General features: G+C 71.7%; 157 protein-coding genes and 4 pseudogenes (2 of these 161 only partly in view). 83 read left to right on the top strand and 78 right to left on the bottom strand.

Annotated elements, in window-relative coordinates; translation table 11 throughout:
• Both ACQPWW_RS21240 and ACQPWW_RS21235 read right to left on the bottom strand, forming a co-directional pair.
• Positions 1-338, bottom strand: partial view of an MFS transporter gene (locus ACQPWW_RS21240; protein WP_433124964.1) — the 5' end (the start) only. Its footprint begins 901 nt before the window's first position; the window shows 338 of its 1239 coding nt (coding positions 1-338); its start codon is at positions 336-338; the stop codon falls past the left edge of the window.
• Between the two features lie 129 nt (positions 339-467).
• Positions 468-2783, bottom strand: a complete 2316-nt coding sequence (locus ACQPWW_RS21235; RefSeq protein WP_433134470.1) for an ATP-binding protein — start codon at positions 2781-2783, stop codon at positions 468-470.
• A 117-nt stretch (positions 2784-2900) separates the two neighbouring features.
• On the opposite strand from ACQPWW_RS21235, the gene ACQPWW_RS21230 reads away from it, so the two are divergent.
• Both ACQPWW_RS21230 and ACQPWW_RS21225 read left to right on the top strand, forming a co-directional pair.
• Positions 2901-3500, top strand: a complete 600-nt coding sequence (locus tag ACQPWW_RS21230) for a hypothetical protein (RefSeq protein ID WP_433124962.1) — start codon at positions 2901-2903, stop codon at positions 3498-3500.
• 162 nt (positions 3501-3662) lie between these two features.
• A complete protein-coding gene (locus tag ACQPWW_RS21225) occupies positions 3663-4928 on the top strand; it encodes a prolyl oligopeptidase family serine peptidase (protein ID WP_433124961.1) in 1266 nt (421 codons plus the stop codon).
• 67 nt (positions 4929-4995) lie between these two features.
• On the opposite strand, the gene ACQPWW_RS21220 is transcribed toward ACQPWW_RS21225, so the two are convergent.
• The 4 genes from ACQPWW_RS21220 to ACQPWW_RS21205 all read right to left on the bottom strand — a co-directional run bounded on the left by ACQPWW_RS21220 (position 4996) and on the right by ACQPWW_RS21205 (position 10595).
• Positions 4996-6642 (bottom strand): RICIN domain-containing protein, encoded by a 1647-nt coding sequence (locus tag ACQPWW_RS21220; RefSeq protein ID WP_433124960.1) that lies wholly within the window; start codon positions 6640-6642, stop codon positions 4996-4998.
• Positions 6643-6720: 78 nt separating this feature from the next.
• Positions 6721-8235: a family 43 glycosylhydrolase gene (locus tag ACQPWW_RS21215; protein ID WP_433124958.1), complete on the bottom strand. Its 1515-nt coding sequence runs from the start codon at positions 8233-8235 to the stop codon at positions 6721-6723.
• Between the two features lie 330 nt (positions 8236-8565).
• On the bottom strand, positions 8566-9225 hold the full coding sequence (locus ACQPWW_RS21210) for a response regulator (RefSeq protein ID WP_433124957.1): 660 nt from the start codon (positions 9223-9225) through the stop codon (positions 8566-8568).
• Entirely contained in the window at positions 9222-10595 is a 1374-nt protein-coding gene (locus tag ACQPWW_RS21205; protein WP_433124956.1) for a sensor histidine kinase, read from the bottom strand. The genes ACQPWW_RS21210 and ACQPWW_RS21205 overlap by 4 nt, the downstream gene beginning before the upstream one ends.
• Positions 10596-10800: 205 nt before the next feature.
• Between ACQPWW_RS21205 and ACQPWW_RS21200 the strand changes: the two genes are divergently transcribed.
• The 3 genes from ACQPWW_RS21200 (at position 10801) to ACQPWW_RS21190 (ending at position 14591) form a co-directional block, all read left to right on the top strand.
• Positions 10801-11493 (top strand): ABC transporter ATP-binding protein, encoded by a 693-nt coding sequence (locus ACQPWW_RS21200; protein WP_433124954.1) that lies wholly within the window; start codon positions 10801-10803, stop codon positions 11491-11493.
• The gene (locus tag ACQPWW_RS21195; protein ID WP_433124953.1) at positions 11490-13883 is read left to right on the top strand and encodes an FtsX-like permease family protein; all 2394 of its coding nucleotides are present in this window, start codon (positions 11490-11492) and stop codon (positions 13881-13883) included. Before ACQPWW_RS21200 ends, ACQPWW_RS21195 begins: the two co-directional genes overlap by 4 nt.
• 189 nt (positions 13884-14072) lie before the next feature.
• On the top strand, positions 14073-14591 hold the full coding sequence (locus tag ACQPWW_RS21190; protein WP_433124951.1) for an allene oxide cyclase barrel-like domain-containing protein: 519 nt from the start codon (positions 14073-14075) through the stop codon (positions 14589-14591).
• Between the two features lie 79 nt (positions 14592-14670).
• Here the strand turns inward: ACQPWW_RS21190 and ACQPWW_RS21185 are convergent, their stop codons facing one another.
• From ACQPWW_RS21185 to ACQPWW_RS21145, 9 genes and pseudogenes are all read right to left on the bottom strand, one after another.
• Positions 14671-16128 carry an FAD-dependent monooxygenase gene (locus tag ACQPWW_RS21185; RefSeq protein WP_433124950.1) on the bottom strand — a complete coding sequence of 486 codons (1458 nt, stop codon included), beginning with the start codon at positions 16126-16128 and terminating at the stop codon, positions 14671-14673.
• Between the two features lie 103 nt (positions 16129-16231).
• A pseudogene (locus ACQPWW_RS21180) lies at positions 16232-19318 on the bottom strand (type I polyketide synthase); the annotation flags it as partial.
• Between the two features lie 56 nt (positions 19319-19374).
• Positions 19375-30918 (bottom strand): SDR family NAD(P)-dependent oxidoreductase, encoded by an 11544-nt coding sequence (locus ACQPWW_RS21175; protein ID WP_433124949.1) that lies wholly within the window; start codon positions 30916-30918, stop codon positions 19375-19377.
• Positions 30919-30934: 16 nt separating this feature from the next.
• Positions 30935-42403, bottom strand: a complete 11469-nt coding sequence (locus ACQPWW_RS21170) for an SDR family NAD(P)-dependent oxidoreductase (RefSeq protein ID WP_433134468.1) — start codon at positions 42401-42403, stop codon at positions 30935-30937.
• Positions 42400-49296, bottom strand: coding sequence for an SDR family NAD(P)-dependent oxidoreductase (locus tag ACQPWW_RS21165; RefSeq protein ID WP_433124947.1), 6897 nt, complete (start codon positions 49294-49296; stop codon positions 42400-42402). Before ACQPWW_RS21165 ends, ACQPWW_RS21170 begins: the two co-directional genes overlap by 4 nt.
• Before the next feature lie 301 nt (positions 49297-49597).
• Positions 49598-60403, bottom strand: a pseudogene (locus tag ACQPWW_RS21160) (SDR family NAD(P)-dependent oxidoreductase); the annotation flags it as partial.
• A 46-nt stretch (positions 60404-60449) separates the two neighbouring features.
• Complete coding sequence (locus ACQPWW_RS21155; protein WP_433124946.1) at positions 60450-61481, bottom strand: 3-oxoacyl-ACP synthase III family protein; 1032 nt, start codon at positions 61479-61481, stop codon at positions 60450-60452.
• Positions 61482-61657: 176 nt separating this feature from the next.
• Positions 61658-63862, bottom strand: a complete 2205-nt coding sequence (locus ACQPWW_RS21150) for an MMPL family transporter (RefSeq protein ID WP_433124944.1) — start codon at positions 63860-63862, stop codon at positions 61658-61660.
• A 46-nt stretch (positions 63863-63908) separates the two neighbouring features.
• The gene (locus tag ACQPWW_RS21145; protein WP_433124942.1) at positions 63909-65411 is read right to left on the bottom strand and encodes an MFS transporter; all 1503 of its coding nucleotides are present in this window, start codon (positions 65409-65411) and stop codon (positions 63909-63911) included.
• Between the two features lie 174 nt (positions 65412-65585).
• Here ACQPWW_RS21145 and ACQPWW_RS21140 point away from each other — a divergent pair, with 174 nt between their 5' ends.
• Positions 65586-66191: a TetR-like C-terminal domain-containing protein gene (locus ACQPWW_RS21140; RefSeq protein ID WP_433124940.1), complete on the top strand. Its 606-nt coding sequence runs from the start codon at positions 65586-65588 to the stop codon at positions 66189-66191.
• A gap of 26 nt (positions 66192-66217) precedes the next feature.
• Here ACQPWW_RS21140 and ACQPWW_RS21135 read toward each other — a convergent pair whose 3' ends face one another.
• From ACQPWW_RS21135 to ACQPWW_RS21125, 3 genes are read right to left on the bottom strand one after another with little or no spacing between them, the layout of a single operon-like run.
• On the bottom strand, positions 66218-67792 hold the full coding sequence (locus ACQPWW_RS21135) for an FAD-dependent monooxygenase (protein WP_433124939.1): 1575 nt from the start codon (positions 67790-67792) through the stop codon (positions 66218-66220).
• Entirely contained in the window at positions 67789-68550 is a 762-nt protein-coding gene (locus ACQPWW_RS21130) for an SDR family oxidoreductase (protein WP_433124938.1), read from the bottom strand. Before ACQPWW_RS21130 ends, ACQPWW_RS21135 begins: the two co-directional genes overlap by 4 nt.
• An 11-nt stretch (positions 68551-68561) precedes the next feature.
• Complete coding sequence (locus ACQPWW_RS21125; protein ID WP_433124937.1) at positions 68562-69497, bottom strand: aldo/keto reductase; 936 nt, start codon at positions 69495-69497, stop codon at positions 68562-68564.
• Positions 69498-69768: 271 nt separating this feature from the next.
• Here ACQPWW_RS21125 and ACQPWW_RS21120 point away from each other — a divergent pair, with 271 nt between their 5' ends.
• From ACQPWW_RS21120 to ACQPWW_RS21100, 5 genes are read left to right on the top strand one after another with little or no spacing between them, the layout of a single operon-like run.
• Positions 69769-71247, top strand: a complete 1479-nt coding sequence (locus tag ACQPWW_RS21120; protein ID WP_433124935.1) for an FAD-dependent monooxygenase — start codon at positions 69769-69771, stop codon at positions 71245-71247.
• Complete coding sequence (locus ACQPWW_RS21115; RefSeq protein ID WP_433124932.1) at positions 71247-72764, top strand: FAD-dependent monooxygenase; 1518 nt, start codon at positions 71247-71249, stop codon at positions 72762-72764. Before ACQPWW_RS21120 ends, ACQPWW_RS21115 begins: the two co-directional genes overlap by 1 nt.
• Positions 72765-72778: 14 nt before the next feature.
• Entirely contained in the window at positions 72779-74026 is a 1248-nt protein-coding gene (locus tag ACQPWW_RS21110; RefSeq protein WP_433124930.1) for a cytochrome P450, read from the top strand.
• Positions 74023-74235 (top strand): ferredoxin, encoded by a 213-nt coding sequence (locus ACQPWW_RS21105; protein ID WP_433124929.1) that lies wholly within the window; start codon positions 74023-74025, stop codon positions 74233-74235. Before ACQPWW_RS21110 ends, ACQPWW_RS21105 begins: the two co-directional genes overlap by 4 nt.
• Positions 74232-75095 carry an alpha/beta fold hydrolase gene (locus ACQPWW_RS21100; RefSeq protein ID WP_433124928.1) on the top strand — a complete coding sequence of 288 codons (864 nt, stop codon included), beginning with the start codon at positions 74232-74234 and terminating at the stop codon, positions 75093-75095. Before ACQPWW_RS21105 ends, ACQPWW_RS21100 begins: the two co-directional genes overlap by 4 nt.
• A gap of 207 nt (positions 75096-75302) precedes the next feature.
• Here the strand turns inward: ACQPWW_RS21100 and ACQPWW_RS21095 are convergent, their stop codons facing one another.
• Genes ACQPWW_RS21095 through ACQPWW_RS21080 form a run of 4 tightly spaced genes read right to left on the bottom strand, consistent with a single transcriptional unit; the run spans position 75303 to position 79277 of the window.
• Positions 75303-76388 carry an alpha/beta hydrolase gene (locus ACQPWW_RS21095; protein WP_433124926.1) on the bottom strand — a complete coding sequence of 362 codons (1086 nt, stop codon included), beginning with the start codon at positions 76386-76388 and terminating at the stop codon, positions 75303-75305.
• Entirely contained in the window at positions 76385-77176 is a 792-nt protein-coding gene (locus ACQPWW_RS21090) for a 2-oxo acid dehydrogenase subunit E2 (RefSeq protein ID WP_433124924.1), read from the bottom strand. Before ACQPWW_RS21090 ends, ACQPWW_RS21095 begins: the two co-directional genes overlap by 4 nt.
• The gene (locus ACQPWW_RS21085) at positions 77173-77400 is read right to left on the bottom strand and encodes an acyl carrier protein (protein ID WP_355032352.1); all 228 of its coding nucleotides are present in this window, start codon (positions 77398-77400) and stop codon (positions 77173-77175) included. Before ACQPWW_RS21085 ends, ACQPWW_RS21090 begins: the two co-directional genes overlap by 4 nt.
• Positions 77397-79277, bottom strand: coding sequence for an HAD-IIIC family phosphatase (locus tag ACQPWW_RS21080; RefSeq protein WP_433124923.1), 1881 nt, complete (start codon positions 79275-79277; stop codon positions 77397-77399). The genes ACQPWW_RS21085 and ACQPWW_RS21080 overlap by 4 nt, the downstream gene beginning before the upstream one ends.
• Positions 79278-79521: 244 nt before the next feature.
• On the opposite strand from ACQPWW_RS21080, the gene ACQPWW_RS21075 reads away from it, so the two are divergent.
• Complete coding sequence (locus ACQPWW_RS21075) at positions 79522-80319, top strand: AfsR/SARP family transcriptional regulator (RefSeq protein ID WP_433124921.1); 798 nt, start codon at positions 79522-79524, stop codon at positions 80317-80319.
• Here the strand turns inward: ACQPWW_RS21075 and ACQPWW_RS21070 are convergent.
• On the bottom strand, positions 80294-81064 hold the full coding sequence (locus ACQPWW_RS21070) for a thioesterase II family protein (RefSeq protein WP_433124920.1): 771 nt from the start codon (positions 81062-81064) through the stop codon (positions 80294-80296). The genes ACQPWW_RS21075 and ACQPWW_RS21070 overlap by 26 nt on opposite strands.
• Positions 81065-81268: 204 nt before the next feature.
• On the opposite strand from ACQPWW_RS21070, the gene ACQPWW_RS21065 reads away from it, so the two are divergent.
• Complete coding sequence (locus ACQPWW_RS21065; protein ID WP_433124919.1) at positions 81269-82216, top strand: oxidoreductase; 948 nt, start codon at positions 81269-81271, stop codon at positions 82214-82216.
• Between the two features lie 105 nt (positions 82217-82321).
• Here ACQPWW_RS21065 and ACQPWW_RS21060 read toward each other — a convergent pair whose 3' ends face one another.
• Entirely contained in the window at positions 82322-82939 is a 618-nt protein-coding gene (locus tag ACQPWW_RS21060) for a TetR/AcrR family transcriptional regulator (RefSeq protein WP_433124918.1), read from the bottom strand.
• 953 nt (positions 82940-83892) lie between these two features.
• Between ACQPWW_RS21060 and ACQPWW_RS21055 the strand changes: the two genes are divergently transcribed.
• Positions 83893-86694: an ATP-binding protein gene (locus ACQPWW_RS21055; RefSeq protein ID WP_433124916.1), complete on the top strand. Its 2802-nt coding sequence runs from the start codon at positions 83893-83895 to the stop codon at positions 86692-86694.
• A 51-nt stretch (positions 86695-86745) separates the two neighbouring features.
• On the opposite strand, the gene ACQPWW_RS21050 is transcribed toward ACQPWW_RS21055, so the two are convergent.
• Positions 86746-86955, bottom strand: coding sequence for a DUF5988 family protein (locus ACQPWW_RS21050; protein WP_433124914.1), 210 nt, complete (start codon positions 86953-86955; stop codon positions 86746-86748).
• Between the two features lie 304 nt (positions 86956-87259).
• Between ACQPWW_RS21050 and ACQPWW_RS21045 the strand changes: the two genes are divergently transcribed.
• The 7 genes from ACQPWW_RS21045 to ACQPWW_RS21015 are packed head-to-tail and all read left to right on the top strand — an operon-like array spanning position 87260 to position 95797.
• A complete protein-coding gene (locus ACQPWW_RS21045) occupies positions 87260-87448 on the top strand; it encodes a hypothetical protein (protein WP_433124912.1) in 189 nt (62 codons plus the stop codon).
• 25 nt (positions 87449-87473) lie between these two features.
• Complete coding sequence (locus ACQPWW_RS21040; protein WP_433134466.1) at positions 87474-89360, top strand: 2-oxoacid:acceptor oxidoreductase subunit alpha; 1887 nt, start codon at positions 87474-87476, stop codon at positions 89358-89360.
• Positions 89353-90387, top strand: a complete 1035-nt coding sequence (locus tag ACQPWW_RS21035; RefSeq protein WP_433124911.1) for a 2-oxoacid:ferredoxin oxidoreductase subunit beta — start codon at positions 89353-89355, stop codon at positions 90385-90387. Before ACQPWW_RS21040 ends, ACQPWW_RS21035 begins: the two co-directional genes overlap by 8 nt.
• Entirely contained in the window at positions 90387-92000 is a 1614-nt protein-coding gene (locus ACQPWW_RS21030; protein ID WP_433124909.1) for a methylmalonyl-CoA mutase family protein, read from the top strand. The genes ACQPWW_RS21035 and ACQPWW_RS21030 overlap by 1 nt, the downstream gene beginning before the upstream one ends.
• Positions 91997-94135 carry a methylmalonyl-CoA mutase gene (gene scpA / locus ACQPWW_RS21025; protein WP_433124907.1) on the top strand — a complete coding sequence of 713 codons (2139 nt, stop codon included), beginning with the start codon at positions 91997-91999 and terminating at the stop codon, positions 94133-94135. The genes ACQPWW_RS21030 and scpA overlap by 4 nt, the downstream gene beginning before the upstream one ends.
• Positions 94132-95106, top strand: a complete 975-nt coding sequence (meaB, locus tag ACQPWW_RS21020) for a methylmalonyl Co-A mutase-associated GTPase MeaB (RefSeq protein WP_433124905.1) — start codon at positions 94132-94134, stop codon at positions 95104-95106. The genes scpA and meaB overlap by 4 nt, the downstream gene beginning before the upstream one ends.
• A gap of 19 nt (positions 95107-95125) precedes the next feature.
• Positions 95126-95797, top strand: a complete 672-nt coding sequence (locus tag ACQPWW_RS21015) for a 4'-phosphopantetheinyl transferase family protein (protein WP_433124903.1) — start codon at positions 95126-95128, stop codon at positions 95795-95797.
• 45 nt (positions 95798-95842) lie between these two features.
• Here the strand turns inward: ACQPWW_RS21015 and ACQPWW_RS21010 are convergent, their stop codons facing one another.
• Entirely contained in the window at positions 95843-97252 is a 1410-nt protein-coding gene (locus ACQPWW_RS21010; protein ID WP_433134464.1) for an acyl-CoA synthetase, read from the bottom strand.
• A 348-nt stretch (positions 97253-97600) separates the two neighbouring features.
• On the opposite strand from ACQPWW_RS21010, the gene ACQPWW_RS21005 reads away from it, so the two are divergent.
• On the top strand, positions 97601-97900 hold the full coding sequence (locus ACQPWW_RS21005; protein ID WP_433124901.1) for a hypothetical protein: 300 nt from the start codon (positions 97601-97603) through the stop codon (positions 97898-97900).
• 71 nt (positions 97901-97971) lie between these two features.
• Here the strand turns inward: ACQPWW_RS21005 and ACQPWW_RS21000 are convergent, their stop codons facing one another.
• On the bottom strand, positions 97972-98598 hold the full coding sequence (locus tag ACQPWW_RS21000) for a TetR/AcrR family transcriptional regulator (RefSeq protein WP_433124900.1): 627 nt from the start codon (positions 98596-98598) through the stop codon (positions 97972-97974).
• A gap of 69 nt (positions 98599-98667) precedes the next feature.
• Between ACQPWW_RS21000 and ACQPWW_RS20995 the strand changes: the two genes are divergently transcribed.
• The 3 genes from ACQPWW_RS20995 (at position 98668) to ACQPWW_RS20985 (ending at position 104262) form a co-directional block, all read left to right on the top strand.
• Complete coding sequence (locus tag ACQPWW_RS20995; RefSeq protein WP_433124897.1) at positions 98668-100863, top strand: MMPL family transporter; 2196 nt, start codon at positions 98668-98670, stop codon at positions 100861-100863.
• A 293-nt stretch (positions 100864-101156) separates the two neighbouring features.
• Complete coding sequence (gene rph / locus ACQPWW_RS20990) at positions 101157-103754, top strand: rifamycin-inactivating phosphotransferase (protein WP_433124896.1); 2598 nt, start codon at positions 101157-101159, stop codon at positions 103752-103754.
• 73 nt (positions 103755-103827) lie between these two features.
• Positions 103828-104262 carry a VOC family protein gene (locus ACQPWW_RS20985; RefSeq protein ID WP_433124894.1) on the top strand — a complete coding sequence of 145 codons (435 nt, stop codon included), beginning with the start codon at positions 103828-103830 and terminating at the stop codon, positions 104260-104262.
• A gap of 37 nt (positions 104263-104299) precedes the next feature.
• Here the strand turns inward: ACQPWW_RS20985 and ACQPWW_RS20980 are convergent, their stop codons facing one another.
• Positions 104300-105244, bottom strand: coding sequence for an acyltransferase domain-containing protein (locus tag ACQPWW_RS20980; RefSeq protein WP_433124892.1), 945 nt, complete (start codon positions 105242-105244; stop codon positions 104300-104302).
• Positions 105245-105484: 240 nt separating this feature from the next.
• On the opposite strand from ACQPWW_RS20980, the gene wrbA reads away from it, so the two are divergent.
• From wrbA to ACQPWW_RS20965, 3 genes are all read left to right on the top strand, one after another.
• A complete protein-coding gene (gene wrbA, locus ACQPWW_RS20975) occupies positions 105485-106084 on the top strand; it encodes an NAD(P)H:quinone oxidoreductase (protein ID WP_433124890.1) in 600 nt (199 codons plus the stop codon).
• A gap of 87 nt (positions 106085-106171) precedes the next feature.
• Entirely contained in the window at positions 106172-106978 is an 807-nt protein-coding gene (locus tag ACQPWW_RS20970) for a GNAT family N-acetyltransferase (protein WP_433124888.1), read from the top strand.
• 102 nt (positions 106979-107080) lie between these two features.
• The gene (locus tag ACQPWW_RS20965) at positions 107081-107746 is read left to right on the top strand and encodes a tetratricopeptide repeat protein (protein WP_433124885.1); all 666 of its coding nucleotides are present in this window, start codon (positions 107081-107083) and stop codon (positions 107744-107746) included.
• 48 nt (positions 107747-107794) lie between these two features.
• Here the strand turns inward: ACQPWW_RS20965 and ACQPWW_RS20960 are convergent, their stop codons facing one another.
• Complete coding sequence (locus ACQPWW_RS20960; RefSeq protein WP_433124884.1) at positions 107795-108397, bottom strand: class I SAM-dependent methyltransferase; 603 nt, start codon at positions 108395-108397, stop codon at positions 107795-107797.
• Positions 108398-108405: 8 nt separating this feature from the next.
• On the bottom strand, positions 108406-111213 hold the full coding sequence (locus tag ACQPWW_RS20955; protein ID WP_433124883.1) for a BTAD domain-containing putative transcriptional regulator: 2808 nt from the start codon (positions 111211-111213) through the stop codon (positions 108406-108408).
• A 621-nt stretch (positions 111214-111834) separates the two neighbouring features.
• Between ACQPWW_RS20955 and ACQPWW_RS20950 the strand changes: the two genes are divergently transcribed.
• The 3 genes from ACQPWW_RS20950 to ACQPWW_RS20940 all read left to right on the top strand — a co-directional run bounded on the left by ACQPWW_RS20950 (position 111835) and on the right by ACQPWW_RS20940 (position 113580).
• Positions 111835-112131, top strand: a complete 297-nt coding sequence (locus ACQPWW_RS20950; protein ID WP_433124881.1) for a chorismate mutase — start codon at positions 111835-111837, stop codon at positions 112129-112131.
• Positions 112132-112370: 239 nt separating this feature from the next.
• Positions 112371-112802, top strand: coding sequence for a hypothetical protein (locus ACQPWW_RS20945; RefSeq protein ID WP_433124880.1), 432 nt, complete (start codon positions 112371-112373; stop codon positions 112800-112802).
• A 217-nt stretch (positions 112803-113019) separates the two neighbouring features.
• Positions 113020-113580, top strand: coding sequence for a GNAT family N-acetyltransferase (locus ACQPWW_RS20940; RefSeq protein ID WP_433124879.1), 561 nt, complete (start codon positions 113020-113022; stop codon positions 113578-113580).
• 4 nt (positions 113581-113584) lie between these two features.
• Here ACQPWW_RS20940 and ACQPWW_RS20935 read toward each other — a convergent pair whose 3' ends face one another.
• A complete protein-coding gene (locus ACQPWW_RS20935) occupies positions 113585-114385 on the bottom strand; it encodes an IclR family transcriptional regulator (RefSeq protein ID WP_433124878.1) in 801 nt (266 codons plus the stop codon).
• Positions 114386-114549: 164 nt separating this feature from the next.
• Here ACQPWW_RS20935 and ACQPWW_RS20930 point away from each other — a divergent pair, with 164 nt between their 5' ends.
• The 7 genes from ACQPWW_RS20930 to ACQPWW_RS20900 all read left to right on the top strand — a co-directional run bounded on the left by ACQPWW_RS20930 (position 114550) and on the right by ACQPWW_RS20900 (position 123227).
• Positions 114550-115797 (top strand): ABC transporter substrate-binding protein, encoded by a 1248-nt coding sequence (locus ACQPWW_RS20930; RefSeq protein WP_433124877.1) that lies wholly within the window; start codon positions 114550-114552, stop codon positions 115795-115797.
• Positions 115798-115872: 75 nt separating this feature from the next.
• Positions 115873-116820: a carbohydrate ABC transporter permease gene (locus ACQPWW_RS20925; RefSeq protein ID WP_433124876.1), complete on the top strand. Its 948-nt coding sequence runs from the start codon at positions 115873-115875 to the stop codon at positions 116818-116820.
• Entirely contained in the window at positions 116817-117647 is an 831-nt protein-coding gene (locus ACQPWW_RS20920; protein WP_433124875.1) for a carbohydrate ABC transporter permease, read from the top strand. Before ACQPWW_RS20925 ends, ACQPWW_RS20920 begins: the two co-directional genes overlap by 4 nt.
• A gap of 8 nt (positions 117648-117655) precedes the next feature.
• Positions 117656-118837, top strand: a complete 1182-nt coding sequence (locus ACQPWW_RS20915) for a mandelate racemase/muconate lactonizing enzyme family protein (RefSeq protein WP_433124874.1) — start codon at positions 117656-117658, stop codon at positions 118835-118837.
• On the top strand, positions 118834-120045 hold the full coding sequence (locus ACQPWW_RS20910; RefSeq protein WP_433124873.1) for a fumarylacetoacetate hydrolase family protein: 1212 nt from the start codon (positions 118834-118836) through the stop codon (positions 120043-120045). Before ACQPWW_RS20915 ends, ACQPWW_RS20910 begins: the two co-directional genes overlap by 4 nt.
• 2 nt (positions 120046-120047) lie before the next feature.
• Positions 120048-121559, top strand: a complete 1512-nt coding sequence (locus ACQPWW_RS20905) for an aldehyde dehydrogenase family protein (RefSeq protein ID WP_433134463.1) — start codon at positions 120048-120050, stop codon at positions 121557-121559.
• Positions 121560-121646: 87 nt separating this feature from the next.
• Entirely contained in the window at positions 121647-123227 is a 1581-nt protein-coding gene (locus ACQPWW_RS20900) for an alpha/beta hydrolase-fold protein (protein ID WP_433124872.1), read from the top strand.
• Between the two features lie 92 nt (positions 123228-123319).
• Here ACQPWW_RS20900 and ACQPWW_RS20895 read toward each other — a convergent pair whose 3' ends face one another.
• Positions 123320-124843 (bottom strand): alpha-N-arabinofuranosidase, encoded by a 1524-nt coding sequence (locus tag ACQPWW_RS20895; protein ID WP_433124870.1) that lies wholly within the window; start codon positions 124841-124843, stop codon positions 123320-123322.
• Between the two features lie 701 nt (positions 124844-125544).
• On the opposite strand from ACQPWW_RS20895, the gene ACQPWW_RS20890 reads away from it, so the two are divergent.
• The 6 genes from ACQPWW_RS20890 to ACQPWW_RS20865 all read left to right on the top strand — a co-directional run bounded on the left by ACQPWW_RS20890 (position 125545) and on the right by ACQPWW_RS20865 (position 134035).
• Positions 125545-126567 (top strand): LacI family DNA-binding transcriptional regulator, encoded by a 1023-nt coding sequence (locus ACQPWW_RS20890; RefSeq protein ID WP_433124868.1) that lies wholly within the window; start codon positions 125545-125547, stop codon positions 126565-126567.
• Positions 126568-126716: 149 nt separating this feature from the next.
• Entirely contained in the window at positions 126717-128900 is a 2184-nt protein-coding gene (locus ACQPWW_RS20885; RefSeq protein ID WP_433124866.1) for an alpha/beta hydrolase-fold protein, read from the top strand.
• Positions 128901-129002: 102 nt separating this feature from the next.
• Positions 129003-130343 (top strand): ABC transporter substrate-binding protein, encoded by a 1341-nt coding sequence (locus tag ACQPWW_RS20880; protein WP_433124864.1) that lies wholly within the window; start codon positions 129003-129005, stop codon positions 130341-130343.
• A 78-nt stretch (positions 130344-130421) separates the two neighbouring features.
• Positions 130422-131363: a carbohydrate ABC transporter permease gene (locus tag ACQPWW_RS20875; protein WP_433124863.1), complete on the top strand. Its 942-nt coding sequence runs from the start codon at positions 130422-130424 to the stop codon at positions 131361-131363.
• Entirely contained in the window at positions 131363-132247 is an 885-nt protein-coding gene (locus ACQPWW_RS20870) for a carbohydrate ABC transporter permease (RefSeq protein WP_433124861.1), read from the top strand. Before ACQPWW_RS20875 ends, ACQPWW_RS20870 begins: the two co-directional genes overlap by 1 nt.
• Before the next feature lie 60 nt (positions 132248-132307).
• Positions 132308-134035: an IlvD/Edd family dehydratase gene (locus ACQPWW_RS20865; RefSeq protein WP_433124860.1), complete on the top strand. Its 1728-nt coding sequence runs from the start codon at positions 132308-132310 to the stop codon at positions 134033-134035.
• A gap of 71 nt (positions 134036-134106) precedes the next feature.
• Here the strand turns inward: ACQPWW_RS20865 and ACQPWW_RS20860 are convergent, their stop codons facing one another.
• Positions 134107-135036 (bottom strand): hypothetical protein, encoded by a 930-nt coding sequence (locus ACQPWW_RS20860; protein ID WP_433124859.1) that lies wholly within the window; start codon positions 135034-135036, stop codon positions 134107-134109.
• 203 nt (positions 135037-135239) lie between these two features.
• Between ACQPWW_RS20860 and ACQPWW_RS20855 the strand changes: the two genes are divergently transcribed.
• Positions 135240-135752, top strand: a complete 513-nt coding sequence (locus ACQPWW_RS20855) for a SigE family RNA polymerase sigma factor (RefSeq protein WP_433124857.1) — start codon at positions 135240-135242, stop codon at positions 135750-135752.
• Positions 135749-136915 carry a hypothetical protein gene (locus ACQPWW_RS20850; RefSeq protein ID WP_433124856.1) on the top strand — a complete coding sequence of 389 codons (1167 nt, stop codon included), beginning with the start codon at positions 135749-135751 and terminating at the stop codon, positions 136913-136915. Before ACQPWW_RS20855 ends, ACQPWW_RS20850 begins: the two co-directional genes overlap by 4 nt.
• A gap of 113 nt (positions 136916-137028) precedes the next feature.
• On the opposite strand, the gene ACQPWW_RS20845 is transcribed toward ACQPWW_RS20850, so the two are convergent.
• The 3 genes from ACQPWW_RS20845 to ACQPWW_RS20835 form a co-directional block, all read right to left on the bottom strand.
• The gene (locus ACQPWW_RS20845; protein ID WP_433124854.1) at positions 137029-138606 is read right to left on the bottom strand and encodes an alpha/beta hydrolase; all 1578 of its coding nucleotides are present in this window, start codon (positions 138604-138606) and stop codon (positions 137029-137031) included.
• Positions 138607-138670: 64 nt separating this feature from the next.
• Entirely contained in the window at positions 138671-141469 is a 2799-nt protein-coding gene (locus ACQPWW_RS20840; RefSeq protein ID WP_433124852.1) for a BTAD domain-containing putative transcriptional regulator, read from the bottom strand.
• A 150-nt stretch (positions 141470-141619) separates the two neighbouring features.
• Complete coding sequence (locus ACQPWW_RS20835) at positions 141620-142066, bottom strand: hypothetical protein (protein WP_433124851.1); 447 nt, start codon at positions 142064-142066, stop codon at positions 141620-141622.
• A gap of 199 nt (positions 142067-142265) precedes the next feature.
• Here ACQPWW_RS20835 and ACQPWW_RS20830 point away from each other — a divergent pair, with 199 nt between their 5' ends.
• The 4 genes and pseudogenes from ACQPWW_RS20830 to ACQPWW_RS20815 all read left to right on the top strand — a co-directional run bounded on the left by ACQPWW_RS20830 (position 142266) and on the right by ACQPWW_RS20815 (position 144620).
• Positions 142266-143093, top strand: coding sequence for an SAM-dependent methyltransferase (locus tag ACQPWW_RS20830; RefSeq protein WP_433124850.1), 828 nt, complete (start codon positions 142266-142268; stop codon positions 143091-143093).
• A 214-nt stretch (positions 143094-143307) separates the two neighbouring features.
• Entirely contained in the window at positions 143308-143736 is a 429-nt protein-coding gene (locus tag ACQPWW_RS20825; RefSeq protein ID WP_433124849.1) for a hypothetical protein, read from the top strand.
• A 24-nt stretch (positions 143737-143760) separates the two neighbouring features.
• Positions 143761-144099 (top strand): annotated as a pseudogene (locus tag ACQPWW_RS20820) (FAD-binding oxidoreductase); the annotation flags it as partial.
• Complete coding sequence (locus ACQPWW_RS20815) at positions 144075-144620, top strand: BBE domain-containing protein (protein WP_433134461.1); 546 nt, start codon at positions 144075-144077, stop codon at positions 144618-144620. The pseudogene ACQPWW_RS20820 and the gene ACQPWW_RS20815, both read left to right, overlap by 25 nt.
• Positions 144621-144625: 5 nt before the next feature.
• Here ACQPWW_RS20815 and ACQPWW_RS20810 read toward each other — a convergent pair whose 3' ends face one another.
• Entirely contained in the window at positions 144626-149863 is a 5238-nt protein-coding gene (locus tag ACQPWW_RS20810; protein WP_433124847.1) for a tetratricopeptide repeat protein, read from the bottom strand.
• Positions 149864-150021: 158 nt separating this feature from the next.
• On the opposite strand from ACQPWW_RS20810, the gene ACQPWW_RS20805 reads away from it, so the two are divergent.
• Positions 150022-150906 (top strand): pyridoxal-phosphate dependent enzyme, encoded by an 885-nt coding sequence (locus tag ACQPWW_RS20805; RefSeq protein WP_433124846.1) that lies wholly within the window; start codon positions 150022-150024, stop codon positions 150904-150906.
• 66 nt (positions 150907-150972) lie between these two features.
• On the opposite strand, the gene ACQPWW_RS20800 is transcribed toward ACQPWW_RS20805, so the two are convergent.
• The gene (locus ACQPWW_RS20800) at positions 150973-151818 is read right to left on the bottom strand and encodes an NAD(P)H-binding protein (protein WP_433124844.1); all 846 of its coding nucleotides are present in this window, start codon (positions 151816-151818) and stop codon (positions 150973-150975) included.
• Between the two features lie 87 nt (positions 151819-151905).
• Here ACQPWW_RS20800 and ACQPWW_RS20795 point away from each other — a divergent pair, with 87 nt between their 5' ends.
• The 3 genes from ACQPWW_RS20795 (at position 151906) to ACQPWW_RS20785 (ending at position 154320) form a co-directional block, all read left to right on the top strand.
• Entirely contained in the window at positions 151906-152385 is a 480-nt protein-coding gene (locus tag ACQPWW_RS20795; protein ID WP_433124842.1) for a MarR family winged helix-turn-helix transcriptional regulator, read from the top strand.
• Between the two features lie 103 nt (positions 152386-152488).
• The gene (locus ACQPWW_RS20790; protein ID WP_433124840.1) at positions 152489-153706 is read left to right on the top strand and encodes an MFS transporter; all 1218 of its coding nucleotides are present in this window, start codon (positions 152489-152491) and stop codon (positions 153704-153706) included.
• On the top strand, positions 153703-154320 hold the full coding sequence (locus tag ACQPWW_RS20785; protein ID WP_433124839.1) for a VOC family protein: 618 nt from the start codon (positions 153703-153705) through the stop codon (positions 154318-154320). The genes ACQPWW_RS20790 and ACQPWW_RS20785 overlap by 4 nt, the downstream gene beginning before the upstream one ends.
• 52 nt (positions 154321-154372) lie before the next feature.
• Here the strand turns inward: ACQPWW_RS20785 and ACQPWW_RS20780 are convergent, their stop codons facing one another.
• Positions 154373-154981 (bottom strand): TetR/AcrR family transcriptional regulator, encoded by a 609-nt coding sequence (locus ACQPWW_RS20780; RefSeq protein WP_433124837.1) that lies wholly within the window; start codon positions 154979-154981, stop codon positions 154373-154375.
• Positions 154982-155096: 115 nt separating this feature from the next.
• Between ACQPWW_RS20780 and ACQPWW_RS20775 the strand changes: the two genes are divergently transcribed.
• Positions 155097-156107, top strand: coding sequence for an aldo/keto reductase (locus ACQPWW_RS20775; RefSeq protein ID WP_433124836.1), 1011 nt, complete (start codon positions 155097-155099; stop codon positions 156105-156107).
• A gap of 8 nt (positions 156108-156115) precedes the next feature.
• Here ACQPWW_RS20775 and ACQPWW_RS20770 read toward each other — a convergent pair whose 3' ends face one another.
• The gene (locus tag ACQPWW_RS20770) at positions 156116-156943 is read right to left on the bottom strand and encodes a hypothetical protein (protein WP_433124834.1); all 828 of its coding nucleotides are present in this window, start codon (positions 156941-156943) and stop codon (positions 156116-156118) included.
• The gene (locus ACQPWW_RS20765; protein ID WP_433124833.1) at positions 156943-158535 is read right to left on the bottom strand and encodes a LuxR C-terminal-related transcriptional regulator; all 1593 of its coding nucleotides are present in this window, start codon (positions 158533-158535) and stop codon (positions 156943-156945) included. Before ACQPWW_RS20765 ends, ACQPWW_RS20770 begins: the two co-directional genes overlap by 1 nt.
• A 199-nt stretch (positions 158536-158734) precedes the next feature.
• On the opposite strand from ACQPWW_RS20765, the gene ACQPWW_RS20760 reads away from it, so the two are divergent.
• Both ACQPWW_RS20760 and ACQPWW_RS20755 read left to right on the top strand, forming a co-directional pair.
• Complete coding sequence (locus ACQPWW_RS20760; protein WP_433124831.1) at positions 158735-159016, top strand: hypothetical protein; 282 nt, start codon at positions 158735-158737, stop codon at positions 159014-159016.
• Complete coding sequence (locus tag ACQPWW_RS20755) at positions 159010-160143, top strand: cupin domain-containing protein (protein WP_433124830.1); 1134 nt, start codon at positions 159010-159012, stop codon at positions 160141-160143. Before ACQPWW_RS20760 ends, ACQPWW_RS20755 begins: the two co-directional genes overlap by 7 nt.
• A gap of 24 nt (positions 160144-160167) precedes the next feature.
• On the opposite strand, the gene ACQPWW_RS20750 is transcribed toward ACQPWW_RS20755, so the two are convergent.
• From ACQPWW_RS20750 to ACQPWW_RS20730, 5 genes are all read right to left on the bottom strand, one after another.
• The gene (locus ACQPWW_RS20750; RefSeq protein WP_433134459.1) at positions 160168-161631 is read right to left on the bottom strand and encodes a PepSY-associated TM helix domain-containing protein; all 1464 of its coding nucleotides are present in this window, start codon (positions 161629-161631) and stop codon (positions 160168-160170) included.
• A gap of 99 nt (positions 161632-161730) precedes the next feature.
• On the bottom strand, positions 161731-162330 hold the full coding sequence (locus ACQPWW_RS20745) for a copper resistance CopC family protein (RefSeq protein ID WP_433124828.1): 600 nt from the start codon (positions 162328-162330) through the stop codon (positions 161731-161733).
• Complete coding sequence (locus ACQPWW_RS20740) at positions 162327-163541, bottom strand: Dyp-type peroxidase (RefSeq protein WP_433124827.1); 1215 nt, start codon at positions 163539-163541, stop codon at positions 162327-162329. Before ACQPWW_RS20740 ends, ACQPWW_RS20745 begins: the two co-directional genes overlap by 4 nt.
• 23 nt (positions 163542-163564) lie before the next feature.
• Positions 163565-164164: a copper chaperone PCu(A)C gene (locus tag ACQPWW_RS20735; RefSeq protein WP_433124826.1), complete on the bottom strand. Its 600-nt coding sequence runs from the start codon at positions 164162-164164 to the stop codon at positions 163565-163567.
• A gap of 65 nt (positions 164165-164229) precedes the next feature.
• Positions 164230-166266, bottom strand: a complete 2037-nt coding sequence (locus tag ACQPWW_RS20730) for a copper resistance protein CopC (RefSeq protein ID WP_433124825.1) — start codon at positions 166264-166266, stop codon at positions 164230-164232.
• Between the two features lie 280 nt (positions 166267-166546).
• Here ACQPWW_RS20730 and ACQPWW_RS20725 point away from each other — a divergent pair, with 280 nt between their 5' ends.
• The 3 genes from ACQPWW_RS20725 (at position 166547) to ACQPWW_RS20715 (ending at position 168919) form a co-directional block, all read left to right on the top strand.
• A complete protein-coding gene (locus ACQPWW_RS20725) occupies positions 166547-167533 on the top strand; it encodes a zinc-dependent alcohol dehydrogenase family protein (protein WP_433134457.1) in 987 nt (328 codons plus the stop codon).
• A gap of 186 nt (positions 167534-167719) precedes the next feature.
• Complete coding sequence (locus ACQPWW_RS20720) at positions 167720-168331, top strand: SMI1/KNR4 family protein (RefSeq protein WP_433124824.1); 612 nt, start codon at positions 167720-167722, stop codon at positions 168329-168331.
• A gap of 99 nt (positions 168332-168430) precedes the next feature.
• Complete coding sequence (locus ACQPWW_RS20715) at positions 168431-168919, top strand: hypothetical protein (RefSeq protein ID WP_433124823.1); 489 nt, start codon at positions 168431-168433, stop codon at positions 168917-168919.
• Here ACQPWW_RS20715 and ACQPWW_RS20710 read toward each other — a convergent pair.
• The 6 genes and pseudogenes from ACQPWW_RS20710 to ACQPWW_RS20685 all read right to left on the bottom strand — a co-directional run bounded on the left by ACQPWW_RS20710 (position 168916) and on the right by ACQPWW_RS20685 (position 173287).
• On the bottom strand, positions 168916-169359 hold the full coding sequence (locus tag ACQPWW_RS20710; protein ID WP_433124822.1) for an ankyrin repeat domain-containing protein: 444 nt from the start codon (positions 169357-169359) through the stop codon (positions 168916-168918). The genes ACQPWW_RS20715 and ACQPWW_RS20710 overlap by 4 nt on opposite strands.
• Before the next feature lie 135 nt (positions 169360-169494).
• Positions 169495-170514, bottom strand: a complete 1020-nt coding sequence (locus ACQPWW_RS20705; RefSeq protein ID WP_433124821.1) for a hypothetical protein — start codon at positions 170512-170514, stop codon at positions 169495-169497.
• Between the two features lie 85 nt (positions 170515-170599).
• A complete protein-coding gene (locus ACQPWW_RS20700; RefSeq protein WP_433124820.1) occupies positions 170600-171295 on the bottom strand; it encodes a VOC family protein in 696 nt (231 codons plus the stop codon).
• A gap of 160 nt (positions 171296-171455) precedes the next feature.
• A pseudogene (locus ACQPWW_RS20695) lies at positions 171456-171587 on the bottom strand (site-specific integrase); the annotation flags it as partial.
• A gap of 9 nt (positions 171588-171596) precedes the next feature.
• A complete protein-coding gene (locus tag ACQPWW_RS20690; protein ID WP_433124819.1) occupies positions 171597-171995 on the bottom strand; it encodes a VOC family protein in 399 nt (132 codons plus the stop codon).
• A 344-nt stretch (positions 171996-172339) separates the two neighbouring features.
• Positions 172340-173287 carry an NADP-dependent oxidoreductase gene (locus ACQPWW_RS20685; protein WP_433124818.1) on the bottom strand — a complete coding sequence of 316 codons (948 nt, stop codon included), beginning with the start codon at positions 173285-173287 and terminating at the stop codon, positions 172340-172342.
• Between the two features lie 101 nt (positions 173288-173388).
• On the opposite strand from ACQPWW_RS20685, the gene ACQPWW_RS20680 reads away from it, so the two are divergent.
• The gene (locus ACQPWW_RS20680) at positions 173389-173952 is read left to right on the top strand and encodes a TetR/AcrR family transcriptional regulator (protein WP_433124817.1); all 564 of its coding nucleotides are present in this window, start codon (positions 173389-173391) and stop codon (positions 173950-173952) included.
• A gap of 258 nt (positions 173953-174210) precedes the next feature.
• Here ACQPWW_RS20680 and ACQPWW_RS20675 read toward each other — a convergent pair whose 3' ends face one another.
• Entirely contained in the window at positions 174211-174669 is a 459-nt protein-coding gene (locus tag ACQPWW_RS20675; protein ID WP_433124816.1) for a hypothetical protein, read from the bottom strand.
• A gap of 199 nt (positions 174670-174868) precedes the next feature.
• Here ACQPWW_RS20675 and ACQPWW_RS20670 point away from each other — a divergent pair, with 199 nt between their 5' ends.
• From ACQPWW_RS20670 to ACQPWW_RS20650, 5 genes are all read left to right on the top strand, one after another.
• Entirely contained in the window at positions 174869-176080 is a 1212-nt protein-coding gene (locus ACQPWW_RS20670; RefSeq protein WP_433134455.1) for a helix-turn-helix domain-containing protein, read from the top strand.
• 512 nt (positions 176081-176592) lie between these two features.
• Complete coding sequence (locus ACQPWW_RS20665; RefSeq protein ID WP_433124814.1) at positions 176593-176901, top strand: hypothetical protein; 309 nt, start codon at positions 176593-176595, stop codon at positions 176899-176901.
• Positions 176902-176978: 77 nt separating this feature from the next.
• Positions 176979-177473 (top strand): hypothetical protein, encoded by a 495-nt coding sequence (locus ACQPWW_RS20660; protein WP_433124813.1) that lies wholly within the window; start codon positions 176979-176981, stop codon positions 177471-177473.
• Between the two features lie 197 nt (positions 177474-177670).
• A complete protein-coding gene (locus tag ACQPWW_RS20655; protein WP_433124811.1) occupies positions 177671-178363 on the top strand; it encodes a hypothetical protein in 693 nt (230 codons plus the stop codon).
• Positions 178364-178656: 293 nt separating this feature from the next.
• Complete coding sequence (locus ACQPWW_RS20650) at positions 178657-179349, top strand: hypothetical protein (protein WP_433124810.1); 693 nt, start codon at positions 178657-178659, stop codon at positions 179347-179349.
• Here the strand turns inward: ACQPWW_RS20650 and ACQPWW_RS20645 are convergent.
• From ACQPWW_RS20645 to ACQPWW_RS20635, 3 genes are all read right to left on the bottom strand, one after another.
• The gene (locus ACQPWW_RS20645) at positions 179346-179963 is read right to left on the bottom strand and encodes a LutC/YkgG family protein (protein ID WP_433124808.1); all 618 of its coding nucleotides are present in this window, start codon (positions 179961-179963) and stop codon (positions 179346-179348) included. The genes ACQPWW_RS20650 and ACQPWW_RS20645 overlap by 4 nt on opposite strands.
• A complete protein-coding gene (locus tag ACQPWW_RS20640) occupies positions 179960-181339 on the bottom strand; it encodes a LutB/LldF family L-lactate oxidation iron-sulfur protein (protein ID WP_433134453.1) in 1380 nt (459 codons plus the stop codon). Before ACQPWW_RS20640 ends, ACQPWW_RS20645 begins: the two co-directional genes overlap by 4 nt.
• Before the next feature lie 62 nt (positions 181340-181401).
• Positions 181402-182112 (bottom strand): (Fe-S)-binding protein, encoded by a 711-nt coding sequence (locus ACQPWW_RS20635; protein ID WP_433124806.1) that lies wholly within the window; start codon positions 182110-182112, stop codon positions 181402-181404.
• 116 nt (positions 182113-182228) lie between these two features.
• Between ACQPWW_RS20635 and ACQPWW_RS20630 the strand changes: the two genes are divergently transcribed.
• Genes ACQPWW_RS20630 through ACQPWW_RS20620 form a run of 3 tightly spaced genes read left to right on the top strand, consistent with a single transcriptional unit; the run spans position 182229 to position 184855 of the window.
• The gene (locus ACQPWW_RS20630; protein WP_433134451.1) at positions 182229-183059 is read left to right on the top strand and encodes a fumarylacetoacetate hydrolase family protein; all 831 of its coding nucleotides are present in this window, start codon (positions 182229-182231) and stop codon (positions 183057-183059) included.
• A 48-nt stretch (positions 183060-183107) separates the two neighbouring features.
• A complete protein-coding gene (locus tag ACQPWW_RS20625; RefSeq protein ID WP_433124805.1) occupies positions 183108-183905 on the top strand; it encodes an SDR family NAD(P)-dependent oxidoreductase in 798 nt (265 codons plus the stop codon).
• Between the two features lie 32 nt (positions 183906-183937).
• On the top strand, positions 183938-184855 hold the full coding sequence (locus ACQPWW_RS20620; protein WP_433124803.1) for a hypothetical protein: 918 nt from the start codon (positions 183938-183940) through the stop codon (positions 184853-184855).
• Between the two features lie 82 nt (positions 184856-184937).
• On the opposite strand, the gene ACQPWW_RS20615 is transcribed toward ACQPWW_RS20620, so the two are convergent.
• The 6 genes from ACQPWW_RS20615 to ACQPWW_RS20590 form a co-directional block, all read right to left on the bottom strand.
• Positions 184938-186746 carry a HAMP domain-containing sensor histidine kinase gene (locus ACQPWW_RS20615; protein WP_433124802.1) on the bottom strand — a complete coding sequence of 603 codons (1809 nt, stop codon included), beginning with the start codon at positions 186744-186746 and terminating at the stop codon, positions 184938-184940.
• A gap of 11 nt (positions 186747-186757) precedes the next feature.
• Complete coding sequence (locus ACQPWW_RS20610) at positions 186758-187459, bottom strand: response regulator (protein ID WP_433124800.1); 702 nt, start codon at positions 187457-187459, stop codon at positions 186758-186760.
• 73 nt (positions 187460-187532) lie between these two features.
• Entirely contained in the window at positions 187533-188762 is a 1230-nt protein-coding gene (locus tag ACQPWW_RS20605; RefSeq protein WP_433124799.1) for an ABC transporter permease, read from the bottom strand.
• Positions 188759-189448, bottom strand: a complete 690-nt coding sequence (locus ACQPWW_RS20600) for an ABC transporter ATP-binding protein (protein ID WP_433124798.1) — start codon at positions 189446-189448, stop codon at positions 188759-188761. The genes ACQPWW_RS20605 and ACQPWW_RS20600 overlap by 4 nt, the downstream gene beginning before the upstream one ends.
• The gene (locus ACQPWW_RS20595; RefSeq protein ID WP_433124797.1) at positions 189445-190650 is read right to left on the bottom strand and encodes an efflux RND transporter periplasmic adaptor subunit; all 1206 of its coding nucleotides are present in this window, start codon (positions 190648-190650) and stop codon (positions 189445-189447) included. The genes ACQPWW_RS20600 and ACQPWW_RS20595 overlap by 4 nt, the downstream gene beginning before the upstream one ends.
• A gap of 6 nt (positions 190651-190656) precedes the next feature.
• The gene (locus ACQPWW_RS20590; protein ID WP_433124795.1) at positions 190657-191241 is read right to left on the bottom strand and encodes a hypothetical protein; all 585 of its coding nucleotides are present in this window, start codon (positions 191239-191241) and stop codon (positions 190657-190659) included.
• 307 nt (positions 191242-191548) lie between these two features.
• Here ACQPWW_RS20590 and ACQPWW_RS20585 point away from each other — a divergent pair, with 307 nt between their 5' ends.
• Positions 191549-192127, top strand: coding sequence for a sigma-70 family RNA polymerase sigma factor (locus tag ACQPWW_RS20585; protein ID WP_433124794.1), 579 nt, complete (start codon positions 191549-191551; stop codon positions 192125-192127).
• Between the two features lie 81 nt (positions 192128-192208).
• On the opposite strand, the gene ACQPWW_RS20580 is transcribed toward ACQPWW_RS20585, so the two are convergent.
• Both ACQPWW_RS20580 and ACQPWW_RS20575 read right to left on the bottom strand, forming a co-directional pair.
• A complete protein-coding gene (locus ACQPWW_RS20580) occupies positions 192209-195568 on the bottom strand; it encodes a hypothetical protein (protein ID WP_433124792.1) in 3360 nt (1119 codons plus the stop codon).
• A 58-nt stretch (positions 195569-195626) separates the two neighbouring features.
• Positions 195627-201044 (bottom strand): carboxyl transferase domain-containing protein, encoded by a 5418-nt coding sequence (locus tag ACQPWW_RS20575; RefSeq protein WP_433124790.1) that lies wholly within the window; start codon positions 201042-201044, stop codon positions 195627-195629.
• Positions 201045-201415: 371 nt separating this feature from the next.
• Between ACQPWW_RS20575 and ACQPWW_RS20570 the strand changes: the two genes are divergently transcribed.
• Positions 201416-202672, top strand: coding sequence for a phosphodiester glycosidase family protein (locus ACQPWW_RS20570; RefSeq protein ID WP_433124788.1), 1257 nt, complete (start codon positions 201416-201418; stop codon positions 202670-202672).
• A gap of 107 nt (positions 202673-202779) precedes the next feature.
• On the top strand, positions 202780-203880 hold the full coding sequence (locus ACQPWW_RS20565; RefSeq protein WP_433124786.1) for a winged helix DNA-binding domain-containing protein: 1101 nt from the start codon (positions 202780-202782) through the stop codon (positions 203878-203880).
• Between the two features lie 197 nt (positions 203881-204077).
• Here ACQPWW_RS20565 and ACQPWW_RS20560 read toward each other — a convergent pair whose 3' ends face one another.
• Entirely contained in the window at positions 204078-204398 is a 321-nt protein-coding gene (locus ACQPWW_RS20560) for a hypothetical protein (RefSeq protein WP_433124785.1), read from the bottom strand.
• On the opposite strand from ACQPWW_RS20560, the gene ACQPWW_RS20555 reads away from it, so the two are divergent.
• Entirely contained in the window at positions 204391-204945 is a 555-nt protein-coding gene (locus ACQPWW_RS20555; RefSeq protein WP_433124783.1) for a cellulose binding domain-containing protein, read from the top strand. The two genes, ACQPWW_RS20560 and ACQPWW_RS20555, sit on opposite strands and share 8 nt — an antisense overlap.
• Positions 204946-205000: 55 nt before the next feature.
• Here the strand turns inward: ACQPWW_RS20555 and ACQPWW_RS20550 are convergent, their stop codons facing one another.
• The 4 genes from ACQPWW_RS20550 to ACQPWW_RS20535 form a co-directional block, all read right to left on the bottom strand.
• Positions 205001-205798, bottom strand: coding sequence for an SAM-dependent methyltransferase (locus ACQPWW_RS20550; RefSeq protein WP_433124781.1), 798 nt, complete (start codon positions 205796-205798; stop codon positions 205001-205003).
• 161 nt (positions 205799-205959) lie between these two features.
• Complete coding sequence (locus tag ACQPWW_RS20545; RefSeq protein ID WP_433124779.1) at positions 205960-206616, bottom strand: response regulator; 657 nt, start codon at positions 206614-206616, stop codon at positions 205960-205962.
• Complete coding sequence (locus ACQPWW_RS20540) at positions 206613-207908, bottom strand: sensor histidine kinase (RefSeq protein ID WP_433124777.1); 1296 nt, start codon at positions 207906-207908, stop codon at positions 206613-206615. Before ACQPWW_RS20540 ends, ACQPWW_RS20545 begins: the two co-directional genes overlap by 4 nt.
• 42 nt (positions 207909-207950) lie before the next feature.
• The gene (locus tag ACQPWW_RS20535; RefSeq protein WP_433124775.1) at positions 207951-209918 is read right to left on the bottom strand and encodes a serine hydrolase domain-containing protein; all 1968 of its coding nucleotides are present in this window, start codon (positions 209916-209918) and stop codon (positions 207951-207953) included.
• A gap of 318 nt (positions 209919-210236) precedes the next feature.
• Between ACQPWW_RS20535 and ACQPWW_RS20530 the strand changes: the two genes are divergently transcribed.
• A complete protein-coding gene (locus ACQPWW_RS20530) occupies positions 210237-210935 on the top strand; it encodes a hypothetical protein (RefSeq protein ID WP_433124774.1) in 699 nt (232 codons plus the stop codon).
• Here ACQPWW_RS20530 and ACQPWW_RS20525 read toward each other — a convergent pair.
• Entirely contained in the window at positions 210932-212287 is a 1356-nt protein-coding gene (locus ACQPWW_RS20525) for a serine/threonine-protein kinase (protein ID WP_433124772.1), read from the bottom strand. The two genes, ACQPWW_RS20530 and ACQPWW_RS20525, sit on opposite strands and share 4 nt — an antisense overlap.
• Before the next feature lie 58 nt (positions 212288-212345).
• On the opposite strand from ACQPWW_RS20525, the gene ACQPWW_RS20520 reads away from it, so the two are divergent.
• Both ACQPWW_RS20520 and ACQPWW_RS20515 read left to right on the top strand, forming a co-directional pair.
• A complete protein-coding gene (locus ACQPWW_RS20520) occupies positions 212346-212891 on the top strand; it encodes an RNA polymerase sigma factor (protein ID WP_433124770.1) in 546 nt (181 codons plus the stop codon).
• Between the two features lie 188 nt (positions 212892-213079).
• Positions 213080-215164 carry a PQQ-dependent sugar dehydrogenase gene (locus ACQPWW_RS20515; protein WP_433124769.1) on the top strand — a complete coding sequence of 695 codons (2085 nt, stop codon included), beginning with the start codon at positions 213080-213082 and terminating at the stop codon, positions 215162-215164.
• Positions 215165-215194: 30 nt separating this feature from the next.
• Here ACQPWW_RS20515 and helR read toward each other — a convergent pair whose 3' ends face one another.
• Positions 215195-217321, bottom strand: a complete 2127-nt coding sequence (helR, locus tag ACQPWW_RS20510) for an RNA polymerase recycling motor ATPase HelR (protein WP_433124768.1) — start codon at positions 217319-217321, stop codon at positions 215195-215197.
• Positions 217322-217475: 154 nt separating this feature from the next.
• Positions 217476-217856, bottom strand: a complete 381-nt coding sequence (locus ACQPWW_RS20505) for a YccF domain-containing protein (RefSeq protein ID WP_433124767.1) — start codon at positions 217854-217856, stop codon at positions 217476-217478.
• A 183-nt stretch (positions 217857-218039) separates the two neighbouring features.
• Between ACQPWW_RS20505 and ACQPWW_RS20500 the strand changes: the two genes are divergently transcribed.
• The 5 genes from ACQPWW_RS20500 to ACQPWW_RS20480 all read left to right on the top strand — a co-directional run bounded on the left by ACQPWW_RS20500 (position 218040) and on the right by ACQPWW_RS20480 (position 221173).
• Complete coding sequence (locus tag ACQPWW_RS20500) at positions 218040-218360, top strand: type VII secretion target (protein ID WP_433124765.1); 321 nt, start codon at positions 218040-218042, stop codon at positions 218358-218360.
• A 10-nt stretch (positions 218361-218370) separates the two neighbouring features.
• Entirely contained in the window at positions 218371-219072 is a 702-nt protein-coding gene (locus tag ACQPWW_RS20495; protein ID WP_433124763.1) for a WXG100 family type VII secretion target, read from the top strand.
• Positions 219073-219079: 7 nt separating this feature from the next.
• Positions 219080-219844: an EndoU domain-containing protein gene (locus tag ACQPWW_RS20490; protein WP_433124762.1), complete on the top strand. Its 765-nt coding sequence runs from the start codon at positions 219080-219082 to the stop codon at positions 219842-219844.
• Positions 219841-220443 (top strand): hypothetical protein, encoded by a 603-nt coding sequence (locus tag ACQPWW_RS20485; RefSeq protein ID WP_433124761.1) that lies wholly within the window; start codon positions 219841-219843, stop codon positions 220441-220443. Before ACQPWW_RS20490 ends, ACQPWW_RS20485 begins: the two co-directional genes overlap by 4 nt.
• 133 nt (positions 220444-220576) lie before the next feature.
• Positions 220577-221173, top strand: coding sequence for a hypothetical protein (locus ACQPWW_RS20480; RefSeq protein WP_433124760.1), 597 nt, complete (start codon positions 220577-220579; stop codon positions 221171-221173).
• An 8-nt stretch (positions 221174-221181) separates the two neighbouring features.
• On the opposite strand, the gene ACQPWW_RS20475 is transcribed toward ACQPWW_RS20480, so the two are convergent.
• The 6 genes from ACQPWW_RS20475 to ACQPWW_RS20450 form a co-directional block, all read right to left on the bottom strand.
• The gene (locus ACQPWW_RS20475; protein ID WP_433124758.1) at positions 221182-221922 is read right to left on the bottom strand and encodes a cellulose binding domain-containing protein; all 741 of its coding nucleotides are present in this window, start codon (positions 221920-221922) and stop codon (positions 221182-221184) included.
• Between the two features lie 72 nt (positions 221923-221994).
• On the bottom strand, positions 221995-222375 hold the full coding sequence (locus ACQPWW_RS20470) for a DUF742 domain-containing protein (RefSeq protein ID WP_433124757.1): 381 nt from the start codon (positions 222373-222375) through the stop codon (positions 221995-221997).
• Complete coding sequence (locus ACQPWW_RS20465) at positions 222353-222802, bottom strand: roadblock/LC7 domain-containing protein (RefSeq protein ID WP_433124756.1); 450 nt, start codon at positions 222800-222802, stop codon at positions 222353-222355. The genes ACQPWW_RS20470 and ACQPWW_RS20465 overlap by 23 nt, the downstream gene beginning before the upstream one ends.
• Complete coding sequence (locus ACQPWW_RS20460; protein ID WP_433124754.1) at positions 222799-224718, bottom strand: nitrate- and nitrite sensing domain-containing protein; 1920 nt, start codon at positions 224716-224718, stop codon at positions 222799-222801. The genes ACQPWW_RS20465 and ACQPWW_RS20460 overlap by 4 nt, the downstream gene beginning before the upstream one ends.
• A 43-nt stretch (positions 224719-224761) precedes the next feature.
• Positions 224762-227329, bottom strand: a complete 2568-nt coding sequence (locus ACQPWW_RS20455; RefSeq protein ID WP_433124752.1) for a LuxR C-terminal-related transcriptional regulator — start codon at positions 227327-227329, stop codon at positions 224762-224764.
• Between the two features lie 5 nt (positions 227330-227334).
• A complete protein-coding gene (locus ACQPWW_RS20450; RefSeq protein WP_433124750.1) occupies positions 227335-228591 on the bottom strand; it encodes an Hsp70 family protein in 1257 nt (418 codons plus the stop codon).
• Between the two features lie 297 nt (positions 228592-228888).
• On the opposite strand from ACQPWW_RS20450, the gene ACQPWW_RS20445 reads away from it, so the two are divergent.
• The gene (locus ACQPWW_RS20445; protein ID WP_433124748.1) at positions 228889-229776 is read left to right on the top strand and encodes an IniB N-terminal domain-containing protein; all 888 of its coding nucleotides are present in this window, start codon (positions 228889-228891) and stop codon (positions 229774-229776) included.
• Between the two features lie 115 nt (positions 229777-229891).
• Positions 229892-230686, top strand: partial view of a dynamin family protein gene (locus ACQPWW_RS20440; protein ID WP_433134449.1) — the beginning only. 1053 nt of this gene lie beyond the right edge of the window; only the first 795 of its 1848 coding nucleotides appear in the window; its start codon is at positions 229892-229894; the stop codon falls past the right edge of the window.

Below are 230686 nucleotides of genomic sequence, written 5' to 3'. Positions count from 1 at the left end.
ACGTTGGCGAAGCTCACGACCAGGGCGACCGCGACCAATTGGGCCACCGTCAGGGTGTCGTACCACCAGGCGAGGGGGACGGACGCGATGGCGAGGGCCCGGATCAGGTCCAGGGCGACCTGCATGCCGCGCAGCGGCACGCGCTGCACGATCACCCCCGCCGGCAGGCTGATCAGCAGGTACGCGAGATAGCCGGCAGCCGTGATCAGACCCATGTCGAACGCCGACGCGTGCAACACGACAAGCGCGGTCAGCGGCAGGGCCACCCCGCCGACCGCGGAGCCGAGGTGGCTGGTCGTGCTTGCCGTCCACCAGCGCCAGAAAGCAGTCAGTTTCATAACGGAACTCACTATGGCGATGGCGGTGCGGACGGTCGACCCGACAGCAGGGGTCCTGGCGCCGGCGGAGGGTGCGGTCTGCGTGGGCCGCGACGCGCGCCCTGGTGAGGACCCGGCCGAGCCCGGTGTTCACGGAAGCGCGAGTTTGGCCCGGACGCTTGCGGCGTCCGGGTGGTGCAGGGCCGTGAAGATGTCCAGTGCCCGCCGCCAGTCGGCCCGCGCGGCGCCGCTGTCGCCGAGGGCGGCGCGGGTGTCGCCCAGCCGGCTGAGGGTGTCCGCCTCGCCCCAGCGGTCGCCGAGGTCCCGGGTCAGCTCGAGCGTGCGCTCGTAGCACTCCACGGCCTTGTCGTACTGGTCGAGGTGGTGGTGGGCGAAACCGAGGCTGTCCCAGGTGGCGGCCTCGCCCGCGCGGTCGCCGAGCTGCTGGAGGAGGTCGAGCGCCTGCTCGCAGTACGCCAGGGCCGAGCGGTGCTCGCCGAGCTGGGCGTGGCACCACCCGACCGCGTTGAGCGCGTCGGCCTGGGCCCTGCGGTGGCCGGCGGACCGGGCCAGGGCGAGGGTCCGGGCCGAGTGCTCGAGGGCCTTCCGCGGCTCGCCCTGCCGGTCCCACAGCGAGGCGAGGTTCTGGTGCGTACGCGCCTCGCCCTCGGTATCTCCACCGAGGACGTACAGCGCCAGAGCGCGGTCGAGGTGGCGGTGCGCGTCGGCGTAGTGACCGACAACGGTGTGCGCGCCGGCGAGAAATCGGTGGGCCACCGCCTGTGCGACCGGGTCGCCGAGACGCTCGGCGGCGAGCAGGGCGGCCCGACAGGTCTCGATGCGGTCGTGCCAGTGCCCCTGCCGGTCCAGGAAGGTGTCCAGGGCCCTCCCCAGCCGCCACACGTGCGCGTCGAAGCCGGCGTCGGCGGCCCGGCGCAGCGCGGCGAGCAGCACCGGGTGTTCGGCCGTCAGCCAGGCCATCGCCTCCGCGTGGGAGGTGGGCCGGTCGGGGAGCACGCCGGCCACCGGTGCGGTCCGGAGGTGGTCCGCCGGGTCGCTGTGTGGGCGCAGCAACTCGTCGGCGGCGTGGGCGCTGTGGGTGTAGTGGTCGAGCAGTCGGGTCGTGGCGGCCCTGCGGTCCGGCTCGGGATCGGTGTCGTCGCTGAGTTCGGTGGCGTACGCCCGCAACAGGTCGTGCACGGTGAACCGGCCGGGCCGGTACTCGCTGAGCAGGTTGGCGCGGGTCAGTTCGGTCAGCAGCCGGCGGGCCGCATCCGCCGGGAGACCGGCCAGGCTGGCCGCCGCGGGCACCGTGATGTCCGGGCCGGGGTGCAGACCCAGCAGCCGGAACAGCCCGGCCGCTGGCGCGGTGAGCGAGGTGTACGACCAGGAGAACACCGCCCGCACCTCGCCGACCGCGTCACCCGCGTCGAGTGCACCGAAGCGCCGACCGGCGGTCCCCAACTCGCTCGCGAGGGTGGCCAGCGGAAAGCCGGACTGCTGAGCCCGGGCCGCGGCGATGCTCAACGCCAGCGGTAGGCGGGCGCAGGCGCCGATGATCGCCTCGGCGGCCTCCGGTTCGGCGGCCACCCGGTCCACGCCGAGCCGGTTGGTGAGCAGGGCGCTGGCCGCGTCGCGGGTGAGCAGGCCGAGCGGGAACGGGTGCGCGCCGTCGAGGCTGACCAGCGAGGTGAGCTGGTTGCGGCTCGTCACCAGTACCAGCGTGGCGGGTGTGCCGGGCAGCAGCGGACGGACCTGTTCGGCGTCCCGGGCGTTGTCCAGCACGACGAGGATCCGCCTGCCCGCCAGCACGCTGCGGTACAGGGCGGCCTGGGCGTCGAGTTCCGCGGGCACCCGCGCGGCCGGCACGCCCAGCGCGTCGAGGAAGCCGCGCAGCGCCGTCGCCGCGCTCAGCGCCTGCCCGCCCGGGTCGAAGCCGCGCAGGTTGACGTAGAGCTGACCGTCGTCGAACCGTTCGGCGACGCGGTGCGCCCAGTGCACGGCCAGGGCGGTCTTGCCCACCCCGGCGGTACCCGAGATCGCGGCGACCACGACGGCGGTGGGCGCGGCGACGAGCTTGTCGAGCCTGGCCAGTTCGTCGTCGCGACCGGAGAGGCTGGCCACGTCGGCGGGCAACTGCCGGGGCACCGGTTGGTCCGCCGCGTGCGGCACGCGGCGGCGGTTCTCCTCGATCCGGTCGCGGGCGGTGGCCAGCGCGCCCTGCTCGGCCGGCGTGGCGCCGAGCAGCCGCACCAGAGCGTCGAGCCGGTCGGTGGGCGGCAGCGTCTTCGCGGTGAGGTATTCCGCGATGGCCGTGTGTGACCAGCCGGTGCGGGCGGCCAACTCCCGATAGGTCAGCTCACCGCCGCCCAGTTGACGGGCGTGCCTGCGCCGCAACGCCCGCAACAGCCCGGCCAGGTCGTCGAGCGTTCGCGCCCCGGTGACATCCAGCGCCCGGCCCTCCACAGTCGACAACTGACGTACGTCAATGTACGGCGGTGTACGGGATTCGGGCCAGAGGCCCGGTGGATCGGCGATTCTGCTCGCGTGCAGAGCGCACCGATCGCACCTAGTGGAGGTTCCGTGTCCGTACATCTCAAGCCTCTGGTTCTGGCTCTGACCGTGCTCGCGGCAACGCTCACCATCCCGGCGACGGCCGCCTCGGCGGCACCCGACGCGACGATCTGCAGGACGAAGTCGGCCTGTGCCGGCGGCGGCCTCTCCGTGGTGTCGTCGCGGAAGTCGGCCCGTGCCACCGGCGGCGTCGGGACCAACGCGATCCAGGTTCCCCCGCCGGCGGGCTTCCCGCCGGGCACCCCCTGCTATCGCGAGGAGGTCTCCGAGGAGGTCTACGAGACCGCCACCTACACCACCATCTACGAGATGTACTTCCAGGCGAGCGTCTGCCTGTTCGCCAACGAGATCGTGCTGTACGGCCTGGACACCTCCCTCTCCTTTCCCAACGACACGCAGGACCCCCGACTGACGTCGATGCAGTTCGTCGTGCGCGACGCGATCGTCAACTACAGCCCGACCGAGAAGGACGGCTACTCCGAGCTGTGGGCGACGTTCTGCCCCGACCCGGCGCAGCCGAGCACCTGTCAGCGGTACCTGCACCGCCTGGGCCTCATCTTCAACCCCGCCTGGGTCTACCCGTTCTCCGTGTTCGAGCGCCTGAGCTGACAGGGCGCGCGGCCCTTCTCCCGTGACTGGTCGGGGCGTCTTCGGCTGCCACCACGTGGAGCGCCCCGATCACCCGTGTCGGCACCGGTTGCCAGCGGATCACGGCGGCGTTACGTTGGGATCTCATCGACGATCGTCTACGCCGCAAGCTACGGGGGCCGCATGTCCACGTCTGTCACTCGTCGCACCGTTCTGGTCGGTGGGGCCGGTGCCGCCCTCGGCCTGGCCCTGCCCGGTCACGCCGCCCACGCCGGTGACCACCATCCGACAAGCGTGCGCTTCACCCTCGACGCGACAACGCTCGACGGCGGTGAGCAGGTCACCTCGGTCACCCTCGACACCGGCCGGCTCGGGCCGATCGATCCGGCCGGGCTGACCCCCGGCACGTTCAGCGTGCACGCCAAGGCCACCAGCCCGATCCCGATCGCTCCCGGCGACCAGATCTTCAGCGAGTACGACCTGGACCGCACGGTGACCGCGGCCCGCCTCGACCGGCACGGCAACATCGTGCTGGAGCTGAGCCACGCCGAAGGTCAACCCGGCGGTGGCACCCTCGGCTACATCCTGAGCCTGGGCCGCAACGTCCGGTTGGACCTCGTCTACACCATCACGCAGAACACCCCGATCGCGCGACGCCACGGCCCGCCGGTCACCATCACGCGCTTCGTGCAGGGACGGCTGTCGAACCCCGAGGTGGACGCCTTCAGCCACCACGTCTCGGGCTCGGGCCTGAAGTACCGGCTGTATTCCCCCGACCACTCGCCCCGGCACGGTCGGCGACCGCTGATCGTGTGGCTGCACGGCGCCGGCGAGGGCGCCTCGCTGCCCGACGACTACTACGACAACGAGACCACGCTCCGCGCCAACCGGGGGGCGCTCGGCTTCGCCACCCCGCAGGCACAGCGGATCTTCTCCGGCGCGTACGTGGTGGCGCCGCAGAGCACCTCCTACTGGATGGAGGACGGCCCCCGGTTCGCCCCGCTGATCCGCGAGATCGTCCAGGACCTCGTCCGCCGCGAGCGCGTCGACCCCGACCGGATCTACGTGGTCGGGTGCAGCAACGGCGGCTACATGTCCCTGGAGATGACAGTCGCCTATCCCGACCTGTTCGCCGCGTCGGTGCCGATCTGCGGCGTCGTCGAGCCGCTCGACGGCTCCGGCCCGCCGCTGATCACCGACGCGCAGTTGGCGGCGATCCGGACCCCGACCTGGCTGGTCACCTCGCGCGACGACGACACCGTGCCACCCGCGACCAACACGATCCACGCCCACGACCTCATCCCGGGATCGCTGCTCAGCCTGTACGACCACGTCGTCTGGAACGGCTACCAGTTCCCCGGCCACTGGTCCTGGATCTACGTGGCCCGCAACGACCCGAGCCTCAACGGCACCCACATCTGGCAGTGGATGGCGCGCCGTCGTCGATGAGGTGAGCCGTCGTCGATGAGGTGAGCGGGAGCGGCCGCCCGAACCCGGGTGGCCGCTCCTTCTCGGCTCAACACCAGGTCAGCGTCGAGTTGATCCGCGTGACGTTGCTGATCGTGTTGTTCGCTCCGCCGCAGGGGCTCTGGGTGATGTTGGTGCCGCTGACCGTCAGGTTCTGGAACCGGATGCCGGAGGAGATCGGGAACTCGGTCCGCGAGGCGATCCGTACCTCGCCGCCGCCCGTCACCGTCCCGGAGACCCCGGCGATGACGACGTTGTAGCAGTTCTCCACGAGGATCGCGTTGTTCCCGGTGTTCGAGATCGTCACCCGGTCGATGACCGCGCCACCGGACTCGGACACGCAGAAGATCCCCCGGCCACCGCCGGACGCGAGCACGGTGCCGACCCGGATGTTCGTGGGGTACGAGCTGCCCACCCGGCCGTTGCGGTTGGCCATCCGGAACGCCGCGTACCCGGTGCCGGTCCCGGCGCCCTGCGCGTCGACAGTGCCCACCGTGGCGTTGATCGTGTCGTTGAGCAGCAGGCCGGAGTCCCGGGTGTTCCGCGCCGTGACCGTGCCGATCGTCAGACCGTCCACGCCGTACGTCTCCACGCCGTGGGTGCCGCTCCCGGACACGTACACGGTGTCGATGCGGATGTTGCGCACCTTGACCGCGCGGTCTCCGCCGTGGTTGTCGATGCGGACGCCCAGACCGGCCGAGAGTCGCATGTCGATCTGCCCGAGGGTCAGGTTGTTCACGTTGCGCATGAAGATCCCGTACAACGGCGAGCCGGTCAGCGTGAGGTTCTGCACCTCGACGTCGGTGGTCCCTCGCGAGTACACCGGCGCCTGGTCGCCCGAGCCGGACCCGGTCACGTTGATCGTGCCGCACACGGCAAGTGTCGTGTACGACGGCAGGGACAACCGCGAGCCCGCGCTCATCGAGCCGGAGCCGCGCACCACCACGCGCTGCTTCGACGTACGGCCCGCCGAGAGCGAGTTGACCGCCGCCTGCATCGCCGACAGCATGTCCGATCCCGAGTAGACGGTCGACGAGCCGTTACGGGCCGTCCAGGTGCTCCCGCTCAGGACGGCCTCGGCGTTGCTCGACCCGCTGCCGCAGCCGGTGGTGCCACCTCCCACGGCCACCAGCTGCCACTGCTGGTTCGCCCCGTTGAGGTCGGTGTACTGACTGATCCGGCCGCCGTCGGCCGTGGACCGCTCCCACACCTCAAGTGCCTTGGCGGAGTGGCGGTTGATCAGCCGAACGTGGCCGGCGTCGGAGTCGAGGACCTGGAACTGCTGGTTGGTGCCGTTCAGGTCGGACCACTGGCGGTACTCGGCGCCGTCGGCGGTGTTCCACTCGAAGAGGTCGACGACCTTGCCGCTGTGCCGAGCCTTGAGGCGGTAGTAGCCGCCACCGGAGGAGACGAACTGGAACTGTTGGTTGGTGCCGTCGTTGCGGGACCACTGCTGGAGCACGGCGCCGTCCGCCGTCGAGGTGTCCCGGACGTCGAGCGCCTTGCCGCTGTGTCGGTTGACAAGGACGTAGTAGGCGTTGGTGTCGATGCTCGCCGCCGCTGCCGGCGGCACGCCGACCAGAACGGCGCCGGCCGCGGCGACAAGCGTGGTGATCATGGCGAGCGCCAGGCCCGTACGCCGGGCCCGCCGGATCGATCCGCCGCCGGACGGTCTTGTCCTGATGGTGAAGGGCATCGCTCCTCCTGGGCTGGATCGGCTCCGGGCGAGCCGGGACGGGTGACGGCGGCCGCGGGCGTCGCAGCCGGTGGGCGGCTATTCCAGGTGGAAGGTGGCCGAGGCGCGGTCGGCGCTCGAACTGACCGCCTCCACGTAGAGCAGTCCGTCGCGGTGGCGGACGTACCGGCCCGCGTAGTTCTGGGACTCCAGGGAGATCCCGGCGCTGTCGGCGAGGCCGGCCTGGCGACGGAAGCTGGCGTCGTTGCCGAAGAGCGCCGAGCCGTCGTTCTTCTCGACGTACAGGGCGAAGCCCCGGTGGCGCAGGTAGTACCCGGGGAAGTTCGTCGACTCCAACGACACGGATCCGCCGCCGGCGAGGCCGTTGACGATCCGGAACTGCGAGTCGGCTAGGTTCGTCACGTTCGCTTCGATCCGCGCCCGGTAGTCGTAGTGCCGGATGTAGCTGCTGGCCAGATCGTGGGAGCGCAGCCGAACCGGGGTGGCCCCGTCGGGCACCGGGATGCCGAAGTTCGGGGTGCCGTCGGCGTTCCAGTACACCTTCTGCAGCCGGGTGCGCCGGTTCGGGTCGTTGAGCGGGTCGCCGCTGATGTCGCGGTAGTTGCGGTCGTGATAGACCAGGATGTCGCTCTGCCCATCCTCGGAGACGGTGAACGAGTTGTGGCCGGGGCCGTACTGGCCGGTGGCCGCGTTACTGACGAACACCGGGTTGGGGCTCTTGCTCCAGGCGGCGGCGTCGAGCAGGTTCGCGGTGGCGGAGGCGCTCAGCATCCCGAGGCAGTAGTTGGCGTCGGTCGCGCTGGCCGAGTAGGTCAGGAAGATGCGGCCGTTGCGCTGGACCACCGCCGGTCCCTCGGCGACCCGGTAACCGCGGGTCTCCCAGTCGTACGTCGGCACGACGAGCCGGGTCACGGTGCCCGTGATCTGCCACGGGTTGGCGCCCATCCGGGCGAGGTAGACGTTGGAGTTGTTGGAGAGGCCCGGCTCCTGCTGGGCCCAGGTCAGATAGCGCACCCCGTTCGCGACGAACGTGGAGGCGTCCAGGCTGAAGGTGTCCCAGGGGGTCGTGATCCGTCCGCGCTCGGTCCACGAGCCGGTCAGCGGATTCGCGCTGGTGTTCTCCAGCGCGTACATCCGGATTCGCCACACGTCGTCGGTCCGGCCCGCGGCGAAGTAGACGTACCACCTGTTGTTTATGAAGTGGATCTCCGGTGCCCAGATGTGGGCGCCCATCTCCCCGCTGGTGTGGCGGCTCCAGATTGTCGACTCCGTCGCCGTCGCGAGCCCCTGCAGGGTGGTCGCGCGGCGCAGCACGATCCGGTCGTACTGCGGCACCGTGGCGGTCAGGTAGTAGTAGCCGTCGGTGTGCCGGAAGATGTGCGGGTCGGCCCGCTGGTTCACAAGCGGGTTGGTGTAGTTGACGGCCGGTGCGGCCTGCGCCGGCCCCGCCGCCGGCAGCCCGGCGGAGACGGCGAGCACCACCAGCACGGCGGCCGCGACCGACCGTAGGCGTCGGCCGCCGGGGCGGTCGGCGCGCTCCGGACCGATGGCTCGGCGGGTGGCGGGATCGGTGCGGGGGAGTGGCAGCGGCATCTGTCCTCCGTGCGGTTCGTGAGCGACCCGTTGGTGGTGTGGAAGGCCGGCCGACGCGTCGTGGCCGGCCCGGTTGGTCGCCGCGTTGGGACGGCGACCGGTGGGGGGTCGCGCCTGGTGGCGACGCCACCGCGGGCGGTCGACCTGCGGCACACCGCCGGCGAAGGAGCGCGGGCGGGACGGAGACATGTCGAGGGTGTTGCGCCCAGGTAGCGGTCATAATGTTGGCGTTAACATTGATGTGTGTCAAGGAAATCTGGCCGGTGACCTGCTCAGCGTCCGGCCAGGGGTTGGCGTCGTTGTCGCGGCGGTGGAGGCGGGCGGCCAGGGTCAGAGGGCGACCAGGCCGGTCCGGTACGCGACGACGACGGCCTGGACCCGGTCGCGGAGACCCAACTTGGCCAGGATCCGGGCGACATGCGTCTTCACTGTCGCCTCCGACAGGTGCAGGCGGCCGGCGAGTTCGGCGTTGCTCAGGCCGTGGGCCAGCAGGCCCAGCACCTCCAACTCACGCGGGGTCAGAGCGGCCAGGTCCCGATGGATGGCCGGCGGGTCGGAGTCGCGCTGGGCGAACCGCTGCACCAGCCGCCGGGTGATCGCCGGTGCCAGCAGCGCGTCGCCGGAGCGGACCAGCCGGACCGCACCCACCAGATGCTCCGGGGTGACGTCCTTGAGCAGGAAGCCGCTCGCTCCCGCGGTCAGTGCCGCGTAGACGTACTGGTCGAGGTCGAAGGTCGTGAGCATGATGATGCGCGGTGCCTCGCCGGCGCCGGCGAGGATCTGGCGGGCGGCCGCGAGACCGTCCATGTCGGGCATCCGGATGTCCATCAGGACCACGTCGGGCCGGTGCCGGTGGACCGCCTCGACGGCCTCGACCCCGGTCGTCGCCTCGGCGACCACGTCGATCCCGTCGGCGGTCAGGATCATCCGGAACCCGGCCCGGACCAACGCCTGGTCGTCAGCGACCACCACCCGCAGCGCTGCGGTCATGCCGTGCCCCCCAGAGGTGTGCCTGTCCGGTCGTCTCCCGCGACGTCGTCGAGGGCATTCTCCACAGGGATGAGGGCCTGGACCCGGTATCCACCGGTGAGTCGTGGACCCGCCTGCACCGTGCCACCGTAAACCGCCAGTCGCTCGCGCAGACCGATCAGCCCGCGCCCGGTGCCGGTACCGGCGGTCGCGCCGGCTCGGCCGCCGGTGTCGGTCACCTCGACCCGCAGGTGGGTCCCGGCGTCGTCGACGAGCACGCGGACGGATGCGCCGGCAGCGTGTTTGACGGCGTTCGTCAACGCCTCCTGCACCAGCCGGTACACGGTCAGCTCGATGCCGGACGGCAGCGGCCCCCGCTGCCCACGCACGACCAGCTCGACCTCGACCCCCGAGTCGCGCACCCGCTGCACCAGCGCGTCCAGCCCATCGAGGCCGGGCTGTGGGGCCAGCTCGGCCGCGCCCTCCTGCCCCAGCACGTCGCCGTCCATCGTGAGCAGCCCCATCACGTGCCGCAGCTCGGTCATCGCCGCCCGGCCGCCGGCTTCGACCGCGAGCAGCGCCGCCCGGGCGTCCTCGGGCCTGGACTCCATCACCTTGCGCGCCGCGCCCGCCTGAATCACCATCACGCTGACGTTGTGGGTCACCACGTCGTGCAACTCCCGGGCGATCCGGGCCCGTTCGAACTCCGTCGCCCGGCGCAGCGCCTCGACCTGCTCGTGCTCCATGGCCGACATTCGCGCCCGGCCCTCGTCGGCGTGCTGTTTCCACCGGCGTAGCCCCTCGGCCGCCACCGCGATCGGCAGCAGGATCAGGAACGGCACCGCGCTGTCGGACACCGAGCTGGCGTCCGACTGCAACCCGGCGTGCAGAATCGCGGCCGCCGGCAGACTGGCCAACGCCAGAATCTTGTACGGGCTGAAGACAGCGGCGCTGTAGCCCGCCACCACGCACGCGAAGAAGGACAGCCGCAGCGCGGCCGGATTGTCGTCGACCAGCACGGCGCTCGCCAGCACCACCCAGAGCGTCCCCAACGGGTACCGGCGGCGAAACAGCAACGGCAGTACGACGAGCATGAGCAGTACCGCCGTCCAGCCGGTCCCGTCGTCCTCGACCGGCAGGAAGGGCGGCCACACCGGATCGGGTGGCAGTGGCTCACCCGGCCAGAGCTCGCCCCGATCGAACTCGACGTGGTGCGGCGCCGGCCGGTCATCGACATCCCTATCCGCCTGGATCGCGAGAAGACCGAGCCCGAGCGCCAAGAGCGCGTCGAACAGCTGCCCCCGGCGCGACAACGGTGGCAGCTGGCCGACCGGACGAGCCAGGGACCGGAGGTGGGACCACAGCCGGATCACCATCGCACGCCCCGTCATCGGTTCATTCTCGGTGCCGACCGCGCCGGTGCCTATCCATCGGGAGAGCGGTGCTACTACATCGCACGCCTACATCGCAGGGATGACGTCGCCGCCGCTCATCCCGACACGGTACCGAAGATGCCTCTCGCTGCCGATGTGTCCGACTCGTACCCGCCCCTAGCGTCAGCCTCGCCAGCTCACCACCACCTGAGGAGACGGGGACATGACCACACCGCTGATCGAACTGCACGAGGTGACACGCCGGTACGACGAAGGGCCACCGGCGCTGCGTGAGGTGTCGTTGAGCGTCGCGCCCGGCGAGGCGGTGGCGATCCTCGGCCCGTCCGGCAGCGGCAAGTCGACGATGCTGAACCTGGTGGCCGGGCTGGACCGGCCGAGCACCGGCACTGTCACCGTCGACGGCGTGCGGGTCGACCAGCTCGGCGAGGCCGCCTCCGCCCGGTACCGGAGGGCCCGGATCGGTCTGGTGTTCCAGTTCTTCAACCTGCTCGACGACCTGACCGTCGCCGACAACGTCATGCTGCCGGCACAGCTGGCCGGGATGGGCCGTGGCGCCGCCCAGCGCCGGGCGACCGAGCTGCTCGGCCGGCTCGGCGTGCACCGGCACGCCGGCGCGTACCCGGGGAGGCTCTCCGGCGGTGAACGGCAGCGGGTCGCCGTCGCCCGCGCGCTGATGAACCGGCCACCGCTGCTGCTGGCCGACGAGCCGACCGGGGCGCTGGACACCGCCTCCGGCGAGGAGGTCATGCGCCTGCTCACCGAACTGCACGCCGACGGCCAGACCATCGTCGTGGTCACCCACGACCTGGTCCTCGCCGAGAGGTGCGCGACCCGGACCGTCCAGCTCCTCGACGGGCAGGTCGCCGCCGACTCCGCGTTGGAGCGGGCCCGATGAGCGCGCTGGCTCGGGTGGTCCGCGCCGGGGTCGGGCGGCGACGCGTACAGACGATCGTGATCGGTCTGGTCGTGATGATCGCGGTGACGTCGGCCGTCCTCGGCGGTTCGCTGATGGTGGCCTCCCGGGGACCCTTCGACCGGGCCTTCGACCAGCAGCAGGGCGCCCACCTCACCGCCCAGTTCGACGCGGACGCGGTCACCGAGGCACAGGTGGCCGCCTCCGCGAACGCCGCCGGGGTCGCCGGATCGGCGGGCCCGTTCCCGAACGCGGAGCTGAACCTGACCAACCCGATGGGTCGCCCGGTGCCGCCGCTGACCGTCGTCGGGCGTGCCGATCCGGGCGGCGCGGTCGACCGGGTCGACGTCGTCGACGGCCGGTGGGCGACCGGCCCGGGGGAGATCGTGCTGGCCACGGGGGAGCACCTGCGGTTGCCGCCGCAGGTGCTCGGCCAGCGGTGGACGGTGTCCGACGCGCCGGGCAGCCCGTCGGTGACAGTCGTCGGGCTGGCCCGTTCGGCCAGTCAGACCGCCGACGCCTGGGCCACCCCGGCGCAGCTCGCGGCCTGGACCGGCCCTGACGGCCCGCGCGCCTACCAGATGCTCTACCGCTTCACCGAGGCCGGCACTGCCGCACAGGTCCAGGCCGGCCGGACGGCGGTGCAGGCGTCCGTCCCCGCCGCCGCGCTCGACAGCGCCGTGTCGTGGCTCGACGTCCGCCGGGAGGCGACCGGCGAAACCGTCCTGCTGGTGCCGTTCCTGATCGCCTTCGGCATGCTGGGTGTGGTCATGGCGGTGCTGATCATCGGCAACGTCATCGCCGGCGCGGTCTCCACCGCCACCCGCCGGATCGGCATCCTCAAGGCGCTCGGCTTCACGCCAGCCCAGGTGGTCCGGGCGTACGTGGGGCAGGCGCTCATCCCGGCCACGGTCGGTGCGGCGCTCGGTGTGGTCGCCGGCAACCTCCTGACCGTGCCGATCCTCGCCCAGACCGATCGGATCTACGGTACGGACGACAACGGGGTCGCGTTCTGGGTCGACGCGGTCGTGGCCGGCGGCGCGCTCACCCTCGTGGCGGTGACCGCCCTGGCCGCCGCGGCCCGGGCCGGCCGGTTGCGCAGCGTCGACGCGCTCGCCGTCGGGCGTACCCCCCGGCCCGGCCGCGGTCGATGGGCGGCCCGCCTGACCAGCCGGCTGCCGATCTCCCGGCCGGTGACGCTCGGCCTGGCCCACCCCTTCGCCCGACCGGTACGAGCCGTGAGCGTCGTCGCCGCGATCGCGTTCGGCGCGGCCGCGGTCACCTTCGCGGTCGGTCTCGGTACGTCGCTGAACCGGATCCAGGAGGTTGAGGACATCGCCGATGTCCAGATCGGACAGCCGCACCGGGTGCCGCGGGGAGGGCCACCGCCGGGTCCGGGGCAGCCTCCGGGGCCGGGGCAGCCGCGGGGTCCGGTGCAGCCGCAGCCGTTCGGCGACCCGGCAGCGATCGAGCGGGTGATCACCGACCAGGCGGGCACCGACGGGTACCTGGGCATGGCCCGCAGCGAGATCACCGCCGCGGGGATCACCGGTGAGCTGGACGCGGTCGCCGTCACCGGGCCGGACGGGGCGCGCTACTACCGGATGGTGTCGGGGACCTGGCTGACCGGCCCGGCGCAGATCGTCGTCTCGACGCCGTTCCTGACCGCTGCCGGAAAAGAGGTCGGTGACCGCATCGTGCTGACCGACAAGGGCGTCGACCTTCCCGTCACGATCGTCGGTGAGGCGTTCAACATCGACGACGACGGCATGCAGGTCGTCACCGACGTCGCCACCCTCCGGGTGGCCGAGCCGGAGCTGGCACCGTCGATGTACTACGTCACTGTGGAGTCCGGCACCGACGCCAGGGCGTACGCGAAAGCGCTGACGGCGGCTCTGGACCCGCTCGGCGCGGTGGCCGACGGCCTCAGCCACGAGCCCGACGAGATGATCATCATCATCAACGCGCTGACCGGACTGCTCAGCCTCCTGCTGATGGTCGTCGCCGGCCTCGGGGTGCTGAACACGGTCGTCCTGGAGACCCGGGAACGCGTCCACGACCTGGGCGTGCACAAGGCGCTCGGGATGACACCCCGGCAGACCACGGCGATGGTCATCGCCTCGGTCGTGGTCACCGGCCTGGTCGGCGGCGCGGTCGGTGCGGGGGTCGGCGTGCTGCTGCAACGCACTGTCATCACCGAGATGGCGAGCAGCGTGGGCTTCCGCCTGCCCGGCTCGGTCCTCGACGTGTACGGCTCACTCGACCTGCTGCTCTTCGGTCTCGGTGGCCTGATCATCGCGGTGGTCGGTGCCCTGCTGCCGGCCGGCTGGGCGGCGAAGACCCGGGTAGCGGTGGCACTGCGAACCGAGTGACGGCCGGGTGACCCCCGCTCGCGGGAGCTACCCGTGAGCGGGGTTCACCCGCCTGCGCCGGGAACTCGGACACCTCGATCTCGTGGCGGCGGTCCGGATCGTCCGACCGACGAAAGCCTCAGCCAAATCCCGCTTAAGTGCGCCGCAGGACCATCGTCCCGACCCGTTCCTTCCCGGATTGGACAGACGATGAATGTGCTTGATGTGCGACGGATCGCCACGGCGGCCGCCGTGTTGGTCGGCGCTGCCGGTGTCGCGGTGCTCGGCACGACCGGCGCGGCCTCCGCGGAGGCCACCACCCACTCCTGCGTGGTGCGCAACCCGATCTCCGAGACCGCGCACTTCACCTTCTACGACACCGGCACACCGGGTGAGGGCCCGGGCGACCGGGTCACCTTCCACAACGAGATCTTCGACGCGTCCGGTGTGCAGATCGGCACCGCGGACGGCGGCGCGCTGATCTACACCGGCTCGGACGGCGCGCTGTACGAGCGGATCGTCGCTGTCGACACGTACTCCGACGGGCGCGTGTCGTGGACCGCTCAGGTGTTGATCTCCTCGGCCAACAGCGGCGAGGATCAGACGGCGACCGCGGTGGGGCTCACCGGGCGGTACGCCGGCAAGACCGGCGCCCGCCACTTCCAGGTCGTCGGCGCCACCGAGGCGGGCGAGCCCCTCTTCGCCTCAAGCCTCAGCGTCTGCGGCTGACCAACGAACACCGAGATCTCCCGGAGCGGATCCCGCTCCGGGAGATCGTCGCGTGCACACCCCTCCGACAGGCGTCCGGTCAGGCGGGCGAGCCGACCGCCGCGCGGTCCGCCGCGCCGAACCAGCGACTCAGCGCCGCGTCGAGCGCGCCGCCGACCGGCCCGGCGTACGCCACGTACCCGTCCGGGCGCAGCAGGACCGCGTCGGCGTCCAGATCCGGGTGGCGCTCGACCGTCACCACGTTTACCCGGTCGGAACGAGCCGGGGTGTCGCCGGTCACCCCGTCGCTCAGCAGGAGCACCCCGCGCCCGTCGTGGAACAACTCCGCCAACGGTCGGTGGGCCTCCGCGGTGTGGACGTCCACCGGCGGCACCTGCGTACCCATCAGCGGATGGTCGTTGCCGAGCGGGTACCTGACCTCGGTGGGCATGCGGAGCAGCCGTCGGCTCACCTCCGGAATCCCGATGAGATCGCTGAACAGCTCCCGCAGCGCGGTCAGCCGGGTCAGCGGATGCAGCAGCGTCAGGGTGGCCTCGGCGTGCCGGACCATCCGGGCGCCGACCGGGCGGCGCTCGGCCTCGTACGTGTCCAGCAACTCCTCGGACGCCCATCCGTTGACCACCGCGGCGAGCTTCCAACCCAGGTTCATCACGTCCTGGATGGCGGTGTTCAAACCCTGCGTACCGGAGATGAAGAGCTGGTGGGCGGCGTCGCCGGCCACCAGCACCCGGCCGGAGCGGTACCGGTCGGCCAGCCGGGTGGCGTGCCCGAACCGGGAGATGTAGTGCGTCTCGTCGATCTTCGGCACCCGGCCGGTGAGCCGGCCCAGACTCGCGGCCAGCTCGGCCGCCGTCGGTGGCGCGGCGTCCCGCACCGGTTCACGATCGAACTCGATGGACATCAGCCGGATCTTGCCGGGCTCGATGGGCAGCGCACCGAACAGGCCGCCCGGCCGCGGCCCGGCGTCGAACAGCTCGTGCAGGTCGTCGGTGAGCGTGACGTCCCCGAGGATGCCGTAGTACGCCGGCAGGCTCCCGTCCAGTGTGATCCCGGCCAGCGTCCGCACCACGCTGTCCGGCCCGTCGCAGCCGACCAGGTACGAGGCGCGCACCTGCCGCTCGTCCCCGGCGGAGCGCACTGTCACTGTCACCCCGTCCTCGTCCTGCGCGAAGGCGGTCACCTCGGCGCCCCGACTGATCCGGGCGCCGAGTTGCTCGGCCCGTGCCGCGAGCACCGCCTCCAGGCGGACCTGCGGGAAGCCGTACGTCAGGTCCCGCTCGCTGCCGGCGTCCAGATCGAGCCAGAGCAGCGAGAACGGCGTACGCGGCCACGGGAACAGGTGGTCGCGTATCGGCGCGGCCAGCCCGCGCAGGTCGAGCGTCTCCAGGCAGCGGGCGTGGACCGCCATGCCGTCGCAGCGTTCCGGTGGCACGTTCCGGCGTTCGATCACCTCGACGTCCACGCCGGCCAGCGCAAGCTCGCCGGCCAGCAACAGGCCGGCGGGTCCACCACCGGCGATGACGACTGATCTGGTCATGGCACTCCTTCGGTCGAACGGGCTAGAGCGTGGTGTTGCCGGCTCGGTCACGGCGACCCGGGGACGGTTGGCGTGGTCATGCCGCCTCCTGGACGCGGCGTGGTCATGCCGCCTCCTGGACGACCAGCTCGGCCGCGGCGAGCTCCGCGTCGAGATAGCGGACCAGCGAGGCCACTGTGGGGTGCTCGTAGATGGCGACCGGCGGGAGGGCCAGCCCGGTCTCCGCGCAGAGCAGGTTGCGCAACTCCAGCGCGGTGAACGAGGAGAAGCCCAGGGCCATGAACTCGGCGTCGTCGTCGACCTCGTCGGTGGTGGGGTGGCCGAGCACGCCAGCGGCGTGCCGGCGGACCAGGTCGAAGAGGTACGGCTCCCGATCACCGGCCGGCACCGACGTCAGGTGATGCCGAATCGACGCGGTCTCGTCCGGGTCGTCGGGGGCCGCGACCGTCAGCCCGTCGAGCCACCCCGCCGGGGGGACGCCGGGCGCGTCGAGCCAGTAGCGGCGGCGGCGGAAGGCGTACGTCGGCAGCGGTGTCGGCACCTCGCCCGAGCCGGGCAGGAACGCCGCCCAGTCCACCGGGGCGCCGTGCACGTACGCGTGGGCCACCGCGAGGCCGAAGGTGAGCGGCTCGGGCCGCCGGCCGCGCAGGACCGGCGCCAGGACCGGGGTGCTGCCCGGCAGGCACTCGGGCACCAGTTGCGTCAGCGTCGGCTCCGGGCCCAGCTCCAGGTAGATGCTCGCGCCCTGGCCGTGCAGGCAGGTGACGGCGTCGGCGAAGCGTACGGTCTGCCGGACCTGCCGTACCCAGTAGCCTGCGGTCGCCAGCTCCTCGCGGGCCACCTGCCCGGTGACGGTGGACACGACGGTGATCTGCGGCGGCGCGTAGCTCAGCTCGCGGGCCACCGCCTCGAACTCGGCAAGCACGGAATCCATGTGCGGCGAGTGGAAGGCGTGGCTCACCCGCAGCCGGTGGGTCTTGCGGCCGCGGCCACGCCACCCCTCGGCGATCCGCAGCACGTCCGCCTCGTCTCCGGCGAGCACCGCCGAGGCGGGCGAGTTCAGCACGGCCACGGCGACCGTCTCCGGAGTGTCGATCGAGGCGAGCAGCTCCTCCTCGTTGGCCTGCACAGCGACCATGGCGCCGCCCTCGCGGGCGGACTCCATCAGTCGGCCGCGAGCCGCGACGAGCCGGCACGCGTCGGCGAGGGTGAAGACCCCGGCGGCGTGCGCGGCCGCGATTTCGCCGATCGAGTGGCCGGCGACCAGGTCCGGACGCAGACCGAGGTGTTCGAGCAGCCGGAACAGGGCCGTCTCCAGGGCGAAGAGCGCGGCCTGGGTGTACTGGGTACGGTCCAGCAGGGCACTGTCGGAATCGGCGAACATCACCTCGCGCAACGGCCGCGGCAGGTGCGGGTCGAGGTGCGCGCAGACCTCGTCCAGGGCGGCGGCGAACACCGGGAACTCGGCCGCCAGCTGCCGTCCCATGCCGGGACGCTGGCTGCCCTGCCCGGTGAACAGGAAAGCGGTACGTGGTGGGGTGCCGGCGAAGCCGCTCACCACGTTGGTGGCCCGCTCTCCGGCGGCCAGTGCGGCCAGACCGCCCAGCAGGTCGGCGCGGTTGGCGGCGACGACGGCGGCGCGGTGGTCGAACCGGGTGCGGGTGGTCGCCAGTGCCCGCCCGGCGGCGGCGAGGCTGAGTTCCGGCCGCTCGCTGAGGTGTGCGTGCAGCCGAGCGGCCTGGTCCCGCAGCGCCGCCGCGGTCCGGGCCGAGACCGTCCAGGGCACCACTGCCGGAACGGGGGCGTCGACAGCCGGTTGGGCGCTGCCCGCGTCCGGGGCCTGTTCGATGATCAGGTGGGCGTTGGTGCCGCTGATGCCGAACGAGGACACCGCGGCGCGGCGCGGGACGTCGCCGCCCGGCCACGGCGCCGGCTCGTCCAGCAGCGCCACGGTGCCGGCGCTCCAATCCACGTGGGTGCTCGGTACGCCGGCGTGCAGGGTGCGCGGCAGCAGGTCGTGCCGCAGCGCGAGCACCATCTTGATCACGCCGGCCACGCCGGCGGCGGCCTGGGTGTGCCCCAGGTTCGACTTGATCGAGCCGAGCCGCAGTGGCCGCTCCACGGACCGCTCCGCGCCGTAGGTGGCGATCAGCGCCTGCGCCTCGATCGGGTCGCCGAGGGTGGTGCCGGTGCCGTGGGCCTCGACGGCGTCGACGTCGGCGGCGGTCAGCCCGGCGTCGGCCAGGGCCTGGCGGATCACCCGCTGTTGGGACGGTCCGTTCGGCGCGGTCAGCCCGTTGCTGGCGCCGTCCTGGTTCACCGCGCTGCCCCGGATGACAGCGAGCACCGGATGGCCGTTGCGGCGGGCGTCCGACAGCCGTTCGAGCAGGAGCAGGCCGGCCCCCTCACTGAACCCGGCGCCGTCGGCCGCGTCCGAGAAGGACTTGCAGCGGCCGTCCGGCGCCAGGCCCCGCTGCCGGCTGAACTCCACGAACAGACCCGGGGTGGCCATCACGGTGACCCCGCCGGCCAGTGCGAGGGTGCACTCCCCACGGCGGAGCGCCTGCGCCGCCAGGTGGAGCGACACCAGGGACGACGAACACGCCGTGTCGACAGTGACCGCCTGCCCCTCCAGTCCGAGGGTGTACGCCACCCGCCCGGTGGCGACGCTGCCCGCGCTGCCGTTGCGCAGGAACGCCTCGTACTCCTTGGGTGCCTCGGGCAGCCGCGCGCCGTAGTCGCCGTACATCACTCCGGCGAACACGCCGGTGCGGCTACCGCGCACCGACACCGGGTCGATGCCGGCCCGCTCCAGTGCCTCCCAGGCGAGTTCGAGCAGGATCCGCTGCTGCGGGTCGGTGGCCGTCGCCTCCCGTGGGCTCATGCCGAAGAACGCCGGATCGAACTCCGCCGCGTCGTGCAGGAAGCCGCCCCTGCGGGTGTACGAGTGGCCGCTGCGGTCCGGGTCCGGGTCGTAGAGGTCGTCCACCCGCCAGCCGCGGTCGGTCGGGAACTCGCCGGTCGCGTCGCCGCCGGCGACCAGCAGGTCCCACAGCCGCTCCGGGCTGTCCACGCCGCCCGGATAGCGGCAGCTCATCGAAACGATGGCGATCGGCTCCGGCAGCGCCGCCTCGAGCTCCGCCAGGCGCTGGCGCGTCTTGCGTAGCTCGGCGGTGGTCCACCGGAGATATTCCATCGTCTTGTCGTCAGCCGTCATCGGTATCCCTCTCCGTCCGGGTCGCGGGCTCAGCTGAGCGAGCGGCCCAGCTCCTTGTCGATGAAGTCGAAGATCTCGCTGGCGTCGGCCGACCGCAGGTGCTCGTCCACCACGTCCTCGGCGGCGTCCGCGACCGGCGCGCCCGACTCCTGCCAGTCGGCAAGCACCGCCTGCAGTTTCCGGGTGATGACCAGCCGGGTCTCGAGGTCCGCACCCGGCGGAACGGTGCCCAGCGTGGTGCGCAGCCGGTCGAGTTCGGCAAGCACCGGCGAGGACGCGTCGGGTGCGTCCGGCACCAGCGCCTCGCGGACGTGCTCGGCGAGCGCGGCCGGGGTCGGGTAGTCGAAGACCAGGGTCGGCGCCAGTCGCATGCCGGTCGCCGCGGTGAGCCGGTTCCGCAGCTCGACAGCGGTGAGGGAGTCGAACCCCAGATCCTTGAACGCCTGCCCGGGATCGACGCGGTAGTCGGGGCCGTGACCGAGCACTGCCGCGACGGTCGAGGTGATCAGCTGTAGCAGCACCGCCCGCTGCTCCGACTCGGGCCGCCCGGACAGGTCGGCGAGCAGCGAGCCGCCGGCCGGCTCGGCGTCCCGGTGCCGCGGCGTCCGGACCAGCCCGCGCAGCAGCGCCGGCAGCAGCCCGGATTCGGCGTGCCCGCGCAGCGCCACCGCGTCGATCAGAGCGGGCGCCACGACCGGCAGGTCGAGGGCTCGGGCCGCGTCGAACAGCTCCATGCCCTGCTCGGCCGGGATGGCGATCAGGCCGCTGCGGGCCATCCGGGTCACCCGACCGGTGCCCAACTGGGCGGCCATGCCGCTGTCCTGCTCCCACAGGCCCCAGGCCATCGCGGTGGCCGGCAGGCCGTGCAGCCGGCGGTGCTCGGCCAGCGCGTCCAGGAACGCGTTGGCCGCCGCATAGTTGGCCTGGCCGGCGTTACCGAGCGTGCCGGCGAACGAGGAGAACAGCACGAACGCCCGCAGCGGCTGGTCGGCGGTGAGCTGGTGCAGATGCCAGGCCGCGTCCACCTTGGGCCGCAGCACCCCGGCCAACCGCTGCGGGGTGAGGGTGCCGAGGGTGGCGTCGTCGAGCACCCCGGCGGTGTGCAGGACCGCGGTGACCGGGTGCGCCTCGGGCACCGTGGCCAGCGCCGCGGCGAGAGCCTGCCGGTCCGCGGTGTCGCAGGCGACCACGTCGGCCGTCGCGCCGGCGGCCTCGAGTTCGGCCACCAGCTCGGCGGCCCCCGCGGCGTTCGGACCGGACCGGCTCAACAGCAACAGCCGGCGTACGCCCTGCCGGTGCACCAGGTGCCGGGCCAGCAGGCCGCCGATCCACCCGGTGCCACCGGTGATCAGCACCGTGCCGTCCGAACCCAGCTCCGGCGCCGAGCCGGCGGCCGGCGGCAGGGTCGCCAGCCGGGCCGCGTACAGCACCTGGTCGCGGACGGCCAGCTGCGGCTCGTCACCACCGAGAGCGACGGTGAGCGCCCGGCTGAGACCGCCCGGCCCGCTCACGTCGACAAGACCGATCCGGCCCGGGTGCTCGGTCTGAATGGCCCGGACCATGCCCCAGACCGGGGCGTTCAGCAGGTCGGTGACGCCCGAGCCGGCGGGCACGGCGACCGCGCCACTGGTCACCACCAGCACGCGCGCGCCGGCGTACCGGTCGTCGGCGAGCCACTCCTGAAGGACGGCCAGCGTCTCCGCCAACCGGTGGCCGACCTCGGCCGGCAGGTCGGCCGGCCCGGCCGCCGGTGGGCACGGCAGCACCAGCACGTCGGGCGTCGGAGCCCCGGCGGTGACCGCCTCGGCCAGCTCGGCGGGGGAGCCGTGCACAGTGACCGGTCCGTGCCGGCCCAACTCGTCGGCGAGGCCGAGGTCGTCCGGGCCGAGCACCGCGTACCCGGCCATCGGGGCGTCCGGGGCATCGGCGGCGTCGGGATAGACCGGCGCCCACTCCACCGCGTGCAGCGCGCGCCGCAGGTGACCGGCGCGCAGCCCGGCGAGCATCTCCGGCCCGACCGGCCGGACCGCAAGCGCCTCGACCACGGCCACCGGCCGGCCCGCCTCGTCCGCGGCGGTCAGCGTCACAGTGTCCGGACCGGCCGCGGTGAGCCGCACCCGCAGCGTGGTGGCGGCGGTTCTGATCAGTCGTACGCCGCTCCACGCGAACGGCAGCCGCGCGCCGTCCCGCGCCCCGCCGTCGGTGCTGAGATCGCCGGCCGCGTGCAGGGCCGCGTCCAGCAACGCCGGGTGCAGGCCGAAACGGCCAGCGTCCGCGTGTGCCTCCTCCGGCAGCGACACCTCGGCGTAGACCTCGTCGCCGAGGCGCCACACCCCGCGCAGCCCGCGGAACGTCGGCCCGTAGTCCAGGCCCGCCGCCTCGAAGGCGTCGTACCGGCCGGGCACGTCGACCGGCTCGGCGTTCGGCGGCGGCCAACTCCCGGCCGGCGTCGGGACCGACTCGGGCGGCTCGTCGACGAGCACGCCGACGGCGTGCCGCGTCCACTCGCCGTCCGGGTCGGCCTCCGGCCGGGACCAGACCGTCAGCGGAGCCGGACCGCCGGCGGCGGCGTCCACCACCACCTGCACCTGGGCGGCACCGGCATCCGGCAGCACCAGCGGCGCGTGCAGGGTCAGCTCGCTCACCGCCGGGCGGCCGACCCGCGCGCCCACCCACAGCGCCAGGTCGACAAGGGCGGTGCCGGGCAGCACTGTGGTGCCGGCCACCACGTGATCGGCCAGCCAGGGATGGTCGGCCAGGGCGAGCCGTCCGGTGAAGACGCTGCCCCGCTCGCCGGCCAGCCGCACCTCCGCGCCCAGGAACGGGTGCTCGGTCGCGGTGAGCCCGGCCGCCGAGACGTCGCCGACCTCGGCGGCGCCGGTGAGCCAGTAGCGCTGCCGCTGGAACGGGTAGGTGGGCAGGCCGGTCGGGTCCACCGGGCCGGGCAGCGCCGCCGCCCAGTCGATCCGCAACCCCTGCGCGTGCGCGGTGGCAGCGGCGAGCAGCACCTGATCCCAGCCGCCGCGCTCGCGGCGCAGCGTACCCAGCACCGCGCTTGGCGCTCCGCCGGCGTCGAGGGCCTCCACGGTGTCCTGGACAGCCCCGGTGAGCACCGGGTGGGCGCTGCACTCGATGAAGGTGCGGTAGCCGTCGGCGTGCAGCGCGGCCACCGCGTCGGCGAAGCGCACCGGCTGCCGCAGGTTGCGGTACCAGTAGTCGGCGTTCATCTCCGCGGTGTCGAGCGGTCCGCCGGTGACTGTCGAGTAGCAGGGCACCTCGGCGGGGCGCGGGTCCATCCCGTCCAGCGCCGCGAGGATCTCGGCGCGCAGTTCCTCGACGTGCGCCGAGTGTGAGGCGTAGTCCACCTGCACCCGGCGGGCCCGGATGTCCGCCTGCTCACAGGCGGCCATGAGCTCGTCCAGGGCAGCCGGGTCACCCGAGACCACAGTGGCGTTCGGTCCGTTCACCGCCGCCAGCGAGATCCGACCCGACCAGCGGCCCAGCAGCTCGTCGACCTCGGCGGCCGGCCGCGGCACCGAGACCATGCCACCGCGCCCGGCCAGCGCCACGATCGCCCGGCTGCGCAGCGCGACGATCCGGCAGGCCTCGTCGAGGGTCAGCGCGCCAGCCACGTACGCCGCGGCGATCTCACCCTGGGAGTGGCCGACCACCGCGTCCGGACGCACGCCCAGCGCACGCCAGAGCGCGGCGAGCGAGACCATCATCGCGAACAACACCGGCTGGACCACGTCGACCCGGTCCAGGGTGGGCGCGTCGGGCTCGCCGCGCAGTACGTCAAGCAGCGACCAGTCGACGTGCCGGCTGAGCGCGGCGTCGCAGTCGGCGATCGCCGCCGCGAACACCGGGGCGGTGTCCAGCAGGCCCGCGGCCATGGCGGCCCACTGGCTGCCCTGGCCGGGGAAGACCAGCACGACCTTGCCGCGTTCGGTGGCGGTGCCCTGCACCGTCGTGGCGGCCGGCTCACCGCGGGCCACCGCGGCCAGCCCGGCGAGCAGGTCGGTCCGGTCGGTGCCGACCACTGCGGCGCGCAGCGGCAGGGCGGCCCGGCCCCGGGCGAGGACTGTGGCGATGGCGGCGACCGGAAGGTCAGGCCGGCCCTCCGCGTACGCCCGGATGAGGCCGGCCTGCGTACGGAGGCCGCCCTCGGTGCGCCCGGAGAGCAGCCAGGCGGTCGCCGGCGCGGGGTCCGGGTCCGGCGTCTCGCTGGGTGCGGGTGCCTCCTCGAGGACGAGGTGGGCATTGGTGCCGCTGATGCCGAACGAGGACACCGCGGCCCGGCGCGGATGCTCACCGGGCGCCCAGGGCTGCGCCTGCGTGAGCAGCCGCACGGTGCCGTCGGACCAGTCCACGTGGGGCGACGGCTCGGCGGCGTGCAGGGTCGGCGGCAGTTGCCCGTGCCGCATCGCCATGGCCAGCTTGATCACGCCGGCCACGCCGGCGGCGGCGAGAGTGTGCCCGATGTTCGACTTGATCGAGCCGAGCCACAGCGGCCGCTCCGCGGACCTCTCGGCGCCGTACGTGGCAAGCAGCGCCTGCGCCTCGATCGGGTCGCCGAGCGCGGTGCCGGTGCCGTGCGCCTCGACGGCGTCGACGTCGGCGGCACTCAGCCCGGCGTCGGCCAGGGCCTGCCGGATCACCCGCTGTTGCGAGGGGCCGTTCGGCGCGGTCAGACCGTTGCTGGCGCCGTCCGAGTTGATCGCCGAGCCGCGCAGCACGGCGAGCACCGGGTGGCCGTTGCGGCGGGCGTCGGACAACCGCTCCAACAGGATCAGCCCGGCGCCCTCGCCCCAGCCGGTGCCGTCCGCGCCGGCCGCGAACGCCTTGCACCGGCCGTCCGGGGACAACGCCCGTTGGCGGCTGAACTCCACGAAGGACCGGGGCGAGGCGAGCACCGTGGCTCCGCCGGCCAGCGCCAGGTCACACTCGCCGCGGCGCAGCGCCGTGCCGGCCAGGTGGATCGCGACAAGCGACGACGAACACGCCGTGTCGACGGTCATGGCCGGCCCCTCGAAGCCGAACTGGTAGGCGACCCGACCGGACGCCACGCTCGTGGTGGTGCCCGTGGAGAGGTAGCCCTCCAGGTCCTCCGGAACACGGCCGAGGTGACTGCCGTAGTCCGAGGCGATCACGCCCGTGTAGACGCCGGTGGCGCTGCCGCGCAGTTCGCCCGGGTCGATGCCGGCCCGTTCGAGGACCTCCCAGGCCAGTTCGAGCAGAAGCCGCTGCTGCGGGTCGGTGGCCAGCGCCTCGCGAGGGTTGATGCCGAAGAACCCGGCGTCGAACGCGTCCGCGTCATCGATGAACCCGCCGGCCCGGGTGTAGCTGGTCCCGGCGTGCTCCGGGTCCGGGTCGTAGAGCCGCTCGGTGTCCCAGCCGCGATTGTCCGGGAACGGGCCGATGGCGTCGGTGCCGGTGGACACCAGTCGCCACAGATCCTCGGGTGAGCGAACACCACCCGGGTAACGGCAGCCGGCCGCCACGATGGCGATCGGCTCGTCGGCGACCGCGGACCCGCGTACCCGCCCGCCGGACGCGGCGGCCCGCACGGCCGCCGGTTCGAGGGCGGTCGCCAGATAACCAGCCAACGCCGCAGCGGTCGGGTAGTCGAAGACGAGCGTGGCGGGCAGCCTGAGCCCCGTCGCGGCGTCGAGCCGGTTGCGCAGCTCGACGCCGGTGAGCGAGTCGAAGCCGAGGTCGGTGAACGCCGCCGCCGGGTCGATCCGGTCGCCACCGGCGTGGCCGAGGACCGCGGCGACCTGCTCGCGGACCACAGTGATCAGCAGCTCGGTTCGTTCCGCCGAGGTCCGCCCGGCGAGCCGGGCGGCCAACGCCGAGCCTCCCGCCACGGCGGCCCCGGACCGGGCGCGACGGGTCGACGGCCGGACCAGGCCGCGCAGGATCGCCGGCACCTCGCCGGCCGCGGCCCGTTCGCGGAGGGCCGCCGTGTCGAGCCGGGCCAGCACGGGCGCGGCCCGGCCGCCGGCCAGGGCCCGGTCGAACAGGGCGAGCCCCTGCGCGGCGGTCAACGGCCGGAGCCCGCTGCGGGCGATCCGAGCGCGGTCGGCCTCGCCGAGCCGGTCGGTCAGCCCGCTCGGGTCCTCCCACAACCCCCACACCATGGCCACCGCCGGCAGCCCGAGCCGCCGCCGCCGACCGGCCAACCCTTCGAGGTACGCGTTGGCGGCCGCGTAGCCGGCCTGCCCCGGGTTGCCGAGCGTGCCGGCCACCGAGGAGAAGAGCACGAACGCCGCGAGGTCCGTTCCGGCGGTGAGTTCGTGCAGGTGCCGTGCACCGTCCGCCTTGGGTGCCAGCACTGTGGCCAGCCGGTCCGGTGTGAGCGCGTCCACCAGGCCGTCGTCGGTGCGGCCGGCGGCGTGGACGACAGCGGTCAGCGGCCGGTCGGCCGGCACCGAGGCGAGCAGCCGCGCGACAGCGTCCCGGTCGGACACGTCGCACGCGGCCACCAGCGCCTCGGCGCCGGCCGCGGCCAGTTCGTCGACCAGTTCGACGGCGCCCGGTGTCTGCTCACCGCGCCGGCCGACAAGCAGCAGGTGACGTACCCCGTGTCGCGCGACCAGGTGCCGGGCGAGCAGCGCGCCGAGGCCACCGGTCCCGCCGGTGACCAGGACGGTCCCGGCCGGGTCCAACGGTCGGGGCACTGTCACCACGACCTTGCCGATCTGCCGGGCCTGGCTCAGGTACCGCAGCGCCTCGGCGGCCTGCCGGATGTCCCACACCGTGGTCGGCAGCGGTCGGAGCACGCCCCGCGTGAACAGCGCCATCAGCTCACCGAGCATCTCGCGGATCCGGTCCGGGCCGGCCTCCATGAGGTCGAACGCGCGGTACGCGACGCCCGGGTGGTCAGCGGCCACCCGTTGCGGATCGCGGATGTCGGTCTTACCCATCTCCAGGAAGCGGCCGCCGCGAGGCAGCAGGGCCAGCGACGCGTCGACGAACTCCTGGGCCAGCGAGTCGAGCACCACGTCGACGCCGTCGCCGTCGGTGGCGGCCAGGAAGGCGGTGGCGAAGTCCAGGGTCCGGGACGAGGCCACGTGTTCGTCGTCGAGGCCGACCGCCGTCCACTTGGCCGGGCTCGCGGTGCCGAACACCTCGGCGCCCAGGTGTCGGGCGAGCTGCACGGCGGCCATGCCGACGCCACCGGCCGCCGAGTGCACGAGCAGCCGTTCCCCGGCCCGCAGCTGGCCGAGGTCGGTGAGCGCGTAGTAGGCGGTGAGGAACACGATCGGCACTCCCGCGGCGGTGGCGTACGACCACTCGTCCGGGATGCGGGTGACCAGGCGGGCGTCGGTGACCGCGACCTCGGCGAGCGCGCCCGCGAACAGGCCGGCGACCCGGTCACCGGGGGCCAGCGTCGACACGCCCGGGCCGACCGCCTCGACGACGCCGCTGGCCTCGCTGCCCAGGTCGGCGTCGCCCGGATACATGCCGAGGCCGATCAGCACGTCGCGGAAGTTCAGGCCGGCGGCGCGCACCCGGATGCTCACCTCGCCCGGCCCGGGCGGGCCGGCGACCCGGTCGACCACCATCAGCTCGTCGAGGCTGCCCCGCCCGGACACGTCCAGGCGCCACGGGCGGTCGGTGGTGGGCAGCTCGGGCGCGGCGCCGGCCCGTTCGAGCCGGGGCGCCAGCACCCGGCCGTCGCGTACCGCCAGCTGCGGTTCGCCGGTGGCGAGCGCGGCCGGGACGGCGGCCTCCGAGGCGGGCGAGCGGTCCACGTCGATGAGCACCACCCGGCCCGGGTACTCACTCTGGACGGTCCGGACGAGACCCCAGACGGCAGCCCCGTTCGGGTCGTCGCCGCCCCCTGCGGGCGCGGCGGGCACGGCCAGCTCGGTCCGCACGACGAGCCGTCCGTCGCCGGCCAGTCCGGCGCGGACCGCGGCCAGCACGGTGCGCAGCGCGTCGGTGTCGCCGTACGGCACGGTGATCGTCGTGTCGTCCGGCGTCGCCTCCGCCTCCGGTGCGGGCACGGCGGTCCAGGCCACCGTGTACTCCTCGTCGGCGGCCCGCAGTTGGTCGGCGGAGACGGCGCGGAGTTCCAGGCGGTCCACGCCGACCACCGGCGCGCCGTCCTCGTCGACAGCGATCAGCCCGACCGTGTCGCCGTCGCGGCGTAGCCGGACCCGCAGGTCGGTGGCGGCCGAGGCGTGCAGCGTCACCCCGGACCAGGCGAACGGCAGCCGGGCGGGCTCGTCCTCGCCGGCTGCGGCGATCAGCGCGTGCAGGGCGGCGTCGAGCAGCGCCGGGTGGATGCCGAACCGTCCGGCGTCGGCGTGCTCGCCCTCCGGCAGGCGCACCTCGGCGAGCAGGTCCGGGCCGTCGCGCCAGGCGGCGCGCAGCCCCCGGAAGGCCGGACCGTACCGGTAGCCGAGCCGGTCCAGCCGGTCGTAGGCGTCGTCGACGGCCAGCGGCTCGGCGTCCTCGGTCGTCCACGGGGGAGCCTCGACCGGGTCCCCGGCCCGGGACAACCGGCCGGTGGCGTGGCAGGTCCAGGCGCCGTCCTCGGCGGCGGGCCGGGAGTGCACCGACACGACGCCGTGGCCGTCGTCGTCCGGTGCGCCGACGGCGACCTGCACGGCGACGGCGTCGCGTTCGGGCAGCACCAGCGGCGCGTGCAGCGTGAGGTCGTCGACCCGGCCGTAGCCGGCCTGCCGGGCGGCCAGCAGCGCCAGCTCGACGAACGCGGTGCCGGGCAGCAGCACGGCGTCCAGCACGACGTGGTCCGCCAGCCACGGGTGGGTACGCCGGGACAACGATCCGCTGAGCAGGTGGCCGCCCGCGTCGGCGAGCTGGACCATGGCGCCGAGGATCGGGTGACCGGCCGACCGCAGCCCCGCCGCGGCCATGTCGCCCGCCCGCTCGGGTCGCAGCCAGTACGACCCGTGCTGGAACGGGTAGGTGGGCAGGCCGACCCGGCGCCCGCCGCACCCGGCCAGCACCGCTGACCAGTCGACAGGTACGCCGGCCTCGAAGGCCCGGCCCAGGCCGGTGAGCAGGCTGCGCGCCTCCGGCCGGCCGCGCCGCTGAACGGCGGTGACCGACGCGCTGTCGGCCGGCAGGCACTCGGCCGCCATCGGGGCGAGGACGGCGTCCGGGCCGACCTCCACGTAGTGGGCGATGCCACGTGCGGCGGCGGTGGCCATCCCGTCGGCGAACCGGACCGCCTCGCGCACATGCCGGACCCAGTAGTCGGCGGTGACCAGGTCGTCACCCTCGGCCAGCGCGCCGGAGAGGTTGGCGATCACCGGCATCGTCGGTGGGTGGTAGGTGAGCGACTCGGCCACCCGGCGGAACTCGGCAAGCATGGGCTCCATCCGTCGCGAGTGGAACGCGTGACTGACCCGGAGCAGCCGGCTCTTGCGGCCCTGCGCGGCCCAGCGGGCGGCCACCTTGGTCACGGCCTCGGCCGCGCCGGAGATCACGACGGCGCGGGGCGCGTTCACCGCCGCGATGTCGACCCGGTCGTCGCCGCTCAGCTCCGCCTCGGTCACCTGTAGTGCCGCCATCGCGCCACCGGTCGGCAGCGCCTCCATCAGCCGGCCACGGGCCGCGACAAGCGCCGCCGCGTCGTCCAGGGACAGCACTCCGGCCACCTGAGCCGCGGCGATCTCGCCGATCGAGTGGCCGATCAGCAGATCCGGCCGCACGCCCCAGGACAGCAGGAGCCGGTGCAGCGCCACCTCGACCGCGAACAGCGCCGGCTGCGTCCAGCCGGTTTGGTCCAGCAGGTCCGGCTCGCCGAGCACCTCGAGCAGCGGGCGGGGCAGGTGGGGCGCGAAGGCCGCGCACACCTCGTCGAGCGCCGCGCGGAACACCGGGTACGCGTCGGCCAGCTGCAGCCCCATGCCGGCGCGCTGGCTGCCCTGGCCGGAGAACAGGAACGCCACCGGTCCGGCCACCGCCGGCGTCGACGTGCCACCGGCCACCGCGCCGAGGGCCTCGGCGAACTCCTCGGCGGTCTCGCCGACCACCACGGCCCGGTGCGGCAGCAGCGCCCGGGACGTGGCCAGCGACCAGGCCACGTCGGCCGGCGCGGCGTCCACCGTCGCGAGCCGACGGGCCTGGTCGCGGAGGGCGGACGCACCGTGACCGGAGAATGCCCAGGCCACCGGCCCGCCCGGGTACACGGCCGGCGCGGCCTCGGCTGCGGGGGCCTCCTCGACGATGACGTGCGCGTTGGTGCCGCTGATCCCGAAGGACGACACACCGGCCCGCCGTGGCTGGTCGCCGGGGAGCCAGTCGGCGGGCTCGCTGAGCAACTCGACCGAGCGGTCCGACCAGTCCACGTGGGAGGTGGGCAGGTCGGCGTGCAGGGTGCGCGGCAGCGAGTGGTTCCGCAGCGCCAGCACCATCTTCATGATCCCGGCGACGCCGGCGGCCGCCTGGGTGTGGCCGATGTTCGACTTGATCGAGCCGAGGCGCAGTGGCTCCCGCCGGTTCCGCCCGTACGCGGCGAGCACCGCCGCCGCTTCGATCGGATCACCCAGTGCCGTACCGGTTCCGTGCGCCTCGACGGCAGCGACGTCCATCGGCGCCAGGTTCGCGTCGGCAAGTGCCTGTCCGATCACCCGTTCCTGGGCTGGTCCGCTCGGCGCTGTCAATCCGTTGCTGGCGCCGTCCTGGTTGACCGCCGAGCCGCGGATCACCGCGAGGACCGGATGGCCGAGTCGCACCGCGTCGGAGAGCCGCTCGAGGACGAGCACTCCGCAGCCCTCGGCGAAGCCGGTGCCGTCGGCGCCGTCGGCGAACGACTTGCACCGGCCGTCGGGCGCGAGCCCGCGCTGCCGGCTGAACTCGATGAACAGGGCGGGGTTGCCCATCACCGTGGCGCCGCCGGCCAGCGCCAGGCCGCACTCACGACGGCGCAGAGCCTGACTGGCCAGGTGTACGGCGACCAACGACGACGAGCAGGCGGTGTCGATGGTGACCGCCGGCCCCTCCAACCCGAACGTGTACGCCAACCGGCCGGACGCCACGCTTGTGGTGTTGCCGGTGAGCAGGTACCCCTCCAGGTCGGCGGGGACCGACTCGGGCGGCGGCGCGTACCCGGTGGCGATGACGCCGAGGAAGACGCCGGTGTCGCTGCCGCGCAGCCCGGTCGGGTCGAAGCCGGCCGATTCGAGCGCCTCCCAGCCGGTCTCGAGCAGGATGCGCTGCTGTGGATCGATCGCGGTGGCCTCCCGCGGGTTGATGCCGAACAGGTCCGGATCGAACCGGTCGGCGTCGTGCAGGAAGCCGCCCCGGGTCACGTAGGTGGTGCCCAGGTGGTCCGGGTCCGGGTCGAAGAGCGCGTCCTCGTCCCAGCCGGGCCGGTCCGGGAAGCCGGTGATCGCGTCGCGCCCGTCGTCGAGCAGTCGCCACAACTCCTCGGGAGTGTTCACTCCGCCCGGGAAGCGGCACCCCATTCCGATCACCGCGATCGGCTCGTGGTCGCGCGCGCTGAGTTCACGCAGCCGCCCGTTCGCCTTTCGCAGATCCGTGGTCGCCCGCTTCAGATAGTCGCGGAGCTTGTCTTCCTGATCGGTGGCCATGAACGTTCCCACCCCTTCAGACCGCGCCGAGTTCGTTGTCGAGTACGTCGAACAGTTCGTCGTCACTGACCGGCTCCGGGTCGCCGGTCTCCGTGTCGCCCGGCTCGTCGCCGGCGTTGCCCCACTTCCACAGCAGGGCGCGCAGCCGCGGGCCGACAGTGGTGCGGGCCTGGTCATCCCAGTTCAGGCCGGTCAGCGCGGCGTCGATCTCGTCCAACCCGGACAGCACCAGCGAGGCCGGGTCGGGCAGGTCCGGCAGCAGCACACCGCGCAGCCGGTCCGCCAGTTCGACGGCGGTGGGATGGTCGAAGACGAGCGTGGCCGGCAGCGTGAGCCCGGTGGCCGCGGCCAGCCGGTTGCGCAGCTCGACCGCGGTGAGGGAGTCGAAGCCCAGATCTCGGAACGCCCGGTCCGGTGTCACCCTTTCGGGTTCGGCGTGCCCGAGGACGGTGGCCACGTGCATCCGCACCAGGTCGAGCAGGAACGTGCGCTGCCCGTCCGGGTCGAGCCCGCCCAACCGGGTACGCAGCGTCGAGGCGCCGCCGGCCGTCGTCTCGCCGGCGGCCCGGCGGGGAGCGGCGCCGGTGAGGGCCCGCAGCAACGGCGGCACCGGAACGTCACCGTCGGGCTCCGTCGACGAGGGCAGCATCAGGTGGATCGGCACCACCGCCGGCCGGCCCAGCGCCACCGCCGCGTCGAAGAGGGCCAGGCCCTCGTCGGCGGTCAGCGGCCGCGTCCCACCGCGGCGCAGCCGCTCCCGGTCGGCGTCGCCCAGGTGTCCGGTCATGCCGCTCGTTTCGTCCCACAGCCCCCAGGCCAGGCTGCTGGCCGGGAGTCCGTGGCGACGGCGCATCCGGGCCAGGCCGTCCAGGTACGCGTTGGCCGCCGCGTAGTTGCCCTGGCCCGGGGTGCCGAACGTGCCGGCCGCCGAGGAGGCGAGCACGAACCAGGCCAGGTCCTGACCGGCGGTGAGCTCGTGCAGGTGCCAGGAGGCGTCCGCCTTGGGCCGCAGCACGGCGGCCAGCTTCTCGTCGGTCAGGGCGGGCACCATGGCGTCGTCCAGCACGCCGGCGTTGTGCAGCACCGCGGTCAGCGGGTGGGCGGCCGGGACGGCGGCGAGCACCGCCGCCAGCGCTTCCCGGTCGGCGGTGTCACAGGCCGCGAAGGTGGCTTCGGCGCCCAGTTCGGCGAGGTCGGCGCGCAGCTTCTCGGTGCCCTCCGCATCGGCCCCACGCCTGCTGACCAGCAGCAGGTGGCGGACACCGTGCTCGGCCGCGAGGTGGCGGGCCAGTCGACCGCCCAGCATGCCGTTGGCGCCGGTGACCAGGACCGTGCCCGCCGGGTCGAGCGGCGTCGGCACGGTGAGCACCACCTTGCCGACGTGCCGCGCCTGGCTGAGATAGCGGATCGCCTCGGGGGCGCGGCGCACGTCGAACGCGGTCACCGGCAGCGGCCGCAGGTCGCCCGCGTCGCACCGTTCGCGCAACTCGACGAGCATCTCCTGGATCCGGTCGGGCCCGGCATCGAGCAGGTCGAAGACCCGGTAGCCGACGCCCGGCCGTTGCGCGGCGACCTCATCCGCGTCCCGGATGTCGGTCTTTCCCATCTCCAGGAAGCGGCCGCCGGGGCCGAGCAGGTCGAGAGAGGCGTCTACGTACTCGCGGGCCAGCGAGTTGAGCACCACGTCGATCCGCGCGTCGCCCAGCCGGCCGGCCAGTTCGCTGGCGAAGCCCAGGTCACGTGACGAGGCGATGTGCGCGTCGTCGAAGCCCTGGGCGCGCAGCACCGGCCACTTCGGCGGGCTGGCCGTGGCGTACACCTCGGCGCCCATGCTCCGGGCCAGTTGCACAGCGGCCATGCCGACGCCACCGGTGGCGGCGTGCACCAGGATCCGTTCGCCGGCTTTCAGGCCGGCCAGGTCGACAAGGCCGTAGAACGCGGTCATGAAGACCACCGGCAGGCCGGCCGCCTCGGCGAACGACCACCCGGCGGGTACCCGGGTCAGCAGCCGGGCGTCGGTCACCGACACCGGACCCACACCGCCGGAGAGCAGGCCCATCACTCGGTCGCCGGGCGCCACCGTTGTGACGTCCGGGGCGACCTCCAGCACCACGCCGGCGGCCTCGCCGCCGGCCGGTCGCGCATCATCCGGCACCATGCCGAGCGCCAGCAGGACGTCCCGGAAGTTGAGCCCGGCCGCCCGGACGGCGATCCGCACCTGGCCGGCGGTGAGCGGAACGTCGGCGTTGTCGTTCGGCTCCAGGGCCAGGTCGTCGACGCCGCCTCGGCCGGTGAGCCGCAGCGCCCAGGATCCGGGCCCGGACGGGAGCTCCAGCGGCCCGGCGCCGGTGACGCGGACGAGCCGGGCGGCCGTCGCGACTCCGTCGCGGACGGCGAGCTGTGGTTCCGCGCCGCCGGCGAGTTGCGGCACCTGGGCGTACGAGGCCGGCAGCGCGTCGGTGTCGACAAGGACGAACCGGTCCGGGTTCTCCGACTGCGCCGAGCGCACCAGACCCCACACCGCGCTGTGCGCCAGATCGGTGGGGGACTCGGCGGGCCCGGCGGCGACCGCCCCGCGGGTCAGCACCACCAGCCGGCCGTTGCCCCGCAGCGTCTCCTGAAGCACCGACAGCACCTCGGCGAGCACGTCGAGCACCGCCTGCGGCCCGTTGTCGGGCGCCGTCGGGCACGGGTAGAACCTGACGTCCGCGTCGTCCGGTCCGGTGAGTTCCACACCGGTGTCGGCGAGCGCCGCGGACAGGCCGGCGTCCGTACCGAGCAGTGCCCACCGCCCGGTCGGGGCCTCCTGCGGCGCGGCGGCCACCCAGTCGAGCTCGTACAGCGACTCCGGCACCCGGCGGGCGCCCACGTCGTGTGTCGGCGCCACTCGGGCGGCCAGTGACTCCACTGTCAGCACCGGCTGGCCGGCCGGGTCGGTCGCGTGGATCGCCACCGTCTCGCCGGTCCGCCGTAGGTGCACGCGGAGCACTGTGGCCCCGGTGGCGTGCAGGGTGACGCCGCCGAACGCGAACGGCAGGCGAACCTCGTCGCCGGCGGCGGCCAGCGGGTGCAGCGCGGCGTCGAGCAGCGCCGGGTGCAGCATGAACCGGGCCGCGTCGGCGTGCTGCTCGGCGGGGAGGGCGACCTCGGCGTACAGATCCTCCCCCTGCCGCCAGGCGGCGCGGAGGCCGCGGAAGGCGGGCCCGTAGTCCAGCCCGAGTCCGTGCAGCCGGTCGTAGTCCACGTCGAGCGGCTCGGCTCCGGCCGGTGGCCAGGCCGCGGCGGGTGGGGCGGGCTCGGGCCCGCCGGCGGTCAGGGTGGCGGTGGCGTGGGTGGTCCACGGCCCGGCCGCGTCGTCGACCGGCTGGCTGTACACGGTGAGGGTGCGCCGGTCCGGGCCGTCACTGTCGAGCACGGCGTGCAACCGGGCCGGCTCGGCCAGGAGCAGCGGAGCCTGCAGGGTCAGTTCGGAAAGCTGCGGGAATCCCGCGGCGAGCCCAATGTGGAGGGCGAGGTCGAGGTACGCGGTGGCGGGCAGCAGCGCGGTGCCGCGCAGGGCGTGGTCGCGGATCCACTGCTGCGTCTGCGTGCTGATGGTCGAGGCGTAGAGGGTCGCCTCCTGGTGAGGCAGCCGCGTCGTGGTGGCGAGGAGTGGGTGGGTGGTGGGGTTGAGGCCGAGGGTGTGGGGGTTGGTGTGGGTGTCCGGTGGTGCGGTGAGCCAGTGGCGGGTGCGGGTGTAGGCGGTGGTGGGGAGGTTGGGGAGGTGGTTGCCGGGTGTGGTGTGGGTGTGGGGGGTGCCGGTGGTGTGGAGGGTGGCGAGGTTGGTGAGGAAGGTGGTGGTGGAGGGTTCGTTGCGTCGCAGGGTCCCGGTGACGGTGACCGGGGCGGTGTTGGTGAGGGTGGTGAGGGTGGTGGTGATGTGGGGGGTGAGGACGGGGTGGGGGCTGATTTCGAGGAAGGTGCGGTAGCCGTGTTGGTGGAGTTTTTCGATGGTGGGTTGGAGTTGGACGGGGTTGCGGAGGTTGTCGTGCCAGTAGTCGGTGGTGAGGTCGTCGGGGTGCAGGGGGTTGGTGGTGACGGTGGAGTAGTGGGGGATGTGGTTGGGGTGGGTGGTGATGGTGCCCAGGAGGGTGGTGAGGGTGGGTTTGAGGGCGTCGATGTGGGGTGGGTGGTGGCTGGCGTAGGTGACGGGCAGGGTGGTGGCGCGGGTGGTGGTGTTCTGGTAGGTCGCGGCGAGGGCGGCGATGGCCTCGGGGGTGCCGGCGACGACGGTGCTGGTGGGGCTGTTGATGGCGGCGATGGATAGTTGCTCGCCGAAGGGTGCGATGGCGGTGCGGACCTCGTCGTGGGGGGCGGCGATGGTGAGCATGGCGCCGGTGCCGTCGAGGGTTTCGATGGTGTGGCTGCGGATGGCGATGAGGCGGGCGGCGTCGGTGAGGGTGAGGGTCCCGGCGATGTGGGCGGCGGCGATTTCGCCTTGGCTGTGACCGATGACGGCGTCGGGGGTGACGCCGTGGTGTTGCCACAGTTTCGCCAGGGCGGTCATCACGGCGAAGAGGGTGGGTTGGATGGTGGGCGTGTCGGTGGGGATCGGGTCGGCGGTGAGGACGTCGATGAGGTCGAAGCTGATGTGGGGGGTGAGGGCGCGGTGGGCTTCGTCGAGGTGGTGAGCGAAGACCGGGTCGTTGCGGTAGAGGTCGAGGGCCATGTGTGTCCACTGGCTTCCCTGACCGGGGAACACGAACACGGTTTTCCCGGTGTGCGCGGTGCCGGTGACGAGGTGCGGGTGGGGTTGGTCCTGGCGCAGAGCCAGCAGCGCGTCGGGGTGCGTGACCGCGGCCCGGTGGGCGTGGTGGACCCGACGCTCAAGGGTGTGCGCGATGTCGGCGGCCGGGGTGTCAGGGTGGGCGCTCAGGTAGTCGCTCAGGTTCGCGGCGTAGGCCCGTAGGGCGTCAGGGGTGTGCGCGGACAGCAACCACACCACCGGCCCACCAACCGCACCATCAGGCGCGGCGTCAGCAGAAGCAGAAGCGGGGTCGGCAGGGCCGGGGTCGGCCGGCACGGGGTCGGCAGGGGTGGGGGGTTCTTGGAGGATGAGGTGGGCGTTGGTGCCGCTGATCCCGAAGGAGGAGATCGCGGCGCGGCGGGGGTGCTCACGGGTGGGCCAGGCCTGCGCGGTGGCGAGGAGTTCGACGTTGCCGCTGGTCCAGTCGATGTGTGGGCTGGGGGTGTCGGCGTGCAGGGTTCGCGGGAGGGTGTCGTGGCGCAGGGCTTCGACCATTTTGATGACGCCGGCGACTCCGGCGGCGGCCTGGGTGTGCCCGATGTTCGACTTGATCGACCCGAGGTAGACGGGCCGGTCGCGTTGGCCGTAGGTGTTGAGGATGGCGCCGGCCTCGATCGGGTCACCCAGGGTGGTGCCGGTGCCGTGGGCCTCGATGGCGTCGACGTCACCGATGCTCAGGCCGGCGTTGGCCAGTGCCTGGTGGATGACCCGTTCCTGAGAGGGCCCGTTCGGGGCGGTGAGACCGTTGCTGGCACCGTCCTGGTTCACCGCGGTGCCCCGGATGACAGCGTGGATGGGATGACCGTTGCGTTGCGCGTCGGACAGCTTCTCCAGAACGAGCAGGCCCACGCCCTCGCCCCACCCGGTGCCGTCGGCGTCGGCGGAGAACGCCCGACACCGCCCGTCGGCGGAGATCGCGCGTTGACGACTGAACTCGATGAACAGACCGGGACTGGACATGATCGCGACGCCACCGGCGAGGGCGAGGGTGCACTCACCCTGACGCAACGCCTGCCCCGCCAGGTGGATCGCGACAAGCGACGACGAACACGCCGTGTCCACAGTGATCGCCGGCCCCTCAAAACCGAACGTGTAGGCGACCCGGCCGGTAGCGACGCTGCCCGCGCTGCCGTTGCCGATGTGCCCGTCGTAGCTCTGCGGCAGGTGCTGCAACCGACCGCCGTAGTCGTGGTACATCAGTCCGGCGAAGACACCGACCGGGGAGCCGCGCAGGCCGGTCATGTCCAACCCGGCGCGCTCGATGGCCTCCCACGTGGTTTCCAGCAGCAGCCGCTGCTGCGGGTCGATGGTCACCGCCTCGCGGGGGCTGATCCCGAAGAACTCCGGGTCGAACAGGTCGGCGTCGTGCAGGAAACCACCGTGGCGGGTGTAGCTCGTGCCGGTGTGGTCCGGGTCCGGGTGGTACAGGCCGTCGATGTCCCAGTCCCGGTTGTCCGGGAACTCCGAGATCGCGTCGACCCCGCCCGCCACCAACTCCCACAGCTTCTCCGGGGTGTCGACACCACCGGGGTAACGGCAGGCCATGCCGATGATGGCGATCGGCTCGTCGGTGGTGATGGCGGCGGTGGCGGTCGGTGTCGGTTTGCGGGTGGCGTGCTCGGGGTCGAGTTGGTCGTGGAGGTGGGTGACGAGGGCCGCGGGGGTGGGGTGGTCGAAGATCAGCGTCGCCGGCAGCCGCAGGCCGGTCGCCGTCGCCAGCCGGTTGCGCAACTCGACGGCGGTCAGCGAGTCGAACCCCAGCTCCTTGAACGCCCGCGTCGGGTCCACACCGTCCACCGAGGCATGTCCGAGCACCTGGGCGATCTGGCCGCGTACCACCTCGTCCAGGACCGCCCGCCGCTCTGCCGGGCCCTGGCCGGCCAGCCGTGCCGGCAGGTCGCCGCCGGCCGTCGTGGCGCGTCGTGGTGTGCGGACGAGGTTGCGGAGGAGGGTGGGCAGGGTTCCGGTGGTGGCTTGTTCGCGCAGGGTGGCGGGGTCGAGGGTGACCGCGACGGTGGTGGGTTGGTCGCTGCTGATGGCGGCGTCGAAGAGGGCGAGGGCGTCGTCGGTGGTCATGGGGGTGAGGCCGGTGCGGTGTAGGCGTTGGCGGTCGGTGGTGGTGAGGTGTTGGGTCATTCCGCTGGTGTTGGCCCAGAGGCCCCAGGCGATGCTGGTGGTGGGTTTGCCGTTGTGGTGGCGGCGGTGGGCGAGGGCGTCGAGGTAGGCGTTGGCGGCGGCGTAGTTGCCTTGGCCGGGGTTGCCGAGGGTGCCGGCGAGGGAGGAGAAGTAGATGAGGTGGGCGTTGGTGTGTTCCAGGAGGGTGGCGGTGTGGGCTTTGGGTTGCCAGACGGTGTGCAGTTGGTCGGGGGTGAGGTTGGTGATGGTGGCGTCGTCGAGGGTCGCGGCGGTGTGGATGATCGCGGTCAGTGGTGGGGTGATGGTGTTCAGGAGGGTGTTGAGGGCGGTGGCGTCGGTGGTGTCGCAGGCGACGATGGTGGCGATGTCGGTGAGGTGGTGGGCGTCGGGTGCGTTCGGGCCGCGGCGGCTGGCCAGGACGAGGTGCTGGTAGCCGCGGTGGTGTAGGTGGCGGGCGATGAGGGCGCCGAGGGTGCCGGTGCCGCCGGTGATGAGGATGCTGCCGTCGGGGTCCAGGGGCAGCTGGTGGGGGGTGGGTGTGGGGGTGGGGGTGAGTCGGGGGGCGTAGTGCTGCCCGTCGCGGGTGGCTATCTGGGGTTCGGTGGCCGGTGGCGGGTTGGCGGGGTCGTGGTTGTCGACGATCGTGAGCCGGTCGGGGTGCTCGAGTTGGGCGGTACGCAGCAGACCCCAGATCGCGGCCTGGTCAGGGTCGATCGGATCGGTGACGGCGTTGCGGGTGTGCGCCAGCAACGGCTGGTCACCGGCGAGCGCCTCCTGCAGACGCGGCAGCGCGGTGTGCACGGTGTCACCACTCAGATCCAGCAGCAACGGCTCCCCGACCGCCGCCGCACCCACCACCCGCTCCCAGACGACCCGGTACAGGGTCTGCGGGCGACGACCGCCGGCCAGGTGCGCCAGGTCCGCGGCACGCACGTCGAGGGCCTCGACGGTCAGCACCGGCGCGCCGGTCGGATCGGTGGCGGTCAACGACAGGCTGTCCGTCCCGGCCGGTCGTACGGTGACCCGCAGGGCGGTGGCCTCGACGGCGTGCACCGTGACGCCCCGCCAGGCGAAGGGCAGCCGCAGGCCGGTACCGGCGGCGGCGAGCGGGTGAAGGGCGGCGTCGAGCAGGGCCGGGTGCACCGCGAAGGTGTCCTGCCCGACCTCCGGCCGCACCGCGACCTCGGCGTGGATCGTGTCGCCGTCCCGCCACGCGGCGCGTACCGCCTGGAAGGTCGGGCCGTAGTCGAGACCCAACTCCTCCAGCCGGTCGTAGAGCCCGGCCACGTCGATCGGCTCGGCCCCGGCGGGCGGCCACGCCGTGGCCGATTCGCCGGTCGGCGCGGTCCGCTGCTCGTCCGTGCCGATCCGGCCCGTGCAGTGCCGGGTCCAGTCGCCGTCCGGGTCCTCCGCCGGACGCGAGAAGATCTCCACCGTCGGGCCGTCCTCGTCCCGCACGCTGACCTGCAGGTCGATCGGCGCGTCCGGGTCGAGCACGACGGGCGCCTCAAGGGTGAGCTCGTCCACGCGCGACCAACCGTGCCGGCTCGCCGCGAACAGCGCGAGGTCGAGCAGCGCGGTGCCGGGCAGCAGCACGGTGCCCTGCACGGCGTGGTCGGCCAACCACGGATGACTCGTCGGGGAGAACCGGCCCGTCAGCAGGCTGCCACCGCCGGCCGCCAGGTCCACGCCGGCCCCGAGCAGCGGGTGCCGCGCCGGGTGCTGACCCAGCCCGGCCGGGTCGCCGCCGGCCGGGGAAGGCTCGATCCAGAAGCGCCGGCGGTGGAACGGGTACGTCGGCAGCGGCACCACCGGCGCCTCGTCCCAGCCCACGACCGCGTTCCAGTCGACGGTCAGCCCGTGCACGTACGCCTCGGCAAGCGTGCCGATCAACCCGGCCGCGCCCTCCCGGTCCTTGCGCATCGTGGCCAGGACCGTGCTGCGCTCGGCGGCTGGCGCGTCCGCGTCGGTCGCGAAGAGGGTGTCGTGCACCATGGCGGCGAGCACCGGCGCCGGCCCGAGTTCGAGGTAGTGGATCACCCCTTCCCGGTGCAGCAGAGCAACCGCGTCGGCGAAGCGCACCGCGTGGCGCACCTGGTCGGCCCAGTAGTCTGCGGAGCACAGCTGTTCGGCGGTGGCGAGCTCGCCGGTCAGGTTGGACACGATCGGGATGGTCGGCGGCCGGAAGTCCAGCCCCGCTGCCACCAGGCGGAAGTCGTCGAGCATGCCGTCCATGTGCGGCGAGTGGAACGCGTGACTGACGGTGAGTCGTCGGGTCTTGATGCCGCGCTCGGTGAAGACGGCGCCCAACTCCACGACCGCGGCCGTGTCCCCGGAGATCACCGTCGCCGTCGGCCCGTTCACGGCCGCGACAGTCACCCCCTGGTGGTGGCCGTTGATCGCGGCGCGGACGGTCTCCTCACCGGCCTGGATGGCGACCATCGCTCCGTCGTCCCGCATCGCCTGCATCAGCCGGCCGCGCGCGGCGACCAGCGTCGCGGCGTCGGCGAGCGACAGCACCCCGGCCACGTGCGCGGCCGCGAGCTCGCCGATCGAGTGGCCGACCAGGTAGTCCGGGCGTACCCCGAATCCGCGCAGCGTGCGGAACAGCGCCACCTCCAGCGCGAACAGTGCCGGCTGGGCATATTCGGTGCGGTGCAGTGGGCTGTTGGCGCCACCGTCGGCGAACATCAGTTCCCGCAACGGCTGGTCGAGGTGTGGATCCAGGGCCGCGCAGATCTCGTCGACCGCGGCGGCGAATGAGGGCACCTCGCGGTAGAGCGTCGCGCCCATGCCGGGTCGCTGACTGCCCTGGCCGGTGAAGAGGAAGGCGGTCGCGCCCGCCGAGGCGGTGCCGCGGACGGCGGCCGGATGCCGGTCTCCGGTCGCCAGCGCGGCCAGCGCGGCGGCGGTGGTCGCGCCGTCGGTGGCCAGGATCGCGGCGCGCCGGCCGAGTTCGCGGCGGGTGGTGGCCAGGCTGTGCCCGACCGCGAGTCGGTCCAGATCGGGATCGTTGGCCAGGTGGTCGCGCAGGCGCAGTGCCGAGCGGCGCAGTGACTCCTCGTCGTGCGCGCAGAGCAGGTAGGGCACCGCTGCCGGCGCCTGGCGGGTGCCGGTCGGGGCGGTGTCGACCGGCGGCGCCTCCTCCAGGATGACGTGCGCGTTGGTGCCGCTGATGCCGAACGAGGACACCGCGGCCCGCCGCGGCCGGTCTTGCCGGGGCCAGTCGACCGGGTCGGTGAGCAGGCTCAGCGCGCCACCGTCCCAGTCCACGTGCTGGGAGGGTCGGTCGACGTGCAGGGTGCGCGGAAGCCGGTCGTGCCGCATCGCCATGATCATCTTGATCACGCCGGCGACGCCGGCCGCCGCCTGGGTGTGACCCAGGTTCGACTTGATCGAGCCGAGGTGCAGCGGGCGTCGCGGATCGCGGCCGGCGCCGTACGTGGCCAGCAACGCGCCGGCCTCGATCGGGTCGCCCAGCGTGGTGCCGGTGCCGTGCGCCTCCACCGCGTCCACATCGGCCGGCTCCAACCCGGCGCCGGCCAGCGCCTGCCGGATGACCCGCTGCTGGGCCGGCCCGTTCGGCGCGGTGAGCTGGCTGGTGGTGCCGTCCTGGTTGACCGCGCTGCCACGGATCACGCCGAGGATCGGGTGGCCCAGGCGCTGCGCGTCGGAGAGCCGTTCCAGCAGCAGCAGGCCCGCGCCCTCGCTCCAACCCGTGCCGTCGGCGGCGTCGGCGAACGGCTTGCAGCGGCCGTCCGGCGCCAGACCGCGCTGGCGGCTGAACTCGACGAAGCTGTTCGGACTGGCCATCACCGTGACGCCACCGGCCAGCGCCAGCGTGCAGTCGCCCTGCCGTAGCGCCTGCGCGGCAAGGTGCAGAGTGACAAGCGATGACGAGCAGGCCGTGTCGACGGTGACCGCCGGCCCCTCGAAGCCGAAGTGGTACGCCACCCGGCCGGACGCGACGCTGCCGGCGCTGCCGCTGGCCAGGTAACCCTCGAGGTCCTCGGGCGGCTGGTGCAGCAGCCGGCCGGCATAGTCGTTGTACATGACGCCCGCGTACACGCCGGTGCGGCTGCCGCGCAGCGCGTCCGGGCCGATGCCGGCTCGCTCGACCGCCTCCCAGGCCAGCTCGAGCAGGATGCGCTGCTGCGGATCGATGGTGAGCGCCTCGCGCGGGCTGATGCCGAACACGTCCGGGTCGAACTCGTCGGCGTCGTGCAGGAAGCCGCCGTGCCGGGTGTACGAGTGTCCGGCCGCGTCCGGGTCCGGGTCGTAGAGCCCGTCCAGATCCCACCCACGGTTCTCCGGGAACCCGGTGACCGCGTCGACGCCGTCGTCGACAAGTCGCCACAGATCCTCCGGGCCGGCCACCCCGCCCGGATAGCGGCACGCCATGGCCACCACGGCGATCGGCTCCCCGGCGGCCGACTCCACCTCCCGCAGCCGCTCACGGGTCTGGTGCAGATCGGCGGTGACCCGCTTGAGATAGTCCCGGAGCTTGTCCTCGTTCGCCATTGCTGCGTTCTTCCTTCCGGTGAGGCCGCCCGTGGTCATCAGCGGGTCCCGAGTTCGCTGTCGATGAAGTCGAAGAGGTCGTCGTCAGTGGCGGACGTGAGCCGTTCCGCGACGCCGTCATCCGGCGTGCCTTCCAGCTCGGTGAGCAGCTCACGCAGTCGCCGCGACACGGCCAGCCGGCCGGCCTGGTCTCCGTTGAGTGCGGCCAGGCTGGCCGCCACCTGGTCGATGTCGCCGAGCACACGGTCGGCGGGCGCCGGCAGAGCCGGGCTGAGCTCGGCAAGCAGGTGTGTGGTCAGCCCGCGAACCGTCGGATGATCGAAGATCACCGTGGCCGGCAGTCGCAGGCCGGTCGCCGAGCCGAGCCGGTTGCGCAACTCCAGCGCGGTGAGCGAGTCGAGGCCCAGATCCAGGAAGCCGCGGTCAAGGTGCACCTCGCGGCTCGACTCGTGTCCGAGCACCCCGGCCACGTGCTCACGGACGAGGTGGAGCAGCGCCTCCTCGCGCTGTTCGCCGTCGAGTTGGCCGAGCCGGAGCGTGACGTCCGGGTCGACCCGTCGTGGTGTGCGGACGAGGTTGCGGAGGAGGGTGGGCAGGGTTCCGGTGGTGGCTTGTTCGCGCAGGGTGGCGGGGTCGAGGGTGACCGCGACGGTGGTGGGTTGGTCGCTGCTGATGGCGGCGTCGAACAGGGCGAGGGCGTCGTCGGTGGTCATGGGGGTGAGGCCGGTGCGGTGTAGGCGTTGGCGGTCGGTGGTGGTGAGGTGTTGGGTCATTCCGCTGGTGTTGGCCCAGAGGCCCCAGGCGATGCTGGTGGTGGGTTTGCCGTTGTGGTGGCGGCGGTGGGCGAGGGCGTCGAGGTAGGCGTTGGCGGCGGCGTAGTTGCCTTGGCCGGGGTTGCCGAGGGTGCCGGCGAGGGAGGAGAAGTAGATGAGGTGGGCGTTGGTGTGTTCCAGGAGGGTGGCGGTGTGGGCTTTGGGTTGCCAGACGGTGTGCAGTTGTTGCGGGGTGAGGTTGGTGATGGTGGCGTCGTCGAGGGTCGCGGCGGTGTGGATGATCGCGGTCAGTGGTGGGGTGATGGTGTTCAGGAGGGTGTTGAGGGCGGTGGCGTCGGTGGTGTCGCAGGCGACGATGGTGGCGATGTCGGTGAGGTGGTGGGCGTCGGGTGCGTTCGGGCCGCGGCGGCTGGCCAGGACGAGGTGCTGGTAGCCGCGGTGGTGTAGGTGGCGGGCGATGAGGGCGCCGAGGGTGCCGGTGCCGCCGGTGATGAGGATGCTGCCGTCGGGGTCCAGGGGCAGCTGGTGGGGGGTGGGTGTGGGTGTGGGGGTGAGTCGGGGGGCGTAGTGCTGCCCGTCGCGGGTGGCTACCTGGGGTTCGGTGGCCGGTGGCGGGTTGGCGGGGTCGTGGTTGTCGACGATCGTGAGCCGGTCGGGGTGCTCGAGTTGGGCGGTACGCAGCAGACCCCAGATCGCGGCCTGGTCAGGGTCGATCGGATCGGTGACGGCGTTACGGGTGTGCGCCAGCAACGGCTGGTCACCGGCGAGCGCCTCCTGTAGGCGCGGCAGCGCGGTGTGCACGGTGTCACCACTCAGATCCAGCAGCAACGGCTCCCCGACCGCCGCCGCACCCACCACCCGCTCCCACACGACCCGGTAGAGCACCGGGGACACCCCGGTGAACGGTCGTGTGATCAGCCCGGTCACCGAGATCACCGGAGCGCCGTCGGCGTCGGTGGCCACCAGCGAAACGCCGTCCTCGTTCTCCACGAAACGGGTACGCAAGGTGGTGGCCCCCGCGCGGTGTAGCCGCACGCCCGTCCAGGTGAACGGCAGCCGCAGCTCATCTCCGGCCGCGACCAACGGATGCAGCGCCGCGTCCAGCAGCGCCGGATGCACACCGAAGCTCTGGGCCGCGCCGGCCTCCTCGGGCAGCACCGCCTCGCTCGCCGGGCCGTGCTCGGTCTGCCAGGCGGCGACCAGCCCATGGAACGCGGGCCCGTAGTCCACCCCCAGCGCGGCGACCCGATCGGGCAGGTCCGCCACGTCGACGGCGGGGCCGCTCGGAGGCCAGGGCAGCCCGGCCGGGGGCCCGCCGGCCGGCTCCGGTCCGATCGTGCCCTCGGCATGCCGGGTCCAGTCGGCGTCCGGGCCGAAGCGGGCGTGAATGCCGATCCGGCCTCGTCCGCCCTCGATCGGGGCGACCGCGACCTGGACCTCCACGGCCCCGTTCCGTTCGATCACCAGCGGCGTGGCCAGGACCAGCTCCTCCAGGTAGGGGAAACCGGCCCGACCGGCCGCGTGCAGCGCCATGTCCAGTAGCGCGGTGCCGGGAACCACGATGCTGCCGCGCACGGAGTGGTCGGCCAGCCACGGATGGGTCGCCACCGAGAGTCGGCCGGTGAACACCAGGCCGCCGTCGCCGGCGAGGTGGACGGCCGCGCCGAGCATCGGGTGCGCGCCGGCCTCCAGACCCAGCCCGGTCGGGTCACCGGCGCCGGGTGGCGCGTCCAGCCAGAGACGGCGACGCCGGAACGCGTACGGCGGCAACGACACCGGACGCCCGCCGCCGCCGGTCCACACGGCAGGGTCGACCGTCGCGCCGCGGGTGTGCGCGGTGGCCAGTGCCGTCAGCAGCGACACCTCCTCCGGCCGGTCGCGGCGCAGCACCGGCACCGCGGTGGCGTCGCCGAGCATGTCGGCGGCCATTGTGGCGAGCACCGCGTCCGGACCGACCTCGACGAACAGGCGTACACCCGCGTCACTCAGGCGGTCGACGGCCGCGGCGAACCGGACCGTCTCCCGGGCGTGCCGCACCCAGTGGTCCGGCGACGACAGCTCGTCGAGGCCAACGAGCTCACCGGTCAGCGTGGACACGATGGGCACTGTGGGCGCCGCGAAGTGCAGTCCGGCGATCTCACGCCGGAAGTCGTCGAGCATCGGCTCCATCCGCGGCGAGTGGAAGGCGTGGCTGACGGTGAGCCGCTGGGTGCGGTGACCCGCCGCGCGCAGCTCGCCGGCGACGGCGAGCACGACGTCCTCGTCACCGGACAGCACCACCGAGGCCGGACCGTTCACTGCCGCGATGCCGGCCTCGGCCTCCCGGCCGGCGAGCAGGGGGAGCACCTCGTCCTCGGTGGCGCCGACGGCGACCATCGCGCCGCCGGTCGGCAGCGCCCGCATCAGCCGACCCCGGGCCGCGACCAGCGTGGCGGCGTCGTCGAGCGAGAGCACCCCGGCCACGTGTGCCGCCGTGATCTCACCGATCGAGTGCCCGGCCAGGTGGCTCGGGCGCAGACCGTGGTGGGTCAGCAGCCGGTACAGCGCCACCTCGACCGCGAACAGCGCCGGCTGGGTGTAGTCGGTTCGGTGCAGGTCCTCGCCGTCGGCCTCAAGGATCACCTCGCGCAGCGGCCGTTCCAGCCGGCCGTCGAACGCGGCACACACCTCCTCGAACGCGGCCGCGAAGACGGGTTCGGTCGTCAGCAGGCCGGCGCCCATCCCCGACCGCTGGCTGCCCTGCCCGGTGAAGAGGAAGGCCAGGCCGTCGCCGTCCGCCACGGCGCCGCGGACGACCGCGGGGTCGTCCGTGCCATCGGCGAGCGCCCGAACCGCGGCGATCAGCTCGTCCCGGCTGCCGCCGAGCGCCACCGAGCGGTACGGGTGCTGCACCCGCCCGGCCAGCGTTGCGGCCACGTCCGCCGGTGCCGCGTCGCCGAGGTGCCGCAGCAGTTGTCCGGCCTGGTCGCGTAGGCCGTCCTCGGTGTGCGCGGACAGCAGCCAGCTGGTCGGACCGGTCGGTTCGGACGTCGCGGCGACGGGCGCGGGCCGCGGCGGCTCTTCGAGGATCAGGTGGGCGTTGGTGCCGCTGATGCCGAACGAGGAGACGGCGGCGCGGCGGGTCTGTTCCCCGGCGGGCCAGGGCTGCGCCGAGGCGAGCAGTTCCACCTTGCCGCTGGTCCAGTCCACGTGCGGACTGGGCTCGTCCGCGTGCAGGGTCCGCGGGAGCGACTCGTGGCGGAGGGCCTCGACCATCTTGATGACGCCGGCGACGCCGGCCGCGGCCTGCGCGTGGCCGATGTTGGATTTGATCGATCCCAGGAAGACCGGCCGGTCCCGATCGCCGTAGGTGCGCAGGATCGCCCCGGCCTCGATGGGGTCGCCCAGCGTGGTGCCGGTGCCGTGCGCCTCGATCGCGTCGACGTCACCGATCTCCAGGCCGGCGTTGGCCAGCGCCTGCCGGATGACCCGCTCCTGCGCCGGACCGTTGGGTGCGGTCAAGCCGTTGCTGGCACCGTCCTGATTGACAGCGGTGCCGCGAATGACGGCGTGGATGGGGTGTCCGTTGCGCTGGGCGTCGGAGAGCCGTTCGAGCAGCAGCAGCCCGACGCCTTCGGACCAGGCGGCGCCGTCGGCCTCGGCGGAGAAGGATTTGCAGCGCCCGTCCGGCGCCAACCCACGCTGTCGGCTGAACTCGATGTACATGTCCGGGGAGGCCATCACTGTGACCCCGCCGGCCAGTGCGAGACCGCACTCGCCCTGGCGCAGTGCCTGCCCGGCGAGGTGGATGGCCACCAGCGAGGACGAGCAGGCGGTGTCCACCGAGACGGCCGGTCCCTCGAAGCCGAACTGGTAGGAGATCCGCCCGGACGCGACGCTGCCTGTCGAACCGGTGGCGAGGTAACCCTCCAGGTCGGCAGGGGCGCCGCCGAGGCGGCTCGCGTAGTCGTGGTACATCACCCCGGCGAACACCCCGGTGTCGGTGCCGCGCAGCCGCTCGGCGTTCAACCCGGCGGTCTCGATCGCCTCCCACGCCGTCTCCAGCAGCAGCCGCTGCTGCGGATCGATGGCCATTGCCTCCCGCGGGCTGATCCCGAAGAAGGTGGGGTCGAAGCGGTCGGCGTCGTGCAGGAAGCCGCCGTGCCGGGTGTAGCTCGTGCCGGTGTGGTCCGGATCCGGGTGGTACAGCCGCTCCAGGTCCCAGCCCCGGTTGTCCGGGAACTCGGTGATCGCGTCGACCCCGTCCGCGACCAGCCGCCACAGCTCCTCCGGAGCGGACACCCCACCGGGGTAACGGCAGGCCATGCCGATGATGGCGATCGGCTCGTCGGTGGTGGTGGCGGCGGTGGCGGTCGGTGTCGGTTTGCGGGTGGCGTGCTCGGGGTCGAGTTGGTCGTGGAGGTGGGTGACGAGGGCGGCGGGGGTGGGGTGGTCGAAGATCAGCGTCGCCGGCAGCCGCAGGCCGGTCGCTGTCGCCAGTCGGTTGCGCAACTCGACGGCGGTCAGCGAGTCGAACCCGAGTTCCTTGAACGCCCGGTCCCGGTCGACCGTCGCGCCCGGTCCGTACCCGAGCACGACCGCCACTGTGGACCGCACGATCTGGTCGAGAGCCGGCACCCGGTCCTCCGCCGGCAGTCCGGCCGGCGCCGGAGCCGCCGCCGTCCGGCGCTTGGTGAGATGGCGCAGCAGCGGGTTGGCCGGGTCCAGGTTGGCCCGGTCCAGCACGGCGGCGACCCGGTTCGGAGCGCCCGACGCGACTGCGGCGTCGAAGAGGGCGAGGGCGTCGTCGGTGGTCATGGGGGTGAGGCCGGTGCGGTGTAGGCGTTGGCGGTCGGTGGTGGTGAGGTGTTGGGTCATTCCGCTGGTGTTGGCCCAGAGGCCCCAGGCGATGCTGGTGGTGGGTTTGCCGTTGTGGTGGCGGCGGTGGGCGAGGGCGTCGAGGTAGGCGTTGGCGGCGGCGTAGTTGCCTTGGCCGGGGTTGCCGAGGGTGCCGGCGAGGGAGGAGAAGTAGATGAGGTGGGCGTTGGTGTGTTCCAGGAGGGTGGCGGTGTGGGCTTTGGGTTGCCAGACGGTGTGCAGTTGTTGCGGGGTGAGGTTGGTGATGGTGGCGTCGTCGAGGGTCGCGGCGGTGTGGATGATCGCGGTCAGTGGTGGGGTGATGGTGTTCAGGAGGGTGTTGAGGGCGGTGGCGTCGGTGGTGTCGCAGGCGACGATGGTGGCGATGTCGGTGAGGTGGTGGGCGTCGGGTGCGTTCGGGCCGCGGCGGCTGGCCAGGACGAGGTGCTGGTAGCCGCGGTGGTGTAGGTGGCGGGCGATGAGGGCGCCGAGGGTGCCGGTGCCGCCGGTGATGAGGATGCTGCCGTCGGGGTCCAGGGGCAGCTGGTGGGGGGTGGGTGTGGGGGTGGGGGTGAGTCGGGGGGCGTAGTGCTGCCCGTCGCGGGTGGCTACCTGGGGTTCGGTGGCCGGTGGCGGGTTGGCGGGGTCGTGGTTGTCGACGATCGTGAGCCGGTCGGGATGTTCGAGTTGGGCGGTGCGCAGCAGACCCCAGATCGCGGCCTGGTCAGGGTCGATGGGGTCGGTGACGGCGTTGCGGGTGTGCGCCAGCAACGGCTGGTCACCGGTGAGCGCGTCCTGCAGACGCGGCAGCGCGGTGTGCACGGTGTCACCACTCAGATCCAGCAGCAGGTGTTTCCCGACCGCCGCCGCACCCACCACCCGCTCCCAGGTCAACTCGTAGAGGACCCGAGGCGCACCGCCGCCGAGGTTGGTGAGGTCGGCAGTGCGCAGCCGCAACTCGTCGACGGTGAGCACCGGCGCGCCGGCCGCATCCGCGGCGGTGAGCGTGATGCTGTCCGGCCCGGTGGCAGACAACGTGACCCGCAGGACCGTGGCGCCGACCGCGTGCAGGGTCACCCCCCGGAAGGAGAACGGCAGCAGTCCCGGCCCGAGCTCGCCGACTGCGCCGAGCGGCACCGGGTGCAGGGCCGCGTCGAGCAGGCTCGGGTGTAGGCCGAAGCCGTCCACGGCCCCGGCCTCCGCCGGCAGCGCCACCTCGGCGAAGACCTGCCCGTCGCGTCGCCACAGCGCCCGTAGCCCGCGGAAGGCCGGCCCGTAGTCGTAACCGGCGTCGGCCAGCCGGTCGTACGCGTCGTCGAGCGGCACGACGGTGGCGCCAGCCGGCGGCCATTCGGTGCTCTGCTCCGTGGCGGGAGTGGTCGAGCCTCGGACCAGGGTGCCGGTGGCGTGTGACATCCACGGGGTGTCCGGGTCCGCGTCCTGTGGCTGGCTCAGGAACAGCACCGTCTGCGTGCCCGCGTCGTCCTCGGTCACCGTCACCTGTAGCCGTCTCGGCCGGTCCAGCACCAGGGGCGCCTGGATGGTGAGGTCCTCGACGTGCGGCAGTCCGGCGGAGGGCGAGGTCGAGGTATGCGGTGGCGGGTAGCAGCGGCACGTGGTTGAGGGCGTGGTCGCGGATCCACTGCTGTGTCTGGGTGCTGAGCACTGTGGTGTAGAGGGTGGTGCGGTGGTGCGGCAGTTCGCTGACGGTGGCGAGGAGTGGGTGGGTGGTGGGGTTGAGGCCGAGGGTGTGGGGGTTGGTGTGGGTGTCCGGTGGTGCGGTGAGCCAGTGGCGGGTGCGGGTGTAGGCGGTGGTGGGGAGGTTGGGGAGGTGGTTGCCGGGTGTGGTGTGGGTGTGGGGGGTGCCGGTGGTGTGGAGGGTGGCGAGGTTGGTGAGGAAGGTGGTGGTGGAGGGTTCGTTGCGTCGCAGGGTCCCGGTGACGGTGACCGGGGCGGTGGTGGTGAGGGTGGTGAGGGTGGTGGTGATGTGGGGGGTGAGGACGGGGTGGGGGCTGATTTCGAGGAAGGTGCGGTAGCCGTGTTGGTGGAGTTTTTCGATGGTGGGTTGGAGTTGGACGGGGTTGCGGAGGTTGTCGTGCCAGTAGTCGGTGGTGAGGTCGTCGGGGTGCAGGGGGTTGGTGGTGACGGTGGAGTAGTGGGGGATGTGGTTGGGGTGGGTGGTGATGGTGCCCAGGAGGGTGGTGAGGGTGGGTTTGAGGGCGTCGATGTGGGGTGGGTGGTGGCTGGCGTAGGTGACGGGCAGGGTGGTGGCGCGGGTGGTGGTGTTCTGGTAGGTCGCGGCGAGGGCGGCGATGGCCTCGGGGGTGCCGGCGACGACGGTGCTGGTGGGGCTGTTGATGGCGGCGATGGATAGTTGCTCGCCGAAGGGTGCGATGGCGGTGCGGACCTCGTCGTGGGGGGCGGCGATGGTGAGCATGGCGCCGGTGCCGTCGAGGGTTTCGATGGTGTGGCTGCGGATGGCGATGAGGCGGGCGGCGTCGGTGAGGGTGAGGGTCCCGGCGATGTGGGCGGCGGCGATTTCGCCTTGGCTGTGACCGATGACGGCGTCGGGGGTGACGCCGTGGTGTTGCCACAGTTTCGCCAGGGCGGTCATCACGGCGAAGAGGGTGGGTTGGATGGTGGGGGTGTCGGTGGGGATCGGGTCGGCGGTGAGGACGTCGATGAGGTCGAAGGTGATGTGGGGGGTGAGGGCGCGGTGGGCTTCGTCGAGGTGGTGAGCGAAGACCGGGTCGTTGCGGTAGAGGTCGAGGGCCATGTGTGTCCACTGGCTTCCCTGACCGGGGAACACGAACACGGTTTTCCCGGTGTGCGCGGTGCCGGTGACGAGGTGCGGGTGGGGTTGGTCCTGGCGCAGAGCCAGCAGCGCGTCGGGGTGCGTGACCGCGGCCCGGTGGGTGTGGTGGACCCGACGCTCGAGGGTGTGCGCGATGTCGGCGGCCGGGGTGTTGGGGTGGGCGCTCAGGTAGTCGGTGAGGTTCGCGGCGTAGGCGCGTAGGGCGTCGGGGGTGTGCGCGGACAACAACCACACCACCGGCCCATCGACCGCACCGTCAGAAGCGGCATCGGCCGGCGCGGGGTCGGCAGAAGCGGGCGTGGGGGTGGGGGTGGGTGGTTCTTGGAGGATGAGGTGGGCGTTGGTGCCGCTGATCCCGAACGAGGAGACGGCGGCGCGGCGGGTCTGTTCCCCGGCGGGCCAGGGCTGCGCCGAGGCGAGCAGTTCCACCCGGCCGCTGGTCCAGTCCACGTGCGGACTGGGCTCGTCCGCGTGCAGGGTTCGCGGGAGTGTGTCGTGGCGCAGGGCTTCGACCATTTTGATGACGCCGGCGACTCCGGCGGCGGCTTGGGTGTGCCCGATGTTCGACTTGATCGACCCGAGGTAGACGGGCCGGTCGCGTTGGCCGTAGGTGTTGAGGATGGCGCCGGCCTCGATCGGGTCACCCAGGGTGGTGCCGGTGCCGTGGGCCTCGATGGCGTCGACGTCACCGATGCTCAGGCCGGCGTTGGCCAGTGCCTGGTGGATGACCCGTTCCTGAGAGGGCCCGTTCGGGGCGGTGAGACCGTTGCTGGCACCGTCCTGGTTCACCGCGGTGCCCCGGATGACAGCGTGGATGGGATGACCGTTGCGTTGCGCGTCGGACAGCTTCTCCAGAACGAGCAGGCCCACGCCCTCGCCCCACCCGGTGCCGTCGGCGTCGGCGGAGAACGCCCGACACCGCCCGTCGGCGGAGATCGCGCGTTGACGACTGAACTCGATGAACAGACCGGGACTCGACATGATCGCCACCCCACCGGCGAGGGCGAGGGTGCACTCACCCTGACGCAACGCCTGCCCCGCCAGGTGGATCGCGACAAGCGACGACGAACACGCCGTGTCCACAGTGATCGCCGGCCCCTCAAAACCGAACGTGTAGGCGACCCGGCCCGACGCCACGCTGCCGTGGTTGCCAGTGGTCAGGTAACCCTCCAGCTCCGGCGGCACGGCCGGCAGCCGGCTCGCGTAGTCGTGGTACATGAGCCCCGCGAAAACCCCGGTGTCGCTGCCGCGCAGCTGCTCGGCGTTCAACCCGGCGGCCTCGATCGCCTCCCACGCGGTCTCCAGCAGCACTCGCTGCTGCGGGTCGATCGTCACCGCCTCACGCGGGCTGATCCCGAAGAACTCCGCATCGAACAGGTCGGCGTCGTGCAGGAAACCACCGTGCCGGGTGTAGGACGTGCCCCGGTGGTCCGGGTCCGGGTGGTACAGGCCGTCGATGTCCCAGTCCCGGTTGTCCGGGAACTCCGAGATCGCGTCGACCCCACCCGCCACCAACTCCCACAGCTTCTCCGGAGTGTCGACACCCCCCGGATAACGGCAGGCCATCCCGATGATCGCGATCGGCTCGTCGCTGGCGACCCGGGTGGTCGTCGTGGTCTCCGGCGCGGCCTGCGGGCCGAGCCGCGCGACCAGTTGCCCGACCAGGGCGGCCGGCGTCGGGTAGTCGAAGATCAGCGTCGCCGGCAGCCGCAGGCCGGTCGCCGTCGCCAGCCGGTTGCGCAACTCGACGGCGGTCAGCGAGTCGAACCCCAGCTCCTTGAACGCCCGCGTCGGGTCCACCCCGTCCACCGAGGTGTGCCCGAGGATGACCGCGACCTGCGCGCTGACCAGGTCGAGCAGCGCCTCCGGCGAGGCCGGGGTGGTGCTGCCGCTCGCGGCCACCGGCGCCTGCACACGCCGCCGGGGCACCCGGACGAGGCCGCCGAGCAGTGCCGGCAGCGTGCCGCCCGCGGCCCGTGCCCGCAGCGCCGCCCGGTCCAGGCGGGCCGCCACCACGAGTTCCGCCGGGCCGGCCAGCGCCGCGTCGAACAGGGCCAGACCGGCCGCACTCTCCATCGGCGCGACGCCGTTGCGGCTCATCCGCCCGATGTCGTCACCGGTCAGGTGCCCGGTCATCCCGCTGGCCGTGTCCCACAGACCCCAGGCGATGCTTGTCGCCGGCAGTCCGGCCGCCCGCCGATGCCGGGCCAGGCCGTCGAGATAGCCGTTGGCGGCCGTGTAGTTGCCCTGCCCCGCGCTCCCGAGCGTGGCCATCACCGAGGAGAAGAGCACGAGGTGTACGTCGGTGAGCCGGTGCAGGTGCCACGCGGCGTCGGCCTTGGGCCGCCAGGCGGCGTCCAGGCTCTCGTCGGTGAGGTTGGCGATCGTCGCGTCACTCAGCGTGCCGGCCGTGTGCACCACCGCGGTCAGCGGCGGCGCGATGCCGGCGATCAGGTCGGCGAGTGCTTCCGGGTCGCTGGTGTCGCAGGCGACGACGGTGCCGATCTCGGCGAGAAGGTCGGCGCCGGGCGCGTCCGGCCCGCTGCGGCTGGCGAGCACGAGGTGGCGGTAGCCGCGATCGACGAGGTGCCGGGCGACGAGCGTACCGAGCGTGCCGGTGCCGCCCGTGATCAGAATCGTGCCGTCCGGATCGAAGGGGAGCGGCGCCGCCGGCACGGTGGCCGCCGGGACGAGCCGTGGCACGTAGCCACGGCCGTCGCGCAGCGCCAGCTGCGGCTCGCCCGAGGCGAGCGCGCCGGACACCGCCGCCCGGCTCCCCGCCGCGTCGTCGATGTCCAGCAGCACCACCCGGTCGGGCTCCTCGACCTGCGCGGTCCGCACCAGACCCCAGACGGCGGCGGCCGCCGGGTCCACGTCGTCCGCGGTGGCGACTGCGACACCCTTGCGGGTCACCACCAGCAACCGGGCGGCCGGGTCCGGTTCGGCGGCCAGCCAGTCACGTAGCCGACCCAGCACGTCGCGTACCCGGGCGACAGCCGATTCGGGCCCGCCGTCCGACGCGGCTGACGGCAGGTCGACGACCTCCGCGCCGAGCGCCGCGGCCAGCTCCGGGTCACCGGCCACCGCCCAGCTGCCGGTCGCCGGGCTGCCGGTGGGAACCGGTACCCAGGTCGTCTCGTACAGGGCGGTGTCCGGGGTCGCGGCGGTGGTCAGCGCCTGCACGTCGACCGGGCGCAACGCCACCGCGTCGACGGCCGCGATCGGTTCACCCTCCGGGCCGGTGAGCAGCAGCTCGACCGAGTCCCGGCCGGCCGGCCGCACCCGAAGACGCGCCGACGCCGCGGCGGTCGCGTACAGCCGCAGGCCGGTCCAGCTGAACGGCAGCCGGGGCCGCTCGGCCTCGCCGGCCGGGCCGAGGACGAGCGCCGCGTGCAGCGCCGCGTCGAGCAGCGCCGGGTGCAGACCGAACTCGGTCGCCTCGGCCTGCTGCTCGAGGGGCAGGGCGAGTTCGGCCCAGACGTCTGTTCCGTCCCGCCAGGCCGCCCGCAGACCCTGGAACATCGGGCCGTACTCGTAGCCCTGCCCGGCCAGCTCCTGGTAGACCCCGGTGAGGTCGACCGGCTCGGCGGTCGCCGGCCGGGTGATCGCGGGCGGTGCGCCGCTGACCGTGGCCAGCCGGCCGCTGGCGTGCAGCGTCCACTCGTCGCCGTCGTCCGGCCGCGCGTGGATCCGCAGCGGGCGGCTGCCGTCCTCGGCGGGCTCGCCGACCGCCAGCTGCAGCATCACGGCCGCGGCCTCCGGCACCGCCAGCGGCGCGTGCAGGGTGAGTTCGTCCAGGCCGTCCAGACCGAACTGGGCGCCGGCGTGCAGAGCCAGTTCGGCGAAGCCGGTCCCGGGCAGTAGGACGGTGCCGAGCACCGCGTGGTCGGCCAGCCAGGGGTGGGTCCGCAGCGACAGCCGGCCGGTGAGCAGCAGGCCGTCGCCGTCAGGCAGCGCGACCAGCGCGCCGAGCATCGGATGGCCGGCCGCGGTCAGTCCGAGCGCGTCCGGCGAGGTGGCCGGGCGCGCCGGGCTCAGCCAGTAACGCTGCCGCTGGAACGGGTACGTCGGCAGGTCCGGTCGAGGCCCGTCGGCGCGCAGACCCAGCGGCGCCCAATCCACCCGTACCCCGGAGACGAAGACCTGCCCGAGCGAGCGCAGGAAGCGTTCCCGGCCGCCCTCGTCCCGGCGCAGCGACGGCACCGTCGCCGCGGTCACGGCCGGCTCGGTGTCGTCGATCGTCTCCTGCATGCCGACGGTCAGGACCGGGTGTGGGCTCGCCTCGACGAAGAGGTGGAAACCGTCGGCCAACAGGGTGCGGGTGGCCTGCTCGAACTCGACAGTCTCGCGCAGATTCCGGTACCAGTAGTCGGCGTCCAGCTCCGTGGTGTCCAGGTAGTCGCCGGTCACCGTGGAGCAGAACGGCACCTCGGCGGCCCGCGGCCGCACCGGCGCCAGCACGTCGAGCAGCTCCGCGCGGATCGCCTCCATCTGCGCCGAGTGGGACGCGTAGTCAACAGGCACCCGCCGCGCCCGGACGCCTTCGGCCTCGCACTCGGCAAGAAGCTCGTCCAGGGCGTCGTCGAAGCCGGACACCACAGTGGATGACGGCCCGTTCACCGTGGCGACGCTCAGTCGGCCCGCCCAGCGGCCCAGCCGATCGCGTACCTCCGCCGCCGGCAGCGTCACGGACGCCATGCCGGCGCCGCCGGTCAGTGCGGCAAGCGCCTGGCTGCGCAGGGTCACCACCCGGGCGGCGTCGGCGAGCGAGAGCGCCCCGGCCACATATGCCGCCGCGATCTCACCCTGGGAGTGGCCGACGACCGCGCCGGGGCGCAGACCGCAGGCACGCCACAGCTCGGCCAGCGACACCATCACGGCGAACAGGGCCGGCTGCACCACGTCCACCCGATCCAGCGAGGGCGCGCCCGGGGCGCCCCGCAGCACGTCTTCCAGATCCCAGTCGGTGTGCTCGCGCAGCGCCTCAGCGCAGGCCCGCAACTGCCTGGCGAAGACGTCCACGGTGTCCAGCAGCTCGACAGCCATGCCGGCCCACTGGCTCCCCTGGCCGGGAAAGACGAAGACCACCCTGGGGTCGGCGGCGGCCGCCGGGCCGGTGACCAGAAGCGGGTCGTCGCCCGCGCCGGCCAGTGCGGTCAGGCCCGCGGTCAGGCCGGCCCGGTCGTGGGTGACAAGCACGGCACGGTGCTCGAAGAGCGCCCGCCCGGTCAGGGCCGTGGCCAGGTCGGCGGGGTTCGCCTCCGGGTCGGCGGCGACGAGGTCGCGCAGCCGTCCCGCGTACTCGTGGAGGGCGGCCGGCGTGCGCCCACTCAGCGCCAGCGGCACCGGGCCGTCCGTCGCCGGCGCCGGCGCCACGGTTTCGTTCGACACCGGCTGTTCGAGGATGACGTGCGCGTTCGTGCCACTGATCCCGAACGAGGACACGGCGGCGCGTCGCGGCCGGTCGGCCGGCCACGCCCGGGCCTCGGTCAGCAGCGCGACCGCGCCGGCGGACCAGTCCACGTGCGGGGTGGGCTCGTCCACGTGCAGGGTCCGTGGCTGCACGCCGTGTCGCATCGCCAGCACCATCTTGATGACGCCGCCGACGCCGGCCGCCGCCTGCGCGTGACCGATGTTCGACTTGAGGGATCCCAGCATCAGCGGTTGGTCGGCCGGCCGGTCCCGACCGTAGGTGGCCAGCACCGCCCGCGCCTCGATCGGGTCGCCCAGCGTGGTGCCGGTGCCGTGCGTTTCGACCACATCCACCTCGGAAGGCTGGAGACGGGCGTTGGCCAGCGCCTGCCGGATGACCCGCTCCTGGGCTGGGCCGTTCGGCGCGGTGAGGCCGTTGCTGGCGCCGTCCTGGTTCACCGCGCTGCCGCGCAGCACTGCCAGCACCGGATAGCCGAGCCGCTCCGCCTCGGAGAGCCGGGCCAGCACCAGCATCCCGGCGCCCTCGGCCCAGCCGGTCCCGTCCGCGCCGGCCGCGAACGCCTTGCATCGGCCGTCGGGGGAGAGGCCCCGTTGCCGGCTGAACTCGACGAACATGCCGGGGCTGGCCAGCACTGCCGCGCCGCCGGCCAGGGCCAGGGCGCACTCGCCGTTGCGCAGCGCGGTCGCGGCCAGGTGGATCGCGACAAGCGACGACGAGCACGCGGTGTCCACTGTGAGCGCCGGGCCGTGCAGCCCGAGGGTGTAGGCGATCCGTCCGGAGATGACGCTCGTCGTGGTCCCGGTGAGCAGGTACCCGTCCAGTCCGTCCGCCGGGTCGTGCAGCCGGGGGCCGTAGTCCTGGGCGGTGGCGCCGACGAACACGCCGGTCGCGGTGCCGCGCAGCGTGGTCGGGTCGACGCTGGCGCGTTCCAGCGCCTCCCACGAGGTCTCCAGCAGGAGTCGCTGCTGCGGGTCCATGGCGGTCGCCTCGCGCGGGCTGATGCCGAAGAACGCCGCGTCGAACTCGGCCGCCCCGGCCAGGAAGCCGCCCTGGCTCGTGTACGAGCGTCCGGTCGCGTCCGGATCCCGGTCGAAGAGATGCTCCAGGTCCCAGTCGCGGTCGGTCGGGAACGCGCCGATCGCGTCGACCTCGTCGGCTACCAGGCCCCACAGCTTCTCCGGCGTGTCCGCGCCGCCCGGGTAGCGGCAGGCCATGCCGACGATCGCGATCGGCTCGTCCAGCGCCGCCGTGTACGCGGCCACGTCCGCGCCGCCATCCCCACCCGCCAGGAGCGTGCCCAGGTGAGCGGCGAGCGCGGCCGGGGTGGGGTGGTCGTAGGTGAGCGTGGACGCCAGCGGCCGGCCGATCTCCCGGCCGACGGCGCTGACCAGCTCGACCGCGGTCATCGAGTCGAAACCGAGGCTCTTGAAGGTCTCGCCGGCCGGGACCGTGTCGGCCGACCGGTGGCCGAGGACGACGGCGACCGCGGACCGCACAGTGCCGAGCAGGTCGGCGACGGGCGCCGCCGGGGGTGCCGGCGGTGTGCCGCCGGTGGGCTCCGCGCCGAGCCAGTGCCGTTCCCGCTGGAAGGCGTACGTGGGCAGCGGAACCGGGACGGGCCGGTACGGCGCGAGCAGCGCGGCCCAGTCCACCGCCACGCCGTGCGTGAACAGCTGCCCGAGAGCCGTCACGAAAGCGGGCTCTGCCTGGCGATCGCGACGCTGGGCCGGAACGAGCACGGCCTCCTCGGGCGCGAGGCAGTCACGGACCAGTGGGATCAGCGTCGCATCCGGTCCGACCTCGAGGTATCCGGTCGCGCCGGAGGCTGCGGCGGCGCGCACGCCGTCGGCGAAGCGGACGGCGGCGCGGATGTGCCGCACCCAGTACTCGGGGTCACGCAGTTCCGGCCCGGCCGGCGCGCCGGTCAGGTTGGAGACCACCGGCAGCTCGGGCTCGCGGTAGGTCAGCTGCTGTGCCACCTCCCGGAACCGGTCCAGGATCGGCTCCATGTGCGGCGAGTGGAAGGCGTGACTCACCCGCAGCCGGCGGGTCTTGCGGCCACGATCCCGCCAGGCCGCCTCGATCATCAGCACTGTCGCGGCGTCGCCGGACACGACCACCGAGTCGGGACCGTTCACCGCGGCGATGTCGACAGGCCCGGCAAGGGTGGCGCGGACCTCGTCCTCGGTGGCTTGCAGGGCGACCATCGCGCCGCCCGACTGGGCCTCCTGCATGAGCCGGCCACGCGCGGCCACCAGGGTGCAGGCGTCGGGCAGGTCGAGGACGCCGGCCACGTGCGCCGCTGCCAACTCGCCGATGGAGTGGCCGAGCAGCACGTCCGCGGTGACGCCGAGCGAGGCGAACAGGCGGTACAGGGCCACTTCGTAGGCAAACAGGGCCGGCTGGGTCCAGGCGGTCGAGTCGAGCAGGCCCCCTCTGGTGCTCTCCGGGGCGAACATCACCTCGCGGAGTGGGCGGTCCAGGTGGCGGTCCAACTCGGCGCAGATCTCGTCCAGGGCCGCCCGGAAGGCCGGCTGCGTCTCGTACAGTTCCCGGCCCATGCCGGGTCGCTGGCTGCCCTGGCCGCTGAACAGCACCGCCAGGCGCGGTTCCGGCGTCGCCCGGCCGGTGACCACCCCGGCCGCGGGACCGCCGGCGGCCACCGCGTCCACCGCGGCGCGCAGCTCGTCCGGGTCGGTGCCGACCAGCACGGCGCGGTTGTCGAACGCGGTCCTGGTGGTGGCCAGCGAGAAGGCGACGTCGACCGGCGCGCCCGGTGACAGTTCGGCAAGTCGCGCCGCCTGGCCGCGCAGCGCCTCCGGGGTCTGTGCCGAGAGCACCCACGGCAGTGCCCCGGTGACCGCCGGCCGCCTCCGCGGTGCGGCGGCCGGGGCCGGCGCCTCGGTCATCACCAGGTGGCAGTTGGCGCCGCCCATCCCGAACGAGCTGACGCCCGCGGTGAGTGGCCGGTCCGGGTGTGGCCACGCGCCGTGCTGCCGCTGCACCCGCAGGCGTAGCGCGTCCAGATCGATGTCCGGGTTCGGGGTCTCGTAGTTCAGGCTGGCGGGCAGCTCTCGGTGGCGGATCGCCAGCGCGGCCTTGAGCAGCCCGGCGATGCCGGCGGCGCCCTCCAGGTGGCCGACGTTCGTCTTGGCCGAGCCGACAGCGAGCGGCTCGGCGGCCGGACGGGCCCGCCCGAGGACGGCACCGAGCGCGGTTGCCTCGATCGGGTCGCCGCGCCGGGTACCGGTGCCGTGCAGCTCGACGTACTGCACGCTGGCGGGGTCCACCTCGGCCCGCTGGTACGCCCGGCGCAGCATCGCGGCCTGCGCGTCGGCGCTCGGCACGGTCAGGCTGGGGGTGGCTCCGTCGTTGTTGAGCGCGCCGCCGGCGATGACACAGGTGATCGGGTCGCCGTCGCGGATCGCGAGGTCCAGCGGCTTGAGGACGACCATGCCGCCGCCCTCGCCGCGCACGTACCCGTTGGCGCGCGCGTCGAAGGTGAAGCACCGGCCGTCGGGGGAGAGGCCGCCGAACTTGGCGGTGGTGACGGTGGTCTCGGCGGCCAGGTTCAGGTTCACGCCGCCGGCCAGGGCGAGGTCGGCCTCGCCGCGGCGCAGCGCCTCGCAGGCGAGGTGGACGGCGGCCAGCGCCGATGACTGGGCGGTGTCCACGGTCAGGCTCGGGCCCCGCAGGCCGAGGACGTACGAGATGCGGTTGGCGATGACGCTGCGGTGCAGGCCGGTGATGGTGTGCGTGCCGATCGCCTCGATGCCCGCCCGGTAGGTCAGGGTCGCGTAGTCCTGCGCCATCGCGCCGATGAACACGCCGGCGTCGCCGCCGCGCAGCCGGTCCGGGACGATCCGGGCGTCCTCCAGCGCCTCCCAGGCCAGTTCGAGCATGAGCCGCTGCTGCGGGTCCATCTCCGCGGCTTCCCGGGGGGAGATGCCGAAGAAGCCGGCGTCGAATCCGTCCACCCGGTCGAGGAAGCCGCCGAACCCGGCGCCCGGGTTGCCCGCCGCCTCCGCGTGCCGTCCGGTGAACCCGGACGAGCCACGCCGGTCGGCCGGCAGTTCGGTGATGGCGCTCGTGCCGGTACGCAGCAGGTGCCAGAAGGCGTCGGGGTCCGGGGCCTGCGGTAGCCGGCACGACAGGCCGACGACGGCGATGGTGCGATCGGTCATGTCAGGTGTCCGTCCTTCGTCGCGGGATGGCCCGAAGCCGGGCGGGTCAGAGCTTCTCCAGGGCGTATCCGGCCTTGAGCCACTTGCTCGACTCGACGGCCAGGCCCACCGCGCGATCACCGCCGGCCATCCGGCGCAGCAGCCGCTCAAGCTGTAGGAACGGCAGCGCGTTGCCGTTGTTGCCGGTCTCGCTGATGCAGGACACCTCGAGGGCGCCGGGCAGGCCGAGCTGGTCGACGATCCGGCTGGTCATCCGCACCGAGAGCTGGGGTGGCAGGAGGTAGTCCACGTCGTCGTCCTGCCAGCCGAGATCGTCGAGCAGCTCGCGAAGGATCTCGCCGGCCATCCGCGGCACCGATTCCTCGATGGCCTTGTAGTCCTCTGCCGCTGCCGGACGGAGCGAGTCCCGGTCGGCCAGCCCGAACCAGTCCAGCACGTGGCCTGGCGCCCGACCCCGCCCGGTCAGCCGGTTGAGCAGGCGGCGGATCACCACCCGGCCCGGCCCGGGTTCGCTGCTGAGCACGGCGGCGCCGGCCCCGTCGCCGAAGAGCACCACGTTGATCAGCTGGGCGGGTGGCAGGGCGGCGAGGTCCAGGCTCAGGTCGAAGTACTTCGCGCAGACGTCGCCGCCGAGCACCAGCGCGGTACGGTGCCGACCGGTGGTCAGCAGAGCCTGCGCCACGTCCAGTGCCTGCACCGCCCCGGCGCAACCGGTCTGCAGCTGGTAGGTGGGCAGGTCGTTGACGCCCAGTTGGTCGGCGACCACGTTGACGGTGGCCGGCATCAGCTGGTCCGGCGTGGCGGTGCTCATCACGATGACGTCGATGTCGTCCGGGGTCAGGTCGGCCGACTTCAACGCCTGTTGGGCGGCCGCGGTGGCCAGGTCGGCCAGGTTCGAGCGGAGCTCACCGCTTGCCAGATCCACGCAGAGGTGCCGCTGGCGGGTGCCGACGAAGACGTCGACCCACTGCTCCCACAGGGTGTCCATGCCGAACCGGCGGGCCAGCGCGGCGTTGTCCACGGCCGGGCCGGGCAGAGCCGCGCCGGCGGACAACAGATAGGTCTCTGGAATACGCACGCTCGTCCCCCTCCTTGGGCGGCCAGCGAACCGGCCGTGCGCCGATGATCCGGAGCGGGGCTAAAGCAGCGCTTAGGAAGGGCTTGGCCGCCCGTGCCCGGACGGAAAGAGGCCCGGGCCGCACCGCGTCCCACGGGGAAGGGACGGGTGCGGCCCGGGCGGCCGGGGCGGGAGGATCAGACGGTCTCGTCGATGAGCGACATGGGGGCGACCGGATCCGTCGACGGAAGCCGACTGGGTGCCTCGACGGACAGGTGCGGCAACACCCGGTCCACCGGTCGGGGCAGCCACCAAGCACCCCGGCCCGCCAGGTGCAGCAGGGCGGGTACGAGCACGTTACGGAGCAGGAACGCGTCGAACAGCACGGCGATGGCCAGGCCGATGCCGAACTCGGCGACCAGCCGCTCGCCGATCAGGGCGAACGAGCAGAACACCAGCACCATGATGACGGCGGCGACGGTGATCACCCGGGTGGTGCCGCGCTGGCCGTTCAGGATCGCTCTGGTCGGGTCACCGGTGTGGGTCCACTCCTCGTGGATGCGGCTGATGAGGAACACCTGGTAGTCCATCGACAGGCCGAACAGGATGGCCGTCATGAGCACCGGCAGGGTCGGGTCGATCGGCCCGGCACCGCCGAATCCGGTCAGGTCGTCCAGCCAACCCCATTGGAACAGCGCGGTGAGGACGCCGAAGGTGACGCCGACCGCCACCACGTTCATCACCGCCGACATCAGCGCCACGAAGACGCTGCGGAACGCGATCAGCAGCAGGATCGCCCCGAGCGCGATGACCACCGCCAGGAAGAGACCGAAGCTGTCGGTCAACACCTCGGCGAAGTCGTCGAACGTGGCCGTCACCCCGCCCACGTGGGCGTTCACCCCGCTGTTGGCGGTGACGGGCGGCAGGACGTCGTCGCGGAGCCGGTCGATGAGTCGGCTGGTGTCCTCGTCCTGCGGTCCGGTGGTCGGAATGACCTGGATGATGGCCGTCGACTTGTCGGCGCTGCTCACCGGCGGGGCCACCGAGGCGACCCCGGGCGTGCCGCGCAGCGCGTCCTGAAGGGCGGTGAGGGTCGCCGGGGCGACTTCACCCGCCGGAGTGCTGACCGCGACCACGAGCGGCCCGTTGATGCCGACGCCGAAGCCGGCGGACAGGGTGTCGTACGCCTTGCGGGTCGTCCACGACGCCGGGTCGTTGCCCGAGTCGGAGTGGCCCATCCGCATGGCGAAGAACGGTGCGGCCAGCAGCACCACCACGACGGCGACGACGCCGGTGAGCAGCGCCGGATGCCGGCGGGTGAACTCGTTCCACCGGGACGGCTTGCCCTCCACCACGTCGACCGACTCCGGGCCGTCGGCGGCCAGCCGGCGGCGCTCCCGACGGCTGAGGACCCGCAGCTTGAAGAAGCCGAGCAGGGCCGGCAGCAGGGTCACCGCGGCGAAGACGGTGAACAGCACTGTCACCGCGGCCGGCACCGCCATGCCGTCGATCAGCTCGACGCCGATCAGCAGCAGGCCGAGCAGGGCGATGCAGACCGCCAGCCCCGCGAAGAGGACCGCCCGGCCGGCCGTGTTCAGCGCGCGGACGACCGAGTCCTCGACTGACATGCCGGCCTTCAGGTTCTTGCGGTGCCGGGTGACCACGAACAGCGCGTAGTCGACGCCGACCCCCAGCCCGACCAGCGCGGCCAGGGTGGTGGCGATGGTGGAGACACCCATCGCGTGGGACAGCAGACCGATCACTCCGGTGGCGGCGCCGAGGGCCAGCACCGCGACGATCAGCGGTACGAGTGTGGCGAGCAGCGAACTGAAGGCCAGGAAGAGCACCACGCCGGCGGCCAGGATGCCCACGATGGTGGGCAGCGACGGCGGTTGCTGCTGGCTCAGCGAGATGCCACGGCCGCCGAGGTCGACGCTCAGGCCGTCGGTCTGCGCCTGCTGAGCGGTCTTCACCACGTCCTTGAAGAGGGCGACGGGCAGGCCGTCGGCCGGCTCGTCGAACAGCACAGTCGCGTACGCCACGGTGCCGTCCGCGCTGATCTGGGCGGCGCCGGCCGGATCGTACGGGCTCACGACGCCGACGACGTGCTCGGAGGAGCGCACCTCGGCGAGCATCGGGAGGATCCGCGACTGGATCTGCGGGTCGGAGACCGAGCCGGAATCCACCTTCCACACGATCGTGTCCACGTCACCGGACTGTTCGGGGAAGGTCTTGCGCAGCAGGTCGTACGCGTCGGTGGAGTCGGTCCCGGAGGCGTTGAACGAGTCGGAGTACGCGTTGCCGACCGCGCCACTGACCACGCTCACCCCGACCAGGCCCAGGATCCACAGCAGCAGCACGATCACCCGGTGCTGATAGCACCATCGGGCAAGTGATGTCATGTCCGTTTCCTACGCTTTCAATGTGATGTGTTGTGATGTGGGGTGGTCAGGGTAGGGCCGGCTCGACGGTGGGCAGAGCGGCCTCCGGTTCTGCGGCGGCACGCCGCCTGCGGATCACGGCCAGGGTGATGATGAAGCCCGCGGCGGCCAGCACCGCTCCGGCGATGAACGCGGTAGCCATGCCGTCGGCGAGTACGGTCCGTTCCAGCACGTCGGGGGCCAGGCCCGGGTGCGGCTCGCGGGCCGCGCTCTGGCTGGCGGTGCCGAACACGGCCACCAGTACGGCGAGGCCGAGCGCGCCGCCGCCCCACTGCATCGACTCCAGGAACCCGGAGGCCGCCCCCGCGTCGGACTGCGGCACGCCACTGAGGATCGACTGGTTCAGTGCCGTGAAGGCGAAACCGGGACCCATCCCGAGCAGCACCATCGGCCCGAGGATGCCGGCGGCGTAGGTGCTGTCGACGCTGAGCTGGGTGAGCCACGCCGAGCCGATGATGATCAACGCGGTGCCGAACAGGATCAACGGCTTGGCGCCGGTGCGGCGCAGCAGGCCGCTGGCCACCCCGCCGCCGATGAACAGCCCGGCGCACATCGGCAGGAAGGCCAGGCCGGCCCGCAGCGCGCCGTAGCCGAGCACGTTCTGCAGGAAGAGGGTGCTCAGGAAGGATGCGCCGACCAGTGGCGCGGACAGCAGCAGGATGTTGCTGTAGGACCCGGAGCGGTTGCGGTCGCGGAACAGCCGCAGGGGCAGCACCGGCTGCTCGGCCCGGCTCTCGATGAAGACGAAGGCGCTCAGCAGCACGACGCCGCCGACCAGCGCGGCGACTGTCCGACCCGCGGTCCAACTGGTCGAGGCGGCGTGGATGAAGCCGTAGACCACCGCCGCGATGCCGAGCGTCGAGGTGAGCGCGCCGGCCAGGTCGAAGCGGCCGGGATGGCGGGCAGACTCGTTGACGAACCGCGGGGTGAGCACGACAAGCACCGCGCCGATCGGAACGTTTATGAACAGGACCGATCGCCAGCCCAGCCACGAGGTCAGCACGCCGCCGAGGATCATGCCGAGCACGACGCTGAGCCCGTACGCCGCGGTGACCGCGCCGAGCGCCCGGTCCCGGGCCTTGCCCTCGGCGAAGTTGGTGGCGATCAGGGCCAGCGTGCCCGGGGCGGCGAACGCGGCGCCGACACCCTGGAGGATCCGGGAGGCCAGGAGCCACTCGTCGGTCTGGGCGAGGCCCCCGGTCAGTGAGGCCAGTGTGAAGACGATGATGCCGAGGATGAACAGCCGACGTCGGCCGAGGATGTCGCCGGCCCGACCGCCGAGCAGCAGCAGGCCGCCGAAGGTGAGGGTGTAGGCGTTCGCCACCCAGGCCAGGTTTGTCGGGCTGAAGTCGAGGTCCTGCTGGATGGTGGGCAGTGCGATGTTCATGGCGTTGCCGTCCAGCGCCACCATCAGCTGACAGGTGACGAGGACGAGCAGAGCGATGCCCGGGTGGGCCAGTGGCCGCGCCTCCGCAGCCGCGCCGCTCGATGTCTGGGCCGGAGCCGACATGCGTACCTCCTGGTTTTGTGTGACACTGAACGGGCCGAAGCGTTGGCGCTTAGTGAACGGTGCGTTCACTATAGAGGTGAATTTCCCCACGACGCAAGCGCCTGGGTCAGCTGTCGAGCGCGGCGCGAGCTTCGGAAGTGCTGCCGACCCCGTGACAGACTGGGGAGTGTGCCGATGACTCCAATTTCCGCCACCGACAACGTCGCCCCCGCTCCCGCCAAGCGCCGCCGGGGCGACGTCCTGGTCCGAGCGATCCTGCGGGCGGTCATCGAGCAGCTGGAGACACTGGGCTACGCGAAGCTCAGCGTGGAGGGTGTCGCGGCCGCGGCCGGCACCGGCAAGGCGGCGCTGTACCGCCGCTGGTCGGGCAAGGAGGAGCTGGTGGCCGCGGCCCTGGCCGAGGTGCTGCCGTCGCCCGCCGAGGTGCCACGCACCGGCGACACGCGCGCCGATCTGATCGCGCTGCTGGCCTGCATGCGCGACTCCTTCAGCCAGCACGGCACCGCGTTCCAGGTGGTCAAGGCCGAAGCCGAGGCGGGCGAGGCGCTGCTGGCCGGTGTGGTGCAGCAGCGGGTGGTGCAGCCGTGCACCGAGGGCATCCGGGCACGACTGGCCGAGGCGGCAACCCGGGGTGAGCTGGGTGTGGCCGCCACCCAGCCGATGCTGGCGAACGTTGGCCCGGCCATGTTGATCTACCACACGTTGACCCGGGGCATCGATATCGCCGACGACTACCTGGACCACATCGTCGACGACCTGATCCTGCCCGCGGCCCGCTGACCGGGCCACGGGCAGGAGCCGCCGGTTCAGGCCGCCGGGCCGAACCATGACCGCAGGGCCGCAGCCAGGCCGGTTTCGACCACAGCCGGCGGCGTCCGCAGGTCCGCGGCCCAGGCCACGTAACCGTCCGGGCGCACCAGTAGCGCGTCCACGGCCAGATCCGCGTCCTGGCCGACGACCAGGTCCACCCGGTCCTTCCAACCGTTGGCCAGCTCCGTCACCGCGCCGTCCGCTGTGAAATCGAGCAGGACCGGACGGGCGCCACGCATCAGATCGGCAAGCCGGGTCGTGCCGTGCGCCGACGAGAAGCACACGTCCGGTGCCCAGCGGCCGGTCATGGCGTGCGGTTGGGTGGTGTCCGGCGCCGGGTAGTGCAAATCCGTTCCCGCCATCACCGCGGTGATTGCGCCGAGTGTGTCCGGGTTGCCGATCAGCTCCCCGAACAACTCCCGCAACGAGGTCACGTTGGCGCCCGGCGCCATCAGGGCGGCCTGGGCCTGGGTCTGCATCACGACCCGCTCCGCGGCCGGGCGGCGCTCCTGCTGGTAGGTGTCCAGCAGGCCGGGCGGCGCCCAACCGTGCAGCGCGGCAGCCAGTTTCCAGGCCAGGTTCACGCCGTCCTGCAATCCCAGATTCAGCCCGGGGCCGTTGATCCCGGCGTGCACGTGTGCCGCGTCCCCGACCAGGAAGACGCGGCCGGACCGGTACCGCTCGGCCACCCGGCTGTCACCGGCGAGTCGGTACAACCGGTGCGGTCCAGGACCGGGTGGCTCGCTCATCGGCACCTCGGCCCCGAGGATGCGGCCCAGGCTCTCGGCGACCTCGGCCACCGTCGCCGGGACGGCCGGGTCGATGTGCGCCCGACCCCATTCCCAGGTCGCCACGATCTGCACACCGGGCTGGAACGAGCCGATCGCGTACGCGCCCCGGTCGTTGCGGTGGTAGCCGAACGGGACCCGGCCCAGCTCCGGAGTCTCCAACCAGCTGTTGCGCTGGAGGATGTCGTCCGAGCCCTGCTCGCCGCCCAAAACCTCGGCGGGCAGCACGACGTCCGCGCCCCGGGAGATGACATCCTGGTCGCCGTAGTCGGGGAACGGGATTCCGGCGCTCTTGCGGATCGTGCTGTGCGCGCCGTCGCAGCCGACCAGGTAGCGGGCGACGATCTCCTGCTCGCCGTCCGGAGTCCGGACCCGTACCCGGACCCCGTCGGCGTCCTGGTCGAAGCCGAGCACCTCGTGGTCGCGGCGCAGATCCACGCCGAGCTCGGCGGCCCGCTCGCCGAGCCGCTCCTCGAGCACCGGCTGCGGGATACGCAGCAGGTACAACGGATTGACAGGCAACTCGCGCAGGTCCAGCGGCACCCCGCCGAAGTTGAAGAACGGCGTGGTCACCGGGCCGTCCTGCCCCGGGCTGAGCCGGCCGTACAGGCCGCGCCGGTCGAGCAGTTCGAGCACCCGCCCGACCAGCGCCTCCGCGCGGATGGCCCGGCTGCGCTCGGGCAGACGCTCCAGGACCACCGGCCGCAGCCCGGCCAGCCGGAGCTCGCAGGCGAGCATCAGCCCGTTCGGTCCGCCGCCGGCGACGACCACGTCGGCGGTCATCCGGTGCCTCCGGCGGCGGCGCGGGCCTCGGCCAGCAGGAACGGGCTGGCCGCGAGCTCGTAGCCGCCGTCGACCGGCATCACCGTCCCGGTCGCGAAGCCGCTGCGCATCAGATACAGGTACGCCTCGGCGGCCTGGGCCGGCTTGCCCAGCTCGCGGGTGAGCAGCTGCCGACGCAGCGCCTTGTACATCACCTCCTGATTGGGCAGATCGACGCCGCCGGTGGGCACCGGACCCAGCCGCACGGTGTTGACCCGGATCGGGCCGAGCTCGACGGCGAGCGCCCGGCTCAACGACTCGACAGCGGCGGTGACCCCGGACTGCGCCGACGTGCCCGGCGCCGGGCGCACCGCGATGATCCCGGAGGTGAAGGTGATCGATCCGGACGGTCGGATGACGCCGACCGCGTGCTTCGCAGCGGTGAAGGCACCCCAGTACATGGTGCCGAAGAAGGCCTTCGCCGCGTCGAGGGGAATCTCGGTGATGGGGCGGATCCGGATGTGGTCGCCGGCGGTGTAGGCGAGGTGGTCGAAGGCGCCGACCCGGGCGAAGAACTCGCGTACGTCGTACTCGTCCGAAACGTCCACCTGCTCGCCCCGGACACCCGCGGGCAGGCTCTCCAGCGCCGCGTCGATGCGGGTCTTGGTACGCGAGGCGACGACCACTGACGCGCCGTCCTCGGCCGCGGTGCGGGCCACCGCCAGCCCGATGCCGGAGGTGCCCCCGATGACGACCACCCGTTGGCCGGTCAGATTCATGCTCATCTCCCTCACTTGCGCCCGGCGACGGCCGCCGGGATGGCGGGACGGCCCTCGCCGAGCACCTGGCTCGCGATCGGCGCGAGGAGGGCGAGTTCCTCCTCGCTCAGGGTCAGCTCGGTGGCAGCCGCGTTCTCGGCCAGCCGCTGCGGGCTGCGGGTGCCCGGAATCGGGGCCACCGGGACACCGTGGCGTTCGCCCTGCGCCAGCAGCCAGGCGAGGGCCACCTGGGCGGGGGTCACGCCGTGCCCCGCCGCGATGTCCTGGATCGGCTTGAGCAGACCGGCGTTGTGCGGCGCGTTCTCGGCCGCGAAGCGGGGGATGGCCTGCCGGAAGTCGTTCGGCGCGAGCCCTTCGGTGGAGGTCTGCGCCCCGGTCAGGAAGCCACGACCGAGCGGCGAGTACGGCACCAGGCCGATGCCCAGCTCGGCGCAGGCCGGCACCAGTGCGGCCTCGGAGTCCCGGGTGAACAGCGACCACTCGTTCTGCACCGCGGCGAGCGGGTGCACGGCATGCCCGGCCCGCACCTGCGCGGCGGTCACGTTGGACAGCCCGATGTGGCCGACCTTGCCCGCCGTCACCAGATCGGCCATCGCGCCGACGGTCTCCTCGATCGGCGTGCCCGGCGCCGGGAAGTGCAGGTAGTACAGGTCGATGTGGTCGATGCCGAGCCGGGACAGGCTCGCGTCGCACGCCTCGCGGACGTAGGCGGCGTCGCCGCGCATGCCGACCGGGCGTCCGGTCGCCTTGTCCCGTACGGCGCCGAACTTGGTGGCCACGGTGATCGCCGACCGGTCGGTGCCGGCCAGGAACTCACCGAGCAGTTCCTCGTTGTCGCCGATGCCGTACGCGTCGGACGTGTCGAGGAAGGTGACGCCCAGCTCCACGGCCCGACCCAGCGTCGCCAGCGACTCGGCGCGGTCGGCGTCGCCGTAGAACTCGCTCATTCCCATACAGCCGAGCCCGAGAGCCGAGACCGTCAGCCCGGTTTTGCCCAACGTGGTGGTGTGCATGCTCGCGTGCCCTTCGACGTGACGTGTCTTTTCGGTCGGCCGCCAGCATCCCGGCATCGGCTAGTGGAGTTCTTAAGCCGTTGTTAGGTGGCCGCCGGCCGATTTGGTCTCGCCTTAGGAACGGCAAAGGTCGGTCGTCGAGCATGTGCGGACCATGGCCGCGGGCCCGACGCTTCCGGCCACCGCACCCCCGAGGAGTGGCCGCATGCCTGATCCCGTGATCGTTGCCGGAGCCGGACCGACCGGCCTGATGCTCGCCGCCGAGCTGGGGTTGGCCGGTGTGCCGGTGGTGCTGCTGGAACGCCGCGCCACGGTGCCGACCTGGTCGCAGACCTTCGGCTTCCACCTCAGCTCGCAACAGATGTTCCGGCAGCGAGGCCTCGACAAGTTCGACGGCGCCGGCCGGTTCCCGAGCTTCGACTGGGGCTTTCCCGGCCTGACAAACGCGGAGCCGGAGAAGTTCCCGATCGTCTTCCCGCAGCGGCGGGTGGAGAAACTGCTCGCCGACCGGGTCGCCGAACTCGGCGTGGTGACCCGGCGGGGGCACGAGGTGGTCGGTGTCGAGGCCGACGCCGAGGGTGTGACAGTGACGGTGAACGGCCCCGACGGCGAATACTCCGTGCGCGGGAGCTACCTGGTGGGCTGCGACGGCGGCCGGAGTGTGGTGCGCAAGGCGGTCGGCATCGGCTTCCCCGGCACCGAGGCCACGTTGAGCGGCCGCACCGGCGATGTCGAGATCCTCAACGAGGAGTACCGCAACGGCATCGGATCGCCGTTCTTCCCGACCGGCCTGGCCGCGACAGTGCAGAACCCGGACGACCCGAGCCTGTCCCGGGCCACGGTTGTGGAGTTCACCGCCGAGCGCCCGCCGGACGAGGTGCCGATCACCGTGGAGGAGTTCGTCGCCGCGTTCGAGCGGGTCTCCGGCATCACCCTCAAGGTCGCCGGTTCGCCGTGGCTGACCCGGTTCGGTGACGCCACCCGGCTGGCCGAGCGGTACCGCGAGGGCCGCGTCTTCCTGGCCGGCGACTCGGCGCACATCCACTTCGCCTCGGCCGGCCAGGGCCTCAACACCGGCATCCAGGATGCCGTGAACCTGGGCTGGAAGCTGGCCTCGGTGCTGCGCGGATGGGCGGGCGACGAGCTGCTCGACACCTACCAGCAGGAGCGGCTGCCGATCGGCCGGGAGGTGACCGTCTACCCACAGGTCCAGATGTCACTGCTGCATCCGGCGGACAAGGCTGGACCGCTGCGGGAGTTCATCGCCGCGCTGACCCAGTTCGAGGAGGTGCGGCGCTACCTCATCGACCGGGCCACCGGCACCGGCATCCGCTATCCCATGGTCTACGACGGAACCCCCGCGCCCGAGCATCCCCTGCTGGGCCTGCGCGTGCCCGACCTGCCGCTGGTCACCGAGGACGGCCCGACCAGCCTGGCGGTGCTGCTGCGGTCCGGGCACGGGCTGCTGGTGCTGACCGGGGACGGCGCCGCGGCCGAGGTCGCCGCTCCCTGGCGGGACCGCCTGACGCTCGTTCGGGCGACGAGCATCGAGGGCTTCGAGGACGGGGCGCTGCTGGTGCGTCCGGACGGCTACGTCGCGTACGCCGGAAGCGGCGCCGACGCCGTGCTGCCGGCCGCGCTGCTTACCTGGTTCGGCCAGCCCACGGCGGGGAGGGCTGTCTGATGAGCGATGTCCTGCCTGTGGTGGTGGCCGGTGCCGGGCCCACCGGTCTGATGCTCGCCGCCGAACTCGCGCTTGTCGACGTGCCGGTGATCGTGGTGGACCGGCTGCCCGAGCCGATGAGCGCGGCCCGCGCGTTCGCCATCCACATGAGTTCGGTGCACATGTTCCACCAGCGCGGCCTCGACCAGTTCGAGGGCGCCCGCACCTTCATGAACTACAACTTCGGCTTTCCCGGCGTGACCGCGCTGGACGCGGCCGATCTGCCGCTGGTGGTGTCGCAGCGCCGGGTGGAGCAGGTGCTCGAGGAGCGGGTCGCCGCCCTCGGCGTCCGCATCCGCTACGGCCACGAGCTGGTCGGGCTCGAGCAGGACGATCTCGGTGTCACGGTGCGGGTGCGTGGCGACGGCGAGGAGTACGACCTGCGGGCCTCGTACCTGGTCGGCTGCGATGGCGGCCGGTCGACGGTGCGGAAGCTCGCCGAGTTCGCGTTTCCCGGAACCGACTCCACGGTCTGTGGCCGCACCGGCGACGTCGAGATCCTCGACGAGCGCTACCAGGGCGGGATCGGTCAGCCGATCTACCCGACCGGCCTGGCCGCTGTCATTCCGCACCCGGACGAGCCGGGTATGTGGCGGGCCACCGCCATCGAGTTCGACTCGGATCGGGCCGGTGACGAGGTTCCGGTGACGCTGGAGGAGTTCAAGGCCGCCTTCCTCCGCATCACCGGCATCGACCTGAAGATCGGCCGGTACGGCTGGTTCACCCGGTTCGGCAACGCCACTCGCCTGGCCGAGCGCTATCGGGACGGTCGGGTTCTGCTGGCCGGCGACGCCGCGCACATCCACTTCCCGTCGGCCGGGCAGGGACTCAACACCGGCATCCAGGACGCCATGAACCTCGGCTGGAAGCTGGCCGCGGCGGTGCGCGGATGGGGCGGCGACGAGTTGCTCGACTCCTACCACCACGAACGCTGGCCGATCGGGCGGGAGGCCTGCGTCTACCCGCAGGTGCAGACCGCGCTCATCCACCCTCCGCAGACCGCCCGCCCGTTGCGTGAGTTCATCGGTGCGCTCGTGAAGTTCGACGAGGTGAGCCGCTACATCATCGAGCGGGCCACCGGCCTGGGCATCCGCTACCCGATGGCGTACGGCGGCGAGCCGGCCCCCGAGCACCCGCTGCTCGGCTACCGGATCCCGGACCTCCCGCTGCGTACCGCGGCCGGCGAGACCAGCGTGGCGGTGCTGCTGCGGGACGGCCGCGGGCTGCTGATCGACGCGCGCGGCGGCACCGCTTCACCCGGTTTCGAGGACTGGGCCGACCGGTTGCGGGTGGTCGCCGCGGAGCCCGCCGACGGGCTCGGCGGAGCCCGCGTGCTGGTTCGCCCGGACGGTCACGTCGCGTACGTGGACGTCGACGGCACCGGGGACGAACGGCTGCGCACTGCCGTCACCCACTGGTTCGGCACTGTGGACCCGTCGTCCGCCACCCCCTCGCCCGCCATGTCAGTAGCCAAGTGATTGAGGAGCGCGACATGACCGAAGCACCAACCGTTCCCGGGCCCGTCCTACAGGCGCCCGCGACACTGGAGGAGCGCATCCGGCGCTGGAGCGTGTACCAGCCGTGGTTGCAGGAGGACCCGGTCACCTACTTCCGGGAGATCCAGGAGCACGCGCCGATCGTGTGGTCCGAGGAGTTGGGCGGCTACTGGATCGTCACGCGCTTCGCCGACATGGAGTGGGTGGCGCGCACCCCGGAGATCTTCTCCTCGAGCGTGCTGTCGATTCCGGCGCACCAGATGTCCGAGCACAAGCAGATCCCGATCCAGTTGGACGGCGACGACCACCGGATGTGGCGGCAGGCGCTCACCGATCTCTTCAACCCGGGCGTGGTCAACCATTTCGACGCCCAACTGCGGGAGGCCGTCCGCGAGACGGTGGCGTCGGTGGCGGACAACGGGCGCTGCGAGTTCATCGGCGAGGTCGCGTCGAGGCTGCCCGCGGAGGCCTTCCTGATCTTCTTCGGCATCGGTCGGGAGTACCTCAAGCAGATCCGCGAGTACAAGGACTGGCTGCTCCGGGCCATCCGGCAGGCCGGCAACGACGACGAGATCAAGGCGGCCAACCAACCGCTGCTGCAGTTCTTCAGCGACGCCATCGACCGGCGTCGCGTCGAGGGCTACGAGGGGCGCCGGGACGTGCTGAGCCGGCTGTTGCAGACGACCTTCGACGGTCGGCCGCTCACCCAGGCCGAGATGGTCAACGTCGCGTTCACCAACATGCTTGCTGCCTTCGACACCACCACGGCGATGATCAGTGTGGTCTTCACCTACCTCGCCGAGCACCCGGAGGTGCAGGACCTGGTGGTCCAGCACCCGGAGAAGATCCCGGCGGTGGTCGAGGAACTCGTCCGGCACGACCCGATCTCGGCGACCGCGCGGATCGTCACCGAGGACGTCGAGCGGCACGGGGTGCTGATGCGCGCTGGTGACCTGGTGCTCGTGCCGTGGGGAATGTCCGGCATGGACCCGCGAGCCTTCAACGACCCGGAGCGGGTCGACTTCGAGCGGACGTCGACGCGCCAACTGGTCTTTGCCATCGGACCGCACCGGTGCATCGGCATGCACGTGGCCCGTCGGGTGCTCAAGCTGGGCGTCGAGGAGTGGCACGCGCGGGTGCCCCGTTACCGGGTCACCGACGGCACCAGTCCACTGCGTCGCTACACCACAGTGCGCGGTGTCTCCAGCCTGGATCTGAGCTGGGACCCGAAGGAGGAGTCATGAGAGTGCGGGTGGACGCCGACCTCTGTCAGGGGCACGGCATGTGCGCGGCCCTGGCCCCCGAGGTCTACCGGGTCAACGAGGAGTCCGGCTTCAACCAGATGGGTGAGTTCGAGGCGCCCGACGACGCGCTCGTCGCCGTCGAGCGGGGCGTCGCGGCCTGCCCCGAGCAGGCCATCGCCCTGCTCGTCACGCGGGAGGCGGGACAGTGACCGACACCGACGTCGACACCTTCCGCCGGACGGTCCGTACCGACTCCGGCGAGATCAGCTATCTGGACGCCGGCTCCGGCCGGCCAGCCCTCTTCGTGCACGGGCTGGGCACCAACGCGCACATCTGGCGCAACGTGATCGATCAGCTGCGCGGGGAGCGCCGCTGCATCGCGCTCGATCTGCCGTTGCACGGCCGCAGCCCGGCACTCGCCGGAAAGATGTCGCTGCCGGCGCTGGCGGAGGCGGTGGAGGACTTCTGCTCCGCGCTCGACCTGACCGAGATCGACCTGGTCACCAACGACACCGGCGGCGCGGTCGGCCAGATCTTCGTCGCCCGGCACGGGCACCGCCTGCGCACGCTGACCCTGACCAACTGCGAGGCGCACGACAACCTCCCGAACGAGGCCTTCGCCGGCACCGTGGCTCTCGCCCGAAAGGGCGAACTCGCCCCGCTCGCCGGCCGCATGCTCACCGACCTGGCGATGTCGCGGACCAGTGGGCGGGGGATCGGCGCGAACTTCGAGCATCCGGATCGGCTCAGCGACGACACGCTGCGCGACTTCCTGGCGCCGGTGGCTGGTTCGGCCGAGTCGATCCGTCGCTTCGAGGAGCTGCTCGCCTCGCTCGACCCGGCCGACCTGCTCGCCGCCGAGACCGAGCTGCGCAAGCTGAAGACCCCCACGCTGATCGTGTGGGGCACCGCGGACCTCCACTTCGAGCTGAAGTGGGCGTACTGGCTGCGGGACGCCATCCCCGGCGCGACGGACGTGGTGGAGGTCGACGGCGGGAAGCTATTCTTCCCCTACGAGCGTGCCGGCGAGCTGGTGGCGGCCCTGCGCCGGCACTGGAACGCCAACTGACCGACAACGCGACACACCGATCGCCGGGCGCCCCAGGGAGCCCGGCGATCGGTGTGTCCACCTCCGCGGGAGCAACTCGTCAATCCGACTCCCGCGTCCGGCCGGCTGCCTCGAAGGGCCGTGCCGCCAGATCCGGGCGCGCGTCCCGAGCCGGCCCGCGGCCGACGCGGTCCAGCGGGGTACGGACGCAGGGCAGGCGCGTGGCGGTTACCGGGGACGGGTCAGCCGGCCGCGAACCCGGGCCGCCCGGAAGGCCAGGTTGATCACCGCGCGCTGCGGTGAGCGCACCGCGCGCATCCGCAGGACAGACGCGACAGTCCACAGTTGCGTCTCGGCCACGTGGTCCGGTGCGCCGTGCACGTCGTCGTTCGTCAGCACCGAGAGCTGGCGTACGTGCCGGCGCAGGATGTCCCGGTCGGCCGGCGGGATGATCTCGTCCCTGGTGCTGACCGCGGCGGCGACCGGAATGTCCAGGGCGTCGAGCTGGTCGACGGTCAGGGCCCACGGGCGCAGCCGGTCGGCGAGGCCGGCGACCGGGCTGCCGGTGAGGTGCGCCAGGGTGTCGACGGTGACCCGGGGTAGCGCGCCGAACCACTCCCGATCGGTGAAGAACGCGTTGATCGGCGCTCCCGCCGCCACCACGCCTCGGATCCGGTGATCGTCGACGGCGGCGCGTAGCGCCAGGTGCCCGGCGAAGCTCGGCGTGACGGCGTAGGTCCGGCTCACGTCGGCGCCGTCGGCGACGGCGTCCAACAGAGCGGGGATCATCCGCCAGCTCTTCTCGTCGTACGGAGCGGTGTTCTCGCCGACCCCGGGCAGTTCGGCGACCAGCCCGGCCATGCCGAGCCGAGCTGCCTGGCGCAACACCGGCCCCCACTGCTCCTTCACCGTCACGATGCCCGCCATCACCAGGAGCAGCGGCTTCCGGTCGGTGCGCGACAACCCGGCGGTCCAGCAGCGCACGGTGCCACCGTCGTGGGCGACGGCCAGCGGCGCGATCGACGGATGGTCCTTGCGCCACCGGTCGAAGGTGTCCACGCAGCGGCGCAGCGCCTCGGCGCGGGCCGGACCGTCGACGAACGGGAAGCGGGCCAGGTTGTAGGCCCGGCAGGCGGACAGCAGGTCCCCGGAGCGCTCGAACCGCTCGGCGGCCCTGATCCAGCCGTCCACCCAGGAGCCCGACCGGTCGCCGTCGTCGTGTTCGATGGCGCTCAGCACGCTGGCGTAGCTGGGGATGCGCTGCGCCCGGGCGTGCACGACCACGAACTGCTTCAGCTCGCCGATGTCGTTCATCGGGTGGCCGCCGCGACGGCGTCGGAGACCGGGCTCGGCGCGTACGCCTCGAGCCCGGCGCGGATCTCGGTGAGCACGTCGGCGGCCTCGGCGCCGTCGATGACCCGATGGTCGAAGGCGAGGCTGAGCCGCATCATCGGGGCGATCGCGAGGCCACCGTCCCGCACCACCGGCCGGTCCAGGATGCGACCGACGCCGAGGGTCACAGTGGTGCCGCCGACCGAATGGAAGCCGTCCACCGCCGCGTGTCCGAGCGAGGTCAGCGCGAACGTGCCGAAGGTCCGCGGCCGTCGGGACAGCGGGCGTACCACCCGGCGGAACGCGAACGGCCGCACCGGCCAGGGCAGCCGGTGCAGGGCCCGGACGCCGGCGAACTCCGGCATGACCGCCGGGTCGTTGTCCCGGTAGTGGTCGACCTGCCGCTGCACCTCGTCGAGCCCGCTGCGGTCCAGGTCGGGCAGCACCGCGGAGAGCACCACCCGCTTGCCGTCGAGCGTCTTGTCCAGCGTCAGCTTGCCGCTCACCGTGTCGTACCTGCTGATTCGCGGGCGGATCCGGCCCCGCACCGCCGCGTTCGCCTCCGGGTGCCGGGCCAGCACGCCGGCCGACACCACAAGCAGGTAGCTGACGATCGAGTACCGGCGACCGGCCGCCCGTGCGGTCTGGCGGTGCGCCCGGACCGCGCTCATGTCCACCTCGGTGTCGAGGAAGACCGGCGAGAACTGCCGGATCTCGTCGAGGAAGTGCAGGGTGTGCCGCCGCTGCGGCGCGACCGGTCGTACGCTCACGCCGGCACCGCCAGCGCGTAGACGTCGGTGAGGCTCTGCGCCTCGAGGAGATTGACGAGTGAGATGCTGCGCCCGGTGGCCCGCTCCAGCGCCGACGCCAGCCAGAGCATGTGGACCGAGTCCCAGCCCGGCACCTCGTCGAAGGAGCGACCGGCGTCACCCGCGTCGATCGGCAGCCCGATCTCGTCGCGGATGAGGGTGACGAGATCGTCGATGCTGTTCATCGGTTGCTGCCTCCTAGGCCGTCGTCCAGGTCGATGTGCTCGGGGTGGATGGGCAGGTCGGTCAGGTCGTGCTGGAACACGACGGCGTCGCCGTCCGTGCCGATCTCGGCGAATCCGTAGCGCGGCAGGAGGTCGCGTACCGTCTTGTTCTTGGCGGTCGGGCGGTAGCGGCCGAGCACAGTGCGGACGCCGTCGTGGCGCGCGGCCCGCAACACCGCGGCCAGGCATGCCTGCTCGATGCCGCGGGCGAACACCCGGCAGCTGAGCAGGAAGTTGTCGATGTGGAGACGGTCGCCGTCGCGCCGGGTCAGGATCACCCCGACCAGTCCGTTGTCGCCGAACCGGTCGGCCGAGCGGATGGTCAGGATCCGCTGCGCCGGATCGGCGGCGCGAGCCCGCACCTGCGCCGGTTGCAGCCGCTCTGTGGTCAGGTTGAACTGGTTGGTGCGCAGGGTCAGCTGGGACACCCGTGCCACGTCGGCGTCCGTCAGCGCGGCGAGTCGCACCCGCACACCGAGTTCGCGCAGGTAGTCGGCGATCGACTCGAAGGTTTCCAGGAAGTCCGCACGGGCCAGCTCGTCCCGGTACTGCGCCGGCCGACCCCGGTCTTCGACGGCCAACTCCCGGACGTCGAACCAGCCGTCGCGCAGCAGGGCCGGCACGTGCCCGGACGGCTCCTCGCTCACCGGCACCACTGTCACCCCGGGCAGTTCCCGGCGCACAAGCCCGCACTCGTAGGGGTTGTCGTCGACGAAGACGAAGCTGTCCACCCCGAGGTTGAGGGTCGTGGACAGCTCACGCAGGTTCTCGTGTTTGGGCCGCCAGTTCGCAGCGACCCGGACGAAGTCCTCGTCCCGCAGCGTCATTCCGGGGTGCTCGCGCAGCACGGCGTGCACGGGCTCGGGGTCGTTCTTGCTCACCGCGGCCACCAGTACGCCCTGCGAGCCGAGCTGCTTGACCACCGACTGGAAGGCCCGGAACGCCTCGCCGCGGAGACTGTCCCGCACCTCGATGCCCTCCGGGCCGTCGTCGCCGAGGACCCCACCCCAGACCGTGTTGTCCAGGTCGAGCACCAGGCACTTGCGGGTCATGCCGGACAGGTGCCGCCCGAGGTGGCCGACCTCCTGGGCGTACGCGGCGAGCAGGCCCGGTGCGAGGTGTGCCTTGGCGTAGGTGCTGAGGGCCGGGTCGTACGCCGCGACACCGTCGGAGAGGATCGGATCCAGGTCGAGGCAGATCACCGGCGGGTGCTCGGCGGCGAGCCGCAGCAGCCGAGCGTTGCCCTCGCGCCAGATCGCGCCCAGGGTGGCTCGGGACCGGTGGTCGATGAGCTGGGCGGTGAACCGCCGGGGCAGCGGCAGCGTGTTCAGCACCAGGGTGCCGGTGTTGGCGCTCGCGAATGTCCGGACCAGGCCGGCCACCACCTCCAGGTGGGCCTGGAAGGCCTGGGCCACCTGGTCGGGGGTCCACGGCACCGGTAACCGGTCGAAGACCACCTGTGGGTCGAGCACGCAGAGGGTGATCTGCGGCTGCGCACGATAGAGGCCGCTGTCCGGGTCGCCCAGCTCGAAGACGTAGCTGTCGTGGTCGGTCAGGTGCGGACGCAACAGGATGCCGTGCCGGGCCAGCTCGGCGGTCAGCGCCGGAACCAGCATGCTGAGCGTGCCGTGGCCGGTCAACGCGGCGGTAAGGGTCGGGGTATCGGGGTGTTCTCGCAGCACCTCGTCGGGGTCGAGCCGGGCGAGCAACCGGCCGGCCCGCAGCCGGTCGTCCCCGGTGAGCGGCGCGATCAGCCGAGCCACGCTCGGGTAGTCGACGGCAAGCCGTCCCGCCTGGTGCAGGTCGAGCAGCGTCTCGGCGCTCACAGTGCCGGTCACCGGGCCTCCGATGTCGTGAAAATCCAATTGCTGGCGATCATCGGCGGGCGTTCTAAAGAACGCCTAATGCGGTCCTTCCGGCCGTCCGGGTCGGCCGGCGTCGGAGCGGCGCTACTGAGTCGGAAGTTAGGGGTCGGCTGGCCGCTTCTGGGGTTAGTTCGGCGGCGACCCGCTCCTACCGTTGGCCCAGTACCTCTCCGCACCGTCGGACGATTTCCGCACCGCCCGAGAGGAATTCGAATAGATGCGATATGAAGTGCTGGGTCCGCTGCGAGTCGTGGACGGTCCGGATGCGTCGTCGATCAGCGCCAAGAAGGTCGAGACGCTGCTGGCCGTGTTGCTGATACAGGCCGATCAGGTGGTGTCGCAACACGACCTCGTCACCGCGATCTGGGGTGAGAGCCTGCCCCGCCGCGCGTCGGCCGCGATGCACGTCTACGTCTGCCAGTTGCGCCGGTTCCTGAACCGGCCCAAGAACACCGCCATCGTCACGCGTCCACCCGGCTATGTGCTGCACCTCGGAGACGATGTCCTGGATGTGAACGACCTCCAACGGCTCGTTCACGAAGGACGGACGCTGCGCCGCATCGGCCAACACGCGGAGGCGGCCGAGAAGTTCCGGGCCGGGCTGTCGCTGTGGCGCGGTCCGGCGTTCGACAACCTGCGCGACTGCCACATGATCGACAGGTATGCCACCTGGCTGACCGAGCTGCGTCTGGAGTGCATGGAGCTGTTCAACGACTCCAATCTGGCCATCGGCCGCCACCAGGAGTTGGTTGGCGACCTCTACACCGCTATCGCGCAGTACCCGCTGCGTGAGGCCTTCTATCGTCAGCTGATGCTCGCCCTCTACCGCTCCGAGCGGCGAGCCGACGCGCTTGTCGTCTACCAGCGCGCGTGGGAGACGCTCGACCGCGAGCTTGGTCTGGAGCCGTGCCGGCCGCTGCGCGAGCTGCACCAGGGCATCCTGCGCTCTGATGGCCGACTCGGCACCGCCGGCCCGCGCGCCGAACGGCTCACCGCGGCCGGACTGGCGAGCTGAGCTGCTGGTCCAGGATCCGCACCACCGCATCCTTCCCGGCGACCAGGTAGAAGTGGTCGCCGGGAAGTTTGTGCAGGGCGAACGGCCCGGAGGTGTGCTCCGCCCAGGCCCGTGCCTCCTCCTCGGTCGTGCGCGGATCGGCGTCGCCGACGATCGCGGTGATCGGGCAGGTGACTCGCTGGCCCGGGCGGTGCCGGTAGGACTCGATGGCGGTGTAGTCGGCCCGCAGCGCCGGCATCACCATCGCCACCAGTTCCGGGTCGCGCAGCACGGCCGGGTCGGTCCCACCCAGCTCGACGACCTCGGCCAGGACGCCGGCCGCGTCCCGCTGATGGATCCGCTCCTCCCGGTAGCGTGACGGGGCCCGTCGGCCGGAGGCGAACAGATGGGCCGGCGCCGGCCGGCCGGCGCGCTCGAGCCGCAGCGCCACCTCGTACGCCACGATCGCGCCCATGCTGTGCCCGAAGAAGGTGAGCGGCCGGTCGTCCGGCCCCGCCAGCGCCTCGGCGATCTGCTCGGCCAGCGCGCCGATCTCGCTGACCTGCGCTTCCGATCGCCGCTCCTGCCGGCCCGGGTACTGCACCGCGAGCACGTCGAACCGGCCGCTCAGGGTGGCCGAGTAGGGCAGGTAGAAGCTGGCCGCGCCGCCCGCGTGCGGGAAGAGCAGCAGGCGCTCGGTGGCGGCTTTCGGCGCCGGATGGAACCGGCGCAGCCACCGGCCGGGGTCGACCGCCGTGCTGGTCATCGCGAACCGTCCCTTCCCGTGACGTGAGGCTGACAGGGAAATCGTAGGAAGGTGGTGGACCCGTAACCCACCCCTAGTGACCCCTAGATCGTCCGAACGGTCGAGTCCCCTAGTCGCTCCCTTTTCTGGACAAGCCCGTCCGGATCACATAACGTAACCGGGACAAGTATTCCGTTTATCCGTACCTGATCAAGGAGACGGGCGATGCAAAGTCCGCAGGGCACTCCCTGGACCGTGGCCGACGTGCCGGACCAGACCGGCAGGGTGGCAGTGGTGACCGGGGCCAGCACCGGTCTCGGCTTCGAGGTGGCGTCCGTCCTGGCCGCGCGCGGAGCCACGCTGGTGCTCGCCTGCCGCAACCGGGAGCGCGCGATGGCGGCTGCGCGGCGGATCACCGAGGCGACGCCGGGCGCACGGGTGAGCATCCAGCAGGTCGACCTCGCCTCGCTGGCATCGCTGACCCAGGCGGCCGAAGAGCTCGGCACCGAGCACGAGTTCATCGATCTGCTGATCAACAATGCCGGTGTGATGGTCCCGCGCCGGGACACCACAATGGACGGTCACGAGCTGCACCTCGGGGTGAACCACCTCGGCACCTTCGCGCTGACCAGCCTCCTGATCGACCGCCTGCTGCCCACTCCGGGCTCGCGGATCGTGACGGTCAGCAGCGTGGCTCACCGCAACGCCCGGCTGCGGCTTGACGATCTGCAGTCCAGCGCCAACTACAAGTGGGGCGAGGCGTACGCCCAGTCCAAGCTGGCCAACCTGTTGTTCACCTACGAGTTGCAGCGACGGCTGGCCGCCATCGGCGCGGAGACCATCGCGGTGGCCGCGCATCCGGGCAACGCCGACACCGAGCTGGTCCGCGACTTCCCACTACAGCAAAAGATCATCGGCAGCCCACTGGTGCGCTGGGCCACGAAATGGCTCTTCCAGCATCCGCCCGAGGGGGCACTGCCCCTACTGCGGGCCGCCACCGATCCCGCAGTGCGCGGCGGGGAATATTACGGGCCGTCCGGCTTCCGCGAATACACCGGAAGCCCGGTCCGGGTCGAGTCGGTCGGCCAGTCGCACGACCTCGACGCCCAGCGGCTGCTCTGGGCGGCGTCGGAGCGACTCTGTGGCGTCTCGTTCGGGCCCGTCATCGCATGAAGTCGCGCACCCTGCCCGGTGACCGGGCAGGGTGCGCCCGCCCTGGCCCGCTCCGGTCAGGCGCCGCCGTTGCGCGGCCGGGCTCGGCGGTCGCCGCTGTCGGCGTCATGTCGGACGGGCTGGCCGTGGCATCCGGGGGTCGGGGCGTAGGCCGCGTCGGATGATCCCGATGAGGCGGCCGCGTGCCTCGGAGTCGACGCCGAAGCGTTCACGGGCCAGGCAACCCTCGAGCAGGGCCTTGATGTCGGCCACGGTGATCTCCGGGCGGACGCCGCCGGCGGCCTGGGCGCCGTCGAGCAGGTCGGCCAACGCGGTGCCGAAGTCGTACGCCGACGCCGAGGCGGCGGCCTCCACATCGAAGCCGGCCTTGGCCAGCGCCTCAGCCAGCCCGCGGTCGGTCGACCCCTCGGCGACCAGGACCGTGAAGAACTCGAAGAACGCGTCGACCGGCGACAGTCGTTCGTGCAGCTCGCGCGCGCGGCGCACGAGCTGCTCGGCCCGCTCGTGCACGATCGCCCCGAACAGGGATTCCTTTGTGGGGAAGTGCCGGCTCACCGTGCCGGTGCCCACCCCGGCTCGGCGGGCGATCTCGGCGACGCTCACCGAAGTGCCCTCGGTGGCGAATGCGGTGATGGCCGCCCGGAGCACCAACTCGCGGTTGCGTCGGGCGTCGGCTCGCAGCGCCCGGGCGGGTTGCTCCGAGGACGCGGCAGGGCGTTGCATGTCCGGTGACGCCACACCTACCTCCGGTAGCCAAGTTGATAGACAAGCGGAACGGACGTCCCCTATCCTACGCGGGCGAGCGGCGGTGTCCACGCGCCGCTGAGATCTTGTTGGCACCGCACGACCGACGACGTTCGTCCGGTGCCGATCATCCATCATCACGCCAGCACCAGGGCGAGGGGTGGCGTCTTCGGTGGCTGGCGGGCGAATAGGCCAGCACGAGCGGGGTGGGTCGGTGACAGAGAGTCGTCGGTGCAGCGCGGCGAGCGGGTCGACCGCCCACCGCGGGCAGCATCACCTGGTGGTCGGCGGCACCTCGAAGCCGGGCGCGAGGGGGTGGGGGTTGCGCTCTCAGGTGGGAGGAGTCTCCCGCTCGGCCCCCTCCTCCCGAGGATCGTCCTGTCTGGAGCGACGATGGGCCGCGGACGCGGTCCGACGTGCTCAGCCGGGACGAACGCGGGTCATCACCGAGCCCTGATGGTAAGACACCGTTCACTTTCCCGAAACATTGTTATCCGGGTTGGGAGGAACGTCCGAATTCTCATCACTAGGTTGACTCACGGGTAGTGAGATCTAGGTCACTCGATCTGGTCGAGGACATTTCTCTTCGACGATTCGTGGTTACATGGCGCAAAATCAGCTTTGCGCTCTGGGAATATGCACCGGGCGAGGCGACGGTCACGATCCTGAGCGCCGCGTGGTGATCGAAGCGCAGCATTAGCGTTGAAAGCGACAGTTGACCCACGGGAGGCACGTCTGGGCGCGACCGATATTTGATCCGTAAATAATTGAACGCGACATCTGCCGCCATCGAACCGACATTTTTCCGGTGTTTCTCGATAGTTGTGGGATGTCTTTCCGTTGAGCCGGTCGACCCTGGGGGGGTCGGCGGCGTTCGCTGCCTGCGGCGGCGCTGCCTTGGTCGGAAGCACAGAGCCTAACGGGGGCGTTGGATGACTCTGGTCGAACGAACATATCAATGGCGAGCATGCGAGGAACTGCTGAGCGGGGCACTCCGCGGGAACGGCGGAATCGGTCTGATCACCGGTCCGGCCGGGAGCGGTAAGACCAGCCTGTTGCAGGAGTTCGTCGAGCGAGCCGGACGCGCTGGTTGTCAGGTGCTGACCGCCACCGGCTCGCACGGCGAGCAGGAGGTGCCGCTGGGCATCGTGGGCCAGTTGCTCCACCGGGCGGATCTGCCCGAGTCGGAAGCGGCCACCGTGACCGACCTGCTCGCCGAGGTGGCCCTGACCTGGTCCACCTCACCGGGCGACAACTCGAACCCGGTCGCGATGCACACGCTGCAGCGACTGTGCCTGCCGATTCTCCGGCTCGGCGCCGCGGCACCGCTGGTCATCGTCGTGGACGACATGCACCTGGCGGATCGCCCGTCGCTGCAGTGCCTGTCCTATCTGGCCCGCCGCGTGCGACACGCGCGCGTGCTGCTGCTGCTCAGTGAGGGGACGCGGCGCTACTGGCAGGACCGTTTCCTGCGGGCCGACCTGGTCCGCAACCCCAGCTGCCGGCAGATTCCCGTACGCCTGCTCAGTCCGGTCGGTGTGGAGGGGGTGCTGCGAGCCGCCTCCGCCGTCGCCGACGCCTCGATGGTCGCCGAATGCGCGGCGATGACCGGGGGCAACCCCCTGCTGCTGCGAGCCCTCATCGAGGACAGCGAAGGCCACTGGGCCGGCGGGCGGCCGACACCGGGCGACAGGTTCGCCGACGCGGTCGCCGACTGCCTGTACCGCTGCCAGCCCACCACCAGCGACGTGGCCCGGGCGCTCGCGGTGCTCGGTAACGGCTCGACGGCTCTGTTGGGCCAACTGCTCGGCAGGAGCGCCGAGGAGGTGGGCCACGAGCTCGCGCTCCTTGTCGACGCCGGGCTGGTGGAGGACGGCAGCTACCGGCACCCTTCGTTGCGAGCAGCGGTGCTGGCCGGGATCGAACCACGGGAGTTGGCTCCCTTGCACGGCGCGGCCGCCCGGGTGCTGCACGGCGCCGGCTTTCCGCAGGGCGTCGTCGCCGACCACCTTCTCGCCGCGGACCGGGTGACCGAGGCGTGGGCGGCACAGACGCTGTGTGACGAGGCGGTGCGGGCGCTCGGCGAGGGCGACCTCGACCGCACCCTCAACTACCTTCGCGCCGCGCAGACGCCGAACGATGACGAGAAGTACCGGGCCACCGTTGCCGCACTGCTGGCCCGAACCGAGTGGCGCCGCGACCCCGCCCGGGCCCTGCGCTGCCTGCACGGACTGCTGACCGCCGACGGCGACCTGCGGTCCGTCGTGCGCTGCCGGATGATGGCCGTGCACCTGCTGCTCTGGCACGGCCGCCCCGGCGAGGCGATCGACGCGATCAGCGCCCTGTTCGACCGGGACGACCTGGACGAGCAGGCGGTGACGACGGTCGGGATGACCATCCTCTGGCTGTCCTCGCTGTTCCCGGCCGAGGCCAACCGTCTGCACCGCCGCTGGGCCGCGCTGATGCGGGCCCGGCCGGACCTGAACACGAAGACAGCACAGCGGCAGACCGTGGCCTTGCTGCGGCGGTCCGCGAGCCGGGGGCCGGACGCCAAGACGATCGAGTTGGCGCGGGGACTGCTGGACCGTTCACCGATCACCGACGGCGCACTGCCGACCCTGTTCACCGCGTTGTCGATCCTGATCGTGGCGGGCCGGACGGACCTGGCCGTGGGGTGGTGCGACCGGCGGCTGGTGGAGGAGCCGGTCAGCCGGACGCCCACCTGGCGGGCGTTGATCCTGGCCCTGCGGGCCGAGATCATGCTGCGCCGCGGCGCCGTTGCCGAGGCCCACGCCACGGCAAGGACGGCGTTGTCCACCATCTCACTGCAAGGTTGGGGGGTGGCCCTTGGGGGAGTGTTGGCGACCCTGATCACGGGCTCGACGCTGGCCGGGGACTACGCGGCCGCGGCCGGGTATCTGGACGTCGCGCTGCCGGCGAGCACGTTGACCACGCCCTTCGGCCTGAAGCACCTCTACGCCCGCGGCACCTTCTACCTGGCCACCGACCAGGTGCAGGCCGCGGTCCGCGACTTCCAGTCGTGCGGCCGGATGGTCAAGGCTTGGCAGTACGACGTGACGGGGGTGGTCCCGTGGCGACTCGGCCTCGCCCAGGCGTACCTCAAGCAGGGGTTTCGACGGCAGTGCCGGGAGCAGGCGAACAAGCAGCTCAGACTACTCGGCGACCGCTACCCGGAGGTTCGCGGCGCGGCCATGGCGGTGCTCGCCGCGGTCAGCGCACCGGAGCAGCGACTGGCGCTGCTCGAAGAGGCCGCCGAGTTGCTGATGGCGGGCGAGGACCGGGTCACGACCGCGTGGGTGTGCGCCGAACTCGCCGACGCGCTGCGGGCGGCGGGCCAGCTGAACCGCGCGCGGATGGCCGACCGCACCGCCCGGGAACTCGCCGAGCAGTGCGGTTGCCGGCCATTGCTGGAGCGCCTGAACCGGGCCGATCCGGAGCCGGTCACCAATGGCGCGCGACTGGCGAGCGTCGACGCGTACGGGTCGGAGAGCCTCAGCGATGCCGAGCGGCGGGTCGCCGCCCTGGCGGCGTCCGGCTACACCAACCGTGCCGTCGCCGACCAGCTCTACATCACGGTGAGCACTGTCGAACAGCATCTCACCCGGGCGTACCGGAAACTGGGCATCCGGCAGCGCGGCGAATTGGCGGCGGCGCTCGACGACCGGATCGACGAGGGTGTGAACGGCGCCAGTCACGCGCCCGTTGACGTCTGAGCGGCAATTACGGCTGGGCGCCGTCTGGCCACGCTGCCCGACGGCGCCTCGTCACTCTGCCGTTTTGGTCCGCATCGTCCAGCGGAAGATGGGCACGCCGGTCTCGGTGAATTCGTTGATCCGTTCGAAGTGCTCCCACCCGTTGTAGAACATGACCTTCACCTTGTGGTCCGTCATGGACACGTGGGTGCTGCGCAGGTCATCGGGCATGTAGCCGGGGCCACCTTCCAGGCGACATTCCTCGTACAGGGTCTCGGACATGATTCGACACCTCCCTAGTGTCGTGCCGAATTCCGTGGCGAATCGGGGTCTCGGACGCCCGCTCGTGGCCGTCACGTTAAAGCCGCTGGTAAATGCTTGTCAACCCTGCTAGGAATTGACGCCGGCGATGGGGGAACGCTTAAGAACGGTATTAGCGGCGGAAAAGAACGATCCATAAAATCGTTCTCGCAACCCGCTTAGGAGCCCTGTCATGCGAGCTTTACGAGCAATCTCTGGTTTGTGGCGCAGGCGGATCGTCCCCTGGCTGCGCACCAACGGAGACGACCTGGTGATGAGTTTCAGCATGGTCAGCGTCACCGTCCTCCTCCTGCCGGCCGATCTGCTGCTCAAGCTGCGCGCCGAGAAGGATGAGCAGCTCGACGAGACCGACGGTGATCCGCCCGGACACGACCTTCCCGAGCGGCCGCTGACCACGGCGGAGCAGCACGCCTGGCAGACCCTGACCGCGACCCTGAAAACCGACACCGAATAGCGCCCCGACGGGAGCTCAGATGCCGATGCCGCCCACCAACGAAGCCGCCGGGTCCCGCCGAACTCTCCGCATCGACCGGGTGGTCATCCGGTTCGCCGGCGACTCGGGCGACGGCATGCAGCTGACCGGTGACCGGTTCACGTCCGAAACAGCCCAGCTGGGTAACGACATCTCCACGCTGCCCAACTTTCCGGCCGAGATCAGGGCGCCCGCGGGCACCCTGCCGGGTGTGTCGAGTTTCCAGGTGCACTTCGCCGACTACGACATCCTCACCCCCGGCGACGCGCCCGACGTCCTGGTCGCCATGAACCCGGCGGCGCTCAAGGCGAACCTGTCCGACCTGCCGGCCGGCGCCGACATCATCGTCAACACCGACGAGTTCACCCCACGCAACCTGGCCAAGGTCGGCTACGCGGCCAGTCCGCTCGACGACGGTTCCCTCGCCGATTTCGCGGTACACCCGGTCGCGCTCACCTCGATGACCGTCGACGCGGTGAGCGAGCTGGGGATTTCCAAGAAGGACGCCGAGCGGGCCAAGAACATGTTCGCGTTGGGCCTGCTGAGCTGGATGTACTCGCGGCCCTTCGAGTCGACCCTCAGGTTCCTGGAGCGGAAGTTCGCGAAGCGACCGGATCTGGTCACGGCGAACAAGGTCGCGTTCCAGGCGGGCTGGAACTTCGGGGAGACCGCCGAGGACTTCGCGGTCCGGTACGAGGTGAAACCAGCGAAGATGCGACCCGGCACCTATCGCAACATCACGGGCAACCAAGCCCTCGCGCTCGGCCTGGTGGCGGCGGCGGTCCGGTCGAAACTGCCGCTGTTCGTCGGTGCCTACCCGATCACTCCGGCTTCGGACATCCTGCACGAGTTGTCGAAGCACAAACGGTTCGGGATCACCACAATGCAGGCCGAGGACGAGATCGCGGCGATTGGCGCGGCCCTGGGCGCCTCGTACGGCGGCGCGCTCGGCGTGACCACCACCTCCGGTCCGGGCGTGGCGCTCAAGGGCGAGACAATCTCCCTGGCCGTCGCCCTCGAACTGCCGTTGGTGATCGTCGACGTGCAGCGGGCCGGACCTTCCACGGGGATGCCGACAAAGACCGAGCAGGCCGACCTGAACATCGCGTTGTACGGCCGGCACGGGGAGGCGCCGCTCGCGGTGATCGCGCCGAAGTCGCCGTCCGACTGCTTCCACGCGGCGATCGAAGCGGCCCGGATCGCGCTGACGTACCGCACCCCGGTGATCCTGCTGTCGGACAACTACGTGGCCAACGGATCCGAGCCGTGGCTGCTGCCCGACGCGGGTGAGCTGCCCGACCTCAGCGTCACGTTCGCCACCACGCCGAACGGTGCCGACGGACGATTCCTCCCGTACCTGCGCGACCCGTACACCCTGGCCCGGCCCTGGGCCGTCCCCGGCACTCCCGGCCTGGAGCACCGGATCGGTGGCCTGGAGAAGGCCGACAAGACCGGGGACATCTGTTACGACCCGGACAACCACGAGTTCATGGTCCGTACCCGGGCGGCCCGGATCGAGGCGATCGACGTACCCGCTGTCGAGGTCGAGGACCCGGACGCGGACAACGGCGACGGACAGGGCGGCCGGGTGCTGGTGCTCGGCTGGGGATCGACGTACGGCCCGATCGGCGCGGCCTGCCGGGCACTGCGCCAGCGCGGGCTGCCGATCGCCCAGGCGCACCTGCGCCACCTCGCCCCGCTGCCGGCCAATCTCGGCGCGGTGCTCGCGGGTTACGACAAGGTCGTCGTCCCGGAGATGAACCTGGGCCAGCTGGCCCAGGTCATCCGGGCGAGATACCTGGTCGACGCGGTTCCGTTCAACCAGGTCAGCGGCCTGCCGTTCACCGCCGCGACGCTGGAAGGCCTGCTTGAGGACGTGGTCAAGAATGGCTAGCCCCACCATCCCGCTCACGCCGGTCACGCTGACGGCGAAGGACTTCAAATCCGACCAGGAGGTGCGCTGGTGCCCCGGCTGCGGTGACTACGCGATCCTCGCCGCCGTGCAAGGGTTCCTGCCCGAACTCGGCATCGCCCGGGAGAACATCGTCTTCGTCTCCGGGATCGGCTGCTCCTCGCGGTTCCCGTACTACCTGAACACGTACGGGATGCACTCGATCCACGGCCGCGCCCCGGCGATCGCGACAGGCCTGTCGGTGTCCCGCCCGGACCTGTCGGTCTGGGTGGTCACCGGCGACGGCGACGCGCTCTCCATCGGTGGCAACCACCTGATCCACGCGCTGCGACGCAACGTCAACCTCAAGATCCTTCTGTTCAACAACCGGATCTACGGTCTGACCAAGGGCCAGTACTCACCGACCTCCGAACTAGGGAAGGTCACCAAGTCGACGCCGGCCGGCTCGGCGGACGCCCCGTTCAACCCGCTCTCGCTCGCCCTCGGGGCGGAGGCCAGCTTCGTCGGCCGGACCATCGACTCCGACCGCAAGCACCTCCAGTCGGTGCTCCGCGCCGCCGCCGAGCACCAGGGCAGCGCGCTCGTCGAGATCTACCAGAACTGCAACATCTTCAACGACGGCGCCTTCGAGCTGATCAAGGATTCGACCAGCCGCGACGACCACCTGATCCGCCTCGAGCACGGCCAGCCGATCACGTTCGGCGCCGAGCGACAGTTCTCCGTCGTACGCGCCGACGGCGGCTTCGGCCTGGAGGTCCACGAGGGTGGTCAGGCGGTCGTCCACGACGTCGCCGTCGAGAATCCGGCGTACGCCTTCGCCCTGACCCGACTCTCCGGCTCCGACCTGGGCACCACCCCGATCGGCGTCCTTCGCGATGTCCACCGCCCCAGCTACGGCGAGCTCGTCCAGAGGCAACTGCGGGACGCAGCCGTCGACGTGAGCCCCGAGCAGCTGCTGAACGAGCTACTTCAGCAGGCCGACACCTGGACCACGAAGGAGACGCCGTAGTGTCCGTCACCACGCGAAGCCCGGCGACCCTGGACCGCTGGCGTGAACTGGCCCTGCCGGTGCTACGCCGGACCGCAGAGGTCGCCGACGCGGCCGACGTCGACCGCATCCTCGCCACGACCACCGACGACGGCGTCACGATCGCACCGCTGTACGTGGACAGTCACGCGGTGCCGGAGGTGCATCCCGCTCCGGGCCCGTGGGACGTCCGTCAGCAACTCACCGACGAGGCCGATCTCGCCGAGGAGGTGGCCGGCGGAACGACCTCGCTCTGGCTCGTCGGCGAGGACGTGCCGCCCGCGGTCCTGTCGAGTGGTCTCTGCCTGGTGCTCGACGCCGGCCCGCGGACCGAGGTGGCCGCCGACGCTCTCCTGCGCCAACTACACGACCGGCCCGTGCCACTGTGCGGAAACCTCGGCGCCGACCCGCTGGGCCTGGCGGTCCGCACCGGTCGGTCACCCCGGCTGGACCCCCTGACCCGGCTCGCCCGCCGCTGCGTCGAGGAGCACCCGCCGCTGCGGGCCGCGACCGTGGACGCCACCGCCTACCACGACGCCGGTGCGCCCGACGTGCTGGAGTTGGCATACGCGCTGGCCACGGGCGTCACGTACCTTCGCGAGCTGACCGCAGCGGGCCTCGACCTGCGCACCGCGATGGGTCAGATCGAGTTCCGCTACGCGGTGGGCTGCGACCAGTGGCCGTCGATCGCCAAGCTCCGCGCCGCCCAGCTCCTCTGGACCCGGGTCGCCCGGGCGGCCGGCGTCTCCGGACCGCTGCGCCAGCGTCAACACGCTGTCACGTCCCGGCCGATGATGACCGCCCGCGCCCCGTGGACGAACATCGTCCGGTCCACGGTGGCCGCGTTCGCCGCCGTCGTGGGTGGGGCGGACGCGGTGACCGTCCTGCCCCACGACGGGTGCCGCGGCCCGTCCGGCGCGGACGCCCGGCGGCTGGCTCGCACGACTCACGCCGTGCTGCGGCTGGAGACCGAGGCCGGGCGCGTTCAGGACCCGGCCGCCGGCTCCTGGTACGCCGAGCACCTCACCCGTGACCTGGCGCTCGCCGCCTGGGACCGGTTCCGCGCCGTCGAGCGCAACGGCGGCATGGTCGCCTCCGTCGCCGACGGCACGGTCGCCGCCGAACTCGCCGAGGCCGCGCAGCGGCGCCGGGCCGACGTGCGCCGCCTGCGCCGCCCGATCGTCGGCGTCACCGAGTTTCCCGCTCTGGACGAGGACCCACCCGCGACCCTCACCGACGGCCGGCACGCTGTGGAGTTCGAGCGGCTGCGGGACCGCGCCGCGGACGGGAAGGTGTCCCCGATCGGCCTGGTGGTGCTCGACTCACCGGCGGCGGCCGCCGACACCGCGATCGTCAGGCGGATCCTCCAGGTCGCCGGACTGCGCACCACCGAGGACGTGTCCACCGCGGCGGTGGTGTGCGTCTGCGGGCTCGACGGCGGCCCGATCCCCGAACGATTGCGCCGCCCGGGGGTACGCCTCTGGGCCGTCGCCGTTCCGACGGCCGGCGTGATCGCGGACGGCTTCCTCTACCCGGGCTGCGACGCGGTGGCCGCGCTCGCGGCGATTCTGGACCAGGCGGGAGCGCCACGATGATCCCGAACTTCGGCGACCTCGAGTTCGGCGAGCCCGAACCGGCTCTGGTCACCAGCCAGAGCAGCGCCGGTGACACGCTCGAAGGCATCCCGCTACGGCGCCGCTACACCGTCGGCGGCGTCGGCGGCGGCGTGCCCGGCGCACCGCCGTTCCTCCGGGGCCCCTACCCGACCATGTACACCACCCAGCCGTGGACCATCCGTCAGTACGCCGGCTTCTCCACCGCCGAGGAGTCCAACGCCTTCTACCGCCGCAACCTGGCGGCCGGGCAGACTGGTCTGTCGATCGCCTTCGACCTGCCCACGCACCGCGGCTACGACTCCGACCATCCCCGGGCGCGCGGCGACGTCGGGATGGCCGGCGTCGCCATCGACTCCCTCCTGGACATGCGCATCCTCTTCGACGGCATCCCACTCGACCGGACGAGCGTGTCGATGACCATGAACGGGGCGGTGCTCCCGATCCTGGCGCTCTACATCGTCGCGGCGGAGGAGCAGGGGGTGCCCCCGGAGAAGCTCAGCGGGACCATCCAGAACGACATTCTCAAGGAGTTCATGGTCCGGAACACCTACATCTATCCGCCCGCGCCGTCGATGCGGATCGTGGCCGACATCCTCGCCTGGACCGCGGCCCGGATGCCCCGATTCAACTCGATCTCCATCTCCGGCTATCACATGCACGAGGCCGGGGCCACCGCGGATCTGGAGCTCGCCTACACGTTGGCGAACGGTCTGGAGTACCTGCGCGCGGCCCGCGACGCCGGCCTGGACATCGACAAGATCGCTCAGCGGCTGTCGTTCTTCTGGGCGGTCGGCATGAACTTCTTCATGGAGGTCGCCAAGCTGCGGGCCGGCCGCGTGCTCTGGTCCGAGTTGGTGTCCGGTTTCGGGGCGCACAGCCCCAAATCGCTGAGCCTGCGTGCGCACTGCCAGACCTCGGGCTGGTCACTGACCGCGCACGACGTCCTCAACAACGTGGTGCGTACCGCCGTGGAGGCGATGGCCGCGACCCAGGGACACACCCAGTCGCTGCACACGAACGCCTTCGACGAGGCGCTCGCCCTGCCGACCGACTTCTCCGCCCGGATCGCCCGGGACACCCAACTCCTGTTGCGGGACGAGGCCGGCACCACCCGCGTGATCGATCCGTGGGGCGGCAGCGGGTATGTCGAGCACCTGACCGCGGGCCTGATCGCCCGGGCCAGGACGCATCTCGCCGAGATCGAAGCGGCCGGCGGCATGACCCGGGCCATCGGGCAGGGGCTGCCGAAGATGCGGATCGAGGAGACCGCGGCGCGGACGCAGGCGCGGATCGACGCGCGTCGCCGCCCGGTGGTCGGCCTCAACGTGTTCCCCGCGCCCGAGGGGGAGCGGATCGAGGTGCTGAAGGTGGACAACGCGGCAGTGCTGCGGGCCCAGACCGAGCGCCTGCGCCGGCTGCGGGAGGTCCGGGACGAGGTTGCCTGCGCCGCCGCCCTGGAGGCGATGGTGGCGGCCGCGGCCGGCCCGTCCAGCGCCACCGGGCCGGGCAACCTGCTGCACTGCGCGGTGGACGCGGCGCGGGCCGGAGCGACGGTGGGGGAGATGTCGGCTGCGCTGGAGCGCGTGTACGGGCGGCATGTCGCCACCGTCCAGACGGTGTCCGGTGTCTATCAGCGGGAGAGCGGCGACGACGGGGCGGTCCGGGACGCCCGGGCGGCGGTCGCCGCGTTCGCCGCCGGACACGGTCGTCGACCCCGGATCCTCGTCGCCAAGATCGGGCAGGACGGACACGATCGCGGCCAGAAGGTCGTTGCCGGGGCACTCGCCGATCTGGGTTTCGACGTGGACGTCGGGCCCCTGTTCCAGACACCGCGCGAGGTCGCCACCCAGGCGGTCGACGCCGACGTGCACCTGGTCGGGGTGAGCTCTCTCGCCGGCGGCCACCTCAGTCTGCTGCCCGAGCTGCGCGCCGAACTGGTGGCGATGGGCCGCGGCGACATCCTGGTGGTGATCGGCGGGGTCATCCCGCCCGGCGACTACGACGCGCTGCGGTCGGCCGGCGCGGCGGCGATCTTCGGCTCCGGGACGGTGATCGCACAAGCCGCTCAGAACCTGCTGGCCATTCTGGACGACCGCGCTGGCAGCACTGGGTGAGCACCGGTGTGGAAGCCTGCGCCGAGGCGGTCCTCGCCGGCTCGCGGGCCGCGATCGGCCGCGCCATCACGATGCTCGAATCGACGCTGCCGGCCGACCGCGACAGTGGCCGGGAACTGCTGCGCCACCTCGCCCCACACCGCGGGGGCGCCCACCGGATCGGCGTCTCCGGCGTGCCCGGCGCCGGCAAGTCCACGCTGATAGACGCACTCGGCGCCCTGCTGATCGAGCGCGGCCACCGGGTGGCGGTGCTGGCCGTGGACCCGTCGTCGGAGCGTACCGGTGGCAGCATCCTGGGCGACGCCACCCGGATGTCCCGGTTGGCGGCGGCACCGGCGGCGTACCTGCGGGGGTCACCCTCGTCCGGGCGGCTCGGCGGCCTCGGCCGCGCCACGGCGGCGGCGGTGGCGGTGGTGGAGGCGGCCGGATACGACGTCGTGCTCGTGGAGACGGTCGGCGTCGGCCAGTCGGAGACCGCCGTGGCCGCCATCGTCGACACCTTCCTCCTGCTCGGACTGGTGGGGGCGGGCGACGACCTGCAAGGGCTGAAGATGGGCGTGCTGGAGCGCGCCGATCTGATCGTGATCAACAAGGCGGACGGCGACCGCGACAAGCCGGCCCAGGCCGCAGCGCGTCAACTGGCGGCGGCGCTGCGGCTGCTGCCCCGGGACGGTCGGCCGGTGCCACCCGTGCTGACGTGCAGCGCCCTCGACGGCACCGGGCTGGTCGAGCTCGTCGAGCGGTTGGCCGCCAGGTACCGGTCCGGCGCCGAGTCGGGCGATCTGGCGCGGCGTCGGTGTGAACAGAGCATCGAGGCGATCCGGGTGCAGGCCCGGCATGCGGTCCTGGACGAACTGGCCGAGGTGCCGACGCCGGCCGGGGTGGATGCCGCGGTGGCGGCCGGCACCCTCGGGGTGGCCGATGCCGCCGATGAGCTGGTCCGGGCGTACCACGACAGGATCCGCGCGTGAACCGGCACGTGGTGGCCTCGTGATCGAGCGGATCCTGCCGCCCGGCGCGGCCACTGCCGAGGCGTTCGACGACGAGCTGCCGGCCCCGCTCTTTCCGGAGGAGGAGCACCTTGTCGTACGAGCGGTCGCCAAGCGTCGCCGCGAGTTCGCGACCGGGCGGCGCTGCGCCCGGGAGGCGCTGGCGAAGCTGGGTCATCCCGCGGTCCCGCTGACCGCAGGGGAGCGGGGAGCGCCACGGTGGCCGGACGGTGTGGTCGGGAGCATCACCCACTGTGCGGGATACCGGGCCGCGGCGGCCGCTCCCGCCGCGCTGCTGCGCGCGGTGGGTGTCGACGCCGAGCCGCACGAAGCGCTGCCGCCCGGGATCCTGGACGTCATCGCCGACGCCGGTGAGCGCGACCTGATCGCCCGGCTCCACGCGAATGATCCGTCGGTACATTGGGACCGGCTGCTGTTCTGCGCCAAGGAGGCCGTGTACAAGGCGTGGTTTCCGTTGACCCACCGGTGGTTGGGTTTCGACGACGCCGCCGTGTCGCTCGACCCGGTCGGCCGGCGGTTCGCGGCGCGTCTGCTGGTGCCCGGACCGGTCGTCAGCTTCTCCGGGCGGTGGATGGTGGACAGTGGACTGCTGCTGGCGGCGGTGGCGGTGGGCAACGACGCCGCCACCGGACCGCTTGTGGCCGCCGGATGACGGCGTGTCGCTCGGTGGGCCGCCGCTCTGCGCGCCCTGGCCGGGTCACTCTGCCCTGAGCCTGCTCTTCTGCACCTTGCCGAGAGCGTTGCGGGGCAGTGCCTCGACCACGCGCACCTGTCGGGGCCGCTTGTGTGTCGACAGTTGGCGGGCCACGAACTCGATCAGTTGCGCCTCATCGATCCCGTCACCCACGACGTACGCCGTCACCTGCTGACCGAGATCGGGGTGCGGTGTGCCCACCACCGCGGCCTCCCGGACACCGGGATGCGCCAGCAGCGCGTCCTCCACCTCCCCGGCGCCGATCCGGTAACCGCCGCTCTTGATCAGGTCGGTGGCGGACCGGCCGACGATGCGATGCCAGCCGTCCGGACCGATCGTGGCCACGTCGCCGGTGCGGAACCATCCGTCCCGGGTGCGGGTGGCCGCGTCCGCGTCGGGCCGGTTCAGGTACCCGTCGAAGAGGGTCGGGCCGCACACCTCGAGTTCGCCCATCGTGACGCCGTCGGTGGGCATCGAGCGGCGGTGCTCGTCCACCAGGCGGGTGCGTACCCCCGGCAGGGGCAGACCGACGGCGCCGGGGCGGCGGGGGCCGTCGGCGGTGGCGCTCACCGTGATCAACGTTTCGGTCATCCCGTAGCGCTCGACGATCTGGTGGCCGGTGAGGCCTGTCAGGTCGGCGAAGACCGACGCGGGCAGGGCGGCGCTGCCCGACACCAGCAGCCGCGCGGCGCGTAGGGCTCGGGCCGAGGTCTCGTCGGCGGCGATCCGGGACCAGATGGTGGGGACGCCGAAGTAGAGGGAGCCGGCCGCTGCCGCGTACCGCTGGGGACGGGGTTGGCCCACGTGGTGCAGCCGGCTACCCACTCGCAGAGGCCCGAGCACGCCGAGCACCAGGCCGTGTACGTGGAACAGCGGCAGGCCGTGCACGAGCAGGTCGTCCGGCGTCCACTGCCAGGCCGCGGCGAGCCCGTCGAGGCAGGCCGCGATGGCTCGGCGCGACACCGTCACGCCCTTCGGCGCGCCGGTGGTGCCACTGGTGTAGAGAATCAGCGCGATGCTGGCCGGATCCGGCTCCGCGTGGCTGGTGTCCGATCCTCGTCCCAGGTCGATCGGAATGGTCGGTAGCCCGTCGGGTGTCTCGCGGTGCTCACCGCGAGCCGGCACGAGCATCGCTCCGGGCGCCGAGTCACGCAGAATGTGCTCGCGTTCCATCGGGCCGGCGTCCGGCGGCACCGGTATCACCGCGGACCCGGCCAGCAGCGCACCGACCACACCGACCACCGTGTGCAGGCTGGCAGTCGCGTCGACGGCCACCCGGTCCACACCGCGCAGGTCGTCGGCCACCGCGGCGGCGAGCCGTCGCACCTGCACCCACGAGGCCGCCTGGTCGTCGATCCGGATCGCATCCGGGCTCTCGTCGGTTGACGCGAGCAGCCAGCTCAGCAGCACCAGCACGTGACCCTTCTCGTCGTCCCCCGCGGCGCACAGCCGATCCGGTCGGGGGTGTGGGTGTAGCCGACGCCTGCCGCCCGCACCGCCGGACGTGTCGAACCTAGCCGGGCCCACCGGAGCGGACCACCCCTACCGACGACGCCGTCCCGCACCGGGCGGGTGACGCCGTCCGGCTCCGGGTGGGTGCCGCCGTCCGGCTCCGGGTGGGTGCCGCCGTCCGGCTCCGGGTGGGTGACGCCGTCCGGCTCCGGGTGGGTGCCGGATTAGGGGTGAGGTAGGGGTGCTCCCAGGGCGGCCGGGATTCCTACAGTGGGTGGGGACATCCACGCTGGTTCGGGGAGGGTTCGCATGAGCGTCGAGGGCAAATGGCAGTTGACCACCGACAGCCCGATGGGCAAGCAGCGGCTCCAGCTCGACCTGCAGAGTGCCGGAGACCAGGTCACCGGAACCGTCACCAATCTCGACAACGGCCTGACGACCGAGGTGCTTGACGGCGCGGTGTCCGGCGCCGACCTGCGCTGGAAGATGAAGATGTCGAAGTTCAACGTGACTCTGACCTTCACCACCGTCGTCGACGAGAACACGATGACCGGCACGGTGAAGGCCGGCATGTTCGGCAGCTTCCCGGTCTCGGGCGTACGCGAGTAGTCGATCGCCGTCGGGTCACGCGTGGTTCGGGCGCCCCGTCGGGGCGCCCGAACGCGTTTCGCGCAGCTGGATCAGCCGGTGTCGCCGAGGTGTTGCCAGGTGGACGCGATGGCGTTGTCCAGCGCGGCGCGCATCTGCTGCGGATCGGCGGCCATCCGGGCTGCCACCTCGGCATCGGAGTAGAGCATGGTGATCGCGCCGACCAGGGTGCCCACCATGGCACCGACCAGTGCCGATGCGGTCACCGGGTCCAGCGTGTCGGGATAGGCGTCGAGCAGCGCTCGGACGATCTCGCGTTGACCCTCCAACACCTTGCGCACGGCGCCGGCCTGCAGCGCGGGTGTCTGAAGGATCAGGTCGGCGCGGATGCGCTCGGACTGGCCCAGGGGGTCGGTGTCGGCGTTGAGAACCGAGTGGAACGCCCGGCGTAGCAGCTGTGCCGGGGTCTCGTCCGGACCGGGCTGCGCCAGCACAGCGGTGAAGAGCTCCAGCTTGAGCGGGGGATCGTCGAACAGCACGTCCTCTTTGCTGGCGAAGTGGACGAAGAAGGTGCGGGGCGAGACGTCGGCGGCGGCCGTGACGTCGGCGATTGTGGTCTCGTCGTACCCCTTGCTGGCGAACAGTGCGATCGCCGCGTCGACGAGCGCCTGTCGGGTGCGCGCCTTCTTCCGCTCGCGAAGGCCCATGTTGCCAGTCATCGCTGCATCCTACAATCCTGGACGTTGCAGCTATTGAAACATTGCATTCACTGCAATTACGCTGTGGGCATGGAGAGAACCCTTGAGCGGTTGGGGCGTGCCACCGCCCGGCACCCGTGGCTCACGATCGCGGCCTGGGCCGTGAGCGCCGTGGCGTTGCTCGGTGTGGCTCAGGCCAGCGGCGGCGCCTTCGTCAACGAGTTCCGGATTCCCGGCGCGGAGTCGCAGCGCGCCGTGGACCTCACCCAGAAACACTTCGCCGCGCTCGGGGCCGCCAGCGCCGACGTCGTCTGGCACAGCGACAGCGGCCCGCTCCGCGATCCGGCCCAGGCCGACGCCATCCGCGCGGTGGTCGCGGACTTCGCCGGGCAGCCGGACGTCCGGTCGGCCGCCGACCCACTGGCCGAGGGGAGCGGTCAGCTCAGCGCCGACGGTCGCACCGCGATCAGTTCCGTGCAGTACGACAAGGAGCTCGGCGACCTCACCGCCGAGCAGAGCGAGCGGCTCGACGCCGCGGCCGACAGGGCTCGTGCCGCCGGGGTGACTGTGGAGTTCCGGGGCCTGGTGGTGGATCTCGCGGCCACCCCGGAGACCAGTGGCTCCGAGCTCATCGGCGTCGGCGCGGCGCTGCTCATCCTGCTTGTCGCGTTCGGTTCGGTGGTCGCCGCCGGACTGCCCGTGCTGGTCGCCGTGCTCGGGCTGATGGCCGGCACCGCACTGGTGTTGATCGCCGGAACCGGCATGGACATCCCGGCCATCGCCCCGATCGTGGCAGTGATGCTCGGCCTGGGAGCGGGTGTCGACTACGCGTTGTTCGTGATCACCAGGTTCCGGCACTACCTCTCGACCGGTATGCCGAAGGCCGACGCCGTCGGCCGGGCACTCGCCACGGCCGGCCACGCGGTGCTGTTCGCCGGCGCCACAGTGGTGGCGGCGATCCTCGGCCTGCTACTGACCGGCATCCCGTTCATCGGCGGCATGGGCGTGGCCGCGGCGTTGACCGTCAGCATGACGATGCTCGCGGCGCTGACCCTGCTGCCGGCGGTGCTCGGGCTGCTGGGGCCGAAGGTCAACGCCCTGCGCGTCGGCCGTCGACGCGAGGACGCGCCGGTCGCCGGGGAGCCCGGGGCTGCTCGGGCACTCGGCGGCTGGGGCCGGTGGGCGGACCGGGTCGCGAAGAACCGTTACGCGTACGCCACCGGTGCGCTGCTGGTCCTCGTCGTGCTCACGATCCCGCTGTTCAGCCTGCGGCTGGGCACACCGGACGACGGCAACGCCCCGACGAGCTTCACCCAGCGCAAGGCGTACGACACGGTCGCCGCGGAGTTCGGCGCCGGCTGGAACGCACCGTTCCTGGTCGTTGCCGAGCTGCCGACCGGTGGCCGGGGCGACGCGATGCTGGAGAGACTGAGCAGCGGCCTCGCGGCTGATCCGGAGGTGTCCCTGGTAACCCCGGCCCAACCGAGCCAGGACGGCGGCTTCGCGCTGCTCACCGTGGTGCCCGAGCACTCGCCGCAGGACGCCGAGGTCAGTGACCTGCTGCACCGCATCCGTGACGACCTGGCACCGGCAGCCGAGCAGGGCACCGACGGACGCATCCAGGTCGGCGGTCCCACCGCGTTCGTCACCGACCTCTCCGACGCGGTCGGCGCTCGGCTGCCCTGGATGGTGCTCGCCGTGCTGGTCGCGGCGGCGCTGCTGTTGATCGCGATGTTCCGGGCGCCCGTGATCGCCATCAAGGCGGCGGTGCTGGCGCTGCTGTCGATCGGCGCGGCGCTGGGCGTCGTGGTGGCGATCTTCCAGTGGGGCTGGGGCCTGTCGCTGGTCGGCATCGACGAGCCCGTGCCGATCATGTCGATGGTGCCGATGTTGTTGTTCGCGGTCCTCTTCGGACTCTCGATGGACTACGAGGTGTTCCTGCTCTCGGCCATCAAGGAGGAGTACGACAGCGGCCACGACGCGCAGCGCGCCATCCTGGCCGGCGTGGACGGCACGGGTCGCCTGATCACGGCCGCCGCGGCGATCATGACGGTGGTGTTCCTGTCCTTCGTGCCGATCCAGGACACCAGCATCAAGATGATCGGCATCGGTCTGGCGACCGCGGTCATCATCGACGTCACAGTCATCCGGCTGGTGCTCGGACCGGCGGTGCTGAGCATTCTCGGCTCGGCCGCCTGGCGTCGATGGCCGGGTCGGCGTAACCAGGACCTGTCGGCGTCGCGGCCGGTGCGCCGGCGTCCGCCGCTCGTCCCCGACAGGTGCTGACCGGTCGAAGGAGCACGGCTCGCGACGGACGACCACAGCAAAAGGCAGGGAGATGCGACTCCCTGCCACTTCTAACTTATAGCGTACCGGGGGGCTTGCGGCAAGACCCGGGTCGTGGCGCAGAATCGGCGGCCGGAGACGGCACTGACGAGAAATCGGGGGCACGACGTGGGTCTGTTGTCGTTGTACGGGGGACGCGGCCACCGCGATCCGCGGGTCGGGTCGGCACGGCGGATGCGGGAGCTCTCGGCGGCTGCGGTGCGCCGGAGCACGGCGGCCCGGGAGGTGTGGCGATGAGCGAGCAGTACGTCGTGGATCTTGCAGAGGTGGACCGGACCCAGGTCGCGCTCGTCGGCGGCAAGGCCGCGCACCTGGGCGGGCTGTCGCGGATCGACGGCGTCCGCGTGCCGGCGGGTTTCTGTGTCACCACTGTCGCCTTCCGGCGGATCGTGGCGGAAGGGCCGGCGATCGGCGATCTGCTCGATCAGCTGTCGCATCTGGGCCCGGATGACCGGGAGCCGATCCGTGTGCTCAGCGCCGAGGTCCGCCAGCGCATCGAGAAGACCGCCATCCCCGGCGATCTCGCGGCGGCGATCACCCGCGCGCTCGTCGTGCTCGGCGAACAGTCCGCCTACGCCGTGCGATCCAGCGCGACGGCGGAGGACATGCCGACGGCCTCCTTCGCGGGGCAGCAGGACACCTACCTGAACGTCATCGGCGCGGCCGCGATCCTGACCCACGTCAGCCGGTGCTGGGCGTCGCTGTTCACCGAGCGGGCCGTGACCTACCGGCTGCGCAACGGCTTCGACCACCGGAAGGTCGGCATGGCCGTGGTCGTGCAGCAGATGGTCTTCCCGCAGTCGGCCGGCGTCCTGTTCACCGCCGACCCCGTCAGCGGCAACCGGAAGGTCGCCACCGTGGACGCCAGCTTCGGCCTCGGCGAGGCCCTGGTCTCCGGCCGGGTGAACCCGGACGTCTTCACGGTGCGCGAGGGTGCGATCGTCGCCAGGTCGATCGCCGCCAAGGAGGTCGCCGTGCACGCCCTGCCGGGTGGCGGGACGCAGGAGGTGGCGATCGACCCGCAGCGCCGGGAGCAGCCGGCGCTGACGGACGCGCAGGTCCTGCGGCTCGTGCGACTCGGGCGTCGGATCGAGGAGCGGGCCGGCTGTCCGCAGGACATCGAATGGTGCCTGGTCGACGACGACTTCCAAATCGTGCAGAGCCGGCCGATCACCACGCTCTTCCCCATCCCCGCGGCTGACGACCAGGACAACCACATCTATCTCTCCGTCGGCCACCAGCAGATGATGACCGACCCCATGAGGCCGCTGGGCCTCTCCATGTGGCAGCTGACGGCCATGGCGCCGATGCACGAGGCCGGCGGCAGGCTGTTCGTCGACGCGACCCGGATGCTGGCCTCGCCGGCGAAACGTGCCGGCTTCCTGGAGATGGCCGGCCGGACCGATCCGCTGACCCGGGACGCGCTGGAGACCGTCCTCGACCGGCCCGACTTCGTCCCGGCGCTGCCGGACACCGGTCCCGTTGGGCCGCCGGCCGGTGCGACGTCCGCCCCGATCGAGACCGATCCGGCCATCGTCACCCAACTGATCGAGCGCAGCGAGGCGTCCATCGCCGCCCTGCGCCACGACATCGCCACGTTGACCGGGCCAGCGCTGTTCGACTTCCTGCTGGAGGCCTTCGCGCAGCACAAGCGGGATCTCGGCGATCCGTTGAGCATGCAGGCGATCATGGCGGGGATGCAGGCCACCTGGTGGCTCAACGACCGGCTGGGGGAATGGCTCGGCGAGAAGAACGCCGCCGACACCCTCACGCTGTCCGCCCCCGGCAACGTCACGTCGGAGATGGGGCTCGCGCTGCTCGACGTCGCGGACGTGCTCCGTCCGCATCCGGAGGTGGTGGCGTTCCTGCGGGGCGTCGAGGACGACGGCTTCCTGGACGAGCTGCCGAAGCTCGCGGGCGGGACCGAAGCGCGTGACGCCATCGAGGCCTACCTCGACCGGTACGGCATGCGCTGCGTCGGTGAGATCGACATCACGCGACCGCGGTGGCGCGAGCGCCCCGCCGCCCTCGTGCCCGTGCTCCTCGACAACGTCGCGAACTTCGCGCCGGGCGCCGCCCAGCGGCGCTTCGAGCAGGGGCGGCAGGAGGCTGAGAAGAAGGCGCAGGAGGTGTTGACGCGCCTGCGGGCGCTGCCGGACGGGGAGCAGAAGGCCGACGAGACCGCGCGGATGATCGACCGGGTCCGGACCTTCGTCGGCTACCGGGAGTATCCCAAGTACGGCATCATCAGCCGCTACTTCGTCTACAAGCAGGCAGTGCTGCGAGAGGCCGAGCGCCTCGTGCGGGCCAACGTGCTCCGCGAGCAGGAGGACGTTTTCTACCTCACGTTCCAGGAGTTGCACGACGTCGTGCGCTCGCACCAGGTGGACGACACGCTGATCCAGCGACGCAAGGACGAGTTCCGGTCGTACCACGCGCTCACGCCGCCCCGGGTGCTGACCTCCGACGGCGAGGCCGTCACCGGGGCGTACCGGCGCGACGACGTGCCGGCCGGCGCCCTGGTCGGCCTGCCGGTCTCCGCCGGGACCGTCGAAGGGCGCGCCCGCGTCATCCTGGACATGGCCCAGGCTCATCTCGAACCGGGTGACATCCTCGTCACGGCGCACACGGACCCGAGCTGGACGCCCCTCTTCGTCGCCATCGCGGGCCTGGTGACGGAGGTCGGAGGACTGATGACACACGGCGCGGTGATCGCCCGGGAGTACGGCCTGCCGGCTGTCGTCAGCGTGGTGGACGCCACCCGGCTGATCTCCGACGGACAGCGGATCCGCGTGCACGGCAGCGACGGGTACGTCGAGATTCTGCGGTGACCGACCGGTCACCGGCGCGGTTGCGCGGATTAATGCGGTGCGGACGACGAGAGAGCCTCCCTAGGGTGGAGCGATGTCACAAGTCAGGCAGGTCCAGATCACCTTCGACTGCGCGGAGCCGGAGCGGGTCGCGCGTTTCTGGTGCGCGGTGTTGGGATACGTCGTACCGCCGCCGCCGGAGGGGTTCGCCACCTGGGACGATTTCGAGCGGACCCGGCCGCCCGAGAAGCGGGGTGCGGCGTTCGCCTGCGCTGATCCGTCCGGGGTGGGCCCGCGCCTGTTCTTCCAGCGCGTTCCCGAGGGCAAGGTCGTCAAGAATCGGCTGCACCTCGACGTGCGGGTCGGCACGGGGCTCGTGGGCGATGAGCGGCTGGCCGCGCTGGAGGCCGAATGCGCGCGACTGCTCGCGCTCGGTGCGACACGCGTGCGGCTGCTCACTGCCGACGAGGAAAACGAGTCGTGCCTCGTGATGCAGGACGTCGAGGGCAACGAGTTCTGCCTCGACTGAGGGCCGCGACCGGTGTGGCCCGTGGCCGATCGTCTGGCTAGATCGGGAATCGGCCCCGACACCAGCGCCAGTGCCGGCCGGCCTTCAGGTGGTCGACGACCGCACGCTGGAGCAGGGTGTCGCGCGGTAACTGGTCGAGGGGGGTGGTCAGGGTGCGGAACGCGAATCGCCGCACCTCGACATCGGCGTCCAGCCCTTCCGGTTCCTCGTAGGGGTCCAGCTCGAACCGCTGCTGGAACCGGATGATGTTGGAACCCTCGGGCAGGTACTCCCGCAACTGCGGGTCGAGCAGCCAGGAGCCACAGGCGAACGCGGTGTAGTGCTCGTCGGGGAAGTGGCGCGGGAAGAACGCGCGGGCCTCGTCGAGCGATGCGTCGACGGCCTCCGGGGTCAGCGGCCCCGCCTCGGGGATGTGCAGGTCGATGGCGGTGCCGCCGCGCTGGTGTTGCAGTCGGCCCAACTCGTAGAGGCCACCGCGCGCGTGTAGCGTCAACCAGCTCTGCATGACCGGCCAACCCTCGCGGCGCATCCGCCGGTCGATCGCGAGGTTGCGGCCCAGGTCGGCGAGGGTCGCCCAGGACACGTCATCGGTGATGCCGTGGTCGCGGTGGTAGCCCCGGGCGACGTCGACCAGGGCCAGGTACGCGTACACGTAGAGGTGCCGCCAGGCGGGACCTCGTTCACGCGGCAGCTCCGGACCGGGCGACAGCCAGCCGTGGCCCCCGAGGTCGGCGAGAACCAGAGCGGTCGAGCGGTCGAGCAGCCAGCGCAACTCCGCCGTCCACAGTGCTGAGTCGGGGTCGGGCCAGCCCGCCAGGATCTCGGCGGCGTCGTCCGGCCGTACCGCGAGCCGGTCGAGGATCGCGGGCGCGTCGGCCTTGGCGGGCAGCGGGGCCGACGGCCGGTCGTTCGCCAGGCGGTGCACGCGCTCGACGTCCTCGACGGGTACGCCGAGCCGGTCGGCGGTGACGTCCAGGTCCACGCGGCCGATCGTACCGGCAGTGGATCGTCCCGTCCGGCGTCAGCTGTCCGGCCTCGGTGGCCCCTCGGCGGTTTACCGCCGTCGAACACCATTTGTCGGCTTCCGAGTCCCCACCCACAGTGGGCTGCGCGTCGGGCCACCCGGGGTCCGGTGGCAACCGCTCGCCGCAGTTGCTAGAGTCAGATTGTTGCTACGGCAAATTTATCGCCGGCAACTACTTTCGATGAAAGGACCCCTCCGATGGCTAAGCTCGCCGTCATCTACTACTCCTCCACCGGCACCGTCCACGCGATGGCCAAGCGGCTCGCCGAGGCCGGCGAGAAGGCCGGCGCCGAGGTGCGGCTGCGCCAGGTTCCGGAGCTTGCCCCGCAGGAGGCCATCGCCTCCAACGCCGCCTGGAGCCAGCACTTCGACGCCACCAAGAGCGAGGCGAAGGCGACCGCCGACGACGTCGTCTGGGCCGACGCGGTGCTCTTCGGCACCCCCACCCGGTACGGCAACGTCTCCAGCCAGCTCAAGCAGTTCATCGACACCCTCGGCCCGCAGTGGGGGCAGGGTCTGCTGGCCGACAAGGTGTACGCCGGCTTCACCGCCTCCATGACCGCCCACGGTGGGCAGGAGTCGACGCTCCTGGCGCTCTACAACACGATCCACCACTTCGGCGGTCTGGTCGTCGCGCCCGGCTACACCGACCCGGTGAAGTTCGCCGACGGCAACCCGTACGGCGTCTCGCACGTCACCGGCGGAAGCAACGACGCGCCGCTGGGTGACGCGCAGCTCAACGCCCTCGACCACATGGCGCAGCGGGTGGTCACGATCGCCGGCAAGCTCGCCGCCTGACCGTCCCCGCGCGCGGTCACAACCGGCCGAGCGAGCACCATTGACCTGCCTGGGGCCGGTTTCCCGGCGGTGGAAACCGGCCCCGGCATGCCGAATCGCTCGGCCAGCGGGCTACGGAGCAACGAGGAGTGTTCGATAAACACCAGCGCCGATTGGATAGCGGCGTCGTATGCCGACGCCATCAAGGTTCTCTGCGCTGTCACCCCGAAGGGCTGGTACGCCGAGCGGGGCACCGCCCGAGCCGCGGTGACCCAGGCGGGGGTGGCGTCGCTGAACGTGGTCTACGACACGACGCCGGACCCGGATCTCGGGTCACTCGACCGGCTGGCGGTCGAGGTCGGCACGCAGGCCGAGCACTGGTCGATCATGGTTCGGGGCGAGGCGGACGACGACGTCCGCGACCTCGCCGCCCGGCACGGGCTGCTCAACCGCGGTGACCTGCCGTTGCTGGCCTGCGCCGCGGGTGACGTCGTGTTCCGCTCCGCCCCGGCGGGGCCCGAGTCGATCCGCCGGGTCCGCGCGACGGAGGCGGGCCTCTACACCGACACCCTCACGCGGGGCTTCGAAGCTCCGGACGGCGCCTTCGGTTCGTTGATGGGCGGCGGTGTGCTCGACGCCGACCCGGTCGCCGGCTATCTGGCCGAGGAGTCCGGCCGACCCGTCGGCACCGGGCTCGGATTGCTGACCTCCGGCGTGGTCGGCGTGTTCAACATCGCCGTGCTGCCCGCCGCACGGGGCCGTGGAGTGGGCAGAGCGATCACGGAAGCCGTCCTGCGGGATGGCATCGCGGCCGGCGCGGAGGCCGCCTACCTGCAGTCGAGCGCGATGGGCCGACCGCTCTACGAGGCGATGGGCTTTCGCCTCGTAGCGAACTGGACGATCTTCCACGCCTGATCGACTGAGGCGCGGCCCGGAGCGAGAGGGGCAACAGGAGTGGGTTTCAGCGACGATGTTCGCGCGGCCTTCCGCCGGGGCGAAACCGACGCGGTGGTGCGCATGAGCGAGACCGAGATCGACAGGGCGCGGGCGGCCGGCGATCCGTCGGGGGAGGTGGAGGCCCGGTACAGCCTCGCCCGGGTCGCCATCCGTGGTGGTGACCTTCCTGGCGGCGAAGCGCGCGCCCGGGAAGCGCTCGCGGTTGCCCTTCGGTCCGGTGATCGGAGTCTGGAGGAGCGGCCCCGCCACGTGCTGGCCGGCGTGGCCCGGATGTCCGGCGACCTGACCCGCGCTCGGCAGCTCTATCGGGAGAGCATCGCGCTCAACGAGGCTCTGGGCCAGCCCACACTCGTCAACGCGGAGACCCACAACCTCGGGTTCTGCGAGTTGGGTCTCGGCAATCTCGACGCGGCGCGGGAGTTGTTCGCCGCGAGCCGGGAGAGGGTCTTCCGCAACGGCTGGGCGGACTTCGTCCCGTACGTCTGCCTGGCGGACGCCGCGCTCGCGTCGGCCCACGGCGACCACGCGCGGGCCGGCCGGATGGTCGCCGTCACGGACGCCGCATTCGCGGCGCTGGGTCAAGTGCCCGATCCCGATGACGCGGCCGACCTGGCGGCCGTGCGGGCGGCCGCGGTCGAGGCGCTCGGCGCGACCGGCTTCGCCGCGGAGTACGCGCGGGGCCAGCGTCTCGAACCGCGTGCGGCGTTCGTCGACGGCACCGACTGACGCGACCGACGCCCACCGCGCTGACGGCCCCGGCTACCCGGCTCGCCGTTACTCCGCGACCGCCGCGATGGCGGCGTGTGGCCGATGACCGCCCTCGCTGGGCCGCTGGTGGCGGTCGACCTCCCGGAAGCCGGCCCGGCTGAGCCGCTCGGACACTTCGTCGGGGGGCCAGCGGTAGGCGGTCACCACCTTGTGGTCGAAGGGGCCGACCTCGTCGGCGTCGAAGAAGCCCAGCACCAACCGCCCACCCGGGGCCACCGCCCGCCGGAACTCACCGAGTACGCCGTCGAACTCCGGTGGCGGCAGGTGGATCAGCGAATACCAGGCCAGGATGCCGTCGACGGAGCCGGCGGCGACGTCGAGGTTTTCGAAGGACCCGAGGTGGAACTCGACGCCCGGGTGGGTCGCCCGGGCGTGGGTGATGAACTCGGGGACCAGGTCGATCCCCCTGGCGTCGACGCCCAGCGAACGAAGGTGACCGGTGAGATGGCCGGGGCCGCAGCCCAGGTCGAGCACCGTGCCGGGCTGACCTGCCAGATGTCGGCCGATGAAGGCGAGGTCGTCGGGATCGACCTGCTGGCTCGTGCCGAACAGGTCGATGTAGAGATCTGCGACGGATCCGTACGCCTGCCGAACCTTCTCCCTCTGCACCGTCGGAACTATACGAGGCCCGGGTGCCGATACGCCGTGCGGCCGGGGCGGGCGAGTGGGTGGTGGCCGAGCATGACGCGGAGTCGGTCGGCGTCGGAATGGCCGAGCGCGCCGAGGATGTCCAGCGCCCGCAGCCAGGCGAGCCGGGCGGCCTCCGGGTCGCCCGCCGCCTGGTGGCTCTCCCCGGCGTGGGTGAGCGTGTCGGCCTCGTAGTAGCGGTCGCCAAGATCCTGGAACAGCTGCACCGCCCGCTGGTAACAGGCGGTGGCCTGCTGGTAGTCGCCGAGGTGGTGGTGGGCGTAGCCGATGCTGTCCCACGTGTTTGCCTCGCCGAACCGGTCGCCCACCTCGCGGACCAGGCGCAGCGCCCGCCGGCAGTGCCGCAGGGCCGCGCCGTGATCGCGGAGTTGGGCGTACTGCCAGCCGATCGAGTTGAGGGCGCGGGCCTGCAGGGCGCGGTCGCCGACGGCTTCGAACAGTGTCAGTGCCTGCTGGGCGTGGGCCAGGGCCTCCCGGTGCCGTCCCTGTCGGGCGCAGACCCAGGCGATGCTGCGGGCCACGTGCGCCTGGCCGGTCAGGTCGCCCAGGAGGGCGTAGAGGTGGGACGCCTGGCGGAGTTGGGAGTGTGCCTCGCTGAACTGGCCCAGTTGGGCGCGGGCCCGGCCCAGACCACGCCGGACGCTCGCGGCAGCCCAACGATCGGCGAGCAGGTCGGCGGCGGTCAACGCGGTCTCGTGGGTGGTGGCCCAATCCTGCCAGTGACCCTTGCGGTCGAAGAAGTCGGCCATCGTCCAGGCCAACCGCCACGCGTGCGCGTACAGCCCGTCGTCGGCCGCGCGGGTCACGGCGTTGAGCAGCACCGGATGCTCCGCGATGAACCAGGCCATCGCCTGTCCGGCGCCGGTCGGCGCCACCGCCGTGACGCCACTGTGGACGACGCCCGGGTCGATCGGGTCGCGGAAGGGTTGCAGGAGCCGGGCGCCCGCGTACGCGGTGTGCAGATAGGAGTCGAGCACCCGGCGCACGGCAGCATGACGCTCACCCTCGCTGTCGAGATCCTCGGTCAGCTCGGTCGCGTAGACGCGGAGCAGGTCGTGGATCGCGTACCGGCCGGGCGTGTGCTCGATGACCAGGTGGGTACGGGTCAGCTCGGTCAGCAGTGTCCGGGCCCCGCGCAGCGGGACGCCGGCCAGGCTGGCCGCGGCGGGCACGGCGATGTCCGGGCCGGGATGCAACCCCAGCAGCCGGAACATCCGACCGGCCGCCGGGCTCAGCGCTCGGTAGGACCAGGAGAAGACCGCGCGTACGTCGGTGGTCGGGTCGCCGCCGTCGAAGGCGTCCAACGCGTCGGCCGCGTCGCGTAGCTCCCCGGCCAGCGCCGCCAACGGGAAGCCGGGACGGGTGGCGGCCCGCGAGGTGGCCACGGCCAGCGCGAGGGGCAGCCGGGCGCAGCTCGCGATGATTTGGTCGACGGCGACCGGCTCGTTGGCGACCCGATGACCGCCCAGCCGGCGGGCCAGCAGGTCCCGGGCCTCGGACGCGGGCAGCAGGTCGAGAGCGAGCGGATGGGCGCCCTCGCCGGCGACAAGCGAGGTGAGCTGGTGGCGACTTGTCACCACGGCGAGGCAGCCGGCCGAGCCGGGCAGCAGCGGACGGACCTGCTCCGCGTCACGCGCGTTGTCGATCAGCACGAGGACCCGCCGGCCGGTCAGCAGGCTGCGGTAGAGCGCGGCCTGGGCGGCCAGGCCGGCCGGGATGCGCTGCACCGGCACACCGAGCGCGTCCAGGAATCCCCGGATCGCGTCGGCGGGGTCCAGCACCGCCCCGCCGGCATCGAAGCCCCGCAGGTTGACGTAGAGCTGGCCGTCCGGGAAGCGGTCGGCGACCTGGTGGGCCCAGTGCACGGCGAGCGCGGTCTTGCCGACTCCCGGTGTCCCGGAGATGGTCGAGATGACCATCGCGGGCGGGTTGGGCGCGCCCGGCCGTCCGAGCCGTTCGTCAAGCCAGCGCACCTCGTCGGCACGACCGGCGAAGGCGCGTACCGCCGGGGGTAGTTGGGCCGGCGCGGACTCCCGCGCCGCGACCGTGACCACCTCGCCGGCCGGCGCGGACCAGGCGAGCGCCGGGTCCTGCGCCAGGATGGCGCTCTCCCGGTCGCGCAACGCCGGGCTCGGCTCGATCCCCAGGTCGTCGCGGAGGGTGCGACGCAACCGCCGGTACGTGGCGAGCGCGTCGGATTGTCTGCCGGTGCGGTAGAGCGCCACCATGAGTTGTTCGTGGATGTGCTCGTCGAGGGGATGTTGCTGGGCCAGCAACTCCAGTTCCGGTACGAGTTGCGCGTGCTCGCCGAGCGCCAGGCGGTTGTCGGCCAGCGCGCGTACGGCGACCAACCGGAGGTGTTCCAGGCGTTCGGCCTGTGTGTGCAGCCAGTCGAGGCTTGCGACATCGACGAGTGAACGCCCCCGCCACAGGTCGAGGGCACTGGCCAGCAGTGTGCGGGCCCGTCCGTGGTCGGTCGACCGGGTGCCCTCGCGGATGAGCCGTTCGGCCACCTCGACGTCGGTGGCCTCGCCGGGCAGATCCAGCAGGTAGCCGGGTGGGCGACCCACTATCGCGCCGCGGGCGCCGAGGACGCGGCGCAGGTAGGACACGTGGCTCTGCAGGCTGTTCGGCGCGGTGGCGGGAGCCTGGTCCGCCCAGATCACGTCGATCAGGCGGTCGGTGCTGACGATGACGCCCGGGTGCAGGGCGAGCACGGCGAGCACGCCTTTGCGGCGGAGTCCGGAAATCGCACGAGCGGTCGTCTCCGTTGTCACGTCGACTGGTCCAAGAAGCCTGACTCGCATTGGGCCCCCGCCTCAATCACACGATTCGGCTCAGGCTATCGACCGAGGAAGCGGCCTGGACGGCTCAGTCGGACACCGGACGGTGCCGCCATTTTCAGCGCCACGTCAGCGTCGCGGCAGTAGGCGCTGACACAGTGCCCCCGGCAGTAATCGTGCTCAGCTCTCCGTAGGAGGAAGTCAGCCATGAGATTCCGAATTCCCGGCGCAGTTGCCGGCGCGCTCGTCGTCCTGATGACGGCGCTGGTCAGCGGCACCGCCGCCAGCGCCTGAAGTTCTACGGCACAGTCGCCGAGTCGCCCGGCTACGTCAACCTCGACAACTCGGCCGACAACTTCGAGCGCAACAGCAATGACTATTTCGGACCATTCTCGTGGTTCGACATCGGACGCCCGGACTTACTGCCCCATGAACGCCTACTACGGCGACGGCGAGGAGACCCGCTGGTTCGACTGCCCCTGAGGTCGACCCCGATCCGGCGCTTCGACGGTGTCCCCGGCCACTGGCGGCCGGGGACACCGCCGTGCCCGGCGTTGCGGGGTGGGGGATCGCGACGGTCCGAGCATCCGGCCCTGCCGTGCGACGATCTTCGGCATGACAGACACCGCGTCGGCGCTGGCCGACATCCGCGACCAGATCGACGAGTTGGACGCGGCGCTCGTCGGGCTGCTCGCTCGTCGGGAGGCCCTGGTCCGGCGGGCGGCCCCGCTCAAGAGCGACAAGCAGGCGGTCCGTGCGCCGGACCGGGTGGCGCAGGTGGTGGCCCGGGTCCGCGCGCTGGCGGGCGACTCCGGCGCGGACCCGGACCTGGTCGAGCGGATCTACCGGGGCATGATCCAGGCCTTCATCGACATGGAGACCGACGAGCACCACCGGCTCGGCGGCGCCTGAACGCTCCGGCGCGACCCCGACCCGGTCTTCTCCTGCGGCTGTCGTGCCGGCCCCGCCCGGTCGTCGGCACGGTGGCCCGCATCGTCGAACGGCTGGCCCCGGCTGCGGAACTGCCTGCGAGGTTTGTTGCAGGTTTTCCCTAGGTCACGCCGACACGATGAGGGCGGTCGGCAGCGAGCCGACGGAAATCCGTAGTGAGGCGGAGGAGCAGCCAGATGAAGAGAATGCTCACGAGGCGCGTGCTGCTGCCGGTAGCGGCGGCACTGACGGTTGTCCTGGCTCAGGCCAACCCGGCCGCCGCGGGAAACGACGACTTCGAGGTGTGGACCAATTACGACAGGTATGGCTTCGCCGGCATCGTGAGGTTCGTCGACTATGGCCCCGGAGCACCCGGGGGCGGCAACAACGACGACTACCTGGAGATCTACGACAATCACCCCGACGGCCACGGGGTCCAGGTCTGGGCCTGGCTACACGGAAAGTACCTCGACACGAAATATCACGGCGCTGGTTCGACGAACAACCCCGTGTACTTCGACCCGTACGCCATCTTCCCCAAGAACGTCGCGGCGGGCGAACGTATCGGGGTCAAGATCTGTCTGGTCGACGGGATCAACAATCTGATCGAGGACAGCTGCGGCAGTTTTGAATGGCAGAGCATCGACGGCTGACGGCCGTCTGGACCGCCTCGGGTCGACCGCTCGGCGCCACCGCATCAGGGAAGGTGCTGCCTCCGGGCGCCGCGAGCCAGCACCTTCCCGGATCGCCGTGGTGGGGCCCGGAGACCTTTCGAGTCGGAAAGCGACACCGTGGGTGAAAGGCCCAAGCGCAATCATCAGTGGAGCCGGGCCATCGCAGAATGCGGGGGCGTCCGTGTAAGGATGTTCCGTGAGCTGCGCATCGACAATGTCGTCCGCCGTCGATCCGACCGATTCTCCGCTCCTGTTGATCGGGGAGGGGGTGGTGGTGCGCGAATGGTCCGACTCCGACACGCCGTACCTTAAGGGGCTTTTCGACGCGGCCGACACGGCCGCGAACACCGACATCCCCGCGCCGTTCGACGCCGAGGCCTTCCTGGTCAGGATCCGGCGGCGTCGCGCACAGCGCATCATCGACCTGGCCGTGACGCGCGACGGCGGCGAGCCGCTCGGCCTCGTCGCCCTGCACGTGGCAAGCGGCGTGCTGGGGTACGCCATCGGACCGGCGCACCGTGGTCAGGGCCTGGCGTCCCGGTCGCTGCGCCGGATGACGGAGTTCTGCCACGAGGAGCTCGGCCTGTCCCGGCTGCGGCTCGCCATCGTGCAGGGCAATCTGCCCTCCCAGGGGGTCGCGCGGTCCGCCGGATACGTCCGCGGCGACGACGCCCTGGTCGAGAGGGTGAACGGGCTGGGGGAACCGAAGCTGCTCGAGACGTGGTGGTGGACCGCACCCGGGTCGACCGAACGCTGAGGGCTCACCCGTCGATCGGTTGGCCAACCTCCGACGTGTCCGGGATCGGGGCGGACGGAGGTGTGTAGCCGAGTTCGCACGAGATCTTGTTCGCGGTCTCCAGCAGGCGCGGCAGGTTGCTCTTCAGTTGGTCGAGGCTGGCGATGACCTCGATCGCGGTGATCGAGGCGGCGGCGATGACCTGGCCGCGGGAATCCCTGATCGGCGCGGCGACACACATCACGTACGCGTCGTGCTCGCCGTTGTCAGTGGCCCAGCCGAGTTCGCGGATGCGGACGAGTTCGGCTTCGAGGGACTCGTGGTCGGCGAAGGTGGTGTTTGTGAATCTCTCGAAGACGACGTGGGAGAGCAGGCGGTCGCGCTCCTCCGACGGCAGGTACGCCAGGATCGTCTTGCCGACGGCGCTCGCGTAGATCGACACCGCCCGCCCCACCCGGGACGGCAGCTTGACGGCATCGAACGCCGGACTGTCGACCTTGTCGATGTAGATGATCTCATCGCCGGTGAGTTGCGCCAGGTGCACGGTGTGGCTGGTCTCGCGCTGTAGTGCGCGTAGGTGCGCGGCGGCGAACTGACGCAGGTCCATCGAGCCGAGCGCGAGCTCGGACAGCTCGATCAGTCCGCTGCCGAGCACGTAGGTGCCCGCGCCGGTCCGGCGCACGAAGCGCGCGGATTCCAGGGTCTGCAGGATCCGCAGGGCCGTGGACTTGTGTACGCCGAGCACGTCCGCCGCCTCGGTGAGCGACAGCGGGTGCTCCGCCGATCGACGGATGAGGTCGATCGCACGGCGAATCGATTGCGCCACGGCTATGCCTCCCCTCGAAGCGACGGGCGACCCCCATCGCTTGCGTTGCAATATGTGCAATGTAGACGACGCGATGCGCAACCGCCACTTGACACCGTTGCGCATGGCGCTACGATCGTTGCAATTTCATCCCGAAGACTCTGACTCGTAACACTGGAGTAACGATGGGTAACCAGCGCGCTCGTTTCGGCCTCGTCGGGGCGACATGTGCCCTCGGCTTGGTCGCCACTTTTTTGACCGGCTGTGGCTCCGACGGCGACTCGGGCGACGGGGTCACCAAACTGACCTTCGCCGCCTCGACCTTCGGCGACCCGGGTCGCGGACCTCTGCTGACCAAGTGGCTTGACGAGTTCAACCAGAGCCAGACCAAGGTCCAGGTCTCCGCCGCCGCGGTCCCGTACCCGACCTTCGGTCAGACGGTGCTCACGCAGATGGGCAGCGGTAAGGGCCCCGACCTGGTCCGCTTCGACATGCCCGAGTTCGAGGCCGCCTCGGACGCCGGCCTCGTCGCACCGCTCGACAAGGTGATCGACGCCGGCAAGTACGACCTGCTCAAGCAGCCGGACCAGTTCATGGTCCACGACGGGGTCCGGCACGGCGTCATCTTCGAGGCGTCGAACTACGCGATGTTCTACAACGCGGACCTGATCCCGACGCCGCCGACCACGTACGAGCAGTTCACCTCCACCGCCAAGTCGCTGACCAAGGGCGACGTCTTCGGCCTGGCGTTCCGCCAGACGGAGGCCGAGGAGGCCGGCGTGTGGCAGGACATCTTCAACTACGTGTACGGCTTCGGCGGCGCGTGGTCCGACGGCAAGAACCTGACGATCAACTCGCCGGAGAACCTCAAGGGTCTGCAGGCATTCAAGGACCTGTACGACGCGAACGTGATCCCGCGCGGAGCGGACGCGGCGACGTTCCGGCGGATGTTCGCCGAGGGCAAGGTCGGGATGGAGCTCAACAACGGCGGCTACGTGACCGCCACCCGCGGCCAGAACGCGAAGCTGAACTTCAGCGTCGCGCCCATCCCGTTCCCGGTCCGCAAGCAGGGCGCGATCCTGGCGCCGATCGTGATCAACGAGGCGAGCGAGGGCAAGGACGAGGCCGGCACCTTCATCAAGTGGGCGCTGGAGCCGCAGAACCAGGTCAAGCTGCAGGAGATCCTCGGCGCGAGCAGCGTCGCCACCACCACGCAGCGCAGCCCGGAGACGCTCAAGGCGACCCCGTTCCTGTCCGTCTTCGACGGGCTCACCGAGACCAGCCTGCCGCAGATCGTCCTCGGGTTCGAAGCCAAGACGCCCGACATCCGCAAGGTGGTCGTGCAGAACGTGGTCGCGGCCCTGCAGGGTAAGACCGACCTGAAGTCGGCACTGGACCGCGCCCAGCAGCAGGCGACCGAACTGGTCCGCTGACCGCTCGACACGGCGACGCTGCCGGCGCCACGGAACCCGCGCCGGCAGCGTCCTTCCTCAGAAGGATCGAACCCGATGACTGTGGTCGAGCAGACCGGAGCACCGAAGACAACACCCCGAGCCCGGCGTCGGCCCAGCCCACTGGGGAGCAAGTGGACGCCGTACCTGTTCCTGGCACCCGCCGCGCTGTTCATCCTCGTCTTCCAGGCGGTGCCTCTCGTCCAGGAGGTGTACCTCAGCTTCACCCGGACGAGACTGCTCAATCCGACGAAGAGCGAGTGGGTCGGGCTCGACAACTTCAACCGGATCTTCGGCGATCCCGAATTCCACCGCACCCTGCTGATCACCTTCGTCTACGTGCTCACCTGCGTCGTGGTCGCGATCGGTGCCGGGCTCGTCGTCGCGCTCCTGCTCAACCGGAAATTCCGGGGCCGCGGTGTGGCGCGGGCGCTGGTGACCGTCCCCTGGGCCGCGCCCGGCATCGCTGTCGCGCTCATCGCCACCTGGATGCTCAACGCGCAGTACGGGATCGTGAACCGGTTCCTCGACGCGGTGGGACTCGGTGTGCCGGGTGGCGCGATCCTGGACAGCTCGCGTTACGCGCTCCCGGCGGTGCTCGCGACGACCATCTGGCAGCTGTTCCCGTTCACCTCGGTGGTGCTGCTCTCCGCACTGCAGTCCGTTCCGCAGGATCTCAACGAGGCCGCGACAGTGGACGGCGCGGGACGGTGGGCCACCTTCCGCGCGGTCACCTGGCAGGTCATCAAGCCCACCGTGGGACTCCTGGCGCTGCTGATGACGATCTGGTCGCTGCGGCGGTTCGAGCTGATCTGGCTGATGACCAAGGGCGGGCCGGTCGGCGCCACCGAGACGCTGGTCATCGACCTCTACTCGCAGGCGTTCGACTCGAAGGAACTCGGATCGGCGGCGGCCATCGGGATGGTCGGCGTCGTCATCTCACTCATCGTCATCATCGGCAGCCGGCTGGTCGCCCGTGCCGTGGAGAAGGAGCACGCCCGATGAGGCGCTTCCGTTTCGGTGTCACCGCACGGATCGTCGCCGTGCTCGTCGTACTCGGTGTCGCGGTGTTCCCGCTGTACTGGATGTTCGTCACGGCGCTGTCGAGCAACAGTGACCTCTTCGCCGACCGGCCCCGACTCACGCCGGACCTCGGCCAGTTCGGGGTGTTCGTCGACGCGCTGGCCGAGGGCAAGGCGGCCGGGTGGCTGCTGAACAGCCTGATCATCGCGGTGGGCACGATGGTCGTCTCGGTCGGCCTGGGTATCCCGCTCGGTTACGCGCTGTCCCGGTTCTCGTTCGGCGGTAAGGCCGTGTTGACAGTCGTGCTGCTGTTCACGCAGATGCTGCCCGAGGCGCTCATGGTCGTGCCGTTGTTCGCGCTGTTCCGCCGATTCGAACTGCTCGACTCGCTGGCCGGCCTCATCCTGGTGAACTCCGCCTTCGTCCTGCCGATCGTCGCGCTGATCCTCAAGGGCGCGATCGACGGCATCCCGAAGGAGTTGGAGGAGGCGGCCCGCGCCGACGGCGCCCGGCCCTTCACCACCCTGACCCGCATCAACGTGCCGCTGATCGCGCCGTCGATCGCGGCGACCGCGGTCATCGCCTTCTTCCACGCCTGGAACGAGTACGTGTTCGCCGTGACGTTCATCTTCAACCCGGACCTGCAGCCGGCCTCCGTCGGCATCGCGAACTTCATCGGTGAGCTGGGCACGCCGATCCAGACGGTGATGGCCGTCGCCTTCCTGTTCACGCTGCCCGCCGTCGCCTTCTACCTGCTGGTGCAGAAGTACGTGGTGTCCGGCATGACCGCCGGCGCGGTGAAGGGTTGAGCCGAAAAATGAAGATCGTCTCCATCGACACACTTGTCGTCGACTTCTACCGCACCAACCTCGTCATCGTGCGCGTGCACACCGACGCGGGCATCGTCGGGCTCGGTGAGGCCACCCTGGAGGGCAAGGAACGGGCCGTCCAGGGCGCCATCGCCGAGCTGGCCGAGGCCGTCGTGGGCCTGGACCCGACACGCATCTCGAAGATCCTCTACGAGACCGCGCGGGACTGGTACTGGCGTGGCGGCCCGGTCATCATGACGGCGTTGAGCTCGCTGGAGATGGCCCTGTGGGACATCTCGGCGCGTGACCTCGGTGTCCCGGTCTCCCGGCTCCTCGGCGGCGCGACCCGGGACCGGGTGCGGGCGTACGCGAACGGCTGGTTCTCCGGCGCCGTCACGCCGGAGGACTTCGCTGCCGCCGCGCGCCGGACCGTGGAGTCCGGCTTCCGCGGCCTCAAGTGGGACCCGTTCGAGAACTACGACCTCACCATCACCACGGCGCAGTTGGATCGGGTGCTGGCCCAGATCGACGCCGTCCGTGGCGCGGTGGGCCGTGAGGTCGAGCTGTTCGTCGAGGGGCACGGTCGCTTCGACGTCCGCCACGCGATCAAGGTCGCGAAGGAGATCGCCCAGTTCGACCCGGTGTGGTTCGAGGAGCCGTGCCCGCCGGACAACCTCGACGCGCTTGTGGACATCCGCCGCGCGTCGCCAGTGCCCATCGCGGCGGGGGAGCGGTGGTACGGACGGCAGGGCTTCGCGCCCGCGCTCGCCCGCCAGGCCGTCGACTTCGTCCAACCCGACGTGACCCACGCGGGCGGGATCGCCGAGCTGGCCTTCATCGCGACGCTCGCGGCGACCAGCTACGTGGGGTTCGCGCCACACAACCCGAGCGGCCCCCTCAGCACCGCCGCGACGCTGCAACTCGGGGCGACACTGCCCAACTTCCGGTACCTGGAGATCATGGCGACGGACGTGCCGTGGCGACCCGAGATCACCAACGAACGGCTGGTGCTGACCGCCGACGGCGACGTGCTCATCCCGACCGGGGTCGGACTGGGCATCGAGTTGGACCTCGACGCGATCGAGCGGCACCCGTTCACACCGCATCCGCTCCGGATGTTCCAGGACGCCGTCTACGACATCCGTCCGCGCGACGAGCGGTCCTTCTTCAACCTGGAGAGCGGCTCATGACGGTGCCCCAACCCCGGCAGCAGCCCGCGGGGGCGGACTGGTTCGGGACCGCCGCCGAGGCGCTCCCGGACGACGTCGACGACAGTGTCCTCATCGGCCGGATCTGGGACCCGGCCGGCGACGGCCCCTCACCCGTGACCGTCCGGGACGGTCAGGTCATCGACCTCAGCCAGCGGTTCCCCACCGTCCGGGACATCTGCGAGCTGCCCGACCCCGCCGCGACGGTCTCCGGGCTCGACGGGCCGCGGCTGGGCGGCTTCGGCGAGATCCTGGCCAACACTGCCGCCGCGACCCGCGACCACACCCGGCCCTGGTTGCTCGCCCCGGTCGACCTTCAGGCTCTCAAGGCCGCCGGCGTGACCTTCGCCGTCTCGATGATCGAACGCGTCATCGAGGAACGGGCCCGCGGAGATCTGGCGCTCGCGGCGGACATCCGGCAGCGGATGCTCGCCGACATCGGCGCCGATCTGCACAGCCTGACTCCGGGCTCGGTCGAGGCCGACCGGCTCAAGAGCCTGCTGATCGCCGAGGGCATCTGGAGTCAGTACCTGGAGGTGGGGATCGGACCGGACGCCGAGATCTTCACCAAGGGGCAGGTCCTCTCCGCCGTCGGCACCGCCGTCCCGGTAGGGGTGCTCGCCGCGTCGACCTGGAACAACCCGGAGCCCGAGGTCACGCTGATCATCCAGTCCAGCGGCCGGATCGTCGGCGCCACCCTCGGCAACGACGTGAACCTGCGGGATGTCGAGGGCCGCTCGGCGCTCCTGCTTCCCCTGGCGAAGGACAACAACGCCTCGTGCGCCCTCGGCCCCCTGATCCGGCTGTTCGACGAGCGGTTCGACCTGGAACGGGTGCGCGAGCTCGAGGTGAGCCTGGACATCCACGGCGTGGACGGCTTCCACCTGGAGGCGGTCTCGGAGATGACCCGGATGTCGCGCGACCCGGCGGAGCTGGTGCGGCAGTTGATCGGCCCGCACCACCGCTATCCCGACGGCGCCGCCCTGATGCTCGGCACGATGTTCGCGCCCACCCAGGACCGGGACCGCCCCGGCGAGGGCTTCACCCACAAGATCGACGATGTGGTACGGATCGGCTGCCCGGCTCTCGGCACCCTTGTCAACCGGGTGCGGCACGCCCAGGAGTGCGAGCCGTGGCAGTTCGGCGTCCGGGATCTGATGGGCAATCTGGTGAGGAGAGGACTGCTGTGAACATGGTCAGCACTGTCGACCCGCGTGACGGCCGAACCCGCACGACGGATCTCAGCGAGACCGACGAGGCTGGGCTGGAGGCGATCACCGGCCAGGCGTCCCAGGCGGCGCGGTGGCTGTCCGGCCTGGGCAGACTCGGCCGAGCGGACCTGCTGGACGCGATCGCCGCGTCCCTGGAGGCCCGCCGGGTCGACCTGGTCGCGGCGGCGGAGGCGGAGACCGGTCTGAGCCACGCGCGACTCGACCAGGAACTCACGCGGTCGGCGATCCAGTTCCGGATGTTCGGTGACGTGCTACGCGACGGGGGCTACCTCGAGGCCGCCATCGACCACGCCGCCGACACACCGCTCGGACGCGGCCCGGACCTGCGGCGGATGCTCGTACCCCTCGGGCCGGTAGCCGTCTTCGGCGCCAGCAACTTCCCGTTCGCCTTCTCGGTCGCGGGAGGTGACACCGCCGCCGCGCTCGCCGCGGGCTGTCCCGCGGTCCTGAAGGCCCACCCGTCGCACCCGTTGACCTCACACGCCTCGGCCGAGGCCATCGCGGCGGCCGTCCGCGACCTGGGCGGGCCCGACGGTGTGATCGCGGCAGTGTACGGCGAGCAGGCCGGCCGCTCGCTTGTGCGCCACCCCGCGATCCGCGCGGCCGCTCTGACCGGCTCCGTCGGCGCCGCCCGTGCCATCCAGGCGGCCATCGACGAACGCCCGGACCCCATTCCCCTCTACGCCGAACTGAGCAGCGTGAACCCGATCGTCGTCCTGCCCGGCGCGGCCGCCGACCGGGCCGAGCAGATCGCCGAAGGGCTGTTCGCCTCCTTCACCAACTCGGGCGGTCAGCTGTGCACGAAGCCCGGACTGGCGTTCGTCCCGTCCGATCCGAGCGGCGCGCGCCTTGTCGACGCGCTGCGGGAGAAGGTCGCCGCCACGGGCGGCGCGATCCTGCTCAACGACCGCATCCGTGCCGCGTACGAGCAGCAGGCGACGGCGTTCGAGCAGGCCGGCGCCCGTGTCTCGGCGCGGCCTCAGATCGACGCGGATCCGGGTTTCCGCGTCGCGCCGACGCTCCTGGAGGTCGCTCTGCCGGGCCTCACCGCCGAGATCGCCGACGAGTGCTTCGGCCCGCTCCTGGTCGTGGTGCGCTATGACGACGTCGCCGAGCTGGACGCGGCGCTGGCGACCGTCCCACCGTCGCTGACCGGATCCATCCACCGGGGGCCGGACGACGACCCCGGTGTCGTAGGCCGGCTTGTCGACCTGTTCGCCGGCCGGTCGGGTCGCATCGTCTTCGACGGCTATCCCACCGGCGTCCGGGTGTCGTGGGCCCAGCACCACGGCGGACCCTGGCCCTCGACAAACGCCGTGCACACCTCCGTCGGCGCCACCTCGATCCGGCGCTTCCTGCGCCCGCTGGCCTGGCAGGACGCCCCGGTCTCGGTCCTTCCCGAGGAACTACAGGACGGCTATACCGCCATTCCCCGGCGAGTCGACGGGAGGTTGGAGCCAGCGGTGGCATAGCCGCGCCGGAATCCGTTCACCGCACCCGTCGAATCGTCGGCAGGCCGCTCGCCGCGGTCTGCCACACGTTGAAGAGGGAGTAGGAACATGCCCGTCGCAATCCCCCGTCCCCTGCTGCCGCCGCCGAGGCGTCGGCTGCTGCTCGCCCTGTTCGCCGCCGTCGCCGTCGCCGTCGCGGCCACGACGGTCGTCGCCCCGGCGGCGTCGGCCGCGCCACCCGCGCGGCTGGGCCCGACCGTAACCCGCACCGACACACCACCTACCGGGTACGAGGTCACCTTCCGGTACCGGGCGCACGAGGACGTCCAGCAGGTCCACGTCTACGGCGACTGGTTCTACTCCCGGCCCGAGAACATCACCTGTCAGGACTGCGGCGACGCCCGGCCACCCGCCGAATGGCAGCCCGGCGACGTCGCGGCCACCCCGTGGCACATCCTGCCGATGAGCAAGGGCCCGGACGGGGTGTGGACGCTCACCACGCCGCTGCCCGCTGGCACGTTCCGCTACGCGTTCACCCACGACTGCGCCAACGAGCTGGCCACCGGCTGCACGCTGCACGACGACCCGGCGAACCGGTGGCAGATCCAGCCGCAGTACCCGGGCGCGCCCGGCGCGGTACGCAGCACGATCTACGTCCCGGCCAGCCGGAAGTTCCCGACGTACGACACCGGCTACCAGGCGCCGGTGGCCAGGGTCGGCCGGTTGGAGTCGCGGCGGTACACCTCGCCGCTGTCGACCAACCCGGCCGGGGTGCACGACATCGTCGTCTACCTGCCGCACGGCTACGACCCCCACCGTGCCACGCCGTACCCGACCCTCTACCTGAGTCACGGCAGTGGTGACCACTCGACCGCCTGGACGATGCAGGGCGTGGCCCACCTGATCCTGGAGAACGCGATAGCGGACCGGGCCGTGCAGCCGATGGTGATCGTTTCCACCGACTTCAACGGCCTGCCCGGCGGCAACGAGGGCTACGTCAACGAGCTGCGGAACAACATCTTCCCGTTCGTCGAGCAGAACTACCGCGTCTCCACCCGCGCGCAGGACCGCGCCTTCGCCGGCTTCTCCGCGGGTGGCAGCCGGGCGTACACCCTCATGTACGACCACACCGACCTGTTCGGCTACCACGCCGCCTGGAGCGCGGGCGGACCGGCCGCCACCCAGGCGCAGATCGACAGCATGAAGGCGGTGGCCGGCGGCATCATGATCGGCACCGGGCTTCAGGACCGCCTGGGCAACATCGCCGAGAACTCCCAACGCAACGCGGCCGCCCTGCGGGCCGCCGGCGTCGAACTCGACGAGTACAACGTGCCCGGCGTGCACACCTGGCACGTCTGGCGTCCGCTGCTGGACCACTACCTGCGGACCCTGACGTTCCGGGCCACGACGACGGGTCTCGACGTCACGTCGGCGCCCGCTGGCGCGTCGGACCACAGCAGGGTCACCGCCACCGCGACTGTCGACGCCGTCAGCACCAGCACGACGGCCCCGGCCGGCCGGGTCGACTTCTACGCTGGTGACACCCACCTCGGGTCGGCTCCGGTGCACAACGGTGTCGCCCGACTGAACAAGACCATCCACCGTGGACTGAACGCTCCGGTGGTCGCCCACTACCGGGGTGACACGCTCTTCAACGCCTCGCAGAGCGCACCGGTCGACGCCCGCTAGCGGGCTCGACGTCCTCCCCGGTGCGGTGGGTAAACCCCGGCCGCCACCCCTGGTGACAGGAGTGGCGGCCGGGGTTTACCCACCTCAGCCGGTCACGCTGTCGCTTCCGTGGCCCGCATCCGCAGCATGGTCCAGGACGCGGGCGGCAGCGTCAGCCGGACGGCGGCGTCGGCCTGTCGCGCGGTGTCGTTGGGTCGCGGTGCGGCGTGGTCCGGGCCGTCGGCGGTGTTCCTGGCGTCCAGGTCGGTGCCGCCGACGGTGACGCACTCGATGATCCCGGCCAGCTGGGCGCCGCTGACGTCGACTGTCACCTCGGCCGGGGTGTCGGTGACGCGGTTGACGAGAAACACAGTCATCTCACCGGTGCTGTCGTCCCAGGTGGAGACCGCGTCGACCGCCGCCACCTCACCGTAGCGGTCGGTGGTCGTCGTGCTGCCGTCGCGGAGCACGTCGAGCACCGCGCCCCGGGCGTGCCGGGCGGTGCGGGCGAAGGGGTGGAAGATGGTCTGCCGCCAGGCCGAGCCACCGGGTTCGGTCATGATCGGCGCGATGACGTTCACCAGTTGGGCCTGGCACGCCGCCGTCACCCGGTCGCTGTGCCGGAGCAGGCTGATCAGCAGGCCACCGACGACCACGGCGTCGGCCACGCTGTAGTGGTCCTCCAACAGCCGTGGCGCGACCGGCCAGTCCTCGCCGCTCGGCGGGGTGGACGGGGTGGCCGACTGGTACCAGACGTTCCACTCGTCGAACGCGATCATGATCTTCTTGGTCGACCGGCGGATCGCCCCGACCGAGTCGGCGATGGCGGTGACGGCGTCGATGTACCTGTCCATGTCCTCGGCGGAGGCGAGGAAGCTGGGCAGGTCGTCGTCGACCGGCTGGTAGTAGGCGTGCAGCGAGATCAGGTCGACGTCGTCGTACGCCTCGGTGAGCACGTCGCGTTCCCAGCTGCCGAACGTGGGCATGCCGAGGTGTGACGAGCCGCAGGCGACCAGCTCGAGATCGGGATCGAAACGGCGCATGGCCTTGGCGGTCTGCGCCGCGAGGCGTCCGTACTCGGTCGCGCTCCGTTGGCCCACCTGCCACGGGCCGTCCATCTCGTTGCCCAGGCACCACAGCCGGATGCCGTACGGGTCGGCCGCGCCGTTGGCGCGCCGCTGGTCGGCCAGGTGGCTGCCGCCGCGGTGATTGGCGTACTCCAGCAGGTCGACGGCCTCGGCGGTGCCGCGGGTGCCGAGGTTGACCGCCATGATCGGTTCGAGGTCGGCCTTGTCGAGCCAGCTCATGAACTCGTCGAGCCCGAACGCGTTGGTCTCCAGGCTGTGCCAGGCGAGGTCGAGGCGGGCCGGTCGCGCCTCGACCGGTCCGACGCCGTCCTCCCACCGGTAGGAGGAGACGAAGTTGCCACCCGGATAGCGGATCGTGGTCACGCCCAGCTCCCGCACGAGCGCCAGGACGTCGCGCCGGAAGCCGTCGGCGTCGGCGGTCGGGTGCCCCGGCTCGTAGATGCCGGTGTAGACACATCGGCCCAGGTGCTCCACGAACGAGCCGAAGAGTCGACGCGGCACCGGCGCCACCCGCCGACGCGGGTCCAGGCTCAGGCGGGCGGTGTTCACGGCGCCTCCCCGGTGACTGTCGGACTGATCCCGGCCGGCCGGTCCGGAAGGGACCGGGCTGGCAGCTGGTGGCGGTGGGGGAGTGGACATCCGGTGCCGGCCCGGTGCGTCGGCGCCTTGTCGAGGTGGGGGTTCAGGACGGGCTCCCTTCGTGCGAGGTCCGGACGCCGAGATCTCTGCCGCGGCGCGGGACCGAGGGGTGGCGGGGTCCGTGTGAGGTCTGGACATCGCGATGGCGGTGGGCTACGTTCTCGATCTATGTAAACGTTACCGATTACGTTTACGGTAGGGAACAGCAGCCAACGATCAATGTTGGGCGACCCCGGTGGCCACTGTCGAGCCGGCACCCGGCGACGCGTGGCCGCCGCACCCGGTGCGCGGGCGCGCGGCGAACCGAGCCGCTTATCGGTTGATCGCATTTCGTGCTGCGCGGAATGGAATCTCGCGGTCCTTGCGCCCCGTTCTTGTTGGGCTGAACAACTGCGGAAATTCGCACTTCCCATCGGCCACCGAGAGTGACAGCGGTCCACATTTCTGTGACGATCTGCGGTGCGTCCTCACGCCTTCACGTCTGTCCTGGTAGGACGGTCTTCCAGCAGTTGCGGGGGAGCGTGGAGGTCTTGTGCTCGTAACCCCTGTCGGTTACGTTGGCAACACCCTGGAAACGTAACCGATAACGATTGCAGTCCAGAGGGAGCGGCATGATTGAGGTCAATGCGCCGGCGACAATGAGTGATGTTGCGCGGGTTGCCGGCGTTTCCACCGCCACCGTCTCGCGGGTGGTCAACGGACATTACGGCGTCAGTGCCCGCACGATTGCTCAGGTCCGCTCGGCCATCGAGCAGCTCGGCTACGAGTCGAGTCTGGTGGCCACGAGCCTCCGGCGCAGCCGCACCAACGTCCTGGGCCTCGTGACGCACAGCTTCCAGTCGTACACGGCCGAGGTGCTCAAGGGAGCGATGAAGGCGCTGAGCCGCTCCGGCTTCGACCTGATCATCTACGCCAACAGCGACCTCTACGGATCCTATTCGGAGGGTTGGGAAAAGCGGCACATCGCCCGCCTGTCGGGCACCCTCACCGACGGGTGCATCATCGTCACACCCTGGGGTGAGGTGCAGAGCCGTACGCCGATCGTGGCCATCGACCCGGTGCGCGGCTCGACGGCGCCCTCGGTGACGGCCGACAACCTCGCGGGCGCCACCACGGCGGTCGAGCACCTGCTGGGCCTGGGGCACCGGCGCATCGGGTTCATCGCGGGCCGCTCCAGCCTGGCGTCGGCGTGGTCGCGGGAGGAGGGCTACCGGGCGGCGCTGACCGACGCCGGCATCCCGGTCGACCCGACGTTGATCGGCCAGGGTGATTTCAACCCCGAGTCGGCGACACCGTTGGCGCGGGCGCTGTTGCAACGGGCGGACCCACCGACGGCGATCTTCGCGGCCAGCGACGGGATGGCCCTCAAGGTGCTGGAGGTCGCCGCGGAGTTGGGGCTCTCGGTCCCCGGGGACCTGTCCGTCGTCGGGTTCGACAACATCCCCGAGTCGGCGTTGACCGAGCCGGGGATGACCACAGTGGACCAGTCCATGTACCAGCTCGGGTACGAGGCCGCACGCATGTTGAAGTCGCTGGTGACCGACGAGTGGGAGGGGCCGCGCCAGGTCGTGCTCCCGACCAGCCTCGTCGTCCGCGGCTCAAGCGCGCCACCACGAAGCGCGGCAGGAGGGTGACCCACGCCCGCCGCACCGAGCGTCTCCGTCAGGTGTGCCCGTGGCAGGACGCGAAGGAGATGTGCACGCAGACCCACGGCGAGATCCACCGATGAGTTGAGCCGGTCCAGCGGGTCGCATCCGCTGCCGGCGCAGGAGAGGAGTGGAACGTGACAACCGCAAAGTATCACGGGCGCTTACGCCGATCGGGCGTGCGCCGGCTCTCGGCGGTGTTCACCGCCGGAGTCATGGCGGCCGCTGCCGTTCTGTTCGCGCCGCACCCGGCGGCGGCGGCGGAGACACCGTGGCTGGCTGTCTCACCGGACCGCTACGCCTCGTTCACCGTTCCGGCCGCGTACGTCCAGGAGCGCCTGGGCTCGGTGTCGCAGGTCGTCGTCGAGGCCAACATCGGCCCGTCCGCGGCCTGGGCGGAGTTCGGGCTGACCCGGCGCGGCGACGTCTGGTCGGGCATCCTCGGTCCGCTCAAGCCGGGGCTCTACCAGTACCGGGTCACCGCCGACGACAGCAAGAGTCTCAAGGACCCGACGAACAGCACCGGGGTGGCCTCCGATCCGCTCCTGAGCACCTTCCTCGTCCCGGGTGACTCGGCGCGGTGGCTGGCCGACGCACCGCCGGGCACCGGCGGCGCCATCGAGACCGTGAACTACCGGACCAGGAACGGGCAGCGGTCGGCCCTGGTGTGGACACCACCGGGGTACGCGGCCAAGGGCTCGAAGGGTTACCCGGTGCTCTACCTCCAGGCGGGTGCCGGCGCCGCCGCCACCGACTGGCTCGACCTCGGCCGGTCCAAGCAGATCCTCGACAATCTTTCGGCCGCGGGCGCGATCACGCCGATGGTGGTCGTGATCAACGATGCCAACGGCGCGGACGGCAGGGAGCTGGCGGACCTCCGGAAGTCGGTCGTCGACAGCTACCGGGTCCTGCGCGACCCGGCGCACCAGGCGATCGCGGGCGTCTCCGACGGCGCGACGACGGCGGTCACTGCCGCGTTGGCCAAGCCGGGTCAGTTCGGCTACGTCGGCTGGTTCTCCGGCCGGTCGGTCCCGCAGATCGACCGGAAGGACGCCAGGACGGTCAACCGCACCGTGAAGGTGTTGCGCGTCTACACGGGCAACGTGACGGATCCCGCGTACAACGCCACCTATCGACTGATCAAGGCGTTGGACCGGGCCGACGTCAGGTTCGAGTTCGACGGGGTCAACCCGGACGGCGGCGGGAACTGGACCACCTGGCAGGAGAATCTCGTCGACTTCGCGCCGCGGCTGTTCCAGCACGTGTCGGACGACGGTCCGAGCCCCGGTCACCGGCCGTTGAAGGGCGAGTTCGCTCCGCCGCCGGCCGGCACCACCCCGACGCCCTTCGTCACCGAGGACGGGTTCGTCACGTTCGAGACCGGCCCGGACTTCAAGGATGCCCAGCATGTCACGGTGTGGGCGAACATCGCGCCGGGCGGCAGTTGGTTGCGCGTGCCGCTGACCCGCGACGGTGACCGGTGGCGGGCGACAGTGGGCCCGCTGCAGCCCTGGTTCTACTACTACCGACTGATCGTGGACCGGGTCGCGGTCAAGGACACCTCGAACCCGACGACTGTGACAACGGAACCGACGTGGAGCACCTTCCTCATCCCCGGCCCGGGCGCCCGCCTGCTGACGGACGTGCCCACCGGGCAGGGCGGGAAGGTCGAGAGCATGACCTATCCCAGCACGGTGGCCGGCCAGGACCGCACGGCTCTGGTGTGGACTCCACCCGGGTACGACCCGGGCCGGGCCGAGCCGTACCCCGTTCTCTATCTCCAGCACGGCAGTGGTCAGAACTACACCGACTGGGTCGAGATGGGACGCGCCAAGCAGATCCTCGACCACCAGTTCCTCGACGGTGACCTCACGCCGATGGTCGTCGTGATGGGCAACGGCAACTCGTCCAACTTCAACAGGGAACTGTTGGAGAACATCGTGCCGACGGCCCGCGCCCGCTACCACATCTCGAGCGAGTCGTCCCAGCAGGCCCTCGCCGGCCTGTCGATGGGCGGCGGGCAGGCGCTGGGGGTGCTGCGGGCCTACCCGGGCGAGTTCGCCTATGTCGCGGCGTTCTCGGCCGGGTTCGGCAGCGGCACCGGCGTCGACGTCGAGGCGATCAACAGCGGGACGAAGATGCTGCGCCTGTACGTCGGCGACCAGACCGACTTCGTGTACCCGAGCTTCATGGCGTCCCTGACCACGCTGAACAGCCTCGGCATCCGCTACGAGTTCGACGGGGTCACCCCCGGGCCGCATGGCTGGGACGTGTGGCAGAAGAACCTCATCGACCTGGCGCCGCGCCTGTTCAAGCGCTAGGAGCACGTCCACGGCGGCGCCACCGGGGCAGGGCTTCCTGCCCCGGTGGCGCCCGCCGAGCAGGAAACTGTCGCACCGCCATCCCCGAAGGGAAGCACGTCAATGAAGACGAAACAGATACTCGCCACGGTAACCATGCTCGCGGCCGGGGCCGGGCTCGTCGGCTGTTCCTCGGACGAGGGGGGAAGCGACGCGAGCAACTGCACGAACACCATCACGAAGCAGAACCTGCCGGTCGTGACGATGTGGGGCTGGTACCCCAACACCCAGCTCGTCGTCGACAACTTCAACAAGCTGCACGACGACGTGCAGGTCTGCTGGACCAACGTCGGGCAGGGCGGCGACGAGTACGACAAGTTCCAGACGGCCATCTCGGCGGGCACCGGCGCGCCGGACGTGATCATGGTCGAGGCCGACCGGATCCCGACCTTCCAGATCCAGGGCGCGCTCGTCGACATCAAGAAGTACGGCTTCGACGCGGTGAAGGCCAACTACGGCGAGGGCGCCTGGAAGGACGTGTCGGTCGGCGACGCGGTCTACGGCGTCCCGGTCGACGGTGGCCCGATGGGCATGATCTACCGGAAGGACATCTTCGACAAGTACAAGATCACCCCACCAAAGACCTGGGTCGAGTACGAGCAGGCCGCGCAGAAGGTGAAGGACGCCGGCGGTCCGCTGTTCGGTGATCTCGGCGCGAACGTCCCGGCGGTCCTGATGGCGCTCCAGATCCAGAAGGGCGCCTCGCCCTTCACCTTCGATCCGGCGCAGCCCAAGGCGATCGGCGTGAAGCTCAACGACCAGGCGTCCAAGGACGTGCTGGACTACTGGGGCGGCCTCGCCAAGAAGGGCCTGGTCGGGACGCAGGACCAGTTCACCCCGGAGTACATCTCCGGCGTGATCAACGGCAACTACGCCACGTACATCTCGGCGGCCTGGGCGCCCGGCTATCTCACCGGCGCGGGTGTCGGCAAGGGTCAGGACACCGGCAAGTTCGCGGTCGCGCCGTTGCCGCAGTGGGATGCGAACAACCCGGTGCAGGTCAACTGGGGTGGGTCGGCCTTCTCGGTGACCAAGCAGGCGAAGAAGCCGGAGTTGGCGGCGAAGGTCGCCTACGGGCTCTACGCCGACAAGGAGTCGCTCACCGACGGCTGGACCAACCAGATCATCTTCCCGCTGAACCTCACGGCGCTCAAGGATCCCGCGTTCATCGACCTGAAGGTGGCGTTCTTCGACGGTCAGCAGGCGAACAAGGAGGTCTACCTTCCCGCCGCCGAGGCCTACAAGGGTGTCTCCTACGCGCCGTTCGGTCAGTACTACCTCGACGCCATGACCAAGCAGGTCAGCGAGATCATCAAGGGCTCCGTCAGCGGCTCGCAGGCGGCCGACAAGCTCCAAGAGGACGTGGCGAAGTACGCCAAGGAACAGGGCTTCACCGTTCAGTGACCGAATGGGTGGGCCGTGCCGCCGCTCGACGGCCGGCCCACCCACGACCCCGCAGCGTCCACGTCACGGAGACCAAAGATGACACTCCTTACCGAGCAGCGCACACCGCGTACTCGTAGTGATACGCGCAAGATCCGTGGCAAGGTGCACCTCCGCGAGCACCTGATGGGATGGTTCTTCGTCGGGCCATTCGCTGTCGTCTTCCTGGCGTTCCTCATCGCGCCACTGGGATACGCGCTGTACCTCAGTCTTTTCCAGAAGAAGCTGATCGGCGGCACCAGTTTCGTCCTCTTCGACAACTACGTGAAGGCGTTCACCGACCCGAGCTTCCTGTCCGGGGTGTGGTTCGTCATCCGCTTCTCCCTCGTCGCCATCCCGGTGCAGATCGCCATCGCGCTCGCGATGGCGCTCATCCTGGATGCGGTGACGTCAGTGTTCGCGCGCTTCTCCCGCCTCATGATCTTTCTCCCGTACGCGATCCCCACGGTGATCGGGGCGGTGATGTGGGGGTTCCTCTACAGCAAGGGGTTCGGCCCGCTCACTGACATCTTCGGGTTGTTCGGGGCCACCGCGCCCGACTTCCTGAGCAGCAACCTGATCTTCTACGGCCTGCTCAACGTCGTCACCTGGCAGTGGGTCGGTTATTACATGATCATCTTGTACGCGGCGTTGCAGGGCGTCGACCCGACGCTCTACGAGGCCGCCCGGATGGACGGCGCCGGACGTTGGCAGGTCGCGTCGCGGATCAAGATCCCACTGATCGCACCCGCGCTGATCCTCATCCTGGTCTTCTCGCTCATCGGCACCCTGCAGTTCTTCAACGAACCGCAGATTCTGCGGTATCTCGCCGCCGGCACGATCGGGACGGACTTCACCCCCAACATGTACGCGTACCAGCAGGCGTTCTCGCTCGCCAACTTCAACTACGGATCGGCGATCTCGTTCGCCCTCGGCGGCGTCGTGTTCATCTGCGTGTACGCATTCCTGTTCTTCACCCGCAAGCGGAGGAGTTTCCTCTGATGGCCAACCGCACAAGCGTCAGCGCCGGCCCCCGCCGACCGCAGCGCTACCTGCCTCTGCAGATCCTTCTCGGCTTCATGGTGATCTACTTCCTCGTACCGTTCTGGTGGGTGATCGTCAACAGCTCCAAGGACGCACCGGGACTGTTCGGCGGGGGCAACACCCTGTGGTTCTCCGACCAGATCGACTACGTCGGCAACCTCCGGCAGCTCTTCACCTACGACGGTGGCATCTACCTGCGGTGGATTCTCAACTCCACGTTGTACGCGATCGCCGGTGGGATCGGCGCCACTGTCCTGTCGGTGATGGCGGGCTACGGCTTCGCCAAGTACCGTTTCGCCGCCCGGCGCTTCAGCTTCGCCGTCGTGCTCGGCGCGTTGATGGTGCCCGCCACCGCCCTGGTCATCCCGACCTTCATCATGTTCTCCCGGCTCGGCATGACCAACACGGTCTGGGCGGTGATCCTCCCGTCGCTGCTCAACCCGTTCGGCGTCTACCTGATGCACGTGTACGCGCGGGACGCCGTGCCGGACGAGCTGTTGGACGCGGCCCGGGTCGACGGCGCGGGGGAGATGCGGACGTTCGTCCAGATCGCCCTGCCACTGATGCGCCCCGCGGTGGTCACCGTGCTCCTGCTGTCCGCCGTGGCGTCCTGGAACAACTACTTCCTGCCGCTGGCCATGCTCTCCGACAACCGGCTCTTCCCGGTGACGGTCGGCCTCGGCCTCTGGCAGGGCATCGCCTCCGCGAACAACTCGGGAGGCACCTCGCTGTGGAGTCTCATCATCCTGGGCTCGCTCGTGTCCGTGATTCCACTTGTCATCGCGTTCTTCAGCCTGCAACGGCACTGGCGGGGCGGGCTGTCCGTCGGCGGCCTGCGGTAGGTGCCACCCCCTGATCGCCGCGCACCCACGCGGCCGCACTGAGGACAGAGAGGTGTGCTGATGTCGACGACGGATCGTCCGCTGCGCAGCGGGCAGTGGTTCGGTGCGGAGGGCCGCAACGGGTTCATCCATCGCTCCTGGATGCGCAACCAGGGCTTCGCGGACGACGTCTTCGACGGTCGCCCGGTGATCGGCATCGCCACCACCTGGTCGGAGCTGACACCCTGCAACGCCCACCTGCGCGACCTGGCCGAATCGGTGAAGCGGGGCGTGTGGGAGAGCGGCGGCCTGCCGCTGGAGTTCCCCGCCATGAGCCTGGGCGAGCCCCTGATGCGACCCACGACAATGCTCTACCGCAATCTGCTGGCCATGGAGTTGGAGGAGTCGGTCCGCGCCAACCCGCTCGACGCGGTGGTGCTGCTCTCCGGCTGTGACAAGACCACGCCCGGCCTGCTGATGGGCGCGGCGAGCGTCGACCTGCCCACCCTGATGATCACCGGCGGTCCGATGCTGAACGGTAAGTTCCGGGGCCAGGACATCGGTTCCGGCACCGTCGTCTGGCGTTTCACCGAGGAGCAGCGGGCCGGTCGGATGACCGCGGCCGACTGCGCGGAGGCGGAGGTCGGCATGTCCCGCAGCCGGGGCCACTGCATGACAATGGGTACCGCCTCCACGATGGCCTGCGTGACCGAGGCGTTGGGCGTGCAACTGCCGGGAGCGGCCGCCGTGCCGGCGGTCGACTCGCGGCGGTACGCGCTCGCCCAGGCCGCCGGCCGTCGCATCGTCGCCATGGTCGAGCAGGACCAACGGCTGTCCACGGTGCTGACGCGGGAGGCGTTCGAGAACGCCATCCGGGTCAACGCCGCGATCGGCGGTTCCACGAATGCCGTCGTCCACCTGCTGGCGATCGCCGGACGCCTCGGCGTTCCGCTGTCCCTTGAGGACTTCGACACCCTCACCGCCGAGGTGCCAATGCTCGTCAACCTGATGCCGTCCGGGGCGTACCTGATGGAGGACTTCGCCTACGCGGGGGGTGTTCCGGCGGTGATGAACGAGATCGCCGGGCTGCTCCACATGGACCACGTCACAGTCAGCGGAAAGAGCGTCGCCGACAACATCAGCGGCGTGCAGTGCTGGAACCGGCAGGTCATCGGCACCCTGGCGGAGCCGTTCCAGCCCGCCGGCTCGGGCACCGTGGTGCTCCGCGGGTCACTCGCGCCGTCCGGGGCCGTGCTGAAGGTCTCCGCCGCCTCCGCGCACCTGCTCCAGCACACCGGGCCGGCGCTCGTCTTCGACCGGATCGAGGACTACGTCGTCGCCGCCGACGATCCGGACCTCGACGTCACCCCGGACACGGTGATCGTGGTCCGCAACGCCGGTCCACGCGGCTATCCCGGTTTCCCGGAGGTCGGCAACGTGCCAATGCCACGACGGCTGCTCGCCGCCGGCATCACGGACATGGTGCGGATCTCGGACGCCCGGATGAGCGGCACCGGGTACGGCACCTGTGTCCTGCACGTGGCCCCGGAGGCCGCCGTGGGTGGCCCGCTCGCGCTGGTGCGCACCGGCGACCTGGTCCGGGTCGACGTCCCGACGCGACGCCTGGACCTCCTGGTCGACGACGCGGTGCTCACCCAACGTCGCGCCGGCTGGCAACCGCCGCCGCTGACGGCCGACCGGGGATGGGCGCGGCTGTACAGCGAGCACGTTCTGCAGGCCGACCAGGGGGCCGATCTCGACTTTCTCGTCGGCGGCAGCGGCAGCGCCGTACCCCGCCACTCGCACTGACCCGCGGACCGCGACTCCACGACCCACCGGTGGCGAACGGCGGGAGCCCCAGCGCGCGGCTGGGGCTCCCGTCACCGTCCGCAGACCTCGCACGCGCCGCGGGTACGCAGGTGGTAGTCGCCTGACCCCGCGACGAGACCGAGCCCCAGGACGCAGTACGCCGACATCGCCACCCAGAGGAACGCGTCGGAGAACTCGCTGACCGAGCCGGACAGCAGCTGCACCAGCCCCATGCCGAAGTACGCGACGATGCCCACCCCGAGCCCGAAGCCGGGCACCAGCAGCAGCAGACGTGGGATCGCGCGGCCGGCGAGCAGCGGCACCCACCCCGGCCAGACCTCACCCCAGCCGTGTACGAGCGCCAGCGGCAACAGCGCTCCCGCCAGCAGCAGGCCGACCTCCAGCCCGATCACCGAGGCGTTCTGGGTAACGCCGTCGAACCCCACAGCGACCTGCGCCGCGAAGCGCACGACGAGCCCGGTCACCGCGGCGTACGCGGCCCAGCGTGCCCACCGCGCGGGGACCGTGCGTCGGTGACCGGGTCGGCCGGTCCGGCAACAGTCCGGGCAGTCACCCCGGGCGCGCCGCTGGTAGCGGGCGGTGGCCAGGCCCAGCAGGGCCGCTCCGGTCACACAACCCAGCCGGCTGGCGAACGCCGTCGGATCGAAGTGCGGGCTGACAGTGAACAGCAGGAAACCCACCAACTCGGGCAGCAGGATCGCGGCGGCGGCGACCAGCGCCCCGGTGACCGCCCAGGCGGCTCCCGCGAGCACCGGCCGCCAGGTCGGCACCCGGTCCAGCGCAACCGCCAGAACGGCCGCGGCCAGACACAGCGCCACCGACCACCAGCCGGTGAATCCCAGCAGGTCCGACCCGAACTGCCGGAACTCCGGCGACTCGCCGACGGACCACGCCAGACGCACGCCCCCGTATGCCACTGCCCAGCCCAGCACCGCGTACGTCTGGCCGTGGCCCGTCCTGCGGGCGATTGATGTCGCCATGCGTCCGATCCTTCCGCTGCCCCGGCGCGGGCGAACCCCGCCGACAGGGGAGGTGCTCCCCCGGCGGAGGGATCTGCTCGGACGTCGACGGCAGCGCTCGGTGCTACGGTCACCGGCGCTGACCTGGCACCCCGCCGAACCTCGGCCCGGACGCAACCCGACGGTCGTCCGGACCCGTCGAGCTTGCGGAGGAGGGAGCCTCAATGACGGATGCCGAGCGGGAGTTCGTGGAGTACGTCTCCGCGCGACTGCCGAGCCTGCATCGGACCGCGTTCCTGATGTGCGGCGACGCCCATCTGGCCGACGACGTGGTGCAGCAGACCATCACGGCGTTGTACGTGCACTGGCGCAGGGTCAGCCGGGCCGACAACGTCGACGCGTACGTGCACCGGATGCTCGTCCACAAGCTCGTCGACGAGAAGCGGTTGAGCTGGTCGAAGGTCCGGTTGTTGGGGTCGACGCCCGAGCCGGAGCGCCCGGTCCTGCCGCACGACGAGGTGGCCGAGCGGGACAGCCTGGTCGCCGCGCTCGCCCACCTGCCCCGCGGCCAGCGCACCGTCCTGGTCCTGCGGTTCCTGTGCGACCTGTCGCTTGTCGACACGGCCGCCGCGATGGGCTGTTCCGAGGGCAACGTGAAGTCGCAGACGGCCCGGGCGCTGGCGGCGATCCGCCGGGTGCTCGACGTCACCGAGATGGCCGGGAGGAATTCCAGATGACCATGTTGGACGACACGCGGATCGCCGCACTGCTGCGATCGGCGCCGGTCCCCGAGCCGCACGTGGACGTGGAGCGCGCGATCCGTGACGGTCGGCGTCGTCGCCAGCGCCGTCGGGTTGGCGGCTACGCCACGGTGACCGTGCTGGCCGGGCTCGGCGCCGTGGGCGCCGTCCAGTTCGGCGGGATCGCCAGGGAGCCCGCTCCGGTCCCGCCGGCCGTCGCGGCGTCGCCGACCGCGTCCGTCTCGACCGCGCCGGCCAGGTCGCTCACCTGCGAGGCGTCCGTGTTGCCGCAGCCGATCGGCGGTCCGGTCGCGGTGGCGACCGGTGTCGACCCCACCGGACGGCACATCGTCGGTGACATCGGCACCGGAAACGAGGACGGGCGGGTCGTGCTGTGGACCGACGGCCGGGCGAAGGTCCTACCGGCCGCCGCGCGGCACGCGGCCGCTGTCAACGCCGACGGGTACGTGGTCGGCACCAACGGCGACGGCACCGGCTGGGTCTACCGGGGTGGCTCGTTGCGTCTCCTGACCACCCCGCCCGGCTACGACGCGGTCCTGGTGTACGCGGTCAACGGCCGGGGTGACATCGCCGGCACCGCCCGGGGAGCCAACGACTCGCACCGTGCCGTGCTGTGGTCCGTGGACCGCCCGCAGCAGTACCGGTTGCTCGGCCGCCCGGGATCCGCGGCCACCGGGATCACCGAGGACGGCACTGTCGTCGGCACCGTGGGCGAACTGCCCTACCGGTGGACGCCGCAGGGCGTCGGGACCGCGCTCGCGGTGCCGGAGGGCTACCCGCGCGCCTCGGTCGACTCGGCACGCGGCACCTGGGCGATCGGCATGGTCCCCGGCGCCCAGCGGGGCGGCGGCGTGCAGATGCTGCCGGTGCGGTGGGACCTCACGACCGGGGCGGTGACCCTGCTGCCGTTCCCGTCGGCGACCGGGATCGCCGGCAACGGTGACCTGCTGGTGAGTGACACCGCGCCGCTGATCGTCGCGGCGGACGGCACGACGCGTCGGTTGCCGGGCCGCCCCGAGGTCCCGGGGACCGAGGCGGGCGCCTACACGGCCAACGGGATCAGTGCCGACGGCCGGACGGTGGTCGGTGCCGTCTACGAGAACCAGGAGCACCGGCCGCTGGTGTGGCGCTGCACCTGACACCCGCGCCGACGACCCACCCGCGGACGCCGGGTCGACGCCGAGGCTCCCCGCCTCGGCGTCGACCCGGGTGTCAGGCCGTTGTCGACACCCGGCCGGACCGCGCCGGTACGTCAGGCCGGTGCGGCCGGGCAGCTCGCACCGGCGGGCGGGGTCTCCCTGCTGATCAGGTATCGCTCGACGCCGCTGCGGGTGCACTCGGTGCGGGGGTAGCTGGCGTGACCCGACCCCTCGTAGGTGAGCAGGCTGCCCTGCGTGCCGAGTTGGCGCGTCACCCGCTGCGCCCCGTCGTACGGGGTGGCCGGGTCGTAGCGACCGTTCAGCACCAGCAGTGGGCTGCTCGTCCGCACCCGCAGCAGATGTTGCGGGTTGGTCGCCGTCCAGCCCAGGCAGATCGCGGTGAAGCGGACGACCAACGGGGAGGCCCGCAGGTGTGGTGCGGCGGCGCGGGACAGTTCGAGGTACCGGTTCCAGTCGGCGAACCCGTCGACCGGCAGCGACCAGTCCTGGCAGAACGCGGGTAGGGCGTACTCGGTCAGGCTTTGGTCGCTGTCGACAGGCACCATCGGTGACGCGAGCGGGGGATCAGCGGCCTCGCCCCGCTCCAACGCGAAAAGCATGTTCGCGAGGTCGGCCCAGGTCGCGTCGAAGAAGTTGACGAATGTCGCGAACCCGAGCTCGAACCAGGTCAGCGTGGCGCCGGTGCCCGCGTCGACAAGCGTGCCGGCGTCGGCACGGCGCATCAGTCGGTCGTACAACGCTGGTACGTCCCGTCCGTGCAGTGCGCAGTTGGCGGTCCGCTCGCACCAGGTCACGAACTCGTGGAACAGGGCCTCGTTACTGGCCGCCCCGCTGCGGACGTACTCCCTGACCCCCTGGCTGTGGTCCATCACGCTGTCCATGGCGAGTGCGCGGACGCGGTCGGGAAACAGCTCGGCGTAGGCCTGCCCGATAAGGGTGCCGTAGGACCACTGGTAGAAGCTGAGCTGCCGCTCACCGAGTGCCGCCCGGATGGCGTCCGTGTCGCGCGCGACACTCACACTGTCGAGGTGGTCGAACAGTGGGCCACTCTGCGCGCGGCAGTCGTCGCGCAACTGGCGGTTGTAGGAGCGGAGTCGCTCGAACTCCGCCGCGCTGGCGGGCGTCAGGGAGGGGTGTCGGGCCAGCAACGCCGATGAGCAGCGCACCGGCGCGCTGCGGACCGTGCCCCGGGGATCGAAGCCGACGATGTCGAAGCGGCGCAGCACGTCCGGCCCGAGCTGGGTGTCGGCCGTCAGCGCCACGTCCACCCCGGACAGACCGGGGCCGCCGGGGTTGAAGACCAGGACACCGACGCGGGCGGCCGGATCGGTGGCGGTGCGCCGGGCCAGGGCCAGGTCGAAGGTGTCCCCTCCCGGTCGGGCCCAGTCGACAGGTAGGCGCAGGGTGCCGCAACGCGTGCCCGGATCGTCGGGCCGTTCCGGGCAGGCCCGCCAGTCGATGCGGCCGTTCCACCCGCTGGTGCTGCTCCCGGCGACCGAACCGGCGCGTGGCCCGGTGCCGCCGGAGGACGCCGGCGTGGGACCCGCGAACGCCGGTGGGGCGTTGAGCGACAGGGCGACGAGGACCGCGACGACGGCCGGAAGGCGACGGACAAGCGGTGGGCGTCGGCGGTCGACCCCGCCGCGACGCCACAAGGTGGCTCTCTTCATGGTCAGCATTCGCCCAGCCTGCCGATGCCCGGTCCACGCCGGATCCATGCCGGTCGTGGGAAGCTCAGCGCGAGGTCGCCAACCGCTCGGACAACTCCCCGGCCTGCGGATGACCGACCCGGTCGAAGATCTCCAACGCCTCTCGCCACAGGTTCGTCGACGTGTCGTGGTCGCCCACCGCCCGGTGGGCGTCGCCGAGCCGGACGAGGGTCTCGGCCCGTCCGCACTGGTCCTGAGCGCCGGAATACAGTGCGAGAGCCCGTTGGTAGCAGGCCGCCGCCGTCGGGTGCGCCCCGAGACCCTGATAGGCGAAGCCGAGACTGTCCCAGGTGTGGGCCGAGCCCACCCGGTCCTCGACCTCCTCATGGAGTGCCAGCGCCTGCTCACAGTAGGCGATGGCGCGGGCGTGCTCGTCCAGCCGAGCGTGACCCCACCCGATCGCGTTCAGCGCGGCGGCCGCACCGCGTCGGTCGTCGCTACCGGTGGACAACGCCAGCGCCTTCTCGGCGTGCGGCAGCGCTGCCCGCGGGTTGCCCTCGGTGTCGTACACCCAGGCGAGATGCAGGTGGATGCTCGCCTGCCCCGGCCGGTCACCGATCCGGTCGTACCGTGCCATCGCGCTGCGCAGGTGACGGCGGGCCGCGTCGTACCGGCCGAGGTGGAGGCTTGCCAACGCGCTGTCCCGGTGTGCCGACGCCTCGGCCCGCGGCTCGCCCCGGCGTCGCGCGGCCTCGACGGCGACGGCCTGTACGGCGCGCAGGTCGTGCCACCGCGACAACCGGCCGAGCAGGGGGGTGAGCGCCTGGGCGAGCTGCCCGGCGTGCGCGTCGAAGCGGTGGGCGGCCGCGTCGTCGACGGCGGCCAGTAGCGCCCCCTGTTCGATGGTGAACCAGGCCAGCGCGGACCGGTGATCGGCGAACGCCGGTGCCGACCCGTCGGCGGGCAGGGGCAACGGATCGATCGGCTGGTGGCCCGCGTCGACAAGCCTCGCCGCCGCGAGTGCGGCCCGCAGGTAGTGGTCGAACACCCGCGTGCGCGCTTCGCCACTGTCGACCACGGAGTCGTGTGCGTCCGTCAGCTCCTCGCCGTAGGCCCGGAGCAGATCGTGACAGCGGAAGCGGTTGGGGGACTGCTCCACCAGCAGGTTCGCCCGGGTCAACTCGTCGAGCGTCGGCCGGATCAGGTGCGGGGGTGCCCCGGCGAGGCTGGCCGCCGCCACCGCGCTGATGTCCGCCGTGGGGTGCAGGCTGATCTGCCGGAACAACCGGGCCGCGTCCGGGCTGAGGAGACGGTACGACCAGGAGAGCACCGTCCGCAGGTCGGTGGCGGCGTCGTCGGTGGCCAGGGCGGCGAGCCCGCCCCTGCGCACCGCCAGATCGTCGGCGATGGCCTGGAGCGGGAACGTGGGTCGGGCGGCGGCTCGCGCGGCCACGATGGACAGCGCGAGGGGCAACCGCGCGGTCCGGCTGACCAGTTCGTCCACCGCGGCGGGCTGGGTGGCGGCCCGCTGTGCGCCAAGTCGACGGACGAGCAACTGGCGTGCCTCGGGGATGCTGGGCAGGTCCAGTGCGACGGTGTGGGCGCCTTCGGCGACCAGGCCGGGCAGGGTGTGTCGGCTGGTCACGATCACGCCACATCGGCTGGACCCGGGAAGCAGCGGTCGCACCTGTTCGGCGTCGCGCGCGTTGTCGAGCAGCACGAGCAGCCGTCGGTCCGCGGTCAGACTCCGGTACAGGGCGAACTGGGCCGCCGGCTCGGCGGGTATCTCCAGGGGCTTGACGCCCAGGGCGGGCAGCAGCGAGCGTACGACCACGGCGGACGGCACGGCCTCCTGTGTCGCGGTGCCGAAGCCGCCCAGGTCGACGTGGAGTTGTCCGTCCGGATAGTGGTGCCGGTTGTCGTGCGCCCAGCGCAACGCCAGCCACGTCTTTCCGACGCCGCCGGTGCCGGTCACCACGACGGTGCCGGCCGGTTCGCTGTCGTCGAGCAGCAGCGTCGTGAGCCGAGCCAGCTCGCGGGTCCGGCCGGTGAACAACGTCGGCGGGGCCGGCAACTGTCGGGGCACGATCCGTGGCGTGGGCCGCTGCGGCGGCCGCGCCCCGGATGTCGACACCTCCCGGTCGGCGCGCAGGATGCTGGTGTGCAGCCGTTGCAGGTCGGCGCCGGGTTCGACGCCCACCTCCTCGGACAGGACTCGGCGCACCTGCCGGTACGTCGCCAACGCGTCCGCCCGCCGTCCGGCCCGGGCCAGGGCCACCATGAGCTGCTCCCAGGGGCGCTCGCGCAGCGGATCCCCGTCGATCTGCGTCCGGAGTGGCTCGATCAGCTCGTTGTGCCGGCCGGCGCGTAGGTGGAGGTCCGCGACCTCCTCCAGCAGACTCGACCGCTGCTCCTGGAGCCGAGCCCGGACGGAGAGCACCACCCCCACGCCGGGGAGGCCCGCGAACGGCTCGCCCCGCCACAGGGCCAGCGCCGCCTCGAACGCCCGCAGGGCATCCGACAAGCGGTCCTGCCGCAACGCGTGATATCCGCGCTGGGCCAGGTCGTCGAAGGTGACGCTGTCCAACGTCTGTCCATCGAGGACGAGACGGTAGCCGGTGGCCCCCGCGAGGATGGCGGGGTCGGGTACGTCCGGAGACCGCAGCGCTCGGCGCAGCGCCCAGACGTAGGTCTTCACGTTGCCGGCTGCCGTCTTCGGTGGGCGGCCCTGCCACAGCTCGTCGACGAGCTGGTCGATGGACCACGCGCTGCCTGGCTGCGACAGCAGGACGGCCAACAGACGCACCTGCATCGGCGTGCCGAGGGCCAGCCGTTCCCCCGCGGGAGACCACACCTCGACCGGCCCGAGCAGGTGGTACCGCATCGCCGGCCTCCCCCCGTCACGCTGGACCATCGCCCCACCGTACGGCCTGCCGGCGATCCGCTGCCGCCCGACGAGGTCCGGCGATCCTTGTGCTGCCCCGGCGCGGGCGAACCCCGCCGGCGGGGGAGGGCGCTTCCGTGCGGGAGGATCTCAGGTGGACGGCTTGGATTCGCCATCCCGCGTGGTGCCGGTGATCCCGGCGGCCTGGTCGCGGGCCTGACGCACGATCGTCTCCGCCTCCTGCCGGGCGGCGGCCACCATCTCCTCGCCCTCGCGTTTCGCTTCGGTCAGGACGTCGTTGGCCTGCCCCTCGGCGAGTCGGAGAATCTGTTCCACCCGGGTGCCCAGGCCGCTGAGCGTGGGTCGTTGGTAAAACTCTCGCAGTCGCTCGACCGCGGTGTCGTCGTTCGCGGCGACGCGGTCGACCAGGTCGGCTTCCACCAGATCGGCCTCGCTCGTGCCGAGCAGGGAGAGGCCGATCCCGAGCGCGGCGACCGCGACTCCGGACCACAGAGCGTTCGGACCGAGGGACGGCCCGATGGTCGCACCGACGCCCAGTCCGAAGAGGACGGCCGCGCTCTTTACCGGCTTTCGCATGGCTCATCCTCGCGGCTCGGGGCGGAGGGCTTCTGGTTCCAGCATGCTGGAACCAGTCAACCCGCTGCCGAACGAGCAGGGGTGGCGGGAACACTGTGTCTTCTATACCGTGCACGGCCACGGGCGACCTCATCGACAGCGCGGGTTGCTCCCGCGGGGGAGTCGCGTACGGGGTCGAGATGAGGGGATCGTCGTGACGATGGATTCGCAAGCAACCGACCGGCCCGAGGCTGGCGGGGTCGAGGTGCAGCAGAAGATCGACACGTCGGTGCCGCACTCGGCGCGAATCTGGAACTACTGGCTCGGTGGCAAGGACAACTTCGCTGTCGACCGCGAAGCCGGCGACCAGTACCGGCAGGTCTTCCCCGGTGTGGTCGACGTCGCCCGGGCGTCCCGGCAGTTCCTGGTCCGTTCGATCAGGTTCCTCGCGGCCGAAGCGGGTGTCCGCCAATTCCTCGACGTCGGCACGGGGCTGCCGACCGCGAACAACACCCACGAGGTGGCGCAGCGGATCGCGCCGGACGCGCGGATCGTCTACGTCGACAGTGACCCGCTGGTGCTGGTACACGCGCGTGCGCTGCTTGTCGGCACCGCCGAGGGTCGGACCGCCTACATCGACGGTGACCTGCACGATCCGGCCGCGATCATCGCCGAGGCCGGCAAGACGCTCGACTTCCAGCAGCCGGTCGGCCTCATCCTCAGCGGCGTGCTGGGTCACGTGCCCGACTACGAGACGGCGCGGTCGATCGCGCGGCAGTTGGTGGCGGCACTGCCCAGCGGCAGCTACCTCTCACTCAACGACGGCACGAGCCTGATCAGCGCCGAGATGCAGCAGGCGCAGGACGACTACAACGACACCGGGGCCACCCCGTACACGCTTCGCTCGCCCGACGAGATCGCCGGTTTCTTCGACGGCCTGGAGTTGGTGGAGCCCGGCGTCGTGCCGTGCCCACGGTGGCGACCCGACGACGCGGTCGACACCCCCGCGGACATCGACGCCTTCGGCGGGGTGGGCCGCAAGCAGTAGAACCTCGGCAGGAGGACGTCGCCGGCGTTCGGCCCGGTGGCGAGTGCCGCACGCCCATCGTCGGTGACGTTCTCGGCCGCCCGGAATGCGTGGGTCGGCAACTGAGTTGTGGGACATGCGATCTGTCTGAGCAGATCATATTCTGTCGCCATGACTACGTCAGCGGGCGAACGGCTGGCTGCCGACGCTGGAGTACCTGCGGTCACCGGACCGGGTGACCGCCAACCGGCTGATCGACGAGGCGGCCGTCGCGGCGGGACGAGACCCACGGGAGATCCGGCGGCTGCTCAACCTGTTCACTGTCGACGTCTCCTCGCGCAGTCGCGGCTTCCTCCAGGGGCCGCCCGAGCAGTGGGTCGAGCAGCTCCTCCCGCTGGTCCTCGATGAGGGGGTCAGCACCTTCCTGATCGGCCGCGACGACCCGCACCTGATCCAGACCTTCGGGCAGGAGATCGCCCCCGCGCTGCGCGACGCGGTCGCCAAGGAGCGGGCGGCCGCCGGGCCCGGCGCGGGACGGGTCCGCACCGTCGCCGCCCTGGCCGAGCGTCACCCGAGCCTCGACTACGACGCGCTGCCGCAGTCCTTGGCCGCCCGGTCCGTCGAGCCCGGCGACCGGGAGTACGAAGGGGTTCGGCACAGCTAGAGCTGGAGCGGATCACCGGCCCTGGTGATCCGCCCCCATACCGTCGCCGAGGTGCGCAACGCCGTGTCGTACGCGCGGACGCAGGACGTGCCGCTGTCCGTGCGCAGCGGCGGGCACGGCATCAGCGGCCGGTCGACGAACGACGGGGGAGTCGTCATCGACATGTCGATGATGAACAGGGTCGAGGTGCTCGACCGGTCCACCCGCCGGATCCGGCTGGAGCCGGGCGCCCGTTGGGGGGAGGTGGCTCAGGCACTCGCCCCGTACGGCCTCGCCATGAGCTCGGGCGACTACGGTGACGTGGGCGTCGGCGGCCTCGCCACCACCGCCGGCATCGGATACCTGGCGCGCAGGCACGGCCTGACCATCGACGACACCGTCGCCGCCGAGATCGTGACAGCGGATGGCCGCCTGCTCCGTGTCGACGCCGAGCATCATCCCGACCTGTTCTGGGCCGTCCGGGGCGCCGGCGGCAACTTCGGCGTCGTCACCGCGTTCGCGCTGGAGGCGTACGAGGTCGACACCGTCGTCCACGCCCAGCTCGTCGCGGACGCGACCGACACCGCCCACCTGCTGCGCCGCTGGGGCCAACTCGTCGAGGAGGCGCCACGGGACCTGACCAGTTTCCTGTCCCTCTTCCCTGGTCGCCGGGGCAACCCACCGACGGCCCAGGTCACCCTCGTCCACGCCCGGGACGACATCGAGGCGGCACGCTCGGCCCTCAGCCCGTTCCTGGAGATCGGCCCGAGCACACCCTCACCCGGCTGCGCGCCATCAAGGCCACCTACGACCCGGACAACGTCTTCAACCGGAACTTCCCGATCCCACCGGCAAGCGACACCGACGACGAGGGAGCGGATTTCCGTGACGACGACGCCGGGTGAGCGCCTCACCGTCGACGGTGGTCCTCCGATCGTCGCTGGTTCGGCGCGTAGCCGACCGGACCCGTGCTGATGGCGAGGTTGCCCGGTCGGATGACCACCTCGCCGGTGGGACCCGCGGTGATCTGACCCAACCCTGCCTGGAGGTCGGCTTCGAAGCCGGGCAGCTTCAGCCGGATGAGCGACGGCAGGAGCACGGCGACGGCGACGAGCCCGACCAGGACGGGCGTGATGGTGGTGATCATGACGGTGGTGACGCGGTCCGACACGAAGAACGCGGTCCACATCACCGCCAGCAGGCCCAACGCCACTGTCGCGATGGTGGCCGTGCCGAGCGCCGCGGTACGGGCGACGCCCCTCTCGCGTTCGAGCAACTGCACGAGCCGTTGCGCATCCACATGTTCGCGCTCGACGCTCAGACAGCGACGCAGATGCCGCAGCGCGACGCGACGGGAGGGAGCATCGCCCAGGGCGCCCACCGTCGCCGTTCCACCCAGCCGCACCTGACACACCGCGGCCACGTAGTAGGGGTCGGCCTCGCCCGCAGGTGCGGCGGCGATCGCCTCAACCGCTTCGGCGTACGCCTCCGCGAAGACATCGTCGTTCTGCGTCGCGTCGGCCTGATGGAACAGCAGCCGGGCCAGGGCCAGGTGCAGCCGCCACGGTACGGCCGCCGTCCGTAGCCCTTCTCGCAACACGTCCTCCGCCTCGCGGGATCGGCCCAGTGCGGTCAACGCCTCGGCCAGCCCGAGCGCCGCGACCTGCACCGACGGGTCCACTCGCAGAACGCCCCGAAACAGGCGGGTGGCCTCCTGCGGCTGATCCATGAGCAGCCGCAGGTGCCCCAGCTCGACCTGTGCGGAAGCGGCGTACGGATCCTGCGCGATCGCGACGTTCAGGTGCGCCTCGGCCTCCTCGTACCGGCCCAACTGTGTGTACAGCGACGCGAGGTCGGTATGGCTGCCCTTGTAGGGGTCGACCTTCAGCGCCTTCCCCAAGTGGTATTCCGCGGCCGGCAGCCGGCCGAGCCGGTAGTCGATCACGCCCAGGCACACAAGTACGGCCGCATCCTGATGTTCGGCGAGCGCCGCGAGGCAGAGCTGCTCGGCCTCCTCCCACTGACGACGTTCGTCCTGTCGGACCAGCGCCCAGGCTCGGGCCAGCCGATACTCGCGGTCGTGCGGCATCAGCTCGACCGATCGACGGAAGTGGTCTTCGGCGGACACGTAGTCGCCGCAGGTGAAGTCGACCCAGCCGAGTCCCGCGATCGACGCGGCCCGTTCTCCGTTCGACAGTGCCGTGCGCTCCAGTCGGGTGAAGGTCGCCCGCGCCTCGGACAGCCGTTCCGAGTCGTGCTGGATCCACGCCAGCTCCTCCGTCAGAGCGCGCAGGTGTGGCTTCTCCTGCGCCAGCGGCGAAATCAATCCGTCCGCCTCGGCGTAGCTGTGCAAGGTGCGCAGAGCCGCTGACCTGCCCACCAGAGCCCGGGGGTTGTGCGGGTTGCACAGGGCGGCGGCCTCGTAACAGGCGAGGGCCTCCCGCACCTGCAACCGCTCCTCGAAGGTCTGTCCCAGGCAGATGTGCAACGACTCGGATTCTGGTCGCAGTGCCACCGCGGCACGAGCGCACCGCTCGGCGTCGACGTGTCGCTGGAGCCGCTGGAGCGTCACCACCCGCCGCTCAACCACATGAACACGACCGGGATCGATGGCGAACGCGCTGTCGAATGCGGCCAGAGCCTGCTGGTCGTCGTACCGGTCAGCATGTGCGTTCCCCAGCTCGAGGAGCACCTCGACGCTGTCCGGATGCGCCACGACCGCCCTCTGCGCTGCCGTCAGCGCACCCACGAAATCGCGCGACAGCCGCAACACGCGGATCCGCGCCGCCAGTGCCAGGTCATCTCGCGGGTCGAGGTCGAGGGCGGCCTGTACGGACGCACCCGCGGCTTCGAAGTCACCCCTGTCCTCGCTGACGCTCGCCAGCTCCAGATGGAGGACCAACGAGTCGGGTCGCGCGTCGATCGCCAGGCGCGCTGCCTCCTCCGCCTGGTCGAGGCGCCGTAGCTGGCGCAGTTGGATGATGCGCCGGGCCAGGGCCCATTCGTGGTGTGGATCGATGGTGAGGGCCTGCTCGACGGCGGTGAGGGCTTGTTCACTGTCGTGCCGGTCGTCGTGGACGTAGGCGAGTTGAAGGTGCGGGTCGGGTGAGCCGGGCAGCGTCTCGATCGCCTGGCGGGCGGCCTCTTCGGCTTCGTCGAGGCGTCGTAGTCGCCGTAGCTCGACGATGTGCCAGATGAGCGCCGACTCGTGGTGGGGGTCGATGGTGAGGGCCTGTTCGAATGCCTCGAGCGCTCGTCGGTGGTCGTGCCGGTCGTCGTGCAGGTAGCCGAGTTCGACGTACGGCCGGGGTGAGTCCGGCCGTGCCTCGACTGCCCGGCGGACGGCCTCCTCGGCTTCGTCGAAGCGTCGTAGCTGGCGCAGCTCGGTGACGCGCCAGGCGAGGGCCAATTCGTGCTGTGGGCTGATGGTGAGGGCCTGCTCGACAGCCGTCAGGGCCTGCTCATGGTCATGGCGATTTTCATGCAGGAGTGCCCGCTGGAGGTGCAGGTCAGGTGAGTCGGGCCTCTTCCCGATGGCCAGTCGGATGGCGTCTTCGGCTTCCTTGAAGCGTCGTAGTCGCCGTAGTTCGACGATGTGCCAGATGAGCGCTGATTCGTGCTGTGGGTCGATGCTGAGGGCCTGTTCGAACGCCTCGAGCGCTCGTCGGTGGTCGTAGCGGTCGTCGTGCAGGTAGCCGAGTTCGACGTACGGCCGGGGTGAGTCCGGCCGTGCCTCGACTGCCCGGCGGACGGCCTCCTCGGCTTCGTCGAAGCGTCGTAGCCGGCGCAGTTCGGTGATGTGCCAGGTGAGGGCCGATTCGTGGTGGGGGTCGAGGGTGAGGGCCTGCACGACAGCGGTGAGGGCGTGTGCATGGTCGTTCCGGTCGTCGTGGACGTAGGCCAGTTGGAGGCGCAGGTCGGGTGAGTCGGGCCGTGCCTCGATCGCCTGCCGGGCGGCCTGTTCCGCGTCGTCGAAGCGTCGTAGCTGGCGCAGTTGGATGATGCGCCAGGCGAGGGCCGATTCGTGGTGGGGGTCGATGGTGAGGGCCTGTTCGAACGCATCGAGCGCTCGTTTGTGGTCGTGCCGGTCGTCGTGCAGGTGGCCGAGTTCGAGGTGCAGCTGGGGTGAGTTCGGCCGTGCCTCGATCGCCTGCCGGGCGGATTGTTCCGCGTCGTCGAAGCGTCGTAGCTGGCGCAGTTCGGTGATGCGCCAGACGAGGGCCCATTCGTGGTGTGGGTCGAGGGTGAGGGCCTGCTCGACAGCGGTGAGGGCTTGTTCATAGTCGTGCTTGTCGTCGTGGACGTAGGCCAGTTGGAGACGCAGGTTGGGTGAGTCGGGCCGGTTCTCGATCGCCTCGCGTGCGGCCTCTTCGGCGTCGTCGAGGCGCCGTAGCTGGCGCAGTTCGGTGATGCGCCAGGCGAGGGCCGATTCGTGGTGGGGGTCGATGGTGAGGGCCTGTTCGAACGCCTCGAGCGCTCGTCGGTGGTCGTGCCGGTCGTCGTGCAGGTAGCCGAGTTCGAGGTGCAGCTGGGGTGAGTCCGGCCGTGCCTCGACTGCCTGCCGGGCGGCCTGTTCCGCGTCGTCGAAGCGCCGTAGCTGGCGCAGTTCGGTGATGCGCCAGGCGAGGGCCCATTCGTGGTGCGGGTCGATGGTGAGGGCCTGCTCGAATGCCTCGAGCGCTCGTTCGTGGTCGTAGCGGTCGTCGTGCAGGTAGCCGAGTTCGACGTACGGCTGGGCCAGGTCGGGGCGCTTCTCGGTGGCCTGTCGGATGGCCGCCTCGGCTTCGTCGAAACATCGTCGGTGCCGCAGTTTTCTGATGCGCCAGGCGAGCGCCAGTCCGTCCCCGGGATCGATCGCGAGGGCGCGATCGGCAGCCGCCAGGGCGCTTTCGTGATCGTGCCGATCGTCGTGCACATAGGCCAGATGACGGTACAGGTCAGGTGAGTCGGGCCGTCGCTCGATCGCCTGACGCGCGGCCTCCTCGGCCTCATCGAGACGGTGTAACCGCCGCAGGAGGCTCACGTGCGAGGACAGGGCCCACTCGTGCCCAGGATCGATGTCGAGTGCCTTACCGAACGCCGCCCGGGCGCGTTCGAAGTCGTGCTGGTCCTCGTACACGCAACCCAGTTCAACCTGCATCTGCGGCAGTCGAGGCGCTCGAGTGACCGCCTCGAGGGCGCTCCGTTCGGCGTCGGCCCACCGCCGGAGATTCCGCAGTTCGGTCGTACGCCACTCGAGCGCGTCGGCGTCGAACGGGTCGATCGTGAGGGCCTGTTCGAAGCTGGCCAGGGACTCTTCGAACCTGTAGCTCTCGTCGAGGACGTGCGCCAGCCCCACCCAGCGGCGCGGCTCCTCGGGTTTGCGGGCGAGCGCGGCCTCCGCGAGCCGTTGGGCCTCCTCGACCCTGCCCAGAGCAGACAGCGCCTCGAGCCGCAGCAGCAGGGCCGGCGGCTCCTCGTCCTGCGCCGTGTCGAGGTAGGCGATCACCTCCTCGAACCGGTAGCGATCGAGGAGGCTCCTTGCGTACTCGGCTCGGACGGTGTCGGCGATCATCCCGGCCGTGGCGACCAGCGTGTCGATGTCGTCGAACCTGCGTACACATCGCAGACCGTGCAGCAGCCACCGCAACCCCCGCGGGTCGTCCCGATCGAGCGCGTGGGCTTCGCGGAAGTACGGTAACGACTCCTCGAACCGGTACTGATCGACGAGCAGCCGTCCGGTCGCGACGCGTAGCAGGGGGCTCGCCGGAAACGCCGCACCGGCCTCGGCCGCGACCGTCGCGGCGTCGTCGTAGTGCCGGCCACGGCTCAGACTGGCGACCAGCCAGGCGGACAGCTCGGCAGAAGCGCCGTGCCGCTCGTGGGCCTGACGGAGCACCTCGGCCGCATCGTCGGATCGGTGCACGGCGAGCAGTACCCGCGCGCGGGCGACCGCCAGCGCGGCGGGAGGCTCCGCGGTCCCCGTCGGCGCGGCTTCGAGCAGGCGCAGCGCTTCGCTCGTCCGCCCGGAACGCCGGAGCTCGTCGACGCGCCGCGGTAGGTCGTCGTCGCGCCGCAGCGGGTCATCGGTCCGGCCTGGCACCGTCACCGCCGCGTCGACGGGGCCTGGCTGGAGGGGCACAGCCCGGTCGAGCGGCTTCTCGGACATCCAGTAACTCCTCCGCCTGCCCCGCGCGAGGCAACGGCTAATGATCCACGCCGTCTGATCGCATTGCTGTCGGATACCCGACCCATCGCGGCCGATCGCCACCGGCCACCGGCGGTCGAGGAGCCGCACGCCGAGCGACGGGGTGATTAGCTGCACGGATGATCACTCCCGTTTCCCTCGGCACGTGGCCGACACCGGTGGAGGCCGCGCCCCGACTCGCCGCCCGGCTGGGGCTGGCCGAGCTGTGGTTCAAGCGCGACGACCTCACCGGCCTCGGCGGGGGCGGCAACAAGATCCGCAAGCTGGAGTACACCTGCGCCCAGGCGATCGCCGCCGGCGCCACCACGGTGATCACCTCGGGTGCGCCGCAGAGCAACCACGCGCGGCTCACCGCTGCCGCTTCCGCCCGGCTCGGTCTCGCCTGCGTGCTGGTGCTCGCCGGCCCGCCCGCGGAGGAGCGGCGGGGCAACCTGCTCCTCGACGGGCTTGCCGGCGCCGAGGTCATCTGGGGTGGGGACCGCCCGCTCGCCGAGGTGGTGGCGGCCGAGGCGCAGAGGCGCTCGGCGTGGGTGATCCCGTTCGGCGGCACCTCATCCGTGTCGGTCCAGGGTTACGTCACCTGCGGCCGGGAGTTGCGGGCCCAGGTGCCGGACATCGACGGGACCGACGTCGTGGTGGCCCTCGGCTCCGGCGGCACGATGGCCGGGCTGGTACGCGAGTTGGGCGCCGCACGGGTGGTCGGCGTGGATGTCGGTGCCCTGCCGGACCCTCGGGCGACTGTCGCCGGCCTGCTCGACGGTGAGGTCGAGCCGGACGCGCTGCGGATCGACGGCTCCCAGGTGGGCGCCGCGTACCGCACGCTGACCGACGGCGCGCGGGCAGCGCTGGAGACGACAGCGCGCGAGGCGGGCGTCTTCCTCGACCCGACGTACACCGGCCGGGCGATGGCGGGGCTACTGGCCGGCAGCTTCCCGCGCGGCGACAAGGTCGTCTTCCTGCACAGCGGGGGACTGCCGGGGCTCTTCGGTCACCCCGAGCTGTAGGGCCTGTGTTACTGGGCGGCGGTGCCCTTCGGTGATTTCGCACCGAAGGGCACCGCCGCCCATCGGTCAGGCGTTGGCCAGGTGCTCGCGGTGGTCGTGGACGAACTCGGCGAAGGTCCGCGGCTGCCGACCGACGATCCGGGCGACGTGGTCGTTCGTGAAGTCGCCCCACCCGGAACCGTAGGCAACCCGGTACTCGGCGAGAACCTCGGCCGACCACGTGTCGAGACCCGCCTGGAGCAGGCCGTCGCGTGTCTGTTCCGGGCTCTGCGGTACGTACGTGACCGGCTGTCCGAGTGTCCGGGCGATGTCCTCGGCGGCCTGGTCCAGCGTGATGCTCTCCGGCCCGGTCGGCGTGTAGATCATGCCCTCGTGCCGCTGCGGCGCGGCGAGGATCGCCGCCCCCGCGGCGGCGATGTCCCGGGCGTCGATCATCCCGACCCGGTTATCGCCGAAGACTCCGTAGAGGTGCTCCCCGGCCTTGGAGAAGAGCAGGTTCTGCATGAAGAAACTCGGGCGCAGGATCGTCCAGGGAATGCCCGACTGCTGCAACTCCGCGTCGGACAGCGCGTGCAGTCGACCGTTGCGGGTGGGCGCGTCGTGTGCGGCACCGATCGCGGAGAGCCGGACGATGTGTCGCACGCCGGCCTGCCGGGCGGCCCACACCGCGTTCATGCTCTGGCTCGGCGCCTGCGGGCCCATCGGCATCAGCAGCCACAGCGTGCTGACGCCCTCGAACGCCGGGGTCAGCGTCCGGGGGCTGTCCAGGTCGCCGACGACGTAGTCGACCCCGTCGAGTTGGGGAGCGCGCGACAGGTCACGGACGAGGGCGCGTACCGGCTGGTTGCCGGCGAGCTCGCGCAGCACCTCCCTCGACACGGTGCCGTTGGCTCCGGTGATCAGAATGGTCATTGTTGTCCTCCCGGTCAGGTGGACCTGCGGTCGGGCCGCCGGTCAACGCCCGCCACGTTATAGTCCAAAACTTGTACCGTCCAATGATTGGACCATCTTATGAAGCGCAGCACACTCAAGGAGCAGGACCCGGACCTCGGCATCCTGGCCGTGCAGCTCTCCGCACGCGTACAGCGGGAGATCTTCCGGCGCTCGGCGGAGCACGGGTTCGACGACGTCCGGCCCCGCCACGGGGCGGTGCTCGCGTACCTGGACGTCGAGGGCACCCGCCCCGGCGAGCTGGCCCGGCTGGCCGGCCGCAACAAGCAGACGATGGGCGCGATCCTCGACGAGTTGGAGCGGCTGGGCTACGTCCGGCGTACGCCGGACCCCGCCGACCGCCGGGCGAAGCTGATCGTGCCGACGGAGAAGGGCCGCGAATTCGTGGAACTCACCGACGGCATCGTGGGCCAGATCGAGCAGGAACTCTCCGCCACGCTCGGCGCCGAGGAGTACCGCACCTTCCGCAGCGCACTGGGCCGGGGCGTGGCGAGCCTGCCGGCCACCGGTCACGACACCGAGGGCTGAGCCGGCGCGACCGCATGTGACGGCGCAGAGCGGGTACCCGGCCGTCGCCCACCAGCAAAATCTCCGGGTTCCACCGTCCGCACCGCAGCCGAGGAGCACCGACATGCCGATCGCCGGGAGGACCCGACTCTCACCGGGCGTCTCCCTGGTGCTGCTGGCGTCGATTCTCGTGTCGTTCCTGGCCGCGTCGGCCGCGCCGACCCCGCTCTACGGCATCTACCAGGAACGCTGGCACTTCTCACCGGTCACGACCACCGTGGTGTTCGCCGTCTACGCGCTCGCGGTGCTGGCGTCGTTGCTCACGTTCGGCAAGTTGTCGGACCATGTGGGTCGCCGACCGGTCCTGGCGGTGGCGATCGTGGTGCAGATGCTCTCGCTCGTCGTCTTCATCGTCGCCAACGGCGTACCCACGCTGCTTGTCGCCCGGCTGCTCCAGGGGCTCGCGGCCGGTGCCGCCACCGGCGCCGTCGGCGCCGGGATGCTCGACATCGACAGGGCCCGCGGCACGCTCGCGAACTCGATCGCCCCCGGCCTCGGCACCGGAAGCGGCGCCCTGCTCTCGGCGCTGCTCATCGACTTCCTGCCCGCGCCGACCCGGCTGGTGTACGTCGTCCTCCTGGTGATCCTCCTGATCCAACTCGTCGGGATCGCGCTGATGCCGGAGACGGTCACGCCGATGCCGGGGGCGCGCCGAAGTTTGCGGCCGGAGATCACCCTGCCGCGCGCCGTCCGCGAACCGTTGCTTGTCGTCGTTCCGGTGCTGTTCGCGGTCTGGGCGTTGGCCGGCTTCTTCGGCGCGCTCGGACCGGCGCTGGTGCGCAGCCTCATGAACACGTCGATCGTGGTCGGTGGGCTGGTCCTCTTCGTCTTCGCCGTCTTCGGGTCGGTCGCTGTCGTGCTGCTGCGCAACGCCGCCGCCCGGACGGTGATCGTGACCGGGATCGTCGCCCTCGTGCTGGGCATGATCGTCACGTTGGTGTCGGTCATGGCGGAGTCCGTCCCGGGATTCTTCGTCGGTCTCGCGCTCGGCGGCGTCGGCTTCGGTGGCGGCTTCCAGGGCAGCCTCAAGACGATCACGCCGCTGGTGGAGGCGCACGAGCGCTCCAGCGTCCTGTCGCTGCTCTACATCGTCTGCTACGTCGGGTTCGGCCTCCCGACGGTGATCGCCGGCTTCCTGGTGGTCTACGCGGGCGGCCTGCCGCAGACCGCCGACGAGTACTCAGTGGCCGTCATCCTCCTCGCCCTCGTCGCACTGCTCGGGGTGCGCCGGGCCACGAGGACCACCAAACAAACAGCAGCGACCGGGAGGGGAACGCGATGAGCCCGAAGAGCGCCAGGGGCGACGCGAGCATCGAGAACGTCGACGTCAAACTTGAGGTGATCGTCATCCCGGTGTCGGATGTCGACCGCGCGAAGGCGTTCTACCTGCGTCTCGGGTGGCGGCTCGACCAGACGCCGCCCGGCATCGTCCAACTCACGCCGCACGGCTCCGGCTGCTCGGTGCAGTTCGGTGCGGGGCTCACGTCGGCGGCGCCCGGCTCGGCCATGGCGTACCTGATCGTCTCCGATGTCGAGGCCGCCCACGACGCCCTGGTCTCCGCCGGTGTCGAGGTCGGCGACGTCTTCCACGTCACCCCGGACGGTCCGGTCGACGGGCCGGACCCCGATCGGCGCAGTTACGTCTCGCGCGCCACGCTCCGCGACCCGGACGGCAACACGTGGCTTCTGCAGGAGATCACGACCAGGCTGCCGGGGCGCGTCGAGGGCGGGCTGACGTCGTTCGGCTCGGCGAGCGACCTGGCGAGCGCGCTGCGACGCGCGGCGGCCGCCCACGGCGAGCACGAGAAGCGCACCGGGGAGCGGGACGACAACTGGCCCGACTGGTACGCGGCGTACCTGGTGAGCGAGCAGTCGGGGACCACGCCGCCCGAGTGAGCCCGCGGCAGTGCCCAGCCTGACGTTCGCAACGCCCCGCGACCCTGTTTCGTCAGCGCAGCCCGCGGATGAGGTTGTCGACAAGGGTGCGGGCGAAGTCCTCGGTCAGTGGCAGGTCGGGGACCAGGAGCCGGTGGTAGCAGGCGCCCCAGAGTTGGTCGACGACGGATTCCGGGTCGATGTCGGCGCGCAGCTGCCCACGGGCGATGGCTCTGGTGAGGGTTTCCACGGCCAGCGCGCGGCGGGGGCCGGAGTAGCGCTCCCGGTAGGCGGCGGCCAGTTCCGGGTCGGTCTGGGCCTGGCCGATGAGTTGGCTGATGACCCGGCCGGCGGAGGTGTCCCGAACGAGGTGGACGAAGGCGACGAGCTGGTTGGTCAGGTCGGCGACGATGTCCGCGGTGTCGGGGAAGGCCAACGTGGGGGCGACGACGGTGAAGTAGCCGTCCAGGGCGAGCGCACCCCGGGACGGCCACCACTTGTAGATCGTCATCCGGCTGGCCCCCGCCCGGGCCGCGACCTTCTCGATGGTGAAGCCGGCCATGCCCTCGGCCAGCAGGAGATCGCCGGCCGCCGTGAGGATCTCCGCGCGTACCTGGTTGGCGGGCCGACGGCCGCGACCACGGCGTGGTGGCGTGTGGGCGTCCGGCGTGAGCTGGGCCACGGGTCCTCCCGGTTATATGGACAGCATGTCTACAGAGTGGTTATATGGACACAGCGTACACAGCGGTGCCCGTCCTCGGGACGCGCCGCGACGGCGACCGAAGGAGACGAGAACCATGACGGCTCTACCACGGCGACGGCTGGGCGCCTCCGGGCCAGAGGTGTCGATCATCGGGCTCGGCGCGATGGGCATGTCGGACCTGTACGGACCATCCGACGAGGCGGAGAGCGTGGCGACCCTGCACGCGGCCATCGACGCCGGCGTGAACCTGGTCGACACCGGGGACTTCTACGGCTCGGGTCACAACGAGATGCTGATCGGTCGGGTGCTGCGCGAGCGCCGTCGGGACGAGGTGGTGCTCAGCGTCAAGTTCGGCGCGCGCCGGACGCCCGACGGAGGGTTCCAGGCAGTGCCGTACGACGTGTCGGCGGCGGCGGTGAAGGACCGGTTGGCGTACTCGCTGCGCCGGTTGGGCACCGACCACATCGACATCTACCGGCCCTCCCGGCTGAACCCGCAGGTGCCGGTCGAGGAGACGGTCGGCGCGCTGCGGGAGATGCAGCAGGCCGGCTACATCCGGCACATCGGGCTCTCCGAGGTGGGCGCGGACACCATCCGCCGGGCGGCGGCCGTCGCGCCGATCAGTGACCTCCAGATCGAGTACTCGCTGTTGTCCCGGGGCCCCGAGGCCGCGATCCTGCCGGTGTTGCGGGAGCTGGGCATCGGCTTGACCGCCTACGGGGTGCTGTCCCGAGGTCTGCTGAGCGGGCACTGGTCGGCGGACCGCGAGCTGACCGGCACGGACTTCCGGGCGAACAGCCCGCGTTTCCAGGGCGAGCACCTGACCGCGAACCTGCGCCTCGTGGACGCGCTGGGCCGGGTCGCGCAGCGGCTGGGAGCGACAACGAGCCAGGTGGCGATCGCCTGGGTGGCGGCGCAAGGCGAGCAGATCGTGCCGCTGGTCGGCGCGCGACGGCGGGACCGGCTGACCGAGTCGCTGGCCGCGGCCGACCTCGTGTTGGACCGGGAGGCCCTGGACGAGATCGAGCGTGCGGTGCCGGCCGGCGCCGCCTCCGGACAGCGGTACGCGGCGCCGATGATGGACCTGCTCGACAGCGAGAAGTGACGGGTAGGTCAGGGAGCTGACCGCCAGACCCAGTTGCGGCGCTCGTAGCGGGGCACCAGACCGGCGCGGCGCAGATTGTCAAGCGACGGGTTCCGCGTACCGGGCGCGGGTTTCCCGGTCTCGGCGAACAGCCACCGGCACCCGGCCTCGGCCGCGGCTCGGGCGCGGGCGGCGATCAGCGCCGACTGCGCACCGAGGCCGCGGTGCCCGGGCGCCGTCGCGGCCGCGTTGAGCGAGGCGGACTCGCCGTGCAGGAACAGGTTGCCGCCCGCGACGAGCGCGTCGTCGTCCCACGCGGCGTGCGGCCGCCAGGCCGGCTCGCCCACTGTCGCGGCCAGCATGTCGGTGAGCCCACCGGCCGGCATGCCGAAGCCGGCGAGCACCACGTCGGCCCAGCGTCGCGCGTCGGCCGTCGGCACCGGGCCGACCCGCAGGCGGGTCCGCGCCGCGGCGACGTCACCCGGTCGGGCGGCGAGCTTGACCCAGGTGCTACCCGGCGCGAGCCCGCGCGCGGCGGCGACCTCGTCGAAGCCCTTGGGCAGGACCGCCGGGACGAGCTGGAGGACGGCCTGGTCCACACCGTGCTCGCGGTAGAAGTCGAGGACGCGATCCAGGATCTGCACGGTGAACGGCTCGGTGACGCCGAAGCCGAGGGCCTTGCTCCAATACCCACCGGAGGGGTCGTTGCGCATGGCGAGGGCGACGCCGCCGCCGATGCGCGTGGTCACGACCCCCAATTCGGTGTACGCCGGCTCGGGCATCCGCGACTCGTAGGCGTACATGAACTCGGACTCCACGCCCTCGGCGAGCGGGGTCAGGTCGGTCGGGTCGGTCATCAGCCGATTCTCGCCTTGTGCCGGTCCCAGGCGCGCACCAACTGCATCCGGTTGTGGATACCCAGCTTGTGATATATGGAGCGGAGCTGCGTGTCCACGGTGTGGAAGGAGACGAAGAGAGTTCCGGCCGCCTCCTTCTTCGTGGCGCCGGCCGCCAGCACCTCGGCCACCCGTTCCTCGGCCGGGGTGAGCGCGCCGAAACCGGTCCGCGGCGGCTCGTCGGTCGACGGCCGGTGCCGTGGGGTGGCGGCGAGTTCGACACACCGCCGGTCGGCTGTCGCCTGGTCACCCGGCGCGCCGATCCGGGCGTAGAGGGCGGCCGCCTCCTGCGCGGCGTCCCACGCCTCGGCCGGGCGCGGTCGCTGGCTGTTCGCGAGGTCGAGCAACGCGTCGGCAAGCGCCGGCCGGGCAGCGGTCGTCCGCAGCCCGTCGACAGCCGATCGCAGCGCGTCCGCGTCGCCGTCGAGCAGACCCCGGGTCTGCGCGGCCAGCGCGTGCCACAGCGGGACCGGGGTGCGGGTGGCCACCAGCTCGACCAGCTCGGTGACCCGGCGGGCCGCCTGGGTGTCGCCAACGGCCATCGCCGCGCGCACCAGTCGAGGGCCGAAGTGCGGCACGGGCAACAGCGACCGAACCGACCGGTGCAGGTCCGCGACCGCCCTGTCGAGCAGGCGCGCCGGCTCGCTGAGGGCGGGGTCGCGGACCGCGACACAGAACGCCGGCGTCCACGTCGTACTGTCGGGCCACCGTCTCTCCCGGAGGCACGGGCGCAGGACGGCGCGGGCGGCGTCGTGTTCGCCGCGGCGGTAGCGAACCTCGGCGGTCACCGCGACCAGCAGGGCGCGCACCTCCGGGCCGAGGTCCGTCGAGTCCGACCCGAGCGCCGTGGCCGCCAGCGCGCCCGCCTCGGGCAACTCTCCCACCGCGACCATCCGTAGGCAGTCCAGGGCGGCCAGTCTGCCGCTCACCGGGATGCCGGGCGACGTCGTCCCGTCCGACGCCGTCGCGCTCCGCGCGTCCTGGTGCCGGCCCAGGCCGAGGTGCACCAGAACGCGTTCGGCCCGGATGGCCGTGGCGTCCCGTCGTGCCACCCGGGCATCCGGGTCCAGGGCCGCCAGCACGGCGTCGGCACCCGGGAGGTCTCCGTGCGACAGCGAGCGGGCCGCCCGACCGAGAGCGAGGTGGCGAGCGGACGAGTGGTCACCCGCGGCGGCGTGCGCGGTGCCCGCGTCCCGGAGCAGGGCATCGGCGTCCGGATGGCCGGTGCGCGCCGCGATCGCGGCGACAATGGCGAGCAGGGTGCTCCGGCTGCGATCGTCCAGGCCCCGGTCGAGCGCCTCCCACAGGCCGGCGAGGGCGATCGACGGCTGCTCCCGTGCCGCGATCTGTGCCAGCTGCCCGAGCACCTGCGCCCGGTGGTGGTCGCCGTGCCGGCGCTCGGCGATCTCCGCCGCCAGGACGCGCAGCGCCTCCGTCCCGCGCCCGGCGAGCCGGAGTTGGTCCGCCGCGGCGAACAGTGCGCGCCGTTGTTGCTCGGCGTCAGCGAAGTCGTCAGCCGGGAACGTGCCGGCGTCGAGGGATGATTCGGACAATGGCGTTCTCCCCGGTGGTCACCCGGCGCGTCGACATGCCGTCCTGCGACCGAGCCTAGCCACGGCGTCCGGAGCGGGCGACCGGATCGACGAACCGGCCCGATTGCGCTGGTTGGCCCCCGCCGTCCCCTATCTGACCTGCGGTAATGGCGCGATCACGCGATGCGACGACGACGGTTGGGCCCCGATCATCGAGAGTATGACCCCACCGACCCAGCTTCCCGGCCGGTACCGACTCCGGGTCGTCATGCTGGCTCTCGTCCTCTTCGCCGGCACCGGGGCGGGTGGACACGCTCCGCCGTGGACCCGCCTCGTGCTGGTGGCGACCGCGGCGGCGGTTCCCGCCGCGATCGCGGCGGCGTACGGCTGGCCGGCGGTGCGCGCCTTCCTGGGGCTGCCGTCCCGGCTACGCCCGCGAAGTGGATCCCTTCCCGCGCCCAGTCCGGGCCCACCGGAAGTAAGGAGACAGCGATCATGGTGAACAGCGATCCCGAGCCGCGCCGCGGCGACCAGGGGGCCCCGCCCTTCGCGGGCCGTAACGTCGCCCTCGAGCGGCAGAACCCCGATCTGCTGGTGCCGCCCACTACCGACAGCCGTTTGGTGCCCAACCTCAAGTTCTCGTTCTCCCAGGCGCACACCCGGGTGGAGAAGGGTGGCTGGACCCGCGAGGTCACCAGTCGCGACCTTCCCGTCGCCACCCAGTTGGCGGGTGTCCAGTTCGGCCTGGAGCCGGGCGCGTACCGGGAGATCCACTGGCATCAGCAGTCGGAGTGGGCGTACATGCTCAGCGGCAGTTGCCGGATCAGCGCCGTCGACCACGAAGGACGCAACTTCATCGAGGACGTCAAGGCCGGTGACCTGTGGTTCTTTCCGCAGGGCGTGCCGCACAACATCCAGGCGCTCGCCGACGGCGCCCAGTTCCTCCTGGTCTTCGACGACGGCGCCTTCTCGGAGAACAACACGTTCCTGCTCAGCGACTTCTTCGCCCACACACCTCGGCACGTCCTCGCGAAGAACTTCGGCTGGACGATGGAGCAGATGGAGAACCTGCCCGAACGGGAGAAGTACATCTTCCAGGGCGACGTCCCACCGTCCCTGCAACAGGACCGGGTGATCAGCCCCACCGGCGACATCCCGCGCAGCTTCAAACACCGGATGACCGCGCAGACGCCGCAGCGTTTCCGGGGCGGAACGGTCCGGGTCACCGACTCGACGAACTTCGCCGCGTCCGTGACCACCGCTGCCGCGCTCGTCGAGGTCGAGCCCGGTGGGATGCGCGAGTTGCACTGGCACCCGACCACCGACGAGTGGCAGTACTACATCTCCGGGACCGGTCGGATGGGTGTCTTCGCCGCGCAGGCCGCCGCCCGGACGTTCGACTTCCAGGCCGGCGACGTGGGCTACGTGCCGTTCGCGTACGGCCACTACATCGAGAACACCGGTGACGAGCCGCTGGTGTTCCTGGAGATGTTCCGGCATCCCCGCTTCGAGGACATCTCGGTGATGCAGTGGATGGCCAACACACCCCACGAGGTCATCGCGGACACGATCAACGTGCCGAAGTCGATAGTCGACGAGCTGCCGACCACCAAACAGGTGGTTATCTGACCCGGTGACGACCGGACCGGCGGATCAACTCCTGACGGGTGCCGGCGAGGTGGGCGCCTGGGTGGGTCGCCGGCGTCGAGACACCGCCCCCACGACGACGTCGATGACGAGGAACGCGAGCAGGGTGAGCCCGAACAGGGGTAGCGCCCAGCCGATCGCCACGGTCACCGGTACGCCGATGAGCAGCGCCCAGAGCGGCAGGCCGCGTACGCCGCCCCGGGCCGGCGGGGTGCCGGCGAGGGCGCGTCGGCCGGTGCGGGTGGGTCGGCGTTGCCACCACATGCGGTAGCCCCAGACGATGACGCAGAGCAGCCCGAGGGCGAGCGCGGCGAGCAGGATCTGGTTGACCAGGCCGAAGAGCAGACCCATGTGGGCCTGGACGCCGAGGCCGCTCAGTTGGGCAAGCAGGGGCCAGTCGGCGAAGTCGCTGCGGGCGGTGACCGTGTTGGCGGCCGGGTCGACGGCGACGCGGTCCTTGGCGACCGGCCAGGTGTTGTCGGTCTGCGTGACGGTCCAGGCGAGGCCCGGCTCCGGTGCGGGGACGATCTCGACCGGTCCGGAGAGTCCCGCGTCGCGGGCGACTGTCAGGACCCGATCGAAGGCCGCCGACTCGACAGTCCCGCCCTCCCCGGCGTCACCGTGGTGGTGGCCGCCGCCCGCCTCGACGGGGACGGCGGCGAGGCTTGTGGAGATCTCCGGCGTGCGGGCGTCGAGCGCGTCGAGACCGGAGGTGAAGTTCGCGCCGGCGTAGCGGGACCAGGTCAGGCCGGTGGCCGAGAGGAAGAGCAGGCCGACGGCGAGCCAGACGCCGGTGGTGGCGTGCCAACCCCGGGTGCGGCGAACGCCCCGGCCCGTGGACAGGTCCGGCACGAGCAGGTGCCGGGCGGTGGCTCGGGCGGCGCCGCATCGACGCCACCAGAGGACGACCCCGCCCAGCGCCATCACCCACAGCCAGCTCGCGGCCAGCTCGGAGTAGTGCTCACCCACCGAGCCCAGGTGCAGGTGGCGGTGCAGGTCGTCCAGCCAGGTCGCGGCGGGCGTGGAGCCGAACCAGGTGGTGAGCTGCCCCTGGGACTCGGCGGTGTACGGGTTGACGTAGACGGTGTGCTGCTTCTCGCCGAGTTCCGGCAGGGAGAACACCACCTTGGTGGTCCGGTCGCCGTCACCGGGCTGTACGGCGGTGATGCTGCCGGCGGGGTGCGCGTTGCGGGCGGCCCCGACCTGCTCGGCCAACGGGAGCTGACGCTCACCCACCTGGGCGACGGTCAGCTGCTCGCCATAGAGCATCGCGTCGAGCTGCGGGGTGGTGGTGTAGGCCAGCCCGGTCAGCGCGGCGACCACCAGGAACGGAGCGACGAGGATGCCGGCGTAGAAGTGCAGTCGCAGCAGCAGCACGCCGAACGGTGACGTACGCCGGGGCGGCCGGGCGGTCCTCTCGGATGTGGTCGGTTCTGGCGTCGCCGTGCCGGACAACTCGGTAAGAGACATGGTGATCCGATCGGAAGAGTTGGGAAGCACCCGAAGGCCCTTCCCGTACTGGTCTGGTCGCCCGGTGGTGTGTCGCGTCGGCCCTCTCTGGTAGTCGGGTCACCGGCGCTGCCGGTTCCCGACCCGCCACCGCAGCCCGGCCGCCACCACGACGAGGACGGCCAGCGCGGCACCCGCGACGAGTACGCCGGCACCCGGGCCACCGCCGCTCTTCACCGCCGCGACGGCGGACGGGGTGGCCGCCGACGTACCGGCGTCGGCAACCGGCGCGGCGCCGGACGTGGGGTCGGCCACCGTGAACGGGTACGACCCCTGGACCGGGTGTCCGTCGGTGGAGACGACCCGGTAGGCGACCGTGTACCTGCCGTTGGGCAGCGTGTCGGTCACCGGGACCGTGCTCCTCGCCCCGGTGACCACCGGCTCGCCGGTGGCGAGCTTCCGGCTGGCGGCGTCGGTGAGCACGATGGTCGTGAAACCGGGGTCGAGCCGTTGCAGGAATTCGAGAGCGATCTCGGTCGGCGCGCTCGGTAGGGTCGCGTCCCGAGCCGGCGTCGACGCCGTGAGCGAGTTGTGCGCCCAGGCCGGGGCGGCTGGGATGAGCAGCGCCACGACGACGGCGAGCACCGCCGCGCCGAGCCGGACGGCGGCGGGGCGGAGCAGCCGTACGCACCTGGTGCGGTCTCCGGTCGGCGCGGTCATCCGAGCACCTGCTCGCCGACCCAGCCACCCGGCGGACATCCCGGTGGGATGGCGAAGACGGCGGACCCGATCGGCGTGGTCCATTCGTTGAGCAGGTCCCGCTCGGCCAGCCGGCGTTGGATGGGCAGGAACTGCCGGGCGATGTCGGCCTGGTACGAGGTGAAGATCAATCCGCTGTCGGCGTGACCCTCGGCCGTCGGCACACCGTCGTAGTTGTAGGGCCGGCGCAGGATCTTCAGCCGGTCGTCGGTGACCCGGGCCCTGGTGAGATGGGAGAAGTCGGGGATGACGGTGAGCCCGTCGGGGCCGGTGGCGGCGAAGTCGGGCTCGTCGTGTTCGGCGGTGCCGGTCAACGGGGCGCCGGTGTCGAGCCGCCGCCCGATGGCGAGTTCGCGATCGGCGCGGCCGAGCAGGTCCCAGGTCTCCATGTTCATGCTGATGCGCCGCACCACCAGGGTGGTGCTGTCGCGAAGCCACGCCGGGCCGTCCGGCACCCAGAGGGCCGTGTCCAGCGGGGTGCCGGGCCGGGGGTTGGCGGTGCCGTCGAGCTGGCCGAACAGGTTGCGTTGCGTGTGGCCGTCCGGCTCGACGCCGGGGCTGCGCCGGAAGCCCCGCTGGACCCACCGGACGGTGGCGAAGGGCCGGCTGTCCTTGAGGAGGACTCGTTGGGCGTGGGCGACGGTCACCGCGTCGTCCGCGCAGATCTGCACCAGCAGGTCGCCGCCGGACCAGGCCGGCTGGAGGCGGTCGACGCGGAACGGGGGCAGGTCGTTGACCGAGGCCGGGCGCCGATCGTCGACACCGGCGGCCCGGTACAGGCCGGGGCCGAACCCGAAGGTCACTGTCAGCCGGGCCGGCAGCAGCCCGAGTTCGGCTTCGGTGTCGGCCAGCGCGGGCTGGCCCCGGGTGAGCCGGACCGCGTCGTCGGTGAGCAGTCGCAGCATCCGACTCAGCGCGGCCCGGTCGGTGGCGGCCCGCAGGGTCAACGCGACGAATGCCGCGTGCGCCTGCGGTTCGGTGGCGACGCCGGCCTGCCGGGCACCGTGAAACGGCTCGACCAGGCCGCCGACGGTCGCCGCCAGCGTTGGGTCGGCAGTTGTCGCCGACGGTGGGCCGGCCTTCCCGGCGCGGGCCACGGCGATCCCGGCACCGCCGGCCACGGCACCGCCGACGGTGAGAGCCCCGCCGGTGAGCAGGCCACGCCTGCTCACCGGCCGCACGGGTGACGTCTCGGTCACGATGCCGGGCTCATGCTCATCCCCGGCGTCGCGCTCCTGCCAGGCATGGGCTCGCCGTGCCCGGGGGCGTAGCTCTCCTGCGCGCCGGTGAACGGCTTGGCCACCGCGCGGAACTGCTGGGTCCGGCCGTCGGCGAAGGCCAGGGTGAAGGTCACCTCGTCGCCGGCCCGGACGGGCCTGGTGAGGTTCATCAGCATCAGGTGATCGCCACCGGGCTCCAGCGCGTGCGTGCCCCTGGCCTTGATGACGATGCCGCCCTGCTTCTGCCGCATGACCATCGTGCCGTCCTTCATGGCCATCTCGTGCAGCTCCATCGACGACACCGAGGTCGCGACGCCGGTGACCGTGACATCGCTGTCGCCGTCGTTGACAAGGGTCCCGAAGGCCGCCGTCATCCCCTTGTCGGCGGCCTTCACCCACGGGTCACGAATGCCGAGCACACCGGCGTCCGGGTTGGCCGAGGCCGACCCGGACGGCCCCGGCCGCGCCGCCGCCGGGGCGTCGGACGAGTCGCAACCGGTGACGCCCACCGCCAGGATCGCGGCGGTGAGGACGATGGCCGAGCGGCGTGAACCGAGCGGGCTGGTGGTGCGCATGTGTTCTTCCTCCGATGATCGCTGCTGGCTGGGTGGTCGGCCGCGACGGGGAGAAAGTTCCGGTCTCAGGGCACGTTGATCGTGAACTCGGCGGTGTGCACAGTGCCGGCGATCTGGAAGTCGAAGAAGGCCCGGAACCGGCCCGAGCTGGGGGCGGTCAGCCAGAACTTGACCGACCCGTCGACCAGCTCCGGCTCGGGGTGGACGTGCACGTACCCGAGGTCGCCCTCGCGGACGACGACCAGGTGCCCGTACGCGCCCAGGTACGGCTCCAACTGCGCCGGCGTGGTCGGGCCGGCGCTGACCTGGAAATGCATCGGCGCCGTCACCCCCACCGTCGGGGTGCCGTTCATCGACACCGCGTACGGCCCGGCCGTCGTCTGGGCCTGCGCCGGCGGCAGCGCGGTCGGGGCGTGCGCGCCGGGCACCGTGTGGTCGACGCCCAGCACGAGAGGCAGCTGCGTGCCGTTGGCCGCGGTCACGGAGAAGTCGGCGTAGACGCGGTAGCCGCCGGGCCGGGCCAGCGTCAGGGGGACGCTCCAGGTGCCGTCGGACGCCATCGTCGGGTGCAGGTGCTGGTAGCCGGACAGGTCACGGCCGACAACGATCAGGTGCAACGGCTTGTCGTGGACGACCGCGAAGCGGGTCGCCGGCTGCCGGTCGGTCCCGACGATGCGGAACCGGTAGTCCGTGCGTACCCCAGGTGGTTGGGACCGCTCCAGCGGTTGCAGGGTGTACCCGCCGGCGCTGACCATGGTCCCGGTCGCCAGCGTCTCGCCCGTTGCGCCGTCACCCCGATGCGTGTGCGGCCCGGTGCCCGCCGGGTGTTGGTGCCCGTCGGTCGCGGACATCGCCTGTCCCGACGCGGGCGCGGCCCCCGCGGGCTGTCGCCCGCCGCTGGCCGCGGGGCTGTCGCTGGCGACGCCGAGACGGGCCAGCCCGAAACCGGCAAGCAGGGCCGCCACCAGCCCACCGACGAGCAGCGCCAGGTGGGTGTTGCTCAGCCGCGACCCGGGCGTCACGGCGGCGAGGTCCGTGTCGGGCCGGGGTTCGGAGCCGACAGTCGGATCGCCGTCCGTGGTGGCGAGGGCCTCCGCCCCCTGCCCGGTCGGCGTCGGCTCGACCGCGACGCCCGTGCGGGCCGAGACGACCGGGTCGCCCCTGCGCGCGGCCGGCACGCTGGTGGGTCGCCGCTTGTCGCCCGCGGCCTGCGCGACGACGCCGGCCTTGCCGCCGCCGGCCTTGCCGCCGCTGGCGCTGCCGCCGCCGGGCTTGCCGCCGCCGGCCTTGTTCGGGGAACGGGCGCCGCCGCCGCGTCGACCCGAGGTCGCCGACGAGGTACGGCCCCGGCCGGCGGGTTTGCCGGCGGAAGCCGATCGGCGACGCCAACCGACGAATCCGGCCACCGCCACGGCTGCCGCGACCGCCGCCGCCCAGCCGGCCCAGGCCAGTGCTCCGGGGCCGCTCTCCTCGGTCGACTCGCTCGCAGGGGCCGTCGCGACCGCGACCGGATCGGCCGCGGTGGTCGGCACCGCCGAGGCGCCCCCGGACGTGTTGTGCTGCTCGGCGGCGGCCACCAGCGCCGGGTCCGGCTGGGTCGACGGCGGGTTCCACCCCTGCGGGGCGGCCGTCGTCCGGCCGTTGTAGCGAAAGGTCAGGGTGCCCCGCACGGGGTCGCCGTCCGAGGCGAGCGACAGGTAGCTCACCGAGTACTGGCCCTTGGCGGGCAGGTGGGCGACGGTCACCACTGCGGGAAACCCCGTCGTGTATTCCCGTGGCTCGAACTTCCCGTCGACCAGGAAGTACTCCCGCACCGGCTTCTCCAGCGGCTTCGGCTCCCCGTACGACCAGCCGTTGTCGACCCGGGTGCCACCCGGCGCGGTGATCGTGAAGTACGCGTTGGCGGCGACCTTCTCGGTGAAGGACAGCCGCACCGAGGTCAACGGCTCGCCCACCGTGGCGCCGCTCGCCGGTGTGGAGCTGGCGAGAGTCCCGTGAGCCGCGGCGGGTTGGGCGGACACGAGGAGGGCGACCGCCGAGGCGAGGAGGAGCGCGAGGAGGCCCGAGACCACCCGGCCGCAAGTCTGGGGAAGACGACGCATCTGGATATCCTCACCGCCGTGAGACTTTTTTCAAGAGGTCGCGATCTTCTTCCTCAAATGACAAAAGTCGACGATGAGGACGCGTGCCGTCGCGCCACGCCGCGCTGGGCGGACAGATTCCCTGGCCAGCCGTGCCCGCAGCGGCGCGCGCTGTTCGACGGCTGACACGCTCGGTCCGCCCGCTGTGGCGCTGGCCGGTCCGGTTCGAGGAAGCCGCCCCGTCGTCAACGCAGTCGGATAACGTCCACGTGAAGCCTCGACACGGAGAGTGTGGGTGGTTATGCGCGCTGCGGTGCTGCGGGAGTTCGACGTTCCGCTGACGGTCGAGGAGATCGACCGGCCCACCCCCGAGCGCGGGCAGGTGCTGGTCCGGATCGTCGCCAGCGGGGTCAACCCGCTCGACACGAAGATCCAGGCAGGGAAGGCCGCGCACGCGCGCATCCAACTGCCCGCGGTGCTCGGCCTGGACCTTGCCGGCGTCGTCGCGGCCGTCGGCGCGGAGGTGACGGATTTCGCGCCGGGGGACGAGGTGTACGGGCTGTGCGGGGGCGTGGGGGACCTCCAGGGCTCACTGGCCGAGTACGCGGCCGTGGACGCCCGCCTCCTGGCCCGCAAGCCGACCACCCTCTCGATGCGGGAGGCCGCCGTGTTGCCCCTGGCGGCGATCACCTCCTGGGAGGGGCTTGTCGACCGGGCCGGGGTCCGCGCCGGGCAGAAGGTGCTTGTGCACGGCGGCGCCGGCGGCGTCGGTTACGTGGGCGTCCAACTCGCCCGGGCGCGCGGTGCCGAGGCGTACGCCACGGGCGGGCCGGCGAGCATGCACCTGATCGAGAGCCTGGGCGCGGTGCCGATCGACTACACCTCGACAAGCGTCGAGGAGTACGTGCAGAGGTACACCGGGGGCGAGGGGTTCGACGTCATCGCCGACAACGTGGGCGGTCCGACCCTCGACGCCTCGTTCGCGGCGGTGCGCACCTACCACGGGCACGTGGTCAGCGCGCTGGGCTGGGGGTCGCACTCGCTCGCCCCGCTGTCGTTCCGGGGAGCGACCTATTCCGGGGTGTTCACCCTGCTGCCGATGTTGACCGGGCGCGGCCGCGACCACCAGGGCGACATTCTGCGGGAGATCGCGGCGCTGGCCGAGGCCGGCGCCCTGCGGCCGCGACTGGATCCCCGTCCGTTCACACTCGACACGATCATGGACGCCCACCGGCTGGTCGCCGGCGGCACCACTGACGGCAAAGTGGTGGTGGACGTCGTCGGCTGAGCGAGGCTGCTCGTGGGTACCGGAGCGCTCGCTGTTCCCAGCATGGCTTCTGTTCCCGGGGTCGCGGGTCGTCGGCCGTCACAGTGCCGGGATCGCGCCACATTGATGGGTGGCGCACGGTCCTGTCGGTGTGTGTTCGCTGCCGACGGATCGCCGGCTCGACGAACGGCTACCTACACTTCGCCTGTGACACCAGTGACGGAGGCATGGGTTCGGATCGAGGGCTGGTTGCGACGACACGCGCCCGCGAGCATCGATGTGCTGGCCCCACCAGCGGCCCAGGAATCGATCACCGCCGCCGAAGCTGAGCTCGGCCTGTCGTTTCCCACCGAACTTGTCGAGTCGCTGCGCCGGCACGACGGCCTCACAGAGTGGGCGAACATCCTGCCGGAAGCGGCTCCGCTCTCCGTCGTCGGCATCGTGGAGCATCGCCAGATGCGCATGGATATCGCACCCGACGTCGATGGTTTCGCTCGGCACGGTGCCGAGTCAGAGCCGTGGTGGCATGAGCGTTGGCTTCCATTCGGGAACGGCGACTGCGGTCTTCAGGTCATCGACCTGCGACCCGGACCCGGATTCGCCAACGTGGGGTGGGCGCCTACCAGCAACCCCGCAGACTTCTCGGACGCCTGGCCGTCGCTGGAGGCATACCTGACGACGGTCGCCGCCGCCCTCGAGACCGGTGGCGCGGTAGACGTCTGGTATCCGTACCTGACCATTGACGGCATGCTCTGGTGGAGCCTAGGTGGAGCAACCGAGCTCAATGGTGAGCCCTTGCGCCCTGCTCCTCAGGGCTGAATCAGGTCAGCCAACCTCGTTGCACGGGGCTTCCCGGCCGTTCTTGTCGACGGCCACCATGACATCTTTGATGCAGCAGCCTGGCGGCCGAAGGGCGAGATGAGCGATCTCTATATTCGGGTGATCCCGACAGACCCGGAGTGGCAGCCGACGGCCGAGGCGGCCGCCCCCGCGGCGGAATACGTCGCTGGTCTGTTCGCCCGGCCAGGCGATCATGTCGAGGTGGTCGAGCCGGTGTTCTACGACCGCATCACATTGATCGACGGCGGCGAGTACATGGAGAACGTCTTCTGTCCCCGGTGCGCCGCCGCGATCGGGCTGGACTGGTTCTGGGATGTGCTGATCGCGCGAAACGGCGGGCGGTGGGTCGGCGAACCGACCATCGACGACCTGGACGTTACTGTTCCCTGCTGCCGGGCCGCGCTCACGCTGCCCGAACTGCGCTTCGAAGCGCCGGTGGGGTTCGCGCGGTTCGAGCTGAGCGCCAGGAACTGGGCTCGCGGTGTCTGGGACCTCAGCGACGAAGAACTCGCCGTTACCGGTGCCATCCTTGGACATCCTGTGACGCAGGTACACGCGCACTACTAGGCCGCGTCTCGGATGTCAGCGGCGGTGGAGCAGGCGCCTGCGGCCATCAGCAGATCGGCTGTCTGTGAGTGGTCGCCGCGTAGCGCCCAGTCCAGTGGGGAGTAGCCGGTTCCTCGGTCTTCGCGAAGGTTCGGGTCTGCGCCGTGGGCGAGAAGTTCTTGCACGACGTCGGTGTGTCCCCAGGCCGCCGCGGCGCACAGGGGCGTTCCCTCCTGGCCGTGCCCGCTTTCGATGTCCGGTGCGGCACCGGCGGCAAGAAGAGGCCGCACGAGATCGACCGCGCCGTGCACGGATGCCTGGTAGAGCGGGGTCGTGCCCTCGCGGTCGGCCGCGTTGGGGTCCGCGCCGAGACGCAGGAGGGCACTGGCGACCCTTGCGTCTTCGCGGAGCACCGCCTCCATCAGGCGCTTGGCGAGCTTCTTTCGCCGTCGCTTGTTCACGGCTTCAGGGTAGGTGCCGCTCGATGTCGTGGTGCCGGCGCGGACGCGGAGCACGCAGTGGAACCGTCCGGCACGTCTGGTGAGCAACCCGTCGGCACCACCGCGATCGGTGCGGGTGCGCCGCCGGGAACGAGGTCACTTCCTGACTTCCTGTCCTGGGTAGAGGCGTCGCCTCATGCCCGGCGCCGAGCTGCTCGTGGGCGTCGGGGCCTGGAGGGATGTCGGCGGTGGCGCGACGGCCTCCAACGGCCCTGGGATACCCAACTCCTCCACCACCCGGATCCTCTGCGCCGGTATCTCTTCCCTGGTCTGGAAGTTGTTCGCGTCGCCGCTGTGGTCGTGGCGCCACGCGTCGTTGCCGTCGACGTCGTTCTTCGGCACGTCGAAGGCGAGGACGAGCCCGCCCTCGTCGGCGACGTCGCGCAGGGTCGGCTCGTTGCGTTTCTTCCCCATGGCCCATTCGGTGTGCTGCCGGGCGTAGGACAGTGCCAGATTGAAGTCGAGGGTGACGGTGTTCCAGCCCTTGTCCTTGCTCTCCCTGGTGACGTCGTGTTTCTCCCAGCGCTTGCAACCGATGTCGCTGCCGGCTTTGCCCGGCATCAGCCCCGCGGTCTGGATGCCGTCACCGTAGTAGTTGCACCGGTTGGTGCCGTGGTAGAACCGGTAGACGTCCGCCGGCGGCGGATTCTGGAGCGGGTTGGCCAACCGCCACAGCCGTTGTTGCACGGCGTTGCGCTCCTGAAGCGCGTCCTTCTTGAGTGTGTTCACGCCGAGGTGCTCGAATGCCGTGGCCAACCGGTACAGGATCAGCTTGTCCGCGACGGCGACGAACTCAGGCGCGGCGTACTTCGGGGACAGGACGATGGTGTTGATGCCCGGCAGGTGGTCGCTGCCGACGGGCGTGTGGAGAAGGCCCACCCTCAGTGGCATGTCGTATCTGGTTTCGAGAGCTCTCACCACGTCGGCGACCACCTGATCGGCCGCGATCCAGTGCGCCAGACGCGCGGACAGTGTCTGATCCGGGAGCGGGACTGATGGTTGCGCCGGTGCAGGGTGAGCGGTGGCGTCCCCGGAAAGGCGGGGCGGCTCGTCGGGATGGACGGACACCAGTGGGGGCCGAGGAGGCTGCTCGGTGGGTAGCTGGTTCGGCTGCATTCCGTGACGTTACGCATAGCAATCGCCGTGAATAGTCAAGTAGTCATCCATCGGACCCGGGGAGGCCTTCAGCCGTCAGCCCGGTCTACGAATCGTCTCGGCCCTGCCAGGTCGTCACACAAGCCTCGTTACCCTCGATATCGGCGAGAACCCAGAAGGCGGGAGCATGGGACGCGGATACAAGCCGGCCGCCGGCCGCCAGCGCGGCTTCGATCCGCCGTGGTGACTCGTCGTGCGGGACGCAGATGTCGAGGTGGATGCGATTCCGGTCCGGGCGTGGCTGATCCATTTGTTGAAACCACATCGCCGGACCCTGCCCGACCGGGTCGACGATCGGATCCATGGGACCGTCGGCTCCCGCCTCGTCCGTGTAGCCCAGCACGGCCTTCCAGAACGGCCGTACCGCTGCGATGTCGAGCGCGTCGATAGCGATCTCCACGAGCTGGACCGACCGCGGCGCTCCCGTGCCAATCTCAGGCGCTGTCCGTAGCCCGGCTTTCCGCATGGCGGCGGAAAGCCGATGCGCAAGGTCGATATCGCAAGCGGTAAGCGTCGCCTGACCGAACGACTGCAGGGTCAAGACGACCCGGTCCGGCCGGATGTCAGCGCGCAGGTGTCCATCGGCGTCACTACCGCACGTCGCCACCACGCGCGCCGCCACCTCGGTTGCCTGGACCAATGAGCTGACGGGGACCGAGGTGCGCAACGCGCCTAGCAAATACCGCCATCCCTGGTCGCTGATCGCGTCCGAGGCCGCCCGCCGACTCAGTGCCTGTTCCATCTAGGCATCCTCACATGCGCCCGTACGAGGTAGCCGTGTCGTCGGTAGTGGCAGGTTCGGGCTTGGTGTTGGCGTCTTCCGCACCCAGGTAAGAGGCCGCTTCCCGATATCGGAAGGTGGACTTTCTGCTGTCGTACAGCAGCTAAGTACAGCAACGGTGTCAGTGGCCGAGTGATTCGCCAAGGCGTTTGAGGGGATCTCTGGTCGCCTTGTTTGATACCTGCGTGTAGATCTCCATCGTCACGGAGAAGCGGGCGTGCCTCAGCACCTGCATGGCGACTCTGGGGCGGACGCCCGGCCGTCAGACGTCGGCTTCGAGGGCAAAGGTATTGCCGTCTGGATCCTGGAACCACGCGATACGTCCACCGCCGGCCCGAGCTGTGATTCCCTTGGCGTCGTGTTCGAGCTGGTCATACCGGATGAACTCGACGCCGAACGAGACGAGTTCGTCAACGATCTGGTCGATGTCCTCGACGTACCATGTCGCTACTGTCGCCGGGGTCTTTCCGGCACTGACCGACTGGTACACATTCAGTGCTGGCACGCCACCAGAACCGTAGACACGGCTGCCGTCGGCGATGTTGGCGCTGGGGCCGGACCGCAGCGCCTGTAGGCGGAGTTTGCCTTCGTAGAACGCGACCGCCCGCTGTATGTCGGACACGGCGATCGAAGTTCTGAGGTGGTACGTGCTCAACGGCATGAACCACTGTCGCACACGCCCGCGCACGTACCTCGGCATCCAGATGATCCGGCAGCGCGGTGACATGATCCCCGACACGGAGGCAGCCGGAGTGGTCGGCGCACCAGCGCAGGAAGACTCGCAGGTCGGACTCGGTGTGGACGCGAGTTTGGCCACGGTAACGGCCCAGGAAGGCGGACACCGCGGCGCGCACAACGAGTTGATCGGCCAGTTCGACGTGGGAAGCGGAAGCAGGAGAGGTAGTCATACATCACCGTGCGTCACCGCAGACGATGAACACCAGCCCGCCAGGAGCGGCAGATTAGTATGATGATCTTTGCTCTCCGTAGTCGCCTTGCGGATCGTCATGTGCCTGCCCGGTCGCCGCTGACGATGAGGGCGATCTTGCCTCGGCGGGAGCCTTCGCCGGCGGTGGTGTGCGCGGCGGCAGCTTGATCGAGGGAAAACATTGCCTCGATCGGCATCCGGAAGCGGCCCTCGACGAACAGTGCCGCCGCCTCGGCAAGGCCATGGCGTCCGTCGGGTTCGCCTCCGAGCTGTCCCGTCGAGATGCGGACGCTGTGCTGGGCCGCGTTGAAGTCGGCGAGGGTCACCACCTTCGCGGGGGCGCCGGTGATCTCGATCAGTTCCGGAAGCGAGCCCGCGCCGGCGATGTCGAGAGCGCGGTCGACCTTGGTCACGCCGAGTGCGGCGATGCGATGGGGAAGGCCCAGGCCGTACGTGGTCGGGGTCGCGCCCAACTCGGTGATGAAGGCGTGGTTGTCGGACCGTCCGGTGCCGATGACGTGTGCGCCGCGTGCGGCGGCGAGTTGAACGGCGGCACTGCCGACACCGCCGGCGGCGCCGTCGATGACGATGGTCATTCCTTCGCGAAGGTCGAGGAGGTCGAGCGCCCGGGTGGCGGTTTCGATGCTTGATCCTGCGGCTCCGGCTTGTGTCCACGGCATCGCGGCGGGCTTGTGAGTCCAAAGCCGCAGTACCGCGAATTCGGCGTGGGCGCCGCCGAGCCGGGCGACGTTCACGGTGCCGAACACTTCGTCGCCCGCGGCGACACCCGTGACACCGGGTGCGACCACGTCGACGACTCCGGCCGCGTCGATGCCCGGAATGTGTGGTAGCGACAGTCGTGTGCTCATCGGGGTGGTCCCGGACCGGAGGCCGAGATCGGCTGGCGAGACTCCGCCTGCTCTCACCCGCACGCGGATCTCGCCGGCGCCGGGGTGTGGCGTGTCGGCGCTGCCGACCTGGAGAACCTCGGGGCCGCCGAACTGGTGGAACTGAAGTGCGAACACTGCTTCCTTTCCTGGCCGGACGATCCGGCTCCGCAGTACCGTAACGACAAAACGGAGCAGGTGTTCCAGATGCGGTCGAAGTGAGAGAGCAGGGGTAACGGATGTCTCGGATCGAGCGCTCGGACGCTCGGGCAAACCGTGAACGCGTCGTGAGCGCGGCGCGCGGCGCGTTCGCCGAGGGTGGGCTTGAGGTACCCGTCCGGGAGGTGGCTCGCCGTTCGTGTGTTGGTGTCGCGACCGTCTACCGGCATTTCCCGACCCGGGCGGACCTCATCACGGCGGTGCTCTCCGAGCGGGTCGCTGTGTGCAGTGCCGAGATGCGTCAGGCGCTGGTGGATCCTGATCCGTGGCGGGCGCTCTCCGGCACCATTCTGCGGTTCGCAGACCGGCAGATGCAGGACCGAGGGCTCAACGAGGCGCTGCTCGGATCACACGAAGCCGGACTCGCGTTCAGACGGGAGCGGAACGAGCACGCAGCAGCCCTCGAAACGCTCGTCGGACGGGCACACGCCGCGGGAGTTCTCCGCGAAGGTGTCGCGGTCGAAGACGTCCGAGCTGGTCTCTTGGCGATCGCTTCCTTCCGGGCGCTGCCGCCCGAAAGAAGCGCTGTGCTGATTCGAAGGCTCGGCAAACTACTGCTAGCGGGTCTTCGCGCTCCGAACTGATACCTCTCCCAAGGAATGCCTGGTAGCGCGTCCCTTCCGCTGCATCGCGTGTGGCCTCCCTTACCCGTGCGGGCAGCTGACGTGAGAATGTGGCACTTGATGGGCATCCGCTCATCGGCAGAACCGGATGTCCTTGCCTGGACGCGGCACGGGTTGGCGGGTACCGAGGGTGACGACGCACGCAGCAGCACCGGTGCGCTCGATCGGGGGTCAAGGAGTCTAGCCGTTCTAGACCGCCCCGCCGTAGTGGATGGTCGCTCAGGCTGGGGAGTGGCGGAGAAAGGAACTCGCTGCTGCCTTCATGGCCGCCACCGCTTCTTCCGGCTCCTTGTAGGTTGCGCCCCATCCGGCGTACAACTTTAGGAAGTGATCGCCGACCTCTCGCAGCTCCGGCCGTCCGGAGTAGCAGGCGTGCCAGTAGATCTCGCGCGCCAGATCCTCAGGATCACCCTTCCCGGCAAGGATGTTCGCGGCCGCTTGGTGCATGAGGTATAGCCGCGCGCCGCTCTTGCCCGGGACCGGACAGCCCAGCTCATCCATGGCTTGCCGGAACAGGTCGACGGCGTCCCGCGACTGGCCCTTCGAAAGGCCAGCTAGCTCACGCAAGCTCGGAGAGTCGACGCCTCGGGTCAGAGCATGAGCAGCCGCCATTGGCAGGTCATCGCCGATCGGCTCGTCCATCGCCAGCCGGATGCCAAGGTCGCGCAGTTGCTCCATGTCGGAGAGGCTAGGCGCCGCGCGAACCGTCCTGCGCGAGGCGTCCAGAATGTGCAAGCAAGAGGGTTCGCGGACTCGGGTTGTCGACGTGGAAACGTACGGCGTGTGAGGGCTTATGAGGCGGCAGGCAGGCCGGTAGCGTTGGTGGCGCGGCGGCTTGGACGTCGACGGTGCATCCCGCGCTATGAGGAGGTCCGGGATGGATTCCTTGCCGGAGTTGACTTTCGGGCAGCGGTTGAAGGTCTACCGGGAGCGGTCCGGTAAGACCCGCGCGGTGCTCGGCGGCTTGGTGGGGCGCAGCGCCGAGTGGGTAAAGGCAGTGGAGACCGATCGCATCCTGCCGCCGCGCATTCACATGCTGGATCACATAGCGCGTGCTCTCAAGGTCGAGGTGTCTGCCTTGGCCGGGGAGTTGAGTGCCCGATCTTCTGTGGTCAACGGGCCGGAGCATCCGGCGCTGGCGTCCGTCCGGGACGCGGTGAACCGCTTCGCAATTTCCGACGAGGGTTCCCCGGAGTCGTTGACGAGCCTGGGGGAGCGGCTTGCGGCGGCATGGCGGGCACGCCATCAGGCGTCGGATCACCGGACGGTGTTGGGTGGGTTGTTGCCGGGGCTGCTGCGCGACGTGCAGCGCGCCGCGTTGGCGTACGAGGGCGATGAGCGCCGGCGGGCTCAGGCCCTGTTGGCGGAGGCGCTCGGGCTGACGCAGATGTTCCTTGCCTACCAACCCGCTGCGGAGTTGTTGTGGCGGGTCGCTGACCGAGCGATGGTGGCGGCGCAGGAGTCCGGCGACCCGGAGGCGGTGGCGTGCGCGGGATGGTTCCTGTGCCAGGTGCATCGGGATGCCGGCGACTGGGACACCGCGATGGCGGTGACCCTGGACCTCCTGTCGGCGCTGGAGCCGCGCGCGGCCGACGGGAACACGAACCTGTTGGCACTCTGGGGTGCGCTGAACTTCGAGGCTGCCTACACCGCCGCCCGTGCTGGTGAGGAAGGCCGGGCCTGGCGGTACTGGGACCGCGCGGATCGGGTGGCGCAGCGCCTGCCGCAGGGCTTCTACCAGCCGCAGACGTCGTTCTCGCAGGTGATCATGGGCGCTCATGCGGTAACCGTGGCGGTGGAGTTGCAGAAGTCCGGTGAGGCGGTGCGACAGGCGCGCCGTCATGATCTGGCGGCAATCCCGTCGAGACCTCGCCGGGCACGCCATCTCATCGAGGTTGCGCGGGCGCACTACGGCAAGGACGACAAGGAGGCGGCCGTGACGGCTCTCCGGCAGGCGTACGAGTCGGCCCCGGAGACGATCCGCTTCAACGGGTACGCCCGTCAGATCACCGTGGACCTGCTCGACGGCCCGCGTTCCACTCGTGACGATGCCCGCGACCTTGCGCTCAAGGTCGGGCTGCTCTCGTGATCCAGGGGTAGGAACCTTACCCATTCCGCCTCGCGACCCACCGTAGCTTCTTGCTCACGGGGTGCGGTGGGCGGTCCGGGTATCGCCTGGCCGCCGCGTCCCCTCAGCGCTGAGGGCAGGAAGTCGTCCTCGTGCTCGAACGAGGGAGAGGTCCATGCGACGCGTCTCGTATGACGAATACCTCTCGGCCGCCGCGCTGACTCTCGCCCGCAGGCATCGGCCGGTGTGGTCGTGGCGGCTCTGGCGGCATGTCTGCCGCTGCGGAGCGGATTTGCCCTGCCGTGCCCGGCACCGGATTCCGATCCATCGTGGCCACTGGCCCCACGACGGTGAGCAGTGAGTAGCGGGCAGCGGCAGGCGATCATCGCGGTGCACGTCCGAGGGTTGCGCGACATTGGCAGCGACTGCCGGACAGGGTGGGCCTGGCTCACGCCGTACCCGTGCTGGCAGGTTGATTGGTCGACCAGCCCGCCGGCACGGGCGATGACCGGCGGCCTCCCGGCGGGTGTGCGGTGACCGTCCACGGCCCGGTTATGCCTATCTGGAGCTGCGGTGGCTGCGGCCTACCCTGGCCCTGCCGGGCCCGGAGGCTGGAGTTGCGGGCGGAGTACGCGGATGCTCCAGTGTCGCTGGCTCTCTACCTCGGGTCCTACCTCGTTCAGGCGACCGAGGACATGCCCTGGACGCCGGCCGGCGCGCTGCACCGCCGGTTCCTCGGATGGACCAGGGGGGCCGAGCTGTCGAAGCCGGCAGTACAGCAGCGAAGTACCGCATCGATGCCATCCGAACCGAGTCAAGAAGCGCGCCACCAGGCCCTCTGACCTCGCTTAGAGCCCGATCCGGCCGGCCCGCCGTTCGTCCACAACTGGACGGTCGAGCGTCCGGGACAATCCCCACAGTGACCTGGGAAGAGTTCTTGTGGCATTTGGATCAGCGTCTGGGCCTGTATGTCGGGCTACCCAGGTACGAGCGGGCGTTCGCGGCGCTGACGGGATTCGCCCTCGCGCGTGGTCGCGACGAACTGGCGGCGTTCCAACGGTGGTTGTCCGACCGTCATCACGGCAGCCCTCTTACCTTCTCGCTGCTGGTGCTGGCCGAGACCTTCGGTGAAGGTGCCACGGAGGACCGCCTTGCCAGCGATACGGACCATAGGCAGGCCGTCTCGACCCTCTGCCGACTCTTCAAGGAGTTCCTGGGACAGGAGGCGTTGACCGCCGGTCCCATCGGACCCGGACTACGACCAGGAGGTCTGGGACGAGCAGGTCCGCCGACACACGTCAGGACACCTGAGGAACGTGCGTCCGAAGGTCCGCATCCAATGCCCCGTCTGATGCCGTGGCGGCGCGCTGACCAGGATGAACAGCACGGTGTACCACCCGGGGCCGATGGGTGACCGCACGGCAGGCGAGGTGACAACGAACTGTTCACGTCGAGGTCTGGTCCCGAACACCGCGCAGACCTGTGAGCGCCGTCCGGAACGGGTGCTCGGCGATGCGCCGTTGCTCCTGATCGCGCACAGTTCCATCAGGCCAGGTCCGCTCGGAGCTCCGGTTGTCGCGGACGGTCACGCAGTTGACAGCCCGGTTCATGATGACCCGGATGCGCCGAGTAGCGGAAGCGCCGATCAACCGTCATCACGACCTGACGGAGTTGGTTGGCGCCGTGCTGGGGTCGGCGGTTGGTGGCGTGGCCGGGTGGGTGTTCGGCGGCGGCGGGGGCTACGTCGGCTGGGTCGGCGCCACGCTCGCCGCGTACTTTCTCGGGCTGGGGCCCATCGTTGTCGCGATCGAGCACGTGCGGGGCGTTCTACGCGGACTCGGCGTCGCCGTTCTGCGCGTCGCCTGGTCTGTCGCCGGGGTGGCGGTGTTGGCGGTGCCCTTGATACTTGTCGCCATGCCGCTGGCTGTCGTCCAGGTCACTCCGGCCGGCGGGTGGCTGCTGGAGCGCTTCCCCAACGCAACGAACGGTCTGGTCCAGGGGGTACTTGTGGCGGTCACCGTCGCCATCCTCGGACTGCTGGCCAGGACGGCGGTCGGGTTGGCGGTCTTGGGCTTCGCGTTCGAAGGGATAGGCAAAGGCGCGTTCATGATCGGCCCGGTGTGGTGGCTGGTGCTCACAGCGCTCCCCACCTATCCGATTGTCCTGTTGATCGTCTGGCTGCTCGGGTGGCCGGACGGGTGGATCGGCGGGCTCGTCGGTCTGACGCTGGGCGCCGCGGTCGGTGGCTTTCACGGATATCGGTCGGCGGGCGAGGTGTCCATCGACGCGGGGCTGGACTGGTGACCGCCTGCGATGCCAGGCCTGCGATTCGCAGTCGGGCCACAACAGTCAGCGTCGATCCGCATGAACGCCAGAAACGCCTCCGGAAACTCGGCATCGTGCGACTCCGTAGACGGATTCTGCGTCGCGTGGGCCTGCTCGCCTAGTTGATCAATGAACTGTTCACGTCGCCGCCCAATGCCGAACATTCCCCCGGACCTGCACGTTTCTGTGGGCCCGGAAGGGTGGGCGCGAGTCCTGCAACCGCAAGCCCGGAGCGTTTCTTGTACCTACCCAGACGTCGTCGGCGAAGCGTGGTGACCGCTCTTCCGCTGGCGACGCTCGCCGTCGCCGCGTCCGTCATCGCTCTGCCGACCCCGGCGGGCGCGCACCCGTCCGGCGATCCGCAGATCGTCTCCATCGCCCGCGACGACCAGCGGCCCGAGGTCGTACGGGTGCGCTGGCGCGTCGGCGGCCCCGACGACCTGACGCTGCTGGGCGTCTCGCTGGGTCTGCTGCCGCCCGAGCGCGTCCTGCTCGACGGTGCGGTCGACTACCAGACGACGGATCCCGCGGTGCTCGCGTCGTCCGAGCGGTTCTCGGCGTATCTGCTCAGACAGATCACGGTGGCCGACGGCCGGCGTCCCTGTGCCGGGGTGGTGGCCGAGATGAAAGCCCTGGCACGTGCCGGCGCGATCATCGACTACACCTGTCCGGTCCCGGTCGACACGGTCACCGTCGCGGTGCGGATGCTGACCGATCTCAATCCCGGGTACCGTGCGCTGGCCAGCGGCCCCGACGGACAACGCGCGGAGTACGGCACGGGTGCGGACACCCACGACTGGGCCCTTACCGGCGCGCCGGTGGTGGCCAACAACGCGGCGGCGGTGGACGCCAGCGAGAAAGGGGGCCGCGGCGTCCTGATTCCCACCCTCGGCGGCGCTGCGCTGCTGGTCGCGATCGGGGCGCTGGTGGTGTGGCGGCGACGGCGGGCCAGGTCGGTCAGCTAACGGCCGGTCGGGTCGTCGTCGGCGCCGATGAGGACGACGTCCAGCCGGCGTGGGCCGTGCACCCCCTCCACCCGGTTCAGCTCGATGTCGCTTGTCGCGGACGGGCCCGAGATCCAGGTCTGGGGCGCGCGTGGGTCGAGCCGGGTCAGCGCCTCCGGCAGCAGGCCGACGACCTGGTCGGCGCGGACGACGCAGATGTGCCGGTCGGGCACCAGGGTGAGCGCTCGCCGTCCCTGCGTCGGGCCGGCGTCGAGGATGATGGTGCCCGTGTCGGCGACCGCCACGGCGCAACCGGTGAGGACCGCGTCCACGGCGTCGAGCTCGGCCGGTGCCAGCGGGGGAGCGTCGCGGCGCAGCTGCCCGGCGTGGCCGGTCAACCAGCCGGCGGGGACATCGGTGGGGACGGCGAGCCGGTCGACCTCGGCCAGCAGACCGGCCAGGGCGTCGAAGCCACTGTGGACGGTCGCTCGGTAGTCCACCAGACGGTCGACGAACACCTCGACCAGGTCGGGGCGGTCGTCGACCCGCCGGTACCCGCGGGGCACCGCCACCGGCGGTGGGTCGTCGGCCAGGGCCGTCCGGAGCCGCGCCAGGATCTCGTCACGCGCGCTCACTGCTTGTCCCACCACTCCCGGAAGGTCTGCGGCGCGGGCAGCGGCAGGTCCCGCGACCGGGTCCACGCCGACGCGGGCCAGGGCAGCCGGCGCAGCGTCCGAGCGCCGGTGCGCCTTTCGCGGTACGCGCCGAGCGGGCCCGCGCCCGTGCGGGCCAGCCGCAGGGCGGCGGCCCAGCGCCGGGGGCTGCGCATCACCCACGACAGGACGCGCATGGCGGCCCGTTCCGCACGTGGGTGCGGCGCCTGCTGGCGGAGGTGGACCAGGATCTCCGGAATGTTGATCTTCACGGGGCAGACGTCGTAGCAGGCGCCGCAGAGCGTCGACGCGTACGGCAGGGAGGCGTTGTCGGCCACGCCGGTCAGCTGGGGCGACAGGATCGCCCCGATCGGCCCCGGATACACCGAGCCGTACGCGTGCCCGCCGGCCCGCTCGTACACCGGGCAGACGTTGAGGCACGCGGAGCAGCGGATGCAGGACAGCGCCGGCCGCCCGACCGGGTCGGCCAGCACCGCGGACCGGCCATTGTCGACAAGGACGACGTGCACGGCCTGCGGGCCGTCCCCGGGGGTGACGCCCGTCCACATCGAGGTGTACGGGTTCATCCGCTCGCCGGTCGAGGATCGCGGCAGCAGTTGCAGGAAGACCTCCAGGTCGCTGAAGGTCGGCAGCAGCTTCTCGACGCCCACCACGCTGATCAGCGTCTCCGGGAGCGTGAGGCACATCCGCCCGTTGCCCTCGGACTCCACGACCACCAGCGTGCCGGTGTCGGCGATGGCGAAGTTGGCGCCGGACACGGCGACCCGGGCCGAGAGGAAACGCCGTCGCAGGTACGCGCGGGCCGCCTCGGCCAGGGCGGCCGGCTCGTCGCTGAGGTCGGCCGGCGCGTCGGGCATGCGACGCTGGAAGATCTCCCGGATCTGGGTCCGGTTGTAGTGGATCGCCGGCACCAGGATGTGCGAGGGGGTGTCCTCGCCGAGTTGCACGATCAGCTCCGCCAGATCGGTCTCGTACGCGGCGATCCCGGCCGCCTCCAGGGCCTCGTTGAGCTCGATCTCCTGGGTGGCCATCGACTTGACCTTCACGACCTCGTCGGCCCCGGCGGCCCGGGTCAACGCGACAACGATCCGGCAGGCCTCGGCCGCGTCCCGCGCCCAGTGCACTGTGGCGCCGGCAGCGGTGGCGGACGCCTCGAACTGCTCCAGCAGCTCCGGCAACCGCCGTTGGACGTCCGCCTTGATCGCGGAACCGGCGTCCCGCAGAGCCTCCCAGTCGGGCACCTCGTCGACGACCCGGGCGCGCTTGGCGCGGATGGTGCGGGTGGCCCGGTGCAGGTTGGCCCGCAGTTGCGTGTCGGCGACGGCCGGCTTGGCCATGGTGGGGAAGGGCAGTGGCGTACGGATCCGTCCGCCTCCGGTGGCCGGTGCGGCCGGCCCGGTCACGAGGTGGCCCCCGTCGCGGCGAGGATCTCGGCGTAGTGCAGGGCCCGTACGCCCGACCGGTGGCGGTCGAGGCCGCCACCGATGTGCGCCAGGCAGGAGTTGTCGGCGGCGGCGAGCACCCGGGCTCCGGTCTCACCGACCCGGGCGCACTTGTCGGTGAGCATCGCGGTGGAGACGTCCGGATTCTTGAGGGCGAACGTGCCGCCGAAGCCGCAGCACTCCTCGGCGTCGCCCAGCTCCACGAGGTCGATCCCGCGCACCTCCCGCAGCAGTCGCAGGGGCCGGTCACCCAGTCGCAGCAGCCGCAGGCCGTGGCAGGTGGGGTGGTAGGTCACCGTCTCCGCAAACTCGGCGCCGACGTCGGTGACGCCGAGGACGTCGACGAGCAGCTCGGACAGCTCGTAGGTGCGGGCGGCCACCGACGTGGCCGGGGAATGCAGCCGCGGGTACTGGTCGCGGATCATCGCGGTGCAGGACCCGGACGGCACGACCACGGCGTCGTACCCGTCGAAGACGTCGACGTAGTTGCGCACCAGCGGCATCGCCTCGGCCCGGTAGCCCGTGTTGGCGTGCATCTGCCCGCAGCAGGTCTGGCCCGTCGGGAAGTCGACGGTGTGGCCGAGCCGGCGCAGGATGCGGGTGACCGCGATGCCGGTCGCCGGATAGGCGATGTCGTTGACGCAGGTGATGAAGAGGGCTATCCGCATGGCGGCGTCGACCCGCCTTGACTGTGTTGGTGTGAGCGAGTACACACTGGCGAAGCAAGATCCTATCGGAAATGACTCTGCCGCCACCAGGCACCGGAGGATGGTTCGTGAGATTCATGCGCGTCGGGCCCGTCGGGCGGGAACGACCAGTCCTGCACGTCGACGGGCGACACTTCGACCTCTCGTCGCTGACCGCCGACATCGACGCGGAGTTCCTCGGCGGAGACGGCGTCCAGCGTGTCCGCGAGGCCACCGACCTGCCCGAGATCGACGTCACCGGTCAGCGGGTCGGCGCGCCGATCGCCCGTCCCGGTGTCGTCCTCTGCGTCGGGCAGAACTACGCCGCGCACGCCGCCGAGTCGGGCGCCGAGCCACCCAGCGCCCCGATCATCTTCTACAAGGCGCCAAACACCGTCGTCGGCCCGTACGACGACGTCCTGATCCCGCGCGGCTCGACGAAGACCGACTGGGAGGTGGAGCTGGCGGTGGTGATCGGCCGTCAGGCCCGCTACCTCGCCTCGCCGGCCGACGCTCTCGGGCACATCGCCGGGTACGCGCTGTCGAACGACGTCTCCGAGCGCGACTTCCAGCTCGCCGTCTCCGGTGGCCAGTGGTCGAAGGGCAAGTCCTGCGAGACGTTCCAACCGCTCGGCCCGTGGCTGGTCACTGCCGACGAGATCGACGACCCGCAGGCGCTGCGGCTGCGCTCCTGGGTCAACGGCGAGCCCCGTCAGGACTCCAGCACGAAGGACATGATCTTCGAGGTGGCGTACCTGGTCTGGCACCTGTCCCAGTACACCGTCCTGGACCCGGGCGACGTCATCAACACCGGTACGCCGCAGGGGGTGGCGCTCTCCGGCCGGTTCCCGTACCTGGCCGCCGGCGACGTGATGGAGGTCGAGATCGACGGTCTCGGCCGGCAGCGCAACACGCTGCACGCCGCCTGACCGCGGTGCGGGTCGACTCGGAGGACTGGCTCGGGAGGGGAGAGAAGCATGCGGTGTGACGGCTTGGTGGCGGTGGTGACCGGAGGTGGCTCGGGGATCGGCCACGCCTGTGTGCGGGCGTTCCTGGCCGCCGGCGCCCGGGTGGGCGTCCTGGACCTGGACCTGTCGGGGCTCCCCGAGGACCCGCGCGTGTGCGGCGTCCGGGCGGACGTGGCCGACAGGTCCTCCCTCGGCGCGGCCGTCGCCTCGGTCGCCGACGCGTTCGGCGGCATCGACATCCTGGTCAACAACGCCGCCATCTCCGCCGTGGGCACGGTGGAGGACAACGACGACGAGGCGTGGAGCCGAGTGCTCGACGTCAACGTCGCCGGGGTGGCCCGGATGAGCGCGGTCGCCCTGCCGTACCTGCGCCGGTCGTCGTCCGCGGCGATCGTCAACATCTCCTCGATCGCGGCGACCGTCGGGCTGCCCCAGCGCGCCCTGTACTCGGCGTCGAAGGGCGCCGTGCACGCCCTCACCCTCGCCATGGCCGCCGACCTGGTGACCGAGGGGGTCCGGGTCAACTGTGTCGCCCCCGGCACCGTGGACACGCCCTGGGTGGCACGCCTGCTGGCCGGCGCGGCCGACCCGACGGCGGAGAAACGGCACCTCGCGTCCCGCCAGCCCACGGGGCGGCTGGTGACCGCCGACGAGGTGGCCGCCGCCGTCGTCTACCTCGCGTCGCCGGCGACCGCGTCGGTGACCGGATCTTCGCTCCCGGTGGACGGCGGCATGTCCGGCCTGCGACTGCCCGCCCAGGTCAGCTCCGCACCCGCACCGGCGGAACCAGGGGCGGTCGTCTCCTGAGGGCCCCAGCGGCGCGTGACATGATTGCGCGCATGGGGAAACAGCAGGACGTCGGCGAGCCCGACCGTCGCAGCGGGTCCGACGTCACCGACCACCGTCCGATCGGTGGCGACGCTGACGCGCGGCTCGCGCTCGCCCAGGACCCCAGCACGCCGCAGATGACACTCATCGACCTGGCCTCCGACCCGTCGGCCGTGGTCCGCAAGGCGGTCGCCGCCCGGGCCGACGCGCCCGCGCAGGCCCTGCGGCCGCTGACCCGGGACCATGATCGTCAGGTGCGCGAGGCCGTGGCGAGCAACCCCTCGGCCTCGATCGCCAACCTCATGCGTCTGGTCAAGGACGCCGACCGGTGGATCCGCTGGGCGGTCGGCAGCAACCCCGCCTGTGACGAGTCGATCCGCCGGGTCATGTCCGAGGCATCGGACAAGGAGCTGCGCGGTCTCCTCGCGGAGCGCCGGGACCTGGAGCCGGAGCTGGCCGCCAAGCTTGTCGACGACGTCTCACCCGAGGTACGGGAACGACTCGCCAGCCACACCCACGACCCGGACACGATCACCGCCCTGCTGGCCGATCGCACCGCACGCGTACGCAAGGGGTTGGCCCGCAACCCGCGGACCACCGCCGCGCAGCGCAGCGCGCTCGCCGCGGACCCGGTGGTCGACGTCCGCGTCGCGCTGGTGCGTGCTGTCGAGTTGGACGAGGCGGACCTGACGCGCCTGCTGGAGGACCGCTCGGTGCAGGTCCGTCTGGCGATGGCGACCTCCGAGATCGTTCCGGCGCACATCCGGCAGGCCCTCGTCCGCGATCCCGACGAGATGGTGGCCAGCGCGGCCCGGGACTTCCGTCCGGGGTCCGGCAACTCCTCGGCGGTGCGGGCTCCGCGCATCGCCCACCGGCCCTCCACCGCCGGCGCGGGTCGACGCGGCGGCACCCGGCCACCCGGCCGGTGATCTACTCGGTTTAAGGAACTCAGGGTGTCGACGCTACTGGAACACCCCGATTTCCGGGATTCCGAGTCGATCAACGCCCGTCTCAGCCAGCGTGGTCGGGCAGTCGGATGATGCAGAGCGTGCCCCGGCCCGGCTCGCTCTCCACCTCGATCGTGCCGCCGTGTGCCTCGGTCAGGTGGCGGGCGATCGCGAGGCCGAGCCCGCTACCGCCGGTCACCCGGCTGCGCGACTCGTCGGCCCGCCAGAAACGGTCGAAGATCCTCGGCAGGTCGGCCGCGGTGATGCCGCTGCCGGTGTCCCGTACCGAAATGGTCGTGCCGTTCGCGCCGACCGTCACCGAACCGCCGGACGGGGTGTGCCGGATGGCGTTTGAGATCAGGTTGCCGACCACCTGTCGCAGGCGCACCTGATCGGCTCGCACCACCGGGTCTCCCGCGACGGTGAGTTCCAGGTGCACCCCGGCCGCGAGCGCGCCGCCGCGGTGGCTGTCGACCACGTGCGTGAGCACGTCCCGCAGGTCGGTCGGCTCCGGGTTGACCCGCAGCGTGCCCGCGTCGGCGGCCGCCAGGTCGCCGAGGTCGTCGATGATGTGCTGGAGCAGCAGCGCCTCCTCGTGCAGCAGCGCCAGCAGTTGGGCGTCGGTTGGGGCCAAGTCGTCCTGGGCGGCCTCCAGCCAGGTACGGATGTTGCTGAGGGGGGTACGCAGCTCGTGCGCCACATCGTTGACCATGGTGCGACGTTGCGCCTCGGCCCGTTCCCGGCGTTGCGCGGAGTCGTTCAGGGCGCGCGCCAACCGGCCGATCTCGTCGCGGCCGGACACCGGGGCGGGCGTGCGCAGGTCGGCCGCGACGGCGAGGTCGCGCAGCGGCCGCACCAGGCGCCGCCCCACCAGTACGGTCGCCGCGACGGTGGCCAGCAGGACCGCGCCGGTGACCGCCACGATGCGTCCGATGCTGCCGTCGGACAGGCTCAGCGTGGTGCGGCCGGTGCCGGGCGCGGTGACGAACAGCAGCGCGCGGGGCGCCACGTACGGTCGGAGTTGGGTCCTGCGCCCTGATTCGATGCAGCCCTGCACGACGCCGGCCGGCCCGGCGGGCTTGAGCAGCGACGGCGGCTTCACCTCGGTGTCCTCGTGCGCGGTCCGGACAACCGCCGAATCGCCGAGATATGCCGTGAAGGTCGGCGTGATGCGCAACTGAGAGGCGCGGTCGCCCAGGCTGAGACAGCGGGCGGTCAAGGTGGTCAGCGTCTGGAGTGCCTTCTTCTCGGCGGGACTGACCAGGCTGTCGAGCTCGAACCCACAGCTCTCGGTCACGGACCGGGTCAGTGGCCGCTCGGCCTCAGCGCGGACGGTGGTGAGGACGACGCTCGGGCGGCCGGTCTTCGCGACCTCGATGACACCGTCGTAGCCCACCTTGTGGAAGCAGGTCAGCGTGTTCTTGGCCACCTCGCTCAGCACGTACCGGTCTTCGGTCGGCACGACGTAGGGTCCGATGGCCCGCTCATCGATGTGCTCGGCGCCGCCGGTCAGGCCCAGGTCGACCTGGAGCGGATCCACCACGGCCGAGGGGCGGATGTTCCGCAGCGCGGGTCCGGCCTGCGAATCCAGGATGATCTTGTGGTCGTCGGTGGTCAGCGTGATGCGCCGGCCCAGCTCGGCGGCGCGCGAGTGGACCAGGTCGGCGGCCCCGGACCAGTCGTGGTGGGTGGCGGCGTAGCCGACCAGCGCCTGGTAGACGGCTCTTTCGTCGGCGACTGCACCGCCCTGCTCGTAGTTGATCGCGCGGGTGGTGGTCGTCGCCGCCAGCCAGGCGGTAGCCGAGATCGCGGCCAGCGCGATCACCACGGAGGCGACCAGCAGCCGGGTCACCAGGCTGTGCCGCAGCGGCACCCGGTCCTCTCTCACGGCGTCGGGCCCGGAGCCAGCTTGTAACCCACACCGTGCACGGTGAGTAACTGCTGGGGACGTCTCGGGTCGTCTTCGATCTTGCGGCGAAGGTTCATCACGTGTACGTCGATGGTGCGTTCGGTCGAGCTGCGGTCGAGGCCACGGGTGTGGTGCAACAGTTGTGCACGGGTGAAGACCCGGTCCGGTTGCTCGGACATGGCGGCCAGGATGGCGAACTCGCCGCGGGTGCACTCGATCCGCTCGCCGTCGACCGTCACGTGGTGTCCGACCGGATCGACGGTGATCCGACCGGTCTGCCGGATGCCCCGAGCGGTGGATTCGGGTGCGCCCCGGGACGCGCGGCGCAGCAGGGTGCGGGTACGCGCCACCAGTTCCCGCGGGCTGAACGGTTTGGTCAGGTAGTCGTCGGCGCCGAGTTCCAGTCCGAGCAACAGGTCACTCTCGGCGCTGCGCGCGGTGAGCATGAGCACCAGGACGTCCGACTCCCGCCGCAGCGTGCGGCATACCTGCAAGCCGTCCAGTCCCGGCATCATCACGTCCAGGATCAGCAGGTCGGGCCGGTCCCGGCGGGCGGCGTCCAGCGCCGCCCGCCCGTCGTGCACCACGATCGTCTCGTGGCCGGCGGCCACGAGATAGCGGCGGATTCCCTCCGCGTGCCGCAGATCGTCGTCAGCGACCAGGACCATCGCACACATGCCGGCGATGATAGGTCGCCGGTGCGGCACCGAACCGATTCCCGGCCCGACCTGACAGATTCCTAACGGCGGCTCAGCCGCTGGACAGCGCCTCGGTGGGGTCGAGCGCGGCCGCCCGCATCGCCGGATAGACCCCGGCCAACACCCCGATGACCAGCGCACCTCCCAGCCCGGCGGCGACCGCCGCCGGTGGAATGGTCACCGGCCAGCGCTGGAGGGTGGCATAGCCCGCGACGGCCACCGCGCCGGCCAACACCCCGGCTGTTCCGCCAAGCGCCGACAGCACGATCGACTCGGTGACGAACTGGATGCGCACCTGGCCCCGGTTCGCGCCCAGAGCCCGGCGAAGGCCGATCTCGCGACGGCGCTCCAGCACCGAGATGTACATCGTGTTGGCCACCCCGATGCCGCCGACGAGCAACGCGATCCCGGCCAACCCGAACAGCAGCGAGCTGAAGGTCTGCCGCACCGCCTGCTTGGCAGCGAGCCCGTCCGAGGGGCGACTGACAAGTACGTCGCTCGGGTGCTCCGGGTTGGCAGTGGCGGCCAGGACCGAGCGCACCGCCGCCACCTGGGCGTCGGTGGTCTGCACATAGAGTCGGGTCGGGTGCCCGTCGAAGCGCAGCCAGCGGCCGGCCGCCTCCCAGCCGATCATCGCCGAGCGGTCGATCTCGGGCGCGAGGGGCACCGGGTCGAGGATGCCGATCACGCTGAACCGCTGCCCGCCAAGGTGGACCTGGACCGGTTGGGAAAGGTCGACGGTGGTGAAGCCGAGCCGCTGGGCGGCGACCGAGCCGAGGACCACGGTCGGCAGGCGCTCCATCGCGGAATCCAGGAAACGTCCGGAATGTACCCGGCCGTCGATCGCCGCGAGCAGGTTCGTCCTGGTGGCGACAACCGCGATTGCGTTGTAGTCGCCAGGGCCGGTCCGTTCGGAGCGGGCGACGTTCAGCCCGAAGTCAGCGGTCGCGCTCGCCACCGTCACCGGGGCGATCCGGGACACCATGTCCACCGACTCGACGGGCAGCTTGACCGGTGGCTCGCGGTTGGGCGCCGGTGTGACCTGTAGTCGGTTGGTGCCCAGGGCGGCCAGCTTCTCCTCGAGCGCCCGCTGGCTCGACGCGGGAATCCCGGTGACCAGGACCAGGGTGGCGATGCCGATTGCGATGCCGAGCGCCGACAGCGCGGCTCGCGCCGTGCGCGTGCGGATGCCGAGCAGACCCAGACCGACCAGGTCGGCCGGGGCCAAACGGACCGGCGCGGCGTCCCGGTCCACTCTCGCCGCTTGATGGGTACGCCTCATGCCGACGCACCGCCCGCCGCGGAGTCGGACACCAGACGGCCGTCCAGGATGCGGATCTGTCGGGGCACCCGGGCGGCCACCTCGTGATCGTGAGTGATCAGCGCGATTGTGGTCCCGCCCCGGCTCAGCTCGATCAGCAGGTCGAGCACGGCCGAGCCGGTGGCCATGTCGAGTGCCCCGGTCGGCTCGTCGGCCAACACCAGCGCGGGCCGGTTGACCAGCGCCCGGGCGATCGCCACCCGTTGGCGCTCGCCGCCCGAGAGCGCCTGCGGGTGGTGGTCGGCGCGGTGCGCCAGGCCGACCCGCTCCAGTGCTGCCAGGGCCAGCGCCCGACGGTGACGGCGGTGTACGCCGGCGTAGAGCAGGCCAGTCGCGACGTTCTCGGTCGCGGTCAGCCCATCGGTGAGATGGAACTGCTGGAACACGAAGCCCAGCCAGCGGCCGCGCAGGCTGGAGAGCTGCCGGTCGGACATGGTGGTGACGTCACGCCCGCCGATCAGCACCCGGCCCTCGGTGGGCCGGTCCAGCGTGCCCATGATGTTGAGCAGGGTGGACTTTCCCGACCCGGATGGCCCCAGGATGGCCACGAACTCGCCAGCGTCGATCCGCAACGAGACGTCGCGCAGCGCCGTCACGTCCTCGCCGTAGCGCCGGGTGGCGTTATCGATCTCCAGCACCGTGGTCACGACGTCGTCACCACCCGGGTGCCGGCGGTGATGCCCGTACCGGTGATCTGCACCATGCCGTCGGCGAAGAGGCCCACCTCCACCGCGGTCAGGGCGCCCTCGGAGATCTGGACGCCGTAGCCACCGCTGCTGAGCGCGAGCAGTGCGCCGACCGGAACGGCGAGCACGTCGTGCGCGGTGGTGCCGGTGAACCGGACCTCGACGGTGGCCGAGCTGATGTTCTGGATCGCCGAGGCATTGTCCACCGCGACGACGACCTGCACCTTCGGGCTCTCCGAGCCCGGGTCGCCGCCGTCCGACGAGCCGGCTTGGACGTTGCTGCTCACCGAGTTGATGGTGCCGCCGGTGTGCGAGCTGTCCGGGAGAGTGATCTGCACCTTCTGCCCCGCACGGATGTCGTCGGCCCGGCTCGCGTCGATCTCGACGGTAACGGCCTTGGTCTGATCGCTGATCGCCATCAGGTTGCCGGTGGCGTCGTCGCCGAGCTGCGCCGAAGCCACGCCCACCCGCACCGCGCCGGGCAGCACCAGTATGTCGCCCAGTGTCACGGTGCCGGTGGCCGGACGGATCCCCTTGGCCGCCTGCCAGCGTCGCACGGCGTCCTTGAGCGCTGGGGTGAAGACAGCGTCCTGGCTGGTCAACACGGTCTGGTACGCCTTCGTGCCGGATGCCGCCGGCGGTGAAGGCGACCCGGGCTTGCCAGCATCCCCGTCCGTACCCTGGCCAGCCGCGTTCGGCGCCGACCCGCCCTGGACGGTGACCCGGGTTCCCGGCGCGGGTTGCTGCCCGATCCGGTAGTCGAGCGCCCGGAGGTTGTCGGCAAGCACTTTGACGTCGCGGCCAACCATGCCGACCACGTCGATGTCGCGGAACATCGGCGAGGACCCGTAGAAGAGGGTCACCGGCCGGTCGCCGGATCTGTACAGAGTGTCGCCTCGGGCGATGGTCCTGCCCGGCTGGGGCAGCCAGGTGAGCACCCCGGGCGCGACGCCGCGCAGGGTGCGCTGCTTGCGGTAGCCGACCGTGCCACTCTCGGTCCAGTAGTCGGAGAGGTCGGTCCGGACCACCTCGGCCGTGGCCACCCTGGACGCGGCCGGCGGGGCGGTCGGGGAGTCAGGGTCGCCGCTGGCGTGGACGGCGAAGACCACGCCGCCCAACGCGAGCGCGCCGGCAACGATGGTGATGAGGGTTTTCGTCCGCACGGTCGGTCACTTCGCCGTGAAGGCCGAGATCTCGCACTGACGCTGGATTTCCAGCCCCGCGTCGCTGTTCGCCTTCTCGAGGTTGGCCTTCGTCTCCGGCGCGACCCAGATGCCGGCGTTGTCGGTGCCCGGCTGCCGGATCTCCATTGACAGGCCGTGGCTCCTGACGCACTGCAGTTGCTCGCGGAGGTCGTCGGCGAAGTTCGGGTTCTGGTGCGGGTCGAGCTCCGGAGCGCCCAGCGGCTCCTTGTCGGCGCACGCGTCCACGGCCGGCTGATACTTCTTCTCGTCCATCTTGTAACTGAGCAACGGACCGCCGTCTCCGTCCGCCGCCGGTGCCGATGGCACGCCATGCTGCGTCCAGCAGGCGTAATAGGCGCCGTAGAGGCGGTCGACCTCCTGTTTGGTCGCACCGAGGGGGAGTTGGCGGTCGGCGCCGCCGGTCGAACCCGCCGGGTCGGGGCTCGCCGACATGGTTCCGCCCGGGATCGCGGCCACCTGCGGCCCCGACCCCTCCGAGTCGCCGCCGCAGGCCGCGAGCGACAGCAGCAGGACCGCCAGGCCGATCATTTTCACCTTCGCATTTCGCATGCCAGCCAGCCTGGTCGCCGCATGTCAGCTATTCGTTAGGTGCGCACGCCGTCTTCGAGTCAGCCCACCGCGGCCCTGGCCCGCCGGGTCCGTCCCGCCCCGACCGCGTAGTGGTCTGAATCGACAGTCGGATGGTCGGTGGGTGCTGTTCCGGCCAAGTCTGACCGCCGGAAAATCAGTCGGGCGGGGCAGGCCCGGGAACTTTCCCGGCCCGGCCGCCGACCACCAGAGTGCGCGGCGCAGCGGCGCGATCCGACGACGGCATCTCGGCATGGAGGAGCGCCCATGGCAACCAGGACGGTGGTCTGTGCGCGACGGCGTCGCTGACGACGATCAGGTGACCCGGTGGGCGCAGGAGGCGGGCCGGGGCGACCGGCAGGCCGCCACGGCGTTCGTCCGGGCCCTACAGGACCAGGTCTGGCGGTTCCTGTCGCACCTGGCCGGGCCGGGTGAGGCCGACGACCTGACCCAGGAGACGTTCCTGCGGGCCTTCCGCAACCTGCCCGGCTTCGCCGGCCGCTCGTCGGCGCGTACGTGGGTGTTCACCATCGCGCGGCGTGTGGCCGTGGATCACGTCCGGACGGCGGTCGCCCGGCCCCGGTTGGCCTCGGTGCCGGACTGGCAAGCCGCGGCCGAGGCCGCCGGTGCGATCACGGTCGGCGCCGACGAGGGTGTCGCCCTGCAACAGATGATCGGCGGTCTGAGCCGGGAGCGTCGCGAGGCGTTCGTCGCCACGCACCTGCTCGGCCTCTCCTACGCCGAGGCCGCCGAGGTCTGCCAGTGCCCCGTCGGCACGATCCGCTCGCGGGTCGCCCGGGCTCGCGAGGATCTCGTCTCGGCCTGGCAGGCCGACGGCGGCCCGATCCGTACCCGGCGAAGCGGTTGAGGGTGGATCGAGGAGCGGCCGGCGCACGGTGAGGACGACGCGCCCGGCGTGCTGGCGGGCCGTCGGACGGCGCACCCGACGTCAGGTTGGCGCCATGCAGATGTCGAGGGCACCGTCGCGGACGTCGGCGACCGGGTGCTCCCGTAGCGACCGGAGCAGGTCCCGCCAGGGCTCTGCCCAGCCGCGCGCCCTGCCCTCGTGCACCAGGGCCACCGCGAACAGGCCGGTGGTGGCCTCACCGCGCGCGGCGAGGGTGCGGGCCGTGGCGAACACGAGGTCCGGATCGGGCGCCACCGTGGACCACCGCGCCGTCCGCTGGCTGAGCAGGTCGGCCAGCCGGGCGGCGAGCGCCGGCCGTCCCTCGACAAGCTCGGCGATCTCGACCACGTCGGCGGTGAGCTGCTCCGCGGTGGTGCCGCTGAGCCGCAGCAACGCGGTCAACAGGGTGGCCGCCGCGGCGACGTACGGCGGGTGCTGTCCCAGTTGGCGGGCCGCCGCCCGAGCCGGCGCCCGGTCGCGGTGCGACTCGGCGGACCACGCCCAGTGCCCCGCATGGTCCACGATGGCGCTGATCCGCCGCCGGGCCGGGCGGTCCGCGTGCGGGCCACCGTCGTCCGGGTCGGCGTCGTCGCTGCCGACCAGGGTCCGCAGGGCGGCGGCGAGCACGTCGCGTTCGGGCCGATCCGGATGGTCGAGCAGCGCCTCGATCATCGGGTAGACCGACGGCCAGGCCGAGTCGGCGCTGAGGTCGGTGAGCGCCGCCGTGACCAGGTCGCTGACCTCCGGTGCCCAGGGCAGCCACCGCGCCATCCGGGGCCAGGCGGAGCGGGTCACGTCACGGTCCGGGCTCGCGCAGGCCCGGGCCACGAGGGTGCCGTAGCGGGGCCGGTACGGGCCGGCGATTTCCTCGGGCTGGGTAGCCAGGGCGGCCAGCGCCGCCTCGCGACCGCCGGTGGCCGCCGCTTCGAGGATCACCCAGCTCTCCGCGGCCGACAGCCGCTGCCGGGCCGCGGCGACGATCGCCACCCGGACGTCGCGGTGCTGGTCGGGCTGCTGCCAGGCGGTCAACAGCACCGGCATCGCCGCCGGCGGGCCGAACCGACCGAGGAGCCGCAGCGCGGCCTTGCGGCTGGTCACCTTGCCCCGGCCGAGGGCCACCCGGGACAGCGGCGTCAAGAGGTCGCTCGGTCGGATGAACCGGGCTGCGCGGCCGGCCGCGTACAGGGCGACCCGGGCCCGATCGTCGTCGGCGTGCGCGAGCAACAGCGGCAGCGCCTCGGCCGGTTGGTCGGTCCACGGCAGTGCGCCGAGGGCCGCCTCGGCGAGTGTGACGTCAGCGGATCCGGTGTAGCGCAGCACCACGTCGCGTCCGGTGCCGGGGATCGGCGCCGCGGCCCGGATGGCGGCGGTGCGGCCGTGTCGCGGCGTGCCGGCGTCGGCGGTGACCTGCGCCAGCAGGCGCACGTAGGCCTGCTGTTGCCGGGGCAGCCACCGCTCGGCGTGCTCGGCCGGGCCGGGAATCCAGCGGGTGCCGGCTGTCAGGAACGCGCCGCTGGGCGGTGGGCCGAGCAGCACCCGGTCGAGCAGGTCGGTACGCCGTGTGCTGACCGTCCGCCACACCGTGGGGAAGGTGATCGTGGACAGGTCGCGGGCCAGCACCTGCTCGACCCGCTGCGCCCGGGTGGTCGGGTCGGCCAGCCACAGCTCGACGGCTTCACGGACGACGACGCTGACAGTGCCCGGCGTTCCCGCCCGGCGCAGCAGCTCGTGAAGCGGGGGCAGCCGCCAGGCCCGCCGTCCGAGGGCCCGGGTCACCGCGAACAGCTCGGTGCACAGCCCGCGGGCCATCCCCGCCTCGATCCACTGCCGCAGCCGGGCGAAGACCACTTCCTCCTGGCCGTGGCGCAGTGTCTCGTCGAGCCGGGGCAGTGGGGGGAGCCGGTGGCCACCGAAGAGTCGGTCGAGGGTGTGCAGCGCCCAGCCCAGTAGGGCCGGGTCGTCGTGGTGCTGGGCCAGCACCGCGACGGCGAGTCCGCCGAGTGCGGCCAGGGTCCGGCTCGACGCGTCGCGCGTGGTCGTGGCGTCGACAGTGAGCTGGGTCAGCACCTCGACCGAGTCCGCGCGCAGCGACCGGGACAGGCCGGCAAGGGCGGTCAGGGCCGCGGCGCGGACCGGGTCCTGCTCGTTGCGCAGCCGACCCAGCCGGGCCACCGCCTCGGCCACCGCCACGGGGTCTCCGCTGCGTCGCGCGGCGGCCAGCAGCAGCTCGTACGCGACGGCACGGTCCTGCGCGTCGGCCGCGCCCAGCGCCGGGCCGAGCGCCGCGAGGGCCTCCGGCCAGGGCAGGAAGGAACTCCACGAGCGTACCGCCGCCGCGTCGTGGCGGACCCGGTCCAGGGCGAGCACCCGGCGGGCCTCCCGCCGTTGCCAGGCGCGGGGCAGCACGTCCATCAGCGACAGGCCCGGGATGTCGGCGGCGGTCTCCACCTCCGCGTGGACCGCGTCGTAGAGCGCGCCTCGACGCGCCGGTGCGACAGCCGCCAACAGCCGCTCCAACGAGTCGTTGTGGCCGCGTACCCGCCGGCCCAGCGGGACCAGCTCGGCGTCCGGCAGGCGACCCAACCGGCGCAGCAGCGCCGGCGGCATTGACTGGTAGGGCACCCAGCCCGCCCGGGTCGGGGCGGTCAGCAACGCCACGACCCGGTGCGGGGAGGCGGCGGCGAGCGGACCGTAGGCGGTCAGGTCGCCGGGGAGGTAATCGGTCGGGGCATAGCTGTCGAGCAGCGTCAGCGCGCGGTGCGGCTGATCCCGACCGGCCACGAGGACACCTCGGGAGTGGGACTTCCACCAGTGCGCCCGCTCGCGCGGCCCGAGACCGGGCAACACCGCTTCGGCGTGCTCCAGCAGCACCTCGCCGTGACGGCGGGCCAGCGGCACCCACCCGGGCACCGTGTGCGCGACGGCCGGCAGCAGCCGGCGGACGGTGTCCGGACCGCAGGCCGGCAGCAGGGCGGCCGTCTCGGCGGCACCGAAGCGCTCCCACACCCCGTCGACCAGCCCGTCCGCGATCGCCGATCGGCGTAGGTGCCGCAGCGAGCGGTAGACCAGGCCGCGCAGGTCCGCCGGCGCGTCGAGCACGAGCGCGAGCAGGTCGGCGCCGGCGAGCCAACCGGTGCGCAGGCCGGCCTTCACCGCAACGGCCCGGATCGCGCGGTCCGGGTCGTCCAGCGCCAACCGCACCGCGGCGTGGTCGCCGACGATCTGGCTGGCGGTGACCGCGAGGAAGCGGTGGTACGTCGTCCCGGCGCGCAGATCACTCAGCACCACCGGCAGTTCGCCGGTGGTGCTGAGGTCACGGGTTCGGCGCGCGAACGTCGCCATCCGCTCGGGGTACGACAGCACGTCGAGGTCGTCGAGCAGCCGCTGTGTTGATCTCTGCACGGCGCCCATTGTGGCCGAGGCGAGCCCGGACCGTCGCCCCGTTTCCGTCCCGCCGCGCCTACCCCAGGTGAGCCCCGATGGCCTCGATGATGCGCGGACGCAGTTCGGCGGCGCGGACCACGGCGTCGACCGAACCGACCTCGACGGCGCGCTGGATGTTGTGCACCCGGTCGAACTCCGTGGCCACCTCGCCGAGTTTCTCGGCGCGCACCGACGAGCGCACCTCGTCGAGCTCCGCGGTCAGCGCCGCGCGTTCGGTGCCGGCCGCCGCGGCGGCACGCGCCTCCAGGTCCCGGACCCGGGGGTCGGCCGCCGTGCGGGCGTTGACGTCGGCGGAGAACACCACAGCGGCGGCGGGGGCGCCGCCGAGCACCGAGGCGAACGAGCCCTCCAGGGCGAGCACTGTCATGTTCGGGTTCAGCGCCTTGGAGAACACCACGAACGCGCCGCCGTGGTAGCGCGAGATCACACAGAAGACGATCGGTCCGCGGAAGTTGACGATCGCCCGGCCGATCTCGGCGCCGTACTCCAGTTGCAGCTTGCGCATCGACTCGGGTGAGCCGTCGAAGCCGGACAGGTTCGCCAGCACCACGAGGGGCCGGTTGCCGCTGGCCGCGTTGATCGCCCGCGCCGCCTTCTTCGACGAACGGGGGAACAGCGTGCCCGCCGTGTAGGTGTCCGGGCCGTCGGTGGGCGGGAAGCCGTGCCGCGGCACCGACCGGGACTCGATGCCGAGCAGGCACACCGGGATGCCGCCGAGGTGGATGTCCTGCACGACAGCGGTGTCCGCGTCCGCCATGCCCGCCCAACGCTCCAGCACCGGGTGGTCCTGGTCGGAGAGGGCCCGCATCACCGTACGGATGTCGAACGGCTTCTTGCGGTCCGGGTTGTGCTCGACGGAGAAGATCTCCCCGACGGTGCGGAAGGCGCTGCCCGCCACGTCGTGCGGGAAGTCGGAGATGTCGCGGTCAATGGGGTCGGTGGTGACCGCCCGCCGGGGCGCGTTCTCACCGGGCGCGACGTACGTGTGGTCGTAGTGCGACATCACCACGTCCCGCGCGGCCGTCAGGTTCGGCGCCCAGTACTGCGCCTGCCCGTTCGGCCCCATCACCCGGTCGTAGCCGCCGATGCCGAAGTTGTCCTCGGCGGACACGCCACCGGAGAAGTCGAGCGACTGCTTGCCGGTGAGCACCATCGCCGAGTCGGGCGTCATCACCAGGATGCCCTTGGTGTGCATGAGCATCGTCGCCTCGGCGTTCCAGTACGGCTGCGCGCCGACGTTGATGCCCGCGACCACGATGTTGATCTCACCGCCGGCCTGGGTGAACTCGACGATCCGCTTCAGCGCCGCGGCCACCCAGTCCATGTTCTCCGTACCGGTGGTCATCGAGATGCGCGCCCCGGCGGACAGCGCCCACCACTCCAGGGGCACGTGCATCCGCTCCGCGAGGTCCAGCGCGGCGATCACGCGACGGCACTCCGGCTCCGACAGGGCGCCCAACGCCTTGGTCGGGTCGCCGAGCAGCACCACCCGGGTGACGCCCTGCGGGTGCCGCTCGGTCGGCGTGGTGACCACCCCGGCCACGATGGCGGCGCTGTTGCGCCCCTTCGGCCGTTGCACCGGCACCAACGCGTGGTCGTCGTCGAGGTCGTGCTCGACGAAGTCACCGAGCCGGCCGGTCAGCTCGTACGGGTACACGGTGTTGCGGCTGCTCGCCCGCAGCACCTTCAGCCGGTACTCGTCGAGCGGCTCGATCGGCTCGACCGGCGGCTCACCGACGGCCAGCTCCGCGCCGCCCGCGGCGTCGAACGAGATCCGTACGGCGATCTTGGTCAGCTCGCCGGTCCGGCGGTCGCGCTGCCGCGCGATGAACAGGATCTCCTCCAGGCCGGCGCCCACGGTCGTCGGGCGGACCCGCCCGGCGATCATCTCCATCTCCTCGCGGGTCAGCTCGCTCGGCGGCCAGACGTAGACCACGATCCGGTTGGTGTTGAAGCGGGTCTTCGACGGTCGCCGCGACTGGGCGCGACGGATCGAGTCGAGGCAGGCGGCGATCGCGTCCTCGGTCGTCGGCAGCGCCACCAGGCGGCCGTCCTGCTCGCGAAGCTCGGTCAGGTCACGCACCTGCGCGAACGCGACGAGGCGTTCGTCCGCCCGGTTGTCCCGGGCCACGCACTGGAAGAGGTAGACCTCCTCGTCGGACGACGGCAGGCGGGTCAGGTCGAACTTGTGCAGCCGCTCCAGCTGCATCCGCTGCGCGATGTAGGGGTGCAGGCCCCGGATCAGCCGGTCCTCGGTCAGCACGTCGTTCGACGGGCGGAAGGTGAAGTGGTGGTGCATGACCGCCCCGCCGCGACCCGCGACGGTGGTGGTCACCCGACGGACCTGCGGCGGCAGCGGGTGCGCGGCGACGACCTCGGCCAGCGCCGCCGCCATCGAATCGAAGTCCTCCGGCTGGTTCTCCCAACCGAGGTAGATGTCGGCGTCGACGGAGTCCTCGTCACCGGCCAGCTCGGCCAGGCCGCGGAGCGCGCCGCCCAGCGCGTCGAAGCTCACCGCGGCGGAGACCACGCTCGAATCGGCGCGCTCGGCCACCACGAACGTGCAGCCCGCGACCTCCTGGGTACGCACGCTGGTGAGCGCCCGGTTGCCGTAGTACCGCCGGGTCAGCACCTCCAGCATGATCGCGTTGTCGAGGTGGTCGCGGACGAGCCGCTGACCGAGCAGCCGGACCAGCGGTTCGGTGCTGCGGACCATCTCGGCGACGCGCTCGGCGCGGTCCGCCGCGTCCGGGTGGGCGTCCAGGTGCCGCAGGTGCCCACGGACCCCGGCGTAGACGCGGGCGCGGTTGCGGCGCAGCAGCGGCTGGGCGAACCAGGCGAACACCACGCCCCGGGCGAGGTCGGCGATCGCGGGGAAGCGGACCTGCGTGGCGGCGATCAGCCGTTCCAACGCGAGGCCGGCGGGCTCGCGAAGCGCCTCGTCCGGCGGGGTTTCCCGCAGCCAGGCGCGCAGCAGCGTCGCGACGACAGTGGCGTCGGCGGTCGCCCGTTGCTGGGCGAGGAAGATCCGGAAGACGGCGGCTTCGAGGGCGGGGGAGCGCTCCAGGTCGGTGACGCCGTAGTGGCCGAGCGCCTTGGCGAGTTTGGTCTGGAAGGCGTCCGGCAGCCCGGCCCGCTCGACGTCGAGGCTCTGCAGGTAGGTGTGGAAGTACTCGCGGGCGCTGTGCACGTGCGCGGCGCCGCCGTCCTCGCCCGTCGGCCGGTTGCGGCTCAACTCGGCGAGGTCGGCGAACACCTCGATGAGATCGAGCTCCGCGGCCAGTGGCCGAGGGCCGGCCTCGGTGGCGGCCCGGCGGGCCGTGAGGTAGCCGTCGAGCACCCGGCGGTCGTCGTGCGGGTCGACGTCGAAGCCGAGCAGCAGGCCGCGCAGGTCCTCCTGGCCGCGCCTGCTGCGCTCGGCCGCCGGAATCTCCTCGGCGGCGGTCGGCAGGTCCAGCTCGACGGCCTCGCTCGTCGGGTCGGCAGTGGCCTCGGCCTCGTCCGCGAGCGGCTCCAGGCGCAGCAGCGGCGCACCCGCCTCCACCTGGCTGCCCACCGAGACGGCGCACTCCTTCAGCCGCGCCTTGAACGGCGCCCGCAGCACCGTCTCCATCTTCATCGCTTCCAGCACCAGCACCGGCGCGCCCGCCTCGACCTCGGCGCCGATCTCCAGTGGCGTGGCGACGACAAGCGCCGGCATCGGGGAGCGCAGGACGCCGCCCTCGTCGCGGCTGACCCGGTGGGTCACCCCGTCCACCTCGACCAGGTGGGTCGGTCCGTGGGTGCCGGTGAGCAGGCGGTACCGGATGCCGTTGACCACGATCTGACCGGTGTGCCGGTCGAAGCGGTCCAGCTCGACGTCGGCGGTGCGCACGGCGGCGCCCGCCTCGATGCCGACGCGGAACCGGTGCGCGCCGACCCGCGCCACGCGGGTGCGGTAGCTGGCGCCGCGCAGCTTGAGGTCCAACGGTCGGCCGCTGGCGTGCTGCACCTGCGGGCGACCACCGGAGGCCGTCGACAACAGCCGCTGCCGCTCGATGCGCTCGTCCTCCTCGTACGCCTCGATGGCGGCGGCGGCCAGCGCGACCGCGGAGTGGCGGTGCGTGACGAGCCGACCCTCACCGCGGACGCGGTCGATCCAGCCGGTGTCCGCGCTGGCGTCGATCACCTCGGGCTGGTCGAGCAGGTCGAGCACGAAGCTCTTGTTCGTCGCGCCGCCCTCGATGATCACCGTGGTGTTCGCCATCGCCCGACGCAGCCTGCCGAGGGCCTCGTCACGATCACGGCCGTACGCGATGATCTTCGCGATCATCGAGTCGAAGTCGGCCGGGATGGTGTCGCCCTCGCTGACGCCGGTGTCCACCCGGATGCCGGGGCCGCTGGGCAGGTCCAGCCGGGCGATGCGGCCGGGCGACGGCGCGAAGTCGCGGTCGGGGTCCTCGGCGTTCAGCCGCGCCTCGATGGCGTGCCCGCGCTCGGCTGGCGGCGCGCCCTCGAGTCGGCCGCCGGAGGCGACGTGCAGCTGCGCCTTGACCAGGTCGAACCCGGTGGTCAGCTCGGTGATCGGGTGCTCGACCTGGAGGCGGGTGTTGACCTCGAGGAACGCGAAGAGCCGATCGCCGGGGTGGTACAGGAACTCGACTGTCGCCGCGCCCCGGTAACCGACAGCGATGGCCAGCCGCTCGGCCGACGTCTTGAGCTCGGCGGCCTGCGCCGGGTCGAGCACCGGCGACGCCGACTCCTCGATGACCTTCTGGTTGCGTCGCTGCACCGAGCAGTCCCGGACGCCGAGCGCCCACGCGGTGCCCTGCCCGTCGGCGATCACCTGGACCTCGACGTGCCGAGCGCCGGTGACCAGGCGCTCCAGGAACACGATGCCGCTGCCGAACGCGCGCGCCGCTTCCTGGCTGGTGCGCTCGTACGCGTCGTCGAGTTCGGCCTCGTTCCGGATCACCCGGATGCCACGGCCGCCGCCGCCCGCTGTCGCCTTCAGCATCAGCGGGTAGCCGACCTCGGCCGCCGAGGCCCGAGCGGCGTCCAGCGTCTCGACGGCGCCACGGCTCCACGGCGCGACCGGCACGCCGACCTTCTCCGCGATCAGCTTCGAGCCGATCTTGTCACCGAGCTGGCGCATCGCGTCCGCGCTCGGTCCGACGAAGGTGACGCCGATCTTCTCGCACAGCTCGGCGAACGCCGGATCCTCGGCGACGAAACCCCAGCCGACCCACGCGGCGTCGGCCCCGGTCTCGATCAGCGCGCGCTCCAGCACCGCCAGGTTGAGGTACGGGCGGGCGGACGCCGGACCGAGATCGTAGGCGATGTCCGCTTCGCGGACGAAGGTGGCGGTGCGGTCGACGTCGGTGTAGAGAGCGACGGTTTCGAGCTGTCTGCCGGTTTCCGCAGCCAGCTCGCGGACCGCGTGGATGAGCCGCATGGCGGCTTCACCTCGGTTGACGATGGCGACACGGTTGAACACCCGACTGACCCCTTAACTAGACCTCGAACTGCGTGCCGCGAGACGACGGCTCCCAGCAGTGATCACCCTTCCGGCTGACGGCGGCCAGCGCTATGGCGCTACCACCGAAGCCACCGTCCCTCAGTTGTAGGAAGTGCACAAAAGTTTTTGGCGGCCCCGGGCCGGCTTCGGCAGTTGATCAAGAAGGTGCGGATGGTTCACGTCGCCCGCCTCTCCCGTTCACCCCCGCCTGATCGGCTGGTTCGAACGATCATCGCTGGTCCGGTCAACCGCCGGTCCGGCTCGAACATCCCGGCGCAGGCCGGGATCGCACCAAGAAAGGGAGCGCAGTGCGGCCCTTCAACCTCGTGCGCCCGAGTCTGGCGCTGCTGCTCGCCGCAGGGCTGAGCACGCTCGTGACGCCCACCGGCGCAGCCCACGCCTCGGCGGCAACCGTATCCGGGTCGGGCACGCCGATCAGCGTCACCTCGACCGAGCAACTCGCCCCGGGCGTCACGTACGGCTCGTTCCAGGTGATGACGCCCCGGGGCGTCACCGTCGGCTACCTGCTCACGGCCGACCTCAGGAAGAACAAGGTCTCCCTGGACCTGCTGCACCCCGACGCTGTCGCGCAGCGCAAGGTCATCTCCTCGATGGCCAACGACCAGGGCGCCATCGCCGGCGTGAACGGAGACTTCTTCAACAACAGTGAGACCCACGCCGGCGTCACGCCGACCTACTCGTCGTCCGGTCCAGAGATCGCCGACGGCGAGGAGTTGAAGTTCGCGGTGCCGACCGCGCAGCGCTTCGGCCCCGGCCTCGCCCCCGGCACCTCGACCCGGGACGTGTTCGGCGTGGGCGTCAACGGCGAGGCGCGCGTCGACACCCTCCGCCTGGCCGGCGAGGTGCGCAGCGGCAAGGGCACGATCGCCCTCAGCGGCCTCAACCAGTACGCGCTGCCCGTCGACGGTGTCGGCCTGTTCACCTCCGCGTGGGGCGCCGCCTCCCGGGTCCGGTCGACCTGTGGCACCGACACCAGCCGCAGCGACCCGTGCAGCACCCACACCTACGAGGTGACCGTCCGCGATGGCGTGGTGACCACTGTCGGCCAGACGCCCGGCGCGGGCGCGATCCCGGCCGGCACCCAGGTGCTCGTCGGCCGGGAGGGCGGCGCGGACGCGCTCGACGACCTCGCCGTCGGCGACCGGGTGCAGGTGCGCGAGAAGCTCGACTCCGCCGGCAAGCCGAAGCTGACCTTCGCCGTCGGTGGCGCGCCGATCCTGCGCGGCGGCGCGCCGCTGGCCGGCCTGGACACCAAGACTGCGGCGGTACGCAGCTCGGCCGGTGTCAGCCCGGACGGCCGGACCGTCTACCTCGTCGTCCTCGCCGGGCGTGCCCCGGCCAGCGCCGGCTTCACGATCGCCGAACTCGCCGACCTGATGCGCTCGCTCGGCGCGCACGACGCGGTGAACCTGGACGGCGGCGGTTCGAGCACTGTCGCCGTACGGGAGCCGGGTCAGGCCGCGGCCACCGCCCGCAACAGCCCGTCCGACGGCGCGGAGCGCTTGGTCGCCAACGGGATCGGCATCTTCGTGGGTCGCCCCTGACCGGTCGACCTCGTACGGATTCGCCCCGCCCGGTGCTCACCGGTCGGGGCGAATCCGCGTCCGGCCGCCTCGACTGGGACTGTCAGCCCGGGACGGAGAATGAGAACGTGACAGTCCTCGACTCGCGGGCGCTCAACCGCGCGACGCTCGCCCGGCAGTTGCTCCTCGACCGCGCCGAGATGCCGGTCCCCGACGCCGTCGTGCACCTCGGCGGTCTCCAGGCCCAGGAGCCGCAGGAGCCGTTCGTCGGGCTGTGGTCGCGGCTGCGGGGCTTCGACCCGGTGGTGCTGTCGCACCTGCTGACCCAGCGACACGTGGTGCGTACCCACCTGATGCGTCGCACCGTCCACCTGGTCGTCGCCGACGACGCCGTGGCCTGGCGCTCCCGGCACGACGCCATGCTGCGCCAACGCGTTCTCGGGGTCTACCGTGGCGAGTTGAACGGCGTCGACCTCGACGAGCTCGCCGCGGCGGCCCGGGAGCTGCTGGCCGACGGTGAGCCGTGCTCGATGCCGGAGCTCGGGCGGACGCTCGCCGCACGCTGGCCGGCGTCGGGGCCACGGGCGTTGGGCGAGATGGCCGTCGCGCTCCTCCCGCTGGTCCAACTGCCACCGCGCGGCGTGTGGCGTGCGAAGGGGGGCCCGCGTCACGTCCTGCTCTCCGCGTGGGTGGGCCGGAAGGTCGACCCGCCGGCTCAAGACGGCTCCGATCCGGTCGGGCAGGTGCTCGTTCGTCGTTATCTGGCCGCGTTCGGACCGGCTGCCACCGCCGACCTGCGCGCCTGGTGCGGTCTCGCCGGCCTGCCGGCCGCGGTCGCCGGGATGCGCGACGAGTTGGTGACCTTCCGCGACGAGCGCGGCCGGAAGCTGATCGACCTGCCCGACGCGCCGCGACCCGATCCGCAGACACCCGCCCCGGTGCGGTTCCTGCCGGCGTTCGACAACGCGATCCTCGGTTACGACGACCGCAGCCGGATCATCGACGACGCGCACCGCCTCCTCTCGGTGGCCGGCGCGCGCGTGGTGCTCGTCGACGGCCGGGTCGCCGCGACCTGGACCGTCGAGGCGGGCACCGTGACCGTCGACCCACTGACCAACCTCAGTCGAGCCGACCGCGCCGCCGTCGCGGAGCAGGGGCACGCGCTGGCGTTGTTCCTCTCCGACAACGAGAGCGACAGAGTGCGGGTGGCCCCGTCTCCCGGGACGTGACCCCGGAACGCGTGCCCCCTGTGACACCGGTCGGAGCCTGCGCTGGGTTCCGGTCCACAACTCGATCAGCTGATGCCGTAGACGAGCGTGCTGGTGCGCGCTTGCATCGATGTGTATCGACTGCGATGCTGTGGTTCGGTCGTGCTCGGGAGCCAGCGCGCACCACACTTCTCCGGCCCGCGGGGCGCACGAGGTGGTCAGGTCACCCGTGCCGGGCAGCCCTCGTCGGGGACCGGAAACCCGAGCGCGGCACCGTCACCCACCTTGGTCATCGGTGCCCGGTAACCACCGGAGGTACCGATGCTTCGCATTTTCCTCGCCGCGACGACCGTGGCGCTCGCCCTCGCGGGCGGGGCGGCCGGCACCGCAGAGTCGACGCCCATGCCCACGTCCACGCCGTCGCCCACCTCCACGTCCACGCCGTCGCCCACCTCCACGCCCACGCCGTCGCCCACCTGCCCGCCGGCGATACCGATCACCGCCGGCGTGGCCGGGGTCACCACCACCAGCGTGACCATCTCGTACTCGATCTTCTTCCGGCCGCCGTGCGGCTACGACCCGCCGATGACCGTCAGCCTCTTCGCCAGCCGCGAGGACGCCCAGCAGTGGCGGGCGCCGGTGGCGTCGGCCGTCTCCGGGCCGGAGCGCGCCGGCACGGTGACCATCGACCAGCTGACGCCCGACACCGAGTACTGGTACCGGTTCACTGACCCCAACGGCAAGCGGGACCCGTACACCATCGGGTCGGCTCGGACCGCCCCGCTGGCCGCGTGCCGCGCCACGGCAACGATCGACGCCCACTGGGGCAGCGGGTTCGTCGCCACGGTCACCGTCCGCAACACCGGGACCGAGCCGCTGGACCGGTGGCGCGTCTCGTGGCGGTGGTCCGGAGACGAGCGCATCCAGTCGGTCTGGGGTGGGGTGGCCGAGACCGTCGGCGTCGACGTCGCGGTCCGCAACGCCTCGTACAACGGCAAGCTGGCGCTCGACGGTGTGACGACGTTCGGTCTGCTCGTGGCGACAAGCGCGGTGCCCGACGGGTTGACGATGGCGTGCGCTCCGTGAGCGAACCCCGGCCCGCTTCCGCCGTCACGGCGGAGGCGGGGCGGGGGCCCGCGGATCAGGGTTTACGGGCCACCGCGCCGTAGGCGTCGATGCCGACGGCGTCGGCATCGACCGGTCGCCAGAGCGGGATCGGCACGAGGCCCGGCTCCACCTTCGTCAGCCCGGAGAAGCAGGTGTCGAGGTCCTCCGGGTTGCGCAGGATGTACGGAACGCCGCCGCTCTGTGCCAGCCGCTCGGCGCCGGACACCACGGCCGGGCTGGTGTCGGTGCCGTCCCAGAGCACGAGATAGCTGCCGGACGGCACCGCGTCCATGGTCCGCTCGACGATGGAACGCACCACGTCGAGGTCGGGCTCGTAGCCCATGACGCCCATGAACATCACAGCGATCGGCTTGTCGAAGTCGAGGGTCTTCGCCGCCTCGGCCAGGATCTCCTCCGGCTGGTGGTAGTCGGCGGGGACGTAGGTGGTGACACCCTCGGACGTCGTGCTGGCCAGCAGAGCCCGCGCGTGCATCAGCACCATCGGGTCGTTGTCCACGTAGACGATTCGTGAGTCGGGCGCGATGCCCTGGGCGACCGCATGGGTGTTCTGCATGGTGGGCAGGCCGGTGCCGATGTCCAGGAACTGCCGGATGCCCGCCTCGGCGGTGAGGTGACGCACGACCCGCGTCAGGAACAGGCGCGACTGCTGCGCCATGAGGACGATCTCCGGGTAGACCTCGGCGACGGCGTCGCCGGCCGCCCGGTCGGACGGGAAGTTGTCACTGCCGCCCATCCAGTAGTTCCAGATCCGGGCCGCGTGCGGCACGTCGGGCTGAAGCTTTGCGGCGAGTTCGGCGTCGGTGCCGGCCATGCCAGGCTCCTATCGAGGGGTCGTCGGTGGGAGATCACGGCTGCGGTACGAGCGGGATCGTACTCCGCGGGTGTCCACTGTCGACGTTTTCGCGCGGGCCCGGGTCCTCGCCCTGCTGGCCGAGCCGCGTGCCGTCGACGGCACCGCGACCGTAGGGTCCGTCAGGGCCGGGCGACCCCGTTCTGGTACGCCCACACGACGGTCTGCAACCGGTCCCGTGCGCCGATCTTGGCCATGGCCCGCCCGAGGTGCGACTTGACAGTGCTGGTCTCGATGAAGAGCCGGTCGGCGATCTCGACGTTGGACAGCCCCTGCGCGAGCAGCTGCACGATCTCGGTTTCCCGCGCGGTCAGCTGGTGGGCCGCCGCGGCGTCCGAGCGGGGAGCCGGGGTGCGTCTGGCGAACTCCGAGATCACCCGGTGGGTGACGGCCTGGTCGACGAGGCCGTACCCGCCGGCGAGGCGACGCACCGCCTCGATGAGGTCGTCGGGCTCGCAGTCCTTGAGGATGAATCCGCTGGCGCCGGCCTCCAGCGCGCCGAAGACGTACTCGTCGAGGTCGAACGTCGTCACCACGAGCACCGCCGGTGGCGTTCCGGTGGCGTCCGCGACGATCTGTCGGGTCGCGGTGAGCCCGTCGCCGTGCGGCATCCGGACGTCCATGCAGATCACGTCCGGTTGCAGCCGACGGGCCAACTCGACGGCGGCCGTACCGCTCGACGCCTCGGCCACGACCTCGAGGTCTGCGGCCTCTTCGAGGATGACGCGGAAGCCGGCGCGGACGACCGCCTGGTCGTCGACGAGCATCACTCTGATCATGCTGGGGACTCTCCCTTCGGCTGCGACGCGACGGGGTCGTTCGTCGGTAGCGTCGCGGTGACCGACCATCCGCCGGCCGCGGTCGGGCCGGCCGCGAACGTCGCTCCGATCAGCTGCGCGCGCTCGCGCATCCCGACCAGGCCGACACCGCCGGTCCGCGCCGCCGGCACGGTACGCCGGGCGGCCGGTTCGTTCACCACCTCCAGCGACACCGAGCGGGGCTGGAAGGTGAGCACCACCCGCGCCGCCGCGCCCGGGGCGTGCTGACGGGCGTTGCTGAGCGACTCCTGCGCGATCCGGTAGAGCGCGACGTCGGCGATCGGCGACACCTCGCGCTGCTGCCCCTCGCGGACGAGCTCGACCGGACCCGCGAGGTTGTCCGCGGTGCGGACCAGGTCGTCGAGCATGCCCAGGCCCGGCACCGGTGCGGCGCCGTCGCCGCCCTCGGGTCCCGGACGGCCGCGCAGCACACCGACGACCAGCCGCAGGTTGTCCAGTGTCTCCTTGCCCTGGCTCCGGATCCAGGCCACCCCGGCCTTCGCGGCTGCCGGGTCGCGGTCGATCAACCGCTCGACCGCGGCCGCCTGCACGACCATGCCGGAGAGGTGGTGGGCCGCCACGTCGTGCAGCTCCCGGGCCATCCGGGTGCGCTCCGCGCCGATCGCCCCCTGGACCTTGGTCTGCTGTTCCCGGATCGCCTCCTCCGCTCGCACCTGGACCAACTCGACGTAGCGTCGGGACGTGGCCACGTAGCTGCCGACGAAGGTCGCGCTGAGGTAGGTCAGCGCGCTCGCGGAGACGTACGCGATCGCCGTCACCACGTCGGGGGTCACCACGAAGGCCGCCCCGATCGACTCCGCCAGCACCGCCGCGCCGACGGCAAGCAGCGCGCGCCGAAACGGCAGCAACGACCCGATGGTGTACGCCACGACGAACGGCGCGACGCCCCGGATTGTCGCCTCGGGCAGCGAAACGCCGATGACGAGCAGTTGGAGGCCGACGACGAGCGCGAGGCAGAGCAGTGGGCGGACCCGACGCAGGCACAGCAGCATCGCCTGGGCGCAGCAGACGGCGATGAGCAGTCCGGCCCGCGTCGGGTCGAAGGACACCCCGTCCTCGGGCGCCACGAACCGGAGCAGCACCGTCAGCAGGACGAAGGTCGTGACGGTCAGCGCCACCGCGAGCAGGCAGTCCCGAGGGAACACCCCTGTCACACCGAGTCGGGTGAGCCGTTTGTCGAGCCACCTCGTCGGTCGCGGCGAGCCGGGGTCGGTGCCGGTGTGGTCCCTCATGCGGTGCGCATCCTCGCTCCGGGTCGTCCCGGGTCAGGCGGGTCAGTAGGAGATGCTAGGCGCGAGCAGCCGGAACTCCACGGCGAACCAGCCCGCACCGGCGAGAGCGAGCAGGAGCAGGGCGCTGCCGGCGATCCTCGGCCAGCCGACGTGGCGTCGGACGTCGTCGGCCAGCCGGACGGCGGCGGGCAGCACCCCGAGCAGGCCGACCAGTTGCAGCACCTGCACGGCGCGCAGGACCGGGCTGGGAACGTCGTGCAGGCTCATGATGCTGCTGATGCTCAGCACCCAACCGGCGAACGCGAGGAGCGTACCGGCGACGGCGACGCGGCTCAGGATCCGTGCGGTGCGCCCGGCCCGCTCGCGGGGGGCGCGGCCGAGCCGGCGGCGGACGAGCGCGCCGATCGGCCAGGACAGGACGGCGAGCAGCAGCACGACGGTGGACCCGGCGAGCACCGGAACGGCCACCGCGGAGCCGCGTGCGGGCGCGACGGGCAGCAGGGCGAACGCGGAGTCGAAACCGATGGCCTCGACCCGGTCGTCGGTTGCCCGCATGGCGATCGTCCGTTGGCCGCCGACCTCACGCCAGACCCACGGCGACACCTCCTCGTAGCGGGCGGGCGAGTCCGACAGCGGGCCCGGCTCGAACAGCAGCCGGTTGCCGTCGGCGATGCTGACCGTCGTGCGACCGACAAGGCCGATGGCGGTCAGGAAGTTGCTGCGCACCGCGCGTGAGGACTCGTACGTGCCGGCGGCCAGCGCGGCGTGCTCGGCAGTGGTCGCCGGGTCGACGCCGGCGGTCGGCCGCCCGTCGCGGGCGGGGAAGTAGCGGTCGGCGAAGCCGTTCACCACCGACTGACGGAGCTCGTGGCTGGCGAGGGCGCCGGAGCCGTTGCTGTTGAGGGAGAGGAAGATGCCGGCCCGGTCGTCGGGGTAGATCTGCAGGTGGGTGTGGAAGTACGTGGTGTCGCCGCCGTGGCCGAGGATCCGGTGCCCGTTGCGACTCTCGTCGAAGAAACCGAGAGTCATCCGGGGTCCGTCGGCAAGCGTGCCGAGCGACGTCGCGTCGAGCGCCGGACGCTGCATCAGTTCGCGGGTCGACCGGTCCAGCAGGGGTCCGAACCCCACCGGCTCACCGAGTTGGGCGAGCATGAACCGTGCCATGTCCGTCGCCGGGGCGCTCAGCGCGCCGGGCGGGGGAGTGCCGACGATCTCGAAGGGCGCGGCGGGCGCGGCGGAGGTGTCGTACCCCTTGGACATCCGATCCCGCAGCGCCGCCGGCAGCGGCTGCTCGAAGCTCGACGACGGCATGCCCGCCCGGTCCAGGATGTTGCGCCGCACGTACTCCTCGAAGCGCGTCCCGCTGACGCGTTCGACGACGTAACCGGCGACCGCGTTGCCGTAGTTGGAGTACGCCGGGACGGTGCCCGGTTCGTAGATCTGCTCCGGCGGGTCGGTCACCAGAGCCCGGCGTAGGTCGACCTCGCTGTCGTCGGTGCCGATGAGGCCGGCGATCCGCTCCTCGAAACCGGCGGTGTGCGTCAGCAGGTGCCGCAGGGTGACGGCCCGCTCGTAGCGGCGCGGCAGGTCGAAGTCGAGGTACGTCTCGACGTCGGCGTCGAGATCGAGTTTGCCGCTCTGGACGAGTTGCAGGACGGCGGTGGCGGTGACGAGCTTCGACACCGACCCCATCCGGAAGAGGTGCCGGTCCGGGTCGACAGGTACCGCCCCGGTGCCACCGTCACCGGTGTCGGCGTGGCCGTACCCCCGGGTGGTGATGATCCTGCCGTCGTGGACGACGGCGACGGTGGCCCCGGCGATGTCGGTGCGGTCGAGCGCGGCCGGCAGCAGGCCGTCGAGCCAGGCGTTGGCGTCGGCCTCGGTCAGGGCGGGGCCAGGGCCGCTCGGGCCGGCGGGAGCGGCCGGAGTGTCGACCGGCGGGGCCGGGCTGCCGGGCGACGCGCCGCAGCCCGCGGTGGTCACCGCGACGAGGGCCGTGGCCGCCAGCATCGCGCCGAGTCGGCCGATCGTTGCCGGGGGACGGGGTGGGTGGGGTCGAAGAACGGTACGAAAGCGCATGTCTGCCGGTGCCTCTCCCGGCGACCGGGTGTCCGGAGCGGGTCCGTACGGCGTCACCCGATGCCATGGCCCCAGCCTGTTCGACCGGACGGGCCGAACCATCCGGCGCGGGACGGCAATGCGGGTGCGACCTGAGGAGGAGGACCGGTGGTACCGACGGAGGAAGGATCGCCGCCCCCATCGCGTGAACCACCGCCCGTGCCGGGGCATCAAACCCTGTGACAGATCCCGCAGAGGAAAGGACCGCCCATGCGCGGCAAACTGCTCGTCGGTGTGGCGCTCACCGTGACGTTCGTGGCCGGCTGCACGCCGTCGGTCGACCGGGTCGACGGCGACGCGGCGCCCGCCGGCTCCCCGTCCGCCAGCGCGAGCCCGCCGGCGTCGACGGCACCGACAACCGCCGACCCGAGCGCTTCGGCCACCCGTGGTCCCACCCCGGGCGAGCCGGTCAGCCGCACCTCCGGGCCGGCCGCCGAGCTGAGCGAGATCAGGCGGACCAACTGGCCCGACGCGGTGATCCGCAACCTGGACTTCTGTGGCGAGTCCGACGACGCCGTGGCGTTCCGCGACGGGTCGAACGGGTTCGACGTGCCGTGCCGGATCCTGCCGGGCGGCGCGCGGCCGGTGTACGGGGAGTTCATCGTCGAGGAGCCGGCGAACGCGCCGTCGACCGAGGACGCGCTCGTCCTCGTCGAACTGGGCAACCCGGACGCCGCACGACGCCAGGCGCTCGTGCCCGTGCAGCTCTCGGACAACGGCCGGGGACGGTACGCGTGGCCGGTCATCAAGGGGGACGAGCCCAGCTCCGCAGGTGACCGGGTGATGACGTTCGTCTCGTACCGGCTGGTCGGCCAGAACGTGGAGGCCACAGTGCGCAGGCTCGACGGCGGCACCGAGACCCGCCGGTGGCGCAAGGCCGACGGCAGCGGGAACTGGGAACGGTACTAGGCCGTGGGGGCGTCCAGGCGCAGCGTGTCCAGGATCTCGTCGGTGCGGTCGGCGCCACCGGTCTGTCTGATCTGGACGTAGACGCCGAGAGTGGCCTCGGCCGCGACCAGGGTGACCTCGCTGAAGGACAGCGCGGTGTCGGCGCACCGCGTCCAGCGCCGGGCGCTCCCGCGGAGGCTGCCGACCGTGACCGTGCGGTCGGCAGCCCGGGTGCAACCGGGGTGGTCGGGAAGCGCCGGCTGGACCGCCGTGCCGGTGAGCGACGGGCTCACCCCGACGAACACCCCGGGCGTCGGACTGTCCACGTCGGCCCAGTCGCCGAGGTCGGGCCCGACGAGCAGGCCGGGGCCGTGGTCGTCGGGCAGTCCGAGCACTGCCGGTTTCCAACCGCCGTCGCGCAGCTGCCTGGCCCAGTTGTCGGGTACGGCGACGGAGACGGTGCCTGTCACGTCGCGCACCCGGGTCCAGCCCGGGGGTGTGGCGGAGGCGGCCGACGAACCGGTCATGACCAGCGTCGCGGCCACCGCGCCGACGGTGGTGAGGGTCCGGCGGATGCGTCGCGGCGTCGGCCGGACCGGACCCGTTCGGGCCGCCAGCAGACCCTCCAGCGCGGCGGCGTACGCGGCCGCGGTCGGCCAGCGGCGGCCCGGATCACGATGCAGAGCCCGCCGGACGACGCGTTCGACAGCGGCGGGCACACCCGTCGCCTCGGTCGTCTGCCCCGGCGGCAGTCCGGTCATCATGTGCCGGGTCAGGGCGCCGATCGCGTAGACGTCGGCACGCGCGTCCAGCGCGCCGCCAGCGACGAGCTGCTCCGGCGCCATGTAGCCGGGCGTGCCGGCGACAAGCGTGAACCCGCTGGCGTGCGCGAGTGCCTTGGCCAGTCCCAGGTCGGCGACGAGCACCCGGGCGCCGGTGGCGGTGGTGTCGAAGAGGACGTTGGAGGGCTTGAGGTCGCGGTGCAGCACCCCGTTGTCGTGCAGGACGGCCACCGCCCGGGCGATGTCGGCGGCGGTCCGCAGCGCCTCGCGTACCGGCATCGGGCCGTCGGCCAGCCGATCGGCGAGCGTGCCGCCACCGGCGTACGTCATCACCAGGTACGGCCGGCCGTCGGGCAGCTCGCCGATGTCCAACACACGGACCAGGTGGTCGGAGTCGACCTGCCGCATGAACCGGGCCTCCTGGCGGAAACGCGCCCGGATGTCGGCCCGTTGCGACCAGTTGTCGGCGAGCACCTTCACGGCCACGGGGGCCTGTAACTCGTCGTCGTACGCCAGCCACACGGTGGCGAACGCGCCGGCGCCGACCGGGCGTGCGACGCGGTACCGGCCGATCTGCGGCGGGATGGACACGGCCGTATTATCCGGCAACCGGAGCTGCGGTGTCGCACGAGCGGGGGGAGCGCCAGTGGTGGACGGGTCGTCGACCGAGGAGCTGGCGCGTCGGGCGGCGTCCGGCGACCCGGCGGCACTGGACGAGCTGCTGGCGGCGATCGGTCCGCGGGTTCTTGAGCAGTGTGGGCGGTTCCTGCCCTGCCGGCAGGACGCGGAGGAGGCGGCGCAGGACGCGTTGATGCAGGTGGCCAGGCACATCGAGCGATTCGAGGGACGGTCGCTCTTCTCGACCTGGTTGCACGCCGTGGTCGCCAACTGCGCCCGCCAGACCTACCGGTCGCTGCGGCGACGGGCGGCCGAGCGGCCGAGCCCGCTGCTGCCCGTCGAGGTCGCCGATCCCCGTACGACGAGCGTCATCGCCGGGTCACGTCTCGACCTGCTCGACGCGTTGGACCGGCTGGAGGCCCACCGTCCGGAGTTGGTGACGGCACTCGTGCTGCGGGACCTGTGCCAGCTGGACTACCAGGAGATCGCCGAGCAACTGGGCATTCCGGTCGGCACGCTGAAGTCCCGGATCCACCACGCCCGCCGGCACGTCCGAGAGTCGTTGCGGGGCAACTGACCCGCCCGCGCTGCCCCGCGTCCGCCGGACATCGCATCGATCTGGGGCTTTGTCACCGATCGAGTGACATCGTTTGACATGCACCGTCAACCCATCTTTGATTATCGATGGTCATAGTTCGACTTGGTCGGGCGTCGGGTCGTCCGGCGCCGGGTCGGTCCGGTCGACGCCCCGATCCTGGAGGACGGATGTCAGCCTTCGCGCGGCCCAACCCACGTCAGGCACGACGACGACGGCTGCTGCCGGCGGCGATGGCGGCGGTGACGCTGCTGAGCGTCGCGGTCGGCGTGCCGGCATCGGCCGCGGTGGCCTCGACGGTGGTCGGCGCGGCGTCGGGCCGCTGCCTGGACGTCGTCGGCAACGTCCGGACGGCCGGCACCGGCATCGACATCTACGACTGCAACGGTCAGGCCAACCAGGCCTGGACCTTCACCTCGGCCGGGGAGCTGCGGGTCTACGGCGAGACGATGTGCCTGGACGTGGTCGGCCAGGACACCACAGCGCCGGCCTCGTTGCAGATCAACTCCTGCACCGGTGGCGCCAACCAGCGCTGGCGGATCAACACCAACGGGACCATCGTCGGCGTCCAGTCCGGCCTGTGCCTGGACGTCAACGGCGCCGGCACCGCCAACAGCACCCCGGTTGGCCTCTGGACCTGCAACGGGCAGGGCAACCAGCGGTGGACGACGGCCCTGGGCAGCTCCGACACCTCCCCGCCCACGGCTCCGGGCAGCCCGCGGGTCAGCGGCCTGACGTGCAACTCCGTGACGTTCGCGTGGAACGCCTCGACGGACAACGTCGCGGTGGCCTTCTACGACATCTACCACGACGGTCAGCTGATGACGTCGGTGAGCGGCTCGACGCTGTCCACAAGCCTCACCGTGGTCGCCGGAGCGACCTGGGGCCTGTACGTCAACGCCCGCGACGCCGCCGGCAACGTCTCCCAGGCGAGCGCCACAGTGTCGATCACGCCCCCGCCGTGTCAGTCCGACACCCAGGCGCCGACCGCGCCGCAACAGCTCACCGGCAGCGCGTCGGGCACCACTGTGACCCTGCGCTGGACCGCGTCCACCGACAACGTCGGCGTCCGGGCGTACGACATCTTCCGGGGTGGCGCGCAGGTCGGCACTGTCACCGGCGCGCCACCGGTGACCACCTTCACCGACAGCGGGTTGGCGGCGAACACCGCGTACCAGTACTACGCGGTGGCCCGGGACGCGCAGGGCAACGTCTCGTCGCGCAGCGCCACCACGACGGTGACCACCGGCGCGGGCTGCGGCAACCCGGTGTGCGGGGTGCGTCAGGTGACCACCGACACCGACATCCCGTGGGGGCTTGTGACGTTGCCGGACGGCACCGTCCTCTACAACCGCCGCGACGCGCACGACATCATCCAGCTCAACCCCACCACCGGGGCCAAGACCAACCTGGGCACGGTGCCGAACGTGCAGAGCACCGAGGGTGAGGGCGGCCTGCTCGGGCTCGCCGTCTCGACCAGCTTCACCAGCGACCGCTGGCTGTACATCATGCACACCTCACCCAGCGACAACCGGATCGTCCGGATCAGGTTCGAGAACGGCCGACTCAACACCGCCAGCGAGCAGGTGCTCGTCAGCGGCATCCGGCGCAACAAGTACCACGACGGTGGCCGCCTGCGGTTCGGCCCGGACGGCAAGCTGTACGCCAGCACGGGCGACGCCCAGAACGGCAACTACGCACAGGACCGGTCGAGCCTCGAAGGCAAGATCCTGCGGCTCAACCCGGACGGCACCGTCCCGTCGGACAACCCGTTCGGCAACTACGTGTGGAGCTACGGCCACCGCAACCCGCAGGGGCTGGCGTTCGACTCGCAGGGCCGCCTGTGGGAGCAGGAGTTCGGCAACTCGATCATGGATGAGACCAATCTGATCACGAAGGGCGGCAACTACGGCTGGCCGGCGTGCGAGGGCACCAGCGGCACCTGCGGCACCGCTGGGTTCATCGCGCCGGCCCGCACCTACCCGACCTCGGAGGGGTCCTGCTCCGGGATCACGATCGTGCGGGACGCGCTCTACGTGGCCTGTACGCGGGGTGCTCGGATGTACCGCGCGGTGATCAGCGGCAGCAGCCTGACGAACGTGCAGACGTACTTCAGTGGCACCTACGGTCGCTTGCGGACGGTGGAGCCGGCTCCCGACGGCGGGTTGTGGTTGACCACCACCACCGTCGGCGACAAGGACAGCACCCCGAACAACAGCAACGAGAAGATCCTGCACGTCACGCTCGGCAACTGACGCTGCGGGCCGATCGGCCAACCGGGCGACTCAGCGACTCGTCAGGACGACGAGTCGCTGGGTCGCCCGGGTCATCGCGACGTAGCGGTCCACAGCGCCCTCGACGCCCGTGCCGAACGCGGCCGGGTCGATCAGGACGACCAGGTCGAATTCGAGACCCTTGGCCCGCTCCGGGCTCAGCGATCGGACGCGCGACGTCGGCGGGAACGCCGGGTCACCGATCACGCAGGCCGTCCCGTCGGTGTGCTCGGTGAGCCAGGCGTCGAGGATCGCGTCCAGCTCGGCGACGGAACCGTGCACGACGGGGAGCCCGTTGCCGCGGATGGAGGTCGGCACGTTGGCGTCCGGGAGCACGGCCCGGATGACCGGCTCGGCCTCCGCCATGACCTCCTGCGGGGTGCGGTAGTTGATGCTCAGCGAGGCCAGTGTGATCCGGTCGAGCCCGATCCGCTCAAGGCGTTCCTGCCACGACTCGGTGAACCCGTGTCGGGCCTGGGCGCGGTCACCGACGATGGTGAAGCTGCGCGACGGGCACCGGGCCAGCAACATCTGCCACTCGGCGTCGGTCAGCTCCTGGGCCTCGTCCACGACGATGTGCGCGAACGGGCCGGCCAGCAGGTCCGGCTCGGCGGTGGGCAGCGCGGACTCGTCGACAAGGGCGTCGCGCAGGTCGGGCTGGCGCAGCATGGTCAGCAGGCCCTCGCCGTCGTCGTAGGTGTCGGCCGCGAGCAGCTCGTCGATGACCCGGGCCCGGTGCTCGCGTTCCATTGCGGCGGCGGGGTCGTGCCGGCGGTGCCGCGCCGCGTCGCCGAGGCGCCGCCGGGCCGCGTCCAGGAGCGGCAGGTCGGACACGGTCCAGGCCCGGGGGTCGTCGCGCTGCAACGTCCGGACCTCCTCCGGGCTGAGCCAGGGCGCGCAGGTGCGCAGGTACGCGGGCACCGACCACAGGTCTCCCACCAGGTCTGCCGCGTCGAGCAACGGCCAGGCGCGGTTGAAGGTGGCGCGCAGCTCCCGGTTCCGCGACAGCGACCTGCGCAGCACGTCGTCCGGCTCGTCGCCCTCGTACCTGTCGACGAGGATCGTGAGCAACTCCGCCCAGATCTCGTCGCGCGCCTCGTTGTGCGGGGTGCCCGGCCCCGGCGCCTGGAACGCGTCGGCCCAGTCGTCGGCGCTCAGCCAGAGGTCGGCCTCGTCGGTCGTGACAGTCATCGGTTTGACCGGCGGGTCCTCGTAGAACCGGACCGCCGCGTCGATCGCCCCGACCAGGTCCGCCGAGGACTTCAGCCGGGCCACGTCCGGGTCGGCTTCGACGGTCGCCGCGCCGCCCTCCTCGACGAGGTCCCGCAGGGTGCAGGTCTGCACGTCCTCCTCGCCGAGGCTGGGCAGGACGTCGGCGACGTAGGCCAGGTAGGGCTGGTGCGGCCCGACGAAGAGCACGCCGCCCCGGCGGTGGCCCAGGCGGGGGTCCGAGTAGAGCAGGTAGGCGGTGCGGTGCAGCGCGACGACGGTCTTCCCGGTGCCCGGGCCGCCGTCCACGACCAGCGCGCCGGCCGATCCCGCCCGGATGATGGCGTCCTGGTCGGCCTGGATGGTGCTGAGCACGTCCCGCATCCGGGCCGATCGGGCGCTGCCCAGGCTGGCGATGAACGCGGACTGGTCGTCGAGCGCGACGGCGTGCCCCACGAACCCGTCCGGGGTGAACACCTCGTCCCAGTAGTCGCTGATCCGGCCGCGTGTCCACCGGTAGCGGCGACGGCTGGCCAGCCCCATCGGGTTGGCGTGGGTGGCGCCGAAGAACGGCTCGGCGGCGGGGGAGCGCCAGTCGAGCAGCAGCCGCTGACCCGTGCTGTCGGTGAGGCCGCGCCGTCCGACGTACACGGGCTCGGGGTCGTCGGCACCGACCACGTGGCCGAGACACAGGTCCAGGCCGAAGCGACTGAGCGTGCGCAGGCGGCCGGTCAGCCGGCGGATCTCCTCGTCCCGGTCCATCGCCTGCCGGCCCTTGCCGCCGGGCGCCCTGCGCTCGGCGGCAAGGCGCTCGGACAGCTCGGCGTTCAGCCGTTCGAGGCTCGCCGCCATCGTCGCGAAATGCTGCTCGTCCCGGGCGATCAGCGCCGGGTCGGCCTTGGGGGAGAGGTGCGGGGGGAGAGCGAACACGGAGGTAGGCGAGGAATTCAAATGATGACTTCCATTTCGGCAGATTCTGGGCCTCGGCCGACGATTTTGCGGCACGACCCGGGTCTTGCCGCAAGCCCCCCAGTGCGCTATATGTTAGAAGTGGCGGGGGACTGGGAGTCCCCATCTCCCGAGCTCAGGGCAGGTCCACGACCTCGCGGCCGAGGGGCCAGAGCGCCGCCGGCACGAGCTTGAAGTTGGCGATGCCGAACGGAATCCCGATGATCGTCACGCAGAGGGCGATGCCCGCGACGATGTGGGACAGCGCGAGCCACCAGCCCGCCAGCACCAGCCAGAGGACGTTCGCCAACCCGGACGCGACGCCCGCGCCGGGCTTCGGCGCCAGGGTGCGGCCGAAGGGCCACAGCGAGTAGACGGCGAGTCGGAGCGACGCCACACCGAACGGGATCGTGACGACAAGCAGGAAGCAGACGAGTGCGGCGACGCCGTACCCGACCGCCAGCACGATGCCACCGCCGAAGATGAGCCACAGCACATTCAGTACGAAGCGAATCACCACTCCAGCATGAGCGATGCTCGCCACCGGGGAGCGCGAGCGTTGCCGCCGCCCGTGCGACGCCCGCCGGGCGAGCCTGACGGGGGGTCACCGCGAAGGTGAGCGCTTGTTAGACTCCGCCATTGATGATCATGGACGGTGTGGCGCGGCGAGCTGACGGCACCGAGGCTGGCGGTGATTCTGGTGAACGACGGGTTCGCGGTCGACGCGGATGAGATCCGCGCCCACGCGCGCAACATCGAGGCGCTGGCGGGGCGCTTCGCGGCGGTGAAGGCGGCCAGCGCGCACATCACCCAGGACGACTCGGCGTACGGGTTGCTCTGCGGCTGGATCGCCGGAGTCCTGGCGGGCAAGCACGCTCGGCAGGACGAGCTGTTCGCGGAGGTCGAGGAGAATCTGACGCTGGCCGCCACGGGGCTGCGGCAGACTGCCGACGGCTACGACACTGTCGACGGCGACAACGCCACGCTGATGAGCGGCGTGGAAAGCCAGCTGACCCGATGAGGGCGACGCGATGACCGACATGTCACTGGTCGCCGACGTCACCTCGACCCGGGAGGCCTGGACGGGCGCCTCCCTGGCCGACAGCGTCGAGGGCCTGGTCGACGCGATCAGGAGCGAGGGCTGGGTCGACGACCTGCTCGCGGGCGCCGCGTTCGGGCTCGACGCGGCGGTGACGGTGCTCGATCCGTTCAGCGCGCTGCTCGCCAACGGTCTGGGCTGGGCGATGGAATACTTCGAGCCGCTGCGGGAGATGCTCGACAACCTCACCGGCATGCCCGACGTGGTTGCCGCACACGCCGCCACCTGGAACAACATGGCCGCCGAGCTGCACAGCATGGCCAACGACCTGCGGGCGCACCTCGACGGCGACCTGCCCGAGTGGTACGGCCAGGCCGCGGTGGCCTACCACGGCCTGATGGACCACAACGTCGAGGCGCTCGGCGGGCTCGGCGCGGTCTCCGCGGCGATGGCGGCGGCCACCGAGGGCGCCGGCAACCTGGTGGCCTTCACCCGCGACATCGTGCGCGACCTCATCGCCGACCTCGTGGCCCGCGTGATCGTCTGGGCGGTCGAGGCCATCTTCGTCGTCACGATCCCGGTCATCGCCGCGCAGATCACGGCCGCCGTCGTCAAGTGGGGCGGGCGCATCCTCATGTACGTCGGCGCGTTGATCACCAGCCTGACCAACCTCACCCGCATCCTGAACGGATAAGGCGTCAATGGCGAAGCCCGGAAAACCCGGCGGCGGTAGCGGCGGCACGGGTGGCGGTGGCGGCGCGGGAAAGCCCCCGAAGAGCTACGGCGGCATCAACGCCGGCAAGGGCATCTCCAGTGCTCAGCAGGCCACCGGCCAGGCGGCGAAGCAGGGCCATCCACCGGGGGTCGGCCAGGGGCCGGGCAACACCAAGCCGGCGAAGCCGACCCCACCACCCGCGCCGACCAAGCCGCCGACGGCGGACGGCATCCATCACAGTGACGCGTCGAGGAAGCACATCATCGAGGGCGACGGTGGTCGACAGGGCGGCCACCTCGCGGGCACCGGCTTCTCCAACAAGACGGAGTTCCCGAAGAGCTGGGACGAGGCGAAGATCCTCGACGCCGCGCACCAGGTGACGCAGCAGGGGCCGCCGAACAAGGGGCCGTACCCGACAAAGGACGCGGACGGCAACCCGGCGTGGGCCTACGACTACGTCGGTGTCGTCGATGGTGTGCAGGTCAAGACGACGGTGCTCGCCGACGGCGAGATCCGTACCGCCTTCCCGCCGGACAAGACCAACCCGGGCGTCATCAGCAACCCGCCGGCGCCGAACCCCGCTCCGCAGGGAATCCCGATGGGCAACCCTCCCCGTTACAGTAATCCCGACGTCGGCGGCGACGGCAGCTGGACCTGGGAGGGCCCGAAGGGCAACAAGATCATTAGGGTGGTCCAGGACGACCAGGGCACTGTCACGCGGACCGAGCTCGGCGACTACAAAAAGAAATGAACGCAATGGATGCGAAGACGTACGCGACGGTCGCCGACGTGTGCCGGCGGCTCGCGGGCCGGCTCCCCGACGATGTCCTCGGCACCGTCCGGGAGAACTACGCCGCGGGCGAGTTCGACCTGGCCGACGCCACCCTCCTGCTCAGCCTGGCGTTCTACGGCGTCGGGATCACCAGCGAGGAACGGGCCCTGCTGCGCGCCTTCATCGGTGAGCCCGACGGCGCCGACCTGGCCGACGTGCCGGCCATCGCGCAGGTGCCGCCGCTGTCGTACCGGTTCAGCGTCGACGGCCCCGCGGACGCGCCCGACCCGGCTCCGGCCGACACCCTCCTGTCCGTCGACGCCCCACGCCGCCACGGCCGTAGCCTGCACCGCGCCTGGCGGACGCCACTGGACGGCGCACCGGACGCGGCGGCGTGGACGTACGTGCTGCGGGTCGCCGAGGGCGCGGATGAGCTTTCGACGTACTCGGGCGTGACGTCGAATCTCTGGGTCGCGCTGCGGCAGAAGTGGCCGGTGGAGGTCATCGCCGCGGACTCGCCGCGGACGCCGTACCAGGAGGCCGCGCTGGCCGGCGCTCAGGTGATCTGGCGCGCCTGACGGGCGCGGCCCCGACCGACCACCGTCCCGGCACCAAGGGTCTGCTGGGTGGAAAACCTGAGGCGGGACCCAGGGCCCGGCGAGGGATCTTCCCGGAGGTCGGCGGGGCGCCGACGGCCAGATGATGACCGGCATGAAACGCGCTGCGCTCTCCGTGATCGCCGGACCGGTCGGTATCGCCGCCTACGGCCTGGTCCGCCTGTGGGCACGATCCGACGACGTGTACGGGCCGGGGATCGACTGGCAGGCCGCGCACCTGGTCGCGCTCGCCGGCATGGTGTGCTTCGTCCCGGGTGTGCTCGCGCTGTCCCGCCTCCTGCCCCGCAGCCCCTGGCGCACCGGGGTGGTGGCCCTCACCATGGTCGGGCTCGCCGCGACGATGGTGCAGTTCGGCGCCGACATCGTGGAGGGGCTCCTGGCCGCGGACCGGGCCGAGATGTCGGCGCTCGGCGCGGACTTCAAGGACATCCCCGGCGTCGAGGTGGCCTTCTACGACGTCGTACCCCAGTTCTTCTTCCTCGGCCTGGTCGTCCTCGCGGGCATGCTCGCGGCGCGTCGGCGGCTGCCGTGGTGGAGCGTGCCGCTCCTGTGCGCCGGCATCGCCCTGCCGGTTGTCACCCTCGACCTGCTACCCGTGGCCGGCCTGGCCATGCTGCTGGCGCTCGCGCCGGCTCTGCCGGCCCTGCGCCAGCAGCGCGAGAGCGCTGAGCCGCCCGTCGCGGTCCACTGAGGACTTCCTCAGTCGGGCAGACCGGTGCAGGCGGCTCCGTCGATGGTGCACGCCTGGGGGGCGGCGCCGGCGGGCGCGCCGTTGACCCGGAACGTCACCCGGACCGACCCGCTGCCGGGCAGCTGGCCGGCGCTCTCGTCCGGCGCGAACGTCCACACCGCGCCGTCGTGGCTGACCCGCGCGCCCTCGACAGCGCTGACCCGCAGTGACTCCCGGGGCAACGTGAGCACCAACGTCCACTGTGGTTTAGAGGCCGGCCCGGGGTTGGTGATCGTCACGGCAGCGCCATAGCTGAGCAGGGCGTTGTCCTCGATGGCGAAGTCGGCGCTCAGGGCGGCCGGTGTGGGTGCGACGGGCGAACCCGTCGGCGCGGGCGTGGTCGTGGCCCCGACGGTCGGCGGGACCGCGGTGGCCGAGGCGGTCGGCGGGGGAGCGGCCACCGCCGGGCTGGTGGCCGCCGGTCGCGCCTGCGCCCGGGGTGTGCCGGCCGGCGGTGTGCCCACCTGGTCGACCGACAGTGGCGGGTCGAGCGTCACCGGGGCCAGCTTCTCCGGCGTCCGCAGCACCCCGCCGACGAGGACGGCTGTCGCGACCAGCACCCCGAGCACCGCGATGACGGCCACCCAGGTGACCCGCGAGGCGTCGTCCCGACCGGTGAGCACCCGCCGGGCAGCCGTGGCGAGGGCCACGATCCGGTCCAGCAGGATGATCGCCACGGTACGGCGTGGCTGGGGTGGTGTTGCCGGCACTGCCTGTCTCCCCTTCAGTTCGTCGCCGGATGCCCGCCCGCGATCCGTCCCGGTCGCGGATGGCACCTGCTCTCACAGCGCGCGGAGCCCGACGAGTATCGCCTCAAGCAGATCCTCGGTCGGCAACTCCGACAACATCGGCGGGTCGTGCGTTTCGATCAGCCCGGCCCCGAGCAGGTCGCCGAGCAGCACCCGGACCGTCCCCAGTGGGAGGTCCAGCTCGGCGCCGACCTCGGCGACCGACACTGGATGGTGACACAGCTCGACGATCCGCGCCTGTTCGGGGAAGAGCGGTGTGGGAGGCGTGGCCGCCCGCCGGGCGACGACCAGTGAGATCAGGTCGAACTGGCCACGGGCGGGAGACGTACGCCCGCCGGTCATCGTGTAGGGCCGGGCGACCGGACCCGCGTCGTCGTCGTACCACGCCTCGTCAGCGGTGCCGCTGGTGTGCACCAGTGTCCCCGATCGTCGCGGAGGAGGCCGGTCCCAGTGTGATCGGCAGGTGCCGCTCGGCCTGCCCCACGAAGAGCGCCACCTCGTACGCCATGTCGCCGACCTTCATGTCGTCACCGGCGATCCGCACGGTGAGGATGGTCCCGTTCGGGATGGTGGCGACGAACAGGAAGGCGCGCGCCATCTGCACCACTACCTGACGCAGGCCGCCCGCGTCGCAGGTGCGGGTGGCGGCCAGCCCCAACGCGATCAGGCCGGCGACGACGCCGGAGATCTGCTCGGCCAGCTTCGCCTCCACCCGGCGGGAGCCGCCGAGGGGCAACCCGTCCGGGGAGAGCACGACGGCGAAGTCCGCGCCGTGCACTCGGTCGACAAGGCGGTCCAGGGCACCGGTCAGGCCGTCGTCGGTGACCACTGCGGAGGTCATGGGTGTCTCCTCGCTGCTCTGGCGACCGGTATCTCGACCGTGTCGAGGCCGGCCCTGCCGTTTTCGGGGCCGGTTGGCCCGGCCTGACGGACCCGGGTCGGCAGCGCGCCGTCGCCGCCCGGATCGGACCGGCCGGCGCCGTGGTGCGCCGGCGGGTACGGGGTGGTGGGGGGCGCGGTGGACGGTCCCCGGCCGGTGTCGGTCACCGAGACCAGTTGGGCCGGCAGGAGCACGACCGCCGCCGTGCCACCGCGCCGGCTGGGACGCAGCGAGACGTGGGCGCCACAACGGTCGGCCAGCACGGCGACGGTGTACAGACCGGTGGGACCCGTGGGTGGACCGGCCGGCGGGCTGTCGAGCAGTTGGTTCGCGTCGGCCAGCGCGGCGGCGTCCAGGCCGGGCCCGTCGTCGACGACCACGACGGCGCACCCCTGCGGTCGGTGCTCGCCGCTGATCCGGACTGTGGTGTCCGCTGGTGCGAAGGCGAGGGCGTTCTCGATCAGCTCCGCCAGCAGGTGGACGACGTCGGTGACGGCCGGGCCCGCGAGCGACCACGGCCAGTGCGGCGCGATCAGGACCCGGTGGTAGTCCGGCACCTCGGCGACCGCGCCGCGTGCGACGTCGAGCAGCGGCACCGCGCGCCGCCAGCGGCGGGCGGGCCTCGCGCCGGCGAGGACGATCAGCTTCTCCACGTTGCGCCGGACCCGGGTGGTCAGGTGGTCGAGCTGGAACAGCTCGCCGCTCTCCTCGGCGGACCGCTCCCGACGCTGCATCCCGTCCAGCAGGTTGAGCTGGTCCCGCAGCAGGACCTGGTTGCGGCGGGTGATCCGCAGGAACAGCTCCCGGTCGGGACCGGCGGGCGTTGCCACGACATCCGGGGGCGGGGTCGGGGCGTCGACGACCGGCCGGGTCAACGCGTCGGTCAGCCGCCGGACCGTGCTCGCCCAGCTCAGCAGGAGCACGAGCACGACGATGAGGCCCAGCCCCACCACCGCGCCGGTCCGGGCGACGAGCACGGCGGCACCCGGCGTGGCCCGCTCGACGCTGCTGCGGGCGGTGCTCGTCACAAGTGTCTGTAGCGCGCCGAGGGCGGCGTCCGCGGCGGCCCGCCAGTTCGCAGTGGTGGTCCCGGCCAGGGCGTTGGCGGCGTCCGCCCGCACCAGCCCGTCCTCCAGGGCGATCAGGTCGGCGAACTCGGGGCCGTTCGCGATCCGCTGGTACGCGACCGGCCCGTCGGCGGGCAGCCCGGCCGCCGCCTCGGCCCGCGCGAAACGCTGGTTGTCGACGAGTTCGGTCAGCCGGCGTCTGTCGTCCACCCCGAGCCGTTGGGCGGTCAGGGCCGCGCTGACCAGGGTGTCCTCCCGCGCGAGCAACTCCCGGGCGCGGGCCATCGCGATCACCGCACGGGTGTCGGCGGCCAACGTGGTCTCGTACGCGCCCCACTCCGGGCCGTACACCCGGAAGGCGACGTCGACGACCTGGTCGTACCCGTCGACCGCCTCGGCCTGGTCGAGTTTCCCGGCGTCCACCTGGGACCGGATCGTGCTCAGGCCGTCGAGCCGGCGGACCAGCTCGTCGGCCCGGTCGCGCACCTCGCCGGCGCTGAGCAACCGGACGTCGCGGCCAGCGGTGAACCGGCGGAGCTCGGCGGCGGCCCGGTCGGTGACCTCGCGCGCCCCGCCCAGCGGGGTCGCCGGCGCTCCGGCGATCGTCTCGGCGCTGGCCCGGCGTTCGGCCTGCAGGCTCAGGATCAGCCGGTCGATGGGCTGGCCCAGGGTGTCCGCCAGGGCCCGCACGCGCAGCAGGTCGATGGCGTCCTGGCTGGTCACGTAGGCCGCGTACGACCAGAGCGTGACCAGGACGGCGGCCAGCACGACGAGCCTGGTCCGGATCAGCCGGACCTCGGTGGGCGTCACGTCCCGCTCCGCTGGGCGCGGCGGCGTCCCCGGCACGGGCCCCTCATCGGGTCGCCCGCTGCGGCCACGGCTGCCCTGCCGTGTCGCTGGACCGGTCGGCGACGAGGGTACGCAGCAGAGCCAGCAGCTCGGTGCGGTTGGCGCAGTTCAGTCGGTTGCGCATCCGCGCCACGTGGTGTTCCACGGTCTTGGCCGAGATGAAGAGCCGGTCGCCGATCTCGCGGTAGGTCAACCCGGCCAGCACCAGCTCGGCAACCTCGTACTCACGGTCGCTGAGCCCCTGCTGGGTGGGGCCGGTGGCCCGCGCGGTGCTCTCGGTGGTGGTCGTCGGCGCCTGCTCACCGTGGCCGCCCGGTGGTCGCCCCTGTAGGGCCCGCGCACACTCCAGCAGGGCGGTCATCGCCCGCCGGTCCGCGGTTCGGATGGCGGCCTGGCCGGCGAGGCGAGCGCCGTCCCAGCGCAGTCCGGTGTCGTGCAGCGCTCGGGCGGCGGCCTCCACGCGGGCCGGGTCGACGACACCCCGGAGCACCTCCACCCAGCACTCCGCGGCGGCGGCGACGACGGCGGCGTACCGGCTGTGGTCGGCCGCGGCCAGCAGGGCCGCGACGTGTTCGTCGGCGACGGACGGCGCGCCGGTCAGGATCGCCGCGTGCAGGCCACTCCAGTGCAGCGGCACGCTCCACAGTGGTGGGTCGCCGAGCCGGCCGAGCAACGCGCGCGCCTCCCGCAGGTACGGTTCGAGCCGCGCCAGGTCGCCGAGGCGCGCGCCCGCGATGGCCAGCTCACCCAGCGGCAGGAGCGTGAACAGGTCGACGGGGTGCCGGACCACCGCCTCCAGCGCCTGCCCCCAGCCACCCTTGAGCGCCCCGATGTCGCTGGTGCGGCGGCCGACGCCCATCCGGATCGCGGCGGCGAAGAGCAGGTCGCGCGACTCCAACTGCCGACCGTCGAGCGTCACCGCGGCGAGGTGCTCGGTCGCGGCGCGTGTCTCGCCCCGGACCATCAGGATCCAGGCCTGCAACAGGCGGTGGCGGCGAGCCATCAGCGGACCACCGACACCGGCGGCCAGGGCCCGGTGCAGCACCTGCTCGGCGATCTCCAGCTCACCGCAGTGCACGGCCGTCAGCGCGGCGAGCGCGGCCGGGCTGTCCGGGAGGAGGGCCGCCCGGCCGTCCGGTTCCAGCAGCGCGGCGGCCTGCACGAGCGCGGAGAGCGCCGCGGTCGGCGGGCCGCTCACGCTCTCGCGGACCCCGTTTGCCATCAGTCGGGCGGCGCTGGCGTGCAGGGTCGGTGGTTCGCCCAGCGGGTCACCCGTCGGCGACTCGGCGGTGGCGTCCGGGTCGCCGGTGGCGAGCCCGCCGACGACGGCGAAGGCCATCGCGGAGGCGGTGCCCGACCACCGGTACAGCTCCACGCTGCGGCCGACGTGGCCCCGGTGCGCCAGGGCGGTCGCCGCCACCACTGCCGCCTCGGAGCGGTCGGGCGGGGCGGCGGTGGCAAGCAGTCGGTCGGCCAACCGCAGGGCGTCGTCGAGGTTTCCGGCGAGCGCGGCGGCGAGCGCCTGCTGCGCGCTGGCCGGCTGTCCGGCCGCGGTGGCGGCGGCGAACAGTTCGGCGGCGAACGCCGGCTCCTCGGCCAGGGCCTCACCCGCCGCGGCGGCCAGGGTCGAGGCCGGGCAGTCGCCGAGCGCGCCGACCGCGAGCAGGGAACGGACCAGCGGCAGCACCGCGCCGCCCCGGGCGAGCTGCACCTCGGTGAGCCGCCGCCACACCGCCGTCCGGTCGGTGGTGGGGCTGAGCGTCGTGACCGCCCGCCGCACGATCGGCGCGAGCCGGCCGTCGGCGCCGAGCAGCCCGGCCGCGCGCGTCGTGGCGATCAGCTCGTCCACCGCCGACGGCTCCACGCCGAGGAGCGTGGCGAGCATGTTCGCCGGCAGCGGCCCGCCGGCCGCGACGGCGAGCAACAGTCGTCGTACGGCGGCGGGCTGCACGTCCAGGTCCGGGCCGAACTCGGCGACGACGGACCGGGGTGGGGTGACCACCGGGCCGGTCCGGGTCTCCGCGCCGGCCAGGCCGCGGGCCAGCCGCTCGACGTCCCGGGGTACGCCGGAGGTCTGCGTGTGCACGAAGTCGACAAGGTCGTCGCGGCGGCCCAGCTCCGGCGTGCCGGCGAGGTAGCTGGCGGTCTGCTCCCTGGTGAACGGCGTGAGGAGCACTGCCTGCCCGTCGCGCCGCAGGGTGTCGACCAGCTCGCTGAGCGCCGCCGACCGGGGCCACGGGCGGTGGGCGACCACGAGACGGTGCCGGCGGGTGCCGACCAGGCGCAGCAGCACCTCGACCCGGGCGTCGTCGAGCAGGTGCGCGTCGTCGACGAGCACCAGCGTGTCGGGGTCGACCGGCTCGCCGGGCTCCGGGGCCGCCGTGCGTACGGTGATCCCGGCCCGCTGGTGGACGCGCGCCAGCTCGGCGAGCAGCGCGGTCTTGCCGTGACCGCCGGGGCCGGCGATGCCGACGGCCAGCGGGCCGCTCGGGTCCTGCGCGACAGTGTCCAGCAGGGCCTGTGGCCCCCTGTCCAGGGTCAGCCCCGGTGCGACGATGTCATTCATGATCATTGGGGTCATCCTTCGCGTCCCCGGCTGCGGGCAAGCGCCAGGCGGGACGGCTTCGGCAGGTCCAGTGGGAGGACCCGGACCGGGGGCCGCGGTGGCGGATCGCCCGGAACGGTGTCGTGATGGGGGCGGCGCGGCGCCGGGATGGTGGCCCGCCCGGCGCTGCGCACCGGGTCGTGAACCGGTGCCGGCGGGCGAGGGCGTGGCGACACCACCTGAGCGGCGGCCAGCGCCGCGCCGGCGGCGGCGGTCAGTTGCGAGTCCGGTTCGACCTCGACGGGCACCGGGAGGGCCGCGCTGATCAGCTCGACGACGAGCGGCACCCGGGTCGAACCACCCGCCAGCAGGACGCCGTCGAGCTGCGCCGACGTCAGGTTGGCGCTCTGCACGGCCCGGAGCAGCAGGTCGACGGTGGTCTGCACCATCGGGCGGATCATGTGCTCGAACTGCGCCCGGGTCACCGGTATCCGTGCGGGGCCGCCCGGCAGCGCCAACACCACGTCGGCCGTCAGGTCGACGGTCAGCGCCCGCTTGGCCCTGTCGCACTCGGCGCGCAGACCGCGCAGCGCGGCCTGGGTGCCGCGGCGTGCGGTGCTCGCCAACTCCCGGGCCAGCATCGTACGGGTGTGCGCGGCCAGCGCCTCGTCGAAGTCGGCGCCGCCGACCGAGTCGAGACCCTGGGGCGTGCCGAACGTCTCGTAGGTGCCGCGCGGGGTGCGACGCACCAGCGCGGCCTCGAAGCTGTTGCCGCCCAGGGCGTAGACGGCGGCAGTGGTGCCCGCGAACCCGCGGGCCGCGTGGCCCTCGGCCACCGTGACCGTGCGTGGCAGCAACGTCACGTGCCGCAGGCCGAAGTCCGACAGTGCCCGGTGCAGCACCTCCCGCCGGTATGGGCGCCACCCCGCCGGATGGCTGAGCACGACCGCCTCGGCCGGGCCGCCCTCCAGGGCGTGCACCCGCTCCACCACCCACGCCGCGAGCTCCGCGGTCAGCGTCTGCGGTGTGCACGCTTCGCCGCCCAGCAGCAGTGGCACGTCATCACCGATCCGGTGGACGAAGTCCCGGGTGGTGCGGCTGCCGTCGTCGGTCACGGGCTCGCCGACGTGCAGCGAGCCGTCCTCGGCCAGGCACAGCACCGACGGCACGACGGGGGAGCCGACGTGCAGCGGGACGGGCTCGGGACGCGTCCAGGTCGCGCCGGTGCGCCGGGCGACCGCGGCGGCGGTGTTGGTGCTCCCGATGTCTATCCCCAGGACGTACGCCATCGTCTCTTCTCCCCCCGTGAGTTGGCCGGCCGGTGGCGATGGTGTCGGTGCTGCCGACGACCCACCCCCGGCGAACCCCGCGGGCTCCTACGTTCGTACCAGAGATCAGCCCCTGGTCGGGACCCTAATCTCGTCGGGACGGTTTCCCCCTGTCCCCCTAACGTACGAGGTGGCGGAGCCCCTAGTTCAACCGGGCCGGATGCGGGCTGAGCCCCGATGCCCGGGGGTGGGCCCCGGCAATAGCGTCACTGTCGACGTACGACACCCGTCGCCGCCACTTCCGAGGAGAACCGGCACATGGATTCGCACCAGACCCTCCACGACTTCGTGCTCGACCTGCTGACGAACCCCGACGCGCGGTCGGCGTTCGACCTCGACCCCGAGGGCGCGCTGCGGGGCGCGGGGCTCACCGACATCACCGCGGCGGACGTGCAGGACGTCGTGCCGCTGGTCGTCGACTACGCGCCGGGGGCGGGTATCGCGCCGTTGGCCTCGCCGGTCGGTCAGCTCGGGCTGGACCCGCTGCTCACCGACAGCACCGACGTGGTCGGTCAGTTGCAGAGCGTGGCGCAGCAGATCAGCGTCACGAGCTCGCCCACCGGCCTGGACGTCAAGGCCGGTGTGCTCGGTGCCATCGCGGTCGACCCGTCGGCGGCGGCCGCCGGGGTGACCGTGCTGCCGGGGATCGGCCTGGGCGTCGGTCCGTCCGGCCTCGACACCGACTTCGCCGGCGTCTCCGACGTGGCGTACACCCTCGACGCGGACGTGGTGCAGCCGGTGGACGCGATCGCGGACCCGGTGCTCGGCGACGTCACCGGCACCGTCGGCGACCCGAGCGGTCTGCTCGGCGGCACCGACTCGAATCTGATCGGCGGCGACCTGACCGGCGGTGTCCTCTCCGGCGCCCACGGTCAGATCGGCGGGGTCGTCAGCTCCCTCGGTGTCGGCGACACCCTCAGCGGGCTGGGCCTCGGGCACGGCGACGGTGTCGTCGGCGGCGTGGTCCCGCCGCTCGACGTGCCGTCGGCGGTGGGCGGCGTGACGCACCACGTGGACAGCCTCCTCCCCGGTGTCACCGGCACGGTCGGTGACGTCACGGGCGGGGTCACCGACGGTGTGCTCGGCGACGACTCGCACGCCTCGACCGATCACGGGCTGCTGGGTCTCTCCGGCGGCCTGCTCTGACCCGGTTCTCCGGTCGGAGCGGAGGGCTGGATCGCCTCGGGCGATCCGGCCCTCTCCGCTTCCACGTCCGCTACCTCTTGATAATTGAGCCGAAACCCGCACACTTGGTGCGGTGATGGCCGGGATCTGGTTGGACGTGCTGGATGACATCGCCCGTACGTGTAGTGCGCACGGTCGTGGTGACCTGCTCCAGACGGTCCGGCAGAAGCGTGCCCAACTGCTGGATCCGACGCTGCGCGTCCTGGTCATCGGTGAGCCGAACCAGGGCAAGAGTCAGCTGATCAACGCGATCATCAACGCGCCGGCCTGTCCGGTCGGCGACGGCCGCACGACGGTCCTGCCGACAGTGGTGCGGCACGCCGAGGCGCCGGTCGTCGCTGTCGCCCAGGCTCCGCCACCGGCCCGGGGCGGCGCCGCCGTCGCGGTGGCCGTCGAGCGGACCCCGGTGGCGCTGAACCAGGTCGCGGAGAGCGTCGCCGGCCTGGTCGGACGCCGGGCGGGTGGCGGCCCGGCGTACGTCGAGATCGGGGTGCCCCGCGCCCTGCTCGGCGCCGGGCTGGTGCTTGTGGACACTCCCGGCACCGACGACGTTTCCGGTATCGGTGGCGCCGCCTCGGTCGCGGCGCCCGCCCGCGCGGACACCGTGCTGCTGGTCTCCGACTCCACCCGGGACCTGTCGGTCGCCGAGCTGAACATGCTGCTGCACGTGATGCGGTCGCACCCCAACGTGGTGGTGGTGCAGAGCAAGACCGATCTGGTGCCGGACTGGCGCGCGGTCGCCGACCGCAACAGGCAGCACCTGGCCGAGGCGGGCATCCCGGCGACGCTGATTCCGGTCTCGGCGACGCTGCGTCTGCGCGCCGCCGGGGCCGACGACCGGGGCCTCAACGCCGAGTCCGGCTTTCCCGTG

It is taken from the genome of Micromonospora sp. CA-240977 (genome assembly GCF_050942285.1).
GTDB lineage: Bacteria > Actinomycetota > Actinomycetes > Mycobacteriales > Micromonosporaceae > Micromonospora.
The sequence above is the reverse complement of the archived record's forward strand: the minus strand, read 5'-3'. Positions and strand labels throughout refer to the sequence as shown.

Coding starts and splice junctions, on each gene's coding strand:
- ACQPWW_RS20920 (WP_433124875.1), top strand. CDS start 116,817: ATGAGGCGCTTCCGTTTCGGTGTCACCGCACGGATCGTCGCCGTGCTC.
- ACQPWW_RS21035 (WP_433124911.1), top strand. CDS start 89,353: ATGGCTAGCCCCACCATCCCGCTCACGCCGGTCACGCTGACGGCGAAG.
- ACQPWW_RS20680 (WP_433124817.1), top strand. CDS start 173,389: ATGTCTCGGATCGAGCGCTCGGACGCTCGGGCAAACCGTGAACGCGTC.
- ACQPWW_RS20610 (WP_433124800.1), bottom strand. CDS start 187,459: ATGTGTGCGATGGTCCTGGTCGCTGACGACGATCTGCGGCACGCGGAG.
- ACQPWW_RS20575 (WP_433124790.1), bottom strand. CDS start 201,044: ATGCGGCTCATCCACGCGGTCCGCGAGCTGGCTGCGGAAACCGGCAGA.
- ACQPWW_RS21225 (WP_433124961.1), top strand. CDS start 3,663: ATGTCCACGTCTGTCACTCGTCGCACCGTTCTGGTCGGTGGGGCCGGT.
- ACQPWW_RS20705 (WP_433124821.1), bottom strand. CDS start 170,514: ATGCAGCCGAACCAGCTACCCACCGAGCAGCCTCCTCGGCCCCCACTG.
- ACQPWW_RS21140 (WP_433124940.1), top strand. CDS start 65,586: ATGACTCCAATTTCCGCCACCGACAACGTCGCCCCCGCTCCCGCCAAG.
- ACQPWW_RS20810 (WP_433124847.1), bottom strand. CDS start 149,863: ATGTCCGAGAAGCCGCTCGACCGGGCTGTGCCCCTCCAGCCAGGCCCC.
- ACQPWW_RS20910 (WP_433124873.1), top strand. CDS start 118,834: ATGACGGTGCCCCAACCCCGGCAGCAGCCCGCGGGGGCGGACTGGTTC.
- ACQPWW_RS21050 (WP_433124914.1), bottom strand. CDS start 86,955: ATGTCCGAGACCCTGTACGAGGAATGTCGCCTGGAAGGTGGCCCCGGC.
- ACQPWW_RS20540 (WP_433124777.1), bottom strand. CDS start 207,908: ATGAGGGACCACACCGGCACCGACCCCGGCTCGCCGCGACCGACGAGG.
- ACQPWW_RS20590 (WP_433124795.1), bottom strand. CDS start 191,241: ATGCGAAATGCGAAGGTGAAAATGATCGGCCTGGCGGTCCTGCTGCTG.
- ACQPWW_RS21045 (WP_433124912.1), top strand. CDS start 87,260: ATGGTCAGCGTCACCGTCCTCCTCCTGCCGGCCGATCTGCTGCTCAAG.
- ACQPWW_RS21190 (WP_433124951.1), top strand. CDS start 14,073: ATGAATGTGCTTGATGTGCGACGGATCGCCACGGCGGCCGCCGTGTTG.
- ACQPWW_RS21070 (WP_433124920.1), bottom strand. CDS start 81,064: ATGACCAGCACGGCGGTCGACCCCGGCCGGTGGCTGCGCCGGTTCCAT.
- ACQPWW_RS20855 (WP_433124857.1), top strand. CDS start 135,240: ATGACGGATGCCGAGCGGGAGTTCGTGGAGTACGTCTCCGCGCGACTG.
- rph (WP_433124896.1), top strand. CDS start 101,157: ATGAGCGAGCAGTACGTCGTGGATCTTGCAGAGGTGGACCGGACCCAG.
- ACQPWW_RS21060 (WP_433124918.1), bottom strand. CDS start 82,939: ATGCAACGCCCTGCCGCGTCCTCGGAGCAACCCGCCCGGGCGCTGCGA.
- ACQPWW_RS20995 (WP_433124897.1), top strand. CDS start 98,668: ATGGAGAGAACCCTTGAGCGGTTGGGGCGTGCCACCGCCCGGCACCCG.
- ACQPWW_RS21120 (WP_433124935.1), top strand. CDS start 69,769: ATGCCTGATCCCGTGATCGTTGCCGGAGCCGGACCGACCGGCCTGATG.
- ACQPWW_RS20700 (WP_433124820.1), bottom strand. CDS start 171,295: ATGGAACAGGCACTGAGTCGGCGGGCGGCCTCGGACGCGATCAGCGAC.
- ACQPWW_RS21105 (WP_433124929.1), top strand. CDS start 74,023: ATGAGAGTGCGGGTGGACGCCGACCTCTGTCAGGGGCACGGCATGTGC.
- scpA (WP_433124907.1), top strand. CDS start 91,997: ATGATCCCGAACTTCGGCGACCTCGAGTTCGGCGAGCCCGAACCGGCT.
- ACQPWW_RS21175 (WP_433124949.1), bottom strand. CDS start 30,918: ATGGCCACCGATCAGGAAGACAAGCTCCGCGACTATCTGAAGCGGGCG.
- ACQPWW_RS20455 (WP_433124752.1), bottom strand. CDS start 227,329: ATGATCATGAATGACATCGTCGCACCGGGGCTGACCCTGGACAGGGGG.
- ACQPWW_RS20760 (WP_433124831.1), top strand. CDS start 158,735: ATGACCCCACCGACCCAGCTTCCCGGCCGGTACCGACTCCGGGTCGTC.
- ACQPWW_RS20445 (WP_433124748.1), top strand. CDS start 228,889: ATGGATTCGCACCAGACCCTCCACGACTTCGTGCTCGACCTGCTGACG.
- ACQPWW_RS20880 (WP_433124864.1), top strand. CDS start 129,003: ATGAAGACGAAACAGATACTCGCCACGGTAACCATGCTCGCGGCCGGG.
- ACQPWW_RS20840 (WP_433124852.1), bottom strand. CDS start 141,469: ATGCGGTACCACCTGCTCGGGCCGGTCGAGGTGTGGTCTCCCGCGGGG.
- ACQPWW_RS20985 (WP_433124894.1), top strand. CDS start 103,828: ATGTCACAAGTCAGGCAGGTCCAGATCACCTTCGACTGCGCGGAGCCG.
- ACQPWW_RS20850 (WP_433124856.1), top strand. CDS start 135,749: ATGACCATGTTGGACGACACGCGGATCGCCGCACTGCTGCGATCGGCG.
- ACQPWW_RS20490 (WP_433124762.1), top strand. CDS start 219,080: ATGGCGAAGCCCGGAAAACCCGGCGGCGGTAGCGGCGGCACGGGTGGC.
- ACQPWW_RS20530 (WP_433124774.1), top strand. CDS start 210,237: ATGCGCGGCAAACTGCTCGTCGGTGTGGCGCTCACCGTGACGTTCGTG.
- ACQPWW_RS20745 (WP_433124828.1), bottom strand. CDS start 162,330: ATGACCGCGCCGACCGGAGACCGCACCAGGTGCGTACGGCTGCTCCGC.
- ACQPWW_RS20620 (WP_433124803.1), top strand. CDS start 183,938: ATGGGGAAACAGCAGGACGTCGGCGAGCCCGACCGTCGCAGCGGGTCC.
- ACQPWW_RS21000 (WP_433124900.1), bottom strand. CDS start 98,598: ATGACTGGCAACATGGGCCTTCGCGAGCGGAAGAAGGCGCGCACCCGA.
- ACQPWW_RS21075 (WP_433124921.1), top strand. CDS start 79,522: ATGCGATATGAAGTGCTGGGTCCGCTGCGAGTCGTGGACGGTCCGGAT.
- ACQPWW_RS20635 (WP_433124806.1), bottom strand. CDS start 182,112: ATGCGGATAGCCCTCTTCATCACCTGCGTCAACGACATCGCCTATCCG.
- ACQPWW_RS20930 (WP_433124877.1), top strand. CDS start 114,550: ATGGGTAACCAGCGCGCTCGTTTCGGCCTCGTCGGGGCGACATGTGCC.
- ACQPWW_RS21205 (WP_433124956.1), bottom strand. CDS start 10,595: ATGACGGGGCGTGCGATGGTGATCCGGCTGTGGTCCCACCTCCGGTCC.
- ACQPWW_RS20890 (WP_433124868.1), top strand. CDS start 125,545: ATGATTGAGGTCAATGCGCCGGCGACAATGAGTGATGTTGCGCGGGTT.
- ACQPWW_RS20670 (WP_433134455.1), top strand. CDS start 174,869: ATGGATTCCTTGCCGGAGTTGACTTTCGGGCAGCGGTTGAAGGTCTAC.
- ACQPWW_RS20830 (WP_433124850.1), top strand. CDS start 142,266: ATGGATTCGCAAGCAACCGACCGGCCCGAGGCTGGCGGGGTCGAGGTG.
- ACQPWW_RS20480 (WP_433124760.1), top strand. CDS start 220,577: ATGAAACGCGCTGCGCTCTCCGTGATCGCCGGACCGGTCGGTATCGCC.
- ACQPWW_RS20550 (WP_433124781.1), bottom strand. CDS start 205,798: ATGGCCGGCACCGACGCCGAACTCGCCGCAAAGCTTCAGCCCGACGTG.
- ACQPWW_RS20835 (WP_433124851.1), bottom strand. CDS start 142,066: ATGCGAAAGCCGGTAAAGAGCGCGGCCGTCCTCTTCGGACTGGGCGTC.
- ACQPWW_RS21150 (WP_433124944.1), bottom strand. CDS start 63,862: ATGACATCACTTGCCCGATGGTGCTATCAGCACCGGGTGATCGTGCTG.
- ACQPWW_RS21055 (WP_433124916.1), top strand. CDS start 83,893: ATGACTCTGGTCGAACGAACATATCAATGGCGAGCATGCGAGGAACTG.
- ACQPWW_RS20515 (WP_433124769.1), top strand. CDS start 213,080: ATGTCAGCCTTCGCGCGGCCCAACCCACGTCAGGCACGACGACGACGG.
- ACQPWW_RS21135 (WP_433124939.1), bottom strand. CDS start 67,792: ATGACCGCCGACGTGGTCGTCGCCGGCGGCGGACCGAACGGGCTGATG.
- ACQPWW_RS21195 (WP_433124953.1), top strand. CDS start 11,490: ATGAGCGCGCTGGCTCGGGTGGTCCGCGCCGGGGTCGGGCGGCGACGC.
- ACQPWW_RS20915 (WP_433124874.1), top strand. CDS start 117,656: ATGAAGATCGTCTCCATCGACACACTTGTCGTCGACTTCTACCGCACC.
- ACQPWW_RS20860 (WP_433124859.1), bottom strand. CDS start 135,036: ATGGCGACATCAATCGCCCGCAGGACGGGCCACGGCCAGACGTACGCG.
- ACQPWW_RS20925 (WP_433124876.1), top strand. CDS start 115,873: ATGACTGTGGTCGAGCAGACCGGAGCACCGAAGACAACACCCCGAGCC.
- ACQPWW_RS21095 (WP_433124926.1), bottom strand. CDS start 76,388: ATGAACGACATCGGCGAGCTGAAGCAGTTCGTGGTCGTGCACGCCCGG.
- ACQPWW_RS21040 (WP_433134466.1), top strand. CDS start 87,474: ATGCCGCCCACCAACGAAGCCGCCGGGTCCCGCCGAACTCTCCGCATC.
- ACQPWW_RS20845 (WP_433124854.1), bottom strand. CDS start 138,606: ATGAAGAGAGCCACCTTGTGGCGTCGCGGCGGGGTCGACCGCCGACGC.
- ACQPWW_RS20560 (WP_433124785.1), bottom strand. CDS start 204,398: ATGGTCACGCTGGTGGTGGTGACCCCGGCCACGCCGGCGGTGATCGGT.
- ACQPWW_RS20715 (WP_433124823.1), top strand. CDS start 168,431: ATGAGCGATCTCTATATTCGGGTGATCCCGACAGACCCGGAGTGGCAG.
- ACQPWW_RS21115 (WP_433124932.1), top strand. CDS start 71,247: ATGAGCGATGTCCTGCCTGTGGTGGTGGCCGGTGCCGGGCCCACCGGT.
- ACQPWW_RS20875 (WP_433124863.1), top strand. CDS start 130,422: ATGACACTCCTTACCGAGCAGCGCACACCGCGTACTCGTAGTGATACG.
- ACQPWW_RS21065 (WP_433124919.1), top strand. CDS start 81,269: ATGCAAAGTCCGCAGGGCACTCCCTGGACCGTGGCCGACGTGCCGGAC.
- ACQPWW_RS20465 (WP_433124756.1), bottom strand. CDS start 222,802: ATGACCTCCGCAGTGGTCACCGACGACGGCCTGACCGGTGCCCTGGAC.
- ACQPWW_RS20750 (WP_433134459.1), bottom strand. CDS start 161,631: ATGTCTCTTACCGAGTTGTCCGGCACGGCGACGCCAGAACCGACCACA.
- ACQPWW_RS21185 (WP_433124950.1), bottom strand. CDS start 16,128: ATGACCAGATCAGTCGTCATCGCCGGTGGTGGACCCGCCGGCCTGTTG.
- ACQPWW_RS20655 (WP_433124811.1), top strand. CDS start 177,671: ATGACCCGGATGCGCCGAGTAGCGGAAGCGCCGATCAACCGTCATCAC.
- ACQPWW_RS21200 (WP_433124954.1), top strand. CDS start 10,801: ATGACCACACCGCTGATCGAACTGCACGAGGTGACACGCCGGTACGAC.
- ACQPWW_RS20450 (WP_433124750.1), bottom strand. CDS start 228,591: ATGGCGTACGTCCTGGGGATAGACATCGGGAGCACCAACACCGCCGCC.
- ACQPWW_RS21005 (WP_433124901.1), top strand. CDS start 97,601: ATGAGCGTCGAGGGCAAATGGCAGTTGACCACCGACAGCCCGATGGGC.
- ACQPWW_RS20800 (WP_433124844.1), bottom strand. CDS start 151,818: ATGACCATTCTGATCACCGGAGCCAACGGCACCGTGTCGAGGGAGGTG.
- ACQPWW_RS20970 (WP_433124888.1), top strand. CDS start 106,172: ATGCCGAATCGCTCGGCCAGCGGGCTACGGAGCAACGAGGAGTGTTCG.
- ACQPWW_RS20725 (WP_433134457.1), top strand. CDS start 166,547: ATGCGCGCTGCGGTGCTGCGGGAGTTCGACGTTCCGCTGACGGTCGAG.
- ACQPWW_RS20770 (WP_433124834.1), bottom strand. CDS start 156,943: ATGACCGACCCGACCGACCTGACCCCGCTCGCCGAGGGCGTGGAGTCC.
- ACQPWW_RS20755 (WP_433124830.1), top strand. CDS start 159,010: ATGGTGAACAGCGATCCCGAGCCGCGCCGCGGCGACCAGGGGGCCCCG.
- ACQPWW_RS20535 (WP_433124775.1), bottom strand. CDS start 209,918: ATGCTGGCGGCCACGGCCCTCGTCGCGGTGACCACCGCGGGCTGCGGC.
- ACQPWW_RS20545 (WP_433124779.1), bottom strand. CDS start 206,616: ATGATCAGAGTGATGCTCGTCGACGACCAGGCGGTCGTCCGCGCCGGC.
- ACQPWW_RS20640 (WP_433134453.1), bottom strand. CDS start 181,339: ATGGCCAAGCCGGCCGTCGCCGACACGCAACTGCGGGCCAACCTGCAC.
- ACQPWW_RS20865 (WP_433124860.1), top strand. CDS start 132,308: ATGTCGACGACGGATCGTCCGCTGCGCAGCGGGCAGTGGTTCGGTGCG.
- ACQPWW_RS20735 (WP_433124826.1), bottom strand. CDS start 164,164: ATGCGCACCACCAGCCCGCTCGGTTCACGCCGCTCGGCCATCGTCCTC.
- ACQPWW_RS20625 (WP_433124805.1), top strand. CDS start 183,108: ATGCGGTGTGACGGCTTGGTGGCGGTGGTGACCGGAGGTGGCTCGGGG.
- ACQPWW_RS20870 (WP_433124861.1), top strand. CDS start 131,363: ATGGCCAACCGCACAAGCGTCAGCGCCGGCCCCCGCCGACCGCAGCGC.
- ACQPWW_RS21220 (WP_433124960.1), bottom strand. CDS start 6,642: ATGCCCTTCACCATCAGGACAAGACCGTCCGGCGGCGGATCGATCCGG.
- ACQPWW_RS20905 (WP_433134463.1), top strand. CDS start 120,048: ATGGTCAGCACTGTCGACCCGCGTGACGGCCGAACCCGCACGACGGAT.
- ACQPWW_RS20790 (WP_433124840.1), top strand. CDS start 152,489: ATGCCGATCGCCGGGAGGACCCGACTCTCACCGGGCGTCTCCCTGGTG.
- ACQPWW_RS21085 (WP_355032352.1), bottom strand. CDS start 77,400: ATGAACAGCATCGACGATCTCGTCACCCTCATCCGCGACGAGATCGGG.
- ACQPWW_RS20785 (WP_433124839.1), top strand. CDS start 153,703: ATGAGCCCGAAGAGCGCCAGGGGCGACGCGAGCATCGAGAACGTCGAC.
- ACQPWW_RS20675 (WP_433124816.1), bottom strand. CDS start 174,669: ATGGAGCAACTGCGCGACCTTGGCATCCGGCTGGCGATGGACGAGCCG.
- ACQPWW_RS20965 (WP_433124885.1), top strand. CDS start 107,081: ATGAGCGAGACCGAGATCGACAGGGCGCGGGCGGCCGGCGATCCGTCG.
- ACQPWW_RS20485 (WP_433124761.1), top strand. CDS start 219,841: ATGAACGCAATGGATGCGAAGACGTACGCGACGGTCGCCGACGTGTGC.
- ACQPWW_RS21215 (WP_433124958.1), bottom strand. CDS start 8,235: ATGCCGCTGCCACTCCCCCGCACCGATCCCGCCACCCGCCGAGCCATC.
- ACQPWW_RS21110 (WP_433124930.1), top strand. CDS start 72,779: ATGACCGAAGCACCAACCGTTCCCGGGCCCGTCCTACAGGCGCCCGCG.
- ACQPWW_RS20730 (WP_433124825.1), bottom strand. CDS start 166,266: ATGCGTCGTCTTCCCCAGACTTGCGGCCGGGTGGTCTCGGGCCTCCTC.
- ACQPWW_RS21210 (WP_433124957.1), bottom strand. CDS start 9,225: ATGACCGCAGCGCTGCGGGTGGTGGTCGCTGACGACCAGGCGTTGGTC.
- ACQPWW_RS20690 (WP_433124819.1), bottom strand. CDS start 171,995: ATGCCGTTGAGCACGTACCACCTCAGAACTTCGATCGCCGTGTCCGAC.
- ACQPWW_RS20495 (WP_433124763.1), top strand. CDS start 218,371: ATGACCGACATGTCACTGGTCGCCGACGTCACCTCGACCCGGGAGGCC.
- ACQPWW_RS21125 (WP_433124937.1), bottom strand. CDS start 69,497: ATGAGCGAGTTCTACGGCGACGCCGACCGCGCCGAGTCGCTGGCGACG.
- ACQPWW_RS20805 (WP_433124846.1), top strand. CDS start 150,022: ATGATCACTCCCGTTTCCCTCGGCACGTGGCCGACACCGGTGGAGGCC.
- ACQPWW_RS20775 (WP_433124836.1), top strand. CDS start 155,097: ATGACGGCTCTACCACGGCGACGGCTGGGCGCCTCCGGGCCAGAGGTG.
- ACQPWW_RS20605 (WP_433124799.1), bottom strand. CDS start 188,762: ATGAGGCGTACCCATCAAGCGGCGAGAGTGGACCGGGACGCCGCGCCG.
- ACQPWW_RS20900 (WP_433124872.1), top strand. CDS start 121,647: ATGCCCGTCGCAATCCCCCGTCCCCTGCTGCCGCCGCCGAGGCGTCGG.
- ACQPWW_RS21145 (WP_433124942.1), bottom strand. CDS start 65,411: ATGTCGGCTCCGGCCCAGACATCGAGCGGCGCGGCTGCGGAGGCGCGG.
- ACQPWW_RS21130 (WP_433124938.1), bottom strand. CDS start 68,550: ATGAATCTGACCGGCCAACGGGTGGTCGTCATCGGGGGCACCTCCGGC.
- wrbA (WP_433124890.1), top strand. CDS start 105,485: ATGGCTAAGCTCGCCGTCATCTACTACTCCTCCACCGGCACCGTCCAC.
- ACQPWW_RS20950 (WP_433124881.1), top strand. CDS start 111,835: ATGACAGACACCGCGTCGGCGCTGGCCGACATCCGCGACCAGATCGAC.
- ACQPWW_RS20630 (WP_433134451.1), top strand. CDS start 182,229: ATGCGCGTCGGGCCCGTCGGGCGGGAACGACCAGTCCTGCACGTCGAC.